The sequence below is a fragment of the Bordetella sp. MIP270_01_BMS genome, assembly GCF_054958705.1.
The window spans coordinates 4,397,501-4,603,768 of sequence record NZ_CM143297.1 but is presented as its reverse complement, the minus strand read 5'-3'; the positions used below and the strand labels follow the sequence as shown (position 1 = coordinate 4,603,768).

Genomic DNA, 206,268 nt, shown 5'->3' with positions numbered 1-206,268 from the left:
CGCCGCTTTCTTCACTGCTGCTTCGTGGCCGGACATCGCTGCGCGGCCCGAAAGAACGAAACTATACACTAAATTTTGACGCCGTGCCGGCAAGACCGCCCTCGCCGGCGCCGCTCGCCCGGCAGCACGGGCCCGGCCCTTGCCACCGTTGCGGCACCGTTTACTATTCGAGCTTGACCACGACGCTACGCCAGCCCATGAGTGAAGACATCCTGATCAATATCACCCCCTTCGAAACGCGGGTCGCGCTAGTAGAGCAAGGCGCGGTTCAGGAGCTTCATGTGGAGCGCAGCATTCAGCGTGGCCACGTTGGCAACATCTATCTAGGACGCGTAGTCCGCGTGCTGCCCGGCATGCAGAGCGCGTTCATCGACATCGGACTGGAACGGGCGGCATTCATCCATATTGCCGACTTGCGCGAGAACCGTAGCGAGCGCAGCCAGGGGCTGACCCCCACGCCCATCGAAAAGCTGTTGTTCGAGGGCCAGACTCTGATGGTCCAGGTGATCAAAGATCCGCTGGGCACCAAAGGCGCCCGACTGTCCACGCAGATCAGCATCGCCGGACGAATGCTGGTGTACCTGCCGCATGATCCGCATATCGGCATCTCGCAGAAGATCGAATCGGAAACGGAACGCATGCAGCTGCGCGAGCGCCTGCAGGCCCTGATACCGGAGGAAGAGAAAGGCGGCTTGATCGTACGGACTCAGGCGGAAGGCGCCACCGACGAAGAGCTGAGCGCCGACCTGGCGTATTTGCGCAAGCTGTGGAGCCGTGTGCAGGCGGCGGCGCGCAGCCAGCCTGCGCCGGCGCTGTTGCATCAGGACCTGACCCTTGCGCAGCGGGTGCTGCGCGACATGGTGGGCGCCCATACAGGGCTGATACAGGTGGATTCGCGCACCACCACGACCGCGCTGATGGAATGGGCACGGGTGTACACGCCGTCCGTCGCAGATCGCATACAGCACTACAGCGGCGAACGGCCCCTGTTCGACACGGCGAACGTCGACGAAGAGATCGCGCGCGCCCTGTCTCGCCGGGTGGACTTGAAGTCGGGCGGATATCTCATCATTGACCAGACCGAGGCACTGACCACGGTGGATGTGAACACAGGTGGCTTTGTTGGCGGGCGCAATTTCGACGACACCATATTCAAGACCAACCTGGAAGCGGCGCAGGCCATTGCCCGCCAACTGCGGCTGCGCAATCTTGGCGGCATCGTAATTCTCGACTTCATCGACATGGAAGACCCGGAGCACCGGGAGACCGTGCTGGCCGAGCTGAAAAAGGCGCTGGCGCGGGATCGCACGCGGATGACGGTAAACGGCTTTACGCAGTTGGGACTGGTCGAGATGACCCGCAAGCGCACTCGGGACTCGCTGGCACACCAGTTGTGCGAACCCTGCCCCATGTGTGAAGCGCGGGGCACGGTGCGTACGGCACGCACCGTCTGCTATGAGATTCTGCGCGAGATTCTGCGCGAGGCAAGGCAGTTCAACCCACGCGAGTTCCGCATTCTGGCCTCACAGGATGTGGTGGACCTGTTCCTGGAAGAAGAAAGCCAGCATCTGGCCATGCTGGGCGACTTCATCGGCAAGCCGGTGTCGCTGGAAGTGGAAACGGCATATTCGCAGGAACAGTACGACATCATTCTGACCTGACCGTGAGGGTAGCGGCTGCGCAGGCCGGGCGCCGCTGAGCCGCAGGCGATCACCACCGCCCACCAAGGCGGGCTGGCCTGAGGGAATGGGGTCTCGGGCCAGGTTCATGCATGGTTGTGCGCGCCCATATTCCGCGGCGCCCAGGTCGGGGAGCCGGCCGCATCTGATCGGAACGTCGCCATCGGACACACGGGCGAACACCCCGTCTTCTACGACCCCGCGGCCGGGCCAAGAATTCAAGTGCAATTTCCCCCGGACGCGCCGGCGTAACTTGCGGGGCCACGCTGGCGTCGCACATCGCGCGGGAAGCACGTCCTGCCCAGCACCGTGTGACGGCAACGCACGCCTGCATGACTTGCCCCGCCGGGGATGGGCCCCTCTACTCTCACCATGACCGCCGGACTGACCGGCCGTTTTCACTGCCGGGACGGGCGAACAAAGGGGCAGCAGGAGACGGGAAACGGCCATCCATCGGAGAGGCGGGCACGTCCCCCTGCTTCAGAGTGACGGCACCGCACGCCTGCATGACTTGCCCCGCCGGGGATGGCCCCCTCTACTCTCACCATGGCCGCCGGACTGACCGGCCGTTTTCACTGCCGGACCGGGGCGGAAGGCCTTCAGTCTTCACGGAATTGCATGTTGTAAAGAGAGGCGTACAGGCCCTGGGCGGCCAGCAGCTCGGCGTGCGGGCCCTGCTCGACGATCTCGCCAGCGTCCAGCACGATGATGCGGTCGGCGTTCTGCACCGTGGACAGGCGGTGGGCGATGACCAGCGTGGTGCGACCGCGCATCAGGCGCTCGAGCGACGCCTGCACCTGCCTTTCGGACTCGTTATCCAGCGCGGAGGTGGCTTCGTCGAGAATGAGAATGGGCGCGTTCTTGATGAGCGCCCGCGCGATGGCCAGGCGCTGACGTTGGCCGCCCGACAGACGCGCCGCGTTCTCGCCCACGAGTGTGTGCATTCCTTGGGGCAGCCCTTCGACGAAGTCGAGCAGATTTGCCGCTTCGAGCGCGGCACGAACCTGCTCGTCACTGGCCTGGCCCAGGGCGCCATAGCCCACGTTGGCCGCGATGGTGTCGTCGAACAGGACCACGTCCTGGCTGACCAGGGACAGGTGCGACCGCAGGCTGCGCAGACTCAGTTCCTCGATAGGTATGTCGTCGACGAGAATGCTGCCTGAATCAGGCACCACGAAGCGCGGCAACATATTGACGAGCGTGGTCTTGCCACTGCCCGAACGCCCGACCAGGGCGACGGTCTGGCCCGGCTCTACCTGGAACGATACATTGCTGACGGTATCCCGGTCGGCGTCGTGGAAGCGGTGATTGACCGCGCGGAACTCGATTTTGCCCTTGACCGGCTCGGGCAATGAGCGCGTGCCGGTGTCGACTTCGGGCTCTTGGTCGACCAGGGTGAATACGCTTTCGGCGGCAACCAGCATCTTCTGCATTTTGCCGGCCAGGTTGGTGAGGCGTTTGATGGGGTCGAATATCTGCGCCAGGGCCGCCATGAATGAAGCGAAGCTACCCACGGTGAGCGTGCCGCTGTTGGCCTGGCTGAGCGCCACCGCGATGATGGCTCCGACGGAAATCGAGATGCACACCTGGGTAAGCGGGGTCATGGCGGCGTCGGCCGTGGCCGTGCGCATGGCGTAGCGGCGCAGCCGCGCATTGACGAAGGCAAAACGGCCGCGCTCGGCTTCGTAGCCGTCGAAGAGCTTGATGACCCTCTGGCCATTGATGCCTTCGCTGGCCACTCGCGTGAGCTCCGCGTTCATGTTGACGGTTTCGCGGTTGATGCGCCGGAGCCGGCGGATGAAGACGCGCGCGATCAGGACAGACACCGGCAACATCACCAGGATGATGAGCGTCAGCATCCAGGACATGTATAGCAGCACACCGATCAGGGCGATGACGACCAGCGTCTCGCGCACGAGTACCGTGATGACGTCCGTGGCATAGCCGGTAACGTTACCGGCGTCGATGGTGAATCGGTTGAGCAGGCGACCCGTGTCGCCGCGCTTGAAATGGACATCGGGAAGCGACAGGAGGCGGTCGAACATGTCGCGCCGGATGCCCAGCAGGACGTTGTTGGCAACCCACGCGAGCAGATAATCGCTGAAGAAGTTGCAAACGCCGCGCAGGAAGATGAGCCCGATGACCGCCAGGGGCAGCGCCCAGACGTAATACGGCTTGGCGCCGGTAAAACCGTCGTCGAGCAGGGGCTTCATGATGATGGCCAGGGTGGGCTGGGTGGCGGCAGCGCCGGCCATCAGCAGGATGGCCAGCAGCAAGCCCTTCCAGTACGAACCCACGCGGCTGTAGACGCGTTTCCAGAGTTCGGCCTTGACCGGATGGGACCCGGCAGGTGCGTGGCGTGCGGCAGAATTCAAGGGGCGACTCGCTTTAATACAATTGTGCCCGGATTGTACCGTTCGCCTGTCTCCCCACCTTTGCCTTCTGCCCATGCCCGAGAATTCCTGCCTGTATGTCCGCCTGCCCAATTGGGTGGGCGATGTATGCATGAGCCTGCCCAGCCTGGCCCTGTTGCGGCAAGCCGGGCTGCCGCTGGTGGTGTGCGCACGCCCCTGGGCGCAAGACCTGCTCGAGGGGGTCGACAAGCAGGGCTTCATACCGATGCGCGGCCGACTATGGGATGACGCCCGAGCCGTGCGCGAGCATCGCCGTGCCCTGGCAAACCCCGCAGACGCAAAGGGATTGGCGCTGCCCGACTCGCTGTCCAGCGCGGCGGTGTTCCGCCTGGCAGGGCTGCCGGCCGCCGGCTATCGCGACGACGGCCGCAGCCTGCTGTTGCGTTGGCCGATTGCCAAACCGCCCGCCGGCCTGCATGCCGTTCAGTCGTGGCATTACCTTACGCGCGAGGCCTTGAGGCGGTGGGGTCTTCCACCCGGTGCTGCGGAACCAGCCCCCGAACTGGGCCTTCCACTCACCAGCCGCCACCGCGAGGCCGCCGCGGCGCTGCTGCGGGCCGCGCAACTGACAGACGGCCCCTTCGTGCTGATCGCACCCACCGCCACGGGGCTGCACAAGGGGCGGGTAAAAGTCTGGCCCGGCTTCGATCAGCTGACCCGCGCATTGCAGGATCGGGGCCACACCGTGGTAATGTGCCCTCCGGCTTCGGAGGTCGAAGAGGCCCGGCGCAACGCCCCCACCGCCCTGCTGCTGCCGCCGGTGGCCCTGGGCGCATTTGCGGCACTGACCACCCGTGCGGCATTGGTAGTGTGCAATGATTCGGGGGTGTCGCATGTGGCCGCCGCCGCGGGCGCCCGTCAGTTGACGCTGTTCGGCGTTACCAGCCCGGCCCGTACCGGGCCCTGGTCGCCCCGTGCCGTGTGCGTGGGCGCTGAGCAGAATTGGCCGGACGCGGCAGATGTGGAGCGCGAGGCTTGCGCCTTGCTCGACCGGGCCCCAGTACAGCCCTGACTGAACGATGATGACGAATTACCTGGCCAATTTGATCATTCCACAGAATCTCTGCGTGACCCTGGTCGTGCTGGGTCTGGTCCTGGGACTTTTCCGACTGCGCCGCACCGGCCTGGCCCTGGCCGCCGTCGGCCTGGCCTGGCTGCTTGCCTGGTCGCTGCCGGCCACCTCGTTGTGGCTGGGAGGCTCGCTTGAATCGCGCTTTCCGCACCGACCGCCAACCGAACTTCCCGCGGCCGACGCCATCGTGGTGCTGGGCGGCAATACGGCCAACGGACGCGCGAACTGGTTCCTGCCCTATGACAAGGAAACGGCCGTCGTGCGCGTGGACACGGCGGTGGAACTGTATGAAGCCAAGCGCGCCCCCAAGGTGGTGCTTTCAGGCGGCGCCCTGGAAGGCGACGTAAGCGAAGCCCGCGGCATGGCCTTCCTGATGAAGCAGCAAGGGGTGCCGGACGACGCGCTGTTGCTCGAGAACGCCAGCCGCACCACTTACGAAAACGCCATGCTGACCGAAGAAGAACTGAAGCAGCATGGCATTCACACCATTTTGCTGGTCACGTCGTCGCTGCACATGCCGCGCGCCATGGCGGCGTTTTCAAAGCAGGGCATCGACGCCATTCCCGCCTCGACCCCGCCGCAGATCGTTCTGCCGGCCGACGGCACGCTGAACCCTTGGCTGCCCCATATGCGCTCGCTGGAAGCCAGCCGCTCAATCATCAAGGAATATGCCGGCCTGCTGGTGTATTGGCTGCGAGGCTGGGTATGAAGCCGGCCCCTGCCGCCTCACTGGCGTGCCGCCCGGGCTGCGGCGCCTGCTGCATTGCTCCGTCGATTACCTCTCCCATACCGGGCATGCCGCAAGGCAAGCCTGCCGGGGTGCCTTGCGTGCAATTGCTGCCGGACATGCGTTGCGCACTGTTCGGCCAGCCCGCAAGGCCGGCGTGCTGCGGCGGGCTGCAGCCCCAGCCTGACATGTGCGGTGACGACCGAGGCCAGGCCATCGCCTGGCTGGCGGCATTGGAGGCGGCCACCGCGCCTGCACCCGCCTGAGCCGCCGGCGGCGTGCCGGGGAGTCAGGCAGCCAGGGTGCGACGGTAGACGTCTAGCGTGGCCTCGGTGAAGGCGGGCAGATTGAAGTGATCCACGGCCGTACGGCGCGCCGCCGCCCCCATCGCGGCCAGCCGCTCCGGCTCGGCGAGCATGCTTTGCAACACCGACGCCATGGCGGATAGGTCGCGCACCGGTACGATCCATCCATCGACGCCCGGCGTGACGTTTTCAGGCAAGCCGCCAGCATTGCTGACCAAGGCCGGCAGCCCCAGCGACATCATTTCGCGGCACGCATACGACAGGGCTTCGCGATACGACAGTACGAAGCCAGCGTGGCAGCAAGCCAGTGCGTCACGCACGTCGTCGAGCAAGCCGGGAAACACCACCTGCTGTTGCATGCCCGCAGCGCGCACCCGGGCCAGCTTGGCCTCGTTGGGGGGGTCGCCTGCCACGAGGATGCGCACGCGCTGGCGTTGTGCGTCGGGCAGCGTGGCAGCGGCCTCGACCAGGTCCAGCCAGCCTTTGTCGTAGTCGGTACCGCCCGCGCTGCCCAGCAGCAGCTGGCTTTGCCAGCCCGCACCGAAATAGTGATTGCGCAGCGCCTCGGCCGCGGGACCCGTTTGCGGGGCAAAGTAATCGGTATCGATACCGTGCCGGATAGTGTCGACGGGCAGGCGGCGGTATGGGGAGCGTTCGATCATGCCGCGAACGTAGTCGCTGACGGCAATGACATGATCAGTGGCCAACCGGGCGCGCAAGCGATGGCCCAGGGTATCGAGGGGATGGTCGTTATGTTTCGTGAATACCACCCGTGGGCGGCCGCGCAGGCCGGCCAGCGCCAGCATGACCTGTTTATGGTCGGCCGAGCCATTCACGTGGATGAGGTCGAAACGTTCGTCCGACACCAGACGGCGCAGCGCCGCACGTTCGCCAAACCACGACGAGGGGCGGGTCGAGAAGCGAAGGTCTACCGTGCGCACCCCCGGCAGCGCCGCCGTGTAGCGAAACAGGCGGCTGGTACCGGGCGTGGCCACCGTAACCTGATGCACGCCGGCCAGCGCCCGAGCCAGGCTCGTGACGTAAGTGGCATGGCCGCCGCCGTTGCGCGGGTGAAAGTTCGTGTAGAGAATTTTCACTTGCGCGTATCGGACAGGAAGCTCAGCTTGGCGTACCGAAAAAAACTGCCCGCCGCCGCCGTCACGGCAAGCACCAGCCCATGGCGCCCATCAAGGAACCCGCGCCGGATCAGGTAGATACGCACGAAAGTCCAGAAGCCGTGGCCCAGCGCGCTGAACACCGTTGCCCGCTTGCCACGCGCATGCATCATCGCCGCGGCGTCCGAAGAATACCGGTTGACCTTGTTGATGAGCGCGTCGAGGTCCGGATATGGGTAATGCAGGAAATGCCCCTTCAGACGCAAGGGCGGCCGCTGGGGTACGACGCGTTCGTGCACGGCAGCGTCGGTGAAACGCGCGCTGCCGCGCCTGAACAGACGCAACACGTAGTCGGGCCACCATCCGCTGTGCCGGATGAGCCGTCCGCAGAAATCCGAGAGCCTGGCGATTTCATAAGCATCGGCTTGCGGAGCAGCCAGCACCGATTGAATTTCGCGGGCCAGCTCGGGGGTGACGCGTTCGTCGGCGTCGATCGACAGCACCCAGTCGCCGGTTGCCAGATCGAGGGCACGGTTTTTCTGAGGGCCGAACCCTGGCCAGTCGGGCGTGATGTGCACGCGCGCGCCGAAGTCACGAGCCAGTTCGACGGTGTTGTCGGTGCTGCCCGAGTCGACCACGATGAACTCGTCGGCGAATGCCACGGATTCGAGACAGCCAATGATGTGCGCCGCCTCGTTTTTGGCAATGATGATGACCGATAGCGTCATGCGCGGTTCCTCAAGCGTCGTTTCCAGGCTTTCCAGGCGTGGTAGCGCGGGCCCCATGCCGGATGGCGCGTAAGCCAGATACGGCGATTGAGCCAGGAACCGCCGAGATTGCGCACGGCAAAACGGTAGATATGTTCGGGGTCGGTTGCCGGAAGATTCTGGCCCAGCGCGTCCGTGGTGTACAGGTGGCGGAAGCCCGCCTCGCGGGCCGCTTGCACGTAATCGGCGTCGAAATAGCCTTGCGGCCAGCAGAGGTGATCGCTGGCGTTGCCCAGCTGCTGTTCGAGCGCGGCGCGGGAATCGGCGAGTTCGCGCGCGATATGGCCGCGCTTGGCGGCGATATCGGGCCCGCATTGCCTGTCCCAGCGCGTGTGCGTGTGCGTGTGTGAATGGATTTCGAAGGTGCCGGCAGCCTGCATGGCCTGGGCTTCGCTCCAGCGCACGATGACTTCGTCGGTGCGACCCTCGGCGATCAAGCGCTTGGTTTCGTGATGATCTGGCGAGGCCGGCACCGCGCCGCCCTGCCCCGCGTACGGCCGGACGGGCCCTTGCCCGGCCCAGCCAGTGACCAGGAAAAGTATGGCCTTCATGCCGTAGCGCTGCAGCACCGGGTGCGCGTAGGTCCAGTTATTGAGATAGCCGTCGTCGAACGTAATCAGTACCGACTTTTCCGGCACGCGGCCGCCCGCCAGGAAGGCGGCGAACTCTGCCGTGCCCAGCGAGGTATACCCGGCACGCGCCATGCCGGAGATCTGCTGCTCGAATACCTGCGGCGTCACGGCAATCATGCCGCCCGCTGGCGTGACATGGTGATACATCAGGACGGGTACATTGGGCGCGTTCTTCATGATTGCCTCTCCGCCAGCCACTTGCGATAGACGGACTCGGTATTCTCGGCCAGCCGCGCCGGCGAGAACACGCCTTCCTCCCAGACCATGCGACGCCCGGCTTCGCCCATCTGGCGCCGCAGCGGCGGATCGTCGATAAGGCGTTGCAAGGCCGTCCGCAGCGCGCCCTGGTCTTTGACCGGCACCAGGATGCCGGTCACGCCATCGCGCATCATTTCGGGCACGCCGCCGACGTTGGTCCCGATGACAGGCAACCCTGCGGCCTGCGCTTCGACGTACACGGTGCCAGAGGCTTCCTGCTGGGTGGCGAGCGCAAAAATATCGAAGCCCGCCAACAGATTGGGAACATCGCGGCGCGTGCCCATCAGGTGGATGCGGTCCTGCAGACCCAGCTCGTGCACATAGGCCTGCGTCTGCTCGAAAGTGGGCGAGCCGGAGCCGACGAAAACCATGTGCAGGTTCGAGCGTTCGGCCATCAGGGGCTGCACGGCGTCGATCAGGTCTTTGTGCCCCTTGGCCGCCCGCATGACCGCAACGCATCCGACGACGATATCGTCGTCGGACAGGCCGAGTTCGCTGCGAAGCAAGGAATTTTCGACGGGTGGCGGCAGAACCACCGGCGAATACAGCGTGGCGATATGGTCGGCCGGGACCCCCCGGCTGATCAGGTAGCGCCGCACGTACTCGCTGACCGTGGTAACCCGATGCGGCAGCCAGGTGTACGAAAGCATGGAACCCACCTTGCTGGCAAGGTGGCGGGTGCGCACGATGAGCGGGCCCCCATAGAGCCGCCCGGCGGTTCCGGCGATCAGGGTGTCGATGCGACTGTGCGTATTGACGACGTCGTAGCGGCCTTCGCGCAGAATGCGCCGCATGGCGACCACGCCCTTCATGTAGTTGGCCAGCCCGCCCATGGGCAGCGTATGCACCGTGAACCCTGCGTCACGCAGGCGGGGCACCAGCTGCGCCTGAGGCTGGCACAGGGCTTCCAGGTGATGACCGCGCGCACGCATGGCGTGCATCTCTTTGAAGATGCGATGTTCCTGCCCGCCGAACGCGACAGCGGCTTCAGTGTGGAGAATGCGCAGCGGCTTCATCAATAGGTGACCTCGACGCCGTCGGGACGAGCCCAGGCGGACAGATTTTCGAGCAGGGCATCGGCCATTCGCACCCTCCATTCTTCGCCCAGCCGCACCGTGCACTGGAAGTTGTCCCGGCGGTAGACGATATCGACGGGGACGCCGGGGATTCCGTTCTCGGGCTCGGCTCGGAATGGGTTGAGCATCTGGCGCAGCCGGGCGGCGTCGGCCTGTCCGTTGAGCCGCACACGCAACGATTTGGCCCGCGCCTCGCGCGCCAGCTGCAGGTCGTACAACTGCTCGGCCACGATGCGCATGCCGCCCGAATATTCATCATTGCTGACTTTGCCCTGCACGATGATGAGCTGGTCTTCACGAAGGCGCGAGCGGTGCTTTTCGTACAGCTCGTTGAACACGGAGATCTCGAGCTGCGCGGTGCCATCGTCCAGTACGGCGAACACCATCTTGCCCCGCCGTGTCAGCATGGTGCGTACGCCCGCCAGGACACCACACATCCATTGCAGGTCGCGTTGCGGCTCGATGCGCGCCAGTTGCGTGGGAACGATGCGCCGTACTTCGTCGCGCCAGTGATCGAACAGGTGGCCGCTGAAATAAAAGCCCAGGGCGGCCTTTTCTTCGGTGAGTTTGGTATGCAGGTTCCAGGGCGCGACCTTGCTGAGCTCGCCGGCCACCACATCGCTGCTGTCGTCACCGAACAGTGAAACCTGATTGGCGCTGCGGGCCGCCTGTTCGGCCGCCTCCATTGCCGTGCCGACCGATGCCAGCATGGCGGCGCGATTGGGTTCGATGCTGTCGAACGCGCCCGCCTTGATCAGCGCTTCGATGGTACGCCGGTTGACGGCGTGCTTGTTCACCCGCCGGCAGAAGTCGAAAAGGTTGGTAAATGGCCCCTCGGCCTCGCGCGAGCGCAAGATCTCTTCGACCGCGCCCTGCCCCGTTCCCTTGACCGCGCCCAAGCCATAACGCATGGTGCGCGGAGGTTTGCCTTTTTTCGTGTGTTCGTCGGCGACAGGCTCGAAGCGATACCCCGATGCGTTGACATCGGGCGGCAATACCACAACCCCGTTGTCTTGAGCGTCGCGGCAGAACACCTGCACCTTGTCGGTGTCATCCATGTCGGACGACATGGTGGCGGCCAGGAACTCGGTGGGGTGATAGGCCTTCAGCCACGCCGTCTGGTAGGCAATCAACGCGTACGCGGCCGAATGCGACTTGTTAAAGCCGTAGCCCGCGAACTTTTCCATCAGGTCAAACAGCTTGACCGCTAGATCGGGATCGTGGCCTTTTTCTTTTGCGCCCTGTTCGAACAGTTCGCGATGCTTGGCCATTTCTTCGGGCTTTTTCTTGCCCATGGCGCGCCGCAAAAGGTCGGCGCCGCCCAGCGAGTAGCCCCCGATGATCTGGGAGATCAGCATCACCTGTTCCTGGTAGACGATGACCCCGTACGTGCTCTTGAGGGTGGCTTCCAGGTCGGGATGGAAGTAATCGACCGCGGCGCGGCCGTGCTTGCGGTTCACGAAGTCATCGACCATGCCGGACTCGAGCGGCCCCGGGCGGTACAGGGCCAGCATGGCGATGATGTCTTCGAAAGTGTTGGGGCGCAGCTTCTTGAGCAGCTCTTTCATGCCGCGCGATTCGAGCTGGAACACCGCGGTGGTGTTGGCGTCGCACAGCACTTTATATGCGGCGGCGTCATCCAGCGGAAGCGCCATGATGTCGAAATCGCGCTTGGACTCGTTGAACTGGCGTACGTAGCGCACCGCCCAGTCCAGGATCGTGAGGTTGCGCAGCCCCAGGAAGTCGAACTTCACCAGGCCGGCGGCCTCGACGTCGTCTTTGTCGAACTGCGAAACGGCGCTGTTTTCCTGGCCAGGCTGGCAATACAACGGGCAGAAGTCGGTGAGCTTGCCCGGGGCGATCAGCACCCCGCCCGCGTGCATGCCGATGTTGCGCGTCAGCCCTTCGAGCGGACGGGCCAGGTCTACGAGCGCGCGGACCTCTTCCTCTTGCTCGTAGCGTTCCTTGAATGCGGGCTCGTCTTTGAGCGTGCGATCCAGCGACCACGGATCGGCCGGGTTGAAGGGGATCAGCTTGGACAGCCCATCGCAGAACAAGTAGGGCATGTCGAGCACGCGCCCGGCGTCTCGCACGACGGCCTTAGCGCCGAGCGTGCCGAACGTCGCGATCTGGCTGACCGCCTCGCGGCCGTACTTCATCTTGACGTAATCGATGACGCGTTCGCGGTTGTCCTGGCAGAAATCGATATCGAAGTCGGGCATGGAGACCCGCTCGGGATTCAGGAAGCGTTCGAACAGCAGGTCATAGCGGATGGGATCGAGGTCAGTGATGCCCAGTGCATAAGCCACCAGCGAGCCGGCGCCCGAGCCGCGGCCCGGCCCTACCGGCACGCCGTTATTCTTGCCCCAGTTGATGAAGTCCTGCACGATCAGGAAATAGCCCGGGAACCCCATCTGAATAATGGTTTTGCATTCCCAGCGCAGCCGCTCGTAATACTGCGCTCGCTTGGACTCCCGCTCAGCCTCGTCGGGAAACAGGAACTGCAGGCGCTTTTCGAGCCCTTCTTCAGAGAGCTGCACCAGGTAGTCGTCAAGCGATATGCCGTCGGGCGTGGGGAAGTTCGGCAACCGCGGCTTGCCCAGCACCAGGGTCAGGTTGCAGCGCTTGGCGATTTCCACCGTATTGGCCAGCGCGGACGGGACGTCGGCAAAACGCCGCGCCATTTCCTCGGAACTGAGCAGGTACTGGTCTTTGCTGAACCGGCGCACCCGGCGCGGATCGGCCAGAATCTCGCCCTGGGCAATGCACACCCGTGCTTCGTGCGCCTGGAATTCGGATTCGTCGAGGAACTGCACGGGATGCGTAGCCACCACCGGCAGACCGGCCTCGGCAGCCAGGCGCATGGCCGCTTGGGTGTAGGCCTCGTCGCCGTCCACCCCCGAACGCTGCAGCTCGATGTAGAACGCGCCCGGAAACAGCTGGGCCCATTGCCGTGCCAGCGCGAGGGCCGTGACGGCGTTGCCGGCGTCGAGCGCATGGCCGATATCGCCGCCGCGCCCGCCGGACAGCACGATCAAACCCTGGCACCCCTGCAGCCACTCGCGGCGCACCTCGGGACGCCCGCGACCCTGGTTCTCGAGGAACGACCGGGTCAGCAGCTCGCAAAGGCTGAGATAGCCCTGGTGGTTGCGCACCAGCAGCAGCAGCCGGAACGGCTTGTCCGGGTCTTCGTCGTTGGTAAGCCAGACGTCGCAGCCGGCGATCGGCTTGATTCCCGCGCCCCGGGCCCCCTTGTAGAACTTGATCAAGCCAAAGATATTGGAAAGGTCGGTCAGCGCCACGGCGGGCTGGCCGAGCTTGGCGACACGCTTGATCAGGTCGGGGATGCGGACAATGCCGTCCACCACCGAAAACTCGGAATGGACACGCAGGTGGACAAAGGCAGGCGGGGAAATGACGGCTTCGGACATGGCCGGGATTGTACTCAGTCGGCCGGCCGGCTGCGGGCCTTTCGGCGAGGCCGGGGCACGGTGGGGCGAGCTATGTGACAATATGGTTTTACACGGAATCCGTCCCCCGGCGGACGAATGCGTTCCCATGAAATGGCTGATACTGGGCCTCTGGCTGGCCTCGATATTGTTCGCCCACTTCCGCGGCCGCGTGAGGCTGCGGCTGTCACGACAGTTGCTGGACCAATCGGTGCTGCTGGCGCCGGTGAACGCGTTCATGGTGCTGTGCTCCCGCGTTCCCACCACGCCCTATCTGCCCGCGCGGGAAATTCCCGAGCTCCAGGTACTGGACGACAACTGGGAGGTCATCCGCGAGGAAGCCATGAAAATGGCCGAGCTCCGGCGCATCAAGGCGGCAGAGCGGCACGACGACATCGGTTTCAACTCGTTCTTCAAGTATGGCTGGAAGCGCTTCTACCTGAAGTGGTATGACGCGCGCCACCCGTCCGCGGAAGAGCTGTGCCCGCGCACCGTGGCCCTGCTGAAAAGCCTGCCCAAGGTGAAGGCGGCCATGTTTGCCGAGTTGCCGCCCGGCGGCAAGCTGAACCGTCACCGCGACCCATTTGCCGGATCGCTGCGCTACCACCTGGGGCTGGTCACCCCCAACCATGATGCCTGCCACATTATCGTGGACGGCGAAACGTACAGCTGGCGCGACGGGGAAAGTGTGGTGTTCGACGAGACCTACGTGCATGAGGCCTACAACCACACCGATGCGAACCGCATCATCCTGTTCTGCGACGTCGAACGCCCCCTGAAATGGCATTGGGCCGAAGCCTTCAACCGCTGGTTCGGGCGAGTGGTCATGTCGGCCGCCAGCTCCCCCAACGACAGCGGCGATCAGACTGGCGCGATCAACAAGCTCACGCACGCGCACTGGGTCATTGACCAGAAGCGCAAGCAGTTCAAGGCCTGGAATCGCACCGTGTACAAGGTGACGAAATGGGCGTTGCTGCTGCTGCTGGTCTTGGCCTTCCTGGCCTGGTAGGCCACCAGGGATCTGCGCCCTGAAGCCCGATGGCCGGCCGCCGTGCCGGCCTCCTTCCGGCTTGACGCTGCCCGACAAGACGACCAGCTCCGCAGAATCGGCAGGCAGCCGCACGCCGCAGTCGCCCGAGACGGCCTGCCGATTCAGCACTCGACGATATTCACCGCCAGGCCGCCGCGCGCGGTTTCCTTGTACTTGGTTTTCATATCGGCGCCAGTCTCGCGCATGGTCTTGATGACCGAGTCGAGCGATACGTAATGGTGGCCGTCGCCGCGCAAGGCCATGCGGGCTGCGTTGACGGCCTTCACCGACGCCATGGCATTGCGTTCGATGCACGGGATCTGCACCAGCCCCCCCACCGGGTCACAGGTCAGGCCCAGATTGTGCTCCATGCCGATCTCGGCAGCGTTCTCGACTTGTGCCACGGTGCCGCCGAGCACGGCGGCGAGCGCGCCGGCGGCCATGGAACAGGCGACACCTACTTCGCCCTGGCAGCCCACTTCGGCGCCGGACAACGAGGCGTTGTACTTGTACAGCAGACCGATGGCGGCGGCCGTGAGCAGGAAATCGCGCACGCCCTGGGGGTTGGCGGCCGGCACGAAGCGGTCGTAATAGTGCAGCACGGCTGGAATGATGCCGGCAGCGCCGTTGGTGGGCGCCGTCACGACCCGCCCGCCCGCGGCATTTTCTTCATTGACCGCCATGGCGTAAAGATTGACCCAATCCATGACGGACAAGGGGTCGGAGAGCGTGCGCTCGGCGCGCTGGGTCAAGCTGCGGTATAACTCGGGCGCTCGCCGTCGGACCTTGAGTGGGCCGGGCAGTTCACCGTCGGCCTCGGGGTAGTCGATGCCGCAGCCTCGGCTGACGCAGTCCTGCATCACCTGCCAGATGCGGTCGAGCGAGGCGTCGACCTCAGCTTGGCTGCGCCACGTCAATTCATTGCGCAGCATCAGCTGAGCCACGGTGAGACCGTGGTCCCGGCACATGTCCAGCAGCTCGCGTCCGGTGCGGAAAGCGTAAGGCAGCTGGTCATGCGCGGCAATCACCTGGGAATTGGGCGCGCCCGCAGTGACGACGAAGCCGCCCCCCACCGACAGATAGCGCGATTCGCGAAGGCTGACGCCCGCGCCATCGTAGGCATGGAATTTCATGCCGTTGGGATGTTCAGCCATGGCTTCGCGCCGATAGAACAGCAGGTGGTCTTTCTCGACGAACGGTACATCGAATCGCCCCAGCACAGGCAGGATCTTGCGAGCTCGCACCTTTTCCAGCAGGCCGGCGATGGCCGAGGGGTCGACCGTGTCAGGCGCCTGCCCCATCAGCCCGAGCATCACCCCCTTGTCGGTTCCATGCCCCTTGCCCGTGGCTCCCAGGGAGCCATAGAGCTCGACCCGCAAGTTGGCCACCCTGGGCAGGAGGCCGTCGTTCTGCAGCCCGTGCGCGAACAGCAAGGCTGCGCGCATGGGGCCGACGGTGTGCGAGCTGGACGGCCCTATGCCGATTTTGAAGAGATCGAAAGCAGATACCGCCACGGCTGCCCCCCAGGCAAGGACTGTCAGGATCGTGCGCAGGGGCGGCAGTGCAGCGGGTTCATTTCCTTGCACTGCGCCGCCCGTGCGATGATTACTCTATATCGATGTGTCATTCTACTTGCGCCGGCGCCGCCGGCTGATATGAAGCGACCAGGCCACCATGTCGGGACTTCTTCCACTGATCAATTTCGCCGGTTATGTTGCTCTGTTGCTGTGGGGCGTGCACATGGTGCAGACCGGCGTGCAGCGGGCGTTCGGGGCTGCGCTGGGAGCCGCTCTGGGCCGAGCCCTGGGAACCCGGCTGCGGGCATTCGGCACGGGATTGGGCATCACCGCCGCCCTGCAGAGCAGTACGGCCACGGGCCTGATGATCACGGGTTTCGCCGCTGGCGGGGTGGTGGCGCTGGCCCCCGCGCTGGCGGCAATGCTGGGGGCCAACGTCGGCACGACGCTGATCGTGCAGGTATTGTCGTTCGACCTGACCTCGCTGGCGCCGGCCCTGATCCTGGTCGGGGTGTGGATGTTCCGTCGCAATCCGCCCGGCCGTCCCCGCGATCTGGGCCGGGTATTCATCGGTCTGGGCCTGCTGCTGCTTGCCCTGCATCAGCTCGTGTCGTTGTTCGCGCCGCTGCAGGGCGCGCCGCTATTGGCCGTGGTTCTGGACGCGCTGGCGACCCAACCGGTGGCGGCAGTGCTGCTGGCTGCCGTCCTGACCTGGGCCGCGCACTCGAGCGTAGCGGTGGTGGTACTGGTGATGTCCCTGGCCGACCACCAACTGGTGACGCCTGCGCTCGCCTTCGCACTGGTGCTGGGTGCCAACCTGGGGACGGCGGTGAACCCCATGATAGAGGGCGTCACGGGCGACGACCCGGCTGCCCGCCGCCTGCCGCTGGGTAATCTGCTGACGCGGGTTGCAGGCGTGCTGGCCGGGCTGCTGCTATTGCCCTGGCTGCCTGCCTGGATGGCCGTGCTGGGGGGAGACAGCGCACGCGAGGTCGCGAACTTCCATACCGTGTTCAATGCAGCCATCGCCCTGGTGTTCCTGCCGGTGCTGACGCCGTACGCAGCGCTGCTGACCCGCTGGTTGCCGCGGAGAACCGATCCCAATGATCCGGCGCGCCCGCAATACCTGGACGAGGCCGCTCGCGACGTGCCGGCCGTTGCACTGGGCAATGCGGCTCGTGAGGCGCTGCGAATGGCAGATATGCTGCAGACGCTGCTCTTGTACGCCCGTGCCGGCTTCAAGCGCGACAACCGCCATCGCATGGTGCAGGCGCGCCAGCTCGATAATGCGGTCGATAAAATCGAAACCGCCATCACCACCTACCTGGCGCTGCTCGATCGCGAAAACATGACCCGTGCCGATGTGCAACGGCTCGACGACATCCTGGCGTTTGCGAGCAACATTGGCCATGCCGCCGATATCGCATACCACGGCCTGCTCAACCATGTGGGCCGGCTGCGCAAGCAGGGCTGGCATCTGCCGCCCGAGCAGCAGCAGCAGGTCGACAAGACCCTGGGGCGCCTGATCGCCAGCCAGCGCGCGGCGGCGGCGCTGTTCGTCAATGACAACCTGCCACAGGCCCGCGAGCTGGCCGGCGAGAAAGCCCGGTTCCGCGAATTCGAGGCGCGCGAGGCCGAGCTTCATCTTCAGAAGATCAAGGCGGGCGAAGTGGACGCCGCCGAGGTCGGCGCCCTGTATCTCGACATTGTGCGGGACATGAAGGGCATCAATTCGCACCTGGTGGGCGCGTCGGCGTATCCGCTGCTGGCGCGCCATGGCGAACTGCTGCCCAGCCGCCTGCGGGAAGCCGCAAACTGAGCGCTCGGCGCCGCGCGCGCGGGTTCAACTTAGATAACGCTGGAACCAGTCGAGCATGCGTTGCCAGCCATCGCGGGCATCAGACTCACGGTACATGGGCCGATAGTCGGCCAGAAACCCGTGCCCTGCTTCGGGATAGACGACCACTTCGGACTCCCGCGCGGCATCGTTGCCCTGCGCCAGCCGGCTCTTCAACGCCTCGACGTCTTCAAGGGGAATGCTGGCGTCTTTACCGCCGAACAGACTCAGTACCGGCGCATGGCTGTCGGCCGCCACGTCGAGCACGACTTTCTTGATGAGGGGCCCGTGGCCGGTGCTGAGCTTCCCGTACCAGGCGACCGCTGCCTTGATCCCGGGGTTGTGGGCAGCGTACATCCACGTGAGGCGCCCGCCCCAGCAGAAACCCGTGACTCCGGCACGCGTGGTGTCGGCTCCCTGTTGCGCCGCCCACGCCAGGCAGGCATCGAGATCGGCATACACCTGCTCGTCAGGCACCTTTGCCACGATGTCCTGGATGAGCTTGGGCACATCGGTGTAGGTGGAAGGGTCGCCCTGCCGCTGGTAGAGCTCTGGCGCGACGGCCAGATAACCCGCCTTGGCCAGACGACGGCAGATATCCTTGATGTGTTCGTGCACCCCGAAGATTTCCTGCACCACCAGCACGACCGGCGCGCCCGATTTGCCCTGGGGCGCGGCGTAGTAGGCCGCTATGGTGCCGTCATGCACAGGCAAGTCGAAATCGCCGTGGACCAGATCTTGGGTATCGGTACGTATGGTCGTATCGGCGGGCAGACCGGCTGCGGGGGCAAAACTCATGGCGGACTCCTGTACTGGGGCCCGCGAACGGGCCCTAATGCGTATGAACGGCCGAATGGCCTGCGGGGGCCGTCACACCGTGCGGGGTGTGCCCGTGCACGAGATCGGATTCGTGGCTGTGGCCTTGCCCATGATGCAGAAATGATGTGACGCCATAGATGACGATAACCCCGACGCCGACCAGCAGCAACTGGGGCACTGCCTCGGGCAGCGAGCCACGCTCGTGCATCTGGGGGATGAGGTCGGCCACGGAGATATACAGGAAGCTGCTGGCGGCAATCACCAGCACGTACGGCACCCATTGCTGCGCCTGCTGCAGCACGAAGTAGCCGACCAGGCCACCCAGCGCAGTGCACAGGCTGGTGACCAGGATCAGCATGAACGCGCGACGGCGCGGCAGACCCGCGTTGATGAGCACGACGAAATCACCGAGCTTGTGTGGAACCTCGTGCACGATGATGGACGCGGCGGTAAGCAGGCCAAGCACCGGGTCCGCCAAGAAGGCGGCGGCCACCAGCACTCCATCGCACAGGTTGTGCAAGGAACTGCCCACCAGGATCAGCACCCCGCCTCGGCCCGCTACATGGCGGTCGTGGCCTTTGTGATGGTGATGGCCATCGCCCTCATGGTGATGGCTGTGGCGCAGCAAAGCGATTTTCTCGAGCACGAAAAATCCGAGCAATCCGGCCAACATCAGGGCGAACAGGGTGTGGGGGTCCGCGGTAGCGCTTTCGAAGGCCTCGGGCAGCAGGTGCAGCAGCGCCACGGACAGCAGCACGCCCACAGACAGGCTCACCATGTGGTGCAGGTACTTGCTGAAGACGCGATAAGCCAGCCAGCTGGCGATCGCCACGGCGATAAAGCCGCCGGCCATGGTGGCCAGCAAGATCCAGGTGAGCAACATGGAAGGAGGGGCGGGTGAATACGAAGAAGATATATTATATCATTTCAGTCTGTCGCCCCACCCTTTTTCAGTGCGCGCGTTCCCAGTTCGGACCGACCCCGACCTCGGCGACCAGGGGCACTCTGAGCTGGGCCACCCCGCACATCAGTTCCGGCAGGCGCGCCCTGACAGTCTCGACCTCTTCGTCGGGAACTTCGAGCACGAGTTCGTCGTGAACCTGCATAATCATGCGAGTGGCGTAGCCGCCAGAATCCAGCCAGTCCTGGACGGCGATCATGGCCATTTTGATCAGGTCGGCGGCGGTTCCCTGCATCGGCGCATTGATGGCTGCGCGTTCCGCGCCCTGGCGGCGTGGCCCGGACGCGGCCCGAATGTCGGGCAGCTGCAGCCGGCGACCGAAAACCGTTTCGACGTACCCTTGCTGGCGCGCCAGCTGGCGGGTTTGCTCCATGTACTGCGCCACGCCGGGATAACGGGCGAAATACCGGTCGATATAAGCCTGGGCGGCGTCGCGGGTAATGCCGAGGTTGGACGCCAGGCCAAACACCCCCATGCCGTAGATGAGTCCGAAATTGATTGCCTTGGCGGCGCGACGCTGTTCGGCAGCGACGTCGGTCAGCGCCACGCCGAAGATTTCCGAGGCGGTGGCGCGGTGGATGTCTTCACCGGCAGCGAACGCCCGCTGCAGATTTTCGTCGTCGGATACATGCGCCATGATGCGCAACTCGATCTGCGAATAATCGGCCGACACCAGCACGCCGCGCTCGGGAACGAAAGCCTCGCGCACCCTTCGCCCGGCTTCGGTGCGTACCGGGATGTTCTGCAGATTGGGCTCGGACGAGGCCAGGCGGCCGGTGATGACGGCGGCCTGCGAGTAGTGCGTGTGCACGCGGCCCGTTCGCGCATTTATCATGCGCGGCAGCTTGTCGGTATAGGTGGACTTCAGCTTGGACAGGCCACGGTATTCAAGCAGCACCTGTGGCAGCGGGTAGTCCTGCGCCAGCTTGGACAGCACTTCTTCGTCGGTCGAAGGGGCGCCGCCAGCGGTTTTGCGCACCACCGGCAGTTGCATGCGGCCGAACAGAATCTCGCCAAGTTGCTTGGGGGAGTTCAGGTTGAAAGGCTGGCCGGCCAGCTCGTAGGCGCGCTGCTCGAGCGTGAGCATTTCCTGGCCCAGCCGGTGGCTCTGGCGGCCCAGTTCCGCTGCATCGACCTTGACGCCGTTACGCTCGATGATGGTTAGCACCCGCGAGACCTGGATCTCGAGCTGGTAGATACGCTCGAGCCCGGCGTCAGCTGCCACCCGTGGGCGCAAGGCATGATGCAACTGCAAAGTGAAATCGGCATCTTCGCAGGCATAGTGGCCGGCCCGGTCGACGGCGACCTCGTCAAAGCAGATCTGCTTGGCCCCCTTGCCGCACAGCTCTTCATAGCTGATGCCGGCCCGGCCCAGGTAGCGCTGGGCCAGGTCGTTGAGGCCCACGCCGCGATGCGATTCCAGCACATAGGCCTGCAGCATCGTGTCTTCGACGATACCCGCCAGCGCGATACCCTCGTTGGCGAACACATGGGCATCGTACTTGGCGTGGTGCAGCAGCTTGGCCCGCGCGGGGTCCTGCAGCCAGGCGCGCAGGCGCTCGAGCACAGCCTGCTTGGGCAGCTGTTCGGCACTGTCGGGGCCGCGGTGCGCGACAGGGATATAACACGCCACACCGGGCGCCACCGCCATCGAAATACCGACCAGGCTGGCCTGCATTTCATCGAGCGAGGTGGTTTCGGTATCGACGGCCACCAGCTCAGCCTCGGCCACTTGCGCCATCCATTCGTCGAAGGCGGGCCAGGTAGCGATGATCTGATAGCGCAGTTCGGCCGGCGCGGCGGGTGCCTCGGCGATGACCCGGGCATCACCCTGAGGGACGCGCTGGGCGTCACCCGTGAGTTCACGCAGCCAGGTGCGAAATCCGTAGCGCTCGTAAAGCGCCTGCAGGGTATCGACGTCGGGCTGGCGCGGCGCCAGCTCGGCGACGCTGCTGAGGTGTCCGGTGAGGTCGCAATCGCACTTCACCGTAAGCAACTGCCGCGTCAACGGAAACTGGCCGATCGCGGCACGCAGGTTGCTACCTGCTACGCCCTTGATCGTTTCTGCCTGCGCGATCAGGGCATCGATGGTGCCGAATTCGGAAAGCCATTTGACGGCCGTCTTGGGACCCACTTTGGTAACCCCGGGCACGTTGTCGACGGTGTCGCCCACCAGCATCAGGTAATCGACGATGCGCTCCGGGGGCACGCCGAACTTGCGCTCGACACCCGGTACGTCGAGAACCTCGCCGCTCATGGTGTTGACCAGGGTGACGTGGGGATTGACCAGTTGCGCCAGGTCTTTGTCTCCCGTGGAGACAATGGTGTGGATGCCCTGGCTGGCGGCCTGGTGCGCCAGCGTGCCGATGATGTCGTCGGCCTCGACGCCTTCGATGGCCAGCACCGGCCATCCCAGCGCGCGCACGGCCTGGTGAATCGGATCGACCTGTGCGGCCAGGTCTTCGGGCATGGGAGGACGATGGGATTTATAGTCGGAAAACAGATCGTCGCGGAAAGTCTTGCCACGCGCGTCGAAAATACAGGCGGCGTAGTCGGCTTTATGATCCGAGACCAGCTTGCGCAGCATATTGACGACGCCATAGAGCGCCCCCGTCGGTTCGCCTTGCGAATTGCGCAGATCAGGCATAGCGTGAAATGCGCGGTACAAGTAGCTCGAACCGTCTACCAGCAATAAGGTTTTATTCATGGTTACAAAGGCAGAACTAGAAACGCCCGCCGGCAAGCAAATACCGGTGATTATGTCAGAGATAGAGACGGCGGCAGAAAAACTGGCCGACATCGGCCCCGCCGTCAGCGTGTTCGGGAGCGCGCGCGTCAGCCGCGATTCGCCGCATTATGAAACCTGCGTGGCCATTTCAAGGGACCTCGCCGAAGCAGGCTTTGCCGTGATCGCCGGCGGCGGCCCCGGCATCATGGAAGCCGCCAACAAGGGAGCCTTCGAAGCGGGAGGCACCAGCGTGGGTCTGAACATCAGCCTGCCGCACGAGGCGCACAACAACGAATACCAGACCATCAGCCTGTCTTTCGAGTACTTTTATTCGCGCAAGGCGACGTTCTTCATGCACAGCTTTGCCTATGTGGCGCTGCCGGGCGGCTTCGGCACCATGGACGAGCTTTTCGAGGCCCTGACCCTGATCCAGACCGGCAAGGTGCCGCCCGCTCCGGTCATTCTGGTGGGCAGCGAGTACTGGCACGGCCTGGTCGACTGGCTGGCCGACCAGATGCTGCCCAACGGCATGATCGCGGCCCACGACCTGGAGCTGTTCACCATCGAAGATGATCCACACAAGGTGGTCCGCAGAGTGGTGGACTTTCACAAACGGTGGCAGATGGCCGACTACCCCCCCACCCTGCCGGCCTGACGCCGCCCATCAGGCGGCCAGGGCCTGGGCCAACGCCTCGCGCGCGCGGGACACGAAAGGGGTTTCGCCCGCACGTGCCGGCAGAAGGCAGAAACTGGCTTGGGGCAGCGAAGGCAGACCGGCGCCGCTGATCCGTTCGACGCCGGGACCCAGCGCTGATTCGTTCAGGCAGGCCACCCCCAGACCGGCCGCCAAAGCCAGTTGCAAGCCCGCCACCCCCGAGGCCACGTGGGCGACGACGTGCGGACGGGCGCGCCGTGCCAACACCTGTTCGGTGAACTGGCGCAACGCGCATGATTCGGGCAGCACCAGCAAGGGCACCGGAGCGGCGCGATCGAGCCGCATGCCTGGAGCGGCCATCCAGCAAAGGGGCTCGCGCCGCAGCACCTTGCCCGGCTCTCGCGGTGCTCCGCGGCCGCGCACGTGCATGGTCAGGCCGAGGTCGTACTCGCCGCGCGCGCAGGCCGCCTGCACTTCGCCGCTTTTCATCATGGCAACATGCAGCCTCACCTGCGGATACTGCTGGTTCAGGCGGCGCAACAGGCCTGCAATGTCGCGAGGCCGGAAGTAATCGGTCAGCGCCAGCCGCAGATCGCCATCGAGCGGCACGCCGCGAATATCGCGCAATGCTTCATCGGCCATCGCAAGAATGCGGGCGGCATGCGCCTGCAGCCGTAATCCCGCGGGCGTGGCGCGCACACCGGCCTTACCCCGCACCAGCAATGCCTGTCCGGCCCGCTGCTCGAGCTTGCGTATCTGTTCGCTGACAGCGGACTGCGACAGGTGCACCAGCGGAGCCGCTGCCGTGAGGCTACCCGCATCGAGCACCGCTGCAAACGTACGCAACTGACCAAGATCGAAGCCAGACATGTTCTATCCAACGGTTTATCCGATGGATTCGATCATAAATTCCCGTTTTTCAGATGTCAAAAGCATCGTTAGACTGGCTTCACGGTCGAATGTCGGCCGCCCTTGAACCGAGCCCCCCGGAGCCCCTCATGCCCCATATCGTGATCCATCTATCAGGCCAGCCGGAGGCTGCCACGAGCCGCCGCGCCGTCGAACAAGTGACCGCTCTCACCCAGTCGATCCTGGGCAAGGACCCTGCCGTCACCGCCGTCACCCTGCTGTACATTGCCCCAGAGCAATGGTTCATTGCCGGGCGGAGCCTCGCCGAGACTGGCCACAGCGCCTTTCACCTGGACATCAGCGTGACCGACGAAACCAATACCAAGCAGGAGAAAGCACGGTATATCGCGGCCATCCACGCAGCGTTCGAACAACTGTTGGGGAATCTGCACGAATGTTCGTACGTGCACGTCATCGACGCACGCGCTTCGGCATACGGATACGGGGGTGCGACCCAGGAATTTCGCTACCAGCGCACGGTGCGTTAAAAAAAAGCGGCGCCCCATGGGCGCCGCCAGTTGCCTTCAAGCCGGTACGTCGGCTGTTCAGGCGTTTTCGCGCGACGCGCGGCGGCGTTCGTGCTCTTGCAGATGGCGCTTGCGCAGGCGGATCGACTTGGGCGTAATTTCAACCAGTTCGTCGTCGTCGATGAACTCGACCGCGTACTCGAGCGACAGCTGAATCGGCGGAACCAGACGCACGGCCTCGTCGGTGCCCGAGGCGCGCACGTTGGTCAGCTGCTTGCCCTTGATGGGGTTGACGACGAGGTCGTTGTCGCGGCTGTGTATGCCGATGATCATGCCTTCGTACAAGGCCTCGCCGGGGCTGACGAACATGCGGCCGCGATCCTGCAGTTTCCAGAGCGCGTAGGCCACGGCATCGCCGTTGTCCTGGCTGATCAGCACGCCGTTGCGGCGTTCGCCGATCGAACCCTCGCGCATGGGCGCATATTCATGGAAGATGTGGCTCATGAGGCCCGTACCGCGCGTAAGCGTGAGGAACTCGTTCTGGAACCCGATGAGACCACGAGCGGGAATCAGGTACTCGAGCCGGGTGCGACCACGGCCATCGGGCTGCATGTCCTGCAGATCGCCTTTGCGCCGGCCCAGCTCTTCCATGACGCCACCCTGGTGCGCGTCTTCGACGTCGATCGTCAAGGCCTCGAAAGGCTCGCACTTGACGCCGTCGATTTCCTTGAACACCACGCGCGGGCGCGATACCGCCAGCTCGTAGCCTTCGCGACGCATGGTTTCCAGCAGGATGGTCAGGTGCAGTTCACCACGGCCTGACACTTCGAACACGGTATCGTCGCCGGTGTCGCGCACACGCAGCGCAACGTTGGACTTCAACTCGCGCTCGAGGCGGTCGCGCAACTGGCGGCTGGTGACGAATTTGCCTTCGCGGCCCGCCAGGGGCGACGTGTTCACCATGAAGTTCATGGTGAGCGTGGGCTCGTCGATGCGCAACATGGGCAACGGCTCGGGCTTGGAAGCGTCCATGACGGTGCACCCGATGCCGATTTCCTCGATGCCGTTGATCAGTACGATATCGCCGGCTTCGGCTTCGGCAACGACCTCACGCTCCAGGCCCTTGAAGGTCAGCACCTGGTTGATACGGCCCTTGCCCGACGCGCCTTCCGGCCCGAATTGGTAAGCCACGTCCATGCCGGGACGGATGCGGCCGCGATTGATGCGCCCTACGCCGATCTTGCCCACATAGCTGTTGTAATCGAGCGAGATGATCTGCATCTGCAGCGGGCCATCCGGATCGTCGTCGCGTTGCGGCACGTGCTGGATGATTGCCTCGAACAGGGGGCGCATATCGCCCTCGCGCACATCCGCCGTGAGGCCGGCATATCCTGACAGGCCGGAGGCGTACACCACCGGAAAGTCGAGCTGCTCTTCGGTGGCGCCCAGCTTGTCGAACAAGTCGAAGGTCGCGTTGATGACGAAATCGGGCCGGGCGCCCGGCCGGTCGACCTTGTTGACCACCACGATGGGCTTCAGGCCCAGTGCCAGCGCCTTGCGGGTGACGAAAATCGTTTGCGGCATGGGGCCTTCGACGGCATCCACCAGCAGCAGCACACCGTCGACCATGGACAGCACGCGTTCGACTTCGCCGCCGAAATCGGCGTGGCCCGGGGTGTCGACGATGTTGATGTGCGTGCCTTGGTATTCCACGGCACAGTTCTTGGCAAGAATGGTGATGCCGCGTTCTTTCTCGAGGTCGTTCGAGTCCATGACCCGTTCGGTGAGCGCCTGGTTCTCGCGGAAAGTACCGGATTGGCGCAGCAACTGGTCGACCAGGGTGGTTTTTCCGTGGTCGACGTGAGCGATGATGGCGACGTTGCGCAGGGCGCGGGTCATAGCGGGTCCTTTAAGGTCTGTTTGGGGGGCAGCAAGCCCTCCGGCAGTTCGGTCATGGCAAGCAAAGCCTGCTTGGGGTCTGTCATGGCTTGCAAGGCCTCGAGCGTGACGGCGCGGTCCAGCGAAAACGGCCCGACGTGCGTGCGCCGCAGCGCCGCCAGGTGGGCATAGCAGCCCAGCGCCCGCCCGATGTCCTGGGCAAGGGTGCGTATATAGGTGCCCTTGCTGCAGGCCACATCGATCTCGGCCCGATTGCCTTCCAGCGACAACAGCTCGATGCGATACAGCGTGACCTGTCGAGGCGGGCGCTCCAGTTCGATGCCCTGGCGCGCGTACTCATACAAAGGCTTGCCATCGCGCTTGAGCGCCGAATACATGGGCGGCACCTGCTCGATGGTGCCTTGGAAACGTGTCAGCACGTCGCGCAGCGCGGCTTCTGTAACGCTGTAGCCGTCGGTGGCCCGCGCTACCACGTGCCCGGTGAGGTCGCCCGAGTCGGTTTCCTCGCCGAACTGCAGGGTGGCACGGTAGGTCTTGTCGGCATTGAGCATGGCGCCGGAGATTTTGGTGGCGCGCCCCATGCAACATACCAGCAGGCCGGTCGCAAACGGATCTAGTGTACCCGTATGCCCTGCTTTGGCGGCGTCCATGGCACGGCGCGCGCGTTGCAAGGCATGGTTACTGGACAGCCCTACGGGCTTGTCAAGCAACAGGACACCGTCGAGCGCGAGCCCGCGTCGTTTGGCCATCGTCTAATCCGGGAAAAAAAATTGTAGCAGCGACGACAGCCGGTCAGCGCTGGTCTTCGGGTTCGTCGGGCTCGTGCGGGGTCGGGCCGGAGCGATTGGCTCGGTCGATGAGAGCCGACATTTCGATGCCGCGCGCGATCTGGGCGTCGTGTACGAAGCGCAGCGTGGGCACTGTGTGGATATGCAGCAGTTTGTAGAGCTGGGAATGCAGCCAGCCTGCCTTTTCGTTGAGCAATGCGCCGGCAGCGTCGGGTTCGGCGCCCAACACGGTGAAGTACACCTTGGCGTGGGCGTAATCGGCCGACAGCTCGACACCGGACAAGGTGATCAACCCCGCCCGCGATACGTCGAATTCGCGCTGGATGAGGCCGGCCAGATCCTTCTGGATCTGGTCGGCCAACCGCAGATTGCGGCCTGGTATGGCTTTGGACTTATGACGACTCATGGAAGATCCGGGATACGCCCCACCCTTAGAGGGTGCGGGCGATCTCCTTGATTTCGAAGACTTCCAGCTGGTCGCCCATCTGGAGGTCATTGCTGCCACGCAGCGTCAGGCCGCAATCGAAGCCCGACTTGACTTCCTTGACGTCGTCCTTGAAGCGGCGCAGCGAATCGAGATGGCCGGTCCAGTGCACGACATTGTTGCGCAACAACCGAACCTGGGAATCGCGGCGCACCACACCGTCGAGCACCATGCAGCCTGCGACGGTGCCAATACGCGAAATCGTGTAGACCTCGCGCACTTCGACCAGGCCGATGATCTCTTCTTTCTTCTCGGGCGCCAACATGCCCGACATGGCTGCCTTCACTTCATCAACGGCGTCGTAGATGATGTTGTAGTAGCGCACATCGATGCCGTTGGACTCGGCCAGCTTCTTGGCGCTTTGCTCGGCGCGCACATTGAAGCCTATGACCACGGCGTTCGAGGCAATGGCCAGGTTGATGTCGCTTTCCGAAATGCCGCCGACCGCGGCATGCACGACCTGCACCCGCACTTCGTCGGTAGACAGTTTGGTGAGCGAATTCACCAGCGCTTCCTGCGAACCCTGTACGTCGGTCTTGACGATGAGCGCCAAGGTCTGCATGCCTTCGCCGAGGTTGTCGAACATCGACTCCAGCTTGGCGGCCTGTTGGCGTGCCAGCTTGACATCGCGGAACTTGCCCTGACGGAACAGCGCAATTTCGCGAGCCTTGCGCTCATCGGCCAGCGCCATGAGTTCGTCGCCGGCAGCCGGAACCTCGGTCAGGCCCTGGATCTCGACCGGTATCGAAGGACCGGCTTCCTGAATCTGCTTGCCGTTCTCGTCGACCATGGCGCGCACGCGCCCGAAGCTTGCGCCCGCCAGCACGACGTCGCCACGCTTGAGCGTGCCGCTCTGCACCAGGATGGTAGCCACCGGGCCGCGGCCCTTGTCGAGGCGCGCTTCGATGACCAGCCCCTTGGCCGGAGCCTCGACGGGAGCCGTGAGTTCCAGAATTTCGGCCTGCAGCAAGACGTTTTCGAGAAGATCGTCGATGCCGGCACCGGTCTTCGCGGACACCGGCACGAACGGGACATCGCCGCCGTACTCTTCAGGCACGACCTCTTCGGCCACCAGTTCCTGCTTGACGCGGTCGGGGTTGGCTTCGGGCTTGTCGATCTTGTTGACAGCCACGACCAACGGCACCCCGCCCGCCTTGGCATGGTGGATGGCTTCGCGCGTCTGGGGCATGACGCCGTCGTCGGCGGCAACCACCAGAATGACGATGTCGGTCGCCTTGGCGCCACGCGCCCGCATGGCCGTGAACGCCTCGTGGCCCGGGGTGTCGAGGAACGTGACCATGCCGCGCTCGGTTTCGACGTGATAGGCACCGATGTGCTGCGTGATGCCACCCGCCTCGCCAGACGCGACCTTGGCGCGACGGATGTAGTCGAGCAGCGACGTCTTGCCGTGGTCGACGTGACCCATGACGGTCACGACCGGAGCACGCGGCTTGGCTTCGGCCTCGACGGCAGCCGGGGTTTCGTCCAGGAAAGCTTCCGGATCGTCGAGCTTGGCGGCAATGGCCACGTGACCGAGCTCTTCCACCACGATCATGGCGGTTTCCTGATCGAGCACCTGGTTGATGGTGACCATCTGGCCCAGCTTCATCAACTGCTTGATGACCTCGGCAGCCTTGACCGACATCTTGTGCGCCAGGTCGGCGACGCTGATGGTTTCGGGCACATGCACTTCGCGCGCGATGAATTCCTGCGGCGCGGGCTCGTGCCGGCGATCAGCATGCTGGTTGCGGCTGTTGCGGCCACCCTTGCCTCCCTTGCCGCCCGCGCGCCAACCGTCGCGGCTGGGAGCGCCGGACTTGGTGTCAGCAGGCTTCTTGCGGGAGGCGTCGTCGCTCCAGGTGGAGGCGACTTCGGCGGTCTTGATGGTTTTCTTGGAACCGGTTACGCCCGGCTTGGCGTCTTTCTTTGCGCCCGGCGCGGCCGGCTTGCCGGCAGGCTTGTGCAGCGTACCGGACAGCGGCGCAGCGGGCGCCTCGGGTTCGGGCGCACGAAGCACCTTGCGAGGACGGTTGAGCATCTCGCGCAAGGCGGCGGCTTCGGCCTCGGCGGCGCGGCGCGCCTGCTCGCGTCCGGCGGCGTCGAGCGCCGGCCCCGATGCAGCCGCGCTGGGCGGAGGCCCGGCGCGACGGCCATCGGCGGTGCGGCCGGAGCGGGGAGCGGCGGGCGCAGCGGGCTCGGGCTTGGCGGCGACAGGTTCGGCCTGGGCCGGGACGGCCTGTTCAGTGGTTTTGGTGGCAGTTTCGATTTCGGCTTGCACAGCAGGTTCCGGCGGGGCGGGGTCGGCCTCGCGCTCGGCGGCGGGCTCTGCAACGGCAGGCGGGGCCGGCTCGGCCGGGGCTTCTGCCGGCTGGGCTGCCGGTTCAGGTTGGGGCTCAGGCTCGGCCTGGGCCACGGGGGCAGGAGTCGGCTCGACGGCCGGCTGCTGAGGCGGCGTGTCGGCGGCAGCGGCTTCGGGTGCCGGCTGCGGGTCGGCAGCAGGCGGCGGCGCTGACACCGGCGCGGATACGGATTCGGCAGGCACCGGCGTCTCGGGCACGGGGTCCGCTTCGGGAGCGGCCGCATCGGCCCGCGCCTGTTCGAGAGCAAGCTCGGATGGGTCGCGCTTGACGAACACACGCTTCTTGCGCACTTCGACCTGAATGGTGCGCGACCGGCCGGTGGCGTCGGCCTGGCGGATTTCGGAGGTCTGGCGACGCGTCAAGGTGATCTTCTTGCCCTCGGTCGCGCCATGGGCGCGGCGCAGCGAGTCGAGCAGCTTCGCCTTGTCGCTGTCGGTGACCGCGTCATCTACCGAGTTGAGGTCAACACCGGCCGAACGCAGCTGCTCGAGCAGCACGTTGGCTGGCATTTTCAGCTCGGTAGCGAACTGGGCGACAGTATTACTCGACATTAGGCTATCTTCCCTCTATATGCAGCGATTACAACGACGGTGCTCGAGCGGCATGGCCGCGCAAGCACCTGGTTCGGCACCGGCCTGGCTATTCTTCATTGAACCAGTGGGCCCGGGCCCGCATGATCAAGTCGCTGGCCTGTTGCTCGTCGAGCCCCGCGATTTCCGCGAGCTCGTCGGTGGCCAGTTCGCCCAGATCATCACGCGTCAGCACTTGCCGTTCGGCCAGCTTCGAGGCCAGTTCCGGCGTCATGCCTTCGAGTTCGAGCAAGTCTTGTGCCGTTTCAAGGCGCTCTTCCTGGGCGATGGCCTCAGTGAGAAGCGCGTTGCGGGCACGCGCACGCAGCTCGTTGATGGTGTCTTCGTCGAATGCCTCGATTTCCAGCAGTTCGTGCATGGGCACGTAGGCAATCTCTTCAATGCCGGTGAAGCCTTCGTCGATCAGAATATCGGCGACTTCTTCATCGACATCAAGCTTGCTCATGAAGGCCGTACGCAGCCCGGCACGCTCGGTTTCCTGGCGGCTGAGGCTTTCTTCCGGCGTCATGATGTTGATCTGCCAGCCGGTCAGCTCGGACGCCAGACGCACGTTCTGGCCCTTGGCGCCGATGGCCTTGGGAAGGTTTTCTTCGTCGACCACCACATCCATGGCGTGCTTGTCTTCGTCGACAACGATGGACTCGACGTTGGCCGGAGCCAGCGCGCCGATGACGAACTGCGCCGGATCTTCGGACCACAACACGATGTCGACCTGTTCGCCGCCCAGTTCGTTGCGCACCGCGGTGACGCGCGAGCCCCGCATACCGACGCAGGTACCGATGGGATCGATGCGCTTGTCATAGGCGATGACGGCAATTTTGGCACGTACGCCGGGATCACGAGCAGCAGCCTTGATTTCGAGCAGCCCCTGCTCGATTTCGGGGACTTCGTTTTCGAACAACTGCCGGATGAACTCGGGAGACGTGCGAGACAGGATGACCTGCTGCCCGCGCGCGGCGTGATCGACCTTCAGGACGAAGGCACGCAGGCGGTCGCCCACCCGGAAGTTTTCCTTCGGGATCATTTCGGAGCGCGGCAGCCGGGCCTCGATCTTGCCGGTTTCGACAATGATGTCGCCCTTGTCCATGCGCTTGATCGTGCCCGAGATGATGGTCTCGCCACGATCGAGGAAATCATTGAGCACCTGCTCGCGCTCGGCGTCGCGGATCTTCTGCAGAATGGCCTGCTTGGCAGCCTGCGCGCCAATGCGGCCGAACTCGATGGGCTCGAGCGGCTCTTCGATGTATTCGCCCACCTGGATATTGGGCACCAGCTCGAGCGCGTCGGACAGCATTTCCTGCTTGTCGGGCTCTTGCAGACCGGCCTCGTCGGGCACCACCAGCCACCGGCGAAAGCCTTCGTGGCTGCCAGTTTCGCGATCGATGGCGACGCGAATATCGGCGTCATCTTTGAAGCGTTTTTTCATGGCCGAAGCCAGCGCGCTTTCGAGCGCTCCGAAAACCACTTCGCGCGTGACGTTCTTTTCACGCGCCAAGGCATCGACCAACAGAAGAATTTCGCGACTCATCGCTTTTTGCCCTTGAAATCCAGAACGGGATCCAGTTTGGCACGCTCGACATCGCCGAGCGTGAAGTTCAACACCTGGATGTCGTCCTTCTTTGCCTCAAATTCGAGACCGAATACGGTCTGCGTATCGGCGCCCACGTCACTTTCGGTGGCGGGCACGGACAGTACGCCTGAAAACACCTTGCGACCATCCAGCGGCTGACGCAGCTTGATTTCGACCCGCTCGCCCGCGAACCGACGGAACTCGGCCTCGGTACGCAAGGGGCGATCGATGCCCGGCGAGCCGACCTCGAGCCGCTTGTAGTCGATGTTCTCGACCTCGTAGACGCGCGAGAGCTGCCGCGACACTTGTTCGCAGTCTTCGATGCGCACGCCGCCCGCCTTGTCGATGGTAACGCGCAGCAAGCCGAGCGCGGCGCGTTCGACGTCGACCAATTCGACGTCCATGCCGGCCAGTGCCTGTTGGGTCAATGCGTATATATCAGCCATACACTCAAAAAAAATGGGCTGCAAACCCAGCCCACCGTATTGCCCGGCCCCCGGCCAGGGTTCACGGCGGAAGACCCGCTGAAAACCCAACACCGGGCCCGAGCCCAAATATTGCGACCTTGTATTCCTGCTCGCGGGCCGAAGCGGCTGCCTTTGGCATTACCTGCGGCCAGCAGCAGCTGCGTTCGCCGGCTTGACCGGCCGCCTGTGTGGCGCTGCCAGCATGACCGAACCCGCGAAACCTAGCGCGCAAAAAGCCGATCGCCGAGCGGGCACCAAGCTATAGGCTGGCACCGCAGCGCCGGGACCTCGCGCCATGAAAACCAACAATTTTACCAGATAACCAGGAAAATTGCCTGCTACGTCACGGGTTTAGGGCAAGGGCCCCGGACAGGCGCGCCAACGCGGGACGGCTGGTGGAATCAACGCCCTCCGCGCCCGCGATTTCCGCCCAGGAAGCCCAGACGGGACTCGTGCGCCGAAGCACTCTTGGGTTGCCAGTCGTCGCCACGCGGACCGCTGCGCTTAGGCGCCGCCTTGTTGCCCTGCGGCTTGGCACCGGAGCGCGCCGGCTGCCCGTTGCGGGGGCCGCCAGCGGCACCGGGTTTGCCCGGTTTACCATCGCGGGCCTTGCGGGGAGCGCCGGCCGCCACCGCCACCACGCCGGCGGGCACCGGACCGGCCACACCCGAATTCGCAGCCTTGGGGCGCCGCGGCTTGCCATTCTTTGCAGGCTTGGCGCCACCCGGTTTGCCGCCGCCCGCTTTCGCGCCCACCGGCTTTGCACCAGGCTTGCCGCCGGGCTTACCAGCCGGCTTGCCGCCAGGCTTTCCGCCTTTGCCACGGGCAGGCCCGGAATCCTTGCCAAGCGGGTGCCCATTGGCGTACCCGCCAGTAAACATCAGGCCCGTGCCAAAGGGATCCGAGGGGGACGAAGCCACCTGGCCGGCGCTTCCGGCCCGCCCGCCCTGAAGCTTGCCCCGACGACCGATGCGCGCACCATTCATGCCGTTGCGCTCGAGAGTGCCGAAACCCGGAGGCAAAGCGCTGTCATGCGAACGGGGCTGACGTGCCTGGCGGCCGCCGTCGTCGTCATCATCGCGCAACAGACCGAGCTGCACCATCAAGGCCGTGACCAGGTTCGGCTCGAGCTCTTCCCAGCGGCCACGGCGCAGCGTACGGGGAAGCACCAGGTCGCCAAAGCGGGTACGGATCAGGCGGCTGACAGTCACGCCCACGGATTCGAACATGCGCCGCACCTCGCGATTGCGGCCTTCCTGCAGGGTCACTCGGTACCAGCGGTTGCTGCCGTCTCCCCCCAGATAGTCGAGCGCCCCGAAAGCGGCATGGCCGTCGTCCAGCTCGATCCCTTCGACCAGCGATTTGCGGGTGGCATCGTCCATTTCGCCCAGCACCCGGACGGCGTACTCCCGCTCAGTGCCATAACGCGGATGCATGATGCGATTTGCCATGTCGCCCGACGTCGTGAAAATCAGCAGGCCTTCGGTATTGAGGTCGAGACGCCCCACGGACAGCCATTTACCCGTACGCAGCTTGGGCAGGCGGGCAAATACGCTGGCCCGGCCGGCCGGATCATCGTGGCTTACGATCTCGCCGGCAGGCTTGTGATACAGGATGACGCGCGGCGGCTTGCGCGTATTCGGACGCACTATCGGCTTGCCATTGACCCGCACCACGTCGGACGGCCCCACGCGCTGTCCGATATGGGCTGGCTCGCCATTGACGGACACGCGGCCAGCGGTGATCAGCTCTTCCATTTCGCGCCGCGAACCCATGCCCGCATCGGCAAGCACTTTGTGCAGCTTCGGCATGGCCGCGTCACTATTCAGGTATTTGCCCAGGCGTTGCTCGCTGCGTGCCGCCTGGTCAAGATAGGACAGCGCCTGTTCCGCGTCTTGTTCGGCACCGGGAGCATCGCCATCGGCGCCCCCCGGAGCAGCGTCGACAGCCGCCACATCGGACGACGACGCGCCGGCGGGCGCAGCATCGCCTCGGCGCCGACGGAATGGGGTGCGCAGCTTGCGGCCACGTCCGCGCCCATTGCCCGTTTCGGCACTCTCGCTGGTGGCGGAACCGGCAGCGGGCGCACCCGCCGCAGGCGAGCCGCTGCCCGCCTCAGGCGCCGCGGGGCCGGCCGGCGCGGACTGGGGCTGGGTGTCGGAGGCGGGAAAATCGTCTTGCATCGTTGCATTAGTTGTCACGGAGACAGCTCCAGAATTCAAGCTTGCACCGGTCCGCCGTGGGCGGGCCGGTCTTCATCAGGGTGGGAAGGAACCTCGGGCGCGGGCGGCTCGGTGTCGGGCGCAGGCGCGGGGGGCTCGACCTCGGGCTGGGGAACCTGAGGCTCGACCTCGGGTTCCGGCACTTGAGGCTCGACCTCGGGTTCCGGGATAGGCGGTTCGATCTCCGGCTGCGGATCGACCGGCGTGATTTCGGGCTCTGCCGTGCCAGGGACGATCTCCGGCTGCGTACCTGGCGGCGGCACTTCGGGCTGCGTGCCGGGCTGAGGAACATGATCCGGAGTGGGCGGCGGCATTTCCGGCTCGGCCGGCACCCCACCCGCCTGCACCGCTGCGTCGGGCGTGAGGGTGATCTCAGACCCGCCCAGATCCAGACCTTCCAGAGCAGCCACGGCCTGGGCGGTGTCGAGCGGCGGCAGCTCGTCGAGCGCGCGCAGGCCCAGGTCGTCAAGAAACTGGCGGGTGGTGCCGAACAAGGCAGGCCGACCCGGCGCGTCACGGTGACCGATCACTTCGATCCAGCCACGATCTTCCAATGTCTTGACGATCTGGGATGACACGGTGACTCCTCGGATGTCTTCGATGTCGCCCCGCGTCACGGGCTGACGCCACGCCACGATAGCGAGTGTTTCCATGACGGCGCGCGAATACTTCGGCGGTTTCTCGGGGTTGAGGCGTTCGAGATAGCGCTGCATCTGGGGCCGGCTCTGGAAACGCCAGCCGGACGCCAGCTGGACGAGATCCATACCCCGGTCGGCCCAGTGCTGCTGCAGGCCCTGCAACAGCGTGCGCAGACGGTCGTTGTCGAACTCCGCATCATCGCCGAACAGCTTGCGCATTTCGGCCAGTTGCATTGGCTGGCTGGCGCATAGCAGCGCAGCTTCCAGCACGCATGTTGCCTCGCTATCGTTCATTGATTATCAGTCTGTAATTAAGGGGCCAATTTGCTCCGCGCCAGCGAAAAAGTTAGAATCTTTCTTCTCAGACGCGGGGTGGAGCAGTCTGGCAGCTCGTCGGGCTCATAACCCGAAGGTCGTAGGTTCAAATCCTGCCCCCGCAACCAGGTTTACCTAAGGCCCGGCACCTCGCCGGGCCTTTTTGCTGCGCGTCGCATTCTGCGCCAGCGCCCGCGTACGCACGGCCGCCCGCCCCAGCGTAGGGACAGGAGCAAGCAGAGACGCGGACTTGCAAAATGTTCACAGTGTTCCTGCATGCGCGGCACCGGGGCCAGGCTCAGCCGCAGGCAGCCTGAACCCGTACAATGCCGCGCGTATCAGTGCGCAGCGCCGCCAAGACGGCAAATGCTTTAAAAAAATGAACCTGAACCGCCTGGCGCCAGGCACAGGGCGAAGATGCGAATTACCCCTTCTTGCCCCCTGGACAACAACCGCGCCCACTCTGGAAACCTGCCAGAGTAGCGTTGCGGCGACGCTGAGTCGACGATTCTTAGACGTATGGGACGACCATGCCGCCCCCATGAACGGCCGGCGCAAAGGCGGCCTGCCAACCTGCACAACAACGACTTCGACGCACGGCGGGAACCGCCAAACGGCCCAGCTAGCCTGAAGGCCCGCCGCGACGCAAAGCCACAACGGTGTTGTTTGCGCCCCGCCTCAGCGACATGGCACATGGCCTTGCCGCGATAGCTGCCGGTGGGGCAGCGCTGGTTGGGACGACGTTGGTCTTCATGAAGACAGTCGTTTGATTATACCCACAATACCCCTGCCCACAAAGCATCGCGGCGCAGGAGCGTGACAATAGCGGCCTAGACGACGGCATCCCAAGGGGCGGCTGCGAACCGTTCTGCAAGAAAATCGAGCATCGCACGCAACACCGGCGACATCTGGCGTCGCGACGCATACACCCCATAAATACCCAGTTCTTCGGGAAGCGCATTCGGCAGCAGCGCAACCAGCCGGCCGGCGGCCACCTCGGCCACCAGGTAGGAGGGCAACAGGGCGATCCCGCTGCCTTGTGCCGCGGTGCGCGCCAGCAGCATGACATCGTTGGCGGTGATATTGCCCCTGACCGGCACGTCTACCCAGGCGCCTTCCCGCTGAAAGCGCCACAGACTGGTGCCGTAGTGGGAGTGTGTCAGGCAATTGTGCTTGGTGAGGTCCTCGGGGCGCGCGGGCGCGCCGTGCGTGTCCAGGTAGGCGGGCGCAGCGCAGAGAACGGACCGGCAAGGCGCCAGTTTTCGGGCAATCAGATTCGGATCAAGTTCATTGGTAATGCGCACGGCCAGGTCGACGCGCTCTTCGACGAGATTGACGATGCGATCCACAAGCTGGAGATGGACCGAGACCCCGGGGTACCGCGCGACGAAATCGGCGACGGCGCCGCCCATCTGTGACACGCCAAAAGACAGGCTGACCGTGATCCTCAGTTCGCCTCGGGGCTCGGCATCGGGCGCCACCACGGCCTGATGCATGTCGCCCACCAGTTCCAGCATGGAACGGCAGCGCGGCAAGGCGTCCGCGCCGGCCGGCGTGAGGCTGAGGCGCCGGGTAGTACGGTGCAGCAGGCGCGCGCCTATCCAGGCTTCGAGCTCGGCCAGATAACGCGACACCATTGCACGCGACATGTCGAGATGCTGCGCGGCTGCGGAAAGACTGCCGCGATCGACGACCTCGACGAACACCTGCATGGCTTTCAGGCGGTCCATGACTGTCTCTTTTTCTGGCAGCGGTGCAGGTTTTATACCGTATTTCGCAGGGCAGCGACGGATCAGGTCGACGAATCAGTCGGCTGGCGCAAGGCTTGCCGCAACGCGGCCTCGAACGTCGCGGGGTCGAGATCGCGCACGATACACACCAGGCGCGATTGCCGATCACCGTCCGGCCAGCCGGGCAACGGGTCGGGCGGGTATAAGTCGCGGTGCACGCCATGTACCACCGATGGCGCAGCTTCTCCGGCAAACGCGACCACCCCCTTGATGCGCAACAGAGCCTGGTGATGCACCTGCTGCACCTGTGCCATACCGGTAATGAAGGCGGCGCGCGTGACGGGCGCAACCAGATCCACGACCACCTGCCGGATATGGGGATGCCGGGTTCCACCCGGGCCATGGCCGTGCGCAGCAAATCCGCTGCCCCAGGCGCCCGTTGCAACCCGGGCGGGCAGCCGTGCGCCCTGCAGCAGGCGCGCGTCGAGCGGCACGTCGGGGCGCTGCACACACAGCTCGACGTCCGGATGCACATGATGGACGGCCGCCAAAGCGCCGGCCAGCGCATCGTCTTCTACCAGATCAGACTTGGCACATACGACCAAGTCAGCCAAAGCGACCTGCTGTGCAGCCTCGGGCTGCGCGAGCAACTGCGTGGCCACATGCCGAGCATCCACCACCGTGATGGTGCCGTGGTGAACATAGCGTTCCGCCAGGAACCGCTCGTGGCGCAGCGTGAAGAGAATGGCAGCCGGCGTGGCCAGGCCCGTGGTCTCGATGATCACCCGGCGAAACGGCCTGATCTGCCGTCGCAGCGCCATCATGAAGAGATCCCGCAACGCGACCACGAGGTCGCCGTTCACCGTGCAGCAGATGCAACCCCCTTCCAGCAATACGATACGGTCATCCGCCCCCCTGACCAGATGGTGGTCGACCCCTACCGCGCCATACTCATTGATGATGACCGCGGCATCGGCGTAAGCGGTTTCGCGGACGAGGCGGTTCAACAAGGTGGTCTTGCCGCTGCCGAGAAAGCCGGTCAGCACCGTGACACCGATGCGGTGGTCGGTGGCGGAATCGGAGGGGCGCTCGGGCTCGGACATGGATGGGGAAGAGATGGCCCAAAGGCATGCAGGCAGGTGGCCGGGGCAAGGTACGAAAGTTGCGTAGCCACTATAAAGGTTTGGAATCCATTGTATCGATCATGGAACATCACGACGGAGCGCATATGGCCTTGCACCACGCCCAATCCGGCGAACTGATGGATATCAGCCCCCTGGGGGCGGCAATAAAAAACACGCCATCGCGCGCACTCGTCCGCGCGGATCAGCTGGAAATCCTGCGCCTGAATCTGCAGGCGGGCGAATCGCTGCCGCCGCACGACATCGAGCGCAGCGCCATCACCTTGCAGTGCCTGGAAGGTGTTGTGGAACTGTACGCGCACGGAAAGGTGCAGCAGCTCGCGCCCGGCATGCTGATGTATCTGGCGGCCGGCGTGGAACACAGCGTGACGGCATTGCAGGACTGTTCGTTGCTGGTGACTTTATTCCTGGACCGAACCTGAGCGTTGCGGATGATTCCTGCCCGCGATGCGAAGTGGGAGTAGCTTTCCATTGACCATGGAGTCGGATCGTGACGGCGAACGCCGGAATCCGGGCCGACGAAATGCAGGCGTGGGTTTCAAGCACGGTTGACGCGGCACGCGGCGCGGAGGAGAAGGTATACTGTATATATATACAGTATTTCATGCCATGCCCGCCTGCACCATTCATCGCACCCATCAATACGGGCGCCAGCTCGAAGATCGAGACTGGGTGCCGATTCCCGGGCCCATCACGATGTATTCGATATATCGCGAGAACATGCGACGGTACGTGCGTTGTTTTCGTGTCATGCGCATGAACGCGGGCGCGACGCTGCCCTCGCCCATTCCAGATTTGATGGATGTGGAGTTGCTGACGTTTTCAACCGACCGGGCGATGATGGTGCGCGGATTCGAAGAAATAGGTGGGGTGCGGTACTACCAGGGCTGGTACATCACCTGGGAACGCTGATGCGTGCCCCCGGCAGAACAAGCTCGGCGCAGGAAATCGAGTACCGGGCGTGATCATATGCGCCCCCACGCGAGGACATGCTGGCGCACAGCGCCCTGACACAGAGCGTTTACGATGTGGCGCGATCGCACGATGGCGCCTGTGCAGGATCGATCTGCTGACGATTGCCTGATGCATCACGACTGCCATCTGACATCGGGCCATCGGACCTAGAAAAGAAAAAACCGCCGGTGAAGGCGGTTTCAACTTTTCCTTAGCATTGTTGGCTCCCCGAGCAGGGCTCGAACCTGCGACCTGCGGATTAACAGTCCGTCGCTCTACCGACTGAGCTATCGGGGATCTGCAACTGCGCTAAAGAAGCGAGATTATGACGCAACTTTTTTTTCTATGCAAGTCGACCTGAGTTTGGCATTTTGATCGCCCTGCCTTTGCTCACCCATATGCGTGCGAAGAATTTCTCTGATATGATCTCGGTCTTTCGGCGCGGCGCGTTTGGCGCGCAACGCAATGCAGAAGGCGCCTCGCGCGCATGAAGCAAGCCGGCATAGCTCAGTTGGTAGAGCAGCGCATTCGTAATGCGAAGGTCGGGGGTTCGACTCCTCTTGCCGGCACCAGATACGTTAAAAGGGCAGCCATCGGGCTGCCCTTTTCTTTTGGCTTTTCTTCCCTCTTTGCCGCCACCGCATTCTCTTGAAATGGCGGGCGAGGCGCCCTGCCCCGTTTTATTCGGCGTCGGGCTGCTTCTCGGGTTCAGCGAGCTCGAAGGCCGGCAATGCGCGGCATTCTGCGTCGATGCGCAATACGTTGGGCATCGACGACAAGTCGCAATCGAAACGGCGCGCGTTGTACACCTGAGGCACCAGGCACAGGTCGGCCAGCCCCGGCGTGTCGCCATGGCAAAAACGGCCGGAGGCCGGGGAGCCGGCCAACATGGTTTCGACCGATTGCAGCCCCAGGCTGACCCAATGCCGATACCAGTCGTTCTTGGCATCTTCGCTGACCTGCAAAGTGCGCTTCAGGTACTTGAGCACTCTCAGGTTGTTCAAAGGATGCGTGTCACATGCAATGACCTGGGCAATGGCGCGGACCCTGGCCCGGGCGGCCGGGTCGTCCGGCAACAGCGCGGGCTGCGGGTGCATTTCGTCCAGGTATTCAATGATGGCCAGCGACTGGCTGATGGTGACATCGCCATCGACCAGGGTGGGCACCAAGGCCGACGGATTCAGCGCCCGATAATCATCGGAAAGCTGTTGCCCGCCATCTTTCAGCAGATGCACACCCAGGTATTCGTACGGCAACCCCTTGATGTTGAGGGCGATGCGCACCCGGTAGGCGGCCGAGCTGCGGAAATAGCTGTACAACTGCATGGGGTCTCCTTGGGGTGGCGCAAACACTAACGCGGCGCAACGGCGTCCGGCGCGGGCTTGCGGGCAAGCCCCTTGGGCAACGGGAAGGCAACGTTTTCTTCCAGCCCCGGCATGGTCCGGACAGAGACGGCGCCGAGTTCCTTGAGGCGTTGCACGACCTGTTGCACCAGGACTTCGGGGGCCGACGCACCCGCGGTGATACCAATGCGCTGGCGGCCCACCAGCCAGGACGGATCGATGGCATGTGCGCCGTCGATCAGATGAGCTTCGGTTCCAATGCGCTCTGCCACTTCGCGCAGGCGGTTGGAATTCGAGCTGTTGGGACTGCCGACGACCAGGACCAGGTCGCATTCGGGCGCCAGCAGCTTGACCGCATCCTGGCGATTTTGCGTGGCGTAGCAGATGTCGCTTTTCTTGGGCTCGACAATGCCGGGGAAACGCGCGCGCAAAGCGGCGGACACCGCCGCGGCGTCATCGACCGACAGGGTGGTTTGCGTCACGAAGGCCAGGTTGCCGGGGTCGGAGACTTGCAATGCCGCGACGTCTTCGACGGTTTCGACCAGGTACATGCCGCCTTGTGCCTGCCCCAGCGTGCCTTCGACTTCGGGATGGCCCTTGTGGCCGATCATGATTATTTCGCGTCCGGCCGCGCGCATGCGAGCCACTTCGATGTGTACTTTGGTGACCAGCGGACACGTGGCGTCGAACACCTGCAGGCTGCGGGCCTCCGCTTCCTGGCGCACCGCCTTGGACACGCCATGGGCGGAGAACACTACGATGGCGCCGGCCGGGGCCTGGTCGAGTTCGTCGATGAAGATCGCACCCTTGGTGCGCAGGTCTTCGACGACATAGCGGTTATGAACGATTTCATGGCGCACATAAATGGGCGCCCCATGAAGCTCAAGGGCCCGCTCGACGATGTCGATGGCCCGATCGACGCCGGCACAGAAACCGCGAGGCTGGGCAAGCACGACTTCGGCATCGGCCGAGGTGACCGGATGGTTCATTAGAGGACTCCCAGGATATGAACATCGAGGCGCAGCGCAGTGCCTGCCATGGGATGGTTGAAATCAAACAGCGCAAAATCGGGTTCGATCTGCTTGAGCACGCCGGAATAGCGAGCGCCGTTGGGCGCGGTGAACTCGACCAGGTCGCCCGGCTCGAAAGTGGCATCGGGGCCGGCGTGCTCGGCCAGCATGGTGCGCGTGACCTTCTGGATGAGTTCGGGGTTGCGGTCGCCGTAAGCCTGCGCCGGTTCTAGCGTGACACTGAAACGTTCGCCTTCGGAGCGCCCCAGCAGGGCAGCTTCGAGACCGGGTGCCCATTGCCCCTGCCCCATCTGCAGAGTACCCGGACGGCCACCGAAGGTATCGGCAAAGACCGTATCCTGGGCGGGGCCTGATGCCAGCACGATGCGGTAGTGCAGGGTCAGGTAGGAATCGGCGCGGACGGAAGGAACGGCCTGTTCGGCGGCGGTGCTGCTCAAGGGGATCACCGTTTGAAATAGTGGCGTAAACCCTGATTTTAGAACGTCCGGGCAAATAGAGCTCCGGCGGCGCCCCCCGGAGGCGCGTACGCAGTACTGCGAATGGACAAAACCGTTCACCTCAACGCCGCAATGCGAGCCCACGCGCCATAGTGGCTGCATGCCATTTGCTGCCTCGCGCCATGCCCCTGCCTTACGACCTGCCGCTGCACGAACGCCCCCGCGAACGCCTGCTCAGACTGGGCCCGCCTTCGTTGCGCGACGCCGAACTGCTGGCCCTGGCGTTGCGCACCGGAACGCGCGGCCGCTCCGCGGTCGAGATGGGCGACGTGTTGCTGCAACGCTATGGCGGGCTGCGCGGCCTGCTGGGGGCTTCGCCCCAGGAACTGATGTCCCAGCCCGGGCTGGGCGCGGCCAAGGCGAGTGCGCTCGCCGCGGTGCTGGAGTTGGCGCGCCGGGCCGCCGAAGAGCGCCTGATGCGCCAGCACAATCTGGCGGATCCGCACTCGGTGAAGGCCTACTTCAGAACGGCGCTGTCGCATCATGCCGTCGAACACTGCGTCGCGTTGTACCTGGATAACCAGCTCAACCTGATCGGCAGCGGGGAACTGGCCCGGGGCACATTGGCTCAGGCATCGGTGTACCCGCGCGAAGTCGTGCGCGAAGCCCTGCGCCACCACGCGGCTGCCCTGATACTGGCGCACAACCATCCCTCGGGATCCGCGCAACCCAGCCAGGCCGACCGCGAGTTCAACAAGCGCATGAAGCAGGCGCTGGCGCTGGTGGATATCCGGCTGGTCGATCATCTGATCGTGGCCGGCGACACAACGGTTTCCATGGCAGAACTCGGTATGCTCTGAGCAGCGAAGGCAACACTGCGCAATGCTCCGCAAGCCACAGTGCCGGCAAAGATCCAGGGACGCCACGGGGGCATTCCCCGCCGCCGGTGCCTGCAGCGCGCCGGTCGCAATTTCGTTAGACTGGAAGTTCAACCCTGAACCAATGCATGGCCGCGAACCGATGAAGCGCCTGTGGGATATTTCTCCGCCAGTTTCGACGACGTCACCGGTATTCCCGGGTGACACGCCCTACCAGCAGAACTGGACGTGGTCCCTGACGCCGGATTGCCCCGTCAACGTCAGTGAAATCCGCCTGTCGCCGCATGTCGGCGCGCACGCCGACGCGCCCCTGCACTACTGCAATGGTGCCGAACCCATCGGCGCCGTGTCGCTGGAACCTTATCTAGGCCCTTGCCGGGTCATTCACGCCCTGGATTGCGGCCCGCTGATCCTGCCGGAGCACTTGCAGCACGCCGCCACGCACCTGCCGCCCCGTGTACTGGTACGCACCGCCCGTCATGCCGCGCTGCAATGGTGGACCGATGATTTCGCTGCCTATGCTCCCCACACCATCGATTGGCTGGCCGACCGCGGAGTGATGCTGATAGGCCTGGATACGCCCAGCATCGACCCGGCTGCCAGCAAGACCCTGGACAGCCATCACGTCATCCTGCGGCGCGACATGCGCGTACTGGAAAACCTGCTGCTCGACGAGGTCGCCGAAGGCGATTACGAGCTCATCGCCCTGCCATTGGCACTGGCCCAGGCCGATGCCAGCCCGGTACGCGCTGTTTTGCGCGAGCTAGACTGACTTCACGACACCAAGGGCCGTGGCACCCACCTCGGCACGGCCCGCCATAGGGAAGCATTCGATGAACACCCCCGAGCGCCCCGAAGACATCGTGCGCAATGAGCAGGCGCAGCTGGACTACGCCAGGGACATGACCTACGGCGACTATCTGCACCTGGACGAATTGCTCGGCGCGCAACATCCGCTATCGCCCGAGCACAACGAATTGCTCTTCATCGTGCAGCACCAGACCAGCGAACTCTGGATGAAGCTCATGCTGCACGAACTACGTGCCGCCATTTCCAACGTGTCGCAAGACCGGTTGCCGCCAGCTTTCAAAATGCTGGCGCGCGTGAGCAAGATCATGGACCAACTGGTGCATGCATGGGATGTGCTGGCCACCATGACGCCCCCCGAATATTCAGCCTTGCGGCCTTACCTGGCCCGCTCAAGCGGTTTTCAGAGCTTTCAATACCGGCAGATAGAATTCTTGCTGGGCAACAAGAACGCGGCGATGCTGAAGCCCCACTCGCATCGGCCCGAGTTGCTGGCAGAGGTGCGAGCCACCTTCGAAGCGCCGTCGCTGTATGACGAGTCCTTGCGATTGCTCGCTCGCGCCGGATTGGCCGTGCCGGCGAGCCACCTGCAGCGCGACTGGACACAACCCTATAAACCCGACCCGGCCGTCGAAGCTGCCTGGCTGACGGTCTATCGCGAACCTGACCGCTACTGGGACCTGTACCAATTGGGCGAAAAGCTGACCGACCTGGAAGATGCTTTCCGCCTGTGGCGTTTCCGCCACGTCACGACCGTGGAGCGCATCATCGGATTCAAGCGCGGCACCGGCGGCACCTCTGGCGTCGCCTATCTGCGCAAGATGCTGGACGTGGTGCTGTTCCCCGAGATCTGGGCGCTGCGTACGGATCTCTAGCCGCGCCGCACCGTTCCGGGCCCGCCGGAGCCGGGCCGGGAACGGTCGCAGGCAGCTGTGCGGGCCGCGCTTGAACGCAGGCCAATGCGAGAAAATCATGCTAGAATGCGGGGTTACTTCCTGGATACGTGGCTGTCGGATGCCTTCAACATGAGGCACGTCCGCTCGGCTGGCGACCCGCAAACATCCGGCCAGACCGGAAGAACCGGAATTCATCATGAAAGAAGGCATTCACCCCGAATACCGCGAAGTGGTGTTCATGGACGTGCAAACGGGCAACAAGTTCGTGACGCGCTCCACCATCCAGACCCGCGAAACCGTTGAAATCGACGGCAAGACCTATCCGTTGTTCAAGTGCGATGTGACGTCTGAATCGCACCCCTTCTACACCGGTGCGCAAACCCGCATCGTCGAGACCGGCCGCGTCGAGAAATTCCGCGCCCGTTTCGCCCGCACTGCCGGCACGGTCAAGGCCGCGTCGTAAACTGCACCTCACCTAGGCGCAGGAAAAAGCAGCCCTAGGGCTGCTTTTTTTTCCGCGCCCATCTGTACCCTCCCCATTTTTGGGCCACCGGCCCGAGCCTGCTCGGTTACATTAGCCTTCGTGTCTCCTATTTCGCGCTCAACCCCGGCCCGGCTGACCATTTCGGCCACCGCCAAATTGCCCCGTCTGGTGCTGCTGGGGCTCTCGCTGGCCTATATTCTGGCCGGCCTGTTCATGCGCGATCCGTGGAAGACCGACGACGCCGTCGGCCTGGCCACGATGATCACCGCTCTGCGCGAAGGAGGCAGCACCTGGCTGCTGCCGCAGGTGGGCCAGCTTGCCTACGCAGAAGAAGGGCCGCTCATCACATGGGCGGGCGCGGTCTGCATGTGGCTGTTCGGCCCTTGGATCGGGGACATTTCGGCGGGACGCCTGCCGAATCTGCTTTGGTTCGGCATTGCCACCGTGAGCGTGTGGTACGGCACCTATCTTCTGGGCCGCCGTGCCGAGGCCCAGCCCCTGGCCTTGCCGTTCGGCGGTGAACCTTCTGCGCGCGATTACGGCCGCATGCTGGCCGACGCGGCGCTGCTGTTGCTGCTGGCCACGGTGGGCATCCTGCAGCGCACCCACGAAACCTCGGTGGTACCTGCCATCATGGCATGGCAGGCGCTCGCATTCTATTCACTGGCCCGCACGCTGGATCGTCCGGCCTCTGGCGCGATCACCCTGGGTTTCGCGCTGGCGGCCAGCTTTCTGACGCGCGGCTGGGTGGGCGCGCTGCCCATCATTCTGGCTGCGGTGCTGGCCTTCCATCCGCGCAGCGTATTGTGGGCGCAACGCCGCTGGCTCCCGCTTGCGCTTGGCGTCGCGGCGGTGCTGATGCTTGCGTGGTGGATTCCGGCCTCGCAAGGCAGTGAATACTGGACGAGCAACTGGAAGACCTGGAATGCTGCGTCGTTCGCGTGGCCCAGTCTTGCGGACACCGGCCGCACCCTGCGCGACCTGCCCTGGTATCTATGGCCGACATGGCCGCTGGCAGTGCTGGCCCTGTGGCGCTGGCGCGATTGGTTGTATGCGCCCCATATCTGGCTGCCCCTGTCGCTGGCATTGTTCGCCGCCTCAGTGCTTTTCTTTCTTGAGGAACCTGCCGACTCGGAATTCATTCTGCTGGCGGTGCCCTGCTCGATTCTCGCGGCATTCTCGCTGCCTACGCTGCGGCGCGGCGTGGTCAACACGCTCGATTGGTTCGCGGTGATGTGTTTTTCACTGACCGTGGCGACAGCGTGGCTGGGCTGGGTGGCGCTGCATTTTGGCTGGCCGGCGCAGATTTCCCGCAATATTGCCCGCCAGACCGCTGGCTATGAGCCCGCTATTTCCTGGATCGCATTCGCATTGGCCGCGGCGGTGACCGCAGCCTGGATTGTGCTGGTGGTGTGGCGCCTGCGCTCGCATCCGGCTGCCTTGTGGCGCGGCACCGTGCTGTCGGCGAGCGGCCTGACCGCCACCTGGATACTGCTGGTGCTGTTGTGGCAACCGGCCGTGGACTACGCACGCAGCTATCGAGATGTGTCGGGCGAGCTGTCGGCGGCGCTGGCGAAGCATCGTCAGCCTGGCGAGTGCGTGCGGGGGCTGAGCGTGGGCAGCGGCCAGCGCGCGTCGCTGCTGATCTTCGACAACCTGACCCTGAGCTACGACTCGAAGTGCCCGCTGGTGTTGCAGCAGACCACCCGCGAGCGGCTGCGCAACGACGAGGCCGCGTACAGTGAAGGGGCCGAGGAACTATGGCGCGGCGGCCGCCGCGCCGACCGTCACGAAGTTTTCCGACTGTTGCGCGTTTCGCCCGTGCAATGACCGCAACCTTGTCGACTGCTGGCGGGGTGAGCACCGCGATGCGGGGAATCGTGCGGCAGGCCTGGCCCGTGCTCATCAGCCAATGGGCCGGCATCGCGTTTGGCGTGCTGGACACCGCCATGACCGGGCATGCCAGCGCGGCGGACCTGGCGGCAATGTCGCTGTCCATGTCCGTCTATATCACCATATTCGTCGGATTGATGGGGGTGGTGCACGCCCTGATCCCGATTCTGGCACAGCATTTCGGCGCAGGCCGCCTGGCTGAGGTGGGCCGGACATGGGGCCAGGGAGTGTGGATGGCGCTCGGGCTGGCCGTGCTGGGCGCCGTGCTGATGATGTTTCCCGACCTGTGGCTGTCACTGTCGGGCGACGTGGCGCCGGAAGTCCGCGCGCGGGTCACGGGCTATCTGCGTGCGTTGGCGCTGGCTCTGCCCGCGGCGCTAGTGTTTCGCACTATCTATGCGCTGGGCACGGCAGTGTCACGGCCCAAGGTCGTCATGACCATCAACCTGGCGGGGGTCGGGTTGAAGGCCTTCTTCAACTGGGTGCTGATCTACGGCCATTTCGGGCTGCCCGCGATGGGCGCCACGGGGGCCGGACTGGCCACCGCGATCGTGTCCTGGCTGGGCCTCATGGTGGGCTTGTGGTTCATTACGCATGATCGCTATTTCCGCCGCTTCAATCTGACGCTGGGCCGGCCCGCCTGGCCGGCGCAACGAGAACTGCTGCGCCTGGGCATCCCGATGGGCGGTTCGTACCTGGTGGAAGTCTCGGCTTTTACCTTCATGGCACTGCTGGTGGCGCGCGAAGGGACTTACGTCAGTGGCGGACATCAGATCATGTCGAACCTGGCGGCCTTGTGCTACATGATGCCCATGGCGCTGGGCGTGGCCACGGCATCGCTGACTGCGCAGGCCATCGGCGCGGGCCAGCCGCTGGTGGCCCACCGCACTGGTCTGGCCGGAATGGCGCTAGGCGTGCTGGGCGCCTTGCTGACGGCGGCGGGCTTGCTGGCCGGGCGCGACCTGATCCTGGCGGCTTACACCGATGATCCGCAGGTAGCGGTAGTGGCCGGCGGCTTGCTGGCCATGATTCCGCTGTTTCATTTGTGCGACTCGATGCAATGCATCAATTCGTACGTGCTGCGCGCGTACAAGGTAGCTGTGGTACCCCTGCTGCTGCAGATCGTGGCGTTGGCCGGCGTGGGCCTGCTGGGAGGCTGGTGGCTGGGCTTCGGGCCGGGACGCGGCGGACTGGACTGGCTGCGCCGCATCGTGATTCCGGATTCGCCGCTGGGCGCAGGCACGATGTGGCTGATGGCGATGATCGGGCTTGCTCTGTCCACCGTGCTGCTGCACATCTGGTACTGGAAAATCGTGCACGACTACCGGGCGCGCGCACGCGGATGAGTGGCGGCGGTGCCTGAATCGGGCGCCGTATCGGAAGCATTCGAATCGGCATTGGGCTGCGTGGCCGCGCTGCGCGAGGCAGCATCGCGATCACGCGACAACTCCCGGGATACGCGCGGGTCCGCGGAATCGCGCTGATTCGCGTAGGACGGGCCGCTGGCCAGCCCCAGGCACAGTGCCGATGTGGACAGAAATGCGGCGATACGGGCGGGTGTGGTCATAGGGTGCTCCTGAAACAAGCCGGGCGGACTGCCCGGCTTTATTGGAGAGCCAGTCGGCGGTAAGGTTCATGTCCGCCGGAAAGTTTTGCGCGCGCTAACGGATGGTCATGATTCGCGGTCGACGTGCATGCGCCCGGGGCCTTCATGGTTCCACGCAGGCGTGCGTGTGTCGCAGGCGCTCACGATCGCGGTTGCGACGCATGCGCCGAGGGCTTTCATGATTTCACGCAGGCATGCGTGAGCCGGCGGGCTCAGGCCTGGAAGATGAGCAGCAGCACCGTAGCAAACAACATGGCGGCGAAGCAGGCGCGAAGCTTGCGTTCAGGCAGGCGATAAGCCAACCGCACGCCCATGGGCACGAACAGCAGGCTGCCTGCGGCCAAGGGAAGCCCTATTCCCCAATCGGCCTGGCCGTCCCAGCTGTACGTGACCAGCGCCACCATGGATCCGGGAATCACCATGGTCAGTGCCAGCGCCTGGGCGGTGGTCTGGGGCAGCCTGAATACCGACGTGAGAATCGGCACCGCCATGACGGCGCCCCCTACCCCGAAAAATCCGCCCAGCGTGCCGCTGGCTACGCCGAGCAGGGCCGCGCGCCCCCGCGTGAATGCGGGCGCGGGCCGTCCGGGCGCGGCGCGATGCCTAGCGTCGGCGCGCGGCCGACGGGCGAGTCTGTAGACGTAATAAACGGCCACGAAGAACAGGAAGACCGCAAAGCTCAGCCTCAAGGTGCCAGACGGGATGCCCAGCGCCAATCGCGCCCCCACCCAGGTGAAAAGTACGGCGCCCACGGCGCCTGCCAGGGCCACGGGCCGGTCGATGCGGGATTGCTGGTTGTACTTGCGCACGGCCATCATGATGGTGGGCAGGACCATGATCAGGGCCGTGCCCTGCGCGAGCTGCTGCGGCATGTCGAGCAGCAGCACCAGGGACGGGATGGCGATCATGCCGCCGCCGATGCCCAGGACGCCGCCCAGGAAGCCGATCAAGGCGCCACAGGCCAGGCATATGGCCGCGAGGATCCAAAGGCTCATGCCGGGTTCTTTTGAAGCGATGTCATGGTGCAGCGGGGCGGGTCGGCCGGGCTAGGCGGAACGCAGCTTTTCCAGCGCCGCATCCAAGCGGTCGACTGCCCAGATCTCGAGACCTTCGATGGGCTGGCGAGGCGCGTTGGCCTTGGGTATGAGCGCCACGTTGAAGCCCAGCTTAGCCGCTTCACGCAGACGTTCCTGGCCACGCGGCGCAGGCCGGATTTCCCCGGCCAGGCCGACTTCTCCAAATGCCACCAGGCCACGCGGCAGCGGCCGATCGCGCAATGACGACATGATGGCAAGCAGCACCGGAAGGTCGGCCGCGGGCTCGGTGATTCGTACGCCGCCCACCGCGTTGACGAAGACATCCTGGTCATAGGTGGACACGCCGGCATGCCGGTGCAGCACGGCCAGCAGCATTGCCAGCCGGTTGCCTTCCAGCCCCACCGTGAGGCGCTTGGGATTGGGGGAATGCGAGCCGTCGACCAGCGCCTGTATCTCGACCAGCAAGGGGCGCGTGCCCTCTTGAGTGGCCATCACGCAGGAGCCGGGCACCTGGTGTTCGTGCTGGGACAGGAACAGTGCCGAGGGATTGGCCACCCCTCGCAGCCCGCGATCGGTCATGGCGAACACGCCAAGTTCGTTCACGGCCCCGAAACGGTTCTTGAACGCGCGCACCAGCCGAAACGATGAATGTGTATCGCCTTCGAAATACAACACGGTATCGACAATGTGCTCGAGAACGCGCGGCCCGGCCAGCGCGCCGTCTTTGGTGACGTGGCCGATCATGACGATGGCGATGCCGGTCTGCTTGGCCAGGCGAGTGAGCTGGGCAGCGCACTCGCGCACTTGCGAAACCGAACCCGGCGCGGCGGTAAGTTCACCGCTGTACAGCGTCTGGATGGAATCGATCACCGCCACAGCGGGCTGCTGCTCCGACACCGCCGCCTGGATGGCTTCGAGCCGGATTTCGGCCAGCAGATTGACGCTGCCCGTCTGCAGGCCCAGCCGGCGGGCACGCAGCGCGACCTGCTCGGCGGACTCTTCGCCGGTGACGTAGAGCACGCGGCTATGCGCCGACATGGTGGCAAGCGCCTGCAGCAACAGGGTGGATTTGCCGATGCCGGGGTCTCCACCAATAAGCACCACGGCGCCGGCCACCAGCCCCCCGCCCAGCACGCGGTCGAATTCATCCAGACCGGTAGGCTGGCGCGGCGTTTCGCGGGCTTCGATGTCGGCCAGACTGCGCACCGGGCTTGAACTGGCCAACGGCGCATATCGGTGCGCGGCCGCCGCCGGCCCGCCAGCCTCGATGGTTTCTTCCAGGGTGTTCCAGGCGGAGCAATGCGGGCATTTGCCCTGCCATTTGGGGCTGGTGCCGCCGCATTCGGCACAGACATAGACGGTTCGAGGCTTGGCCATGGCGCAAGTTTACCGGCAACGGCGCAGGGTCCAAGCGGACCTCGCGCAAGTGCGCCACGGATACCTTTGCTTGCAACATTTCGGGCCACGTTCAACCCCATTCGGCGGTGCCGTGCGTTTCACCGTAAAAGCCCCTTCTGGAAGGAACCCGAGATGAACGCTCACAATGCACCTGTACGCCTGCTGTGCACGGCCCTGTCCGCCGCGCTGCTATCCGCCTGCACCCCGGCGCCCCCCGAATCACTGGCAAATCATGCGCCGGCAGTCGAGCGCGCTGCCGCCCCTAACCCGCCGCCCCCTCCGAGGCCACATTCGGCCATGGCCGCTCACGAGCTGGTCAGGCTTGCCCCCACGGCGCAGCGCGCCAGCGCCCCGATGTGGCCGGGACGGGCCGACCGCGCGCCAGCCCCGCAATGGGTGGACCGAGAAAACTACGCCCGCTATCGCGACAATGCGGTGGTGGCGGCGCAGGAGCAGCCCGTGTCCACGTTCAGTGTGGATGTCGACACGGGTTCGTACAGCAACGTGCGTCGCATGCTCAATGAAGGACGCCTGCCGCCCGCGGATGCGGTGCGCGCTGAAGAATTTCTCAACTATTTCGACTATGGCTATGCCACGCCCGCATCGCGGGCGAGGCCGTTCCAGATCCACACCGAACTTGCGGCGGCACCGTGGAACCCAGGGCGCCAACTGCTGAAGATCGGAATCCAGGGATACGAGGTGGCGCCGGCCGACATCCCGGCGGCCAATCTGGTGTTCCTGATCGATACGTCCGGCTCGATGGCCGACCGCGACAAGCTGCCGCTGCTCAAAGGCGCGCTGAAGCAGCTGGTCGCGCAATTGCGGCCCCAGGACCGAGTCGCTATCGTCACGTACGCCGGGCAGGCAAGCACGACTCTGGACTCCACGCCGGGAGACCAGCACGCGCGCATTCTTGCCGCCATCGACGCACTGCAGGCCGCCGGGTCTACCAATGGCGCGGCGGGACTCGAACTGGCATACGCGCAGGCGGCCCAGGGCTTTGTCAAGAATGGCGTCAATCGCATCCTGCTGGCCAGCGACGGTGACTTCAACGTCGGCGCTACGGATCTCGAGACACTGAAAGCGCGCATCGCCACGCACAGGCAAGGGGGCATCGCGCTGACCACTCTGGGAGTGGGCGGTGGCAATTTCAACGATGCCCTCGCCGTGCAATTGGCCGACGCGGGCAATGGCAGCTACCACTACCTGGACAGCCTGCGCGAGGCGCGCCGAGTGCTGGCCGATGAAATGTCGTCGACCTTGTTGACGATCGCCCGCGACGTAAAGGTACAGGTGGAATTCAACCCCGCCACGGTGGCGGAGTACCGCCTGATCGGCTATGAAAAGCGTGCCCTCGCGCGAGGATTTCAATAACGACCGGGTTGACGCCGGAGAGATCGGCGCCGGAGCGACGGTGACGGCGCTGTACGAAATCACGCCCGTGGGCGCAGCGGCCACGCGGCTGGATCCGCTGCGCTATAACCGGACCCCACGCGCCACGGGGACCGCGGGCGATGAACTCGCCTTGGTGCGCGTACGATATAAATTGCCGGATGCCGACACCAGCGACCTGGTTGAACAAGTCGTCCGGCGCCCCGACGAGGCGCCCGCAGGTTCGGTGGGGATGCGAAGGGCGGCGGCGGCGGCGGCGTTCGCGCAGTGGCTGCGCGGGGGCAAATACCTGGACGGCTACACGCCGGCACAGATCGCGCTTCTGGCCCGCGAGGCGCGCGGGGATGATCCGCACGGGCTGAACGCCGAACTGGCGGCGCTGGTCGAGCTGGCCGCGGGTTTGGGCACGCCGGCCACGCAATGAACATCGCGGCCAGCTGCGCGCCCGCCACTGCCATCGGCACAGGCAGGTGCGCCCGGGCGCCCGAACGGATACACTCGGCCGCCATGGACATACCGGGCGCCGACGACGAAACCCTGATGCAGGCCTACGGCGCCGGCAACCTGGCTGCCTTCGATGCCCTGTATGCGCGGCACCGCGCCGGCCTGTATCGCTACATATTGCGCAGCGTGCGCAACACGCACCAGGCCGACGATATCTTCCAGGAAACCTGGAGCCGCGTGATCGATGCCCGAGTCCGGTGGCAACCCCGCGCAAAATTCACCACCTGGCTGCTGCAGATCGCGCATAATCTGATCATCGATGCCCATCGCCGCCAACCCGCTGCAGCCAGCCCCCAGGAAGCCGAGTCAGCACTGGCGTCTCTGGCCACGGCCGCGCATGAGCAGCCAGATCAGCAGGTGTCGGAATTCCAGACCCGCCGACGCCTGCAACTGGCGATTGAAAGGCTACCTGACGACCAGCGCCATGCCATACTGCTGCGGCTGGAACACGACCTGAGTCTGGAAGAAATCGCCGACGTGACCGGCACATCGCGCGAAACGGTTAAATCGCGGCTGCGCTATGCCACGCAGCACATCCGCAAGGCCCTGAGCCCATGACGGCCCATCCCCGCCCCCCCCACGACGAAGTCGATGACCTGGACCTGAGGGCCCTTTATCGCACCCTGCCGCAATCGGAGCCCGGCCCCGAGTTGGATGCAGCGGTGCGCCAGGCAGCCGCACGTGCGACGGATCTCGACCGGAAAGCGCAGCGGCAGCGGCGGCTCTGGCACCCTGGTTGGGGCGTGGCAGCCTCTATCGTCCTGACCGCATGCCTGTTTCTGGTGACGGATTTCGAACAAGCCCAGGTCGCCAGCATGAGCGAGGCGCCGCCCGCCATTGCGCAGGCCCCTGCCCCGCCTGCGCCGCCCCCGGCTGCCGCTGCGCCGGCCCGACCCGATGCGGCGGCCGCGCTGCAGCGCTATGCGCCGGCGCGACAAGCCGAACGATCGGAACGTGCGGCCCCGGCGCCCGTGCCCGAGGCGCTCCGGGCAGACCGCGCGAGCCCTGCTGCCGGCGCACTATCGATGAGCCAGGCTGCGCGGGCCGTGGGGCGCACGGATATCGACGCGCGCATCAAGCAGATACGTGTGCTGCTCGAGAAGGGTGAGCGCGACGCCGCCATGCGTGCCTTGCACACGCTGCGCCGCGATGCGCCAGCAGTGCAGCTGCCGCCCGACCTTCAGCAGTTGCTGCCCGCCAGCGCTGACTAGCCTGGCAGCCGCTCAGCGCCCGGCCAGGCTGCCCCCGCCGTCGACGCCCAGCACCTGCCCGGTGATGAAACCCGCGTCGTCGGACAACAAAAACGCGATGGCGGCCGCCACTTCGGCGGGCGTGCCCAGCCTTTTCATGGGAATGGAAGCCAGCGCGCGCTTCTCGGCATCGCTGCCGGCCGGCTGGCCCACTCTGAACAGTTCGGTTTCGATCGGGCCCGGCGCCACCGCGTTGACAGTGACCCCATATTCGGCCAGTTCGAGGGCCCAGGTGCGCGTGCAGCCGATCAGGGCGCTCTTGGCGGCAGCGTAGCTGGTGCGCTCGTGGCCGCCATGGATGACCCGGCTGGATACGTTGACGATGCGGCCCGTGCGCCGCACCTTCATGGACTCGACGAATGCCTGGGTGACCTGAACAGCCACCCGCACGTTCAGGTCCATGACGTTGTACAGCGATGCCAGGTCGATATCGCCCAACGGCTGCGGCCGCACGACGCCCACATTGTTGACCACCGCGTCGACGGGGAATTTATCGCGTATCTCGCGCAGCACCTCTTCAGTACGTCCCGCATCGGCGAGGTCGCACGCGTAAAGATAGCCCGGGAAATCGATGTGGTCGGTATTGCGCGCGATGCCCACGACATGACAGCCGAGGTCTGCCAGCCGCTGGGTCAGCGCCCAGCCGATACCCTTGGTGGCGCCGGTAATCAGCACGCATTTGTCTTTCATGGGAATCCTCGCTTATGAATGATCAGGGGTCACGCCTGACCGGCACGCGCAGAGCCAGGGCGCAGAGCAGTTCGTATCCGATGGTGCCCGCGGCCGTCGCGACCTCGTCGACCGAGGGGCCATCCTGGCCCCAGAGCGACACAGGCGTGCCGATGCCTGCGGCAGGGATGGGATCGAGGTCGACCATGAGCATGTCCATGGAGACGCGGCCGATCAACCGCGTACGCACGCCCCCCACCACCACGGGTGTTCCGGTGACGGCATGGCGCGGATAGCCATCGGCATAACCGCAGGCCACTACGCCGATGCGCATGGGCCTGTCGGCTCGGAAAATGGCGCCATAACCGACCTCGGCGCCCGCCTCCAGTTGCTGCACGGCAATGATCTGCGATTGAAGGGACATGGCGGGCCGCAGGCCAAGGGCGGCGGCGCTGACGTCGGCGAATGGCGATGCCCCGTACAGGCAGATGCCGGGCCGCACCCACTGCGCCTGGGCGCCGCGTGCCACGGCGATTTCCGGGTATCGCAGCGTTGCCGCCGAGTTGCACACGCTGACGGGGCCATCGCACAGCCCGCGGGTCGCGTCGTGAAAAATCTGCAGCGGCCCGGCCACGCCAGCCGCGCCGTCGGCGCAGGCAAAGTGCGTCATTTTGCCGATGGCGCCCACGACGCCCTGCTCGCGCAGCTGCAGCGCACGCGCATGGGCGCCGGCGTAGGCGCCGGGGCTGAACCCGAGGCGGTTCATGCCCGTATTGAGCTTGAGCATGATGTCGATGCGCCGCGACGGCCGGGCATGCGCGAGCATATCGAGCTGTTCGCGGGTGTGCACCGTGGCGCTGAGATGGTAGCGATCGACCAGCTCGAGATCGGCCGGTTCGAAATAGCCTTCCAGCAACAGGATGGGGCCGCCCCACCCGGCTTCGCGGCAACGCACGGCCTCGGCCAGGTCGAGCATGGCCAGCCCCTGAGCCGAGGAAAAGCCGGCCACCGCCGTTTCTATGCCGTGCCCATAGGCATTGGACTTGATGACAGCCCAGATGGAAGGCGCACCCCCGCCCGCCGCCTGCGCGGCGAGGTCGAGCTTGCGTCGCACCACATCGAGGTTGTGCGCCAGAGCCGATTGCGAAATAAGTGCTTGTATGGGACGGGGCATGGGGAACGTTCCAGTGGCGCCTAGTCTAACTGATCTGGCTGCACGCAGGCCATGCGAAGGAGTGTCGTGCAAAGCACCCTAAAATAACGAGTACGGCGGCCATGGGGCCGCTGCCTTTTTTCTGTATGGCAGTCGATCACTACGAGAATTTCCCGGTGGCATCGTTGTTGCTGCCGCGCCGTCTGCGCGGCCCCGTCACCGATATCTACCGCTACGCCCGCGCGGCTGACGACATTGCCGACGAAGGCCATGCCAGCGACGCCGATCGGTTGGCGCGCCTGGCCGCGTTTCGTGCCGAACTGCATCGTATCGGCGCCGAGCCCGGCAGCGTGCCGGAAGCCGCGCCCGAGCTTGCCGCCATTTTCGCGCCACTGGCACGCACCATCGCCCGGCACCAGTTGCCCATCACGCCGTTCTTCGATCTGCTGTCCGCATTCGAGCAGGACGTCACCGTCAAGCGCTATGACGACTACGCCGACCTATTGGATTATTGCACCCGCTCGGCCAACCCGGTGGGGCGCCTGATGCTGCATCTGTATGAAGCCGCCACACCTGAAAACCTGACGGACTCGGACGCGATCTGCACGGGGCTGCAGCTGGTCAACTTCTGGCAGGACGTCCGGATCGACTGGCGCAAGCAGCGCGTTTACCTGCCTCGCGCCGACATGCTGCGCCATGGCGTCAGCGAAGACGATCTCGCGGCCTGCCGCTTGACGCCCGCCTGGCGGTCCCTGATGGGGTTCCAGGTGGAACGCACCCGCGCGCTGCTACACTCAGGCGCTCCGCTGGCACGCCGGCTGCCCGGCCGCATCGGCCTGGAATTGCGGATGGTCGTGCAAGGCGGGCTGCGCATTCTCGAACGTATCGAGCAAAGCGGCTACGACGTGTTCATGAATCGCCCCCAGCTTGGAATCCGCGACTGGGCCCTCCTGTTATGGCGCTCGAAGTGAGCCTCGCAACGCCGATGGCGTGCAGGCGAACACGCTGGCGCCCATGCATGCGCAGCCGCTTGACGCCGCCGCGAGCCCGACATGCGATACCGTAGCAAATTCGATGGGATACCCACCAATTTATGACGCCTGACGAGTACTGCCAGGAAAAGGCCGCGAAAAGCGGATCGAGTTTTTATTATTCGTTCCTGTTCCTGCCACCCGAGCGCCGGCGCGCCATTACGGCGCTGTATGCCTTCTGCCGCGAAGTCGACGACGTGGTGGACGAATGCTCCGACCCCTCGGTGGCACGCATCAAGCTTGCCTGGTGGCGCACCCAGGTCGACCAATTGTTCGCGGGCCAGGCCGAGCACCCCGTGATGCGCGCGCTACAGCCGCACCTGACGTCGTGTGCGATCGAACGCGAGCGCATGCTGGCAGTGATCGACGGCATGGAAATGGACCTGGACCAGACGCGCTACCTGGATTGGCCGGGCCTGCGCAAGTACTGCTGGCATGCCGCCGGTGTGGTGGGCGAATTGTCCGCGGGCGTGTTCGGGTACACCGATCCGCGTACCCTGGAATACGCCACCAAGCTGGGCCTGGCGTTCCAGCTCACCAACATCATCCGCGACGTGGGCGACGATGCACGGCGCGGCCGCATCTATCTGCCCGTGAATGAGTTGCAGCAATTCGAGGTCAAGGCCTCCGAAATCCTCGACGGCACTTATTCCGACCGTTTCACCGCTCTGATGCAGTTCCAGGCGCAACGCGCTCGCCAACTGTACCGCGAAGCCATGACAGCACTGCCCGAGGTCGATCGCCGGGCGCAGCGGCCGGGCTTGATGATGGCGGCCATCTACTATGCCCTGCTCGACGAGATCGAGCGCGACAACTGGCAGGTGCTGCACCAGCGGATCTCCCTGACTCCCCTGCGCAAGCTGTGGCTGGCGTGGAAGACGTGGGTAGGCGGCGGCCGCGGCCTCGTGCGCCGCCTGTCGCGATGAAAGTCGCGATTATCGGGGCCGGCTGGGCCGGGCTGGCCGCCTGCGCAGCCCTGCGCGACGCCGACGCCCAGGTCACCGTGTTCGAAGCCGGACGCACACCGGGTGGACGTGCTCGGCGCGTGGCGCACCCGGCTTTCGGCGCACAGCTCGACAATGGCCAACATATTCTGCTGGGCGCCTACGACCAGACCCTGGCGCTGATGCGCCGCGTGGGCCGCAACCCCGACGCATTGCTGATGCGGCGTTCACTGCGGCTGGCCAGCCTTGACGGCACCTTCAGCCTTTCAGCGCCCGCCCTGCCCGCCCCCTGGCATGCGCTCGCGGCCCTGCTGACCGCACGCGGCCTCACGTGGCGCGAGCGTCGGGATGCCGTGCGCATGGTGCACGGCCTGCGTGGCATGGCGTGGCATCCGCCGCGCGACTGGACGGTGGCGCAGCTGCTGGCTCACTTTCACCAGCCGGCGCGGCTGGTGGGCCTGATGTGGGAACCGCTGTGCCTGGCCGCGCTGAACACCCCCCCGGCGCAAGCCAGCGCCGCGCTTTACGCCCGCATCCTGCGCGACAGCCTGGATGGCAGCCGGCGCGACAGTGACCTACTGCTGCCGTGCGTCGACCTGTCGGCGCTGTGGCCCGACGCTGTCGCGCTGCGGGCCAATATGCGCTATGGCGATACGGTGCGCCACCTGGTGCCGCTGGCAGATGGCGTGGATGTCAATCGCGAGCGGTTCGACGCCGCAGTGCTGGCCGTGCCGCCCACCGTTGTGGCGCGTCTGCTGGGCGACGCGTTGCGCGACGCGGGTTCGGCCGGGCTGCTGAAAGCATTGCAGGCGTTCGACTATATGCCCATTGCCACCTTGAACCTGAGGCTGGCCGGACCCTGGCCCTTACCCGAGCCGATGATGCTGCTGCGCGAAGACCGCCAGCGCGGTCATGTGGGCCAGTGGCTCTTTGACCGATCCCGCCTGACCGGGCGCGGGCCTTGCAGTGAACTCGCGGTGGTCACCAGCGCCGCACGCGGCCTCGCCGAAGCAGACCGGCCGACGGCCATTGCGGCATTGACTGCGCAGATCAGGGAACAGGCGGCGCGGCATCCTGCCCGGCTGCCGCCGATGCCGCCGATCGACGCCGCGGAACTGTTCGTTGAAAAGCGGGCAACGTTCGCAGCCGTACCGGGCCTGGCACGACCCTTGAACACCACCCCCTGGCCCACGCTGGCCTTGGCCGGCGACTGGACCGACACGGGCTATCCGGGCGTGCTGGAAGGCGCGGTGCGCAGCGGGCTGCAGGCCGCGCGGGTGCTGCTGGAAAAGCGGCGACGCTGAAGGCCCTGCGCCCGAGCGAGGGCCAGGCGGGGCCGCGCCCTGTCGCAGCGCATTGCGGCTGATGCCAAGCCTTCAGCGCAGGGCATGCACGCTGGCGATGCCCACCGCCGTCAGCGCCAATGATCCCAACAGGCTGGCCGCCGCATAGCCCAACGCGCTGCCTACGGCGCCGCGCTCCAGCATTCCCACGGTTTCCGCCGAGAAGGTCGAGAACGTGGTGAGGCCGCCCAGGAACCCGGTCACTGCCGCCAGGCGTATCCATTGCGGCCATTCAGGATGCCCGGCCAATACCGCCAGCGCCACCCCGACCAGATACCCGCCGACCAGGTTCACCGCCAGCGTACCCCAGGGCCACGAGTGGCCATTCAGCCACACGCCGAGCAGCCAGCGCGCACAGGCGCCCAGGGCCGCGCCAAGGGACACGGCAACAATATGCAGCGGTACCAGGGACGGCATCATTATTTTGAGACTCATTCTCATTTCGGTGATAGAATCCGCAGCCTTGACCGGTGACAGATCAATGGACGGTACCACCTCTTCGCGTCGACGAGCCTATTGGCTGAAGACTTTGCATCAATGGCATTGGATCAGTTCGGCATTATGCCTGCTGGGCATGCTGTTGTTTTCCGTAACCGGCCTGACGCTGAACAACGCATCGCTGATCGACGCGACGCCGATGGTGATCACCCGTCAGGCTCAACTGCCGCCCGACCTGCTGGCTGAACTCCAATCCGCCGGCAACGGCGACTCGGCCGCGTCTGTACCTGCACCTGTGGCGCGCTGGCTGGCGGACGAACTGGACGCGCGCGTCGGAACCCGGGCGCCTGAATGGTCGGCCGACGAACTCTATGTGTCAATGCCGCGCGCGGGCGGCGACGCCTGGCTGTCCGTCGACCTGACCGACGGCGCGGTCGAATACGAACGCACTGACCGGGGCTGGGTTTCCTATCTGAACGACCTTCACAAAGGGCGCCATACCGGCCCCGCCTGGAGCTGGTTCCTCGACATTTTTGCCGTGGCCTGTCTGGTTTTTTCGCTGACCGGCCTGGTGTTGCTTCACTTACACGCCGGCCAGCGGGCCGCCACCTGGCCGATGGTGGGGCTGGGGGTGCTGATTCCGTTGCTCCTGGCCCTGCTGTTCATCCACTGAAAATCGCAAAAGCTGGAGATTTCATGCGCAAGCTGTTGCTGTCTGCCCTGCTGGCCGGCCTGATCGCCCGGACGGCGCAGGGCGCCGATCTGGGCCTGAATGTCGAAATACCGCGACTGAACGTGGCCGAGTACCACCGGCCTTACGTCGCCATCTGGCTCGAGAACGCGGACCAGAGCGTGGCTGCTGACCTGGCCGTCTGGTACGACGTGGCCATGAAGAACAACGAAGGCACCGAATGGCTGAAAGACATGCGCCAATGGTGGCGCCGCAGCGGCCGCAACCAGCAGTTTCCGGTGGACGGGGTCAGCGGCGCCACGCGGCCCGCGGGCCGGCACGAACTGTCGTTCCCCGGCACGGCCCGACCGCTCGCCGACCTGAAGCCGGGCCGCTATGCGGTCGTGGTGGAAGCCGCGCGCGAAGTGGGCGGGCGGGAACTTATACGTGTGCCATTCGACTGGCCTCCCACGCAGGCGCAACAGCTGTCCGCCAAAGGCGAACACGAGCTCGGCGCCATTGCCGTAAACCTCAAACCCTGAACACCCTGCTTCTGGAGTTGGCATGAACATCCGTATTCGACTCGCCGCCATCCTGGCGCTTGCCCTGCCCACCGCCGCCCTGGCTCACGATGTGTGGATCCTGCCGTCTTCCACCGTGCTGTCCGGCACCGAGAGCTGGATCACCGTGGACGCCGCGGTCAGCAACGACAAGTTCTATTTCAACCACGCGCCCCTGCGCCTGGACAACCTGGTCATCGTGGCGCCCGATGGCAAGCAGGCCGAAGCCCAGAACGTCAGCCGGGGCAAGCTGCGCAGCACTTTTGATCTGCAGTTGAATCAGCCCGGGACGTATCGCATCGCCGTGGTGAACGACGGCGTGTTCGCACGCTGGAAGCAGGACGGCGAATCCAAGCGCTATATGGGCAAGCCCGACGGCCTGGCCGCAGCGATCCCGCCCCGGGCCCAGGACCTCGAAGTGGCACAGAATCTGGGCCGCGTCGAAACCTTCGCTACCGCAGGCAAGCCGAGCACGCTGCCCCCGGCGGGAAAGGGGCTTGAGATGGCAGCGGTCACCCATCCCAATGACCTGTACAGCGGGGAAGCCGCCACCTTCCAGATGCTGATCGACGGCAAGCCCGCCGGCGGACTCGAAGTCACCATCGTGCCGAGCGGCAGCCGCTATCGGGACAAGGTCGATGAAATCGAAGTCAAGACGGGCGAAGACGGCAAATTCCAGGTGACGTGGCCCCAGCCCGGCCTGTACTGGGTGGAAGCACGCACGGAAGACCAGCAAACCGACGTACCCCAGGCCACCAAGCGCCGCCTTTCGTACGTCGCCACGCTGGAAGTGCTGCAACCCTGAACGTAATGGCGTCGTATGTGCCCGCCGGCCCGGGGCCGGCTTCTCTGCCGCGCAGGCCCGCACTTGCGCCCGCCGCTTACGGCGCCATGCCCGCCTTGGGCATGGCCGCGCCAGCCGCCCTCGCAGGCGCGACCATGGGCACGACCTGGTCCGCCCGCATGGCGCTGCCGCCGCAGTTGGGCGCATCCCTGGCCCAGGCCGCGATCCAGCATGCGCTGGACCAGGTCGTGCAGCAGATGAGCACCTGGGACGCCGGATCCAGCCTGTCGCGCTACAACCGCGCCGCAACGGGCTGGCAGGACTTGCCGGCCGAATGCCTGCACGTGCTGCGCCATGCGCTGGCACTGGCGGCCGACACGCATGGCGCCTACGACCCCACGATAGGCCCGCTGGTGAATGCGTGGGGCTTCGGCCCGCCGCCGCATGCGAGCGAGCCGCCGTCGCAGGCCACTCTACAGCTCGCCCGGGACCGTTGCGGCTGGCACCGCGTTACCGTGGATGAAACTGGCGCTCGCGCCTGGCAACCCGGCGGCGCATACCTGGACCTGTCCGCCATCGCCAAGGGCTTTGGCGTTGACCATGCCGCGTGCGCGCTCGATCGGCTTGGCGTGGCGAATTATCTGATTGAAGTGGGTGGCGAGTTGCGCGCGCGCGGATGCAGGCCGGACGGGCGGCCCTGGCGCGTGGCGATCGAAGTACCAGACGGAAGCGAAAACCACGTGCTGGCGCTGGCGCTGCACAACCGCAGCATCGCGACCTCCGGCGATTACCGGCGGTACCGGCAATCTGCCTCGGGCCGGTATGCGCACACGATCGATCCGCGCACCGCACGGCCCATCGACAACGGCGTTGCGTCGGTGACCGTCGTCCACGACCAATGCATGCACGCTGACGCCCTTGCGACGGCCCTGACGGTGCTTGGCGAGCAGGCAGGCCTGGCCTACGCCCGGCGCCACGGCCTGGCGGCGCTGCTCATCGTGCGCGAGGGTAGCCAGTTGCGCGTGGCAGCCAGCGACGCCTTTGCCGCCCTGATTGGCGCCTGAGCGTGACGCCATGACACTGCGCCTGCTTGCCGCCTGCTGCGCCACCGGCCTGTGGCTATTGCTTTGCCTGTGGGCCCGTGGCCGGGCGCGCCGCCGCGCTGCCCTTCAGGAACAGGCGGGGCGCGACCTGCACGCGCCCGGCGAGCCCGCAGCAGTGCTGGTGGCGCATGCCAGCCAGACCGGGCAGGCTGAAGCGCTGGCCCGGCATACTGCCGAATCGCTGCGACGGGGCGGCCTGCCCGTAAGAGTGGCCGCGCTGGGCCAGCTCGACGAGGTCGCACTGCGCGGATACGACCGCCTTCTGGTGGTCGCCAGTACTTACGGCGAAGGTGACGCGCCCGACAACGCGGCACCCTTCGTGGACGGGCTCATGGCCGCCGGCCACGCCGGCGCGCGGGCGTACGGGCATCTTGCCTACGCGGTGCTTGCGCTGGGCGACAGCAGCTACCGCCATTTCTGCGGTTTCGGCCGGCAGGTCGATGAATGGCTGCGGGCGCACGGCGCCACGCCCCTGTTCGACCGCGTGGAAGCCGACAAGTCCGATCCGGCGGCCTTGCGTCACTGGCAGCATCATCTGGGTCTGCTGGCCGGCCGCACCGACCTGCCCGACTGGGAACCCCCCGCCTACCAGCCATGGAGGCTGGCGCGGCGCACCTTGCTCAATCCCGGCAGCCAGGGCGGCCCCTGCTTTCATATCGAGTTGCAGCCACCCGGTCCGGACGTGATATGGCAGGCAGGCGACGTCGCCGAGATCGGCCCGCGCGACGAGCGCGGCGGCGCCTTGCTGCCGCACCGTGAATACTCGGTGGCGTCGCTGCCGGCGGACGGTGCGGTGCATCTGCTGGTGCGCCAGATGCGACATCCCGATGGCAGCCTGGGGCTGGGCAGTGGGTGGCTGACCCACCTGGCCCAGGTGGGCGACACGATCGACATGCGGCTGCGAGCCAATGCCAATTTCCACCCTCCCGCCGATGGCCGGCCCCTGCTGCTGGTGGGCAACGGCACTGGGCTGGCCGGCCTGCGGGCGCTGATCAAGGCCCGAATTGCCGCGGGCCACACGCGCAACTGGCTGGTCTTTGGCGAGCGGCAGTCCCGCCACGACTGGTTTCACCGTGAAGAAATCGAAGGCTGGTTGCACACGGGCGCGCTGCAGCGCCTGGATGCGGTGTTCTCGCGCGACACGCGCGAGCGGCGCTATGTACAACATGTCTTGCGGGATGCCGCCGGCGAGGTGCGGGCATGGATCGAAGCGGGCGCAGACGTCTACGTCTGCGGCAGTCTCCAAGGCATGGCCCAGGGCGTGGACGAGGCGCTGGCCGGGATCCTGGGCGCCGATGGCCTGCTCGCGTTGCGGCAGGCCGACCGGTATCGTCGCGACGTGTATTGACCGGGGCGGGAAGCGGGTCGGCGGACCCGCCTGCCGCCGGGCCGGCACGCTACTGCAGCGTGATCTGTGCCTTGGAAATGACACCGCCCCAGCGATCTTTTTCTTGCTGGATCTGCGCGGCGAACTCTTCCGGACTGTTGCCGAGCGGGAAGGCACCGGTTTCCGCCAGCTTGGCGGCGGTCGCCGGGTCGCGCACGGCACGCGCGAAAGCATCAGAGAGCTTGTCGCGCAGTTCATCCGGCAGCCCCGCGGGAGCCACCACGCCATACCAGGCTGTCACGTCGTAATCGGCGTAACCCTGTTCGGCAAACGTCGGCACATCGGGCAGTTGCGGATTGCGCTGGGCGCCGGTGATGGCCAGCCCACGCAGATGACCGCTTTTCACGTACGACTGCGACGACGGGAAGTTGTCGAAGATCACGGGCACGATGCCGCCGACGGTATCGGTCAGGGCCGGCGCCGAACCGCGATACGAAATGCTGTTCATCTCGGCGCCGATCAGTTGCAGGAACCAGATCATGCCCAGGTCATTCACGCCGCCCGCACCGGCATTCGCGTAGCCTTCCTGGCCGGGACGAGCGCGCACATGCTCGACGAATTCCGCCAGCGTGCGAGCCGGATACGAGGGGTGCACGCTCAGAATATTGGGGCTCGTCACGAGGTTGCTGATCGGCGTGAAATCCTTCACCGGATCGTAGGCGAGCTTGGGGAACAGATGCGGCGCCGTGCCATGGGTGCTGACCGTGGCCAGGCCCAGTGTGTATCCATCGGGCTTTGCGCGTGCCGTGGCCGTCAGGCCTATGGTGCCCGAAGCGCCCGTGCGATTCTCGACGACGATCTGCTGCCCGAGGATCTCGCCCGCCTTGGCGGCGGCCACCCGGCCCACGATATCGGTGGGTCCGCCCGCCGAGAACGGGATGATGAGGGTAATGGGCCGCGTGGGAAACTCGGCCGCCGCCGCGGGCAGGGCCACCAGCATGGCCAGCAAGAGCAGCGTCTTGCGCATATTCATGATTTCTCCTTGGGTGCAGTGTCGTGCGCTTGCGGCGCCTGTGTCCCGCGCCGCAGAATGCGGCCCGGCCGGCGCGTCGTGCGCGGGTTGGGATAAATCTGTGTGCCGTTGACCAGCACCGCCTCAATGCCTTCCGAGGCTGCGCGAGGCGCATCCCAGGTGGCTTTGTCGATCACCGTCTCCGGGTCGAACACCACCACGTCGGCCCAGGCGCCGACGCGCAGGGCGCCGCGGTCTTCCAGGCCGAACACCCGGGCGGGCAATGCAGTCATCTTGGCCACCGCCTGCTCGAGCGTCAGGATCTGCGCCTCACGCACGTATCGGCCGAGAATGCGCGGAAACGTACCCCACAGGCGCGGATGCGGATGGGCGTCGTTGGGCAGGCCATCCGACCCGACCATGCAGCATTCGTGCCGGAAGATGCGATGCACTTCGGCTTCGTCCATGGCGAAATAAATGGCGCCGGCCGGCGACAGGCGGTGCGCGGCCTCGGTGGGGCTGCAGTTCCAGCGGGCAGCGATATCTCGCAGATATTCGCCACTGCATTCCGGATGCGGCGTCGACCACGTGATGCGTATGTCATCGATGCTCTCGGCACGTTCGGGAATCAGGATCGTCGAGCTGCCCGGATAGGGATAGATGTCCAGGGCGACCTGCACGCCTTGGCCACGCGCGCGATCGATGTTGGCCAGCGTGGCCTGGCTGCGCCCCCAGTTGCGCGGCAGCATGCATTTGTGGTGCGACAGCACGGTGGCGCACCCGGTGGCTCGGGCGACCTGCAGCACCTCGTCCACGGCCTCTTCCACAGCGTCGCCTTCATTCCGGATATGGCTGGTGTGCAGTGCATTCATGCGGGCCGCGACGCGGGCCAGGCCGGCGAGTTCGGCCGGCTGAGAGGCGGCGCCGGGATCATAGGCCAGGCCCGTGCTGAAGCCGACGGCACCGGCCCTCAGCGCGGCTTCCAGCATGGACTCCATGGCGGCCTGTTCGCTTTCGGTGGGCGTGCCGGACGGATCCGCCATGGCGGCCAGCCGCAGATTGGCGTGCCCCACCAGGGCGGCAACGTTGATCATGGGCCGTTGATCACGCAGCGTGAAAAAATAGCTGTCCATATCGGCGAAAAGCGGCGTCTCGCCCAGCAGCGCAAGGGCGGCCGCCGTGTTGCCAGGCAGGGGCGCTGGGGCACCGCTCACGCCGCAATTGCCGACCACCACGGTGGTGATGCCCTGCGTCACCTTCCAGGGCAGATCAGGCCGCTCGACAAACATCAGATCGTCATGACCATGCACGTCGATGAAGCCCGGTGCCACGATACGCCCGCCGGCGTCCAGTTCGCGATGCGCGGCGCGCTCCGTCAGGTCGCCTACCGCAACAATGCGTTCTCCCGCGATGCCCACATCGGCGCGGCGTCGGGTCGGACTCAAGCCGTCAATCAGCCAGCCGCCCGTGATCTTGAGGTCCAGAACTTCGTCGTTGCGCATGCCATCCGCCGCCTGATGCGCGCCCGACAGAAGGCACGCAGGATTGATCCAGGGAAATGGCGAGTATCGCTCCGCTCATCAATCTGCAAAAATCGTTTTAGTTTATTCATCTATTCCAGATCATGATCAATCGCCTGCCCAAGCACGTGACGCTCAAGCACCTCAATGCCTTCGTCGCCGTAGCCCAAGAGGCCAGCTTCACGCATGCCGCCCGGCGTATGTACCAGACGCAGTCGTCCATCACCGGGCTGGTACGCCAGCTCGAAGAGGCGCTGGGCACTCAGTTGTTCACCCGCACCAGCCGCCGCGTAGCGCTCACCGCCATCGGCCAGGAATTCCTGCCTAGGGTGATGCGCCTGCTCGCCGACTTCGACGGCGCCATCGAAGATGTGGTGCGATATGGCACAGTGGAACGCGGACGCGTGGCCGTGGCGGCAGCGCCGTCGGCCATTACCGAGATCATCGCGCCCGCCGCGGCGGGCTTCGTGCAGCGCCGTCCCGGCATACGCCTGTACCTGCGCGACGATAATTCCGGCCGCATCCAGCGCCTGGTGGCGGCTCAGGAAGTCGATTTCGGACTGACCAGCCACTGGGCCGATGCGCCCAGCCTGGTATTCGAAGCGCTGCTTGAAGACCGCTTCGGCGTGCTTTACCGCGCCGACGATGACGCCGTGCACCCAGACCGCGCGGGTTACGTTCGTTGGGCCGCGCTGGGCGGACACAAACTGGTGGGAGTGGTCGACGACACGGGCATCATGGCCCTTCTGCGTGGCCGCGCAGACCTGCCCATCGCCGCCGCCGCCCCGTTCTACGAGGCGTCGAGCACGACCTCTCAGGCCGCCCTGGTGATAGCCGGGATGGGCGTTGCCTTGCTGCCCGCGCTCGCCGCCCAGCGCGTACAGGAGCCCGGCCTGCGTTTCTCATTGTTGACCCGGCCGACGCTGGTGCGCACGCTGTGCCTGATTCGCCACCGCGATCACGCCCTGGCCCCGGCCGCCCAGGAACTGGTGCAGGCGCTACGCGATTATGTGGATACGATGGAACTGCCGCGCGGATGCCGGCCGCTGCCGGCACCGCGCGCACAATCCGCCGCTACTGCAGGGTGCGCGTGAAGACGAACTTGCCTTCGCGCCAATCGACCGGAACCACGTCGCGCGGCCCGAACCCGCCCTCAAGGATGAGTTTGGCCACGGGGTTCTCGATCTGCTGCTGGATGGCGCGCTTCAAGGGCCGCGCGCCGAACACAGGATCGAAGCCCGCGCGAGCCAGTTCGGCCAGCGCCGCGTCTGTCACTTCAAGCCGCATTTCCTGGCGCTCGAGGCGGTCGGCCAGCCGCTTGAGCTGGATGCGAGCGATCGACTCGATGTGCTGGGCTTCGAGTCCGTGGAACACCACCACTTCGTCGATGCGGTTCAGGAACTCGGGGCGGAAGGCCTGCTTGAGCTCATCCCACACCACTTCCTTGATCACCTCGTAGGGCTGGCCCGTCATGCTTTGTATGTGCTGCGAGCCGAGGTTCGACGTCATCACGATGACGGTGTTGCGGAAGTCGACCGTGCGACCCTGCCCGTCGGTGAGCCGGCCGTCGTCGAGCACCTGCAGCAGCACGTTGAAGACATCTGGATGGGCTTTTTCGACTTCGTCGAGCAGCACCACGCTGTACGGCTTGCGCCGGACGGCCTCGGTCAGATACCCGCCCTCTTCGTAGCCCACATAGCCCGGAGGCGCACCGATCAGGCGTGCCACCGAATGCTTCTCCATGAACTCGCTCATGTCGATGCGTATCATGTGCTCGTCGGAGTCGAACAGGAAGTCGGCCAGGGCCCGCGTGAGTTCGGTCTTGCCGACCCCGGTGGGGCCCAGGAACAGGAACGAACCGTAGGGCCGCGACGGGTCTGACAGGCCGGCGCGCGAGCGCCGGATGGCGTCGGCCACCAGTCGCACGGCCTCGTCCTGGCCCACCACGCGCTTGTGCAGGTGATCTTCCATCTGCAACAGCTTTTCGCGTTCGCCCTGCATCATCTTGGACACCGGAATGCCCGTGGCGCGCGACACGACCTCGGCGATTTCTTCGGCGCCCACCTGAGTACGCAAGAGGCGCGGCTTGCCATCGGCCTTCTCGCCCTGTTGTTCGGCGCGGTCGGCCGCCTGCAGCCGCGCTTCGAGCCCGGGCAGTCTGCCGTATTGCAGTTCGGCCAGCTTGTCGAACTGCCCCTTGCGCTGCAACTCGGCCATTTCGGCACGCACACGGTCGATTTCTTCCTTGATGGCCTGGGTGCCTTGCACCGCGGCCTTCTCGGCCTTCCAGATCTCTTCGTAGTCGTTATATTCGCGTTGCAGCTTCTCGAGCTCTTCCTCGATGACCGCCAAGCGTCGCCGGGACGCGTCGTCGGTTTCTTTGCGGACCGCCTCGCGCTCGATCTTCAGCTGGATGATGCGGCGATCGAGCCGGTCCATCACTTCAGGCTTCGAATCGATTTCCATGCGGATGCGGGCGCCGGCCTCGTCGATGAGGTCGATCGCCTTGTCGGGCAGGAAGCGGTCGGTGATGTACCGATGCGAAAGTTCGGCCGCGGCCACGATGGCCGGATCGGTGATCTCGACGCCGTGGTGGATTTCATAACGCTCTTGCAGGCCGCGCAGAATCGCGATGGTGGATTCGACATCGGGTTCGTTGATCAGCACCTTCTGGAAGCGGCGCTCAAGCGCGGCGTCTTTCTCGATGTACTTGCGGTATTCGTCCAGCGTGGTGGCGCCGATGCAATGCAGCTCGCCGCGCGCCAGCGCGGGCTTGAGCATGTTGCCGGCGTCCATGGCGCCCTCGGCCTTGCCGGCGCCCACCATGGTGTGCAACTCATCGATGAAGACGATGTTCTGGCCGTCGTCCTGGGCCAGCTCTTTCAGCACGGCCTTCAGGCGTTCTTCGAATTCGCCGCGGAACTTGGCGCCCGCAAGCAGTGCCGCCAGGTCGAGCGACAGCACGCGCTTGCCGCGCAAGGTCTCGGGCACTTCATCATTGACGATGCGCTGGGCCAGCCCTTCCACAATCGCCGTCTTGCCCACGCCCGGTTCGCCGATGAGCACCGGATTATTCTTCGTGCGGCGCTGCAGGATCTGAATCGTGCGGCGGATCTCATCGTCGCGGCCGATGACCGGATCGAGCTTGCCCTGCCTTGCCCGCTCGGTCAGGTCGAGCGTGTACTTGGCCAGCGCCTGGCGGTTCGACTCGCCTTCGGCGGCGGACACATTCTCGCCGCCGCGCACGGCGTCGATCGCCGCTTCCAGCGCTTTTTTCTGCAGCCCCGCGTCGCGCAGCGCCGTGCCGGCGGGGCCCTTGTCATCGGCCAGCGCCAGCAAAAACAGTTCGCTGGCGATATAGGTATCGCCACGTCGCGCGGCTTCTTTGTCGGTGCGCGTAAGCACGGCCTGCAGGTCGCGGCTGACCTGGACGGTATCGTTGCCCTGCACCTGGGGCAGCGAGTTCATTGCCGACTCCAGCGCGCCGCTGACGCGGTTCACTGCCACGCCGGCCCGCGCCAGCAGACTGCCCGCGCCGCTGTCCGGGTCGGACAACAGCGCCGACAGCACGTGTACGGGCTCGATATAGGGGTGGTCATTGCGGCTGGCCAGGCTCTGGGCGTCGGCCAGCGCTTGCTGGAACTTGGTGGTGAGTTTGTCGAATCGCATGGTGGTCTCAGGCTGAAATGGGGAGCCTGACCGGCAAAGATCCGCGGTTGGCTCGATGATCTGCATGTGCGGCCGGCCGGCCCTTTTTCAAGACCGTGCCGGCATCCGGGCAATTCGTGGTGGATATGCAACAAATGCAACCGCCCCGGCGCAGGCGTCAGCCCGGCCGCGCGGGCAGGTTCTCAGGCTGGAATAGCGATCACTACCACAAAATGGCGGCTTTCGGGAAAAACGTAAAACCGCCCTGCAACCGGCTGGGAATACAATAGGGGATCATCATCAATTGTCGTCATGCACTGGCTCGCGTATGGAGCTTGCGCGACAGCAAGGTAAATCATGCAAAAACGTGTCCCAGTGCCTCCCGATTCCACCAACTGCTCGACCTGCATGCTTGGGCATGTTTGCATCCCGGTGGGCATGGCCGCCGCCGACGTCGAACAGCTGGATGAGTTGGTGCAAGAACGCGTCCGGGTCGAAAAAGGCAAGGCGCTGTATACGCTGCAGGACCCGCTCGACGCGCTGTACAGCGTACGCTACGGCAGCCTGAAGACCCAGATCGAAGACGCCGCGGGGCACGTGCAGATCACCGGCTTTCACCTTCCCGGCGAAGTGGTCGGACTCGACGGCATGCTCGAGGGCCGCCATGTTTCCACCGCGCTGGCCATGGAAGACTCCGAGGTCTGCGTCATACGCCTGTCGCAGATCGACCAGGTGGCCAGCCACCTGCCTTCGCTGCAACACCAGATGCGCCGCCTGATGAGCCGCGAACTGGGCCGGTCGTACCAGATGCTGGCATCGCTGGGCGGCATGCGTTCCGAACAACGCCTGGCGGCGTTCCTGCTCAACCTGTCGCAGCGCTATGCCGCGCTGGGCTATTCCTCGACCGAATTCGTGCTGCGCATGAGCCGCGAGGAAATCGGCAACTACCTGGGCCTGACCCTCGAAACCGCCAGCCGTCTGTTTTCACGTTTCGCACGCGAAAGTTTGATCCGCATCAATCAGCGTGAAGTTCGATTGCTCGATGTGCCTGCGATGAGACAGATGCTGGGCCAGGACAACTGCTGAGCGACGCCCGGCAGACGATGCCCGCGCGCCCGGCCCGCCCGCGCCTGTCCCGCCATGCTGCCCTGGGCATGTTGTGGCTGGGCGTGGCAAGCGCCGCCGGCGCGCAAGTGCCTCTGCCCCCGCCCTACAACTACGATGAACCGCTGCCCGCGGCGCCGCGTCCGGCCCCGCCTGCCCAGGACCTGTCATTGGGTCCCGGCGCCGCGTCTTACTGCATGCCGGTTTACGCGAATCGCAAACTGGCCGGCTCCCTGACCGATATCCGGCGCGTGGTGGTCGTGCTGCATGGCGACCGCCGCGACGCGACGCGCCATTACCAGGCCATCGACACCCTGGTGCGGCGCGACCCCGCCCGCCGCACCGACACGCTGATCCTGGCGCTCGAGTTCCCCTCGCCTCTCGATACCGCCTACGCCGGCCGTCCTGCCTGGCGCAAGAACAGCTGGGAAGACGGCGCGCAGAGCGTGCGTGCCAGTAAGCGGCCGGCTCCGGTCAGCGCGTTCCAGGTGCTGGACGACCTGCTGCATCTGCTGGCCGATCGCAAGCGCCTGCCATCCCTGGCCGACGTGGTGCTGGCAGGCCATTCCCACGGCGCGCAAATGCTGCAGCGCTACGCCGTGCTGAATGGCGTCGATGGCACGCTGCGGCGGCACGGGCTGGCCTTGCGCTATGTCGTGGCCAACGCGCCCTCGTATCTGTACCTGACCGACGAGCGCCCGCGGCGGCGCGGTACGGGCTACGAACCATACGAACGCGGCATTTGCCCGACGTACAACCGATACCCATACGGAACGCAGCAGCTGCCGTCGTACGCATCCGATGCCGACCCGGCCAGCCTTTACGTGCGTTACGCGCAGCGCGATGTGGTGTATCTGCTGGGCAGCGCCGACACGAATCCGGAAGATCGCGGCCTGGACCAACGGTGCGGCGCCGAGGCCCAGGGTTCGACGCGGCTCTCGCGCGGCCAGGGCTATCTGCGTTATGACCACGTGCTGGCGGCCCGCGGCGCGCACCCCGTGACGTTGCGGCACGAACATCAACTGGTCATGGGGGTAGGCCATGATCCGGCCGCCATGTTCGGCTCGCTGTGCGGCGCCCGCGCCCTCCTGGGCGACGAAGCCAGCACCCCTGCCGGGGCCGCCGCCTGCGAGCCCCTCGGCCGGTAATCCTCGCTGACCAGGCGCAGGGTGCATGGCCCTGCCGGGGCGCCCGCTGGGCTTGCGCCAGGATCGCGAGACTATGGCTGACGGGCTGGCGCCCCCCGCAGCGGTTGCAACAAGCCGGAAAGGCCGTTGTGGTCGAGCTCATGCATCAAAGCCAGCAGGCGGCCGATCTCGCCGGCAGGAAAACCCTTGCGCGCGAACCAGGCCAGATACGGCCCCGGCAAGTCGGCGATCAGGCGACCCTGGTACTTGCCGTAGGGCATCTCGCGGGTCACCAGCTTTTCAAGGTCTTGCGGGTTCATCGGCGCGCTGCCAGTCAAGCGGCCAATGGCCGGCCAACACGTTCTGCAACCACAACGTGCAAGTGAGCGTTTTGGCGTCGGTGACGGATCCGGTGCGGCAGGCGTCGGCCAGTTCCTGCGGCGTCGCGCTGCTGACCTCGAGGAATTCGTCCTGGTCGAGGCGCGCAGCGCCCGCCACGAGCTCGCGCGCGAAGAAGATATGGATGATCTCGGTGGAATATGCAATGGCCAGGTGCATGGCGCCCGCGTAAGCCCAAGAGCCGGCGGTATATCCGGTTTCTTCCAGCAGCTCGCGCTGGGCGCAAGCCAGCGGGTCTTCGCCGGGATCCAGCTTGCCGGCGGGAAACTCGGTCATGACGCGGCCGACCGGGTAGCGGTACTGGCGTTCCAGCAGCACCCGCCCATCGTCCAGCAGGGGAATGATCACCACGGCGCCGGGATGCACGATGTACTCGCGCGACGCCTGACGCCCGTCGGGCAGCCGTACCGTATCGCAGCGCGCTTTCAGGAAGGCGCCGTCGCACAGGGTCTGGCTGTCGAGCCGCGTTTCGATGAGGTGGGTATCGTCAGTCGCTTTCATGAGGGCTGCCGGCAACGTTCAGTTGCCCGGCAGCTTACCACCCGCAGCCCCTGCTACTGGGCGCGTCGCGCGTTGAGCTCTTGCAGGCAGGCGGCGACGCCGGCCTGGAGCTCCGCGTTGCCGATCGCTTCGCGGTCGACTTTGGCGCGGCAGCGCTGATATTGCGCGATGCTCTCGGGCGTGTCGCGAATGGCTGGCGCGGGCGGCGTACCCGGCTGTTCAGTGATGCGCAGCGTAGAGGGCGGCGACTTGCCCCCATCCTGGGAAGGGAAGCTGTACTGCTGGAGCTGCTGCGCCCAGCTGGTTCCCGCAGCGCCCAGCAGGCAGGCCAGAACAGAAAGGCCGCTGATCGCGATTTTCTTCATTTGCACATTCCTTGAACGAAATTTCCGGTGCGCACCTGGGTCGGCCACCGCGTAGGGTTATCGTAACGTCGCAAGCCCTCGCTCGGTATGCCCCGCTGGTTTTAAACGGCAACAAATCCCACGCCCGGAAAATCATGATCTTGCTCGACACCTGCATCGAACGCACCCTGGACGCCTGGGCGCAGCAATACGACAGCCCGGCGTGGCACGGCGCCAGGCTCGAGGGCTGGCTATTCGAAAGCCGGCCTGCCCGACGCGCAGCCGAAGCCCGACTGGCGCGCTCCGGCGTACACGCCACGCTGCGCAGCGCCTACAAGCCCCTGCTGCACTTCTTTCTGGAAGAGGCCGAACTGAACGGGCTGGAGCAGGTCACGGTGCGTTACCCCGTGCATCCCCTCGCGCGGCCCAATCGCTACACACTGGAGGCTCATCCGCTGGCCGAGCTGCTGGGGGCGACCCGACTGCAATTCGTCGCGGGCAAGGCAGACCTGAATTACCGGGTCGAACTGCGCTATCGCGATGGAACCGTACGGCGCGAACGAGTATATGCGCCGAACGCATGCGCCGCGGGCGACGACGGCACGCTTCTGCTCTCGCCCACCGGCTGGCTGCGGGTACACGACGCTCGCGGCGCGCTGGTAATGGACGCCGCGTGCACCACCGAGTTCCAGCAGGCCTATCGGCTTGCCGTCCAGGCCATGCGCGAGCACCCCTGGGGACGCGAATCGCCCCATTTCGACCGCCTGGATATCCGCATCGACTTGCCAGGCATGGAATTCGATGCCGGCGGCACCGCGGGGCTGGTCAGCACGTACGAAGCGCTGCATGAAGATCTTTACTTCAGCCTGATCGAGTTTTTCCAGCGGCACGCCGGCTTGCCGCCGGGCGACCGTCGCCTGCAGCCGGGGCAAATTGTGCCGGATGTGCGGCCCGCATCCGGGCCGGCGCGCGTGCGCGTCGCCACGCGCGAATTTGCACCGCCGGCTGCCGCGCCGGTCGTGGTCGCAGCGCCCTTGGATACCGTCGAGGCGCCGCTGGATTTTGCCCAGATCGCGGCTCATGTTGGCGCGCTGGGAGGCGAGCCCATTTCGGCCACGTCGCGCCAGGGCCGGCCGGTGCTGGGCGCCTATGTTGCCGGCAAGGGGCCGTCTGTCCTGATTTCGGGTGGGCAGCACGCCAATGAGACGTCGGGCGTCGTCGGTGCGCTGCGCGGCGCGCGCGCGCTGCAGGCCGGCGGCGGGGCGCATTACGCGCTGATCGCCCTGGAAAACCCCGACGGCTATGCGTTGCATCGTGAGCTCTGCGCCCAGCACCCCCGCCATATGCACCACGCGGCGCGCTATAGCGCCCTGGGCGACGACGTGGCGTATCGGACCGGATCGCCGCTGCTTGAACAGCAGGCCCGGCGCGTTGCCCTGCAGCGCAGCGGCGCGAGCCTGCATATCAACCTGCACGGTTACCCCGCGCACGAATGGACTCGACCCTTGTCCGGCTATTTGCCGCGCCAGTTCGAGTCATGGACGCTGCCCAAGGGCTTCTTCCTGCTGCTGCGCCATCATCCGGGTTGGGCGGAGGTGGCCGACGCATTGCTGGACGCGGTGTGTGCGCGACTGTCGGAGGTGCCCGGCCTGGTGGAACTCAACGCCCGGCAGGCCGCGCATTACGAAGCGCATGCCTTGCAGCCGGCCGGGGAAACACGGCATGGCATCATCGGCATCGTGGCCGAAAGTACAGCGGAACTGGCGCCGCTGACGCTGATCTCGGAATACCCCGATGAGACGGTGTACGGGGCCGAGTTTCGCCAGGCCCACACGGTCCAGATGCACACTGTGCTCGCAGCGGTTTCGGCATACCAGGGGCTGGCGCATCGGTGCGTCGGCCTGCCCATTCCCGCAGGGTACGCAAGGTAACAGTTGCGCGACGCTCGTCGCGCTATGGTGTGTCAATCCACACACGCTGCAAGGAGCCCGCATGAGAACCCCCGCGCTGATATTTCTGGTGCCCGGCATGCTGGCGGGTGCCATACTGGCCGGTTGCGCCCATGACACTCAGCCCGCGCCCCAGCCTGTGAAATCCCGTCCAACTCTTGCCAGCGATCACAACGCGCGTCAATCGCTGGACTGGGCGGGCACCTATGAAGGCACCCTGCCCTGCGCCGACTGCCCCGGCATCCGGACGCGGCTGTTGCTGACGCCGCAAGGCGAATATGAGCTGCAAACCCGTTACCTGGAAAGACAGGCCCATCCCTCGGTAGAGCGCGGCAAGTTTGAATGGCAAGCCGACGGCAGCACCATACGCCTTGTGCAGGCGGGAGCCGGGCAGGCGTACTTCGTGACCGAAGGCAGAGTCATCCAGCTTTACCAGGACGGTTCGCGGCCCAGCGGTCCACTGGCGGCGCAATACGAGCTGAAACAGCTGCCTCAGCCCTGATCGGGGTGGCGTTCGTTCCACGCGCGCAACTGCTCTCGAAAGCGCTCCATCGCTTCAGCGTAATAGTCGTATACACAGGGAATGCAGCCGCTCTGGCAGCAGTCGCCCGGCTCGGGGGGCTGCGGGGGCTCGGGCTTCGGATCGTGTGCCGGCGCGGCCGGCACGACCGTCAGGGGCGTGGATTTATGGACCATGCCCGCCATTATCGCTCCGGATAAGGCGTCGAACCGCGCCCCGACGAGATGCGCGCGGCAGCCTGCTGCGCGGTGCTGTGATCGGCTCCGGCGAGGGGCGGCATGCTGCGGCTTGGCCAGCCCCGCCGCCTCGCCGCGACGATTATTGTCTGTCGATGATCTCAAAAAAGCCGAAGGTGGCATTCATCAGGTCTTCGACGCGTTCGCTGTGCTTGAACAGGCGCGCGCTTACCAGGCTGCCTTGCAAGGCGGCATACGTGGCGCGCGCGGCCGTCTGCAGGTCGCCCAACACGCGCAGGCTGCCTTCGCGTGCGCCCTGGGCCAGCACCTCGGCCAGCCAGTCTTCATTGGCGCGGTAAAAGTCCTGCACCGCCTGCCGCACGGCCGGGGCGAGCGTGGTCTGGTCGGCCGCCAGCGAGGCCCCCAGGCAGATGCGATCAGTGCCGCAGAAAGTGCGCCGATGGACCTCGACGTAGGCGCGCAGCTTGGCGTCAGCGCGCAGCCCCGGATCGATGCCCTCTATGGCTGACTGCCAGCGCGCGCGGTATTGCTGCACCACTGCCAACAGCAGGTCTTCTTTCTGTGGAAAATAATAGTGGATGCTCGATGTCTTGATGCCGATCAGCATGGCCAGGTCGCGGTAGCTGAAGCCGTTATAGCCGCGCTCCTCGATCAGGCGCTGAGCATGTTCCATGATCTGTGTGCGGGTGGTTTCGGTATTCATGGTCGGGACGCTGCCAGGTAATCAAGAAAACAGTCAGAAAAACGGGGGCGCGTAGGGTTCAGGGGCGGGCCGCCGTGCCGGTAGGCAGGGGCGGCGCCGCGCAGCGACTCATGCGCTGTCCTCAGGCGTGGGGCACGCTGGCCTGATAGTCGAGTTCGCCAAATGCGTTCTCGCCACGAGCCTGCGCCTGTTGCGCCTGGGCACGCACTTCGGCGCGGCTGGCCGACGAACCCGACGCCACGACGGCGGCCGGTTCGGTTTCGCCGAACGTCACCTGGCCGGCGGCGCGGGCAGCCTGCAGTTCGGCCTGGATCTGCGCACGGGTCACGGCGCCGTAGCTGTCGTTGACAGGCGGGTAGTCCAGCTCGCCCGAGGGCTGGCCGGCGTAGGCCGCGCCCATCATGGTCATGGACAACATCACGGCGGATACGAGGGTCTTCATGGTCATGCTCCTTTCAAGAGGCCACGGCAGCGCAGTCCGGGGTGGGCGAACTCGCGGGGCCAGTCGGGGTTTCGGTCGGTGCTTACGCGCCGGTGTTGACGTACAGGGAATCGCCAGCCAGGGGCGAACGGTTCGCACGGGCAGCGGCAGCTTCGGCCTGCACTTGCGCACGGGTCAGCGTGCTGGAGGCGGCCGGGGCGGCAGGCTGCTCCAGTTCACCGAAGGTGACCTGGCCGGCGGCACGGGCGGCTTGCAGTTCGGCCTGGATCTGGGCGCGCGTGACGTCGCCGTAGCTATCGTGCACAGGCGGGTAGTCCAATTCGCCCGAGGGTTCGTAGGCATTGGCAGCCGTGCCGAGCAGAGAAGCGGAAATCAGCAGAAGAGAAGCGAAGGTTTTCATGAGAATGCTCCAGGTATTGGGTGGTTAGCTATCTATGTGTAGATAGGTCGGTAAGGGAAATAAAAAGTGGGTTCGGTTCGGTTCAGCGCATTACGCGCCGGTGTTCACGTACAGGGCGTTGCCGGCCAGCGGGCTGCTCACGCGCGCCGTGGCGGCTTCGGCTTGCACCTGCGCACGGGTCAGCGTGCTGGAGGCGACCGGGGCGGCAGGCTGCTCGAGTTCACCGAAGGTGACCTGGCCGGCGGCACGGGCGGCCTGCAGTTCGGCCACGACTTCGGCGCGGCTCAGCGAGCTGGTCTGCACGATGGTGGGCGGGTAGTCCAGTTCGCCCGAGGGTTCCTGGGCGTAGGCGGCGGTGCCGGCCAGGGAGGCGGAGATCAGCAGGAGCGAGGCAAGGGTTTTCATGATGAAGGTTCCAATAAGAAGAAGGTGATTAAAGCTATCTAGTCGTAGGTAGGTAGTGGGCTAAAATAAAAAGCGGCTTGGGGTGCGGGTCAGCGCATTACGCGCCGGTGTTCACGTACAGGGCATTGACAGCCAGAGCGCGGGCGGCGGCGGCATCGGCCTGCACTTGCGCACGGGTCAGCGTGTTCGAGGCGGCTTGCACGGCGGGTTGCTCGATTTCGCCGAAGGTCACTTGGCCAGCAGCACGGGCGGCTTGCAGTTCGGCCACGACGTCGGCGCGGCTCAGCGAGCTGGTCTGCACGACGGTGGGCGGGTAGTCCAGTTCGCCCGAGGGTTCCTGGGCATAGGCAGCGGTGCCAGCCAGGGAAGCGGAGATAAGCAGCAGGGTCGCGATGTTTTTCATGATGGGTTCCTGATCGGTAAGTGGGGTTGAGCTATCTATGAGTAGGTAGGTAACTGATGTCTAAAAAACGCACCCTTCGGTGCGGCGGCCCGGCTTGCTGCTTCCTGACCATGGAACGAATCTTACCTACTACTAGGTAGACGAGTCAAAGCCAAAAGTGTATCTATTTGTTTAAGAGGCACGGGGCATGCCCCACCGGTCGGGCGAAGCGGCAGACGCCATCGCCAGCGCATGCGACGAGAGATGCCGCTCATGCCCCCGACAGTGCCGCCCTTGGCTCCAGGGACATCGCGACCTGGTCTTGCAGCGCGGCTGCGCCATGCGCGTCATTCGCGGCCCCAAAGGCAACGCGCGTGGCGATGCCGGTACCCGCCCAGTAGCCGCTCACCAGCCCTTCCGGCGCAACGCAGGCGCTGACGCGCGCAGACACGTCCCAGGCGTCCATGCGCACGCGCAAGCCGGCGTAGATGCCATGGCCGGGCGCCGCCGCAATGCGCCCGCCCGCCTCGATGCCCTCGCCCACTCGGATCGCGCCATCGGCAATCACGTCGCCATCGGCCTTGATGCCCCAGCCTGCCTCGAGGTGATCGCCACACACCACATCGCCTGCCGCCTGAATGCCGCGGGCTGCCACGATTTCACCCTGAACGCGCAGGTGTTCGCCGGACTTGATGCCCTGTTCGGTACGCAGTGCGCCGCCGATGTCCAGACCCTGCGAAGCCAGAACGGCACCGGCCGCGATCAGGTCTTGCCCGGTGCGTATGTCCCAGCCCGCGCGCACCCCGCCGGTGCAATCCAGGCGAGTTCCGGCGCTGATGCCCCAGCCTGCCTGGATATCGCCACCGGCACGGATCGCCCCGTCGCACATCACGCTGCCCTGCGCCTCGATATCGCCGCCTGCGATGACGGAACCGCCAGCACGCACGCCGGCGCCACTGACGATGCGCCCACCGGCCCGCACGATGGTGTCTACCGCAATGCCCCGGCGCGCCACGATGGTGCCGGCAAAGACGATGGCGGACGCGTCGATGGAGTCGACCTCCAGTACGTGGTCGGTGGGACCGAATTGGTCGAGCAGCCAGCAGGCGTCATCGACGCGCCCGTCGGCGACCAGGGCATCCAGCACGGCCTGGTAGTCACCGTGGCCGTTGTGGTCGCGCAGGAACCATTTGTAGCCGCTGGCGCATGGGTTCTTGGCTTTGACGAAATTCTTGGTAAGTTGCATGACGCTACGCAGTAGGTAAAGCAGTGCCCCTGGCGGGCGCGGGGCCGGCGGCAGTATGGGCAGGCCCGCACGCGAATCGCGTACGGGCCCAGGAAATCAATAGGGAAGTGTGGCGTGGAGACGGTTCGCGAACCGCTTAGCCGGGTTTGGCGCGTGCGTAGGCCGAGCGCACAGCGACGTCGTGCGTACCCACAGGCGTGGGACGCAGCAACGCGACCATGGCGCGCAAGGCGAAAGGAGCAGACATTGAACAGGTCATGACGCAGGCATCCTACCATTCCGGGCAGGCGCGTCAAGCCTGGGGTGGCCTTTGCGCGACATCGCGCGGGCCGCGCCCGGAATGGTTCGCTTCGGCGATGCCGCAAAGGCCCGGTCGGGCCTGTGCGGCTGGCCCCCCGCGCAGCGGACAGCCAGCCAGGACGAAATCGACAGGCCTCAGACCAGGGTCAGAGTGACATCGATGTTATTGCGCGTGGCGTTCGAATACGGGCAGACCACATGCGCGCGCTTGATCAGTTCTTCGGCCTGCTCGCGGTCCATGCCGGGCAGCGAGATCTTCAGCTCGACTTCGATCCCGAAACCGTTCGGAATGGGCCCGATGCCCACCGAACCGTCTACCGAGACGTCAGACGGAATGGCGAACTTGTCGCGATGGGCGACGAACTTCATCGCGCCCAGAAAGCAGGCCGAGTAACCGGCGGCAAACAGCTGCTCGGGGTTGGTACCCTCGCCACCCGCACCGCCCAGTTCACGGGGCGTGGTGAGTTTGACGTCGAGCACCTGATCGGACGATACCGCGCGGCCGTCACGGCCGCCGGTGGCTTTGGCGTAGGCACGATAAGCAACTTTTTCGAGAGACATGGCAATTCCTTTCTATAGAGGAGGTCAGGGGGCAATGGCGATGCGTACAAAGTACGGCCCGCCGGGTCAGGATACAAGTAGCGCGCAATTAAATAGCGCACGATATTTAAAACAAAGAACAAACGCGACGACGACGCGCGGGAAACCGGGGTCGATCTTCACCCCACACTGCCCACGCGAACTCCCGCGTCCACTTCAACGCAACTGCGGAACAAACTGAAAACAAGCGCGGCTCGAGTTTCCGGTTTCGAGCTCCGGGCCGAAACGAAACCTTCAACATCAGCCATCACCTCCAACCATCAACTTCAAACTTCAAACTTCAAACTTCAAACTTCAAACTTCAAACTTCAGACTTCAGACTCTGAATTTCGACACTTCAATACTGCACGGCTGCAACATTCAACACTTCGACGGAATACCAAAGGACTTCAGGGGCACCGCCATTTCATCCAGCGGCCGACAGGCGGTCGCGCAGCTGATCGAGCTCGAGCTTCAACGCTTCCAGCGCTTCCGGCGTGCAAGCCGTGGCCCCCAGCACCGACAAGGGTACCTGCGCGGCCTTCTGCTGCAGCGCGCGGCCGGCGGCCGTGAGGCCCACCACTATCTGGCGTTCGTCTTGCTGGGCGCGCAACCGCGTGACCAGCCGGGCTGTTTCCATGCGCTTGAGCAGTGGCGTGAGCGTGGCGGAATCAAGAAACAGCCGCCGACCGATATCGGAAAGCGTCAGTTGATCTTGTTCCCACAGCACCAGCATTACCAGGTACTGCGGATACGTCAGGCCCAACGGGCGCAGCAGCTTGCGGTAGACCTTGTTCATGGCCAGCATGGTAGAGTGCAGCGCGAAACAGAGTTGCTGGTCGAGCAGCAGCGAGGGCGTGGCGGTAGCGGTTCGGCGGCGAGTCATGATGGAATGAATAATACATAGCACGCTATTTAATAGCAAGCTATTTTTTGCTGGCGCTGCCGTGCAGAGGCTACGCGCCGGGCTGGTCCGGAGCTGTGTCGTAGGCAGCGTGATAGCGCACCGTTCCGGTAACGCGCCCCCGCCAGGCCTGCGCCATGAAGTACGGGGCCGGCACGTCGGGCAGCACCAGGCCCAGACCGGCGCGGAAGCCGAAACGTCCATAGAACTGCGGCCTGCCGAGTACGACGCATCCCGCCGCGCCGCGCATGCGCAACCGGGCGAGTCCCTCGACCACCAGCATGGAACCCACGCCCTGCCCTTGCAGCCGGGGCGCTACCGCGATGGGCCCCAGGCCATACCAGCCCGTCGTGGCGCCACCTGGGCCGGCGATACTTACCGGCGCATAGGTCGCCTGCCCCACGACTTCACCCGCCTGTACGGCCACCAGCGACAATGCCAAGGCACCCTGGGCTCGCAGCGCATCGATCACACTGCCCTCGATATGCTGGCTGCAAGGCTGGTCGCGAAACGCGGCCTGTGTCACGGCGTGGATCGCGGCAATATCCGCATCGGTTTCGGTGCGCAACAACATGGGTGAGTTCCTGGGCGGGCACAGTCCGTAGAATAGATGGATCTACTCTGAACTACAGGCACTCATGGAAACCGAACTTGACGGCCGCCTGCACGCGCTGCGGCAGACCGTGGCGCTGGCCCTGGCGTTATCCACGCGCAGCAACCCGCAGGCCACCGAACTGGCGCTGGACATTCTGGCCGATATGAAGGGCAGCGTGTCGCAGGCGCCCGACAGTCCTTTTGACGCGCCGCCCTGGGCCACAGGCGCCCTGGATGAGCTCGAGCATGTCGCCCAGCTCTTGCGCGCCTTCACCCAGCAACCCGGCGATACGCCGGACCCGTAACACCCGGCGCGCACCCAGGCACCCATCTCTCTGCCGCTGCGCCTGATCGCAGCGGCGCGTATTCCGCGGCATGGCCGGCCATGCCGCCTCTCGCGCGGCGAGTCAGCCGATGCAGTACCCCTTGCGGCCTGCCGCAGCGGGCTCGGCGCAAGCCCGCCGTCCAGGCGAGAGGCGAACATGACCTTCCACAGCGTCATGGCTCGCGCTGTGTCCGCCCCCCACACCGCACCGCGCCCTCCATGCGCATGCATGCGCGCATTTCTCCGGCGGCGCCCGCCATGGCATGCCGGCCATGCCTGCCATGGCCCCGAAGCCTGTTTAAAATGGCCCACCATGGCCAGCTCCCGCACCTTGACGCACTTGCGCTATCGCGCCGCCGTATGGCTGGCGCTCTGCGTGTTTGTGTTGAAGGCAATGGTGCCGCAAGGCTTCATGCCCAGCGCCGAGCCGGGCGCCACGCTGATTCAATTGTGCTCGGCTGCCGGCCCCATCTGGATCGAGGGTCCGCACAAGGCCGACCATCGGCCCGACGCGCAGCATGCCGAACAATCCACCGTCTGCAGCATGGGCGTGGCCTTGGCCGCGCTGCCCTTGCCCGCGGTTGCGGTGGCCATTGCCCCGGCGGCGGCATCCGTCTCCCTGCGTCTTGCCGCCCGGGCCCCACCGGCGCAGCCTCGCGGCCACTCGCCCGGCGCGCCGCTCGGCGCGCGTGCTCCCCCCCTTCCCCTCGGTTAACGCACCGCCGGCCCGTTGCACCGGCAACGGCCTCGTCATTCCCAACCGAGACATACCATGATTTCCCTACCCGCCAGGACGACCGTCCTGCAGCGGCGCTCGGCCATGGCCGCCGCTCTGGCGCTGATGGCAACGCCGCCCTGGGCGCATGAGCAGGACCTTGGCGGCGGCCCTGTGCCCACAATGGCCGCCATCTCCGTGTCCGCCAACTACTCTGTGCCTGCCCTCGAGGAGCCCGCGTCCACCGGCTCGTTCCTCGCTCTCACACCGCTGGAGACGCCTGCCAGCATCGACGTCATTACGAACGAACAGCTACGCCAGCGCGGTGACGTGACCGTCATGGACGCCGTCACGCAGGCGCCCGGCATCAGCGTCTTCCGTCATCCGGGCAACGGCGGCTCTTCGCTGTCGTCGCGCGGGTTCACCGATTCGAATTCAGTCGCCATGCTTTACGACGGAGTACGGCAGTACGGCGGCCTGGGCCAAACCTTCGTATATGACCCCTGGTCGGTCGAGCGTATCGAAGTACTGCGCGGTCCGGCGTCGGTGCTGTATGGCGAAGGCGCGGTAGGCGGCGTCGTGAACGTCATTCCGAAGAAGCCGACACGCGGCGAGGTGGAAAGCGAACTGCAGGCAAGCCTGGGCACGCACGACACACAGCGCCTGGCTTTCGGCAGCGGCGGCGCGCTGGACGAACGCTGGTCGTATCGCCTCGACCTCAGCGCCAACCGCAGCAAAGCCGACATGAACATGGGCGGCTCGAAAAACGCCGCGCTGACCGCCGCGCTGAGACTGGACGTGTCGTCCTCGCTGAACCTGACCCTGACCCATGCCGACTCATGGCAGGAGCCCTCCCGCTACTTCGGCACCCCGCTGATCGACGGAGGCATCGATTATTCGTTGCGCCACCAGAATTACAACGTGGCCGACAGCAAGATCATCTATCGTGATAGCCGCAGCGAATTGCAGGGCGAATGGACCCCCAACGCCACGACTGCGGTGCGCGGCCGCGTGTATCACATAGGCAGCGATCGCGACTACCGCAATGTTGAAAACTATGTATGGGACGCGGCAAGCGGGTTGATCGAACGCAGCGCCTATACGGCCATCCAGCACGATCAAAGCCAGGTGGGCGCTCGCGTCGACGCTTCTCACGCAAGCCGGCTGATGGGCCTGCCCAATCAAGCGGCGATAGGCGCCGAGGTCAATCGCAGCAGGCTCGTGCACACCAATAATGCTCCTTACGGAGGGCTTTCCTGGGTGGACCCGCACGACGTCGACCACGGCGAATTCATCAACGAGGCTGGCACCACGCCGCGTTACCGCAACACGGCGACGCAGTTCGCCGTGTTCGGCGAAGACCGCCTGGCGCTGACCGAGCGCTGGTCCGTCCTGGGCGGCATACGTTGGGACCACATCGACCTCGAGCGTCACGACCTGGTCACCGACAGCACGGCCTACCGCCGCAGCTACAGCAACGTCGGCTGGCGCGCGGGCACCGTGTACAACCTGCTGCCTACCCTGGCTCTGTACGCGCAATATTCGGAAGCGGCCGATCCGGTCGGCGGCCTGTTGCTGATGTCACCGGCCAACAAAGACTTCGATCTGTCGTGGGCGCGCCAGATCGAAGCGGGTGTCAAACAGGTTTTCTGGGACAGCGCCGGCACGTGGACCCTGGCCGTCTATCACATCCGCAAGAAAGACTTGGTCACGCGCGACCCGCGCGATCCGTCCTTGCGCGTGCAGATAGGAAGCCAGTCGAGTCGCGGGCTCGAGTTCACCCTAGGCCTGGATCTGGGGCGCTACTGGCGGCTGGACTTCAACGGGGCCATCCTGGACGCCCGCTACGACGATTACGCCGACGCATCATCCGGCGTCGCCGTTTCGCGGCGGGGCAACGTGCCGCCCGATGTGCCCGAGCGCCTGGCCAACGTGTGGCTGAGCTGGCGATTCGCCCCTCAATGGACGGCAAGTGCCGGCCTGCGCTATGTGGGCAAGCGGTTTGCGGACAGTGCAAACCAGCTGGAAATGGCGGCCTACACCACCACCGACCTGGCGCTGCAGTGGCAGGCCCGGAGCGACCTGAGCCTGGCATTGCGCGCCTACAACGTTTTCGACAAACAGTATGCCGAGACCGCGTACTACAACCCGACGCAGTGGCTGCTCGGCGCGGGCAGGCGGCTGGAGCTGACCGCCAATTATCGGTTCTAACGACGACTTGCACACCCCATGGACACCATGAACGACAACACTACGACTGACCATGAGACCGTGCGCCAGGCACACGTCTACCGCGCCGTATGGCGCTGGCACTTTTACGCGGGGCTGCTCGTGCTGCCCTTCTTGATACTGCTGGCCGCGACCGGCGGGCTTTATCTCTTTCATCACGAAATCGATCGCGCCTGGTACCGCGACCTGCGGCAGGTGCAACCGGCCCATACGCCCGCGCACACGCCGTCGGCGCTGGCCGAGGCCGCCTCGAAAGCCTATCCCGGCACCTTCACCAAATACCTGCCGCCTGCGTCTGCCGACGCCGCGGCGCAGGTGGTGATCAAGCCGGCAGCAGGAGACAGCATGAGCGTGTACGTCGACCCGTACAGCGGCCGGGTGCTGGGCGCGCACCCCGAGCGCGGCACGCTGATGTGGACCGTACGGCGCCTGCACAGCCTGGATTATTTCGGCCCGCTGGCCAGCGCGGCCATAGAGATCGCCGCAGGCTGGTCCATCCTGCTGGTGCTCACAGGGCTGTACCTGTGGTGGCCCCGGGGACGCAGGAAGGGCGTGGCGACCGTGCGCGGCCGCCCCGGTCAACGCGTGTTCTGGCGCGACATCCACGCAGTCACCGGGGCCTTCGTGGGCCTGTTCATCCTGTTTTTGGCGGGCACCGGCATGCCTTGGTCGCTGGTGTGGGGTGGCCAGGTCAACCAATGGGCCAACGGCAGCAACTTCGGCTACCCGGCCGGCGTGCGTGTGGCATTGCCAATGTCAGACGAGCACCTGGGACATCTGGGTCCCACCACGTGGTCGCTCGAACAGGCGCGCGTGCCGCAATCGCCGCATGGGCACGCCGGAACATCCGATATCGGGCTGGATCGGGCCGTGGCCGCGTTCGATCGGCTCGGCCTGGCGCCCGGCTATGCGATCAACGTACCGCAAGACCCCGCGGGCGTGTATACCGCGTCGGTCTATCCGAACGACCTGGCGCGACAACGGGTGGTGCACCTCGACCGGTACACCGGCGAGCCCTTGCTGGACATGGGCTATGGCGATTACGGCCCCGTGGGCAAGGCGCTGGAATGGGGCATCAATGTGCACATGGGCCAGGAATTCGGCCTGGCCAACCAACTGGTGCTGCTGGCCGCCTGCCTGGCAATGATATTGATGAGCGTGGCGGCAGGGGTCATGTGGTGGAAGCGCCGGCCTTCCGGTTCGCTGGGCATACCCCCGCTCGCACCCGACCGGCGGGCATTGCGTGGCGTGATGTTCCTGATGGTTGCCGGCGGGATCCTGTTTCCGCTGGTAGGCGCATCGCTGCTCATCATGCTGGTGATTGACTGGGTGGCGCAGCGCCACGCCCGTCTTGACACGGTCAAGAGCGGCGTGTAATTTCATTGGCAACATGAACCCACGCGCCCTGCCCCATTGTTGCTTCCCATTCGCGGCTCCCGTCCGCGACCGGGGCTGCGCGCGCGTCTCCATCACCTCAGTCGCCCCGCCCGCGCGCAGCCTCGTCGGCCGCGCGGCTCCCCCGCCGCCCGCCGCCCATCTGGCCTGATTCCAGGCCTTCCTGGCGGTTCCAGCACCTTTGCCTGCCCTGTCCGGCGCCTCTCGGCCCGGCCTCGGCCGCTGGAGCCTGTGCGTTGTCTCTCGGGTGACTTCCATGAAACTTTCAAGAACGGCCTATATGGCCCATGGCGCCACGGCGCTGTTCGTACTGCTGTGGAGCAGCGGCGCAATTTTCTCCAAACTGAGCCTGGCATACGCTTCGCCGTTTGCCATCCTGGCACTGCGCTTTGGTCTGGCACTGGCGGCACTGCTGGCCCTTGCGCGCGCCGCAGGACTGCCGTGGCTGCCCCGCCGCGGCGAGCGCGCGCGCACCGCCGCCACGGGCCTGACGATGACGGGCGGCTACTCGGTCTGCTATTTCCTGGCCCTGGACCACGGCCTCACGCCGGGCGTGCTGGCCACTGCCCTGGGCGCCCAGCCCCTGCTGACCCTCGTGCTGATGGAACGGCGCTACCCCTGGCCCCGTGTGCTGGGACTGACGCTCGCGTTCTGCGGCCTGATGCTGGTGGTATGGGATGGCATTGCCGCCGCACGGTTTTCGGCCATGGGCATGATCTATGCGCTGGGCGCACTGCTGTGCATGACCGGCGGCGCCATGATGCAAAAAAGCCTGCGCCTGCCCCCGCTGCAGGCCCTGCCGCTGCAATACCTCGCCGCCCTGCTGCTGTGCGTGCTGTGCCTGCCCTGGCAGCCCTGGCGCGTCGAAGCCACGGCCGGCCTGTGGGTATCCCTGGTATGGCTGGCGCTCGTGATATCGGTCGGCGCGACCATTCTGCTGTTTCGCCTGATCCATGCCGGGAACCTGGTCAACGTCACGAGTCTGTTCTATCTGGTGCCTATCATGACGGCCCTGCTGGACTACCTGCTGCTGGGCCATCGACTGCCCTGGCTCAGCATGTTGGCAATGGGGGCAATACTCGCCGGACTGGCGGTCGTGATGCGCACGTCTCCGTAACGCGGGTCAGCGGGGGCCGCCCCCCGCGCACTGGCTGGCCCTGGCCATCGGCCGCTTTGCCCGCGGTGTTCATGCCCATGCGCATGAACGCCTGCTTGCTGCCGCCATTAACGCGGTCTCGAGCTGCCGACTCGGCACGACCACCGCCGGGCGCCATGCTGCGCGGCGCGGCGTTCAGCCGCGGGGCAGATAGCGGTGCCGGTTCAAGGCCAGGTAGGCATCGCGCGACGGCGCCAGGTGGTCGCGGCACAGGCTGATGAGAACGTCGCGTCGGCCTTCCCGAAGTGCTTCGATCATGGCCCAGTGTTCCTGACGCGCGCGCTCGCGGTACGACGCATCGACCAGCGAACTGAACCGGATGGCATGCGTCTGGCGCGCATATTCCTGTATGGCCTTTTGCAGCACGCCATTCTCGCAGCAGCCGAACAGCGCCTGGTGAAACCGCTGATTGGTGTGGAAGACGCGACGGGGGTCGCCGGCCGCCACGGCCTCGTCGTGTTCGCGCTGGATGGCGACAAGTTCGCGCAAGGCCGGCGCCGGCAGCGGGCATGGAATGGTGCGGGCGGCCTCGGCCTCGAGCAGTTCGCGCAGCTGATAGAGTTCAGCCACTTCGCGGGGGGCGAAGGCTCGTACCTCGCAGCCTACATTCTTGCGCCGTTCGACCAACCCCATCCGCGCCAGCTCGGCCAGCACTTCGCGCGCCGCGTGGCGCTTGAAGCCGAACCGGCGTATCAGGTCGTCTTCGATCAGGCGCTCGCGCGGGTGCAGGCTGCCCAGCACGATGTCTTCTTCGAGTATGCGCACGGCGTCGGCAATGCTGGACGCTACGGCGGGCACGGAGAAAGGCGCATCTGACCAGACCTGGGACATCGGGTAAACAAAGCGGCATGCCCTGCGGGCAGAAGCAGCCACTATATCAACAATCGATTCAGCGTTGGGCCATTGCGGGCGCTGGCGCAGCGGTGGGCGCGACGCGATCATCGATGGAGAAATTCAGCAACGCCGCCACCAGGCCCGCCGCCGCCGTGGCGGCCCACACCGGGGTGTAGGAGCCCGTCAGATCGAACACCAGCCCGCCCATCCAGGTGCCCAGGAACGAACCGATCTGATGGCTGAGGAAACACACGCCGAAGAGCGTGCCCAGGTACCGCGTGCCGAAAACCTTGGCGACCAGGCCGCTGGTCAGCGGCACCGTACCGAGCCAGGTCAATCCCATCACGGCCGCGAACAGCACTACCGAGAGCGTGCTCTTGGGCATCAGGAAAAATGCTGCGATGGCCGCGCCGCGTATCAGGTACAGCCAACCCAGCACGTATTGCTGTCGATAGTGTCCGCCCAGCCAGCCGCAAGCCCAGCTGCCTGCCATGTTGAACAGCCCGATCAGGGCCAGCGCCGTGGCGCCCAGGCCGATCGGCATATGACACAGCACCAGGTAGCCGGGCAGGTGCGTGGCGATAAATGCCAACTGGAATCCGCAGGTGAAAAAGCCCAGCGTCAGCAGGCAATAGCCGCGGTGTCTGCACGCATGCACCACCGCCTGCCTGAGCGACATCGTGGGCTCCTGCGTCGCCGCAGCCGCTGCGGCCGAGCCCGCCGGCCGGTCGAGCAGCCACCCCATCGGCGCCACCAGCAGCATCAGTATGGCCAGGCCCCACAACGATGTGGACACGCCGCCGCTCTCGCGCAAGACCTGCGCAAAGGGCACCAGCACCACCTGGCCCACCGATCCCCCGGCGCTGGCCAGACCCAGCGCCATGCTGCGCCGCTGCGGCGAAGCCGCGCGACCCACCGCGGCCAACACGACGCCAAAGCTGGTGCAGCTGACGCCTATCCCCACCAGCACGCCCATTCCCAGCACCATGAGCACGGGCGAATCGGCCCCGCTGGCCAGGGCCAGCCCGGCGGCAAACGCCGCCGCCCCGAACGCCACTACGGGCGCCGACCCATAGCGGTCGGCAGCGGCGCCTGCGAAAGGCTGCGCGAAACCCCACACCAGATTGTGCAGCGCGATCGCAAACGCGATCTGCGTGACCGGCAGGCCCCGGTCGAACGAGAACGGCGTGATGAACAAACCGAACGTCTGGCGCACGCCCATGGCGGCGCTGAGGATCAGGGCGGCCGCCACCACGACCCAGAGCACGGAATTGCGGGTGGAAGGCTCCGCGATTTTTGCGGTATGCATGACGGGAAATCTCCTTTTGGCGGCATGGTGGCACGCGCCCGGATGCCCCGGCAAAGGAAAAGATTTTGATGACGGGTGAACAGTATTCACCCGGTTCTACTCGCCGTTCGGCATGCGGTTTCCAAGAACTTCCCGCGCGGCGCATCCCGCGCTACGCACCCGCGCCCTGTGGTGGCGCGCGTGCCGCGTCACGAGGCGCCAGTCCAGGCTGGTCGGGGCTATGGCGCGAACTCACGCGCCTGTTCGAGCAGCCAGTCGCGAAACGCCAGCAGCTCGCTGCGCCGCGCCATGGCGTCGGAGGCCACCAGCCAATACGCCGTCTGCGCGCGCATGCCGGGCATATCCAGGGCCATCAGCGCGCCGGACTGCAGTTCCGCGTCGACCAGCGGCCGGCGGCCCAGCGCGACGCCCAGGCCCTGAACCGCGGCCTCGAATGCGAGCTGTATGGTGTCGAAGTGCAACTCACCCGGCGCGGTGGCGCCGTCCGGGCCGGTCCAGCCGGTGTGTTCCCGCCAGGCCTGCCAGTCCTCGCTGGCCAGATCGACATGGATCAGGGTCGCCGCGGCCAGATCGAATCTGCCATGTTCGCGCACGATGCGGTCGCGATAGGCCGCGCTGCACACCGGCACCAGTTGCTCGCCGAAAAGGCGTGACCAGTCGGCCGCCGTGACGTCCCCGCGGCTCATCCGTATGGCGAAATCGAAACCATCTACCGGGAAGCCCACATGCCGTTGCGCAGTGTCGATGGTGATTGCAACACCGGGCCATCGCGCCCGGAACGACGCCAGGCGCGGCAACAGCCAGCGCGAGGCAAGCGTGGGGGCGCAGCTGATGGCAATGCCCCTGCGGCCCTGCCCGTCCGGCAGCCGCTGCGTGCCCGTGGCAATGAGCGACAGCGCCTCGGACACGTACAGCAGATAATCCGCGCCTTCCGGCGTCAGCGCCAACCCGCGCGGGCCCCGCTGGAAGAGTTCCACACCCAGGGCCCGTTCCAGGCCCACAATGCCATGGCTGACGGCGCTGGGCGTGACGTTCAGTTCGGCGGCGGCCAGCTTGAAGCTGCACAGGCGGCCCGCGGCTTCGAACAAGCGCAGGGCCGGCAACGGAGGAAGGCGGCGGGGCATGTAGCATTCCCTTGGTACAAAGCCGGAGGATGCACCCCGGCGACGGCGCTTACTGTAGCGGACTCTGGCACCATGCCGCCAGAGCGAAGCCGGCGCCGTGGCCGACGCGCCGGCAGGCCCGCGACGGGCGCGAGCGCCGCGGGATGCGCTCCGCCGGCACCGGCCATGCCTGGCGTGGAGCAGGTGCCGCGGATATGATGTGCCATCGTTTGCCCCACGAGGCGCCGCCATGCCCCATTTCCTGTCGTTTTCCGCCGTGCTTCTCGCGTGCGCAATACTGCTGCCGACCACCGCGCAGGCTCAGCCGCGCCTGGTGCACAGCGAGCCGTCGCGGTTCGGCGAGCTGATGGTGTTTGAAGACAATGGCGAGCGTTGCATGAACTTCAACACCATGGAAGACTTCGGCCGCCAAACCTGCATGAGCCTGGCGGATCCGGACGCACTGGTGTTCGACTACACGCGCATGATGATCAGCGCGCTGTATGTCAAACCCGATCCCAGGCGCATCCTGATCGTGGGCCTCGGCGGCGCGAGCCTGCAGAAGACCCTGGAACGCCTGCTGCCCGAAGCGATCATCGACACGGTCGAGATCGATCCGGCGGTAGGCCGGATGGCCCAGGAATACTTCGGATACCGCCTGGGCCCCCGTCAGCGGCTCTATATCGAGGATGGGCGTGCGTTCGTCGAGCAGGCGCACCGCGAAGGTCGCGAGTACGACATGATCATGCTCGACGCGTTCGACGTCGACTACATTCCCGAACACTTGATGACGCTCGAGTTCCTGCAACACGTCAGGGGCATCCTGACGCCCGGCGGCGTGGTGGTGGCCAATACGTTCACCCGCAGCCAGATGTACGCGCGGGAATCGGCGACTTACGGCGCCGTGTTCGGCCCGTTCTACAATCTGCGACACGCCAACCGCGTCATCGTGGCCGCGCGCGGCCCATTGCCCAGCCTGGCCGACATCGAGGCGAACGCCAAGTCGCTGCAGCGCAGGCTCAAGGGCGCCAGCGTCTACGAACCCGGCGCAATCGACCGCTATACCCCCGCCGCAGACGGCCCCCCAGGCGTCGAGCTGCTTCGCGATCCGCCAACGCCCCCCGCCACCGCCCCTGCAGGCGCGTCGTGACCGCCGGCAGGCGCGGGCACGAGTGCTGCCCGGCGCTGCGCCGCGGCTCGACGACGCCGACGTCTGTCGGAGACATTGCGCTGCATAGCCCCCGGCTCCATAAAAAAGGCATCGCGCCTGTTGCCAGAGCGCGATGCCCGATTGGCGGTCAGCCTATTTCAGCACTTCAGAAGTCCATTGCTTCGGCTGGCGCGGCGGGCGCCTTGCTGTCTTCCGGCAGCTGCGCCACGGTGGCGTCGGTGGTCAGGATCAGGCCGGCGATCGACGCGGCATTCTGCAACGCGGTGCGCGTGACCTTCGCCGGATCGACCACGCCGATTTCGACCAGGTCGCCGTACTCGCCCGTCGCCGCGTTGTAGCCATAGTTGCCCTGGGTCTCGAGCACCTTGGCCACCACGACCGAAGGCTCTTCGCCCGCATTGGCCACGATGGCGCGCAGCGGCGCCTCGAGCGCACGCAGCACGATGCGGATGCCGGCGTCCTGGTCGGCGTTCGCCCCCTTCATGTCCTGGATGGCCGAACGCGCCCGCAGCAGCGCCACGCCGCCGCCCGGCACGATGCCTTCCTCGACGGCCGCGCGCGTGGCATGCAGCGCATCGTCGACCCGGTCTTTCTTTTCCTTCATCTCGACTTCGGTGGCCGCACCGACCTTGATCACGGCCACGCCGCCGGCCAGCTTGGCCACGCGCTCCTGCAGCTTTTCACGGTCGTAGTCACTGGTGGTCTCGTCGATCTGCTTGCGAATCGACTTCACGCGTGCCTGGATCGCTTCCTGGCGGCCGGCGCCATCGATGATGATGGTGTCTTCCTTGCGCACCTCGACCCGCTTGGCGCTGCCCAGGTCTTCAAGCGTGGCCTTTTCCAGCTGCTTGCCGGTTTCTTCGGAGATGACCGTGGCGCCCGTGAGCACCGCGATGTCTTCCAGCATTGCCTTGCGGCGGTCGCCGAAGCCGGGCGCCTTGACGGCGGCCACCTTCAGCACGCCGCGCATGGCGTTCACGACCAGCGTGGCGAGCGCCTCGCCTTCCACGTCTTCGGCCACGATGAGCAAAGGCTTGCCGGCCTTGGCGGTGGCTTCCAGAACGGGGAGCAGTTCGCGCACATTCGAGATCTTTTTGTCGTAGAGCAAGATCAGCGGATCGTCGAGCTGCCCCACCTGCTTTTCAGGGTCGGTCATGAAATAGGGGCTCAGATAGCCGCGGTCGAATTGCATCCCTTCCACGACATCCAGCTCGTTGTCCAGCGACTTGCCGTCTTCAACAGTGATCACCCCTTCGCGGCCCACTTTGTCCATCGCGTCGGCAATGATTTTGCCGATCGCAGGATCGGAGTTGGCCGACAACGTCGCCACCTGCGCGGTTTCCTTGCTCGTGGAGATGGGCTTGGCCATCTTGCGCAGCGCGTCGACCACGCCATTGACGGCCTGGTCGATGCCGCGCTTGAGGTCCATGGGGTTCATGCCCGAGGCCACGTACTTCATGCCCTCTTGCACAATGGACTGCGCCAGTACCGTAGCGGTGGTGGTGCCGTCGCCCGCCACATCGGCCGTCTTGGACGCCACCTGCTTGACGATCTGCGCGCCCATGTTCTCGAACTTGTCTTTCAGTTCGATCTCTTTGGCGACCGACACGCCATCCTTGGTTATGACCGGGGCGCCGAAACTGCGTTCGATCAGCACATTGCGGCCTTTGGGGCCCAGGGTGACCTTGACGGCGTCAGCCAGGATGTTGACGCCTTTCACGACGCGGCTGCGCGCGTGATCATGGAATTTCACGTCTTTGGCACTCATTTCTTGGCTCCTGAAAACGTCATGAATGGTGGGGTCAGGCGGCTTGCTTGAGCTGATCGCCGGCAGGCGTCAGAACCGCAAACACGTCCTCTTCGCGCATTACCAGCAGCTCTTCGCCGTCAACCTTGACGGTCTGGCCCGAGTACTTGCCAAAGAGCACGTGGTCGCCCACCTTCAGTTCAAGAGCGCGCACCGAACCATCGTTGTTCAGCTTGCCCTTGCCGACCGCCAATACTTCGCCCTGTTCGGGCTTCTCGGCCGCGGAATCAGGAATCACAATGCCGGAGGCCGTCTTGCGTTGCTGTTCGATTCGCTTGACGATAATCCGGTCGTAAAGGGGACGGATCTTCATGACTCGATCTCCTTAGTCTTGATCATCAGAAAAATGAATCCAGCGCATAGCGGTATTCGCGTCGCTCGCGCCGTACAGCCCCGAATGGGTGCGGCGTGAATCTAGGGCCGACCCGGCGGGTTTTCAAGCCGGAAATCAGCGTCCGAACGAAACTTATAGCATCAAAATGTTTCTGCCACGTCCCAGCCGATAGCTGACCAGACGGCGCAATCCACGCCCTTCCGGCTGTGACCTGATAGGGCAAGGACTGGATCGGCCGCCGTCGGCATCAAGGGTGCAGTCGTCCCCGTCGAGCTGGCTCCAGAGCCCGCCTTTGCGCGGACGGAACAACCAGCGCAGGTAGCCGCGCCGCGCCGCCAGTTCCAGCAAGTCCCGCTGGTCCGGGGCGTCCACCACGATGGCGCAGCGACCATCGGGCAAGTCGGAATAGTCGCCAAAAGCGCGCCTGCATGCCACGGCCTCGGATACCGGAGCGTTGAGCCGCCACCAGGCCGGTCGAGCTACCCGTTCCACGTCCCAGGCGCCCAGTTTCCACCCGGCTTCCAGCACGGCCTGGTCGATGTCGGCGGGATGGCGCCAACGCGCGTTGACCTGTACGGCGGATGCCGCCACAGAACGTCGGGCTCGCGACGCGGCCTGCGGTGCGCGATGGAACCCGTGCCAGTGCAGCATGACGATCAACGGAGTGTCCGCCGTGGGAATGGCGCTCGCTGTTACCGCGTACAGCGGCAGTTGCTGTGCGGCGGCATGGGTGGCGATGGTCTCGAAGATATTCATGGCTTTCTCCATCGAGTCGGTCGCCGGCCGCGGCCGGGCCGAGGCTTGCTGACACGTACGTAATTTATCGCCGTGGCCTCGTGCATTCAAGAATCGCGCACCTCGCCCCATGGAACTGCCGGAGCAGGATTGCCGCCGGCCTGACCTGGCTCGCTTTGCAACTGCGCGCGTCGCAATTAGTCACGCGGTTACCAAGCTGGCACGACGCGGCCGTGCGTCGGCTGCGTCGGAACTGCTATAAATTGCACGTGACGCCGTCAGGCCGGCACCCACGGAAGAGCGCCGGGATCGGGCGGACGGCACGGCCGGCGCAAGACACTGTCAAGTAGATATTGCTGCATGATCACAAGGAATAAGAACCCATGAGCAAGGTGGTAAAGGGCGACCCCACATCGGCCTATGAAGACCCCCCGCGCATCTCGACCGGCAATTCCGGTCTGGACGATATTCTCGGGGGTGGACTCGACTCCAACCGGATGTATTTGTGTGAAGGCCATCCCGGTACAGGCAAAACAACGCTCGGCATGCAGTTTCTGCTCGAAGGCGTCAGGAATGGCGAGAACGTGCTGTACATCGCGCTGTCGGAAAGCCCGCGAGAATTGCATCTGGTGGCCCGACGACATGGCTGGAGCCTCGACGGCATCGAGATCTTCGAGATGGTGTCCGCAGACATTCTGGACCCGGAACGCGAACTGACCGTGCTGCACCCGGCCGAAATGGAGCTGAGCGAGACGACCCGGCTCATCCTGGACAAGGTCGAAGCCACCAACCCATCGCGAGTGGTGGTCGACAGCCTTTCAGAACTGCGGCTGCTCGCCCAGGGCTCGTTGCGCTATCGGCGCCAGATATTGGCGTTGAAGCATTTCTTCGCGAGCCGCCAGTGCACCGTCATATTGCTCGATGACCAGGGCGGCCGCGACGAAGACCTGCAACTGCATTCCATTTCGCACGGCGTGATTGCACTCGAGCAGTTGGCCATCGATTACGGTGCCCAGCGACGCCGCTTGCGCGTGGTGAAAATGCGAGGCGTAGAGTATCGCGGCGGGTTCCACGACTTCACCATCAGGAAGGGTGGCCTGATCGTCTTCCCGCGCCTGGTGGCGTCCGAACACCATACCTCGTTCGAACCCCAGACCACTTCCAGCGGCAACAAAGAGCTCGATCATCTGCTCGGGGGCGGGCTTGAACGCGGCACCAATGCCCTGCTGATCGGCGCCGCCGGCGTCGGCAAATCATCGCTGGCCATGACATATGTACTTGCCGCAACGCAGCGCGGCGAGCACGCAGCCGTTTTTGCCTTCGATGAGGGGCGAGGCACCCTGGAGACCCGGGCGCGCCAACTGGGCATGCCGCTCGATCCCGCTGTGGATGCCGGCCTGCTGCATGTGCGGCAGATCGACCCCGCCGAAATGTCGCCAGGGGAATTCGCCGCCATCGTACGGCAAAGCGTCGAAGAGCATGGCGCGCGCGTGATCGTGATCGACAGCCTCAACGGGTACATGAACGCCATGCCGGACGGGCGCTTCCTGATCCTGCAGATGCACGAGCTGCTGTCTTATCTGGGCCAGCAGGGCGTGACCACGGTCATGGTGCTCGCCCAGCATGGCCTGGTGGGGCCGATGGAAACACCGCTGGACATCAGCTACCTGAGCGACGCGGTCATCATGCTGCGGTACTTCGAACACCAGGGTCAGGTGCGGCGCGCGCTGTCGGTCGTGAAAAAGCGCAGTGGCGCGCACGAGCGCACGATCCGCGAGTTCACGCTGTCGCCGCAGGGGCTCAGGCTCGGCCCGCCATTGACCGCATTCAATGGCATCTTCTCGGGCACCCCCCAGTACACCGGCGCGGACGGCCGCCTGCTTTCCAGTGGCGACAATGCAGTGGCCTGAGGGGCCCGAAGGCCGGGTGCTCGTCTACGCGCCAATCGGCCGTGATGGCAACGCCTGCGCGCAGCTATTGCAGCGTGACGGGCTGGATGCACAGGTCTGCACCGATATCAACGTACTCCTGCAACGGGCCGACACCGGTGTGTTGGCCATCTGCGTGACGGAAGAGGCGTTGTTCGGGAAGAACCTGGGAGAGGTGCGCGCGTGGCTGGCCACCGAGCCAGCCTGGTCCGATCCGCCCTTCGTCGTCCTCACCAGCCGCATGCAGCAGGCAGCCGTGGCCGCCTGGCGCGAGAAGATGGTCGATGCGCTGGGCAACGTGTCGCTGCTCGAACGGCCCATGGAGGCGCTGGCGCTCACCACCATGGTGCGCACGGCGGCGCGTTCAAGGCTGCGGCAATACCAGATTCGCGCCCTGCTCCAATCGCAGGAGGAAGCGGCCGCGGCCCTGGAGAGCACCATTGTTTTCCGGACCCAGCAGCTTGAAGACGCCAATGCCGAGCTGCAGCGGCAGATTGCCGAGCGTGAACGCGTCGAGGACTCGCTGCGCCAGGCCCAGAAGCTCGAAGCGCTGGGGCAGCTTACCGGCGGGGTGGCCCACGACTTCAACAATCTGTTGATGGTGATGTCGGGCGGATTGCAGATCCTGGAACGCCCGAGCGATGCGGGCCGCCGCGACCGCACCATCCAGGCCATGCAGCGCGCGGTCGATCGTGGGGCGGGGCTGACGCGCCAGTTGCTCACGTTTGCGCGTCGCCAGGCCTTGCAGCCCCGCGCCATCGATCTCAGCCAGCAGATCCGAGGCATGCTGGAAATGCTCGATCGCAGTCTGCGGGGCGATATTGCGGTGCAACTGCAGCTGGCCGACGGGCTGTGGATCGTGGAAGTCGACCCGGGCGAACTCGAGCTGGTGATCATCAACCTGGCGGTCAACGCGCGCGATGCCATGCCCAATGGCGGCACGATAGAGATACGCACCGAGAACGTCCCAGGGTCTGCGTCCGGCGAACTGCAGGCCGACCATGTTTCGCTTTGCATTACGGATACCGGCACCGGCATGCCGCCGGAAGTGCAGGCCCGCATTTTCGAACCTTTTTTCACGACCAAGGAAGTGGGCAAGGGGTCCGGGCTCGGGCTTGCGCAGGCATACGGGTTCGCCAAACAATCCGGCGGCACGGTGCAGATCCGCAGCGCGGTGGGCCGCGGCACCACGGTCTGCCTGCTGCTGCCCCGTTCCGCCAACGCCGTGGAGTGCACCAAGCCGGTTCCACGCGAGCGCGCGATGCCTGTTCCCCGGCCGCAGTTCCATGTGCTGCTGGTCGAAGACGATGACGAGGTCGCGGCGCTGACGGCCGACATGCTCGTGCAGCTGGGCTACCGGGTCACGTCCGCGGACAGCGCGTCCGAAGCACTGGACACACTCCAGCGCGGCGCCGAGGTAGACGCCGTGCTCTCCGACATCATGATGCCGGGCGGCATGAGCGGCGTGCAGCTGGCCCATGCCGTAAAGGAACGCAGGCCCGGACTGCCGGTCGTGCTGACCACCGGCTACCCGGGGGCCGAGGCCCGCCGCGCCGAAGACGCCGGCATTCCGCTGATGCCCAAGCCGTACCGGCTCGAAGAGCTGGCGGCCGTGCTCGGCGGACTGCTGACCGGCAAAACGCGTCCCGCTGCGTGACTGCGGCCCGCGCACCAACATTCCATCGCTGCGGCGCCACTTGCGAGGCCTCAAGGTCCCGCACGGACAGGCCCCGGGCGCGGCGCAAAATTCCCCACGCCCGGCTGCTCGATTTGGTAGATTGAAAGCGATGGCGCACAGACGCCCCGCCCCTGCGCCGAATTCAACTTCCTGAAAGGATCCATCCATGCGTAGCCTTTGCCTTGCCCTCGCCGCGGCGGGCCTGCTTGCCAGTGCCGCCGCCAACGCGCAAACCACCTTGCGTATCGGCCTGCAAGATGATCCCGACGTACTTGATCCCGCCCGGGCCCGCACCTTTGTCGGGCGCATCGTGTTCGCGTCGCTGTGCGACAAGCTGGTGGATATTTCTCCCGACCTGCAGTTCGTGCCCCAGCTGGCCGAGAGCTGGAAGACCAGCGACGACGGCCTGGCACTGACCCTCACTTTGCGCGATGGCGCTGTGTATCACGATGGCTCCCCGGTCGACGCAGCATCGGTCAAGGCCAATCTCGATCGCGCGATGAACCTGCCCGACAGCAATCGCAAAAGCGAGCTCGCCTCGGTGGCCGGTGTCGAGGTCAGCGATGCGCGCACTGTAGTGCTGCGCTTGAAAGAACCCGACGCATCGTTGCTGTCGCAATTGTCGGATCGCGCAGGCATGATGCTCTCGCCCGCCACCTTCGACAAAGACCCTGGCCGCACTCCGGTTTGCTCGGGCCCGTACAAGTTCAAGGAAAGAGTCCAGAACGACCGCATCGTGCTCGAGAAATTCAAGCAGCACTGGGACCAGGCCAGCTACCACTTCGACCAGGTCGTGTTCACGCCCATGCCCGACACCACTGTGCGCCTGAACAACCTGCGTTCGGGCGGGCTCGACATCATCGAGCGCGTCGCGCCCAGCGATGTCAAGACGGTCAAGGAAGACGCCAACCTGCGCCTGGCGCCGGTGACCGGGCTGGGGTACCAGGCCATTTCCGTGAACATTGCCAACGGCGCGCGCGCCGACAATCCGCTCGCCAAAGACAAGCGGGTGCGCCAGGCGCTTGACCTTGCAATCGACCGCGACGTCATCAACCAAGTCGTGGGCGAAGGCATGTTCCAGCCTGCCTACCAGCCCTTCCCGCCGGCCAGTTTCGCGTACGACAAAGGCGCGGAGCGCACGGGCCGCGATCCTGCGAAAGCGCAGGAACTGCTGAAGCAGGCGGGCCACGACCGCGTGAAATTTGAACTGACCTTCGGCAACAACACCACCATGCAGCAAGTCTTCGAACTGGTGCAGGCCATGGGCGCCGAGGCCGGCTTCGACATCTCGCTGCGCCCCATGGAATTCGCCGCCCTGCAATCCGCCCTGCCCCGCGGCGACTTCGAGGTGGGCCAGACCGGCTGGTCGGGCCGGGTGGACCCCAGCGGCAACATCTACCAATACATCACCTGCCAGGGCAGCCTGAATGACGGCAAATACTGCAATGCCGAAATGGACAGGCTCATGAACGAGGCGCGCAGCGTTGCGGACGAAACCCGGCGTCGCGACCTCTACACGCAGGCCATGAAGATCATGCAGGAAGACGACCCTCGCATCTACCTGTTCTACCTGCCCTGGATCTTCGGCACCCAGGCCCGGGTCGAAGGCTTCGTGCCCTACCCCGACGGCCTGATCCGCCTGAAGAACGTGACGGTTGCCAAGCAATGAGCATCGATTCCGGCTACCGCATGTTCACCACCCGGCCCGAGATCCTCGGCACTTTCGGCGTCGTGACTTCCACGCATTGGCTCGCCAGCAGCGCCGGCATGTCGCTGCTCGAACGCGGCGGCAACGCTTTCGATGCGGCCGTGGCCGCGGGCTTCGTGCTGCAGGTCGTCGAGCCGCATCTGGTGGGGCCCGCCGGTGAAGTTCCCGTGGTGTTCCACTCGGTGCGCACCGGCCGCACTGAAGTATTGTGCGGCCAGGGCCCCACGCCAGCCGGCGCCACGCTGCAGCATTACCAGTCGCTGGGCCTGCACCTCATTCCGGGCAACGGCCTGCTGCCAGCCGTGATTCCGGGTGCATTCGATGCCTGGATGCTGCTGCTGCGCGACCATGGCTCCCTTCGCGTGCGCGACGTGCTCGAACCTGCCATCTATTACGCCGACCATGGCCATGCGATCATGCCCCGCATTGCCAATACCATCGCAGGCCTGAAAGACTTCTTCACCGCGCACTGGCCCACCACGGCGCAGGTGTACCTGCCAGGCGGGGCCCCCCCTCAGGCCCGCAAGCTGTTCCGTAACCCCGGGCTTGCCGAAACCTGGCGCCGCGTGCTGCGCGAGGCCGAATCGGCGGGTGCGGACCGAGTACACCAGATCGAAGCCGCACGGAAGGCGTTCTATCGGGGTTTCGTGGCCGAAGCCATCGACCGCTATGTGCGCCATAACGACGTCATGGATGAAAGCGGCCAGGACCACCGCGGCGTGCTGACGGCGCAGGACATGGCCGGCTGGTCCGCCCGCTACGATACGCCCGCCACCTACGACTACCACGGCTACACCGTCGCCAAAGCCGGCGCCTGGAGTCAGGGGCCGGTCTTTCTGCAGACCCTGGCACTGCTGAAGGGCCTGGATATGCAGTCGGCCGGCCCCAACGGCGCCGAGTTCGTGCACCATGTCACCGAAGCGATGAAGCTCGCCTTTGCCGATCGCGAGGTCTATTACGGCGACCCCGACTTCGTCCACGTTCCGCTCGACGCACTGCTGTCAGACGCTTATAACGATGCGCGTCGCAAGCTGATCGGCGCGCAGGCCTCGCACGAATTGCGGCCCGGCCGCGTCGCGGGCTACGAAGCGCAGGCCGAACGGGTCATGAGCCTGCTGCAGCGGCTGTCCAGGGTGACGCCCCAGGCCGCTCCTTCGAGCGAGCCCACGCTGGCCGACATGCGTGGTTCGGCCAGGCGCGGCGACACGACACACGTCGACGTGATCGATCGCTGGGGCAACATGGTTTCCGCCACCCCTTCGGGTGGCTGGCTGCAGTCGTCGCCCGTCATTCCCGAACTTGGCTTCCCGCTGAACACACGCGCCCAGATGTTCTGGCTCGAACCCGACCTGCCCTGCTCGCTCGAACCGGGCAAACGCCCGCGTACGACACTGACGCCATCGCTGGCGCTGCGCGACGGTCAACCTTATATGGTGTTCGGCACGCCCGGTGGCGACCAGCAAGAGCAGTGGCAGCTGTTGCTGTTCCTGCGCCACGTGCACCACGGGCTGAATCTGCAGGAAGCCATCGACCAGCCCATGTCGCACACCCAGCACTTTCCGTCTTCCTTTTATCCGCGCGACCGCAAGCCGGGGCATCTGGCCGTGGAAACCTCATTCGGGCCCGATGTCATCGCCGACCTGCGTGCGCGCGGCCATGTCATCGAAGAAGAGCCCGAATGGTCCACCGGCCGCCTGACCGCCGCGTCCCGCGACCCCGACGGCCTGCTGCATGCCGCCGCCACGCCCCGGCTGATGCAGGCCTATGCAGTAGGCCGATAAGGGCAACCCCGGCAGCGGCGCGTCCAATCTGCCGGGGTTCGGCGGGCGGCCGGGCGACCCGCGCCGCGCCGGCACCGGACGGGCAAGCCGCCGGCCCTGTACGAGGCCGCATTGCGGGCCGGCCTCATGCCGCCGGGGTGGATGTGCGGGCCACGCCCAGGTGATACGTTTTTCGCCCCGCCAGGTGGGCGCGTATCGATTCCTCGGCCGCCTCCATCGCGCCGCAGCAAGGCCGCCACGAACAATTCATGGTCATTCATTGCCTTGGTCCATTCGTCCTGGTCGAAATTTGAACGGTAGCGCAACGCCTGCACCTGCAGATTAAGCCTGTCGTAGGTACGGGTCAGTGCCGGGTTATGGGCGGCGCGATTGATCGCAATGTGGGTACCCATGCTGTTCGCGTAATACGCGCGTATGTCCCGCTGCTCGTAGTAAGCGCGCGTGCGCTGGTGCAACTGAGCGATGTGCGCCAATTCTTCATCGCTGGCGCGCTCTGCCGCGCTGCGCGCGGCCAGGCCCTCCAGTACCCCCAGTACATCGAAGATGTTTTCCACGTCGTAGGGCGAAAGCTCCACGACCATCGCTCCGCGCTTGGGCTGCAGGCTGAGCAGGCCATCTGACGACAGCATGCGGAACGCCTCGCGCAATGGTGTGCGCGATATGTTCAGTTTCACGCAAAGGTCACGCTCATTGAGCCAGGTGCCCGGCTTCAGGGTGCCATCGATGATCAGCTGCCGCAGCCGCTCGGCCGCGACGGCTGGCAGCGTGGGATGTTCAATGCTCAATCCGTCGGGCAGCAGCTCGGCGGGGGATACATCAGTAGCCATGGGGTTGCTCAATTGGTCTGATTCGACTATGTTTAGTTCTGGTATACCAAATACCGGCGGTATACCAAGCCTGCCTCCATCATAGAGCACCCACGGCCCGGGCAGGCGCTTTCAACGAGGAGACAATCTATGTATACCCCAGTTCGCGCCTGGGCTTGCGCCCTGGCCACCGCGGCCTTCGCAAGCGCCGCCACCCCCGCCTTGGCGCAAGACGCCAATTGGCCGCAGCGCCCCATCCGTCTGGTAGTGGGCTTTGTGCCGGGCGGTGGCACGGATGTTTCGGCCCGCATTGTGTCGGCGAGGCTGTCCGAAGTCCTGGGGCAGCAGGTCGTGGTCGAGAACAAGCCCGGCGCATCGGGCCTCATCGCGGCCGACTACGTTGCCAAAGCGGATCCCGACGGCTATACGCTGCTGCTGGCCAACATGCAGACCACCGTCGCCGCGCCCCAGCTGTTGCAAAGCAACATTGATTCCATCAAGTACTTCACCCCGGTGCGATACATCGGGTCGGTGCCCAATGTACTGGTCGTCAACCCCACCAAGCGGGACTATGCGACCGTGCAGGATCTGGTCAACGACGCGCGCGCCCGGCCGAAACAACTGGTCTACGCCTCGTCAGGCCTGGGTGGCCCGCAGCATCTGAGCGCGGCCCGCTTTTCCCAGATCGTCGGGGTCGAGATGGAGCACGTGCCCTACAAGGGCAGCGGCCAGGCCATGACCGACCTGCTGGGCGGCGTGGTGGACATGAATTTCGACACCCTGCCCGCTGCCATCGGGCAGATCCAGTCCCAGAAACTTCGTCCGCTGGCCGTGACCAGCACCCGGCGCAGCAAGCGCCTTCCCGACGTGCCCACGCTGGAAGAGGCGGGCATCAAGGGCATGGACATCCTGCAGTGGTATGCCGTGCTGGCTCCCGCCAACCTGCCCCAGCCCATCCTGGACAAGCTCGACCAGGCCCTGTCCCAGACCCTGAAAGATCCGCAGGTGGCCAACAAGCTGGCTGACCAGGGGATGGACGTCGGCGATGGCCCCGACACGCCCGCGGCCTTCGCCAGCTACCTGCAGGATGAATGGGACAAATACACCAAGATCATGCAGAGCCTGGGCCTGAGCAAGCAATAACCCGCCGCACGCAAGAAATGGGGGCGTCGGCCCCCGCCATATCCACGTAGGAATAGCCCATGAACACCCTTCCCACTCACAATGCGGCCGGCGAATCGCTGGTGCTCGTACAGCGAGACGACGACATCGTCACCGTCGTTCTCAATCGTCCGGAGAAACTGAACGCTTTCACCATCGACGGATGGCGCCTGCTGGGAGACACCTTCCTGGAGCTGGCCGCGGACGACACCGTGCGCTGCATCATTCTGCGCGGGGCGGGCGAGAAGGCGTTTTCGCCGGGCAACGACATCGGCGAATTCGAGACCTCGCGCAGCAACAAGGAGCAGGCCGTGGCCTATGGGGCCATCATGCGCCGCACGATCGAGGCGCTGGAAAAATGCCCGCATCCCATCGTTGCGCAAATACACGGCATCTGCGTCGGCGGCGGCCTGGAAATCGCCAGCCTGGCCGACCTGCGCATCTGCGGATCGAGCTCGCGATTCGGCGTGCCCATCAAGAACCTGGGACTGGTGATGTCGTATTCCGAGCTCACGCCCGTGGTCCGCCTGGTGGGTCCGAACGTCGCGCTGCAGGTTTTGCTCGAAGGCAACATCTTCGATTCGGCCGAAGCGCTGCGGCTGGGTCTCGTCACCAGGGTGGTGCCCGACGATCAGGTTGCCGCCGAAACGCAGGCCACGGCCCGCGGGATCGCCGACGGCGCGCCGCTGGTGGCACGCTGGCACAAGAAATTCGTGCGGAACCTGGTCGCCGGCAAGGCCCTCACCGAGGCCGATCGCGACGAGGCATTCGACTGCTTCGACACGGAAGACTTCCGCGCTGGCTACCGCGCCTTCCTGGCCAAAGAAAAGCCGCAGTTCAACGGGCGCTGAGCCTTGCCACGGAGCGACACGCTATGCAGAACCCCACTACACCTACCCCTACCCCGGCCGGCGGCAACGGCAAGGGAGCATTGGCCGGCATGCGCGTCATCGAGCTGTCGCAGATCATGGCCGGCCCCACCTGCGGCATGATGCTGGCCGACCTTGGAGCCGACGTCATCAAGGTCGAGAAGATCAATGGCGGCGATGATTCGCGCCAGTACCGCGACCCCCTGATCAACGGCGTGTCGGCGCCCTACCTGATGCTCAATCGCAATAAGCGCGCGATTGCGCTGGACCTGAAGCATCCGGAAGGCCGGCAGGTGCTGCTGCGCATGGTGCGCGACGCCGACGTGATTACCGAGAATTTCCGCAAGGGCACGATGGACAAACTCGGCCTGGGCTATGAAACGCTGCGCAAAGAGAACCCGGGCCTGATCTATTGTGCCGTGTCCGGGTATGGTCTGACGGGGCCATTTTCCGACAAGGGCGGCTTCGACCTGGTTGCACAGGGCTTCTCCGGGCTGATGGCCATCACCGGCGAGCCCGGCGGCCCCCCGCTGCGCACGGGCAACTCCGTCGCCGACATCAATGCGGGCCTGCTGGCAGCGTTCGGGGTGCTTGCGGCGTATCAGCACAAGCAGCGCACCGGCGAGGGCCAGCTGGTAGAGACCTCATTGCTGGAAGCCAGCCTGCAACAGCTGTACTGGCACGCGGCGATCTACTTCGGCAGCGGCGTCTCGCCCGGCCCCACCGGTTCGGCGCACGTGCTCAGCGCCCCCTACCAGGCATTCCCCACCGCCACCGACTGGATCATCATCGGTGGCGCCAACGAAAAGAACTGGCAACGGATTGCGGCCGCGCTGGGCAGACCCGAATGGGCAGACGACCCGCGCTTCGCGCGCAATCGCGACCGCATGAACAACCGCGACGAACTGGTCGAGGCCATGTCCGCCATTCTGAAGACGCGAAGCGCCGAAGAGTGGCTCGACATCTTCGACGAGGCCGGCGTGCCCGCGGGGCCCGTGCACTCGATTGCCCAGGCGCTGTCGCATCCGCAGACCCTGGCGCGCGGCATGGTGGTCGAGCAGGAGCATCCCGTTGCCGGCACGGTGCGTACCGTAGGCATGCCGGTCAAGCTTTCAGCCACCCCGGCGCAGTACCATCGCGCCGCGCCGCAACTGGGCGAAGACACGGTGTCCATACTCGGCGAGTTTGGCTACAGCGAACAGGAAATCGAGGCGCTCATCGACAAGGGCGTGGTGTCGGCGATCGACCGCCGGGAGCAGGCGCCGGCCCGCTGAAAACGCGGCGGCCACACCGCATCGGCAGGCTGCGCCGCGCCCCATGCGCCAGCGCACTGCCGACCTCGTCGCGGCGGGCGGCGGGCTGGGCCGGGGGTGGCATCGCGCCGCGAGCCCTGCAGAAACAAGCAGGCCCGGCGACTGCCGGGCCTGCCTGTCAATGCCGGACTTCCGGTCGCGGCCGGCTTCAGGCCTTGATGTCGGCCAGGGCCCACAAGAAGCGGTCCATATGCTTCTTGAGATTCACATCCACACGCAGGTAGCGCGAACCCAGTCCCGGAATATCGGAGCCATCTTTCACGATGACGCCGCGTTGCAGCAGTTCGTTGAACACGCGCGTCGAATCCAGCGCCGGATTCAGGATCTCGGTCAGGAAGAAGTTGGCCTCCGAACCCGGAACGGCGCGGAATCCGTCGATCGCGTCCACGCCCGCAGTCACGTAGGGACGCATTTCCTGGATGGTCGCCACGGCGCGATTCACGTGCTCGTCATCATTGAGCCCGGCAATGCCGCCGGCAATTTGAAGCTGGCCCATGTTCCAGGTGGGCTTGATCAGGCGCAGCGGACGAATCAGGTCCGGGTTCGCCGAGATGCCGAACCCGACGCGCAGACCCGCCAGTCCAAATGCCTTCGAGAAAGTGCGCAGCACGATCAGGTTGTCGTATTCGCGCAGCAGGTCCATGCCGAACTTGGCGCTGCTGTAGTGCACGTAGGCTTCGTCCAGGGCCAGCAGGGTGCTCTTGTCGGCAGCATCGCAGATGGCTCGGATCTCGGACTCGCTCATCAAGCGGCCGCTGGGATTGTGCGGGTTCGTCATGAAGGCGATCTTCGGCTGCACGCGCTTCATGATGTCGATGTACTGGTCTACCTGCGGATCGAAATCCTTGCCGGTGGGCGCAAATACGGGGCGGCGGCCTTCACAGTTCGAATAAATGCGGTAGAGCGGGAAGCAAGGCTGGTGCATCAGCACGGGTTCGTCCGGCTTGGCGAACGCACGGATGACCATCGAGATGACCTCGGTTTCACCCGAACCACACACCACGCCCTCGGGATCGAAACCGTATTTTTCTCCGATGGCGATACGCAGGTGTTTCGCGGTCCAGTCGGGATACAGAGCCAGCCTGGCCTGCGCCTGCTCTACGGCCTTCATCGCGAGGGGCGAGGCGCCATAAGGATTTTCCGCGGACGCCAGCTTGGCAATATCGCCAGGGGCCACGCCATACTTTTCGGTGACGTATTCCGACGGCAAGCCTGGGACATAAACCTCGCCGTCCACCAATGCCTGGTTGCTTGCTGCCACTTTCGCACTCGACACCACCATCTCACACTCCTTAAGAAAGACCACGACAATTCGATCCAGTACTATTCTAATTGGTGTACAAACCTATATAGAACTAGTACAATTAGGGAAAGCCAAGATTTTCTTCTGAATGTGGCTTGGCTAGAACAGGGATATACCCTTACACCCGCGCGAAAGGCCCTGCAGCAAGGCGCGCAGATGGCGTGTAAAACACTAGTCTGATGATAAAATGTACTGCTATAACTGAACAAAAGTCCGGGCCGACCCAACGGATTCGCGAACCTCACGAGACAGGTCTATGACACAAGGCAAATGGACGCCATCGATTCCCGCAGGCAGTACGCCCAAGTATCTGGCGGTCGTTGCCGCGATAGAGCGGGCCATCGAATCGGGCGAACTGCAACCCAACCAGCGGCTGCCCACCAATCGTGAGCTTCGCGAGCTGTTCGACGTCACCATCGCCACCGTCACCAAGGCCATGGCCGTCGCGGCCCGCAAAGGCTTGATCGTCGCCCAGGTCGGAAGCGGCACCTTCGTCAGGGACACCGCCGCGTCCACGCCGAAAATCGAATCGCTCGACCTTTCGTTGAACATCCTGCCCGGCGGAGTGGTCGACCACGCTTTGCAGGGCCTGGCGCAGGCGCAAGCCGGCGCCAACCTGGCGCGGCATATGTTCGGCTATGGCTCGTATGCGGCGGCGCCCGCCCACGCCCGGCGGGCCATCGACTGGATGGCCACGTTCGGCGCGCAGGCCGAGCCCGAGAACGTCCTCATGACCGTCGGCGTACACCAGGGGCTGATGGCCGCGTTCCACGCGCTGCTGGCTCCCGGGGATTCTGCCATCTGCGAGGAGCTGACCTACACCGGCATCAAGCGCATTGCGAGTTATCGCAATGTCAGCCTGCACGGCGCCCGTTGCGATGAACACGGCATGGTGCCCGAAAGTCTCGAGAAACTGCTGAAAGCGGGCGCCGCCAAAGTCGTGATCGTGACGTCGGCGCTGCACAACCCCACCACCGCCACCCTGCCCCTCGAGCGGCGCGAGGCAATCGCGCGTCTCTGCACGAAGTACGACGCCTATCTCGTCGAAGACGGCATCAATCTGCCGCTGGTCGGCGAGTCGGTGCCCACCGTATCGTCGTTTGCGCCCGAGCGCTCGCTGTTTCTCACCGGCTTCTCGAAGTGCGTGGCATCCGGTTTCCGGCTGGGCTACGCCGTGACGCCGCCCAGCATCCAGGGCGCGTTCTACGAGGCGCTGGTCAGCACTCAGTGGATCGGACCGTCCTTATATGCCGACCTCGCTGAAACTATGCTGGGCGATGGCCTGGTCGAACGCTGCACCCAGTCGCATCGCGACGAGGCGCGCGCGCGCTACACACTTGCCAGCCAGATACTGAAAGGCGTCCGCCCGACGCGCACCCCCGGCTATCACGCCTGGGTAGACGCGCCAGCGGGCCAGCAAAGCGAAAACTTCGTCATGCAGGCCTTGCGCCAGGGCGTCAAAGTGTCTCCGGCCACGCACTTCGCCGTTTCTAGCGGTGCGGCCATCTCGCCCACGTCGTACCGGATCAGCCTGGGCGCCTGCGCCGATCGCGCCGAACTCGAGCGCGCCCTGCATATCCTGGCGGGCATCGACACCCAGCACCAGTCCACGGTGTCGACACTGATCTGAGCCAGGCTCGTATTGCCTCAACAACCTTTTCCATAAAGGAACCTTACCCGTGGACTCGATCTCCACCTCCGCACAGGTGGGCAGCCCGACGCTTGCCCAGAACTTCGCCGAGTTCGCCAGCCGCCTCGAGGCGACCGCCCCCGACGCCTTCCTGCAAGGCATGCGACCTTACGTCCTCGATACCCTGGCGGTGATGATCTCAGGATCGACCAGCGAATCCAGCTCGGTAATGCTGCGCAGCCTGGTGCGCAGCGGCTCCGCGCGCGAGGCCACGGTGGCCGGCGCAGGCAAGGTCGCGTCCACCCACGATGCTGCCCTGCTGAACGGCGCGTTCTCGCATGCGCTCGAACTCGATGACGACCACCGGGTCGCCGTGCTCCATCCCGGCGCGGTGGTCGTGCCCGCTGCCCTGGCAGCCTGCGAGGGGCGTGCGGTGTCGGGGCGACGCTTTCTTGCGGCGGTGCTGGGCGGCTATGAAGTCATGTGCCGCCTGGGCCTGGCCTTCCGAGGCAGCCCCTTCCAGAACGGCTTGCACCCCACTGCCCTGTTCGGCGTTTTCGGCGCGGCCACGGCTGCGGGCATTGCGCAGGGGCTTGACGCTGCGGCCATTACCCGAAGCCTGGGAATCGCGGGAACGCAAGCCAGCGGCCTGACGGAATGGCGCGCCGACGGCTCATGGATAAAGCGGCTGCACCCAGGCCGCGCCGCCCAGTCCGGCGTACTTGCAGCCACGCTTGCCGCCGAGGGGTTCACGGGCCCGGCCACCATTTTCGAGGGCCCGGGCGGTTTCTTCCGCGCTTTCTCGCACGGCATGCCCATCGAAGCCGATGTGCTGGTACACGAACTGGGTGTCAAGTTCCACGCTCTCGATACCGCGATCAAACCGTATCCCTGCTGCCGCTTCATGCACGGTGCCATCGATCTGGCCATCGAGGCCTACCGCGGCGGCCTGCGCGCGGGCGACATCCAGCGGGTCGACATCCGGATCTACGAGACCGGTGTGCTCAGTTACCACCAGGTTCCGCTCAATAATGTCGACGCGCAGTTCAACGTGCCTTACGGAGTTGCGTGCGCGCTGATGCGCGGCGAGCTGGGGCTGGACGACTACACGCCGGAGCAAGTGCAAAACGCCGACACACTGGCCATGTGCGCGCGCATCAATGCGGCACCCAGCGAGGAATATTCCGCCGCCTACCCCGACGTCTACAACGTGGAAATGATCGTCACCACCACCGGCGGCGATCGTCACCGGTTCCACAGCACGTGCCCGTCGGGCGACCCCGAGGCCGCGGCGTATCGCGCGGATCCCGGACTGCTGGCGCGCGAGGCCGAAGACAAGGCCCGCCGGCTGCTTCGGCAGTGCGGCTTCGACGCGCAGGCAGAGCGGCTGGCTGGCCAGGTGGATAACCTACTGGACAACCCAGCGCTGGACGAATTGCTTGCACTGATTGCGCTACCCCCGCGTTGAACTTGTCTTAGCCCAAAGCCCGCCCTGTGCGGGTTTTTTTGTGCTTGAACGGTGGCACTCAGGGTTTCCGTGAATATTGCTCCCGTATTGCACTGTGCTTTAATCTTTTCGTACTAGTCTATATAAACATTTCAGCCCACCGCTGGCATACGGGCTGCCCTTTGTATAGACGGCGTGGCCCCGAGGCGCCCGTTCCCCTCGGTATGGGCCCCGGTGGACGCGCAGGCAACGTCCAGATCGAAAATACACTAGTTCAATTTGTCTCACCGTAGGGTATTCCGGAGAAAAGGTAATGAGAGGTTTGAAGCGCATCGTTCCCCTTGCTGTTCTCGCAGGCGTCCTGCCCTTCCTGCAGCCCGCCCACGCCGCAGAGAAGACACTGAAAGTCGTTCCCCAAGCCAACCTCATTGTCCTGGACCCCGTATGGACGACCGCTTTCGTGACCCGCAACCATGGGTTCATGGTGTTCGACACGCTGTTCGGCACGGACGCCGAAGGCAACATCCGCCCGCAAATGGTCGAATCGTGGACCGAGTCGGATGACCACCTGCGGTGGACTTTCACCTTGCGCGAGGGTCTCAAGTTTCATGATGGCGCCCCGGTCACCAGCGAGGACGTGGTCGCGTCACTGAAGCGCTGGGGTGCCCGGGATACGGTGGGCCGTCTGCTGCTGGCCAGCATCGACCGCTTCGACACCCCGGATGCGCGCACGTTTGTCCTGCAGCTCAAGAAGCCATTCGGCATCATGCTGGACGCCCTGGGCAAGCCGACCAACCTGGTGCCGTTCATCATGCCCGCGCGCATCGCCGCGACCTCGCCCAATGAGCAGATCAAGGAAGTCGTCGGTTCGGGCCCGTATCGCTTCGTTGCCGACTCCTACCGCCCCGGCGAAAAGGTGGTCTATGAGAAGAATACGGACTACGTACCCCGCAGCGAGCCCCCCAGCGGCACGGCGGGCGCCAAGAATGTGTATGTGGATCGTGTCGAATGGGTCATCCTGCGCGATCCGCAAACGCAGTTCAATGCCCTGCTGGGCGGCGAAGTCGATATCATCGAACAGCCCACCTTCGAGCAGTATTCGGCGCTGCGCAAGGCAAAGGACATCAAGCTCGAGAACATGGTGCCCGACGGCCGGCAGTTCTATGCGCGGCTGAACCATCTGCATCCTCCGTTCGACAAACCCGAGATCCGCCAGGCGGCCATGGTTGCGCTGGGCCAGGAAGAACACTTGAAGACCCAGGTTGGCGACGCCGACATGTACCGGTTCTGCAAGAGCCTGTTCCCTTGCGGCACCCCCTACAGCAGCGATGCCACCTCTTACTACACGGGCAAGGCCGATCCCAAGCGGGCCAGGCAGATGCTGGCCGATGCCGGGTACAACAATGAACCGGTGGTGCTGCTGCGCTCGACCGACCTGGCGATGGTGGCGAAGCTGCCGCTGGTCACCAAGCAACAGCTCGAGGCCGCGGGCTTCAAGGTCGATATGCAGCAGTCCGACTGGGCTACCGTGGTGACCCGCCGGGCCAAGAAAGACAAGCCTGAACAGGGCGGCTGGAGCATCTTCGAAACCGCCGGCGACAGCGACCCCAACCCGCTGGCGCGCCCTGCCCTGAATGCCGCAGGCCAGAATGGCTGGTTCGGCTGGCAGGACGATCCGGAACTGGAAGCGCTGAAGGTGCGGTTCGTCGAAGCCTCGAGCCTGGAAGAACGCAAGAAGATCGCCGAGCAGATCCAGATCCGGGCGATCGACACGGTGAGCTACATCCCGCTGGGGCAGTTCGTCAATCCGGCTGCAGTACGCACCAACATATCGGGCATATTGCCCGCTGGCGCCCAGGTCTACTGGAATATCCGCAAGGACTAGCACCCGCCTCAATACGCGTACGGCCGCGCGAAGCGGCCGTACGCGGCAATCCGCTTTGATCCGCCAGAGACCTCCCCATGTTGAAGTATCTTGTCCAACGACTCGTCGCGACGGTGCCCGTCCTGCTGATGGTCGCCGTGCTGGTGTTCCTGATCCTGCAGCTGAGCCCCGGCGATCCGGCCGCCATCATCGCCGGCGACAACGCCACCGATAAAGACCTCGCGCAAATCCGCCAGTCACTGGGCCTGGACAGGTCGCTGGTGGCGCAATTCGGCATCTGGGCAGGCAACGTCTTGCAGGGCGATCTGGGCTATTCGTTCTTCCAGCGCAAATCCGTTACCGAACTCATTTTCCAGCGCATCGAACCCACGCTGAGCCTGGCGCTGGGCACCCTGGCCTTGGCCCTGATCGTGGCGCTGCCCCTGGGCACCATTGCGGCCTGGCGCATGGGGGGCTGGCTCGACCGGGCGCTGACGTGTTTTTCGGTGGCCGGTTTTGCAATTCCGGTGTTTGTGGTCGGCTACATACTCATCTACTTCTTTTCGGTGCGGTTCGAACTGCTGCCCATCCAGGGCTACCACCGTCTCAATGGCTGGGCCGATCTCTGGCCGTGGGCGTCGCGGCTGATACTGCCCTGGCTCGCGCTCGGCATGGTGTATGTCGCGCTGATCGCCCGCATCACGCGCGCCAGCGTATCGGAAGCGCTCACCGAAGATTATGTCCGTACGGCGCGCGCCAAAGGACTGGGCGAGTCTGTCGTGCTCATACGCCACGCGCTCGCCAACGCCGCCGTGCCCATCGTCACGATAGTGGGCATCGGCGTCGCGTCCCTCATCAGCGGAGTCGTGGTCACCGAGACCGTGTTCGCGATTCCCGGCCTGGGCTCGCTGACCGTCGACGCCGTGCTCAACCGCGACTTTCCGGTTATCCAGGGGCTTGTACTGTTTTTCGGGGTCAGCTATGTGGCGATCAACCTGATCGTGGACCTCAGCTATCTGTTCTTCGATCCTAGGATTCGTTACTGATGTCGACCTTTCGCCGCCTGTGGCGCAACCTGACCTTCCGCTTCGGCATGATTTTCCTGGTCATGCTGACCTGCGTGGCCCTGGCCGCGCCCTTCCTGGGCACAGTGGACCCCGCCGTGCTCGACTATTCGCTGATCAACCGCCCGGCCGGGGAAAGAGTGGACTTCGCCCTGCCCGGCGGCGTCACCGTCCCGCACACGCTCTGGATGGGCAGCGATGCCTACGGGCGAGACATCTACAGCCGCGTGATCTACGGAGCGCGCATCTCGCTGCTGGTGGCGTTCTTCGTGGCCAGCGTGGCCGTGATCGTCGGCGTGATACTGGGTGTGCTAGCCGGTTTTTTCCGGGGCCTGGACTCGCTCATCATGCGCACCATGGACGCCCTGATGGCATTCCCGTCCATCTTGCTGGCCATTGCGCTGGTCGCCGCGCTGGGCGCGACCCTCTGGACCGTCATCGTGGCCGTTGCGGTCCCGGAGATTCCGCGCGTGGTGCGCCTGGTCCGGTCGATGGTCCTCTCATTGCGCGAAGAACCTTTCGTCGAAGCCGCCATCGCTCTTGCCACCCCCACCAGCACCATCCTGCGCAAGCACGTCATGCCCAATGCCATGGCGCCGCTCATCGTCCAGGGAACCTTTATTGCGGCTTCCGCGGTGCTGACCGAGGCCGCGCTCAGCTTCCTGGGCCTGGGGCTGCCGGCCGACATTCCCACCTGGGGGAACATCATGGCCGAGGGCCGCGTGCAGTTCTCGCAGTACCCGGGCAATGTGCTCTTCCCCGCGCTGTTCCTCGTACCCACCATTCTCGCCATCAATTTGCTGGGTGACGGCATGCGCGATGTGCTCGATCCGAAGTTTTCCAAGAGAACCGCATGACCCACGCCGATGCTCCTACGTTGAAGATAACGGGGCTGACGGTCGCGTTGCCCAAAGGCGGCGACCGCCCCTACGCCATCGACAACCTGAGTCTCACCATCGAAAAAGGACAGACGCTTTGCGTCGTGGGTGAATCGGGCTCGGGCAAGTCAGTGACCGCGACCGCTGTCATGGGTCTGTTGCCCAAGGAACTCACTGTCGCCGCCGGATCGATCGAGCTGCATGGGGAATCGGTGCTCCTGGCGAGCAAGCGCCGCCTGCGGGCCCTGCAAGGTCAGGTCATGAGCATGGTTTTCCAGGAGCCCATGACGGCCCTGAATCCGGTCATGACCTGCGGCAGCCAGCTCGACGAGCTGCTGCGCAAGCACACGGCCTGGTCCAAAATCCAACGGCGCGAGAGCATTCTGCAGATCATGCACCGCGTGCGGCTTCCGGACCCCGACCGCATCATGCGCAGCTACCCGCATCAACTGTCGGGCGGGCAAAGGCAGCGCATCGTCATTGCCATGGCGATGATCCTGAAGCCCAGTCTCTTGATATGCGACGAGCCCACGACCGCCCTGGACGTCACCACGCAGAAAGAGATTCTGGAGCTTATCGCCGAACTCAAGCGCGAGCACGGCGTTGCGATTCTGTTCATCACGCACGACATGGGCGTGGTGGCAGAGATCGCCGACACCATCCTGGTCATGCATCACGGCAAGCAGGTCGAATACGGCACGCGGGACCAAGTGCTGCAGTCTCCCCAGGCGTCGTATACGCGCATGCTGCTCGCCGCCGTGCCGTCGATGACGCCTCCAGCCCAGCGGCCGCGTCCCCAGGGCATGCCCTTGCTGGAAGGCATCCAGGTCTGCAAACACTATGAAAGCCGCAGCTGGCTCGGCGGCGGAAAAAAAGTCATCGCGCTGCAGAATGCCAGCGTTGCCGTTGGCCGCGGCGAAACCGTGGGCATCGTGGGGGAATCGGGGTCGGGCAAGTCCACCTTCGCGCGTTGCCTGGTGCGCCTGATCGACCCTACCGCCGGAGAGATATTCTGGGGCGACATGCAGGACCGCGTAGAGGTGTCGTCGAGCCGGCAGCGCCAGCTGCGTGCCGTGCGTAACCGCGTCCAGATCATTTTCCAGGATCCCAACCGCTCCTTGAATCCCCGCCAGAAGGTGGGCGCCTCCATTATCGAGGGTGCCGTGAATTTCGGAGCCAGCGGTGCCGAGGCCGAGCGGCTGATGCGCGACATGATCCAGAAAGTTCGCCTGCCCATTGAGGCGCTGGATCGCTATCCCAGCCAGTTTTCCGGCGGCCAGCGCCAGCGTATCGCCATCGCCCGGGCGCTGGCGTGCAAGCCCAAGGTCCTGGTGGCCGACGAAGCCGTCAGCGCGCTGGATGTCAGCGTGCAGGCGCAGATCATGGCGCTGCTGCGCGAGATCCAGGAAGAACTGGGGCTGGGCATGCTCTTCATTACCCACGACCTGCGTGTCGCGGCGCAGTTGTGCGACCGCGTGGTCGTGATGCACAAAGGCGAGATCGTGGAAGAGGGTCTTACCGCGCAGGTTTATGCGCAGCCTCGAAACGACTACACGAAGAAGCTGCTTGCGGCGGCTCCCGGCGGCATCCCCCCGGCGGCGCCGTCGCCTTCCCCTACACACACGCTTGCGGAATCCCTATGCGCGTCCTGATACTGGGTTATCAACACGAGACCAACACGTTCGCCGCCAGCAAGGCCGACTGGGCGGCCTTCAATCGAGGCGACAGCTTCCCGGCATTCATCGCCGGCCAACCCATGCTCGACAGCATGGACGGGGTGAACCTGCCGGCCGGCGGTTTCATCCAGGCCGCGCGTGCGCGCGGCTGGCAATTGGTGCCCGGAAGCTGGTGCGGCGCCACGCCCTCGGCGCATGTCACCCAGGACGCGTTCGAGCGCATCAGCGCCGCGTTCCTGTCTGCGGCATCCGACCGGCAGGCCTTCGATGCCGTGTACGTGGACTTCCACGGCGCGGGCGTCGCCGAGCATGTAGACGATACCGAGGGAGAGCTGCTCGTGCGGCTGCGCCGTCTGCTGGGCTACGACGTGCCCATCGTCACGAGCCTCGACCTGCATGCGAATGTGACGTTCCAGATGCTGACCCATGCCGACGCCATGGTCGGCTTCCGCACGTATCCGCACGTCGACATGGCCGATACGGGCGCCCTCGCGGCGGAACTGCTGGCCCGCCGCGTCGCCGCCGGGCGCCGTGAAACCCTGGCCTACCGCCGCCTTCCCTTCCTGATCCCCACGAATTCGCAAAGCACGTGGATGTCGCCGGCCAGGGAACACTACGAACGCCTGAGGGAGCTCGACGCCCGCAACGGCACGATCTCCAGCTTCTGCATGGGGTTCCCCGCCGCGGACTTTCCAGAGTGCGCCCCGATGGTATGGACCTACGGCGACAATGCCGCGGCGACGCTCGAGCAGCTGTACCGGGCGGTGTCCGAACCCTCGCAATGGCGGTTGAAGTCAGTCTACCTGCCCGACCCTTCGGTCAACCGCGCCATTGAACTCGCACGCGCTTCGCAGAAACCCATCGTGATTGCCGACACGCAGGACAACCCCAGCGGCGGCGCGGACGGCAACACCTGCGGCATGTTGCATGCGCTGTTGCGCAATCACGCCGGCCGGGAGTTCCCGGGGCAAGTGGCGGTAGGCCTCATCTACGACCCGGATACGGCCCGCCAGGCCGCCGAGGCCGGCGTCGGCGCCACGATAGAGGCCCGGATAGGCACGGCGGCGCCTACATTCACCGGCGAGCTCAGCGAACCGCCGGTCCAGGCGCGGTGCCGGGTGGTGTCGCTCAGCGATGGCGCCGTGGCGCTCGAAGGTCCCATGATGACCGGCCTGGTCACCCAACTGGGCCAATGCGCCTGCCTGGAGGTCGATGGCGTCTATGTCATCGTTGCCAGCGGCAAGATGCAGCTGCTCGACCGGGTGCAGCTGCGCATGATGGGATTGGTGCCCGAATCGCTGAAAATCATCGTGATCAAGAGCGCCAACCATTTCCGCGCCGATTTCAGCAGCCTGGTGGCCAACCTCGAGACCGACATCCTCATCGCGAAATGCCCCGGGCCCAAGGCCGTGGATCCCGCCGACTACCGGTGGACTCGCCTTCCCGAATCGATTCGTCGTCAACCCTGACACTGCTGGCCTGGGGCCAGCCCCGGGCCAAGAAATGGACATTGCTATGCAAGCTTCAAAACATGTTTCCGGAGACCGGCTCAACCAGCGCATGGACGCGATGGCGATGATCGGCGCCATCCCGGGCGGCGGGGTCAATCGCCAGGCGCTCTCGGAAGAAGACGCCCGGGCCCAGCTCCTTCTCGTGAAATGGGCCAGCGCGCTGGGGATGGAGGCCACGCGCGACGACGTGGGCAATCTGTTCCTGCGACTCAATGGCGCGGACAACACGCTGCTGCCTGCCGTCACGGGGTCACATATGGACACTCAGCCCACGGGCGGCCGATACGACGGCATCTACGGCGTGATGGCCGGACTGGAAGCCATTGAAGCCATCGTGGCCGCGGGCATAACCCCGCAGCGCCCCATAGAGCTGGTGGCCTGGGCGAACGAGGAGGGCTCGCGCTTCGCCCCCAGCCTGATGGGCTCAGGTGCGCACGTCGGCGCGCGCGCCGTGGACGAGGTGCTCAACCTGCGCGATGCGGACGGCGTTTCCGTGCAGCAGGCGCTTGAACAGATCGAGCCGCTGCTCGCGCATATACCCAAGCGCCCGTTCGGCGCGCCTGCCCACTGCTACGTCGAGGCGCACATCGAGCAGGGTCCGGTGCTCGAGCGGGAGAACCTCACCATAGGCGTGGTCACCGGCGTGCAGGGCAAGCACACCTACCGGATCACGGTGCAGGGCGAAGCCGCCCATGCGGGCACCGCTGCGCACCGGGAACGCAAAGACGCGCTGTTGTCGGCCACGGCCATGGTGCAGAGCATGTCGCAAGCGTTTCACGACGATGACGACATCACGCGCTTCACCGTGGGGCGTTTCAACGTCGCGCCCAATGCGCCTTCGGTGGTGGCCCGCGAAGTCGTCTTCAGCATTGACCTGCGCCATCCCGACCTCGACCAGCTGAATCGCCTGAGCGCTCTCGTGCCCTCGATCTGCGCGGCCCATGCGGCGCCCTGCACGGTGCAGGTACAGCGCTTGTATACGGCCGATCCGATCGTATTCCCGGAGCCGCTCCAGGACCTCATCGACCAGGCCGCCGAAGCCCTGGGCCTGCCCGCCAAACGCATGTTGTCCGCGGCGGGACACGACGCCTGCCTGATGCACCGGATCTGCCCCACGGGCATGATCTTCGTGCCGAGTATTGGCGGAGTCACCCATAACGAAGCGGAGTTCAGCCGCCCGGAAGACCTGACCGCGGGGACGCGGGTGCTGGCGGACGTGCTTGCGCGCCTGACGAGCCGGGACTGAGCGATGCACCGCGCTCGGGGGCGCGCGTCTGCCCCCGGGGGCGCTACAGGTACCTTGCCCGATACTCCACCGGGGACATGCCGCAGTACTTGCTGAAGATGTCCCGGAACGCCTTGCTGTCGCTGTAGCCCACCTCGTACATCACTTCCGCCACGCTCTTGCGCGAGCTTTCCAGTTGCTTCTTGGCCACTTCCACGCGGATGCGCTGCAGGTATTCGACGATGCTGGTGCCCGTCGCCTGGCGAAAGCGCCGCTCCAGCGTGCGCCGGCCCATTGCGTGACGGCGGGCCAGCGTTTCCACCGTGAGGCGTTCGACAAAGCGCGACTCGATATGCTGCTGCACGGCCCGTACGGTTGCATCGGCATGCGACTTCTGGCCCGCGAAAACGGCAAACGGCAACTGGCTTTGGCGGCTCCAGTCCAGCTGGAAAAACTTCGCGCACCAGATGGCCGTGTCGCGGTCGGTATATTTTTCGATCAGGTGCAGCACCAGATGCGCGGCTGAGAACGCGCCACCGCTGGTATACAGGCCGTTCTCGGCGATGACCACGCGGTCGCACACCCAGCGCACCTTGGGAAACCAGGATGCGTAAGATGACTGCGCCGCCCAGTGCACCACGGCCTGCCGGCCGTCGAGCAGTCCCGCGGCGGCCGCCAGGGCCGCGCCCAGGCAAAGGCAGGCCAGTTCGCCGCCATTCTTGTAGTGCCGGGCGAGCCAGTCGATCATCAATGCATTGTCCGCCACTGTAGATGGCCCGGGCGCGACCAGCGGCGGCACGATGCAGATATCCGCCGGCCGGTCCTCGTCCAGCACCGCGTCGGCCTGTACACGAATGCGGCCGTCCGCCAGTTGCACTTCGCGCGTGGCGCCCAGCAAATGGGCGGCAAAGCGCGGCGCACGCCCCTGCGACTGCAGATACTGGTTGGCCACCATGAAACCCTGGCGGGCGTTTTCGAGCGATGCGATATTGGCGCCGGTGGGCAGCAGGAATGCGATGGTTTTCATACGCGGAGCATACTGCGGGCCGCTGTCGCAATCCACCCGCAAGATTGTCGCAATTCCCTATCGGCGGCGGGCGAAATTCGCTTTACATTGGCGGTCCGGCCACGCGCCCCACCCCGCCAAGGAGCACTCGCCATGAGCGAACAATACGTTGACGGTTTTCTTCTCGCCGTTCCGCAAGACAAGCTGGAAACCTACCGCAACATGGCCACGACGGCCGGGAACGTCTGGAAAGAGCATGGCGCGCTCGACTACCGGGAATGCGTCGCCGACGATCTGAATGCTGATCCCCAATTCGCCTCGTTCACCCAGGCCGCCCAGGCCGCCGAAGGCGAAGTCGTGATATTTGCCTGGATTGTGTATCCGTCCCGGGCCGACCGCGACCGCATCAACGCCGCAGTCATGGCCGACCCCCGGTTGCAGTCGCAAAGCTGCGAAGGCGTATTCGACACCAAGCGGATGGCGTGGGGCGGCTTCCGCACCCTAGTTCAACTCTGATCGCAGTGAATTTCGCATTCCCTGGCGCGGGGCTGTCGATCCCGCCCCGCGCCGGACGTCGTAGGGATAGCAGGCCCCATCCTGGCGCCGCACACCGGAGCTCACCATGACCCAAGTAAAACCCATACCCGAGTCCATGCACACCCTGACGCCGCATCTCATGTGCGAGGGCGCCGCGCAGGCCATCGATTTCTACGTCCGGGCATTCAACGCCGTCGAACTCGCGCGCCTGGACGCCCCAGACGGCAGGATCATGCACGCGCTTCTGCGTATCGGCGACTCGGCGCTCATGCTGGCCGACGCGTTTCCCGAGTGCGGCGGCGCCGGTCCCCGGGCCCTGAAGGGCTCGCCGGTCTATCTGCATCTGTATGTCGAAGACGTCGATGCCACGATGGAACAGGCGCGCGCGGCTGGAGCCACCATCACGATGCCGCCGGCCGACATGTTCTGGGGTGACCGTTACGGACAGCTCACCGATCCCCTCGGGCACAAGTGGTCGGTCGCCACGCATCAGCAAGACCTGAGCACCGAGCAGATCCGCGCCAACATGCAGGCTGCGTTCGCGCAGGACGGCAGCCACGCCTGCCAGCCCGACTGAGCCGCGGCAGACCCGGCGCACCGGCGTGTCCCGTTCAGGCGCGCCGTCGGCGCCGGAGTTTTGCAATGCATCAAGCGCCCGCCGGGCGCTGCTTGAATTTGCGTGCCAGCGCGCCTAAGGTGAGCTGTCGCACTCAGCCCGGCCCCACGCCTCATGAACTCCACCGACCGACCGCAGACCCTCGGCGAAGAAATCGCCAACAGCGTCAGCCATGGCGTGGGCGCCTTGGCCGCCCTGCTGGCCGCCCCGCTGCTCATCGTCGGCACCGTCCGCCATGGTGACCCCGCGCTGATCGCCGGCACCGCCGTCTTCGCGGCCAGCATGTGCCTACTGTATCTGGCTTCTGCCCTGTATCACGCCCTTCCCAGGGGCCGGGCCAAGCAGATCTTCAACGTGCTCGACCATTCCGCCATCTACCTGCTGATCGCGGGCACGTACACGCCCTTCACCCTCGGCCCCTTGCGCGGCCCCTGGGGATGGACGCTGCTATGCCTGGTCTGGGCAATGGCCGGCGTGGGGGTCGCTCTGAAAGCCAGTCGCCGCCTGAACCGGCCGGCCCTGTCCACCGGGCTGTACCTGGCGATGGGCTGGCTGGTGGCCATTGCCGTCGAGCCGGCACTCGAACGCGTGCCGGCCAGCGGGTTATGGCTGCTGCTGGCCGGCGGCCTGGCCTACACCGGCGGCGTGCTGTTCTTTGTGTACGACTCGCGCTGGCGCTATGCGCATTTCGTCTGGCATCTGTTCGTGCTGGCGGGAACGGCCTGCCACTTTTTCGCGGCACTCTGGTACGCAGTGCCGATCGCCGCCTAGGGTCGCCCGGCGGTACCGCCTGTGCCAGCCGTGCCCTCACCGATCAGGCGCGAACTGATAGTGCCGCACCTGCCCCGCGCCCGCCACGATGGCGGTGCCCTCGGGTACTTCTTCCCAGGCGCCGGGCAGCTCGATCAGCGGCTCCGACAGCAACAGGTACGCGTCATCATTCAGTGCGGCGATGCGTGGTTCGTCCGGATACAGATGCTTCAGGTGGCGCACGTCAGTACTGTGGAACAATGAGCGCGAATTGCGCTCGCTCGAATAACGCACGGCAATCAGGTGCTGTCCGTCGAGCACGCATACTGTCATGTTCAGCGGATGTTCAACGCCATGCCGATGCCCCGCATCTTCAATGACGCCGGCCATGCGTTGCAAGGCAGCGACCGGCTCGGTTTCCAGCCCCAGGCTCAGGGCCAGCAGGAACATCACTTCCGAGTCCGTGGACCCTTCCAGCGACGCGAAATACTGCGGCGCGATCTGGAGCATCAGATCGCGCCGCAATTGCGGGTAGTTGCGTATGAGCCCGTTGTGCACGAACAGCCATCGGCCGTGGCGAAAAGGGTGGCAATTGGTTTCCTGCGCGGGGGTGTCGGTGGCCGCGCGTATATGGGCCACGAACAGCGGCGCATGAATGGCGCGAGCCGCTTCGCGCAGATTGCGATCGTTCCAGGCCGGATGGATGCTGCGGTAGCGAAACGGCAGCTCTGCAGGGTCGTGGCTGTACCAGCCCACGCCGAAACCGTCGCCGTTGGTGGTCGTGGCGCCCAGCCGCGAATGCAGGCTCTGGTCAATTAGCGAATGCCGTGCCTTGAATATCACGGTTTCGAGTTGCATGGGGCTTCCGGTATACGCTAACCATCGGCACATGGGCATGCTCCAGTCAGGGATTGCAGAGGTTATATAACCAATCTGGCTGGCAGTTGCGCAGCGATACAACCGATTGACATATCAACCCGCTTTGCCGATGATGGCAGGCAGGTATCAGCATAACTGCAGGCGCCAGCCGGCGCACCAAGATGACAACCTGCGCGTGCCATGGCACAGCGCAGCAACCGGAGAGCCAAGATGGAGACACCCCTGCACAACCCCGCACGTCGTCGGCTGCTGGCCGGCAGCGCCGGCGCGCTGGCCGCCGCCGGCCTGGGCGCGTCCGGCATGGCGCGCGCCAGCGCCGCGGGCGCGGCCACGAGTTCGGCCCCCGCGGCGGCAGCCACCGGCAAGCCCCTGCCGGCCTACGCTGCATGGAAAGACGCCGAAAGCGTCATCGTGCACAGCGCCAACACCATTGAAACGCGCCGCGGCGCTTTTGGCGACGGGCTCATCACGCCTGCGCGCGAGCTGTATGTGCGCAATAACCTGCCGCCACCGGACGCGTCCGTCCTCGACGACCGCGATGCCTGGACCATCGAGATCCAGGGCGTGAAACAGGGCCGCACACTCACGGTCGGCGAACTCAAGACGCTGGGCGTGGAGACCATGGCCACCGTGCTGCAATGCTCGGGCAATGGCCGCGGGTTCTTCCCGCACAAGCCCAGCGGCACCCAATGGGAAGTCGGCGCGGCCGGCTGCGTGCTCTGGACGGGCCTGCCCGTGCGCGTACTGGTCGATCACCTGGGCGGCATCGAAGGCGATCCCAAGTACATGACGGGCACCGGCGGTGAGAAACTGCCCGACGGCCTCGACCCCAACACGGTGCTCGTCGAGCGCTCAGTACCGCGCGAGGCAATGCAAGACGCCATGCTGGCCTGGGAGATGAACAACGAGCCCCTGTCGCTGGCGCACGGCGGGCCGCTGCGACTGATCGTGCCAGGCTATACCGGCGTGAACAACGTCAAGTACGTCAACCGCCTTGCCTTCACCGCCGAGCAGAGCCCCGCGAAGATCCAGCAGAGCAGCTACCGCATCGCGCCGCTCGACGCGAAGCCGGGGCCCGAGCATCCTTCGGCCTGGGCCATGGAACCGAAGTCATGGGTGACGGCGCCCGGCGCCGACGGCGCAGCCGTCAAGGCGGGCAGGCAGTTGGTGCGGGGGGTGGCGTTCGGAGGCATGCATGCCGTGAAGCGGGTCGACGTGTCTATCGACGGAGGCAAGACCTGGAAGCAGGCCAGCCTGGTCGGACCCGACCTCGGCAGGTACGCCTGGCGCCAGTTCGCCCTGGCGGTGGACCTGCCGGCGGGTGAGCACATTCTGGCCAGCCGCGTGGAAGACACCGAGGGCAACGTCCAGGTCGAGGAACGCCTGGAGAACGTGCGCGGCTATCTGAATTCCAGCTGGCGCGACCACGCGCTGAAGGTCATGGTGTCGTAAGCATGACGCGCAGGAAGTCTTTGCGGCCGCGGTGCGGCCGCCTCGCGCCATGGCGCATGCTTGCCATCGCGGCGGCAACCAGCGGGTACGTGGTCGTGGCCGGCGCGGCCGAACCGGCAAATGCAGAGGCCGGCCGCGTGCTGTTCACCAAGACCTCGGCGCCGGCCTGTGCCGTCTGTCATACGCTGGCCGATGCCGGTGCGGCCGGAACCATCGGCCCCGACCTGGACGAACTCAAGCCGGACGCGGCGCGCGTCGCCCAGGCGGTGCGCCAGGGCATCGGAGTCATGCCCGCGTTCGATGCGCTCAGCGATGCCGACGTGCAGCTGCTGGCCGAGTATGTGGCTTCCGCCACCGGCGCCCAGCCATAGGGCGGCCGGGCGGCGAGTCCTTGCCTCAGTCTGGCGGCAACAACTGCGGATTCCAGGCCACTTCCCACAAGTGGCCGTCGGGGTCCTGGAAGTAGCCCGCATAACCGCCCCAGAAGGTGGCGGCCGCCGGCTTGGTGATGGTGCCGCCCGCCTCCTGTGCCTGTTGCAAGACGCGGTCCACCTCGCCCTGGTCGGCCACGTTATGCGCCAGCGAAAACTCGGCCGGGCTGCGCGGCCCCGCGGAAACCCAGCTGTCGCGGGCCAGGCTGGCGCGCGGCCAGACTGCCAGCTTCAGTCCCGGCTGCAAGTCGAAGAAGGCGACGGCGCCGTGCTCGAACTCGGCGCCCACGATGCCCGGCGTGACCAGGCCCAGCCCGTCGCGGTAGAAACGCACGGCGCGGTCCAGATCGTCAACGCCCAGGGTGATCAGGGTGATACGTGGCTTCATAGTGGCTCCGGAAGGCGGCGTGTCGGTAGTAACATCAAACCCACAGTCAATTTCAACGGAGTCCGCATTGAAATACCGCAAACTCGGCCGTACCGACACGGAAGTCAGCCTGATTGGTCTGGGCACCATGACCTGGGGCGAACAAAACACTGAAGCCGAGGCTCATCAGCAGCTCGATTATGCATTGTCGCGCGGGATCAATCTGGTAGACGCCGCGGAAATGTATCCGGTGCCGCCCAAGCCTGAAACCCAGGGCCGGACCGAGAGCTTTATCGGCACCTGGCTGGCCAGAACCGGCCGCCGCAACGACATCGTGCTGGCCAGCAAGGTTGCCGGCCCGGTGCGCGACGCCAAGCGCCCGAGCCACATCCGCGATGGCAAGACCTTCCTTGACCGCAAGAACCTGACGGCAGCTCTGGACGCCAGCCTCAAGCGCCTGCAGACGGACTACCTCGACATCTACCAGTTGCACTGGCCCGACCGCACCACGGCCACGTTCGGACGCGCCTACCCCTGGGTGGATGACGAACACAGCGTGCCCATCCAGGAAACGCTCGAAGTGCTGCAGGACTTCGTGCGCGAAGGCAAAGTGCGCCACATTGGAGTGTCCAATGAAACGCCGTGGGGTGTGGCGCAGTTTCTGAAGCATGCCGAGGTGCTCGGCCTGCCGCGCATCGACTCGATCCAGAACCCGTACAGCTTGCTGAATCGCACCTACGAAAGCGGTTTGTCGGAGTTTACCCATCGCGAGCAGGTGAGTCTGCTCGCGTACTCGCCGTTGGCCATGGGCGTACTGGCGGGCAAATACCTCGATGGAGCCCGGCCGGCCGGCGCACGCCTGACCTTGTTCACGCGATTCACTCGCTACAGCAGCGAACGGTCCGAAGCCGCCACCCGGCAGTATGTACAGTTGGCGCGGGACCACGGGATCTCACCGGTGCATCTGGCGCTGGCCTGGGTCAACCAGCAGCCGTCGGTGGCCAGCAACCTGATCGGTGCCACCAATCTGGATCAGCTCAAAGAGAACATCGACAGCGTCGATGTGACGCTATCGCCGGCCTTGCTGGAAGCGATCGACGCCATCCACAACCAGAACCCCAACCCGGCGCCCTGACGGCCGTAGACATCCCGGGGCCGTCTGCGCGCGGCGGGCGGCATCCTAGCGCAGCAGCACGTCCGCCAGTGCGCCCATATCGTCGGCAACCGCATCCCACTCTTGCTCGGGGTGCAGGTCGCTGGTCTGACCGGGCCCGTGTTCGTCGGGACGTCGTATGAAGGCGGTTTTCAGACCGCATTGCCGCGCGGCGGCCAGGTCGTTATTGTGCGCGGCCACCATGCAGATCCGCGCCGGTGCCAGCCCCAGCACCTCGGCCGTGCGCAAATAGGCCTGCGGCGTGGGCTTGTAGGCCTGCGCCACTTCGGCACCCAAGATGGCATCCCAGGGCAGGCCAGCCCGCTTGGCCATGTCCAGCATCAGGCGGATGTTGCCGTTGGACAGCGGCGCAATGATGTAGCGCGCCTTCAGGCGGGTCAGGGCGGCCACCGAGTCGGGCCAGGGGTCCAGCCGATGCCATGCCAGGTTCAGCGCATCGAGTTCAGTGGCCGGGACCGCGGCGGGATCGACGCCCACCTCCCGCAGGGCAAGCTCGAGGTTTTCCCGGTGCAGTACGTCCAGCCGCACGAACGGGCGCCGGCCGCTGCGCACGGCCTCCATGGAAGGCGAATAATGGCGGCGCCAGGCAGCCGCAAACGCCGCCGCGTCCACGGCGCCAGGCGCATGCCTGGCCAGGAAAGGTTCGGCGGCGCGCGCGACGCCGCTGCGCCAGTCGACCACCGTGCCGAACACATCGAATACCAGCGCTTCTACCTCGTGCCAAGCCATGTGCGTCTCCTAGGTCTTGAGCCGATAACCCGTCTTGAAGATCCAGCGCACCGCGACCAGGCACGCGGCGAGGAAGGCCAGCGTCATGCCCAGGCTGATGCCCAGGCTGACGTCGGAGATGCCGTAGAAGCTCCAGCGGAAACCGCTCACCAGGTAGACCACCGGATTGAACAGCGTCACGGTCTGCCACACGGGCGGCAGCATGTTGATGGAGTAGAACGTACCCCCCAGGAAGGTCAGCGGCGTGATGATCATCAGCGGAATGATCTGCAGCTTTTCAAACCCGTCGGCCCACACGCCGATGATGAATCCGAACAGACTGAACGTAATCGATGTCAGCAACAGGAAACCCATCATCCAGAACGGGTGCTCGATGTGAAAATCGACGAACAGGCGCGCAGTGGCCAGCGTGATCAGGCCCAGGATGACGGATTTGCTGGCGGCGGCTCCGACGTAGCCGATGACGATCTCGACGTAGGAAATGGGCGCGGAATGGATCTCATAGATGGTGCCCGAGAAACGCGGCATATAGATGCCAAACGAGGCATTGGCCACGCTCTGGGTGAGCAGCGACAGCATGATCATGCCCGGCACGATGAAGGCCCCATAACTGACGCCTTCGATCTGTACCATGTGAGACCCGATGGCGGACCCGAACACCACGAAATAAAGCGCCGTGGAAATCACAGGCGAGGCCACGCTTTGCATCAGCGTGCGCCAGGCGCGCGCCATTTCGAACAAGTAGATGGCGCGTATGGCATGGAAGTTCATGGCTGCGCACTCACGAGGTTGACGAAGATTTCTTCCAGCGAGCTTTCCGACGAACTCAGGTCGGTGAACTCGATACCGGCTTCGTCCAGCTGCCGCAGCAGACGCGCGATCTCGCCGCCTCCCTGCTGATTGTCATAGGTGTACACCAGGACATGGCCATCGTCGGACAGCTCCAGGGCGTAGGGCGCAAGGCCATGCGGCACCGCATCCAGCGGCGCCTTCAGGGTCAGCGCCAGCTGGCGCTTGCCCAGTTTCTTCATCAGCGCATGCTTTTCTTCCACCAGGATGATTTCGCCCTTGCTGATCACGCCGATACGATCAGCCATTTCCTGCGCTTCTTCGATGTAGTGCGTGGTGAGGATGATGGTGACGCCGTTGTCACGCAGGCGCCGCACCATGTCCCACATACCGCGCCGCAGTTCCACGTCGACACCCGCCGTGGGCTCGTCCAGGAACAGTATCTGCGGCTCGTGCGACAGGGCCTTGGCGATCATCACGCGGCGCTTCATGCCGCCCGACAGCGCCATGATCCGGGTGTCTTTCTTGTCCCACAGTGAAAGCTCGCGCAGGACCTTCTCGATATACGCGGGGTTCGCCGGCTTGCCGAACAGGCCCCGGCTGAACGTCACGGTGTTCCACACGTTCTCGAAAGAGTCGGTTGAGATTTCCTGTGGCACCAGACCGATGCGCGAACGCGCCGCCCGGAAATCGGCCACGATGTCGTGCCCGTCGGCGAGCACGGTACCCTGCCCGGGATTCACAATGCCGCAGATGATGCTGATCAGGGTGGTCTTGCCGGCCCCATTCGGGCCCAGCAGGGCGAAGATTTCGCCGCGGTAGATATCCAGATTGATGTTCTTCAGGGCCTGGTGTCCCGACGCATACGTCTTGGACAGGCCCTGCACGGAAATGACGGGCTGCACGCGAACCTCGGTGTGGCGTTGGAATTTTCATTCTACTTGCTCTGACATGCCGGGATCATTCCGCCTGCAGCACAACATTGTTCCATTGACGCGCCATCTTCAGCAGTATGTAAGTGCGCCAGACTTGGCCGGCCGGTCGCGCCGGGCCGTTGGTCAGCCGCCGCGCGGGCCGCGCCGGCGGGCGGCTACAGATCGTCGGGGTCTTCTTCGTGGCCGACGGGCGTCAACCAGGCCGTCAGCGCGCTGGCGGTCGCGGCAATCGACCACAGGACGAAGAAAGATACGGTGTAAAAAGCCATGCGGCCCACCGGCATGCGCCCCAGCACCAGGACGTCCAGCGGATCGATGAGGGCGAAGATCACCCCGCCCCCCACGCCCGCCGCCAGGAACGACGGCCAAAGTACGCACATCAGCAGGCGTCCCACCATGTTGGCCTCCATCAGGGCCGCGCCGCCGCGGGCGCGGCCACGTCGGCCACCGGCGGCTGGGTTCGTTCCACCAGCAACCCCCGCTTGACGGCACCGTCAGCAATGGCCTGACCATCGAAGCGGGTGACGGCCAGGTAAATGGTGATGACGCAGCCCAGCATGGCCAGAAATGGGCCGGCCATGAGAAACCAGGGCCAGGGTTCACGGTACCAGCGGCTGGGCGGCCGGGCTTCGGAAGGTGCGGATGGGCTCATGCAGTGCTCCGGAAAAGGATTCATTCGGGCAAGTAGAAGCTGGCGGGTTCGTCGCGGCTCACTGCGCTGCCGTTTTCGTCGCGGGCGCGCGCCTGCACCACGATGGAATGCGCGCCGGGCTCGGCCGCCCCCGCGGGCACGCGTATGACCACCGGCACCAGCTTGTTGGCATAGGGTTCGAGCGCAATGGCCTGGGCGTCCTGGCGCTCGGCGCGCAAGGCCATGCCAGGCAGCCCCGTTGCCCGCAGTTGCAGCACCAGGGATGACTCGGAAGTGTTGATGAGCTGCAGGCGATACACGTTTTCAATGATGCCCCCCGGCACTTCGCGCGCCAGCACGCCACGATCGCGGATCACATCGACCCGAAGAGGGTTGCGCAGGGCCAGCGTGGTCACGAAGGCCGCCGACAATGCCAGGATCACACCCGCGTAGGCCAGCACTCTGGGGCGCAGCAGGCGGGCCCGGGCCTTGCGCGGCGGCCAGCCCTGTTCGACCGCGCGCTGCGACGCATAGCGGATGAGCCCCTTGGGGTATTTCATCTTGCTCATGACCTGGTCGCAGGCGTCGATGCAGGCGCCGCATCCGATGCACAGGTACTGCAGGCCGTCGCGGATGTCGATGCCCGTGGGGCAGACTTGCACGCAAAGGCTGCAATCGACGCAGTCGCCCATACCGGCGGCCTTGTAGTCGATCTTTCGCGAACGGCCGCCGCGCGGCTCGCCCCGTCCGTGATCGTAGGTGACCACGAAAGTGTCCGGGTCGACCATCACGCTCTGGAAGCGCGCGTACGGACACATGTACTTGCAGACGGATTCCCGCATGAAGCCGGCATTGCCCCAGGTGGCGAAGCCGTAGAACAGCATCCAGAACCACTGCCAGGGGCCGAGCCGCAGCGCAAGCAGGTCTTGGGCAAGGTCCTGGATCGGGGCGAAGTACCCGATGAAGGTATAGCCCGTCCACCACGCCACCAGGATCCAGAGCGCATGCTTGGTCAGCTTCAGGCGCAGCTTGCGCGCTGTCCACGGAGATTCGTCGAGCCGGATGCGCGCCAGCCGGTCGCCCTCGACCTTGCGCTCGATCCACATGAATATCTCGGTGTACACCGTCTGGGGGCAGGCGTATCCGCAGAACAGGCGTCCCGCGACGGCCGTGAACAGGAACAGCGCCAGCGCGGAGATCACCAGCAGCACGGCCAGGTAAATGAAGTCTTGCGGCCAGAGCACCAGTCCGAAAAGATAGAACTTGCGTGCGCCCAGGTCGAACAACACCGCCTGCCGCCCCTGCCACTCCAGCCAAGGCAGGCCATAGAACACCAGCTGGGTCAGGAAGACGAACACCACCCTCCAGCGGGCAAACACGCCGCTGACCGACCGGGGGTAGATCTTGCCGCGCACATCGGCCAGCGCGACTTCGATCGAATCAGCGCCCGGAGAGCGCCCGGTGGCCGAGGGGTGCGGCCTCCAGGGTGGCGGTACGCCGCCCGACGGATCGCCGCCCGACGGATCGCCGCCCGACGGTACTCCGCCGGCAGGTTCAGAGGGTTCGCCGCCGTCGCGCAATGACATTAACGCTCCTGGGTGGTCAGGGTTGCGCCGGGCGTGGCAGACGTGCTGTTGGACAAGCCCCATACCCAGGCGGTCAGGATGCGGATCTGGTCAGGCGTCAGAATCGTGTCGTGCGCCGGCATGCTGTTGTCGCGGCCTTCCAGGATGGCTTGCACGATGGACGCTTCGGAACTGCCATACAGCCACACCCCGTCGGTGAGATTGGGCGCGCCGAGCAGCTGGTTGCCCTTGCCGTCCACACCATGGCAGGCGACGCAGTAGGCGGCGTAGGTCCGCTGTCCGCGCAGCACTTTCAGCGGGTCGGCAGCGAGCTTCGACAGCGACCGCACATAGTGCGCCGTGTCGCTGGCCGCGGCAGGGTCGATGGTGCCCTTCCAGGGGGGCATGATGCCGTGCCGGCCCTGGGTGATGGTCTGCTGGATGGCTTCAGGCGTGCCGCCGTACAGCCAGTCAGAGTCGGTCAGGTTGGGAAAACTGCGCGAACCGCGCGCGTCGGATCCGTGGCACTGCGCGCAAGTGTTGAGGAACAGGCGCTCGCCGATCTGGCGTGCCGCGGCGTCGCCGGCAATGTCGGGCACCGACATCGTGGCAAAACGCGCGTATACGGGCTTTACCTGCTCGGCCAGCTGCACCTGGTCGCGGCGGACCTCGTCGGCGGTGGTATAGCCCAGCGCCCCCTTGAACATGCCCAGGCCGGGCATCAGCACCAGATAGCCGACCGCGAACGCACAGAGCAGCAGGTACATCCAGGTCCACCAGCGTGGCACCGGATTGTTGAGTTCGGTGAGGTCTTCATCCCAGACATGACCGGTGTCTTCGCCGGTGGCCGCGGCCGGCTTGCCCAGCCAGCGCCGCTGCGTGTACAGCAGCCAGAGGCACCAGGCGATGCCGCCCAGTGCGATGAAGGCGATGAAGTAGCCGAAGAATGCGTGGCTGAAATCGCTCATGTCCGCGTTGCTCCTTTTGCGGGTCCGGTTTCATCGGGCAGTGCGAACGGCAGCATGGCCGATTCCTGGTTGGCGCGCTGGCGGCCGCGCGAGTACGCCCACCAGACAATGCCCAGAAAGGTGGCCATCGAGATGACCGTCATGATTCCTGTAATAGTCAGCATGGATCAGTTTCCTTGTGGCGCGGCGCCCTGCCCGGCCACCTGGCGAGCCTGCTCGGCTTCGGCCTGGCGGGCCTGCCGCAGCCCCACGCCCAGGCCCTGCAGATAGGCCACGAGCGCGTCTTCTTCGGTCTTGCCGGCGATCTCGCCCGGCGCGGCGTCGATGTCGGCATCGGTATAGGGCACGCCCAGTTTGCGCAGCGCCCGCATGCGGTCTTGTACGTTCTGCCCGTCGAGCCGGGCGTGCTCGAGCCACGGATAGGCAGGCATGTTGGATTCAGGCACCACCAGACGCGGATCGCGCAGATGTATGCGGTGCCATATGTCGGAATAGCGCCCGCCGACGCGCGCCAGATCGGGCCCGGTACGCTTGGAACCCCAAAGGAAGGGATGGTCGTACACGGACTCGGCCGCTTCGGAATAGGGCCCATAGCGCTGCACCTCTGCCTGCAGCATGCGAACCTGCTGCGAGTGACAGCCCACGCAGCCTTCGCGGATGTACACGTCTCGGCCCATCAGCCGCAGCGCGCTGTACGGCTCGATGCCGGGCGCCGCCTCGGTGGTGGAGTGCTGGAAAAACAGCGGGATGATCTGGACCAGGCCGGCGAACGACACCACCAGGATGCTGGCGATGATCATCAGGCCGATGTTCTTCTCAAGGGTCTGGTGCGAAAAAAAACCGTGTTGCTTGTTGGCCATGGAATTCTCGTCAGGCAAGGGCGGGCTGGGCGGTGGCAGGCGCGGAAACAGCGCGAGGCTGCGGCTGCTCGGCCGGGATGGCCGGGTTGACCGCGCGCTGTCCGCGCAGGGTCATCCAGACGTTCCAGGCCATGATGAACATGCCCGACAGGTACAGAGCGCCGCCCACGAACCGGATCAGGTAGTACGGCATGCGCGTCTTGAGTTCTTCGACGAAGCTGTAGACCAGCGTGCCGTCGGCGGCGGTGTCGCGCCACATCAGCCCCTGCTGCACGCCGGCAATCCACATGGACGCGATGTAGAGCACTACGCCCAGCGTGGCCACCCAGAAGTGCAGTTCCACCGCCTTCGTGCTGTGCATGTCGGTGCGGCCATACAGGCGGGGAATCAGGTAATAGAGCGAGCCGAAGGTAATCATGGCCACCCAGCCCAGCGCCCCTGAGTGCACGTGGCCGACAGTCCAGTCGGTGTAGTGCGACAGCGCGTTCACCGTGCGGATGGACATCATTGAGCCTTCGAACGTGGACATGCCGTAGAACGACAGCGCAGTGACCATGAACTTCAGGATGGGATCGGTGCGCAGTTTGTGCCAGGCGCCTTGCAGCGTCATGATGCCGTTGATCATGCCGCCCCAGGATGGCGCCAGCAGGATCAGCGAGAACGTCATGCCCAGTGATTGCGTCCAGTCGGGCAGCGAGGTGTAGAGCAGGTGGTGCGGCCCGGCCCACATGTAGGTGAAGGCCAGCGCCCAGAAGTGCACGATGGAGAGCCGGTAGGAATAGATGGGGCGGCCCGCCTGCTTGGGCACGAAGTAATACATCATGCCCAGGAAACTCGTGGTCAGGAAGAAACCGACCGCGTTGTGGCCGTACCACCACTGCACCATGGCGTCCTGTACGCCGGCGTAGGCCGAGTACGACTTCCAGAGCGACACCGGGATCTCGATGTTGTTGAAGATGTGCAGGATGGCAATCGTGAGAATGTACGAGCCGAAAAACCAGTTGGCGACGTAGATGTGCCGCGCGCGGCGCCGCACGATGGTGCCGAAGAACACCACCGCATAGGCCACCCACACCAGCGTGATGAGGATGTCGATGGGCCATTCGAGCTCCGCGTATTCTTTGCTGCTGGTGTAGCCCAGGGGCAGCGTGATGGCCGCCGCCACGATCACGGCCTGCCACCCCCAGAATGTGAAGGCGGCCAGCTTGTCGCTGAAGAGCCGCGCCTGACAGGTGCGCTGCACAACGTAGTAAGACGTGGCAAACAACCCGCTGCCCCCAAACGCGAAAATCACCGCGTTGGTATGCAACGGTCGCAGGCGCCCATAGCTGAGCCATGGAATATCGAAATTGAGCTGCGGCCAGACGAGCTGCGCGGCGATCAGCAAGCCGACCGCCATGCCGACAATGCCCCAGACGACCGTCATGACAGCAAACTGCCTGACGACCTTGTAGTTGAACGTTTCGAGTCGATCGGCAGTTTTACTGCTATCAATCATGGTCTGTCCCCCAGTTGATGCGGAGATAGAATGATCGGCTGCCTGGCGATCGACCGTCTTGATTTTGGTCAAGAGTAGGACGAATCCTACGCAGCAGCCGGGTGCAAGCGTGAACACCGGGCCCGCCCTGCCCGGCGAGAATCAGTGGACGCCGTGCCACCGGGCCCAGCGATCGTGGTGCGTAAATGCCTGAGCCGCCCTGCTCGACGGAATCGCCCAACGTGGACGCAGGCCACCCTGCTCGGCGGACGCGCAAGCATGGACCCGGACCACGTGCCCGACGGGCTCGCGGAGTGAGGATGCAGGGGCCACCCTGGCCGGAAAAATCGCAAGGCGCGTAGGCAGGCCACCCTGCCCGACGCGTTCGGGTAGCGTGGGTGCAGGCACTTCCTGCCCGCCGGGCCTGCGGCAATTCGGCCCTGAGGTGAACCCTATGCGTCAGGTTCGCGGAATATCGAGCCGCCTGCGTCGTCGGGGTCGTCGAACTGGCCACTGAACACTGCCCAGCCGAGGGCAACGCCGATGGCCAGCACGAATGCCAGCGACAGTGGCAGCAGCAGATACAGAATATTCATGACGCGGGCGTTGCCGGGCCTGCGATGGCCCCCTGGCGCGGGCGCAGGGGACGGTAGCACCGATAAAGATGCCAGGCATTGGCCGCGACGGCCAGGGATGACAGAAGCATGGTCAGCGCCGCCAGCCAGGGCGCCACCCAGCCCGCCAGCGCCAGGGGCGTCATCAGCAGGTGCCAGGCTACCGAGCCATACAGGCTGATGCGCGCCACCCGCCGCGTGGCACCCAGCAGCGTCACGAAATGCGAGGCGTCGAGCCCATGTTGCGCGGCAGCCTGGGCCGCCGCCATCGTGGTGGGCACGGCCATGGCCATGGCGCAGGGGCAACTGATGACGAGCAGCGCAACCATGACGGGTACGGCATGCGATGGGTCGAACCACCACCATGCGGCGCCCGCGGCCAGCGCCAGCGCCACCTGGGCCGCCGTGAAGCGGGCGGCGAGGCGGTCGGCCGCCGCGCCCAGCGCACTGCGCCGCCATTCAAGCCGACGGTAGCGCCAGGCGGACGCCAGACCGTCATGCGGCACGACCGATTGCCGCGCGCACAAGGCCAGATAGCGGGCAGTGAGCAGGAAGGCCACAAACATGGTGACCGAATCGAAGTAGACCGCGCCATGGCCGACGGCCGTGGCGTATATGCTGGGCACGAACGCCGCGACGATGCCCAAGGCGACGGGGACGTCCATGCCCGCCTGGCGCCGGCGAAGGCTGCGCGCCGCCCCCTGCCAGATGGGCCAGGCCGAATACAGCACCACCGGAATCGTCAGCACCAGGCTGGCCCAGTTCATGAGCCTGATGGCCCAATCGAGCGTGGCCAGGACGTCGGGGGCGATGCCGTCGTGGCGGACATAGCTTGGCCACGCGAACATCATGACCTGCATCATGGCCAGCCATGCCCACCCCAGGCGCAGCAAGGCATGGCGCCGCGCCTGCCGTTCGGATTGCGGCAAGCCGGAGGGTATGGAGAAGATCGATTTGGCAGGCATGCGGCCGATCGTAGCGGGCTGCCCCCAAATTGGAGTTGATAAGTATCAAACAAAACGCAAGACCAGACGAAATCACGGCCGGCGTCGCCCCCATGTCGGTGGCATCGTGCAGATTAAAAAAAAGGGTGCCGCACAGGCACCCAAAACCACCCTACTACAGCAAAGCATATCGGCACCCCGCAGACGATCGGGGCGCCGCTTGATCAGGCTGCTTGCGCCCGTGCCGGTTCGCTGTGATCGAACTGCGCTTCTTCCGTGGAGCCAGTCAGCGCGGTGGTGGACGACTGGCCCCCCTCGATCGTCTGCGTGACGGCGTCGAAGTAGCCGGTGCCGACCTCCCGCTGGTGTTTCACGGCCGTGAAGCCCAGTTCCGCGGCGGCGAACTCTTTCTGCTGCAATTCGACGAAGGCGCTCATCTGGCGGCGCGCATAGCCATGCGCCAGTTCGAACATGCCGTAGTTCAAGGCATGGAAGCCAGCCAGCGTGATGAACTGGAATTTGTAGCCCATGGCGCCCAGTTCACGCTGGAACTTGGCCACCGTGGCGTCGTCGAGATTCTTTTTCCAGTTGAAAGACGGCGAGCAGTTGTAGGCCAGCAGCTTGCCCGGGAATTGGCGGTGGATCGCCTCGGCGAACTTGCGCGCATAGTCCAGGTTGGGAGTGGACGTTTCGCACCAGATGAGATCCGCATAAGGGGCATAGGCCAGCCCGCGCGAAATCGCCTGGTCGATGCCGGCCCTGGTACGGAAGAATCCTTCTACTGTACGCTCGCCGGTGATGAATGGCCGATCGTTCTCGTCGACATCGCTGGTGACGAGGTCGGCCGCGTCGGCATCGGTACGCGCCAGAAGAATGGTGGGCGTTCCCATGACGTCGGCGGCCAGGCGCGCCGACACCAGCTTGGCGACCGCCTCGCGCGTAGGCACGAGCACCTTGCCACCCATGTGGCCGCATTTCTTCACCGAAGCGAGCTGGTCTTCGAAGTGCACCCCGGCCGCGCCCGCCTCGATCATGGCCTTCATCAGTTCGAACGCGTTCAACACGCCGCCGAAGCCGGCTTCGGCATCGGCCACGATGGGCGCGTAGTAGTCGATATACCCGGCATCGCCGGGATTCTTGCCTTCCATCCATTGCACCTGATCGCAGCGCGCCAGGGCGTTGTTGATACGTCGAACCACCTGGGGCACCGAGTTGGCGGGGTACAGAGACTGGTCGGGATACATCTCGCCGGCCAGGTTGGCATCGCCCGCCACCTGCCAGCCGGAAAGGTAGATGGCCTTCAGGCCGGCCTTGACCTGCTGCATGGCCTGGTTGCCGGTCAGGGCGCCCAAGGAATTGACGAAAGGCTCGCTATGGAGCAGATCCCACAGCCGCGTGGCGCCGCGGCGCGCCAAGGTGTGCTCCACGGCCACAGAGCCGCGCAGGCGCACCACGTCTTCGGCGCTGTAGCCGCGCTTGATGCCTTGCCAGCGGGCGCTTTCGGCCCAGTCCTTCTGCAGGTTGCGGATTTCGGTTTCGCGATTGCTCATGACATGCTCCAGTGGTTGACAGTAAGCCTTTGGCGGCGATCCGGAATCGGCCGCGTTGGATGAAAGTCTATGCCTGTGCTGCGGAGCAATGTGGACTTATATCTTATATAAGACCAAAAATGTTTTTCTTTAAATTCAAATATTTGCGTTTCATTTTTTGCATCGTGGAATGAAATTTCCCGCCGTGAAATGGGATTGCGTTGCTTTGCAGCACCCGCTTTCATATGGCGGCAAGTTCATTTCACAATGCGGGAAATCACGGCTTTGGCTCGGCCTACAATCGGGTTTTTCACCTGCCGATCCACGCCGTCTATGTCTTTGTCGAACGCCCCGCTGGGGCAGCCGGTTTCATATCCGTCGCAGTACGACCCGGGCTTGCTGTTCCCGATACCACGCGCAGCGAATCGAGCCAGCCTGAATGTGTCGGGCGCGCTGCCGTTTTTCGGCGTGGACATCTGGAACGCCTACGAGCTCTCGTGGCTGAACGCCCGGGGCAAGCCGCAGGTCGCCATGGCCAGGTTCACGGTGCCGGCCGAAAGCCCCAATATCATCGAATCGAAGTCATTCAAGCTGTACTTGAATTCGTACAACCAGACGCGCCTGGCCAACGCCGATGCCTTCCATGCGCGACTCGAAGAAGACCTCAGCGCCGCGGCCGGCGCCCCCGTACAGGTAGACCTTATCCTGCCCGACCGTTTCGAGCAGGTGACCTTGGGCGAACTGCAGGGCGTCTGCCTGGATGACCTGGACATCGACATCGCCGCCTACCAGCCCGACGCCTCGTTGCTGACCTGCGCAGCGGGCGAAGTCGTGACGGAAACCGTGGCATCGCGCCTGCTGAAGTCGAACTGCCCGGTCACCGGCCAGCCCGACTGGGCCAGCGTACAGATCAGCTATACCGGGCAGGCGCTGGACCACGCGGCGCTCTTGCGCTACCTGGTCGCATTCCGCAGCCACGCCGAATTCCACGAGCACTGCGTCGAGCGCATCTACACCGACATCATGGCCGCCAGCGCGCCGGAACAGTTGACGGTGTATGCGCGCTATACGCGGCGTGGAGGCCTGGACATCAACCCCTGGCGCAGCAACGTGGCCGGCGCGCCGCCGGCCGAAGTGCGCACGGCGCGCCAGTAAGACGCGCCTGCGCGGCATCGGTTCCCGCCGCGCCCGGCGTGATCCAGGCCGGTCCGTGCAGGGCGGCGGGCATGCCCGCGGGCGTCAGTCCGCAAAGGGCACCGGACGCAGCGAAGCGGGGCGATCAGGCGCCGGAGGCGGCAGCTACGGCAGGACGCCGGCGCGCCTGGATGGCGATCCATTGGGCCAGCAGAGCCGCCAGGGCGAATGCCAGGCCCGCGCCGATCCACGGCCCCTGGCTCAGGCCCGCATCGAGCAGCAGTCCGAATCCCAGCGGGCCCAGGGCGGATCCCACATCCATGCCCGAGTACACCAGGCCATAGACGGAACCCACGGTACCCTTGGGCGCCACCCGGCGGATGAGCATGTCGCGCGAAGGCGCCGCCACACCCGAGCAGAATCCGGCCACCGCGACCACCAGGGCGGCCATGCCCGCGGGCACCAACCCAAGGGCCAACACGACCAGCGTCAGCCCTGCGAAGACCAGCGATATGCTTACCGTGCGCTCGGTACGCGGCGTGGCGGACACCAGAAAGCCGCCGAGGGCCATTCCGAATGCCGAGGCGACCATATAGCCGGACAAGGCCGAGCTGGCGACGACTTCGGACAGCCCATAGAGCTGGCCGAGCAAAGGAATGGAATAGTTCTGCACCGATGACAGCGCGATAGAAGTGCAGCCGAAAAACAGGAACGCCCCCCACAGCGCGGGTTTGGCCAACAATGCGCCCAGCGTAGCCAGTACGCCCGGCTGGGGCGGCGCGGGCGCCGGAACAGGCATTTCAGGCGCGGGGGCGATCTCGGGCGCGGCTTCGGCACCGCCCAGCAAATTGCGCCCCAGCAGGGTCAGCAGCAGCACCAATGCGACCAGCCCCGCGGCGCTGAAGGCGGCTACGCGCCAGTTGGCCAGGACGGTGATCGACATGATGAAAACGGGCGCGAGTGCCCATCCCAGGGTACCGGTCAGACCATGCGTGCTGAAGGCATGCCCCAGGCGCGCAGGGCTGATGCGGTGGTTCATGATGGAAAAGTCGGCCGGATGGAACACCGAGTTGCCCAGCCCTCCGATGGCGGCGGCCAGCATCAGCATCGCATAACCGTTGGCGGCGCCGATCAGCACACCTGAAACGACGAAGCAAGACAAGCCGAACCACAGCACCGGCCGCGCACCGATGCGGTCCACAATGAAACCGGACGAAGCCTGTCCCACGCCCGACACCACGAAGAACGCCGAGACCAGCAACCCGAGACGAGCGAAGTCCAGGTTGAATTCCGCCCCCAGCGCCACGTACAGCGAAGGCAATACCAGCTGGTAGAAGTGCGACGAACCGTGCGCAACGCCAATCAGCAGAATCGTCAGCCAATCTCGGCGGCGTGTGTCGGGGGAATCCGGAACGTAGGTGTCGGCAACGGTTGACATGGCAGAAGGCGGCCATCAGGGCCGTTCGAAAAGCGGGCTGTCCCACCGGCGCACGGCCGCAGCCGCCGCATGGGGTCGTCTATTGTGATTTTTCACGAATGGCCGGCCATGCGCGCTGCAGGTAGTACAGCATCGACCACACCGTGAGCACGGCGGCGATGACAATGAGGACATCGCCTATCAGCCGGCTGGACAGGCCCATCAGGGGCTGGTCATACAGCAGGCACGGAATGGCGACCATCTGTGCCGCCGTCTTGAACTTGCCCAGTCGGTGAACCGCGACGCTGGCGCTGGCGCCAATCTTGGCCATCCATTCGCGCAGGGCCGATATGGTGATCTCGCGTCCGATGATGATGAGAGAGATGAATGCGTCGACGCGCCCCAGGTCGAGCAACACGATGAGCGCGGCGCACACCATGAGCTTGTCGGCCACCGGATCGAGAAACGCGCCGAAAGCCGAGGTCTGGTTCCAGCGCCGGGCCAGCCAGCCGTCGAACCAGTCGGTGAGCGCCGCGATGATGAAGGCCCAGGCGGCCAGGGTATCGCGGGCAGGCTCGGCCATCCAGTCCGCAGGGATGTAGAACAGCCCCACCACCAGCGGGATCATGGCGATACGCAGCCATGTGAGGATAATAGGCACGTTGATAGGCATAATGAACGTATGCTACATCACCAGAGGAAAATCAGCCCTGCCGCCCCCCGGGCAGCCGCGCTGGGCCGGCGCCCGACCGGGGTGCCAGGCGGCGCCGAGCCATCGCCGGCATCTGCAACCGGCGGGCCGCTTCAGCCTCGCAGCGCTTCGTAAATGCGCTCGGCCAGTTCGTGCGAAATGCCCTCGACAGAGGCCAGGTCTTCGATGCTGGCCGACGCCACGCCCGAGAAGCCGCCGAAACGTGCCAGCAGCCGCTGGCGGCGACGCGCCCCGATACCTTCGATTTCCTCCAGCCGCGACACGTTGCGGGCCTTGGCACGCCGCGCCCGCATTCCGGTGATGGCAAAGCGATGGGCCTCGTCGCGCACCTGCGCGATCAGCATCAGCGCAGCCGACTCGCCGCCCAGTGCCACGGGCGGGCGGTCGTCGGCGAACACCAGGGTTTCGAGCCCCACTTTGCGCCCTTCTCCCTTGGCCACGCCCACCAGCGTCTGGATGTCGAGCCCCAGCTCGGCAAAGACCTGGCGCGCCACCTCGACCTGGCCCTTGCCGCCGTCGATGAGCACCAGACCGGGCATGGGCGCCTCGCCATCGGCAACCTTGCCGAATCGCCGCGTCAGCACCTGGCGCATGGCGGCGTAGTCGTCGCCCGGCGTAATGCCGGCAATGTTGTAGCGACGGTACAGCGAAGGCTGCATGTCGTGATGCAGGAACACCACGCACGAGGCCTGGGTGGCTTCGCCCGCGGTATGACTGATGTCGAAACATTCGATGCGCAGGCTGTCCAGCGCGGTTTCGTCAGTGTCCAGATCGAGCGCCTCGGCCAGGGCGAGGGTGCGGGCCGCGCGTGCCCCCGACTCGGTCAGGGCGCGGGCCAGGGCCAGCTCGGCATTTCTGCCCGCCTGTTCCAGCCATGAGCGGCGCACCCCCTGTGGCCGTGTCAGCACGCGAGCGGGCCGGGCATTGGCCTGCTCGGCCAGCAGGGTCATCAGGCCCGCGTCGGGCAAGGCATGCGAACACACCAGCACGGGCGGAAGCGGGCTGTCGGTGTAGTGCTGCGCAATAAAGGCCTCGAGCACCTGGGGGGCATCCTGACCATCGACATGAACTGGAAAGAACGGCTTGTCGCCCAGATGACGGCCAGCGCGCACCATGGCGAGATTGACGCAGGTCCGGCCGCCGGCCGAGGCCACGGCGATGACATCGGTGTCTTCGCCCCCCGTGTCTTCCATGGTCTGCTGATGCAGGACCCGCGCCAGCGAACCCATCTGGTCGCGCAGCGCCGCCGCTTCTTCGAAACGCAGTTCGCCGGAAGCCTGCAGCATGCGCTGCTCGATTTCGCCCATGACTTCGCGCGCTTCGCCATTCAGAAAGCGCGCAGCACGCTGGACGTCGCTGGCGTAGTCCTCGGCGCTTATGGCGCCGACACAGGGCGCCGAGCAGCGGCCGATCTGGTGCAGCAAGCATGGACGCGAGCGGTTCGCGAACACCGTGTCCTCGCAGGTGCGCAGCCTGAACACCTTCTGCAGGATCTGGATGGTTTCACGCACGGCCCAAGCGTTCGGGAATGGGCCGAAAAACTGCCCGCGCTTGTTGGTGGAGCCGCGATAGTAGGCGATGCGGGGCCACTCGTGCCCCGTGATGAGCAGATACGGATAGGACTTGTCGTCGCGGAAAAGAATGTTGTAGCGTGGCCGCAGGCTCTTGATGAGATTGTTTTCGAGCAGCAGGGCCTCGGCCTCGGATCGCGTGACCGTAACCTCGACCCGCGCCACCTTCGAGACCATCTGGGCGATGCGGGGGCTGGACAGGTTCTTCTGGAAATACGACGAAACGCGCTTCTTCAGGTCGCGCGCCTTGCCCACGTACATCACCACCCCATCGGCATCGATGTGCCGATAGACTCCGGGAAGGTGTGGAAGGTCAGCCAGGAACGATTTGAGATTGAATTCGTCGGGCATTCTGGTAACGGGTTTCAGCCTGCAAGGTGTTCCAGTCGGGCGCGTCGAAGCGCGGCATCAGGCGGCGGATGCGAGCCACGGATTCGGCCGGGTGCGCCACGTCGAGCCGCTCCAGGAGCTCATCGGCCAGGTCGGGCCGGTTGCACACCAGCACCATGTCGCAACCGGCGCTCAGGGCAGCCTGGGCCCGGGCGAGAATGTCGCCGGCCACGGCCGCGCCTTCCATTGTGAGGTCGTCGGAAAACACCACGCCGTCATAGCCCAGTTCACCTCGCAGAATGTCCTGCACCCAGCGGCGCGAAAAGCCCGCAGGATTCGGGTCGACCTTGGGGTAGATGACGTGCGCGGGCATCACTGCGGGCAGCACGGCATCGCCCAGCCACGCGTAAGGTGCAGCGTCTTCTTTGAGGATGCGCTCGAGCGTGCGGGGATCGACGGGGATTTCGTGATGCGAATCGGCGCCGACGAAGCCGTGGCCCGGGAAATGCTTGCCGCAAGCGGACATGCCGGCTTGCGCCAGCCCTTGCGCCAGCGCACGCGCCAGCATGGCGACCACGCGCGGGTCGCGGTGGAACGCTCGATTGCCGATCACCTGGCTCACGCCATAATCCAGGTCCAGCACCGGGGTGAAACTGAGGTCGACGCCACAGGCCCGCAGTTCGGCGGCCAGCACATAGCCGGCTTCGGTGGCCAGCCGCATGGCCGCAAGCGGGTCGTCGTCCCAGATCTTGCCCAGCGCCTGCATCGGCGGCAATGGCGTAAAGCCGTCTTCGCGAAAGCGCTGGACCCGTCCGCCCTCGTGATCAACGGCGATGAGCAGGGGCTCTTGGCGCGCGCGGTGGATCTTGCGGGTCAGGGCGCACAGCTGCTCGCGACTTTCGAAATTGCGGGCGAACAGGATCACCCCACCCACAAGCGGATGCCTCAGGCGCCGCTTCTCGGCTTTGGTCAGGGTGGTGCCGGCGACGTCGACCATGACCGGGCCGGGCGGCAGAATGGTTTTGCTCTTTTTACCCATGGGTAGGTGTCCTTGAATATCCGGTAATTGCAGGCCGCCCTCAGGGCTTGCGCTCAACCACGACATAGGCGGCGGCGAGGTCGGACTCATCCGTAATCGAAACGTGGGCGGCGCCGAAGCGCTGCTCATACCATTCGCGCAGGCCGGGCGCGATGACCAGCATGGGGCGCCCGCCGGGCGCATTCAACGTCTGGACGCGCGTCCAGGTCATGGGCATGCGCATGCCCAGCCCTATGGCTTTCGAGAAAGCCTCTTTGGCGGCGAAGCGCGTGGCCAGAAAGCGCACGCCGCGCGCTGCATCGCGGGCGCGGCGCGCATGGAACTTCTGCAGCTCTTCCGGGCCCAGGATCTTCTCTGCGAAGCGGTCACCATGGCGCGCCAGCGCGCGTTCGATGCGATCGATGCGCAGCAGGTCCATGCCGATGCCGGCAATGGCGCCCGCAGGCACGGGGGGCGAGACGGGGGGATGGGCAGACATGGGGTAAGGGTCGCATGCACACATGGGGCGACGATCGCCCCTTATCCGGGATGATACGCGACCGTACAGGCCCCGGCCGAGTTCAGCGGCCGCGCAACGTCTGCTGGCGGGCCAGCACCATCAGGGCTTTCATGTCGCGCACGGCCTTCTCCCAGCCGTCGAACACAGCCTGCGCCACGATGGCATGGCCGATATTCAGTTCGGCGATGCCGTCGAGCGCGGCAATCGGACCCACGTTGCCATAGTGCAGGCCATGGCCTGCATTGACGCGCATGCCATGGCGCAGGCCCTCGGCCACCGCGGCGCGCAGGCGCTGGAGCTCGGGCTCGGCAGCGCCCTCGGCGGCTTCGGCGTAGGCGCCGGTGTGCAATTCGATGACCGTCGCGCCTGCTTGAGCGGCGGCCTGGATTTGCGCGATGTCGGGGTCGATGAACAAGGAGACGCGAATGCCGGCATCGTGCAGGCGCGCAACGGCGTCGCGCACTGCGCCCTGCGCGCCCAGCACGTCCAGCCCACCTTCGGTGGTGAGCTCGGTACGTTTCTCGGGCACCAGGCACACATCGCTGGGGCGCACCTGGCAGGCAATATCGAGCATTTCGCCCGTGATGGCGCACTCGAGATTCATGCGGGTGCGCAACAGCGGGCGGATTGCGTGTACGTCGGCGTCCTGGATATGGCGCCGGTCTTCGCGCAGGTGCAGGGTGATGAGGTCCGCGCCCGCGTCTTCGGCGCGCAGTGCGGCCGCTACGGGATCGGGATAGGCGGTGTGGCGCTGCTGGCGCAGCGTCGCCACGTGATCGATGTTGACGCCCAGTTCTATCATGGTGATGTTTCGGTGGATACTTTTGTCGCTTCAGTCCAGCCGCCGCCCAGCGCCTTGTAGAGTTCGACGCGGTTGTTCAGGGCCTCGAGGCCGGCCTGCACCAGGCCCAGCTGGGCGCTGAAGAAGTCGACCTGAGCCGTCTGCACCTGCAGGTAGTTGTCGATGCCGCTCGTGTAGCGCAGGTTCGACAGTTCGAGCGTACGGGCTGTGGAAGTCTGGAGCGAACGCAGCGCGTCGAGCTGCGCGCCATAAGTGGCCTCGCCCGCCAGCGCATCGGAGACTTCGCGGAACGCCTGCTGGATCGTCTGTTCGTACTGTGCCACCGCGATATTGTTGCGCGCGTTGGCGAGGTTGAGGCCTTCGCGGATGCTGCCACCGGCGAAGATGGGCGTGGTCAGCGAGGGCGTGAAATTCCATGCGCGCTGGCTGCCTTCGAACAGCGAACCCATCGAGGTACTGGCGAAGCCCAGCGCGCCGGTGAGCGAAATGGTCGGGAAGAACGCCGCGCGCGCCGCCCCGATATTGGCATTGGCGGCCTTCAGCTGATTCTCGGCGGCGATGATGTCGGGCCGTCGCGCCAGGAGGTCGGAAGGCAAGCCTGCGGGCACCGTGGTCAGCAACTGCTCGCGGCCGAACTCGGCGGGCGGCGGCAGGTCCGCCGGCAGAGGGGTGCCTACCAGCACCGTCAGGGCATTGATGGACTGCGCCCGCACGCGCGCCAGCTGCGCCAGATCGGCCGAGGCCGAATCAAGCAGCCCCTTGGACTGGTTGAGCTCGAGTTCGGATGCCACGCCACCGTCGAAGCGGCGCTTGACCAGATCGTAGGATTCCTGGCGGGACGCCAGCGTTTTCTCGGTGAGGTCGAGCTGAACCTCGGCAGCACGCAGCGTGAAGTACGCCTGCGCCACGGCGCTGACCAGGGTGATATGCACGCTGCGCTGCGCCTGCTCTGTGGCCAGGTATTGCTGATAGGCCGCTTCCGAGAGATTGCGCAACCGGCCGAACAGGTCGATCTCGAACGAAGTGAGACCGATGCCCGCCTGGAAGGTGTTGCCCACCGTACTGCGACCCAGCGGGCTCATGTCGGCGGGCACGCGCTGCCGGGTGCCCTCGGCCCCGGCGCCTATGCTGGGCCACTGCGCTCCGCGCTGGATTCCGTACTGGGCACGCGCCTCTTCTACCCGCTGCACCGCCACGCGCAGGTCGCGGTTATTGAGCAGCGAGAGTTCGATCAGGCTGCGCAGCCTGGGATCGCGGAAGAAATCCCGCCAGCCGATGTCGGCCGCCGGGACGGCGCCCGCCGGCGCCACCGACTGCACAGATTGTTCGGAAAGCGACGTGGCCTGTCCATCGCCGCCGAACTGCACCTCGGGCTGCGACGGCCAATCGGCCGGCACCGGCGATTCGGGCCGATGGTATTCGGGAGCCAGCGAGCAGCCGGCCAGCAATGCCGCCATGCACGCGGACAGCGCGGTTCGTTTGTACTTCAGGGCTGTCATTCCTTGCCCTCCTGGCCGGGCGCCGCTACGGGTCCGTGGCCGGATTGATCGGACGATGCCTCGCGGGCGCGCTTGGCGGCCTGCTCGGCTTCAAATTCCTTGAGTTCGTTACCCAGCAGGCGGGGCTTGGTCTTGAACAGGCTGAGCACCACCACGAAGAAGGTCGGCACGAAGATCACCGCGAACGGCGTGGCGGCCAGCATGCCGCCCAGCACGCCAATGCCGACCGCCCGCTGGCTGGCCGCGCCGGCGCCAGTGGCGATGGCGAGCGGGATCACGCCCAGGATGAACGCCAGCGAGGTCATGAGAATCGGGCGGAAACGCAGCCTGGCCGCTTCGATCGTGGCTTCGTACAGGCCCATGCCGCGGGCGTACTGATCTTTGGCGAACTCGACGATCAGGATGGCGTTCTTGGCGGACAGGCCGATAACCGTCACCATGCCCACCTGGAAATACACGTCATTGGACATGCCCATCGCAGACACCAGCGCCACCGCGCCCAGCATGCCGAGCGGAACCACCAGCATGACCGACAGCGGGATCGCCCAGCTTTCGTACAGGGCGGCCAGCACCAGGAAGACAATCAGCAATGACAGCCCCAGCAGGATGGGCGCCTGGCTGCCCGCCTGCCTTTCCTGATATGACAGGCCGTTCCATTCATAGCCGAAGCCGCTGGGAAGCTGCCCCACCAGGCGTTCCATTTCGGCCATGGCTTCGCCCGTGGTGTAGCCGGGCGCGGCATCGCCGCCGATACGCATGGATTCGTAGCTGTTGTAGCGGACCACCTGCACGGGGCCCTGCGTCCACTTCGCGGTCACGAAGCTGGATAGGGGCACCATGCCGCCTTCCCTGTTGTTGACGTTCATCCGCAGGATGTCGTCGACCTGCATGCGATGGCGCGCCTCGGCTTGCACCCAGATGTTCTGCATGCGGCCCATGTTCGGGAACTTGTCGATATAGGCCGAGCCCAGCGCCGTGGACAACAGCGTGGCGGCGGCGTCGAAATCGACCCCCAGCGCGGCCGCCTTGTCGCGGTCGATGTTGAGGTTCAGTTGCGGCCCGTCGCCCAGCCCGGTGATACGCACTTGCGACAGCACCGGACTCTGCATGGCCAGACCCATCAGCTGGGCCGTGGCCTGGGCCAGCGCGGCAGTACCCGCGTTGGCCCGGTCTTGCAGCCGGAAGTCGAAGCCCGAGGCATTGCCCAGCGATGAAATCGCAGGCGGCACCAGGGTGAACACCTGCGCGTCGTGAATGCCCATCAACTGCTTCTCGAACGCCTTGAACGCGATGGCGCCGGCGGAATCCTGCCTTTCCTTGCGCTCGGAGAAGTCTTTCAACGTCGTAAACGCAATGGCCGCGTTCAAGCCGTTACCGTTGAAGCTGAAGCCCTGCACGGCAATGATGTTTTCAACGGCAGGCTGCGACATGAAGTACTGCTCGACCTGCTCGATGACGTCGACCGTGCGATTGGCACTGGCGCCGGTCGGCAGTTCGATGTTGCTGACCACATAGCCCTGGTCTTCCTCTGGCAGGAACGATGACGGCAGCCGCAGAAACAGCCAGCCCAGCAGCAGCACCAGCACCAGGAACAGCACCATCATGCGCCCGCCCTTGTGCAGGATGCGGGCGACCCAGTTCTGGTATCTGTGGGTGGTGGCATCGAACTTGCGGTTGAACCAGCCGAAGAAGCCCTTCTTGTCGATATGGTGGCCCTTGGGCACCGGCTTCAGGATGGTGGCGCACAAGGCCGGGGTGAAGGTCAGGGCCAGGAGCGCCGAGAAGAAGATCGATACCGCCATGGCCACCGAGAACTGGCGATAGATCACGCCCACCGAGCCGCTCATGAAGGCCAGCGGCAGGAACACCGTGACCAGCACCAGCGTGATGCCCACGATGGCGCCGCTGATCTGCGGCATGGCCTTCTTTGTGGCCTCTTTGGGCGAGAGGCCTTCGGTGACCATGATGCGCTCGACGTTCTCGACCACCACGATGGCGTCGTCGACCAGGATACCGATAGCCAGCACCATGGCGAACATGGTGAGCACGTTGATGGAAAAGCCCAGGGCGAGCATCACCGCGAAAGCGCCGAGCATGGCTACCGGAACCACCAGCGCCGGGATGATCGTGTATCGAACGTTCTGCAGGAACAGATACATGACCAGGAAAACCAGCACCATGGCCTCGGCCAGCGTGTGCAGCACCTGCTCGATGGAGATCTTGACGTAGGGGGCGGTATCGTAAGGAATGTCGTACCGGATATTGCCCGGGAAATACTGGGACAGCGTTTCCATCTGGGCGCGCACACCTTCTGCGGTGGCCAGCGCGTTGGCGTCGGGCGACAGCACGATGGCGAAGGCCGCGGTGGGCTTGCCGTTCAGGCGGGCGCCGAACTGATAGTTGTCGGCCCCGACTTCGATGCGCGCGACATCGCGCAGGCGCACCGATGAGCCATCGGTGTTGGCACGCAGCACGATATTGCCGAAGGCTTCAACGCTGGAAAGCTGGCCGTTGACGATGATGGTGGCGGTGGAACGCTGGCTGGCCGGGTTGGGCGGTGCCCCCATGCTGCCGGCCGACACCAGCACATTCTGGCGGCTGATGGCCGCGTTGACCTCGGCGGCGCTGAGATTGAAGCCCACCAGCTTGTCGGGATCTATCCAGACGCGCATGGCGCGCGGCGCGGCGAACAACTGGAACTGGCCGACCCCGGGCACGCGCGACACCGGGTTCTGGACGTTGCGGGAAATATAGTCGGCAAGCGCCGTCTGATCCAGCGTGCCGTCAGTCGACGACAGCGTCACGATCATCAGAAAGCCGGCGCTGGTCTGCTCGTAGGTGATGCCCTGCTGGTTCACGGCCACCGGCAGCTGAGCCGACACGTTGGACACGCGGTTCTGCACGTCGACCTGCGCCATATCGGGATCGGTACCCGGGGCGAAAGTGGCCGTGATGGTGGACTGGCCGTACGAATCGCTGACCGACTCGTAATACAGCAGGCCCTTGGCGCCGTTGAGCTGGTCTTCGATGATGCTGGTTACCGACTCGGCGACTTCCTGGGCCGAAGCACCCGGATACGTGGCCGTGATGGTAATGGCGGGCGGCGCCACGTCGGGGTACTGCGCGACCGGCATGTTGGGGATCGCCAGGAGCCCGGCCAGCAGAATGAACAGGGCGACTACCCAGGCGAAAATTGGTCGATCTATAAAAAATTGCGGCATGTGGGCTGACTCAGCAAATGCTCACGAAAAGCGGCGCGCGGCATAACGCCGCGCGCCGTTCAGGACGGCTGGCCTGAGGCCGGTTTCCCGGACGCGGCCCCGTCACTGGGCTGTGCGGGCTCGCCCGAAGGCTGGGCGGCGCCGCCTGCGGGTGACGCCGGAGGCGCCGCACCGGGTTGCGCCGCCTTGCCCGCCTGACCGGGATTCCACGGCGACGCCTGCACCGGCGCACCTGGGCGGATCTTCTGGAAGCCTTCGACGACCACCACGTCACCCGCCTTCAGGCCGCTGGTGATGAGCCATTGATTGTCGATGACGGGCCCGGTAGTGACAGACACCTGGTCAATCTTGTTGTCTTTCACCAGCATCAGGCTCTGCATGCCGTCGGCCGTACGCTGCAGGGACTGCTGCGGCACCAGCAGGGCCTGCTCGTCGATACCCTCGTTGACCCGCACGCGCACGTACATACCAGGCAGCAGGATGTTGTCGGGGTTGGGCACTTCGGCCCGCAGGTTGACCTGCCCCGTGGTGGGGTCGACGGTAATGCCGGTGAAAAGCAGCTTGCCGGCATGTTCGTACACCGAGCCGTCTTCGAGCACCACCTCGACGCGCGCCGCGTTGTCGCCCACGCGCTGCATCTGCCCGCTGGCGAAGGCTTTGCGCAGCTTGGCCAGTTCTACCGTGCTCTGCGTGAAATCAATATAGATGGGGTCGAGTTGCTGCACCACGGCCATCTGGGTGGCCGAGGTGGCCTCTACGAGCGCGCCTTCGGTGACCAGAGGCTTGCCGATGCGCCCGCTGATGGGCGAGGTGACGTCGGTGTAACCCAGGTTGATGGCGGCGCTGTCGAGGTTGGCCTTGGCGGCGGCTACGGCGGCTTCGGCCTGACGGTTGCCGGCCACGGCGTTGTCGTATTCCTGCTTGCTCACGGCGTTGGCCTTGACCAGCGGCGCGTAGCGATTGGCCAGCGCCTTGGCGCTGTAAGCATCCGCCTGCGCCTGCTTGAGCTGGGCCGCGGCCTGGTCACGTGCCGCCCGGTAAGGCGCCGGATCAATCTTGAACAGCAGCTGGCCTTCCTTGACTTCGCCACCCTGCTCGAACTCTATGCTTTGAACGATTCCCGTCACACGGGCCCGGATCTGCGCATCTCGCACGGCGTCGACGCGGCCGGGCAGGTCGGACACGATGGACGCGGGCTTGGGTTGGACCGTAATGACGCTGACCTGCGGCATGCCCGGATTCATCTGCGGCTGTTCTTTGCAGCCCGCCAGGGCCAATACGACAAGAACGGCGGCCCCGATTCCCGAGACACGATGAGGGGAAAAACGCATGGAATCCTCACGGAGTAGAACCGTGGCACGGAGCCCGCGCTCACGGGGTCGAACGGCTGGAGACGCGTCCGAGAAGCCCGTTACTGTACCGTATTTTCGTCTTATATCGACAGTATTTCGCGCTTTATGCTGTATTGCGGCCTGTATGCGGATTACGAAGCCGCCGATTGCGACTCCAGGCGACCCAGGAATACATAGCCTACGCCATGCACCGTGTGCAGCGGCAGCGTGACGCCAAGATTGCGGACCTTCTTGCGCAAGCGGCTGATGGACACATTGATGGTGCGCACGCTGGCCATCGGCACGCAGCGCGCCAGCGCCTGGCGGGTGAGTTCCCGATGCGGGCTTTCGACCAGGCAGAGAAAGCAGGCGCGTTCAATGGCAGTGAGATTCAGTCGCTGGCCATCGGGCATGCTGAGCGTCCAGCCCTGATACAGCAGGGCCCAGGCATCGCCGCCCTGCGCGGGACGGGCAGCCGGGGCGGGGGGCGCCGGGAAAACAGACACGGGCGTGGGCATGTAATCTTTGAATGGCAGTGGAAGGCAAGCTGAAGACAGCGATTTGCACGGCGCGCGCGCATTGTTGCCCTTCGGACCCCGCAAATTACCGGGCAACGCGCTGAACGCCTGCCGGTCTGCACCCGCTGGGCCCTTAAATCAGACGACCTAACCCCGCACGGACCGCCCTGCCGACCCGGCTTCAATCCGGACGCCGGTGTACGTCATGGGTGACGAAACTCTGGTCGGCAGCGGGCCGCTCCAGCACCGCCGGGTCGTCGAGCGTGCGCCGGATATCGGTCAGGCCGCTGAGCCAGTGGTCGCGCATGGCCTCCGAGCCGAACTCATAATCTTTCGAGTTTCGTTCGTAGTGCTTGGCTTCGTAGATCAGGTTGACGACATTGACCACGGGCGTACAGGCCTGCTCGCGGATGTCGGCCAGTTCGGCGCTGTCGCGCTCGTGTTCGGGCAGGCGTTCGAGCAGGCGCTGCAGGGCGCGCCGCAGCTTGAGCACACGCTGATAGGTGTTGGTGACGGTGCGCGTCCGGCTGGAATACTGGATATCTTTCTGCCGCTCGGCCACCTCTTCGAGGTTGGTGGGCAGCGGCCCGCGGGCCGGCCAGAGGTCGACCTGGAAGGCCAGCGTATCTAGCATCGGATGGGTCGAAAGCACATGGGCGAGCGGCGTGTTGGACACCACGCCGCCGTCCCAGTAGTACTCGCCATCGATTTCCACCGCGGGAAATCCGGGCGGCAAGGCGCCCGATGCCATGATGTGCTCGACGCGCAAGGGGGTGCGGGAGCTGTCGAAGTAAGAAAAATTGCCCGTGCGCACATTGACCGCGCCGAAACTCACCCGCGTGTCGCCATTGTTGAGCAGGTCGAAGTCCACATACCGGCGCAAGGTGGCCGCCAGGGGTTCGGTATCGTAGTAGCTGGTGGCGGCAGGCCCGCCTCGCAACCAGTATGGCGGCGGATACCGGGGCCTGAAGAAGCCGGGCTGGCCGGTGGTCAGCGCCTGAAAGGCGGCCAGGTGACCGTTTGATGCAGGCGAGCCAAAGCCGAAGGGCACGCCCTGGAACATCTGCGCCAGGGTGTCGCCCCAGGGCAGAGCGCCAAAACCGGTGGGTCGGCAGATGCTTTCCCAGAAACCCCGCAGACGCTCGATGCGTTCTTCGGGCGGCGAACCGGCGATGATGGCCGCGTTGATGGCGCCGATGGAAATGCCGGCCAGCCAGTTGGGGCGCAGGCCCGCCTCGTGCAGTCCTTCATAGACGCCGGCCTGATAAGAGCCCAGCGCGCCGCCGCCCTGCAGCACCAGGGCCACGTTCTCGTAGTTTGCCAGGCCCCCCTGGCGAGCGTGACGCTTGTCTTTGGCCAAAGTCAGTTCCGCGGCGCGGGAGTTTGCACCGTGCCGCTGCCTGCCCGGAACGGGTAGCGGGTGAACACCTGGGCGACACTGCGCTCGACGCTCTGGGCGGAGTTCGCCGTGGCGACGTTGTCGACCACGCCGACGCTGACGCCCTCCCACACCAGTTGCTTGCGGCTGGCGTCGACCAGGTCGATGTTCAGGGTGCCCTCGGTGTACTGGTAGACGTCGCTGCCCCAGCCATAGCCGGGCCAGCCGCCGTAGAAGCCGGCCCGGTAGCCGTAATACGGCATGGGCGCGGCGGGCATGACATCGGTCTTCTGCTGCAACCGCGCGTTGAAGTTGATGAGCAGATCGGGGGAATGCTCGTCATAGCTGTAGCCCCGCATTTCCATCTGGCTGCGCGTGGCGGTCTTCAGGCGTTCGGTAAGCAGAGTGCTGTAGCCTGCCTTGTCGGTGCCCAGTGGCGACATGAAGCCGAAGCTGCGATATTGCGCGAAGTCCGCGCTGTGATCGTAATCGCTACGGATGTTCGGACCGGATGCGCAGGCCGACAACAGGCTGGCCGCGGCCAGGGCAGGCAGGAATGCTGGGCAGTTCATCTGGGTCTCCGCATGGGGGGTTGCACGCATCATGCCGCGAAGCGCGCAAACTGGCAATGCAATCACATTTGCATTGGCGCCGGCGCGCCCGGGAAGGAACCGGGCCGGAGGCGTTCGCACGGGTGGGGCGCCGACCGCGCGATTCCCATTGATCGGCACGGCGGGCGCACCGGAGACCGGGCGCGACGAGGCGCAGGCGCCCCAACTGCCCTGCCCGGTCGGATGGCCCGACTGCAGCGGTGGAGCGGGCGCTGCCGCGGCCGGAGCGGCTGCGCCTGCCGGGGCCTAGCCCAGCAGCAGGGCATCGTCGGCCAGCTTCTCGCCGCGCACGCGTTCGAACATGGCCAGCAAATCGGGCACGTCCAGCCCTTTGCGCTCTTCGCCCGAGACATCGAGCACCACCTGCCCCTGATGCAGCATGACGGTGCGTTCACCTACATCGAGCGCCTGGCGCATGCTGTGGGTAACCATCATCGTCGTGAGCTTGCTCTCGGCCACGATGCGTGCCGTGAGCTGCAGAACGAAGTCGGCGGTGCGCGGGTCGAGCGCCGCGGTGTGCTCATCGAGCAGCAGAATACGCGAGGGTTGCAAGGCGGCCATCAACAGGCTCACCGCCTGGCGCTGTCCGCCCGAAAGCAGGCCTATGCGGTCGGTAAGCCGGTTTTCCAGGCCCAGGCCCAGCGTGGCCAGCCGTTCGCGGAAGCCTTCGCGCATCGATGCCTTGACGGCTCTGCCGAAGCCGCGGCGCGCGCCGCGCAACTGGGCAAGCGCCATGTTCTCTTCGATGGTGAGATCTTCGCAGGTGCCGGCCATCGGGTCCTGGAACACTCGCGCCACGCGTCCGGCGCGCTGCCACACGGGTTCGCGGGTGACGTCGGTGCCATCGATCTCGATGCGGCCGGTGTCGACCGGCAGGTCGCCGGAAACGGCGTTCAGGAATGTCGATTTTCCGGCGCCGTTCGAGCCGATGACGGTGACGAACTGGCCCGTGGGAATATCGAGCGACAGGCCCCGCAACGCCCGGGTTTCAATAGGCGTGCCGGCGTTGAAAGTGATCTTCAGGTCTTGTGCGCGCAGCATGTTCAGGCTCCTTTTTTGCCGAACAGGCGGCGCTTCATCATGGGGATGACCAGGGCGATAGTGACCAGCACCGCTGTGACCAGGTTAAGGTCCTGGGCCTTCAAGCCGATGAAGTCGCTGTTGAGCGCCAGCGCGATGAAGAAGCGATAGACGATCGCGCCCAGAATGACGGCCAGCGTGGCCAGCACCAGCTTGCGCGAAGGCAGGATGCTTTCACCGACGATCACGGCGGCCAGACCGATGACGATGGTGCCTATGCCCATGGATATGTCGGCCCCGCCCTGCGTCTGCGCGAACAGCGCGCCCGCCAGGCCCACCATGGCATTCGACAGCGCCATGCCGGCCAGGATCATTCCGCCGGAGTTCACTCCCTGCGCACGCGCCATGCGGCCGTTGGATCCGGTGGCGCGCATGGCCAGGCCAGTCTGTGTGGCGAGGAACCAGTCGAGCAGCAGCTTGACCGCAATCACCACCACGATGAGGATCAGCGGCCGGGCCACGTAGTCGCTAAGCCAGGTGGGCTGCAGCAGGGTGAAGACGGTGGGCTCGGTGATCAGCGGTACGTTGGGCCGACCCATGATACGCAGGTTGACCGAGTACAGGGCGATCATCATCAGGATGCTGGCGAGCAGGTCCATGATGCGCAGCCTGACATTGAGCCAGCCCGTCACCAGCCCCGCCAGGGCCCCGGCCGCGGTGGCGGCCACGGTGGCAGCGAAAGGGTCCATGCCGCCGGAAATGAGCGTGGCGCACACGGCGCCGCCCAATGGAAAGCTGCCGTCGACCGTGAGATCGGGAAAACGCAGCAGCCTGAAAGAGATCAGGACACCCAGCGCGACTAGGCTGAAAATCAGGCCGATTTCCAGGGCGCCGAGCAAAGAGAACATGGACATGAATGGAGTCGGGCCCGGCAAGTCTTGTGAACCTGCCGGGCACTGCCTAGGCTGTTTCTGTGGAAAAAACGCGCTGCCGGCCGGTTGTGCCGGCAGCCGCGGATTACTTGACGACGTCGGCGGCGGACTTCACCAAGGCGTCCGGCAGCGTGACGCCCTGCTTGGCGGCCGCGCCCGGATTGACGAACAGGCGCAGGTTCGAGCTGGTTTCCGAGGGGATGGCGCCGGGCTGCTCGCCCTTCAGGATGCGCACGACGATCTTGCCCGTTTGCACGCCCAGGTCGCGGTAGTCGACACCCAGTGCGGCAATGGCGCCCCGCTTCACGCTGTCGGTGTCGGAAGCCACCAGCGGGATCTTCGCATCGTTGCCGACTTTCACCAGCGCCTCATAAGCCGAGACGACGTTATTGTCGGTGCTCGTGTAGATGACATCGACCTTGCCGATCAGGCTGCGCGCGGCGGAGGCCACATCAACCGTGCGCGGCGCGGCGGCCTCGACCAGCGTCATGCCCGCCTTCGACAGCAATTCCTGCAACTGCTTGACGACGACGACCGAGTTGGCTTCGCCCGGGTTGTAGACCATGCCCACGCGCTTGGCGTCGGGAACCACCTTCTTGATCAAGTCGATCTGCTTGTCGAGCGCAAGCAGGTCGGACACGCCCGTGACGTTGGTGCCCGAGGCGCCCATGGAGGGGACCAGCTGGGCGGCCACCGGATCGGTGACCGCCGAATACACCACGGGGACATTTTTGGTGGCGGCCACCACCGACTGGGCCGAAGGTGTCGCGATGGCCACGATGACGTCGGGACGATCCCCCACGAACTTGCGGGCAATCTGCGCCGCCGTGCCGGTATTGCCCTGGGCGCTCTGGTACTGCCATTTGAGGTTCTTGCCGGACTCGAAGCCAGCCTGTTTCAGCGCGTCCTGGACGCCATCGCGCACGGCGTCGAGCGCGGGATGCTCGACGATGGCCGTCACGGCCACCGATTTCTGTTGCGCCGCGGCGGGAACAGCGTGGATAGCCAGCGCTGCCGCCAGTGCGCCCACCGTCAGAAAATGTTTTTTTCCGATCAGCATAGGTTACTCCTTGCACCTTTGAATCTTGTTTAGGGTCACGGCCTGCCAAAGGCTTTCCGCCTGCCGGCCGGCCCGTGAAACCGCAAAGTCTAACCTGTAGTCGGGGGATGCGCGGCGCGGGAAATCCCTGAAATGGTGCAGGCGCCGCGGCCCGGCGCGCCGATCGGTGCGCCGGGCCAGGCGATCAATCCAGCGTCACGCCGGAATCCTTGACCACCTTGCCCCAGCGGTCGATCTCGCTGTCGACAAACTCACCGAACTTTTCCCCGGACATATCCGGAATGCTGGAGCCGTTGCTGGCCCAGATTTCCTTGACCTTGGGGGAGTTGAGGGCCTTGGCGACTTCGGCGATCATTTTGTCGACCACGGGCTTGGGTGTACCCGCGGGCGCCCACATCGCATACCAGGTAGAGACTTCGTAGTTGGGTACGCCAGCCTCAGCCACGGTCGGCACATTCGGGAACGACGGCGAACGCTGCGCGGCGGCGACTGCCAGGGGCTTGATGCTGCCTGAACGGATGTGCCCCGCCGACGATCCGAGCCCGTCGAAGGCCAGGTCGACCTGGCCGCCGATCAGCGCCGAGAGCATCGGGCCCGCGCCCTGGTACGGCACGTCGACCAGCTTGATGCCCGTCTGCATGGCAAAGAGTTCGCCTGCCAGATGGTGCGTGCTGCCCTTGCCCGCCGTGCCGAAGTTGATTTCGCCCGGCCGCTTGCGCGCGTATTCGATGAACTCTTGCAGCGTATTGACCGGCAGCTTGGACGCATTCACCACCACGACCTGCGGCGGCTGCGCCAGCAGCGCCACCGGCACGAAGTCTTTCTGGATGTCATACGTGAGGTTCTTGTAAAGCGCCGGGGCCACGACATGATGCGCGCCGCCCATGAAAAATGTGTAACCGTCGGGCTTGGCCTTGGCGGCTACCGCGGCACCCACCGTGCCGCCCGCTCCGCCTTTGTTGTCGACGACCACGGACTGGCCGAGCTGCATGCCCAGCTGTTGGGCCAGTGGGCGCGCGAAGGTGTCTGTGCCGCCGCCGGCGGGGAACGGCACAACTAGGGTAACGGGCCGTTCGGGCCAATCTGCCGCGGCGGAGGGGGCCAGGGCCATGCTGGCGCCCAGCGCGGCCGCGAGGGCCAGGGCACGGATAACGGTGTGGTTCATTTCATCTCCTCGGTTGAATGCAGCTCGTCAGGCTGCTTGCGACTCATTTTTTTCTGCAAGGTAATGCGGTTTTAACGTGACTTGCCTGCTGGGTGCTGATCGGCCCTCCTGCCGGTCGGAATGATGGAAGGAACGGCCTGCCGGCCGCCCCATGCTTGCTGCTAGCCTGCCTTGTATGTATCGCGCAGGACGTTCTTCTGCACTTTGCCCATGGTGTTGCGCGGCAGTTGCTCAACCACGTGGATCTGCTTGGGCACTTTGAAGTTGGCGATGCGCGACTTCAGTTCGGCTTGCATCGCGCCGGTATCGACCACCGCGCCGGGGCGCGCCACCACCACGGCCACCACCGCTTCGCCAAAATCGGGATGGGGCACGCCGATGACCGCCGATTCCAGCACGCCGGGCAACTCGTCGATGATCAGCTCGATCTCTTTGGGGTAGACGTTGTAGCCTCCCGAAATGATCAAGTCTTTGCTGCGGCCCACAATGGAAAGATAGTCGGCGGGCACTTTGCGGCCGCCGGATTCGCCGCCCCAGCGGCCTACGTCTCCAGTACGGAACCAGCCGTCAGCGGTGAACTCTTCACGGGTCTTCTCGGGCATGCGCCAATATCCGGCGAACACATTGGGACCGCGTACCTGCACATTGCCGATTTCGTCATCGCCGAGTTCTGTGCCGGCGTCGTCGACCACCCTCACCTGCACACCCGGCAAGGGCTTGCCCACCGTGCCGCCAAGGCGCTCGCCTTCTGCCGGATCGTACGGGTTGGACGTCAGCATGACGGTTTCGCTCATGCCATAGCGCTCGAGGATGGTGTGGCCGGTGCGTTCCTTGAACTCGTTGAAAGTTTCCATCAGCAGGGGCGCCGAACCCGAGATGAACAGCCGCATGCGCGCGCAGACCTCGCGTGTGAAGCGCGCATCCGCAAGCAGGCGCACGTAGTAGGTGGGTACGCCCATCATGACCGTGGACCGCGGCAGGTAATGCAGCGCCTGGTCCATATCGAGCCTGGGCAGCCAGATCATGCGCGCCCCGGCCAGCAGCGCGCCATGCGAAGCCACGAACAGGCCATGCACGTGGAAAATCGGCAGCATGTGCAACAGGACGTCATCGGCGCGCCATCCCCAATAGCGATGCAGTACCTGCGCGTTTGACGCCAGGTTGCCATGCGTGAGCATTGCGCCCTTGCTGCGGCCAGTGGTGCCCGATGTGTACAGGATGGCAGCCAGGTCGTCCACGCCGCGCACCGCGGCGTCAAAGTGGGTGTCAAGGCCGGCGCTGGCATCGAGCAGCGACCCGCTGCGGTCATCGTCCAGCGTATAGACGTGGCGGGTGCCGGCCTGGTCGGCCACGCGACGCATCCAGTCCTGGTTCTTGCTGGAACACACCACGACAGAGGGCTCGGCATCGCCCAGGAAATAAGCCACTTCGCTTTCGCGGTAGGCGGTGTTCAGGGGCAGGTAGACGTAGCCGGCACGCAGGGTGGCCAGATACAGCAGCAGCGCCTCGGGCGATTTATCGACCTGCACGGCCACGCGCGCGCCTTCGGGCAGGCCGAGCGAAGCCAGCAGATTGGCCATGCGGGCGCTGGCCTGGTCGAGGTCAGTCCACGTGTAGCTGAGATCTGGCGTTTCCAGCGCGACTTTGCTGCGGTCGGCGGGAAAACCGCCCTGCAAAATGGTGTACAAGTTGGCGTTGCTCACCTTGTTCAATCTCCGGTAAATACGGGCGGCCGCCCCGCCAGGAAGGCATCTACACCTTCGCGATGGTCGCGGCTCTCGGCATAAGAAAAGAAATCTTGAAATTCGGCCTCGGTTAGAGGGGCGCCCTGCAACAGCCGGCGCGCCTGGCGCTTGTTGATGCGGGCCGCGAGCGGCGCACCGCGCGCAATGCGCTCAGCGCTGGCGCGCACCTGCGCCGCCACATCGGCGTCGGGCACCACGCGCGTCAGCAGCCCCAGCGACTGGGCCTCGGCGCTGTCGAATACGCGCCCTTCGAGCAGGATCGCCATGGTGGCGGCACGGCCCGCCAATGCCAGCAGGCCCTGCATTTCCTCGGGCGCCATGGGAAACCCCAGCCGATTGATGGGCACGCCGAATCTCGCCGAAGCGCCAGCGATGCGCAGGTCGCACTGGCTGGCGATCTCGAGCCCGCCGCCCACGCACACGCCTTCGATCTGGGCAATGACGGGGTGCGGACACTGCGCCACCGCGGCCAGGGCAGGCGCCAGCACGTGCTGGTGATAGTGCCGTACCTGTTGCAGGTTGCCGCGCACCTGCGGGAACTCGCGGATGTCTGCCCCGGCGGCAAAGTTGCAGCCGTCGCCGCGCACCACCACGCAGCGCACGGACGCGTCGCCGGACAACTGCTCGAACACGCCACGCAGCTGATGCCACATGGCAACGCTAATGGCGTTCAAGCGCCCCGGGTGCGAAAGGGTCACCCACGCGAGGGGGCCTTCGCGTTGCAGCAGCACTTGGCCGGCCGATGATGTTTCGCCCATGTCCGCCCTACCCGATGCGCGCGATGCCACGGCTGACGCGCGGCTTGCCCTCGCCCAACTGAGCCAGGTTCGCGTCGAGATCGTCCAGATCGTACAGGTAATTCACCATCATCCCGCACGACTGGCTCAAGCCCTTGGGCGAGGTATCGGCCGCCCAGTTCAGCCGTTCGATCCGGGCGCCGTTGCCAAGGTGGAAGCGCGCGACGGGATCGAGCGGCTGGCCGTTCTTCATGGACATCAGATAATGCGCCGCCAGCTTCAGCCCGGTGCGCTGCACGATTTCGGAAGGCTTGCCGCCCGCGGCCTTGGTGAGGCGAGCCACCCAGCGCGCCCCGTCGGGCGCACCGGAGCGGTCGCGGGCCTTGTCGCGCACGATGTCTTCGACCTCTTGGGCACTCAGGCGCGACAGCCAGTCGACCAGTCCCGGCATTGGCGACAGCGTGGCGAAGGAACGCACCTTGGGGACTTCTTCCAGCAAGCTTTCAATGACGCGCTTGAGCAGGAAATTGCCGAAACTGATGCCGCGCAGCCCCGGCTGGGTGTTCGATATGGAATAGAAGATGGCCCAGCGCGCCTTGTCCAGGTCTTGCGGAGGCGCCGACATATCCAGAACCGCCTGCACGTTGTCGGCCATTTGCGTGGCGAAGGCCACTTCAACGAATATCAGCGGCACGTCCGGCATCTGCGGGTGGAAATATGCATAGCAACGCCGATCCGGCGCGACCCGATGACGCAAGTCGTCCCACGAGCGGATTTCGTGCACGGCTTCGTAGATGATGAGCTTTTCAAGCAGCGATGCGGGTGAATCCCAGGTAAGCGGGCGCAATTCCAGCAGGCCCACATCGAACCAGGCCGACAGCAGCGTTTCCAGGTCTTTGTCGAGCGCCTGCAACCCTGCCACCTGCTTGCGCCAGCGCAGCATGTCGGCGCGCAGCGCCACCAGGAACCGCAGTCCATCGGGCAAGGCATTGAAGCGCCGGAACAGTTTCAGGCCCTGGTCACCACGCGGCTCGAAGCCGGCGCTCACCTGCGCCAGCCCCGTCAGAAGCTCGCGGCGCCGCTTGCTGTCGGCCGCGGTGTAAGCACCGCACCAGCCACGTGCCAGCTTGTTGGCCGCCACGTCGGTCAGCCGGGCCTCGAACAAGGGCAGGATCTCGGCCTGACCAGGCAAGCGTCCGCGATCCCACCAGCGTCCCAGGCGGGCCATGAGGCCCGCGTTTTCTTCAGCGGCCTCGACCTCGGAAGCGGCATCGGCCTCAGTTTGCCGGTTGCCGCGTGCGTACGGGCTGGAGTCTAGAGCGGTCATGGGAGTGCTCCTTGGGAGAGGGGGAAGGCGGGCCTGGCTCGGCATCACGGCTGGCCAGAAGGCGCAGGGCATCGAGTTGGCGCAACAGGTGCTTGCGCGCAAGGGCCTCGGCCGCTTCGGGATCGCGCGCCTTGAGCGCCGCGAAAATCGCCATGTGTTCGGCGCAGGATTCGGCGATGCGGCCCGGCAGCACCAGGCTCTTGTGGCGGAACAGGCTGAGCACCTTGCGCAGGTTGCCCACCATGTCGGACAGCCATCGGTTGTTGGCCAGCGCCTGCACGGCCTCATGGATGAGCGCGTTGGTCTCGTAATAGGCATCGATGCGGCCCGCGGCCGCATGCTCGGCCAATGCGCGATGCAAAGGCTCCAGGGCCGCCAGCTCCGCATCCGTAGCCTTCAGCGCCGCCTCGTGGGCACAACGCCCCTCGAGCATGGCCATCAGCGGAAAAATATCTTCCAGGTCTTGCAGAGACAGCTCGTTGACGAAACAGCCGCGCCGCGGCTCAAGGCGCACCAGACCCTCGGTGGCCAGCACTTTCAAGGCTTCGCGCAAGGGTGTGCGCGATATGCCCAGCAAGCCGGTCAAGCGGGTTTCGTCGATCCATTCGCCACTGGCCAGCGCGTGCGAACGTATCATGGCCCGCAGGCGGTCTGCGACCTCGAGATACAGCGCTTGGCGGACGATGGGAGCAGTCATGAGGGCCCGGGTGACGCCATAATTCATAATTACAGGAATGTCCATCATACGCCGCGCCCCCCGCCAAGGAAAGCCCCGCGCTCTAGGGGGATTCCCGCGGAACAGGCCTTGCGCTACGGAATGGTCAGAAATGCAGCACGCCGTCTACGGCATGACGGGTCAGTGCGCGAGCCCAGCGGCGTGCGGGCAAGCCATACTGGCCCTCGACCTGCTCGGCGCGCGCCAGCAACTGGGACGGCGTGATGGCCAGGGGCGGGCCGGTGAACGCCAGTACGATCTGATTGCCCGCGTCGATTTCCGGCAGGAGCACCAGCCGGTCGTCAAAGGCCTGCCGCAGGTTTTCGATGTTGTGGTCGAAACTCTCGTGGTGGCCGAAAAGATTCACGGACAGCACCCCGACGTCGCCCAGCACGCGCCGGCATCTCCGGTAGAAGCTCACAGAGTCCCGCACGGGGCCGCGGGCGGTCGCGTCGTAAAGGTCGACCATCAGCACGGGGCAACGGCCGGCGTTGCGGGGGTCGGCGACCCATTTGCCCGCATCTTCGTGTTCGACTTGCAGACGCTGCGACATCGGTAAACGGAAGAACATCTGGCAGACAGCCGTAACCTGCGGGTTCCATTCGACGGCGGCCACCCCGCTACGGGTGTGCTTCAGGCAAAAGCGCGCCAGCGAACCGGCACCCAGGCCCAGCAGGCCAATTTCTTCGTCCTTGGGCGGCTCGAGAAACAGCAGCCATGCCATCATCTGGGACGTATATTCGAGCACCAGTTCATTGGGGGCCTTGATGCGCATGGCGCCCTGGATCCACTCGGTTCCAAAATGCAGATAACGGACGCCATCGGCTTCGGAAAGCGTGGGCTGATCGGAGACGCGTGCAGGGTTTCGGGCAGACATCGCGAGATTGTAGCCAGCGCGGTACCCTGTGGGCTGCCCTACCTGCGGAGGACGCCGATGTCTGAACAATTTTCGACCACCCAGACCGTACGCAAGACGGTGATTCGCACGGCCGGAGGATTGGTCGCCTCGCAACATCGAAAAGCCGCCGAAGCCGGCGCAGAAGTACTGGCTGCAGGCGGCGACGCGGTAGACGCCGCAGTGGCCGCATCCTTCGCCGCCGGCGTCGTCGAACCCTGGATGAGCGGGCCCATGGGCGGTGGCGCCATGGTGCTGTACCGCGCGGCGGAAGACCAGGCCCGGGTGGTGTATTTCGGCATGCGCTCGCCGGCCGGCCTGGACCCGGCCCAATACCCGCTGACCGGCGACGGCGCCGTCAGCAGCGACCTGTTCCCCTGGCCTGCGGTGGTTGACGACCGCAATGCGCGAGGCGCCACTGCGGTGGCCGTGCCGGGAACGGTGGCAGGCATGGAACTCGCGCACGCGACATATGGCCGGCTGCCGTGGCGCGAACTGCTGCAGCCGGCCGTCACGCTGGCCCGCGAAGGCCTGCTGGTCGATTGGTACACAACCTTGATGATCTCCGGTTCGGCGCGCTGGCTGGCCCGGGATCCCGACGCCGCGCAGATGTTTCTGGATGACGGTACCTGGCCCAGAGCAGGCGGCTGGGCCGCGGCCTCCGCCCAGCGCATCGCCATGCCCCGCGCCGCCGACATGCTGTCCAGCCTGGCCGACGATGGCCCTCGCAGTTTCTATGACGGCGACATCGGCGCCAGGCTGGCGCGCGACGTTCAGGACAAGGGCGGCTGCCTCGCGCATCAGGATCTGCGCGACTATCGCGCGGTCATGCAAGAGGCGCTGTCCATACCCTATCGCGGCGGGCGGGTCTACGCCACGCCCGAAATGACCGCCGGCCCCAGCCTGTCGCGCTGCCTGCAACGGCTGCAGTCGCGGCTGCAGCCGGGCGCCGCCCCCGATGCCGGCGCTTTCCTGGCCTACGCCGAAGTACTGCGAGAGGAATACCGCTGGCGCCTGGCGAACATGGGCGATAACGAAGACCCCCGCACCCCGGCGTGCACCACGCACTTCAGCGTCGTCGACCGCCACGGCAACCAGTGCGCGGTGACCCAGACCCTGTTGTCGGCGTTCGGATCACACGTCGTGTCCCCGTCGACAGGCATGTTGCTGAACAATGGCATCATGTGGTTCGACCCCGAGCCTGGGAAGTCGAATTCGCTGGCGCCCGCCCGCCGCTGCCTGATGAACATCTGCCCCGTGGTGGGCGAGTCGAACGGACGCCGCTTCGCGCTGGGCGCATCCGGCGGACGCAAGATCCTGCCGGCCGTCATGCAGCTGACCTCATTCCTGATGGACTACGGCATGAGCCTGGAAGAGGCGTTCCACCACGCCCGCCTGGACGCCAGCACCGACGTGCTGTCGCTCGATCCCAAGCTGCCCCGGGCCGCCTATGACGCGCTGGCCGCCGCCTTCGCGCATGCACCGGCCCCGCGCACCCTGTACGCCTATGCCTACGGCTGCCCATCGGGCGTCATGCGCTCAGACGGGCATAACGAAGGCTGTACCGAGATCATGTCTCCCTGGGGCGATGTTGCAATGGAATCGCGCGGCGCGTGACGGCGTGACTACGCCGCGGCGGATGGGGCGCCGCCGTCACGCCAGAGTGACTCCAGCAGCTCGGTGCGGCGCCGGCCCCCGCCCAGCATGCTGGCGAGATGCACGACACGCTTCAGGTACAAGTGCACGCCGCTGTCCCAGGCGATGCCCAGCGCGCCATGCACCTGAATGGCATTCTGCGCGGCGCGCTGCGCACTTTCCAGTGCAAGCAATTCGGCCACGGCACAGGCATGTGCGGCCGCCGGGCCATCAGGGTCGTCGAGCAGCCTGGCGGCCTCTTTGCCCGCCAGAGTGGCATCGTCGAGCGCCATCCAATCGTCGGCGAGACGGTGCTTGATAGCCTGATTGGCGCCTATGGCCCGTCCGAACTGCTGCCGCTCGCGCGCATAGGCCGCGGCGGCATCCAGGGCCGCCTGCGCCGCGCCCAGCGTCTCGGCGGCACGCAGCAGTCGATAGCCTTGCTGCCAACGGGTGAAATCGGCTTCGTCAATGTGCAGGTCCACGGCATCGGCCGCCTCGCCGCCCGGCAGGCTGGCCATGGGGATTGCGGGGTCGAGTCCCATGCCGCACGCGGCATCTCGCATTTCATGCAATTCCAGCCGCAGTGCGCCGGCGTCGTCACGCCGCCAGGCCAGCGCCTGGCGGTCTGTCGAAGCATGCTCGGCCTGCAGGCGGCCATCCGGACGCCACGTGGCCAGGGCGTATGACGTGTCGCCCGCCAACATCGGCGCCAGCCAGGCCATCACCCTTCCATCGCGGTTGCAGGCTGCGGCCAGCCGGGGCAGCAGCGCCATGTTTGCAATCAGGGGCGCCGTCAGCAGGTGACGGCCGGCCTGAACCGCAATCGGCCATGCAACACCCAGGCCTTGGCCCAGGCCGCCTGCGGCCTCGGGCAGCAGTACCCCCGGCCACCCCAGCGCCGCCAGCTCGCGCCAGAGCTCGGCGTGCCATGCGGGGTCGGCTGCTGACTGCCCCGCCAGCGAGGCCGGATGCCGCTCGTCCAGAAAACGCCGCGCCGCGTCTTCCATCAGTTCTTGGATATTGTCCAGTTCATTGTCCATCCGCGCTGCTCACCCTTTAGGCAAGCCGAGCATCTGCTCGGCAATGATGTTGCGCTGGATTTCCGACGTGCCCGCCAGAATGGTCTCGGCACGCGACCACAGGTAGGCGCGCTGCAGGGTCGATCGCTCGGAACCCGCGGCCGCCGGCAGGCAGGCATCCGGACCCAGCAAGTCCAGCGCCAGTTCGAGCAGGCGCTGATGGGCTTCGCTCCAGTGGATCTTGGTCGACGACCCTTCCGGGCCAGGGGGATCGCCTCGCAAGGCCGCGCGCAGCGCGCGACGCGACTTCAATGCCAGCACATGGCTGTCGGCGGCCATGCGCGCCCAGCGGTGCCGTACCGAAGCATCGTGGGCGGGGAACTGGCCCCCGGCGTCTTCATGCAACGCCAGCGCCCGCACCTGCTCGAGTTCCTGCGCGAACTTCACCAGCCTGGGGATGAAATAGGTTCCACGCTCGAAGCTCGCCGCAGCCATGGCGATCTTCCACCCCTGGTTTTCGTCGCCGACCAGGCAATCGGCGGGCACCCTTACGTTATCGAAGAAAACTTCACAGAATTCCGCTTCGCCTGTCAGTTGGCGTATTGGTTCTACGCGCACCCCGTCGGCCTGCATGTCGACGAGCAGAAAGCTCAGGCCCCTGTGCCGCGGCGCCTGCGGATCCGTACGCGCCAGCACAAAACACCAGCGTGCACGATCGGCGAACGACGTCCAGATCTTGTGGCCGTTCAGCAGGTATCCCTCGGCATTCCGCTCGGCCCGCGTGCGTACCGACGCGAGGTCGGACCCGGCCCCCGGTTCGGAATACCCCTGGCACCACACGTCGCGATTGGTGAGGATACCCGGCAAGTGGCGCCGCTTCTGCGCCTCGGTGCCGAAGTGCAGCAGCGTGGGGGCAAGAATGCCATGTCCGATCAGGTTGACGCCCAGCGGGGCGCCACAGCGCGCATGCTCTTCATGAAAGATCGCCTGGCGCTGCAGCGACAGCTCGCGTCCACCATAAGCGCGCGGCCAGCCCAGACCCGACCAGCCTTCGGCGCACAAGGTGTCTTCCCACGCCTGCCGGTAATCCAGGTCGGCCGGGTCCTGGCCGCCCGGCCATGCCTCGGCGAACCTCGCGTATCGCGCATCGAGCCAGGCGCGCAGGCCGCGACGGAATTCGGTATCGTCGGCCTGCTCGTCCAGGGTGCGCAAATCGGTGTGGACGTCGATCATTGGAGGCGAATGTTCGATTCGCGGGCAACCTTGGCCCACGTGCCGATGTCTTGCTTGATGAAGCCAGCGAAGGTCTGCGGATCGCTGCCGATGATATCCAGCCCAAGATCGGCGAACTTGCGCTTGACCTCTTCGCGTTGCAGGATCTTCGCCAGCGCCTGGTATATGGTGTTGATCGCCGCCTGCGGCGTGCCGGCAGGGGCAACCAGCCCCAGCCACGGCATGGCGGAATAGCCCGGCAGGCCGCTCGCAGCCACCGTGGGCAATTCAGGAACCGACGCAGAGGGCTGCGCCGTCGTCACCGCCAGCGCGCGCAGCTTGCCGTCTTTCACAAACGGGCCGGACGACGCCCAGGCGTCGAACATGACCTGCAGCCGGCCGGCTACCAGATCGGTCAGCGCGGGCGCGCTGCCCTTGTACGGGATGTGTTCCATTTCGACACCGGCCATATGCTTGAACAGTTCGGCCTCGAGATGCGTCGAGCTGCCTGCACCGACGGACCCGTAACTGACCTTGCCCGGATTGGCCTTCAGATAGGCCACCAGTTCGCCAACGGTCTTGACGGGCAGCGAGGGGTGCACTTCAAGCACATGCACGACCGAGGCAACCTGGCTCACGGGCGCGAAATCCTTGATGGGGTCGTAGTTGACCTTGGCATAAATGCTGGGGGCGATGCCCAGCGACGAAGCCGCCATCAGCAGCGTGTAGCCGTCGGGCGCGGCACGCGCCACGTAGTCGGACGCGATCATGGTGCCACCACCAGGCTTGTTCTCGACGATGAACGGCTGCCCCAATTCCCCGGCCAGTTGTTCGGCCACCAGACGGGTCATGATATCGGTGGCGCCACCGGGCGAGAATGGCACCACTATGCGCACGGGTTGAGAAGGATACTTGGCTTGGGCCCAGGCCGTGCCACTAGCGAAGATCGTGGCCAGTGCAATGCCAGCCAGTATTTTTTTGATCATGATGTCTCCTTTTACGGATCGAAGGACTACTGCGATAACGGCAGGATCAGTGCGTCCAGCACCGCGACGCCCTGCCCCGCCTCTTTGATGAGCAGCGGATTGATCTCGATTTCCTGCGCTTGCGGCGTGGCGATCAAGGCCTCTCCTATGGCCACGATGGCTCGGCAGGCCGCAGCGAGGTCGGCCTTGGGCTTGCCCCGGTAGCCGTCCAGCAGCGGAAACGCTTTCAACTCGCGCAGCATGTCTTCTGCCTCGCGCTCGGTGACGGGCAGCACGCGATGCGCCGTGTCACCATAGAGTTCGGTCAGCACCCCGCCCAGCCCCACGGTCAGCACCGGCCCGAACACCGGGTCGCGCGTGGCGCCCACGAGCAGCTCGGCCACGCCACGTTCCATGCGCTGGACCAGCACGCCGTCCAGCCGCGCCTGTGGCGCGTAGGCCCTGGCGCCAGCGGTAACCCGCGCATGGGCCTCCCGGACTGCCGCCGCACTGTCCAAATGCAAAGCCACGCCGTCCGCCTCTGTCTTGTGCGGAATGTCGGGACTCAGAATTTTCAGGGCCACCGGGTAACCGAGCGCATCGGCCTGGCGCGCAGCGTCATCGGCGTCGCGCGCATGGACGCTGGTGTTCTCCAGTCCGTAGCGCTGCATAAACTCGCGGGCCTGGCCTTCATGGCAGGGCAGCGTCAGCGACAGGTCTGGGTCGAAGCGCGGGTTCGCGTCCGCTGCCTTGGCACTGCGGCGCGTCCGGTCATCGCACCACGACAGATAAGGCGCCAGCGCCGACACGGCCAGGCCCAGGTCGTCGAAGACCGCCACCCCGGCGTCGCGCAAGCTTTGACGGCATTGCGCCGCGCCCGTATCAATGGCCGCGAAAAAGCGCGGATGCTCGCGCGCAACCTCGCTGAGCGCGTCGGACATGCGGTCGAGCATGTAACCCGGGGCATAGACCACGATGGCATCCACCGCGTCAGTCGTCGCCAAAGCCCGCAGCGCGGCGCGGACAAACTCCGGGCTGTTCACCACGTTGCCCGTCACATCCACCGGATTCCCCACCATGCCGTAATCGGGAATGCCGGCGCGCAAAATCTGCTGCACGTCATCGGGCAGCTCGGGCAGATCCAGACCGGCGCCCACGAAGCGATCGGCCAGGATGGCGCCGAGCGCCCCGGACATCGTCAGCACCGCCACGCGCCGTCCGGCAGTTCGATGCCGCAGCGTGGCCAGCCCGGCGAGCTGCGCCATCTGGGCAAAATCATGGGCTTCGATCACACCCATTTGCCGGAAGGCCGCGCTGTACACCCGACGGTCGCCCGCCAACGCCGAAGTATGCGAGCGTACTGCCTGCGCCCCCTTGTCGGTGGAACCGGCTTTCAGGGCGATCAGCAATTTACCGCGCCGCTGCAATTCGCCGCATGCACGCATGAACCGCGGCCCGTCGCGCAACTGCTCGATATACCCCAGCACGATTTCGGTTTGCGGATCCTGGGCCAGATATTCCAGATACTCTGAAAAATCGATGCAGGCTTCGTTGCCGGTGTTGATGAACTGTGAAAACGGCAGTCCCAGCCGCCGCGCCAGCGCATAAACAGCGGCGCAGACATTGCCGCTTTGCGTCAGGAGGCTGACCTGCCCCGGGCCCTGCTGCATCGGCGCCGTTTTGAACACGGAAGCAAACGCGGTGTGCGCCTGCGTGTTCAGATTGGCAAAACCCATGCAGTTGGGGCCGGCCACAAGCATGCCGGATTCTGCCGCAAAGACTTCCAATTCCTGCTGCAGGCGCTGCCCCGCCTCGCCGGCCTCGGCAAAGCCAGCCGCATAAACAATAGCTGCCCGGGCGCCCCTGGCGTGGCAACGCTTCAACATGGGCGTGACTTCGGCCGCACCGATTGCCAGCACCGCCAGATCCACCGGCTGGGGCACCGATTCGATGTCGGGCCAGCAGCGCAGTCCGAACACCTGTTGGTACTTGGGGTTTACGGGATGGACATCACCGGCATAACCGAAGCGCGTCAAGAGATCCAGGGGCATGCCGCCGATGCGGCCGGGATTGTCGCTCGCGCCGATGAAAGCGATCGAACGGGGATTGAGCAGCGGTTCCAGGCGATGCGTCATGCCGACTTACCCGACTTGTTGCGTTGGATGGCCTGAGCCAGCCCGCGATCGCGAACCGCGCGAAATTCCTCGGACAGGTGGGAAAGCTGGTGGGTATCGAAATGCGCGGACAGGGCCGTTCGGAACCCCTGCGCGTCGGCACAGCGGTTCAACGAGCGCTTGAGCAGTTTCAGGCCGAACGGCGGGGCCTGTGCAATACGCTGTGCGAATGCCAGTGAAGCCTCGTCGAGATCGGCGGTTGGCACGACACGGTTGACCATGCCTATGCGCAACGCTTCCTGCGCGTCGATCTTCTCGCCCGTATAGAGCATCTCCTTCGCCTTGCGCAGCCCCATCACCCACGGATGTATCAGCACTTCAGTGGCCGCGGCCGCCAGCGTATGGCCGACCGGATCAGAGAAGTAGGCGTCGTCGCTGCAGATGACCAGGTCGCACATATTGGCCACCATGAACCCCCCCGCAACGCAGGCGCCCTGTACCTGAGCGATGGTGGGCTTGGGAAAATCCCAGATGCGCAGGCAATAGCCGTAATAGCGGCGCGATTCATAGTCCCACCGCTCTTCGACGGTGAAATCGGCGCGCTTGGCCTGGGCTTCCTTCAGATCATGGCCGGCCGAAAAATGCGCCCCCTGTCCTGCCAGCACCACGACGCGAACGTCGTCATCGGCAGCCGCGGCCTCCAGAGCCAGGTCGAGTTCATCGAGCATCTGCTGGCTTTGCGCGTTGCGCGCTTCCGGGCGGGCCAGGCTGATGCGGCGTACTGCGCCATGCTGCTGCACGGCCAGGGTCGCGTATTCCATGTCGTCTCCTCTCAGTCGGATGCTGCGTCGTCGTTGAATTTAATCGAGCTGATTCCTAAAATACAAAATCTTGAATCACGTTTTCCCACAATATGAACACCAAGCCAACCGCAGGCGCGCAGAGCATGCGCCGCGCGCTCGGGTTGCTGCGCGTGCTGGCCCAGCACCAGGAAGCCGGAATCGGGCTGCAGGGCGTCATGGCTCGCACCGGCCTCGAACGCTCTACCGCACATCGCCTGCTGAGTTGCCTGTTGGAAGAACGCTTCGCGGAACGCGACCCGGTCAGCCGAAGATACCGCCTGGGTATCGACGCCATGCAATTGGGGTTTGCGTCATTGCGCCACACGCCGCTGCTGGACACCTTGCGGCCGTTTGCCCAGAAACTGGCGCGCATCTCCGGCGATACGGTGTTCCTGGTCATACGGCAGGGTGATTACGCGTTTTGCCTGCTGCGCGAGGCGGGTAGCTTCCCGGTAAAGGTATTCACCATCGACCAGGGTGAAAGGCGCTTGCTCGGGGTGGGCGCGGGCGGGCTGGCGCTGCTTGCCAGCCTGCCCGACGACGAGATTGCGCAGCTGTTCCAGCGCCACGCACCGTTGTATGGCCAAGCGGGGTTCTCGCATGCCACATTGATGAAGATGGTGCGGCAGACTCGCCAGTCCGGCTATTCCACCATCGTCGACACCATCACACCCGGTGTGTCGGGGGTAGGCGTCGCGTTTCCGGTGTCGGCCCTGACCTGGGTTGCGGTGAGTTTCGGGGCGATCAGCAGCCGGCTGGATGCCCGGCGCTGCGTTGAAATGGGCAAAATCCTTAAACAGGAATGCCAGGCGTGGGCTGACGAGCATGCCGCCCACGCGATATCGGCCTAGGCGCCCGCCCCTGCGCGCACCCTGCTCCCACGACGACTGCCGCACGACCGTGCGCAGAAGATCGCGGCCCGCCTTCCGGATCGAATCAACGGCCCCGCCGCTTTTCGCGCACGGGGGTGAAGCCGCAGCGTGGTCTTCCGACGCCGCAAGGCAGCGGCCGCCCCCCGATTGCGGGCGGGCTGGCCGCGTGCTCACTTCAACCGGCTATACCCGCTCGAACACGGCCGCAATGCCCTGTCCGCCGCCGATGCACATGGTGACGAGCGCGTAGCGGCCTTGCACCCGCTGCAGTTCGTACAGGGCCTTGACGGTGATGATGGCCCCCGTGGCACCGATGGGATGCCCCAGGCTGATGCCGCTGCCATTGGGGTTGACCTTGGCCGGGTCGAAACCCAGCTCGCGCGACACCGCGCATGCCTGCGCCGCGAAGGCTTCGTTGGCTTCGATCACGTCCAGCTGATCCACGCTCAGGCCGGCACGCTCGAGCGCTGCCCGGCTGGCGGGCACCGGGCCGATGCCCATGATTTCGGGGTCGACGCCCGCATGAGCGTAGGCCACCAGGCGCGCCAGCGGCTTCGCGCCGCGCCGCTCGGCCGCGGCCGCGCTCATCAGCACCACCGCGCCGGCGCCGTCGTTCAGGCCGGACGCGTTGCCGGCGGTGACGGTGCCCTCTTCTTTCTTGAACACCGGCCGCAGGCTCGCCAGGCTTTCCGCGCTGACATCCCGACGGACATGCTCGTCGGTGTCGAAGGTGACTTCGCCCTTGCGGGTTTTCATCACGATGGGCACGATCTGTTCGCGGAAATGCCCGGCGTCGATGGCGGCGGCGGCCCGACGGTGCGATTCGGCGGCCAGGGCATCCTGGTCGGCGCGAGTGATCCCGAACTTGGCCGCCACATTTTCGGCGGTCACGCCCATGTGCATGCGTCCGAATGGATCGGAGAGCGCACCCGTCATCATGTCGAGCATGGCCGCGTCGCCCATGCGGGCACCCCAGCGCTGAGCCGGAGCAATATACGGCGCCCGGCTCATGCTTTCCGCGCCGGCCCCCACCGCGACCTCGGCGTCGCCCAGCATGATGGTCTGCGCGGCCGACACAATGGCCTGCAGGCCGGACCCGCACAGGCGATTCACGTTGAACGCTGGCGTTTCCTTGCCGATGCCGGCGTTCATGGCGGCCACCCGCGACAGATACATATCGCGCGGCTCGGTATTGATGACGTGGCCCACGGCCACATGGCCCACCTCGGCCCCCTCGACGCCGGCGCGCGCCAGCGCTTCCTTGATGACGGCCGCCCCCAGGTCGATGGGCGGCACGTCTTTCAACGCGCCGCCGAAATCGCCAATGGCGGTGCGGGCGGCGGCGACGACAACGACTTCATTCATGGCGATCTCCGATACAGCTGCCGGCCCCATGCCGGCAAATTACCTCATGAAGATGATAACGCGCCAGCACGGCGCAGCCGCCTGCGTCAGCGGCGCTTCGCGGCGCGGCGAGCGGCGAAATCGGCCACCGCCCTGGCGTGCTCGGGCGTCTTGATCATGGCCACCGGCATGGCACGCTCGCCGCCGGCTGCTAACCGGACAGCGTATGCGCCCGACCTGCCGTGCCTCCAATATTGTTTGCGCGCCGGGGCGATACCGTTGCGTCATCGGCGCCCCGGCATGTTGCTATGATTCCCGCTTTGCTCAGACATGAAGGCCGCCCGGCCCTCTTCTGCAAGGACACACCCATGCCCATTCTCAATATTCAGATCATGAAGGGCCACAGCGCCGAACAAAAATCCGAGCTGCTCAGAAACTGCTCGCGGGCCGTGGTCGAGAGCATTGGCGCGCCGCTGGAATCAGTGCGCGCCGTGCTCGAAGAAGTGCCGCCCGAACATGTGATCGTGGCCGGGGAAATCGGCCGGACCATGGCCTTGATCCATGTACACCTGATCAGCGGTCGCACCGAAGCGCAGAAAAGCGCGCTGATCGGTGCCCTGAACCAGGCCGCCGAGACCAGCGTGGGTATCTCTGGCCAGGACGTGCGGGTCATACTCACCGATGTGCCCAAGACCGACATGGGCGTGGCGGGCGGCATCTCTGCCCAGGCGGCCGGACGCTGACGGCATCGCGGCCGGCTACTGCTTGGGTATACCCGCGCGCTCGGCAGCGTCGGCCCATTTGCGGATCTCAGCCCGCTGGAACGCGCCCAGTTCGTCCGGCCCAGCAGCAAATGCCACCCAGCTGGTGCGCGCCAGAAATGCCTCCGCATCCGCGGTGCGATAAATGTCGACCAGGGTGTCGGCCAGCTTATCTATCACGGGCCCCGGCGTGCGCGCGGGGGCAAAGGCCGCGGTCCAGTTCACCATGTAATAGCCCGCAAAACCGGATTCCTGCAACGTGGGGACATCGGGATCGCTGGGCAGACGTTGGTCGCCAGTTACCGCAAGCAGTCGCATCTTGCCCGCCTGTACAAATGGTATGACGGCGCCATAGTCGGCAAAGACCATGTCGACCTGGCCGCCCGCCAGGTCGGTGAGCGCCGGCGCTGCCCCTTTATAAGGGACGTGGGTCGCCCGGATACCCGCCATCGACAGGAACAGTTCGGTCGCAATCTGATATGAAGCGCTGCCGCTGCCATAGTTCAGTTTGCCGGGTTCGCGGCGCGCCGCCTCGACCAGGTCGGCCACGGTCCGATACGGTGCGTCAGCCTGCACGGCCAGCGCCATGGCGCCGAACCCCAGTCGCGCAACGGGAGTGAAATCCCGCACCGGGTCGTAGGGCAATTGCTTGAACATGGCGACATTGGTGGCTACCGGCGAATTGCTCGCCAACAGCAGCGTATACCCGTCCGGCTGGGCAGTGGCCACCGCCTGCGCCGCAATGAAACTGTTGCCACCTGGCCGGTTCTCCACGCTCACCGGCACGCCCAGCCTCGCCTCCATCTGCTGCGCCACATAGCGCGCGTTGCTGTCGGTGCCACTGCCGGGCGGAAAGGAAACGATCAGCCGTATGGGTTTTTCGGGATACGCCGCCTGCGCGCCCGGCCCCAGCATGGCCGCGCACAGCAAGATGCCCAGACCCAGCATTCGGTTCTTCAACGTTGTCTCCTGGTTTGGTCCGGCGGGCCAGGAATGGCCCGCACCGGGCCAGGGTACGCAGGGCGAAAGCGGCACGTCTAATAGTGATTCATTAGCCCGCCATATCGAATTGCTATCGGCCGGGGCTTTCGAGCATGAGGTCTCGCAGCTTCGTGACGGGGGCGCATGTCGTCTGGCGCGGCGCCACCAGGGACAGGGCCAGTGCATCCCGCGCGTCTGCATCGAGCAGGTCGACAAAAGCGACATGCGGCGTGGTGTAGGCCCGCGTGACGCCGGGCACCAGCGCGACTCCCAGCCCGCTGGCCACGAGACTGACCAGCGTCTGCACCTGGATCGCCTCCTGGCTGACGCGTGGTGAAAAGCCTGCCTTGCGGCACAGTGCCTGGGCCACGCCGTGCAGCCCGGGGACCTTGTCGGGCGCGTATGTCACGAACGGCTCGGACCTGACGTCCTGCAACGCGACGGGCCCGCTCGCCAGTCGGTGATCCGCAGGCACGGCCAGAATCAGGCTGTCGCGCTCCACGACCCAGCTCGAGAGTGTGGCGTCTTCGGCCAGCGGGCCGCGCACCAGCCCGGCGTCCAGCTCATTGGCACGCAGCATTTCGGCCAGCCGCAACGTGCTGTCTTCGCGCAACTCGAGCTCGACATCGGGATAACGGCGCCGGAACGGCGGCAGGCAGCGCGGCAGCAGCATGTATGTGGCCGACCCCACGAAGCCCAGGCGCAGGCGGCCCAGTTCGCCCAGCGCGACGCGGCGCGCGGACTGGCGCGCCTGGTCGGCGTGGAACAGCGCCCGCCGCGCGTCTTCCATCAGGGCCTCCCCGGCCGGCGTCAGCGATACGCCCTTGGTCCCGCGTTCCAGCAGCAGCACCCCGACGCTGTGCTCGAGCTTCTGGATGGAAACGGACAGGGCGGGCTGGGCAATGTGCAGCGCTTCGGCGGCGCGCCGATAACTGCCGCATTCGGCGATGGTCACCAATTGGCGCAGCTGCCGCAGATCGATAGCCATATCAAATTCCATATCACGCCATACGATCGCCATATTAGACGCTTATGCGCAGGCTGATTAGGATTTGCGCATGACCACTACGCCTACTGAACACGGCGCCCTGGGCGGGGTGCGCGTGCTGGACCTGACCTCGATTGTTTTCGGCCCCTATGCGTCGCAGATCCTGGCCGATTACGGCGCAGACGTCATCAAGATCGAGCCGCCCGGCGGAGATTCCACGCGCCGTACCGGTCCGCAGCAAGAGCCCGACATGGCCGCCATATTCCTCGGCATCAACCGCAACAAGCGCAGCATCGTGCTTGACCTGAAGCAGCCCGGCGCGCGCGACGCGCTGCTGGCTCTGGTGGATGGCGCGGACGTGCTGATGCACAGCATGCGCCCGGCCAAGATGGCGCGCCTGGGACTCGATCCGCAGACGCTGTGCGCGCGCAATCCCCGGCTGGTTTATGCCGGCCTTTATGGGTTCGGGGAAGGCGGCGCCTACGCCGGCCAGCCCGCCTACGACGACATCGTTCAGGGCCTGGCCGGCGTGGCGGACATCACCCAGCGCCAAGGCGGCACCGCGCGCTACTTACCCACCATCGCGGCGGACAAGACCTGCGGCCTGGTGGCGGCTCACGCCATTCTTGCGGCGCTGTTTCAGCGCGAGCGTACCGGCCGCGGACAGGAGCTGGAAGTACCCATGTTCGAGTCCATGGCCTCGTATCTGCTGGTGGAGCACTTCTACGGGCGCCACTTGCAGGATGATCCGGGCCCGGCGGGCTATCCGCGGGTCCTGGCGGCATGGCGGCGCCCCTACGAGACGGCCGATGGTCTGCTGTGCATGATGCCGTACACCGACACCCATTGGCGCCGCTTCTTTGCGGCGAGCGGCCATGCCCACCTGGCCGACGATCCGCGCTTTGCCGATATTGGCGCTCGCACGCGCCACATCGACACCTTGTACGAGCACGTGGGCACCATCGTCGCCGGCGAGGGTACTGCGTTCTGGCTGGATCTGTGCAAGCGGCTCGAGATCCCCGCCGCGCCGGTGAACCGCCTCGATGACCTGGAAGACGACCCCCACTTGCGCAGCGTCGATTTCTTCGTGCCGCTGCAAAGCGCGAGCGGCCATCGCTACCGCTTCGTGCGCAGCCCGGTACGCCTGCGCGATTCCCAGGTGCCCGCCGTGATGCCGCCGCGCCTGGGTGAGCACACCCGCCAGGTGCTGGCCCAGGCCGGACTGGCCCCGGACTTGATCGAAGGCCTGATTTCCAGCGGCGCCGCTTTCGACCCTCAACACGCCGCCCCACCCCCCGACGAGGAACCCGCTACATGAACAAACAAGAATTGCCCCCGCTGCTGGGCCAAGGCTACTACTGGCAGGACCTGCAGGTCGGCCAGCGGTTCCGGACGTTTCGTCGCACCGTCACCGAAACCGATATCGTCAACTTCATCAGCGTCACCGGAATGCTCGAGACCATCTTCATCGACGCGACCTACGACCGAGGCGCCATCCGGGGCCGGCCCGCGCCGGGCGCCCTCACCTACGGCCTGATCGAAGGGCTTCTGATGCAGGGCATGGTGCAGGGCACCGGCCTTGCGCTGCTCGAAGTGCACAAGAAAATGCACGCCCCCGTGGTGGCCGGCGACACCATCGAGGCCGTCGTCGAAGTCACCGGGCTGCGGCCTACCTCCAAGCACAACCGGGCCGTGGTCGAGTCGGCCATCGAAGTTCGCAACCAGCACGGCACAGTCGTCATGACCTACAGCGCCACGCGCCTGCTGGCCGGACGGCCCGCATGACGACACCCGCCAGCGCCCCCACAACTGGCGCCTGAAGCGCCAGGATAACAAGCAGAAAAGGAGATGACATGAACGCCATACTGAAAATGCTGGCCGCGGTGACGGCCGCCTGCGCCACTTCGGCCATCCCCGTGCAGGCCGCGTGGCCGGAGCGTCCGGTCACCGTGGTGGTGCCCTTTCCCCCCGGCGGCCCCACCGACCTCGTGGCGCGGGTACTGGCCAAGCAGCTGGCAGATCAGACCGGCCAGTCTTTCGTCGTGGAAAACAAAGGCGGCGCCAACGGCAACATCGGCATGCAGTACGCCGCGTCCGCCAAGCCGGACGGCTACACGGTGCTGTACAACACGTCGTCGATTGCCCTGAGCCCCAATCTGTACCGCGACCTGCCATTCGACCCCGTGCGCGACTTCGCCGCAGTGTCATCCACGGCTGTCATTCCGCTGGTACTGCTGACCCACCCCTCCGTGCCCGCGAGCAATGTCCGCGAGTTCGTCGACTACGCGCGCGCCCATCCGGGCAAGCTGTCCTACGGCTCGGCCGGGGCGGGCAACGTCACGCACCTGGGCGCACTGCTGTTTCTACGCTCGGTCGGTATCGATGCCGTGCATGTGCCCTATCGTGGCAGCGCGCCGGCCATGACCGACCTGGTGGGCGGGCAGGTGCAATTCATGACCAATACGCTGAACGACTCGCTGGGATTCGTCCGCGAGGGCAAGCTGAAGGCGCTGGCGGTCAGCAGCAAGGCGCGCAGCCCGCAACTGCCCGATACGCCTACCTTGGCGGAAACCGTGGTGCCGGGCTTCGAAATGGGAGCCTGGCAGGGCGTCGTCGTTCCAGCCGGCACGCCGCCCGCCATCATCGATGCCCTGAATGCGCAAATCCGCAAGGCGCTCCAGTCGCCCCAGATGCTGAAGCAACTTGCCGCGCAAGGCGCGCAGCCGCTGGGGGCCACCCCGCAAGAATATTCCGAGTACATCCGTTCGGAAATCGCGCGATGGCGCGACGTCATACAGGACGCGAAGGTGCGCCTGGAATAACCGGCCCGCGGCCGCCGCCGCCCCTGCTTATGGCGGCCCGCCGGTCAGGCGGCCGTGGGCGTTTCCGCGTTGGACGGCTCGGCCGCCGAGGGCTGCTCGACCAGTGCCGGCGTCACCAGGTCCACCACCTTTTTGCGCGACAACATGCCGATGAACTCATCGTCTTCGCCTGTAACGGCCACGGGCTGGTCGCTGTGCACCAGGCGTGCCAGCACCGTGTCCAGCCCCGCGGTGGCAGGCACTGAAGCCAGGTCTTCCACGTAGGCCGAGACATCGCGGCCACCGGCGTCGACGGCCTGCTGCGCCATGGGGGCCGTCAACACGCCCGCCAGGCGCTTTCCGTCGAGCACGGGCGCATACTCGAAGTTCAACGCCCGCATACGGTCCAGTGCGTGCGCCGGGCGTGAACGCATGGTGAGGGTCAGCCGCGGGGGATTCACGGCATGCGCCGCGTTCAGCACCTTGGTGCGGTTCACATCCTGCAGGAATGCCTGCACATAGTCGTTGGCCGGATTCAGCAGAATATCTTCCGGCGTGCCCTCCTGCACCAGCTCGCCATCTTTCAGGATGGCGATGCGATTGCCGAGCCGCAGCGCCTCGTCCAGATCGTGCGTGATGAAGACGATGGTCTTGTTCAGCTTGGCCTGCAATTGCAGCAGATGGTCTTGCATCTCGCGGCGGATCAGCGGGTCGAGCGCCGAGAACGCCTCGTCCATCAGCAGGATCTCGGCGTCCGTGGCAAGCGCTCGCGCCAGGCCCACGCGCTGCTGCATGCCGCCCGAAAGCTGATGCGGATACTGCGCCTCGAAGCCGTTCAGACCCACCTGGTCCAGCCAATGGCGGGCGCGCTGTTCGCGCTCGGCGCGAGGCAGGCCCTGCACTGTCAGGCCGTAGGCGGCGTTCTCGAGCACCGTACGATGGGGAAACAAGCCGAAGCGCTGGAACACCATGCTCATTTTCTTCTGGCGGAACGTTTCCAGATCCCGCTTGCCCAGGCTGACCACGTCCACGCCATCCACCAGAATATGCCCCGCGCTGGGCTCGATCAAGCGGTTGAAATGCCGGATCAACGTGGACTTCCCCGAACCCGACAGCCCCATGATGACGTAGATGCTGCCTTCTTCAATAGAAAGGCTGATGTCGCGCAGGCCCAGCGTATGGCCGCTCTTGGCCAGCAGTTCTTCCTTGCTCATGCCCTGCTGGGCCGCCGGCAGCCACTTGGCGGGATTCGAGCCGAAGACCTTGTAGATATTCCTGACCTCGATCTTGCTCATCGCTGGCCTCCCTTGCGGACGCGTTGCCCATAAGACTGTGTAATGCGGTCGAACAGAACGGCCAGCACCACGATACCGAGCCCAGCCAGCAGGCCACGACCCACCTCCAGCCGATTGATGCCCAGCAGCACTTCGTAGCCCAGGCCCCGCGCACCAATCATCGAAGCGATCACCACCATCGACAGGGCCATCATCGTGGTCTGGTTGATGCCGGCCATGATATTGGGCAGCGCCAGCGGCAACTGCACGCCGAACAACTGCTGGCGCGCCGACGCCCCGAACGCGCGCGAGGCTTCGAGAACCTCGCGGTCTACCAGCCGTATGCCCAGGTCGGTCAGCCGGATCAGCGGAGGCACGGCGTAGATCACGGTGGCGATGATGGCGGGAATCTTGCCCAGGCCGAACAGCATCACGACCGGAATCAGATAAACGAAGCTGGGCATGGTCTGCATCACGTCCAGAATCGGAAGCATGATGGAACGCAGCCAGTTGGCGCGAGCCATCAGTATTCCGACCGGGATGCCGATGAGAACCGAGAGGCTGGCCGCCATGATCATCAACGCCAGCGTCTGCATGCCGGCGTCCCACAGGCCCAGCACGCCGATCACGCACAGCAGCGCTCCCATGGCCAGGCTGAGCCCGACGCGGCGGCTGACACCCCAGGCGATCGCCACCGTCACGGCCACGACGACCCACCAGGGCGTGCTGCGCAACACTTGCTCGAGCCATACCAGCACGTTCAGGAACGGCTGGGACAGCATTTCCAGGGTATCGGCGTATTGGGTAACAAGATGATCGACAAACGAGTCGATGGCGCCGCGCACGGCGCGCGGCGGAATGATTTCAGGAAACATAGCAACTCCTTGGGACATGCCCGGGCCCGTACGCCAAGGGGCGGCGGGGCCCGCAGCATGGCCTTGGCGCCGGCCAGCCTGCGCCGCGCGACAATGCGCGGCGCGCGGACTGGCTTACAGCGCAGCCTGGACGCGCGTGGCGACCTCGGCAGGCACCCATTTGGTCCAGACGTCGGACTTGTTCTTCAGGAACCATTGGGCAACGGCGGCCGAATCGTCGCCGGACTCTTCCATGTGGGCCAGGGTTTCGTCGACCTGGGGCAGCGGCACGGACACCTTGGACAGGAACTCGGTCAACTGCGGCGCCTGCTGCGCGAAGCCGGCATTGACGGCGGTGAACACCGGGTTCTCGGGATAGGCGCTTGGTTGCGGATCGGAACACTTGGGCGCCGTCAGGCATTTGTGCTTGTCTGCATCGTACGCCGGCATGTCGAGCTTGACCAGATCCAGCGCGCCCACCAGCGGAGTGGGATACCAGTAGTAGAACACCACGTTCTGCTTGCGCTTGTATGCCGACATCAGGGCCGCTTTCTGGGCGGCTCCCGTACCGGGCGAATACAGGGTATACGTATCGTCCAACTTCAACGCGTGGAACAGATTGGTGCTCACCACTTCGCAGCCCCAGCCTGCGGGGCAACCGTAAAAGCGCCCCTTCCCTGGCTCTTCCGGATCCTTGAATTCATCCTTGAACTTCGGCAGGTCGGCGGCAGACTTCAGCTCGGGAAAGCGTTCCGCTGTGTAGCGCGGAATGAACCAGGCTTCGCCGCCCATGTATAAGTCGCCGATGCGCTTGACCTTGCCGGTTGCTTCGGCGCGGCCCCAGGGTTCGGCAACGCTGTTCAGCCACACCTCGGTATTGATGTCCAGGTCGCCACGTTCAAGCGCGGCCAGCGCAGGCAAGGTTTCGGTGGGCAGGGTTTCGGTCTTGCAGCCGTAGCCCTTTTCCATGATGAAGCGCTCGATATCCACGAGCACCAGGTTGGACTCCCAGTTCATGCCGCCGAACCTGACGGGACGATCGAGCTCGCATTTGGGCGCATCGGCGGCCTGCACGGCACCGGCGAACGCAAAAAACACCGCCGCGGCGGCCAAAGATCTGACAGGGGTAAAACGCATGGCTTTTGCCTCCATAGGTACAAGGACACAGCTGCAGACGGTCTGCGCTATGCCGTGGAGCTAAGGGGGTTGTGCGGAAGACGGGCAGAACCGCCAATACAAACCGACACTAGCAACAAGTCGCGGCCGGGGGCGGCGGCAACTGTTCAGACAGTGAGCCCGGCGATCAATCGGAGTCGACCGACGGACTGACAGTAAATTGAATGAAACTGAATGAAGAAGGCGGCATCTTAGCCGAAATTGTCATGTCAACCAAGCCGGCGCCCGTAAAGAACGGATACAAACAACGCGATAACGCGGCGACGGAAGCTCCCGTTGCCCGGGCAAGCGCCCCGTTGAGCGTGGCGTCGCAGGACGTCGCGCTCACAAAACATTCAGTTTCTTTTTATTTCGATTGCACAACTTTTCGCGCCTCCGGGGGCGGCGCCGGCCCGCCCTGTCTGACGAGACCGTTTCCGGCCGCGCCGGCCGGCCGAGCGGGCGCCCTGCAGCCGGGGCGGGCGCGCGCCCGGCCCCGTGACGCCTCGCTCAGGCCGCGTCGTACATATAGCTGCGCCGCCACGGATACGCCAGGTCGGCCGGGTTGTCCAGTTCGTCAGGACGGCCCGTGGTGGGCGGGCTTGCGGCCAGGATCTGGTGCAACGCTATCCAGCCGTGTTCGAACGCCATGGCGCAGCCGGCCAGGTAAAGGCGGTAGGCGCGCAGCGAACGTGCACCCTGCTCGCCTTGCAGCACCTGCGCGGCCTCGGACAGGCGTGCCTCGAGCGCGTCGCTCCAAGCCCACAGAGTGCGGGCATAGTGCGGACGCAGGTTTTCCACGTCGAACGTCTCCAGCCCGCCATTGGTGACCGCTTCGAGCACACTGCTGATGTGGGTGAGTTCGCCGCCGGGGAATATGTACTTCTCGATGAATTCGCCCATGCCGCTGCCCAATTCGCTGTTATACAGCCCGGCCGCGGTGATGCCGTGGTTCATGATCAGGCCACCGGGCTTCACCAGGCGGCGCAACTTGGCGAAATAACCGGGCAGCTGCGCGCGGCCCACATGCTCGAACATGCCCACCGAAGCCAGTTTGTCGTAGGGCCGGGATTCGTCGAGCTTGCGGTAATCCAGCAGTTCCATGCGAACCCGGCCCGACAGCCCTTTTTCCTGGATGAGCTTGTTCACGTAGGCATGCTGGTTACGCGAGAGTGTGATGCCGGTGGCGTCTACGCCGTAGTTCTCGGCGGCCCATAGCAGCAGGCCGCCCCAGCCCGCGCCCACGTCGAGAAATCGCTCGCCTGCCTGCAGGCGCAGCTTGCGGCAGATGTGATCGAGCTTGGCTTCCTGGGCCTGCGCCAGATTCATGTCCGACGTGCGGTAGTACGCGCAGGAATACACGCGGCGCGGATCCAGCCACAGCGCGTAGAAATCGTCGGACAGGTCGTAGTGGAATTCAATCTGCTTGGCGTCGCGCTCGATGGAGTGGCGCCACACCGAGATGACCCTGCGAACCAGTTCGGTAAGCCAGCCCCCGCGCGCCGCGTCGACCGGAGAACCCGGCAGCAGGGCCGCGGCCGCCTGCATGACGTGCCGCATGTTTCCCAGGATGTCGATGCGGCCCTCGACGTAATCCTGGCCCAGCACGCCCACCTCGCCTTCGGCCAGGTGCGCCAGCGCGGCCTTGTCGCGCGCCACGAAGCGCACTTGCGCATCGGCGGATCCCACGGTAGTTCCATCGGGCAGTTCCAGTTGCACGGAAACCGGCAAGGACTGCAATTTGCGCTCTACAACAGACAGCAAAGGATTCACAGCTTCTCCCCGATATGAAAGAACCCGGCAACTTTATCGGAAAGGATTGCGGCCCGTAAGGGGCCAGAACCCGTGATACAGTCGTCGGCTTGCCGCCGCCGGTCGTTGTGCCCGACGGCATGGATCGATCCCCACCGCATGCTACCCCAATCCCTATCCCGTTACCTGCCCGGCTGGCTCATCCTGATGGGCGCCCTGACGGCGATCGGCCCCTTCTCCATCGACATGTATCTGCCGGCCTTTCCGGCGATCGCCAGCAACCTCCAGGTATCGCGGGGCGAGGTGGAGCGCACGTTGGCCGCCTACCTGGTCGGCATGGCCCTGGCCCAGCTGGTCTACGGGCCGCTGGCCGACCGCTACGGTCGCAAGAAGCCCATGTTGGCCGGACTGGCCCTGTACGCCGTGGCGTCCGTGGGGTGCGCGCTGGCCGGCAACGTCCAGACGCTGATCCTGTGCCGGGTATTGCAGGCCCTGGGCGGAGCCGCGGGCGTGGTGATTCCGCGGGCGGTCATCCGCGACCACTACGAGACGCAGGACGCCGCCCGGGCGATGTCGCTGCTGATGCTCATCATGGGCCTGGCCCCCATTCTTGCTCCGCTGGCCGGCGGCCAGTTGCTGGTACTGGTGGGATGGCGCAGCCTGTTCTGGCTGATGGCGGCCGGCGCCCTGACCATGCTGGTCGCCACCGCCTGCATCATGCGGGAGTCGCTCGCGCCGTCGCGCATGCAACTGCTGGGGGTGGCCCGCATCGCGCGCAATTATGGGGCGCTGATCCGCCATCGCGGGTTCGTGGCGCACAGCCTGGCCGGCGGCTTCGGGCAGGCGGGCATGTTCGCCTACATCATCAGTTCGCCCCATTTGTTCATAGAGGTGTATGGCATCGATCCGCAGCACTACGGCCTGCTGTTCGGCGCCAACGCGGCCGGACTGATCGCCGGGTCCCAGGTCAGCGCCCGCCTGCTGCGTACCCGCACGCCTGAGCAACTGCAACGCCGAGCCCTGAACGCGCTGGCCGGGGCCAGCCTGGCTGCCCTGGCGCTGGCGTTGGCGGGCTGGATGACCCTGCCCGTACTCATGGCCTGCCTGATCGGCTACATGTTCAGCCAGGGGTTCGTGAATCCCAATTCCGCCGCTCTGGCCTTGTCGGAACAGGGAGCCAGGCTCGGTGCCGGGTCGGCGCTGCTGGGCACGCTGCAACTCTCCTGTGGCGCCATCGCGGGCTTTCTGGTCAGCGCCTGGCAGGGGTCCGGGCCTTTGGCTCTGGCCACCGTATTGGCGGGGTGCGCGTGCCTGTCGTGGCTGGCGGGCCACGTCGCCCGGGGCGCGAAAACCCCTGTCGCTTGATTTTTCTACGCTTTTTGTACTAGAATCGCAGGCTTCGCATGAAGTTTTCCCGTGAGCAGTCGCTATGCTTTGTGGCTGCCACTTTCGACCACCACCCGTGTATTGGGCGGCAGGCAGCGGGTATAAGCACGGGCGCAAGCCCCCACCTGTCTTTCCTTCCCCATCGCGGCCAGATTAGAGGTAAAAAACCATGGCACGCGTATGCCAAGTAACTGGCAAAGGCCCGATGACGGGCAACAACGTTTCACACGCCAACAACAAGACCAAGCGCCGCTTCCTGCCCAACCTGCAAACGCGCCGGTTCTGGGTTGAAAGCGAAAACCGCTGGGTCCGCCTGCGTGTTTCCGCCAAGGCCATCCGCATCATCGACAAGAACGGCATCGATTCCGTCCTGGCCGATCTGCGCGCCCGCGGCGAAGTGGCCTGACACGGCCCTCCCTCATCGACATCTAGGAGCACGACATGGCCAAAGGTATCCGCGAAAAAATCAAGCTCGAGTCCACTGCTGGCACGGGCCACTTCTACACCACCACCAAGAACAAGCGCAACATGCCCGAGAAGATGCTGATCAAGAAATTTGATCCCGTCGCTCGCAAGCACGTCGACTACAAAGAAACCAAGCTGAAGTAATTCGGCCGGTTTTGAGTATAGTTATACGGCCCTGCTCTGCGGGGCCGTTTTTTTTCGCCGTTTTCCGCCCCTTCACGCGCTTCGCCACGCCATGATCCGACCTCTGACCCTGTTGCGTACCGCCGCGATCGCGGCCACGCTGGCCCTCCTGCCCACCGCGCAGGCCAAGAACGATGCCCCGCCCATACGCATCGGCGAGATCAACAGCTACAAGGCCATTCCCGCCTTCCTCGCGCCCTACAAGAAAGGCTGGGAACTGGCCCTCGAACAGGTCAATGAACAGGGCGGCGTACTGGGCCGCCCCTTGCAGGTGATCTGGCGCGACGACAACGGCAACCCGGGCGATTCGGTGCGCGCCGCGCAAGAGCTCGTCAGCCGCGAAAAAGTCGACCTGCTGTTCGGCGGATTCCTGTCGCATACCGGCCTGGCGCTCGCCGACTTCGCCAAACAGCGCAAGGTGTTCTTCCTGGCCGCCGAGCCGCTGACCGACAAAATCACCTGGCAGGATGGCAACCGTTACACGTACCGCCTGCGGCCCTCTACCTGGATGCACGTGGCGGCGCTGGCGCCCAAGGCGCTGGCGCTGCGCAAGCAACGCTGGGCGCTGGTGTACCCCAACTACGAATATGGCCAGTCTGCCATCGCCACATTCAAGGCCATGATGACCTCGTTCCAGCCCGACATCGAGTTCGTGGCCGAGCAGGCGGTGCCCCTGGGCAAGATTGATGCCGGAGCCGTCGTGCAAGCCCTGGCCGATGCCAGGCCTGACGCCATCTTCAACGTGCTGTTCGCCGCTGACCTGACCCGCTTCGTACGCGAAGGCAATACGCGCGGCCTGTTCGAAGATCGTGCCGTGGTTTCGGTACTGACCGGCGAGCCCGAGTATCTCGAGCCGCTGGGCGCCGACACCCCCACCGGATGGATCGTCACCGGCTACCCCTGGTATGCCATCGACACGCCCGAGCACCAGGCTTTCGCCCAGGCTTATCGCGAGCGATTCAACGAAACTCCCAAGGTGGGTTCAGTCGTCGGCTACGCCTCTCTGATGTCGTTGGCGGCGGGCATCAAGCGTGCGGGCAGCACCGACACCGAGAAGCTCGTCGAGGCCTTCTCGGGCCTGCAGGTCGAATCGCCGTTCGGGCCCATCACCTATCGCCCGCTGGACCACCAGTCCACCATGGGCGTGTACGTGGGCGTCACCGGCCTGCAAGACGGTCAGGGGGTCATGAAAGACTTCTCTTATCTCGACGGCAGCCGCCTGCAGCCGCCCGACGAGTACGTCCGGCAACTGCGCCCCGCACCCTGATGAACCTGACCGGGCTGCTGCTGCAGCTGCTCAACGGCCTGGCCGACGCCAGCGCACTGTTCCTGGTGGCCGCGGGGTTATCGCTCATCTTCGGCGTGACCCGCATCGTCAATTTTGCCCACGGGTCGTTCTACATGCTTGGCGTGTACCTGGCATGGACGCTGACTACCTGGCTGGGCAGCACCGCGCTGGGCTATTGGCTGGCGCTGCCCCTGGCGGCGCTCGCCGTGGCGCTCCTGGGCGCTCTGGTTGAAATTCTGGCGCTGCGGCGCATTTATCACGCGCCCGAACTGTTCCAGCTGCTGGCCACGTTCGCGCTGGTGCTGATCATCGGCGATGCCGCGCTGGCTTTGTGGGGACCCACCGACCTGTTCGCCGCGCGCGCTCCCGGGCTGGCCGGCGCCGTCGAGATCCTGGGCCGGCGTTTTCCCCAGTACGATCTGCTGCTCATTGGCCTGGGGCCAGTCGTGCTCGGCCTGCTGTGGCTGCTGCTGATGCGCACGCGATGGGGCAGGCTATTGCGCGCGGCGGCTGAAAACCGCAGCATGCTGGCGGCGCTGGGCGTGAACCAGGCGTGGCTGTTTACCTCTGCCTTTGCACTGGGAGCCTTCCTGGCGGGTCTGGGCGGCGCCATGGCGGCCCCGCGCACCCCCGCCACGCTGGGCCTGGATCTCGAAATCATTGCCAGCGCTTTCGTGGTGGTGGTGGTCGGCGGCCTGGGCTCCATCCCCGGCGCGTTTCTGGCCGCTTTGCTGATCTGCCTGGCCAAAGCCCTGTTCGTCTTCGCGGGCCAGACGCAGATTGGCCCCTGGACATTCAACCTGTCCAAGCTGACTCTCGTGGCCGAGTTCGCCATCATGGCCGTGGTGCTGGTGCTGCGCCCCTGGGGCTTGATGGGTAAGCCGCCCGAGCCTGCCGGGGCGGCTGCAACCGCGAGCCGGCCGCTCGCCCCCATTTCGCGCCGCGGGCGCCTGGCCTATGCCGCGCTGCTGCTGGCGCTGATGGCGCTGCCGCTGGCCGATGCCGCCTGGCCCTATCTCACTGTGCTGTTCACCGAGATTCTCATCGCCGCGCTGTTTGCCGCCAGCCTGCATTTCCTGATCGGCCCGGCCGGCATGACATCGTTCGGCCATGCCGCATGGTTCGGCCTGGGTGCGTATGGCGCGGCGCTGCTGCTGAAACTGGCAGCTGTGCCCATGGAAGTCGCGCTGCTCGCCGGCCCCCTGGCGGCGGGTCTGGGCGCACTGTTGTTCGGTTGGTTCTGCGTGCGTCTGTCGGGCGTGTATCTCGCCATGCTCACCCTCGCATGCGCGCAGATCCTGTGGGCCCTGGCCTACCAGTGGGAAGCCGTGGGCGGCAGCAACGGCTTGATAGGCCTTTGGCCGTCCGACTGGCTGGCATCCGGCCCCGCCTATTACTACGCCAGCCTGGTGCTGTGCGTGGCCGCAATCGCCTGGCTGCGCCGACTGATCTTTTCGCCGCTGGGCTATGCCCTGCGTGGCGCGCGCGATTCGGTCCTGCGTGCGCAAGCCATCGGCATCGACGTGCAGCGGGTGCAGTGGGCAGGCTTTACGGCCGCCGCCCTGGCCGCGGGCCTCGCGGGCTCCCTGTATGCCTATTCCAAGGGCAGCATCGCCCCTGACGTACTCAGCGTCAGCAGGTCGGTCGACGGCCTGGTCATGGTCTTGCTGGGCGGCGTGCAGGCGCTGGTAGGCCCGCTCGCGGGCGCTTTCGCCTACACCTGGCTGCAGGACACCGCCGCCCGCCTTACCGAATACTGGCATGCGGTACTGGGAATGGCGGTGCTGGCACTGGTGCTGGCCCGTCCCGACGGCCTGGCCGGATTTATCCGACGGAGCCCTGCCTCATGAACGCGCCGCTGCTCCAAGTGCAAGACCTGCGCCAATCGTTCGGCGGCATCCGGGCGCTCGACAACGTATCTTTCTCGCTGTCCGCGGGTCGGATGCTGGCGCTCATCGGGCCCAATGGAGCAGGCAAGTCCACCTGCTTCAACGCGCTCAGCGGACAGATGCGGCCGGACGCGGGTTCGGTGCTTCTGGACGGCCATGAACTGGTGGGGCTGCGGCCGCAGCAGATCTGGCGTCGCGGCGTGGGCCGCACCTTCCAGACGGCCGCGACGTTTCGTTCGATGAGCGTCCAGGAAAACGTACAGACTGCGCTGCTGGCGCGCGACCGCAGGCTTTACAACGGCTGGCGGCGTGCCGACCGGTATGGCGCGGATGAAGCCCTCGCCCTGCTCGAGCAGGTCGGCATGGCCAGCCAGGCACGCCGGCAATGCGGCGAACTTGCCTATGGCGACGTCAAGCGCGTCGAACTCGCCATGGCCTTGGCCCACGCGCCGCGCCTGCTGCTCATGGACGAGCCCACCGCCGGCATGGCCACGAGCGAGCGGCACGCCCTGATGCAGCTCACCCGCGACCTGGCCGATACCCGCCGCATCGCCGTGCTGTTCACCGAACACAGCCTGGACGTGGTGTTTCAGCATGCCGATCGCATCGTCGTACTGGTGCGCGGCCAGGTGCTCGCCGAAGACACGCCCGCCGCCATCGCTGCCGATGCCCGCGTGCGCGCGGCCTATCTGGGGTCCGAACCGCTGGACGCTGTCCGGTAAGCCAAGGCCGGACGGGCGGCCAGGGCCATTCACTAATTGACCCGGGGCTCGGCGCCCGCCTGCGGGCGATTGCAAACCTGGGACGACGGGGCGGCGCCGCGATCTTCGCCAACGTCCGACTCGCAAGTACGGGCCGATGCCTGGCCGGCATATCCCAAGGGGCCGCACTCCTGGAAAATCCGTGCGCTGCATCCGGCGCAGATGGCAGGATCCAGCCGCATGTAGATGTCGGCGATCGCCGTGCGCTTGTCCGGAAACACATGATCTTCGCCGAGTCGATCGATAAACCCCAGCTGCCGCCACATCTGCATCACCGCCGGCCGAGGCCGGTGAAAATACAGATCGCCGCCGGCGGCGCGGCGCTTGCGCAATTCGTCTTCCCAAACCAGGGCGCCCGCATGATCGATGAAGTTCATGCTCTTGGCCATGACCAGCAGGTGGCGTTGAGGCGCGGGCGCAGACCGCAAGGCCTGCAGCCGGTCGGCGACGTGGGCCACCGCGCCGAAGTACACCGATCCTTCCATGCGCAGCAACTTCAGCTGAGGGCATTCCGGCAAGGCGTCCGGCAGGCCGTCGAGCACCGCGAAATGACGATCCGGATCACGCGCGTCGAAACCCATGTCGCGCATGGCGGGATGCGAAGTGCGGTGCAGATACACCATCAGCGACAACAGAGTGCCCAGCAGGATGGCCATTTCCATGCGTATGGTGACGGTAGCCACCAACGTCGCCAGGGCGATCAGGCTCTCGCTGCGCTGTACCCGCGCAACGTGACGCCAGCGCGGCAGGTCCAGCAGATTCCAGGCAACCAGGATCAAAAGCCCCGCAATCGCGGCGTGGGGAATGCGCGCCAGCAGCTGGGCACTGGCCGTGACCAGCACGATCAGCAGAACGGCGGCAAACACAGCTGCCATCGGCGTGCGCGCACCCGCTTCATAGTTCGGAATAGAGCGATTCAGCGAACCGCATGACAGGTACGACGAGAAAAAACCGCCCACGATGTTCGACAGCCCTTGGCCGATGAACTCGCGGTTGGCGTCGATGGTCTGGCCCGAACGCATTGCCACCGCCTTCGCGATGGAGATGGACTGCGCCAGCGCCACGATGGACAGCGCGAAAGCAAGCCCGAGCAAGTCGGGGAGCTTGCCCCAATCGATGTCCGGAATATGAAAAGGCGGCCATGGCTGCGCCAGCGTTCCCAGTACCGAGATAGGTCTTCCGTCCGGCTCGTACACCCAGGCGTTCAGGCCGGCCGCTACCGCCGTGCCCACCGCCAGCCCGATCAGCATGTGAGGCTTGCGAGGGCTCCAGCGGCGCACCCCAAGCGATGCCGCAATGGTCGAAAGCGCCACCAGCAGCGCTCCCCAATGCATGTCGGGCAGCCCGCGGGCCAGTCCCAGCAGCACCGCCCCGGCGCCATGCGCCTCGATCGAGCCCAGGCCCAGCGCATCTTTCAGCGCGTGCACGCAGATCAGAAGGGCCGCGCCGCTCGTGAATCCGAACAGGGCAGACGGGGAAATGAAGTTGGCCAGTGAGCCCAGCCGCAGCGTGCCGACCAGCCACTGCATGATGCCCACCAGGATCGTGACGGCCAGCGCCAGCTGTATATACGACTGGCTGCCCGCAATCGCCAGCGGCGCCAGCACCGCATACAGGGCCAGAGAATTGGCGTTCGTGGGGCCGGACACCACATGGCGGCTCGATCCGAACAGGGCCGCCACCACACATGGCACGATGGCCGAATAAAGACCGTACTCGGGCGGCAGGCCGGCCAGCGTGGCGAACGCGACGCCTTGAGGCAGGACCAGCAAGGCGCCCAGCAGGCCGGCCAGCGCGTCCGCCCGCAACGTGCCGCGGTCGACTTCGTGCACCCATGTCCCGAATATCCTGCTTGCCAGCTTGTTCACGCGCTGCTTCACCCTGTTGTCATCGACGCCGGCCAAGAGCCGGACTCCCCGCCTGGCGGGCGTCTAGCGTAAACGCTTACACAGGCGCACGCAACGGCGCGCGCATCACGCCGCGCCGCCGCCGCGTCGCGCCCGCATGGCCTGGCCGATCTCGGCCAGCGCGCGATCGTCGATGAGTCGGGCCGCCATCGGCAGCAGCTCATCATTCTCACGCTTGATATGCGCCTCGTAGCGCGCGCAGAATTCCTCCACGCGCTCCGGTTCGAGTGCGGCCGCCAGGCCGCTGCTGCAAGCCTGCAGGGCGCCGCGCAGCCCCTGCCAGGCGCGTTCGAGCTGGCGATGCTCTGCCACAAGGCCCTCGACCAGGGCGTGCAGGCAGCAGGCGTCCGACCCGGCCATGGATTCGATCAGCGCCGGAAACAGATCTTCTTCTTCGTCGCAATGATGATGCTGGGCCGCCGTGTCGAAATACCGCAGCACGCTCGCGGCGGCGGTCTGCGCGGCCGCGTCCGGCCCGTGCGTCGCCACATGCACGGACAGCCGGCGCAGCGTCGCACACTGTCGTTCCATGCGCTCATGACACGCCGCCAGCAATTCCAGCGGCGCTTCCGGCCCGGCTGCCGGCGACGAAAAGCCTGGAATATCCACGGCCATGATCTCTTCCTTTTGAACGATGGCGCGCCCGCCTGCAAGTCGCCGCGCGCGCAGGCATCACCTGCATCCAGCCGATATCACGCTGCTGCTGCGTGGCCTCGGCCTCGTCCAAGCATACTGCCAGGGCCCGCAAACGCGCACTTTCAACGGCGTGCAGCGAGCGAAGCGGCATCGACAGCTGGCGCTCCGAAGCCGTGAAAACGCCTTTTTTTGTCGGGAAAACAACAGGTTTTGCAAAGACTCAGTGATGAAATACTCGCGCAAATACGAAGTTCCGCTATCATCGGGCGCGAGGTGCCAAGTGCCGATCTTCGGTGCCGCGCTATCTCGTGTCCTCAAACATACGGATTTCGACCATGGCTACCAAAGCAAAAGCTCCCGCCAAGAAAGTCAGCAAGACCGCCGTCAAGGCACCGGCCAAGAAGGCAACCGCCGCCAAGCCCGCTACCAAGGCCGCCGCAAAGCCTGCCGTGAAGAAGACGGCCGCCGCTCCCCGCGCCATCAAGCAAGCTCTCAACAAGTCGCAACTCATCGCCCACCTGGTTGAACAAACCGGCGTCGAAGCCAAATCGGTCAAGGCCGTGCTGGCCGGCCTCGAAGGCGCCGTGCTGGGTTCGGTCGACAAGAAGGGCGCTGGCGAATTCGCGCTGCCGGGCCTGTTCAAGGTTACCGTGCAGAAAGTGCCTGCCAAGGCCAAGCGCTTCGGCAAAGACCCGTTCACCGGCGAAGAGCGTTGGTTCCCGGCCAAGCCCGCTTCGGTCAAGGTCAAGGTTCGTCCGCTGAAGAAACTGAAAGACGCCGCCCAATAAGCGCCTGTCCGCACAGTCTCATCGGCAAGGCCCGTCTCCCCAGAGGCGGGCCTTGCCGTTTCAGGGGCTCTCCGCCGGCGCGGCGTCCCGTGCCTTGCCGATCCCCGGCCCTGACTCCCGGTCGCGCCGCTTCCCCTGCCCTGCCATATCCTCGCAGCTGCATCCCACCATTCTCTGATGTCCCGCCAGTCCCCCCGCCACGATTCCGCCCCTCCCACTCTGACGATGCCCGTCATTCTGCTGATGTCGGCAGCCACGGGCCTGGTCGTGGCCAGCAACTACTACATGCAGCCACTGCTGCACACCATAGGGCAGCAATTCGGCATATCCGAAACGGCGGCGGGCGGCATCGTCACCACGGCGCAACTGTCATACGCCGCCGGCCTGCTGTTGCTGGTACCCCTGGGCGACATGATCGAGCGGCGCGCCCTGATCGTCATCATGACCGCACTTGGCGCGGCGGGCCTGTTGCTGTCGGCCTGCGCGACCAGCCTGACCATGCTGCTTGCCGGCACGGCCATCACCGGATTTCTTTCGGTCGTGGCGCAAGTGCTGGTGCCCTTTGCAGCAACCCTTGCCGCACCAGACCAGCGCGGCAAGGCAGTAGGCACCATCATGAGCGGCCTGCTGCTGGGCATACTGCTGGCACGCACCTTCGCCGGCATGCTGGCCACGCTGGGCAGCTGGCGCACCGTGTACTGGGTCGCGGCCGTGCTGGTGCTGGCCATGGCGGGCGCGCTGTGGCGCGTGCTGCCCCGCCATAAAACGCCCAACACGCTCAACTATGCGGGGCTGCTGTGGTCGATTTTCGACTTGTATGCGCGCGAGCCACTGTTGCGCGCACGCTCGCTGCTGGGTGCCCTGATCTTCGCGGCGTTCAGCATGCTGTGGACGCCGCTGACCTTCCTGCTCGCCACGCCGCCCTACTCGTATGGCGATGCCACCATCGGCCTGTTCGGGCTGGCAGGCGCCGCCGGCGCCGTGGCTGCAAACCGTTACGGTGGCCTCAGCGACCGCGGCCAGGGCAATCTCGCCACCCGGGTCGGCCTGGCGCTTCTCCTGGGGTCATGGGGCCTGCTGGCTGCGGGCCAGCATTCGCTGGCCGCGCTGCTGTGCGGCATCGTGGTGCTGGACATGGCCATCCAGGGTGTGCATGTCACCAATCAGAGCACGCTCTACCGGCTGCGCCCCGACGCCCGCAGCCGGCTGACGGCAGGGTACATGACGTGCTACTTCCTCGGCGGCGCGGCCGGCTCCCTGGCGTCGGCCGCCCTCTATGCGCGAGCCGGCTGGCCCGGCGTGGCGGCCGGCGGCGCCCTGGTGAGCACGGTCGCCCTGGGCTACGCCCTGCTGGCGCCCGGATCGCGCGTGCCGGAAATCCCCCCGCCGCCTACCCAGGGCTAGGTACTTCTATAATGAATGGTTTGACCGTCGCCGCGCCCGCTGCGCGACGGCCCTTCCTCTTTTTTTGAAGCGCGCACAGGTCCATGCAGGAACGCTACAGCCCCACCGCCGTCGAAGCGGCCGCCCAACAAGACTGGCAGGCCCGCGACGTCTATCGTGTCACCGAGCACGCCCGCAACGCCGACGGCACCCCGAAGCCCAAATTCTATGCCTGCTCGATGCTGCCGTATCCCAGCGGCAAGCTGCACATGGGGCATGTGCGCAACTACACCATCAACGACATGATGGCCCGGCAGTTGCGCATGCGCGGCTACAACGTCCTCATGCCCATGGGCTGGGATGCCTTCGGCATGCCGGCCGAAAACGCTGCCATCAAGTCCAAGGTGCCGCCCGCCAAATGGACCTACGACAACATCGCCTACATGAAGAAGCAGATGAAGGCGATGGGTCTGGCCATCGACTGGTCGCGCGAAATGTGCGCATGCGACCCGCAATATTACAAATGGAACCAGTGGCTGTTCCTCAAGATGCTCGAAAAAGGCATCGCATACCGCAAGACGCAAGTGGTCAACTGGGATCCAGTCGACCAGACCGTGCTGGCAAATGAACAGGTCATCGACGGACGCGGGTGGCGCTCGGGCGCTCCGGTCGAAAAGCGCGAAATTCCCGGCTACTACCTGCGCATTACCGACTACGCCGACGAGCTGCTCGACCAGGTCCAGTCCGGCCTGCCGGGCTGGCCCGAACGCGTGCGCATCATGCAGGAAAACTGGATCGGCAAGTCCGAGGGCGTGAGGTTTGCCTTTCCGCACACCATCGCGGGCAGCGATGGCAAGCTCATCCAGGATGGCAAACTGTACGTGTTCACCACGCGCGCCGACACCATTATGGGCGTCACGTTCTGCGCCGTCGCCCCCGAGCACCCGCTTGCCGCGCATGCCGCCCAATCCAATGCCGCGCTCGCCGAATTCATTGAACAATGCAAGGTCGGCGGCACGACCGAGGCCGAAATCGCCACCCGCGAGAAAGCCGGCATGCCTACGGGTCTCAAGGTCACGCACCCGCTCACCGGCGAGCCTGTCGACGTCTGGGTCGGCAACTACGTGCTCATGAGCTACGGCGACGGCGCGGTCATGGGCGTGCCGGCCCACGACGAGCGCGATTTCGCCTTCGCCAAGAAGTACCAGCTCGAGATCCGCCAGGTCGTGGCGGTCGAAGGCAAAGCCTATTCCGACGACGCCTGGCAAGAATGGTACGGCGACAAGCAGAACGGCCGCACCGTCAATTCAGGAAAGTACGACGGCCTGTCCTACAGCGACGCTGTAGATGCCATTGCCGCCGACCTCGCCGCGCAGGGCCTGGGTGAAAAGCAAACCACCTGGCGCCTGCGCGACTGGGGCATCTCACGCCAGCGCTATTGGGGCACCCCCATCCCCATCATCCACTGCGCCGACTGCGGCCCCGTACCCGTTCCCGAGCAGGATCTGCCCGTCGTACTGCCCGACGACCTCATTCCCGATGGCAGCGGCAATCCGCTGGCCAAGAACGAGGCATTCCTGTCGTGTTCATGCCCCAGCTGCGGCAAGCCCGCGCGCCGCGAAACCGACACCATGGACACCTTCGTCGATTCGTCGTGGTATTTCATGCGCTATACCTCGCCGGGCAATGACCAGGCCATGGTCGATGCCCGCAACGATTACTGGATGCCCATGGACCAGTACATCGGCGGCATCGAGCATGCAGTGCTGCACCTGCTCTACGCCCGCTTCTGGACGCGCGTCATGCGCGACCTGGGCATGCTGAAGTTCGACGAGCCGTTTACCAAGCTGCTCTGCCAGGGCATGGTGCTCAATCACATCTATTCGCGCAAGAATGCCATGGGCGGCATCGAATACTTCTGGCCCGAAGAAGTCGAAAACATCTACGACGCCAAGGGCGCCATCACGGGCGCCCGCCTGAAGGCCGACGGCTCCGACGTTGAGTACGGCGGCGTGGGCACCATGTCCAAGTCCAAGAACAACGGTGTCGATCCGCAGGCGCTCATCGACACCCTGGGCGCCGACACCGCGCGCCTGTTCGTCATGTTCGCCAGCCCGCCCGAGCAGACCCTCGAATGGTCCGATTCCGGCGTCGACGGCGCCAACCGGTTCCTGCGCCGGCTCTGGTCGTACTGCTATGCGCAACGCGAGGCCGTCGCACGCGCCCAGGGCACCACGGCAGACTGGTCGCAGGCCCCCGCGCCGGTCAAAGACCTGCGCCGCGAAATCCACGGGCTGCTCAAGCAAGCCGATTACGACTACCAGCGCATCCAGTACAACACCGTGGTGTCCGGGTGCATGAAAATGCTCAACGCCATGGACAGCGCCGAGCTGCCTGAAGGTGCGCCGGCCGACGCTGCGCGCGCCGAAACCCTGGGCATTCTGCTTCGCGTGTTGTATCCCGTGGTACCGCATCTCACGTGGATGCTGTGGCGCGAGCTGGGGTACGCGCAAGCCATGGGCGACCTGCTCGACGCTCCCTGGCCCCAGGTCGACCCGGCCGCGCTGGTCGCCGACGAACTCGAACTCGTGCTTCAGGTCAACGGAAAGCTCCGCGGCTCCATCCGGGTGGCCGCCCAGGCATCCAAGGCCGAAATCGAGCAGATCGCCGCGGCCCAGGAAGAAGTCGCCCGTTTCCTCGAAGGCCGGCCGCCCAAGCGCGTCATCGTCGTGCCGGGCAAGCTGGTCAACGTCGTAGGTTGAAGAGGCCACACATGCAAACTGCCCCGCACGCTCCGCAACGCTCTCCTTCCCGCTGGCTGCTGCGCGCCGCCAGCCTGGCGGTCGTCATGCTGCTCGCGGCGTGCGGGTTCGCACTGCGTGGCGTGACGCCACTGCCGTTCGACACAATGTACGTCGGTGTTCATGACAACACCCGTTTCGGCGCCGACATACGGCGAGCCTTGCGTGCGGCCTCGCCCAACACTACCCTGGTCGATGACACGGCCCAGGCACAGGCCATTCTGCAGGTGATCCGCAACGAACGCACGCTGCGCGAAGTGTCGCTCAACGCCCAGGGGCGGGTCGAAGAATACGAGCTCGGCATCATCTTCACCTTCAGGCTCATCACCAACAAGGGTGTCGCGCTGCTGCCCGACACAACCTTGTCGGTGTATCGCGAAATGCCCTACGACGATCAGGTCGTTCAGGCCAAGCAGAGCCAGATGGAAAGCCTGTACCTGTCCATGCAGCAGTCCCTGGTCGGCCGGCTGCTGCGGCGCCTGACCGCGCCCGACGTGCGCGTCGCCGCCGCAGCTGCCGCGGACGGACAGGGCGACGCCGACTTTCCCGTCTACGATCCCAACGCCGCGCCTGCCGACGCCGAACCCGAAACTTGGCAGACGCCAGGCGCACCTGGCACGGGCGTCCGGTAAGCCATGGCGCAGGCGCTCGATGCCGACCGGCTGGCCGACCACCTGCAGCGTGCGGGCCAGCGGTTGGCGCCGCTGTACACCGTCTCGGGCGATGAACCCCTGCTCGTCACCGAGGCCATCGATGCACTGCGAGCCGCCGCGCGCGCGGCCGGGTACACCGACCGCACCACCATGGTCATGGATGCACGCAGCGACTGGAGCGCCGTCGCCGCCGCCACGCAGAGCGTCTCGCTGTTCGGCGACCGCCGGATACTTGAAATCAAGCTGCCCACCGGCAAGCCCGGCAAGACGGGCGGCGATACGCTGACCCGGCTGGCCGAGCAGGCCGCCTCTCAGCCCGACCCCGACACGCTGCTGCTGGTGGCGCTCCCGCGCCTAGACAAAGCCACCCGCGATTCCAAATGGGTCCAGGCGCTCGCCCAGAGCGGCGTCATGGTCGACCTGCCCACCATCGAACGCACGCGGCTGCCGGCATGGATAGGTGCCCGGCTGGCACGGCAGAACCAGCGCGCCGACAACGCCACGCTGCAATGGATGGCCGACAAGGTCGAAGGCAATTTGCTGGCGGCCCACCAGGAAATCCAGAAACTGTCGCTGCAGTATCCGGAAGGGCAGTTGGCCGCCGAAGATGTCGAACGCGCCGTCCTCAATGTGGCCAGGTACGACGTCTTCGGGTTGCGCGACGCCATGCTGGCGGGCGACGCCCCACGCACGGTGCGCATGATTTCCGGGCTGCGCGCTGAAGGCGAAGCCCTGCCGCTGGTATTGTGGGCAGTAGGCGACGAAATCCGCCTGTTGGCACGCGTGGCGCAAGCGCGCGCCGCCGGCCAGGACGCCGGGGCGCTGATGCGCAGGCTGCGCATTTTCGGGGCGCACGAGCGGCTGGCGACGCAGGCCCTGGGTCGTGTGCCTGCGCGCGCCTGGCCCGCTGCCGTGCAGCACGCGCATGAAGTCGATCGGCTCATCAAGGGCTTGAGCGTGCCAGGAAGGCTGTCCGACCCCTGGGAAGAAATGACGCGCCTAGCGCTGCGTGTCGCGGCCGCCGGCCGGCCCTGACGCCTGCCCCGACACGCTAAACTCAAACTCTCCGCCGGCGCGATGCGCCGCACCGACACCATGCACAATAACCAGATGCCTGATTCCGACATCGACACCGCCATGCTCGCCCTGGGCGAGAACGCCCGCCGCGCCTCGCGTGCCATGATGCGCGCCAGCGGCGCCGCAAAGAACCAGGCGCTGCACGCCATGGCAGACTGCCTGCTGGACAGCCGCGTCGAGCTCAAGGCCGCCAATGCCCAGGACGTCGACGCGGCCCGCGCGGCGGGGCTCGAACCTGCGTTGCTCGACCGCCTCACACTTGCCGACAAGACGCTCGATCTCATGGCCGAAGGGCTGCGCCAGGTTGCCGCCTTGCCCGACCCCGTAGGCACCACCACCGCCAGCGCGGTGCGCCCCAATGGTATGCGCGTCGCGCAGATGCGCGTGCCTCTGGGCGTGATCGGCATCATCTATGAATCGCGTCCCAACGTCACCATAGACGCAGCGGCGCTGTGCCTGAAGTCAGGCAATGCCACCATACTGCGCGGCGGCAGCGAAGCGGTGCATTCGAACGTAGCGCTGGGTCGCGTCGTGCAGGCTGGCCTGCAGGCCGCCGCCCTGCCCGCCGAAGCCGTGCAGGTGGTCAGCACCATTGACCGCGCAGCCGTGGGCAAGCTCATTACCATGACCGAGCACATCGACGTGATCGTACCGCGCGGTGGCAAGGGCCTGATCGCCCGCCTCGCCCGCGAAGCCCGCGTGCCGCTCATCAAGCATCTCGACGGCAACTGCCATGTCTACATCGACGCGGCGGCCGACCCCGACAAAGCCCTGACCATCGCGCTCAATGCCAAGACATACCGTTACGGCATATGCGGCGCCATGGAAACCCTGCTGGTCGATGCCGGCGCCGCCGTATCCATTCTGCCCCGGCTCGCGGCCGCGTTCAGCACGCACGGCGTCGAGTTGCGGGGCTGCCCGCGCACGCAGCAGATCGTACCCGGCGCCAAGCCGGCCACCGACGAAGACTGGGCCACCGAATACCTGGCTCCCATCCTGGCGGTGCGCGTCGTCGACTCGCTGGACCAGGCCATCGAACACATTGCGCGCTGGGGCTCGGGTCACACCGATTCCATCGTCACCGAAGATCTGTCCGCCGCCCAGCGCTTCCAGCGCGAAGTCGATTCCAGTTCGGTATACGTCAACCTGCCCACCTGCTTCGCCGACGGCTTCGAATACGGTCTGGGTGCCGAGATCGGCATTTCCACCAACCGCCTGCACGCGCGAGGCCCGGTCGGCCTGGAAGGTCTCACCACCTTGAAGTGGGTGCTCAATGGCGACGGCCAGACCCGCGGCTGACCCCAAGCGCGCCCAGTCACTACTCCATACTCCCAGAATTTCATGCCCACGCAAGTTCTCGCCTACGCCTTCAGTCTCGTCACTCTGTGTTTTCTGGTCTGCTCCATCTGCGCGCTGCTGGTGTTTTTTGTCCGCGTCGACCACATCAACCAGACGATGCAACATCCCCTGCTGAAACATGGGCCATTCCGCCGGTTCCCGCTGGTGATCAAGACGGCCATCCTGCAGGACTACTTCTTCCGGCTGGCATTTCCGGGTTTCAACTTCGGCCTGTTCGCCCGGGCCAACGCCCTGCTCAGCCATGTCGAGCCAAAGCGCGTGCCATTCAGCGTGAAGGCGCCCATCGTGGGTTTCTGGGCTTCGTGCTGGGTAGGGCTGGCAGCCATGATCGCGGTCTGGATCATGCTGTTCATGTACAGCTGATTTCCCAGCCAGCCCAGTTGCAGACGCATGAGTCCAGGCCTGGATCGATACTGTCCGTGCGGTAGCGGCGTGTACTACGCTCGCTGCTGCGGTCAATGGCATAGCGGGCCGCTGCGCCTGCAGGCGCCCACTCCCGTCGCACTGATGCGATCGCGATACAGCGCCTTCGTGTTCGACGAACTGCAGTATCTGCGCGACACCTGGCACCCGGACACGCGGCCGGCCGAGCTATCGCCCAACGAACCTGGCCTCAAGTGGCTGGGGTTGCAGGTCAAGCAACACGCGCAGCAAGACGCCACCCATGCAACCGTGGAATTCGTCGCACGCTTCCGACAGGAAGGGCGCGTGCACAGCTTGCACGAGAAAAGCCGCTTTGTCCGCCAGGACGGCATCTGGCTCTACCTCGACGGCGAACAACACTGAAGTGCCACGCCCGGAAGGCGCAGGCCCTCGCGCCTTACCCGGGCTTCCGCGCTGCGGCAGGGCTACGCTTCCTGCGCTAGGGTACGCTTCCTGAACCCGATCAGCGTGCGCCCGGTACGCCTGCATCAGATTGAGCCTGCATGCTTTCTTCCCCTTGTGTTACACCAATGACGGGCTTCGTCGCGCTCATCGTCGCTGCACCAGTTCAGGATACTGATCCGCCATCTGTCTCCATGACCGCATGTCCTCCACGACGCGCCGGCCCAGCTCTGCCGGCGTGCTGGCCTGTATCATCAAGCCCTCATCCGCCAGACGCGCCAAAGCAGGATCCCCCAATGCGACCCGGGTCGCCGCGGCCAGGCGTTCGATCCGGTCTGGCGGTGTGCCCTTCGGCGCAAACACGCCATTCCAGGTCACCAGTTCCAGATCCGGAACGCCGGCCTCTGCAAAGGTACGTACGTCAGGCAGCGCGGGGTTGCGTGCCTTGGACACCATCGCAATGGGCTTGAGCGCACCTGTGCGGATGAACGGCAGCAGTACCGGAGGTTGGCCCATCACCAGATGGGTGCGGCCACCTATCGTGTCAGTGGCGGCCGGCGCGCCGCCCTTGCACGGGACATGCAGCAAGTCGATGTCCGCCTGCGTCGAAAGCAGACTGACGTAGAGTTGGAGTTGCGGGGACGCGATGCTGATGCCATTAGGATTGGCACGAGCGGCTTCGATCAGCCCCTCCGGCGTCGAGAACTTCAGCTCATTGTTGCCGGCAATCATCTGCGGCGACGTCAACACCAGGCTGACGGGTTCGAGCGATTCCGCCGGATCGATGGCGGGGAATGGACCGAAGGTAACCGTCTGGGTCATCTGGCCCGTGCTGTAGAGCAAGGTGTAGCCGTCCGGTTCCGCTTCGGCCACCAGGCGGTTTCCGATGTTGGTGGACGCGCCGGCCTTATTCTCGACGACGACCGACTGTCCCAGCGCTCGCCCAAGCAAATCCGCGTACTGGCGCGCACCCAGATCCGTCGTGCCACCCACTGCGTAGGGCACGATCAGGCGAATCGGCCGCCACGGGAAATCCGCTGCCGCGCCCAGCGCATGCGCACGGTTCAGCATGCGATCGTGTCGAGGCAGCGGCCTGGCGCCGTGTTTGGACGCATCCGCTACGCCGGCTGCTGCGCGGTACGCGTTCGTATGGGTGGGACGGTTGGTTTGGCGGGCGTTGACTGGCGCGCCAAAGACAAAACCCCAGCACGTATGGGTGCTGGGGTTTTGCGGGATAAGAGCCTGACGATGACCTACTTTCACAGACGAATGTCCACTATCATCGGCGCGAAGGCGTTTCACTGTCCTGTTCGGGATGGGAAGGAGTGGGACCACCTTGCTATGGTCGTCAAGCGTAAACGGTTGGGCGGGCAGACGGTGGGTCTGCGCACCCCAATTTGGAAGAAGCACATCGAGCTGTCAGGGGGGCAGCCCTGAGCAGCGATTGTGAAGGTTATTTCTTTGAACGGCACTTGTCGCTACGCGCTCATACCAGGTCTACAAAACCTGCAGAGTTATAGGATCAAGCCGCACGGGCAATTAGTATCGGTTAGCTCAACGCATTACTGCGCTTCCACACCCGACCTATCAACGTTCTGGTCTCGAACGACCCTTCAGGGGGATCAAGTCCCCGGGATACCTAATCTTCAGACGAGTTTCCCGCTTAGATGCCTTCAGCGGTTATCTCTTCCGTACTTAGCTACCCGGCAATGCCATTGGCATGACAACCGGTACACCAGAGGTACGTCCACTCCGGTCCTCTCGTACTAGGAGCAGGCTCCGTCAAGTATCCAACGCCCACGGCAGATAGGGACCAAACTGTCTCACGACGTTTTAAACCCAGCTCACGTACCTCTTTAAATGGCGAACAGCCATACCCTTGGGACCGGCTACAGCCCCAGGATGAGATGAGCCGACATCGAGGTGCCAAACACCGCCGTCGATATGAACTCTTGGGCGGTATCAGCCTGTTATCCCCAGAGTACCTTTTATCCGTTGAGCGATGGCCCTTCCATTCAGAACCACCGGATCACTATGTCCTGCTTTCGCACCTGTTCGACTTGTCAGTCTCACAGTCAAGCACGCTTATGCCATTGCACTATCAGCACGATTTCCGACCGTACCTAGCGTACCTTCGAACTCCTCCGTTACGCTTTGGGAGGAGACCGCCCCAGTCAAACTGCCTACCATGCACTGTCCCCGATCCGGATAACGGACCAAGGTTAGAACCGCAAACAAACCAGGGTGGTATTTCAAGGTCGGCTCCACCGAATCTGGCGACTCGGTTTCTGCGCCTCCCACCTATCCTACACAGGCCGGTTCACAGTCCAATGCAAAGCTACAGTAAAGGTTCATGGGGTCTTTCCGTCTAGCCGCGGGTAGATTGCATCATCACAAACACTTCAACTTCGCTGAGTCTCAGGAGGAGACAGTGTGGCCATCGTTACGCCATTCGTGCAGGTCGGAACTTACCCGACAAGGAATTTCGCTACCTTAGGACCGTTATAGTTACGGCCGCCGTTTACCGGGGCTTCGATCAAGAGCTTGCACCCCATCACTTAACCTTCCGGCACCGGGCAGGCGTCACACCCTATACGTCGACTTTCGTCTTGGCAGAGTGCTGTGTTTTTAATAAACAGTCGCAGCCACCGATTCTCTGCGGCCCCTTCAAGCTCCGCGCGCAAGCGCTTCACCCTAATGGGGCATACCTTCTCCCGAAGTTACGGTATCAATTTGCCGAGTTCCTTCTCCTGAGTTCTCTCAAGCGCCTTGGAATATTCATCCCGTCCACCTGTGTCGGTTTGCGGTACGGTCTCGTACAGCTGAAGCTTAGAGGCTTTTCTTGGAACCACTTCCAATCACTTCGGTCCACATGGGACCTCGTGCCACACCCTTGAATTACGCGCCCGGATTTGCCTAAAGCGCCTTCTCCAATGCAGCAACAGGGACTTCCAACACCCTGATGACCTTCCGCGATCCGTCCCCCCATCGCACTGTACGACGGTGCGGGAATATTAACCCGCTTCCCATCAGCTACGCATCTCTGCCTCGCCTTAGGGGCCGACTCACCCTGCGCCGATGAACGTTGCGCAGGAAACCTTGGACTTACGGCGAGGGGGCTTTTCACCCCCTTTATCGCTACTCATGTCAGCATTCGCACTTCTGATACCTCCAGCAGCCTTTACAAGCCACCTTCGCAGGCTTACAGAACGCTCTCCTACCGCGTGTACAAAGTACACACCCGCAGCTTCGGTTTATCGCTTGAGCCCCGTTACATCTTCCGCGCAGGACGACTCGATCAGTGAGCTATTACGCTTTCTTTAAAGGGTGGCTGCTTCTAAGCCAACCTCCTGACTGTCTATGCCTTCCCACTTCGTTTCCCACTTAGCGATAATTCGGGACCTTAGCTGGCGGTCTGGGTTGTTTCCCTCTTGAGTCCGGACGTTAGCACCCGGTGCTCTGTCTCCCAAGCTGGACTTGCGGGTATTCGGAGTTTGCCATGGTTTGGTAAGTCGCCATGACCCCCTAGCCATAACAGTGCTCTACCCCCCGCAGTCATACTTGAGGCACTACCTAAATAGTTTTCGGAGAGAACCAGCTATTTCCAGATTTGTTTAGCCTTTCACCCCTATCCACAGCTCATCCCCTAGTTTTTCAACACTAGTGGGTTCGGTCCTCCAGCACGTGTTACCGTGCCTTCAACCTGGCCATGGGTAGATCATCTGGTTTCGGGTCTACACCCAGCGACTAAAATCGCCCTATTCGGACTCGCTTTCGCTGCGCCTTCCCTATTCGGTTAAGCTCGCCACTGAATGTAAGTCGCTGACCCATTATACAAAAGGTACGCCGTCACCCCATAAAGAGGCTCCGACTGTTTGTATGCATACGGTTTCAGGATCTATTTCACTCCCCTTCCGGGGTTCTTTTCGCCTTTCCCTCACGGTACTGGTTCACTATCGGTCGATCACGAGTATTTAGCCTTGGAGGATGGTCCCCCCATCTTCAGACAGGATTTCACGTGTCCCGCCCTACTTCTCTTACGCCTAGTTCCACAAACCAGATTTCGTCTACAGGGCTATCACCTGCTACGGCCGGACTTTCCATTCCGTTCGACTACCTGATCTGCTAAATCGTAAAGGCTCTTCCGATTTCGCTCGCCACTACTTTCGGAATCTCGGTTGATGTCTTTTCCTCGAGTTACTGAGATGTTTCAGTTCACCCGGTTCGCCTCCACTGGCCTATGTATTCAGCCAGGGATACTGCATCGCTGCAGTGGGTTTCCCCATTCGGACATCTGCGGATCAAAGCTTGTTTGCCAGCTCCCCGCAGCTTTTCGCAGGCTACCACGTCCTTCTTCGCCTGTGATCGCCAAGGCATCCACCATATGCACTTAGTCGCTTGATCCTATAACACTGAAGTCTTATAGGACGCTGATATGTTTCGCGTTTGTGCCGTTCATAAGTTTCAAAGCCATCTCGCCAATCAAGCACGAGATCTTGAGAACTTGGAACAAATCTATGCAATCACAACCCGTGCTCATCTTCACCGGCAATCAAGCCAGCTACTGCATGAACACACTTTCGTTGTGCTTCTTCCTAA

General features: G+C 65.2%; 185 protein-coding genes, 3 tRNA genes, 2 rRNA genes and 1 pseudogene. 82 read left to right on the top strand and 109 right to left on the bottom strand.

Going from position 1 to position 206,268, the window contains the following annotated elements; all coding sequences use genetic code 11:
* Nucleotides 1-197: 197 nt before the first annotated feature.
* Nucleotides 198-1,661, top strand: coding sequence for a ribonuclease G (gene rng / locus ACV17W_RS21585; protein ID WP_462594419.1), 1,464 nt, complete (start codon nt 198-200; stop codon nt 1,659-1,661).
* Nucleotides 1,662-2,278: 617 nt separating this feature from the next.
* Here rng and msbA read toward each other — a convergent pair.
* A complete protein-coding gene (gene msbA, locus ACV17W_RS21580; RefSeq protein ID WP_462594418.1) occupies nt 2,279-4,054 on the bottom strand; it encodes a lipid A export permease/ATP-binding protein MsbA in 1,776 nt (591 codons plus the stop codon).
* A gap of 73 nt (nt 4,055-4,127) precedes the next feature.
* Between msbA and ACV17W_RS21575 the strand changes: the two genes are divergently transcribed.
* The 3 genes from ACV17W_RS21575 to ACV17W_RS21565 are packed head-to-tail and all read left to right on the top strand — an operon-like array spanning nt 4,128 to nt 6,158.
* On the top strand, nt 4,128-5,105 hold the full coding sequence (locus ACV17W_RS21575; protein ID WP_462594417.1) for a glycosyltransferase family 9 protein: 978 nt from the start codon (nt 4,128-4,130) through the stop codon (nt 5,103-5,105).
* 10 nt (nt 5,106-5,115) lie between these two features.
* The gene (locus tag ACV17W_RS21570) at nt 5,116-5,874 is read left to right on the top strand and encodes a YdcF family protein (protein ID WP_462596609.1); all 759 of its coding nucleotides are present in this window, start codon (nt 5,116-5,118) and stop codon (nt 5,872-5,874) included.
* The gene (locus tag ACV17W_RS21565; protein ID WP_462594416.1) at nt 5,871-6,158 is read left to right on the top strand and encodes a YkgJ family cysteine cluster protein; all 288 of its coding nucleotides are present in this window, start codon (nt 5,871-5,873) and stop codon (nt 6,156-6,158) included. The genes ACV17W_RS21570 and ACV17W_RS21565 overlap by 4 nt, the downstream gene beginning before the upstream one ends.
* Nucleotides 6,159-6,181: 23 nt before the next feature.
* On the opposite strand, the gene ACV17W_RS21560 is transcribed toward ACV17W_RS21565, so the two are convergent.
* Genes ACV17W_RS21560 through dnaE form a run of 5 tightly spaced genes read right to left on the bottom strand, consistent with a single transcriptional unit; the run spans nt 6,182 to nt 13,476 of the window.
* Entirely contained in the window at nt 6,182-7,294 is a 1,113-nt protein-coding gene (locus tag ACV17W_RS21560; protein WP_462594414.1) for a glycosyltransferase family 4 protein, read from the bottom strand.
* Complete coding sequence (locus ACV17W_RS21555) at nt 7,291-8,040, bottom strand: glycosyltransferase family 2 protein (protein ID WP_462594413.1); 750 nt, start codon at nt 8,038-8,040, stop codon at nt 7,291-7,293. Before ACV17W_RS21555 ends, ACV17W_RS21560 begins: the two co-directional genes overlap by 4 nt.
* Entirely contained in the window at nt 8,037-8,888 is an 852-nt protein-coding gene (locus ACV17W_RS21550) for a polysaccharide deacetylase family protein (protein WP_462594412.1), read from the bottom strand. Before ACV17W_RS21550 ends, ACV17W_RS21555 begins: the two co-directional genes overlap by 4 nt.
* Nucleotides 8,885-9,985: a glycosyltransferase family 4 protein gene (locus ACV17W_RS21545; protein ID WP_462594411.1), complete on the bottom strand. Its 1,101-nt coding sequence runs from the start codon at nt 9,983-9,985 to the stop codon at nt 8,885-8,887. The genes ACV17W_RS21550 and ACV17W_RS21545 overlap by 4 nt, the downstream gene beginning before the upstream one ends.
* Nucleotides 9,985-13,476 (bottom strand): DNA polymerase III subunit alpha, encoded by a 3,492-nt coding sequence (dnaE, locus tag ACV17W_RS21540; RefSeq protein ID WP_462594410.1) that lies wholly within the window; start codon nt 13,474-13,476, stop codon nt 9,985-9,987. Before dnaE ends, ACV17W_RS21545 begins: the two co-directional genes overlap by 1 nt.
* A gap of 127 nt (nt 13,477-13,603) precedes the next feature.
* Between dnaE and lpxO the strand changes: the two genes are divergently transcribed.
* Nucleotides 13,604-14,503, top strand: a complete 900-nt coding sequence (lpxO, locus tag ACV17W_RS21535) for a lipid A hydroxylase LpxO (RefSeq protein WP_462594409.1) — start codon at nt 13,604-13,606, stop codon at nt 14,501-14,503.
* 143 nt (nt 14,504-14,646) lie between these two features.
* On the opposite strand, the gene ACV17W_RS21530 is transcribed toward lpxO, so the two are convergent.
* Nucleotides 14,647-16,038, bottom strand: a complete 1,392-nt coding sequence (locus ACV17W_RS21530; RefSeq protein WP_462594408.1) for an L-serine ammonia-lyase — start codon at nt 16,036-16,038, stop codon at nt 14,647-14,649.
* 160 nt (nt 16,039-16,198) lie between these two features.
* Here ACV17W_RS21530 and ACV17W_RS21525 point away from each other — a divergent pair, with 160 nt between their 5' ends.
* Nucleotides 16,199-17,860, top strand: coding sequence for a Na/Pi cotransporter family protein (locus ACV17W_RS21525; protein WP_462594407.1), 1,662 nt, complete (start codon nt 16,199-16,201; stop codon nt 17,858-17,860).
* Between the two features lie 24 nt (nt 17,861-17,884).
* Here ACV17W_RS21525 and ACV17W_RS21520 read toward each other — a convergent pair whose 3' ends face one another.
* From ACV17W_RS21520 to polA, 3 genes are all read right to left on the bottom strand, one after another.
* The gene (locus ACV17W_RS21520; RefSeq protein WP_462594406.1) at nt 17,885-18,676 is read right to left on the bottom strand and encodes a dienelactone hydrolase family protein; all 792 of its coding nucleotides are present in this window, start codon (nt 18,674-18,676) and stop codon (nt 17,885-17,887) included.
* 34 nt (nt 18,677-18,710) lie between these two features.
* A complete protein-coding gene (locus tag ACV17W_RS21515) occupies nt 18,711-19,580 on the bottom strand; it encodes a ZIP family metal transporter (protein ID WP_462594405.1) in 870 nt (289 codons plus the stop codon).
* 67 nt (nt 19,581-19,647) lie between these two features.
* Nucleotides 19,648-22,365: a DNA polymerase I gene (polA, locus tag ACV17W_RS21510; RefSeq protein ID WP_462594404.1), complete on the bottom strand. Its 2,718-nt coding sequence runs from the start codon at nt 22,363-22,365 to the stop codon at nt 19,648-19,650.
* On the opposite strand from polA, the gene ACV17W_RS21505 reads away from it, so the two are divergent.
* Nucleotides 22,364-23,041, top strand: coding sequence for an LOG family protein (locus ACV17W_RS21505; RefSeq protein WP_462594403.1), 678 nt, complete (start codon nt 22,364-22,366; stop codon nt 23,039-23,041). The two genes, polA and ACV17W_RS21505, sit on opposite strands and share 2 nt — an antisense overlap.
* Before the next feature lie 9 nt (nt 23,042-23,050).
* On the opposite strand, the gene ACV17W_RS21500 is transcribed toward ACV17W_RS21505, so the two are convergent.
* Complete coding sequence (locus ACV17W_RS21500; protein ID WP_462594402.1) at nt 23,051-23,911, bottom strand: LysR family transcriptional regulator; 861 nt, start codon at nt 23,909-23,911, stop codon at nt 23,051-23,053.
* 128 nt (nt 23,912-24,039) lie between these two features.
* Between ACV17W_RS21500 and ACV17W_RS21495 the strand changes: the two genes are divergently transcribed.
* Nucleotides 24,040-24,438, top strand: coding sequence for a tautomerase family protein (locus ACV17W_RS21495; RefSeq protein ID WP_462594401.1), 399 nt, complete (start codon nt 24,040-24,042; stop codon nt 24,436-24,438).
* A gap of 57 nt (nt 24,439-24,495) precedes the next feature.
* On the opposite strand, the gene typA is transcribed toward ACV17W_RS21495, so the two are convergent.
* From typA to scpB, 8 genes are all read right to left on the bottom strand, one after another.
* On the bottom strand, nt 24,496-26,316 hold the full coding sequence (gene typA / locus ACV17W_RS21490; protein ID WP_462594400.1) for a translational GTPase TypA: 1,821 nt from the start codon (nt 26,314-26,316) through the stop codon (nt 24,496-24,498).
* Nucleotides 26,313-27,065 carry a tRNA pseudouridine(55) synthase TruB gene (truB, locus tag ACV17W_RS21485; protein ID WP_462594399.1) on the bottom strand — a complete coding sequence of 251 codons (753 nt, stop codon included), beginning with the start codon at nt 27,063-27,065 and terminating at the stop codon, nt 26,313-26,315. The genes typA and truB overlap by 4 nt, the downstream gene beginning before the upstream one ends.
* Nucleotides 27,066-27,108: 43 nt before the next feature.
* Nucleotides 27,109-27,510, bottom strand: coding sequence for a 30S ribosome-binding factor RbfA (gene rbfA, locus ACV17W_RS21480; RefSeq protein WP_462594398.1), 402 nt, complete (start codon nt 27,508-27,510; stop codon nt 27,109-27,111).
* A gap of 25 nt (nt 27,511-27,535) precedes the next feature.
* Nucleotides 27,536-30,499: a translation initiation factor IF-2 gene (infB, locus tag ACV17W_RS21475; RefSeq protein ID WP_462594397.1), complete on the bottom strand. Its 2,964-nt coding sequence runs from the start codon at nt 30,497-30,499 to the stop codon at nt 27,536-27,538.
* An 88-nt stretch (nt 30,500-30,587) separates the two neighbouring features.
* Entirely contained in the window at nt 30,588-32,066 is a 1,479-nt protein-coding gene (gene nusA, locus ACV17W_RS21470) for a transcription termination factor NusA (protein ID WP_462594396.1), read from the bottom strand.
* Nucleotides 32,063-32,554, bottom strand: a complete 492-nt coding sequence (gene rimP, locus ACV17W_RS21465; protein WP_462594395.1) for a ribosome maturation factor RimP — start codon at nt 32,552-32,554, stop codon at nt 32,063-32,065. Before rimP ends, nusA begins: the two co-directional genes overlap by 4 nt.
* 422 nt (nt 32,555-32,976) lie before the next feature.
* Nucleotides 32,977-34,758 (bottom strand): pseudouridine synthase, encoded by a 1,782-nt coding sequence (locus ACV17W_RS21460; RefSeq protein WP_462596608.1) that lies wholly within the window; start codon nt 34,756-34,758, stop codon nt 32,977-32,979.
* A gap of 35 nt (nt 34,759-34,793) precedes the next feature.
* Nucleotides 34,794-35,729: an SMC-Scp complex subunit ScpB gene (gene scpB, locus ACV17W_RS21455; protein WP_462594394.1), complete on the bottom strand. Its 936-nt coding sequence runs from the start codon at nt 35,727-35,729 to the stop codon at nt 34,794-34,796.
* Between the two features lie 72 nt (nt 35,730-35,801).
* Here scpB and ACV17W_RS21450 point away from each other — a divergent pair.
* Nucleotides 35,802-35,878 (top strand) — tRNA-Met (locus ACV17W_RS21450).
* Nucleotides 35,879-36,580: 702 nt separating this feature from the next.
* On the opposite strand, the gene ACV17W_RS21445 is transcribed toward ACV17W_RS21450, so the two are convergent.
* Nucleotides 36,581-37,480 (bottom strand): LysR family transcriptional regulator, encoded by a 900-nt coding sequence (locus ACV17W_RS21445; RefSeq protein WP_462594393.1) that lies wholly within the window; start codon nt 37,478-37,480, stop codon nt 36,581-36,583.
* A gap of 62 nt (nt 37,481-37,542) precedes the next feature.
* Nucleotides 37,543-38,583 (bottom strand): CobW family GTP-binding protein, encoded by a 1,041-nt coding sequence (locus tag ACV17W_RS21440; protein ID WP_462594392.1) that lies wholly within the window; start codon nt 38,581-38,583, stop codon nt 37,543-37,545.
* A gap of 101 nt (nt 38,584-38,684) precedes the next feature.
* Between ACV17W_RS21440 and ACV17W_RS21435 the strand changes: the two genes are divergently transcribed.
* The gene (locus ACV17W_RS21435) at nt 38,685-39,044 is read left to right on the top strand and encodes a cupin domain-containing protein (protein WP_462594391.1); all 360 of its coding nucleotides are present in this window, start codon (nt 38,685-38,687) and stop codon (nt 39,042-39,044) included.
* Nucleotides 39,045-39,231: 187 nt separating this feature from the next.
* Nucleotides 39,232-39,534 (top strand): hypothetical protein, encoded by a 303-nt coding sequence (locus ACV17W_RS21430; protein ID WP_462594390.1) that lies wholly within the window; start codon nt 39,232-39,234, stop codon nt 39,532-39,534.
* Nucleotides 39,535-39,797: 263 nt separating this feature from the next.
* Here the strand turns inward: ACV17W_RS21430 and ACV17W_RS21425 are convergent.
* A tRNA-Asn gene (locus ACV17W_RS21425) sits at nt 39,798-39,873 on the bottom strand.
* Nucleotides 39,874-40,072: 199 nt separating this feature from the next.
* Here ACV17W_RS21425 and ACV17W_RS21420 point away from each other — a divergent pair.
* A tRNA-Thr gene (locus tag ACV17W_RS21420) sits at nt 40,073-40,148 on the top strand.
* 108 nt (nt 40,149-40,256) lie between these two features.
* On the opposite strand, the gene maiA is transcribed toward ACV17W_RS21420, so the two are convergent.
* Genes maiA through ACV17W_RS21405 form a run of 3 tightly spaced genes read right to left on the bottom strand, consistent with a single transcriptional unit; the run spans nt 40,257 to nt 42,387 of the window.
* Nucleotides 40,257-40,901, bottom strand: a complete 645-nt coding sequence (maiA, locus tag ACV17W_RS21415) for a maleylacetoacetate isomerase (protein ID WP_462594389.1) — start codon at nt 40,899-40,901, stop codon at nt 40,257-40,259.
* Nucleotides 40,902-40,927: 26 nt separating this feature from the next.
* Nucleotides 40,928-41,908, bottom strand: a complete 981-nt coding sequence (gene ispH / locus ACV17W_RS21410; RefSeq protein ID WP_462594388.1) for a 4-hydroxy-3-methylbut-2-enyl diphosphate reductase — start codon at nt 41,906-41,908, stop codon at nt 40,928-40,930.
* The gene (locus ACV17W_RS21405) at nt 41,908-42,387 is read right to left on the bottom strand and encodes an FKBP-type peptidyl-prolyl cis-trans isomerase (RefSeq protein ID WP_462594387.1); all 480 of its coding nucleotides are present in this window, start codon (nt 42,385-42,387) and stop codon (nt 41,908-41,910) included. Before ACV17W_RS21405 ends, ispH begins: the two co-directional genes overlap by 1 nt.
* Before the next feature lie 182 nt (nt 42,388-42,569).
* Between ACV17W_RS21405 and radC the strand changes: the two genes are divergently transcribed.
* The 6 genes from radC (at nt 42,570) to ACV17W_RS21375 (ending at nt 48,691) form a co-directional block, all read left to right on the top strand.
* Nucleotides 42,570-43,247 (top strand): RadC family protein, encoded by a 678-nt coding sequence (gene radC / locus ACV17W_RS21400; protein WP_462594386.1) that lies wholly within the window; start codon nt 42,570-42,572, stop codon nt 43,245-43,247.
* 160 nt (nt 43,248-43,407) lie between these two features.
* Nucleotides 43,408-44,037: an arylformamidase gene (gene kynB / locus ACV17W_RS21395; protein ID WP_462594385.1), complete on the top strand. Its 630-nt coding sequence runs from the start codon at nt 43,408-43,410 to the stop codon at nt 44,035-44,037.
* 61 nt (nt 44,038-44,098) lie between these two features.
* Nucleotides 44,099-44,947, top strand: a complete 849-nt coding sequence (gene kynA, locus ACV17W_RS21390) for a tryptophan 2,3-dioxygenase (RefSeq protein ID WP_462594384.1) — start codon at nt 44,099-44,101, stop codon at nt 44,945-44,947.
* 217 nt (nt 44,948-45,164) lie between these two features.
* Nucleotides 45,165-45,431, top strand: coding sequence for a type B 50S ribosomal protein L31 (locus ACV17W_RS21385; protein WP_462594383.1), 267 nt, complete (start codon nt 45,165-45,167; stop codon nt 45,429-45,431).
* 120 nt (nt 45,432-45,551) lie between these two features.
* Nucleotides 45,552-47,282 (top strand): ArnT family glycosyltransferase, encoded by a 1,731-nt coding sequence (locus ACV17W_RS21380; protein WP_462594382.1) that lies wholly within the window; start codon nt 45,552-45,554, stop codon nt 47,280-47,282.
* Nucleotides 47,279-48,691 carry an MATE family efflux transporter gene (locus ACV17W_RS21375; protein WP_462594381.1) on the top strand — a complete coding sequence of 471 codons (1,413 nt, stop codon included), beginning with the start codon at nt 47,279-47,281 and terminating at the stop codon, nt 48,689-48,691. Before ACV17W_RS21380 ends, ACV17W_RS21375 begins: the two co-directional genes overlap by 4 nt.
* Here ACV17W_RS21375 and ACV17W_RS21370 read toward each other — a convergent pair.
* From ACV17W_RS21370 to radA, 3 genes are all read right to left on the bottom strand, one after another.
* Nucleotides 48,667-48,912, bottom strand: coding sequence for a hypothetical protein (locus tag ACV17W_RS21370; protein ID WP_462594380.1), 246 nt, complete (start codon nt 48,910-48,912; stop codon nt 48,667-48,669). The genes ACV17W_RS21375 and ACV17W_RS21370 overlap by 25 nt on opposite strands.
* Before the next feature lie 251 nt (nt 48,913-49,163).
* Nucleotides 49,164-49,946 (bottom strand): sulfite exporter TauE/SafE family protein, encoded by a 783-nt coding sequence (locus ACV17W_RS21365; RefSeq protein ID WP_462594379.1) that lies wholly within the window; start codon nt 49,944-49,946, stop codon nt 49,164-49,166.
* A gap of 51 nt (nt 49,947-49,997) precedes the next feature.
* The gene (gene radA / locus ACV17W_RS21360; RefSeq protein ID WP_462594378.1) at nt 49,998-51,365 is read right to left on the bottom strand and encodes a DNA repair protein RadA; all 1,368 of its coding nucleotides are present in this window, start codon (nt 51,363-51,365) and stop codon (nt 49,998-50,000) included.
* A gap of 153 nt (nt 51,366-51,518) precedes the next feature.
* Here radA and ACV17W_RS21355 point away from each other — a divergent pair.
* The 3 genes and pseudogenes from ACV17W_RS21355 to ACV17W_RS21345 all read left to right on the top strand — a co-directional run bounded on the left by ACV17W_RS21355 (nt 51,519) and on the right by ACV17W_RS21345 (nt 54,493).
* Nucleotides 51,519-53,202 (top strand): annotated as a pseudogene (locus ACV17W_RS21355) (vWA domain-containing protein).
* 83 nt (nt 53,203-53,285) lie between these two features.
* Nucleotides 53,286-53,840 (top strand): RNA polymerase sigma factor, encoded by a 555-nt coding sequence (locus tag ACV17W_RS21350; RefSeq protein ID WP_462594377.1) that lies wholly within the window; start codon nt 53,286-53,288, stop codon nt 53,838-53,840.
* Nucleotides 53,837-54,493, top strand: a complete 657-nt coding sequence (locus tag ACV17W_RS21345; protein WP_462594376.1) for a hypothetical protein — start codon at nt 53,837-53,839, stop codon at nt 54,491-54,493. The genes ACV17W_RS21350 and ACV17W_RS21345 overlap by 4 nt, the downstream gene beginning before the upstream one ends.
* A gap of 12 nt (nt 54,494-54,505) precedes the next feature.
* Here ACV17W_RS21345 and ACV17W_RS21340 read toward each other — a convergent pair whose 3' ends face one another.
* The gene (locus ACV17W_RS21340) at nt 54,506-55,222 is read right to left on the bottom strand and encodes an SDR family oxidoreductase (RefSeq protein ID WP_462594375.1); all 717 of its coding nucleotides are present in this window, start codon (nt 55,220-55,222) and stop codon (nt 54,506-54,508) included.
* A gap of 22 nt (nt 55,223-55,244) precedes the next feature.
* Nucleotides 55,245-56,375: an alanine racemase gene (alr, locus tag ACV17W_RS21335; RefSeq protein ID WP_462594374.1), complete on the bottom strand. Its 1,131-nt coding sequence runs from the start codon at nt 56,373-56,375 to the stop codon at nt 55,245-55,247.
* Nucleotides 56,376-56,500: 125 nt separating this feature from the next.
* Here alr and hpnC point away from each other — a divergent pair, with 125 nt between their 5' ends.
* The 3 genes from hpnC (at nt 56,501) to hpnE (ending at nt 59,633) form a co-directional block, all read left to right on the top strand.
* Entirely contained in the window at nt 56,501-57,325 is an 825-nt protein-coding gene (gene hpnC / locus ACV17W_RS21330; protein WP_462594373.1) for a squalene synthase HpnC, read from the top strand.
* Nucleotides 57,326-57,447: 122 nt separating this feature from the next.
* Nucleotides 57,448-58,311, top strand: coding sequence for a presqualene diphosphate synthase HpnD (gene hpnD, locus ACV17W_RS21325; protein ID WP_462594371.1), 864 nt, complete (start codon nt 57,448-57,450; stop codon nt 58,309-58,311).
* Nucleotides 58,308-59,633, top strand: coding sequence for a hydroxysqualene dehydroxylase HpnE (gene hpnE, locus ACV17W_RS21320; RefSeq protein WP_462594370.1), 1,326 nt, complete (start codon nt 58,308-58,310; stop codon nt 59,631-59,633). Before hpnD ends, hpnE begins: the two co-directional genes overlap by 4 nt.
* Nucleotides 59,634-59,705: 72 nt before the next feature.
* Here the strand turns inward: hpnE and crcB are convergent, their stop codons facing one another.
* Nucleotides 59,706-60,089: a fluoride efflux transporter CrcB gene (gene crcB / locus ACV17W_RS21315; protein ID WP_462596607.1), complete on the bottom strand. Its 384-nt coding sequence runs from the start codon at nt 60,087-60,089 to the stop codon at nt 59,706-59,708.
* Nucleotides 60,090-60,153: 64 nt separating this feature from the next.
* Here crcB and ACV17W_RS21310 point away from each other — a divergent pair, with 64 nt between their 5' ends.
* The 5 genes from ACV17W_RS21310 to ACV17W_RS21290 are packed head-to-tail and all read left to right on the top strand — an operon-like array spanning nt 60,154 to nt 64,575.
* Complete coding sequence (locus ACV17W_RS21310) at nt 60,154-60,783, top strand: PepSY-associated TM helix domain-containing protein (protein WP_462594369.1); 630 nt, start codon at nt 60,154-60,156, stop codon at nt 60,781-60,783.
* A gap of 23 nt (nt 60,784-60,806) precedes the next feature.
* A complete protein-coding gene (locus ACV17W_RS21305; RefSeq protein WP_462594368.1) occupies nt 60,807-61,322 on the top strand; it encodes a DUF2271 domain-containing protein in 516 nt (171 codons plus the stop codon).
* A gap of 22 nt (nt 61,323-61,344) precedes the next feature.
* A complete protein-coding gene (locus ACV17W_RS21300) occupies nt 61,345-62,145 on the top strand; it encodes a DUF4198 domain-containing protein (RefSeq protein ID WP_462594367.1) in 801 nt (266 codons plus the stop codon).
* 5 nt (nt 62,146-62,150) lie between these two features.
* Nucleotides 62,151-63,188 carry an FAD:protein FMN transferase gene (locus ACV17W_RS21295; RefSeq protein ID WP_462594366.1) on the top strand — a complete coding sequence of 346 codons (1,038 nt, stop codon included), beginning with the start codon at nt 62,151-62,153 and terminating at the stop codon, nt 63,186-63,188.
* A 10-nt stretch (nt 63,189-63,198) separates the two neighbouring features.
* Nucleotides 63,199-64,575 carry a sulfite reductase subunit alpha gene (locus tag ACV17W_RS21290; protein WP_462594365.1) on the top strand — a complete coding sequence of 459 codons (1,377 nt, stop codon included), beginning with the start codon at nt 63,199-63,201 and terminating at the stop codon, nt 64,573-64,575.
* A 49-nt stretch (nt 64,576-64,624) separates the two neighbouring features.
* Here the strand turns inward: ACV17W_RS21290 and ACV17W_RS21285 are convergent, their stop codons facing one another.
* Together ACV17W_RS21285 and ACV17W_RS21280 are read right to left on the bottom strand one after the other, a co-directional pair.
* A complete protein-coding gene (locus ACV17W_RS21285; RefSeq protein ID WP_462596606.1) occupies nt 64,625-65,581 on the bottom strand; it encodes a tripartite tricarboxylate transporter substrate binding protein BugE in 957 nt (318 codons plus the stop codon).
* Nucleotides 65,582-65,583: 2 nt separating this feature from the next.
* Nucleotides 65,584-67,068 (bottom strand): N-acyl-D-amino-acid deacylase family protein, encoded by a 1,485-nt coding sequence (locus ACV17W_RS21280; RefSeq protein ID WP_462594364.1) that lies wholly within the window; start codon nt 67,066-67,068, stop codon nt 65,584-65,586.
* A 125-nt stretch (nt 67,069-67,193) separates the two neighbouring features.
* On the opposite strand from ACV17W_RS21280, the gene ACV17W_RS21275 reads away from it, so the two are divergent.
* The gene (locus ACV17W_RS21275; protein ID WP_462596605.1) at nt 67,194-68,180 is read left to right on the top strand and encodes a LysR family transcriptional regulator; all 987 of its coding nucleotides are present in this window, start codon (nt 67,194-67,196) and stop codon (nt 68,178-68,180) included.
* Here ACV17W_RS21275 and clpB read toward each other — a convergent pair.
* On the bottom strand, nt 68,161-70,755 hold the full coding sequence (clpB, locus tag ACV17W_RS21270; RefSeq protein WP_462594363.1) for an ATP-dependent chaperone ClpB: 2,595 nt from the start codon (nt 70,753-70,755) through the stop codon (nt 68,161-68,163). The two genes, ACV17W_RS21275 and clpB, sit on opposite strands and share 20 nt — an antisense overlap.
* A gap of 336 nt (nt 70,756-71,091) precedes the next feature.
* Here clpB and ACV17W_RS21265 point away from each other — a divergent pair, with 336 nt between their 5' ends.
* Together ACV17W_RS21265 and ACV17W_RS21260 are read left to right on the top strand one after the other, a co-directional pair.
* Nucleotides 71,092-71,820: a helix-turn-helix domain-containing protein gene (locus ACV17W_RS21265; RefSeq protein WP_462594362.1), complete on the top strand. Its 729-nt coding sequence runs from the start codon at nt 71,092-71,094 to the stop codon at nt 71,818-71,820.
* Between the two features lie 17 nt (nt 71,821-71,837).
* Entirely contained in the window at nt 71,838-72,986 is a 1,149-nt protein-coding gene (locus ACV17W_RS21260) for a hypothetical protein (RefSeq protein WP_462594361.1), read from the top strand.
* A 71-nt stretch (nt 72,987-73,057) separates the two neighbouring features.
* Here the strand turns inward: ACV17W_RS21260 and ACV17W_RS21255 are convergent, their stop codons facing one another.
* From ACV17W_RS21255 to ACV17W_RS21245, 3 genes are read right to left on the bottom strand one after another with little or no spacing between them, the layout of a single operon-like run.
* A complete protein-coding gene (locus ACV17W_RS21255; protein WP_462594360.1) occupies nt 73,058-73,285 on the bottom strand; it encodes a DUF3820 family protein in 228 nt (75 codons plus the stop codon).
* On the bottom strand, nt 73,266-73,865 hold the full coding sequence (locus tag ACV17W_RS21250) for an NUDIX domain-containing protein (protein ID WP_462594359.1): 600 nt from the start codon (nt 73,863-73,865) through the stop codon (nt 73,266-73,268). Before ACV17W_RS21250 ends, ACV17W_RS21255 begins: the two co-directional genes overlap by 20 nt.
* Nucleotides 73,866-73,918: 53 nt before the next feature.
* Complete coding sequence (locus tag ACV17W_RS21245; RefSeq protein WP_462594358.1) at nt 73,919-74,230, bottom strand: hypothetical protein; 312 nt, start codon at nt 74,228-74,230, stop codon at nt 73,919-73,921.
* Nucleotides 74,231-74,364: 134 nt separating this feature from the next.
* Here ACV17W_RS21245 and ACV17W_RS21240 point away from each other — a divergent pair, with 134 nt between their 5' ends.
* A complete protein-coding gene (locus tag ACV17W_RS21240) occupies nt 74,365-76,140 on the top strand; it encodes a M14 family metallopeptidase (protein WP_462594357.1) in 1,776 nt (591 codons plus the stop codon).
* 61 nt (nt 76,141-76,201) lie between these two features.
* Entirely contained in the window at nt 76,202-76,660 is a 459-nt protein-coding gene (locus ACV17W_RS21235) for a copper resistance protein NlpE (protein WP_462594356.1), read from the top strand.
* Here ACV17W_RS21235 and ACV17W_RS21230 read toward each other — a convergent pair.
* The 10 genes from ACV17W_RS21230 to ACV17W_RS21185 all read right to left on the bottom strand — a co-directional run bounded on the left by ACV17W_RS21230 (nt 76,651) and on the right by ACV17W_RS21185 (nt 82,810).
* Nucleotides 76,651-76,854: an oxidoreductase-like domain-containing protein gene (locus tag ACV17W_RS21230; protein WP_462594355.1), complete on the bottom strand. Its 204-nt coding sequence runs from the start codon at nt 76,852-76,854 to the stop codon at nt 76,651-76,653. The two genes, ACV17W_RS21235 and ACV17W_RS21230, sit on opposite strands and share 10 nt — an antisense overlap.
* Before the next feature lie 142 nt (nt 76,855-76,996).
* Nucleotides 76,997-77,578 (bottom strand): TetR/AcrR family transcriptional regulator, encoded by a 582-nt coding sequence (locus ACV17W_RS21225; protein WP_462594354.1) that lies wholly within the window; start codon nt 77,576-77,578, stop codon nt 76,997-76,999.
* A gap of 121 nt (nt 77,579-77,699) precedes the next feature.
* Complete coding sequence (locus tag ACV17W_RS21220) at nt 77,700-78,020, bottom strand: DUF4148 domain-containing protein (RefSeq protein ID WP_462593816.1); 321 nt, start codon at nt 78,018-78,020, stop codon at nt 77,700-77,702.
* Between the two features lie 82 nt (nt 78,021-78,102).
* Nucleotides 78,103-78,420 carry a DUF4148 domain-containing protein gene (locus ACV17W_RS21215; RefSeq protein ID WP_462594353.1) on the bottom strand — a complete coding sequence of 106 codons (318 nt, stop codon included), beginning with the start codon at nt 78,418-78,420 and terminating at the stop codon, nt 78,103-78,105.
* Between the two features lie 90 nt (nt 78,421-78,510).
* A complete protein-coding gene (locus tag ACV17W_RS21210; protein WP_462593819.1) occupies nt 78,511-78,825 on the bottom strand; it encodes a DUF4148 domain-containing protein in 315 nt (104 codons plus the stop codon).
* A gap of 97 nt (nt 78,826-78,922) precedes the next feature.
* The gene (locus ACV17W_RS21205; protein ID WP_462594351.1) at nt 78,923-79,228 is read right to left on the bottom strand and encodes a DUF4148 domain-containing protein; all 306 of its coding nucleotides are present in this window, start codon (nt 79,226-79,228) and stop codon (nt 78,923-78,925) included.
* A 250-nt stretch (nt 79,229-79,478) separates the two neighbouring features.
* Nucleotides 79,479-80,453, bottom strand: coding sequence for a hypothetical protein (locus tag ACV17W_RS21200; RefSeq protein ID WP_462594350.1), 975 nt, complete (start codon nt 80,451-80,453; stop codon nt 79,479-79,481).
* A 435-nt stretch (nt 80,454-80,888) separates the two neighbouring features.
* Entirely contained in the window at nt 80,889-81,314 is a 426-nt protein-coding gene (locus ACV17W_RS21195; protein WP_462594349.1) for an organic hydroperoxide resistance protein, read from the bottom strand.
* Nucleotides 81,315-81,759: 445 nt separating this feature from the next.
* Nucleotides 81,760-82,218 (bottom strand): MarR family winged helix-turn-helix transcriptional regulator, encoded by a 459-nt coding sequence (locus ACV17W_RS21190; RefSeq protein ID WP_462594348.1) that lies wholly within the window; start codon nt 82,216-82,218, stop codon nt 81,760-81,762.
* A 70-nt stretch (nt 82,219-82,288) separates the two neighbouring features.
* Nucleotides 82,289-82,810, bottom strand: coding sequence for a GNAT family N-acetyltransferase (locus ACV17W_RS21185; protein ID WP_462594347.1), 522 nt, complete (start codon nt 82,808-82,810; stop codon nt 82,289-82,291).
* 64 nt (nt 82,811-82,874) lie between these two features.
* Here ACV17W_RS21185 and ACV17W_RS21180 point away from each other — a divergent pair, with 64 nt between their 5' ends.
* From ACV17W_RS21180 to ACV17W_RS21160, 5 genes are all read left to right on the top strand, one after another.
* Nucleotides 82,875-83,135, top strand: coding sequence for a hypothetical protein (locus tag ACV17W_RS21180; RefSeq protein WP_462594346.1), 261 nt, complete (start codon nt 82,875-82,877; stop codon nt 83,133-83,135).
* Nucleotides 83,136-83,468: 333 nt separating this feature from the next.
* The gene (locus tag ACV17W_RS21175) at nt 83,469-83,870 is read left to right on the top strand and encodes a DUF2946 family protein (protein ID WP_462594345.1); all 402 of its coding nucleotides are present in this window, start codon (nt 83,469-83,471) and stop codon (nt 83,868-83,870) included.
* A gap of 57 nt (nt 83,871-83,927) precedes the next feature.
* On the top strand, nt 83,928-86,081 hold the full coding sequence (locus ACV17W_RS21170; RefSeq protein WP_462594344.1) for a TonB-dependent receptor: 2,154 nt from the start codon (nt 83,928-83,930) through the stop codon (nt 86,079-86,081).
* 27 nt (nt 86,082-86,108) lie between these two features.
* A complete protein-coding gene (locus ACV17W_RS21165) occupies nt 86,109-87,476 on the top strand; it encodes a PepSY-associated TM helix domain-containing protein (protein ID WP_462594343.1) in 1,368 nt (455 codons plus the stop codon).
* Nucleotides 87,477-87,750: 274 nt separating this feature from the next.
* Nucleotides 87,751-88,611, top strand: coding sequence for a DMT family transporter (locus tag ACV17W_RS21160; RefSeq protein WP_462594342.1), 861 nt, complete (start codon nt 87,751-87,753; stop codon nt 88,609-88,611).
* 174 nt (nt 88,612-88,785) lie between these two features.
* Here the strand turns inward: ACV17W_RS21160 and ACV17W_RS21155 are convergent, their stop codons facing one another.
* The 3 genes from ACV17W_RS21155 to ACV17W_RS21145 form a co-directional block, all read right to left on the bottom strand.
* The gene (locus ACV17W_RS21155; protein ID WP_462594341.1) at nt 88,786-89,481 is read right to left on the bottom strand and encodes a GntR family transcriptional regulator; all 696 of its coding nucleotides are present in this window, start codon (nt 89,479-89,481) and stop codon (nt 88,786-88,788) included.
* Between the two features lie 58 nt (nt 89,482-89,539).
* A complete protein-coding gene (locus ACV17W_RS21150; protein ID WP_462594340.1) occupies nt 89,540-90,793 on the bottom strand; it encodes an MFS transporter in 1,254 nt (417 codons plus the stop codon).
* A gap of 218 nt (nt 90,794-91,011) precedes the next feature.
* Nucleotides 91,012-91,917 (bottom strand): LysR substrate-binding domain-containing protein, encoded by a 906-nt coding sequence (locus tag ACV17W_RS21145; RefSeq protein WP_462594339.1) that lies wholly within the window; start codon nt 91,915-91,917, stop codon nt 91,012-91,014.
* 229 nt (nt 91,918-92,146) lie between these two features.
* On the opposite strand from ACV17W_RS21145, the gene ACV17W_RS21140 reads away from it, so the two are divergent.
* The gene (locus ACV17W_RS21140) at nt 92,147-93,046 is read left to right on the top strand and encodes a spermidine synthase (RefSeq protein ID WP_462594338.1); all 900 of its coding nucleotides are present in this window, start codon (nt 92,147-92,149) and stop codon (nt 93,044-93,046) included.
* A 166-nt stretch (nt 93,047-93,212) separates the two neighbouring features.
* On the opposite strand, the gene groL is transcribed toward ACV17W_RS21140, so the two are convergent.
* From groL to ACV17W_RS21125, 3 genes are all read right to left on the bottom strand, one after another.
* Nucleotides 93,213-94,835, bottom strand: coding sequence for a chaperonin GroEL (gene groL / locus ACV17W_RS21135; protein WP_462594337.1), 1,623 nt, complete (start codon nt 94,833-94,835; stop codon nt 93,213-93,215).
* 34 nt (nt 94,836-94,869) lie between these two features.
* Complete coding sequence (locus ACV17W_RS21130; protein ID WP_462594336.1) at nt 94,870-95,187, bottom strand: co-chaperone GroES; 318 nt, start codon at nt 95,185-95,187, stop codon at nt 94,870-94,872.
* A 153-nt stretch (nt 95,188-95,340) separates the two neighbouring features.
* Nucleotides 95,341-95,964: a diguanylate cyclase gene (locus tag ACV17W_RS21125; RefSeq protein WP_462594334.1), complete on the bottom strand. Its 624-nt coding sequence runs from the start codon at nt 95,962-95,964 to the stop codon at nt 95,341-95,343.
* 362 nt (nt 95,965-96,326) lie between these two features.
* Between ACV17W_RS21125 and ACV17W_RS21120 the strand changes: the two genes are divergently transcribed.
* The 4 genes from ACV17W_RS21120 to ACV17W_RS21105 all read left to right on the top strand — a co-directional run bounded on the left by ACV17W_RS21120 (nt 96,327) and on the right by ACV17W_RS21105 (nt 103,038).
* The gene (locus ACV17W_RS21120; RefSeq protein ID WP_462594333.1) at nt 96,327-97,853 is read left to right on the top strand and encodes an ATPase domain-containing protein; all 1,527 of its coding nucleotides are present in this window, start codon (nt 96,327-96,329) and stop codon (nt 97,851-97,853) included.
* On the top strand, nt 97,840-99,528 hold the full coding sequence (locus tag ACV17W_RS21115) for an ATP-binding protein (protein ID WP_462594331.1): 1,689 nt from the start codon (nt 97,840-97,842) through the stop codon (nt 99,526-99,528). Before ACV17W_RS21120 ends, ACV17W_RS21115 begins: the two co-directional genes overlap by 14 nt.
* Before the next feature lie 187 nt (nt 99,529-99,715).
* Complete coding sequence (locus tag ACV17W_RS21110) at nt 99,716-101,218, top strand: ABC transporter substrate-binding protein (protein WP_462594329.1); 1,503 nt, start codon at nt 99,716-99,718, stop codon at nt 101,216-101,218.
* 20 nt (nt 101,219-101,238) lie between these two features.
* A complete protein-coding gene (locus tag ACV17W_RS21105) occupies nt 101,239-103,038 on the top strand; it encodes a gamma-glutamyltransferase family protein (RefSeq protein ID WP_462596604.1) in 1,800 nt (599 codons plus the stop codon).
* On the opposite strand, the gene ACV17W_RS21100 is transcribed toward ACV17W_RS21105, so the two are convergent.
* Nucleotides 103,020-103,865 (bottom strand): GntR family transcriptional regulator, encoded by an 846-nt coding sequence (locus ACV17W_RS21100; RefSeq protein ID WP_462594328.1) that lies wholly within the window; start codon nt 103,863-103,865, stop codon nt 103,020-103,022. The two genes, ACV17W_RS21105 and ACV17W_RS21100, sit on opposite strands and share 19 nt — an antisense overlap.
* A gap of 129 nt (nt 103,866-103,994) precedes the next feature.
* Here ACV17W_RS21100 and ACV17W_RS21095 point away from each other — a divergent pair, with 129 nt between their 5' ends.
* The 3 genes from ACV17W_RS21095 to ACV17W_RS21085 are packed head-to-tail and all read left to right on the top strand — an operon-like array spanning nt 103,995 to nt 107,148.
* Nucleotides 103,995-104,987: a Bug family tripartite tricarboxylate transporter substrate binding protein gene (locus tag ACV17W_RS21095; RefSeq protein WP_462594327.1), complete on the top strand. Its 993-nt coding sequence runs from the start codon at nt 103,995-103,997 to the stop codon at nt 104,985-104,987.
* A gap of 59 nt (nt 104,988-105,046) precedes the next feature.
* Complete coding sequence (locus tag ACV17W_RS21090; protein WP_462594326.1) at nt 105,047-105,856, top strand: enoyl-CoA hydratase/isomerase family protein; 810 nt, start codon at nt 105,047-105,049, stop codon at nt 105,854-105,856.
* Between the two features lie 23 nt (nt 105,857-105,879).
* Nucleotides 105,880-107,148 (top strand): CaiB/BaiF CoA transferase family protein, encoded by a 1,269-nt coding sequence (locus ACV17W_RS21085; RefSeq protein ID WP_462594324.1) that lies wholly within the window; start codon nt 105,880-105,882, stop codon nt 107,146-107,148.
* Nucleotides 107,149-107,335: 187 nt separating this feature from the next.
* On the opposite strand, the gene ACV17W_RS21080 is transcribed toward ACV17W_RS21085, so the two are convergent.
* On the bottom strand, nt 107,336-108,469 hold the full coding sequence (locus ACV17W_RS21080) for a pyridoxal phosphate-dependent aminotransferase (protein ID WP_462594323.1): 1,134 nt from the start codon (nt 108,467-108,469) through the stop codon (nt 107,336-107,338).
* 277 nt (nt 108,470-108,746) lie between these two features.
* On the opposite strand from ACV17W_RS21080, the gene ACV17W_RS21075 reads away from it, so the two are divergent.
* The 8 genes from ACV17W_RS21075 to ACV17W_RS21040 all read left to right on the top strand — a co-directional run bounded on the left by ACV17W_RS21075 (nt 108,747) and on the right by ACV17W_RS21040 (nt 119,806).
* Entirely contained in the window at nt 108,747-110,120 is a 1,374-nt protein-coding gene (locus ACV17W_RS21075; protein ID WP_462594322.1) for an aminotransferase-like domain-containing protein, read from the top strand.
* A 49-nt stretch (nt 110,121-110,169) separates the two neighbouring features.
* On the top strand, nt 110,170-111,588 hold the full coding sequence (locus ACV17W_RS21070; RefSeq protein WP_462594321.1) for an MmgE/PrpD family protein: 1,419 nt from the start codon (nt 110,170-110,172) through the stop codon (nt 111,586-111,588).
* 292 nt (nt 111,589-111,880) lie between these two features.
* A complete protein-coding gene (locus ACV17W_RS21065) occupies nt 111,881-113,452 on the top strand; it encodes an ABC transporter substrate-binding protein (protein WP_462594320.1) in 1,572 nt (523 codons plus the stop codon).
* A gap of 77 nt (nt 113,453-113,529) precedes the next feature.
* Entirely contained in the window at nt 113,530-114,477 is a 948-nt protein-coding gene (locus ACV17W_RS21060; protein WP_462594319.1) for an ABC transporter permease, read from the top strand.
* A complete protein-coding gene (locus ACV17W_RS21055; RefSeq protein WP_462594318.1) occupies nt 114,477-115,352 on the top strand; it encodes an ABC transporter permease in 876 nt (291 codons plus the stop codon). The genes ACV17W_RS21060 and ACV17W_RS21055 overlap by 1 nt, the downstream gene beginning before the upstream one ends.
* Nucleotides 115,349-117,025, top strand: coding sequence for a dipeptide ABC transporter ATP-binding protein (locus ACV17W_RS21050; protein ID WP_462594317.1), 1,677 nt, complete (start codon nt 115,349-115,351; stop codon nt 117,023-117,025). The genes ACV17W_RS21055 and ACV17W_RS21050 overlap by 4 nt, the downstream gene beginning before the upstream one ends.
* Entirely contained in the window at nt 117,013-118,518 is a 1,506-nt protein-coding gene (locus ACV17W_RS21045; RefSeq protein WP_462594316.1) for a M81 family metallopeptidase, read from the top strand. The genes ACV17W_RS21050 and ACV17W_RS21045 overlap by 13 nt, the downstream gene beginning before the upstream one ends.
* Nucleotides 118,519-118,564: 46 nt before the next feature.
* The gene (locus tag ACV17W_RS21040) at nt 118,565-119,806 is read left to right on the top strand and encodes a M20 family metallo-hydrolase (protein WP_462594314.1); all 1,242 of its coding nucleotides are present in this window, start codon (nt 118,565-118,567) and stop codon (nt 119,804-119,806) included.
* 43 nt (nt 119,807-119,849) lie between these two features.
* On the opposite strand, the gene ACV17W_RS21035 is transcribed toward ACV17W_RS21040, so the two are convergent.
* Nucleotides 119,850-120,812, bottom strand: a complete 963-nt coding sequence (locus ACV17W_RS21035; protein WP_462594312.1) for a GlxA family transcriptional regulator — start codon at nt 120,810-120,812, stop codon at nt 119,850-119,852.
* A gap of 132 nt (nt 120,813-120,944) precedes the next feature.
* Here ACV17W_RS21035 and ACV17W_RS21030 point away from each other — a divergent pair, with 132 nt between their 5' ends.
* The 3 genes from ACV17W_RS21030 to trhA all read left to right on the top strand — a co-directional run bounded on the left by ACV17W_RS21030 (nt 120,945) and on the right by trhA (nt 122,715).
* Nucleotides 120,945-121,307, top strand: a complete 363-nt coding sequence (locus ACV17W_RS21030) for a DUF1428 domain-containing protein (protein WP_462594311.1) — start codon at nt 120,945-120,947, stop codon at nt 121,305-121,307.
* A 106-nt stretch (nt 121,308-121,413) separates the two neighbouring features.
* Entirely contained in the window at nt 121,414-121,905 is a 492-nt protein-coding gene (locus ACV17W_RS21025) for a VOC family protein (RefSeq protein WP_462594310.1), read from the top strand.
* Nucleotides 121,906-122,058: 153 nt separating this feature from the next.
* Complete coding sequence (gene trhA, locus ACV17W_RS21020) at nt 122,059-122,715, top strand: PAQR family membrane homeostasis protein TrhA (RefSeq protein WP_462594309.1); 657 nt, start codon at nt 122,059-122,061, stop codon at nt 122,713-122,715.
* Nucleotides 122,716-122,751: 36 nt separating this feature from the next.
* On the opposite strand, the gene ACV17W_RS21015 is transcribed toward trhA, so the two are convergent.
* Nucleotides 122,752-123,585, bottom strand: a complete 834-nt coding sequence (locus tag ACV17W_RS21015; protein WP_462594308.1) for a class II glutamine amidotransferase — start codon at nt 123,583-123,585, stop codon at nt 122,752-122,754.
* Nucleotides 123,586-123,783: 198 nt separating this feature from the next.
* Between ACV17W_RS21015 and sorT the strand changes: the two genes are divergently transcribed.
* Nucleotides 123,784-125,025, top strand: coding sequence for a SorT family sulfite dehydrogenase catalytic subunit (sorT, locus tag ACV17W_RS21010; RefSeq protein ID WP_462594307.1), 1,242 nt, complete (start codon nt 123,784-123,786; stop codon nt 125,023-125,025).
* 56 nt (nt 125,026-125,081) lie between these two features.
* Nucleotides 125,082-125,396 carry a SorU family sulfite dehydrogenase c-type cytochrome subunit gene (sorU, locus tag ACV17W_RS21005; RefSeq protein ID WP_462594306.1) on the top strand — a complete coding sequence of 105 codons (315 nt, stop codon included), beginning with the start codon at nt 125,082-125,084 and terminating at the stop codon, nt 125,394-125,396.
* A gap of 25 nt (nt 125,397-125,421) precedes the next feature.
* On the opposite strand, the gene ACV17W_RS21000 is transcribed toward sorU, so the two are convergent.
* The gene (locus ACV17W_RS21000) at nt 125,422-125,844 is read right to left on the bottom strand and encodes a VOC family protein (protein WP_462594305.1); all 423 of its coding nucleotides are present in this window, start codon (nt 125,842-125,844) and stop codon (nt 125,422-125,424) included.
* Between the two features lie 67 nt (nt 125,845-125,911).
* Here ACV17W_RS21000 and ACV17W_RS20995 point away from each other — a divergent pair, with 67 nt between their 5' ends.
* On the top strand, nt 125,912-126,958 hold the full coding sequence (locus ACV17W_RS20995) for an NADP(H)-dependent aldo-keto reductase (protein ID WP_462594304.1): 1,047 nt from the start codon (nt 125,912-125,914) through the stop codon (nt 126,956-126,958).
* Nucleotides 126,959-127,003: 45 nt separating this feature from the next.
* Here the strand turns inward: ACV17W_RS20995 and ACV17W_RS20990 are convergent, their stop codons facing one another.
* The 13 genes from ACV17W_RS20990 to aceA all read right to left on the bottom strand — a co-directional run bounded on the left by ACV17W_RS20990 (nt 127,004) and on the right by aceA (nt 138,059).
* Nucleotides 127,004-127,726, bottom strand: coding sequence for a haloacid dehalogenase type II (locus ACV17W_RS20990; protein WP_462594303.1), 723 nt, complete (start codon nt 127,724-127,726; stop codon nt 127,004-127,006).
* Nucleotides 127,727-127,735: 9 nt separating this feature from the next.
* Nucleotides 127,736-128,497 (bottom strand): ABC transporter permease, encoded by a 762-nt coding sequence (locus ACV17W_RS20985; RefSeq protein ID WP_462594302.1) that lies wholly within the window; start codon nt 128,495-128,497, stop codon nt 127,736-127,738.
* Entirely contained in the window at nt 128,494-129,420 is a 927-nt protein-coding gene (locus ACV17W_RS20980; protein WP_462594301.1) for an ABC transporter ATP-binding protein, read from the bottom strand. Before ACV17W_RS20980 ends, ACV17W_RS20985 begins: the two co-directional genes overlap by 4 nt.
* A 185-nt stretch (nt 129,421-129,605) precedes the next feature.
* Nucleotides 129,606-129,848, bottom strand: a complete 243-nt coding sequence (locus ACV17W_RS20975; RefSeq protein ID WP_462594300.1) for a hypothetical protein — start codon at nt 129,846-129,848, stop codon at nt 129,606-129,608.
* An 11-nt stretch (nt 129,849-129,859) separates the two neighbouring features.
* Nucleotides 129,860-130,102 carry a FixH family protein gene (locus ACV17W_RS20970; RefSeq protein WP_462594299.1) on the bottom strand — a complete coding sequence of 81 codons (243 nt, stop codon included), beginning with the start codon at nt 130,100-130,102 and terminating at the stop codon, nt 129,860-129,862.
* Between the two features lie 20 nt (nt 130,103-130,122).
* Nucleotides 130,123-131,667, bottom strand: a complete 1,545-nt coding sequence (gene ccoG / locus ACV17W_RS20965; protein ID WP_462594298.1) for a cytochrome c oxidase accessory protein CcoG — start codon at nt 131,665-131,667, stop codon at nt 130,123-130,125.
* Nucleotides 131,667-132,614, bottom strand: a complete 948-nt coding sequence (gene ccoP, locus ACV17W_RS20960; RefSeq protein ID WP_462594297.1) for a cytochrome-c oxidase, cbb3-type subunit III — start codon at nt 132,612-132,614, stop codon at nt 131,667-131,669. The genes ccoG and ccoP overlap by 1 nt, the downstream gene beginning before the upstream one ends.
* Entirely contained in the window at nt 132,611-132,778 is a 168-nt protein-coding gene (locus tag ACV17W_RS20955; RefSeq protein WP_462594296.1) for a cbb3-type cytochrome oxidase subunit 3, read from the bottom strand. Before ACV17W_RS20955 ends, ccoP begins: the two co-directional genes overlap by 4 nt.
* Before the next feature lie 3 nt (nt 132,779-132,781).
* On the bottom strand, nt 132,782-133,474 hold the full coding sequence (ccoO, locus tag ACV17W_RS20950) for a cytochrome-c oxidase, cbb3-type subunit II (protein ID WP_462594295.1): 693 nt from the start codon (nt 133,472-133,474) through the stop codon (nt 132,782-132,784).
* Between the two features lie 10 nt (nt 133,475-133,484).
* A complete protein-coding gene (gene ccoN, locus ACV17W_RS20945) occupies nt 133,485-134,972 on the bottom strand; it encodes a cytochrome-c oxidase, cbb3-type subunit I (protein ID WP_462594293.1) in 1,488 nt (495 codons plus the stop codon).
* A 431-nt stretch (nt 134,973-135,403) separates the two neighbouring features.
* Nucleotides 135,404-135,547, bottom strand: coding sequence for a cbb3-type cytochrome oxidase assembly protein CcoS (ccoS, locus tag ACV17W_RS20940; RefSeq protein ID WP_462594292.1), 144 nt, complete (start codon nt 135,545-135,547; stop codon nt 135,404-135,406).
* Complete coding sequence (locus ACV17W_RS20935; RefSeq protein ID WP_462594291.1) at nt 135,544-136,530, bottom strand: P-type ATPase actuator domain-containing protein; 987 nt, start codon at nt 136,528-136,530, stop codon at nt 135,544-135,546. Before ACV17W_RS20935 ends, ccoS begins: the two co-directional genes overlap by 4 nt.
* A gap of 203 nt (nt 136,531-136,733) precedes the next feature.
* On the bottom strand, nt 136,734-138,059 hold the full coding sequence (aceA, locus tag ACV17W_RS20930; protein WP_462594289.1) for an isocitrate lyase: 1,326 nt from the start codon (nt 138,057-138,059) through the stop codon (nt 136,734-136,736).
* Nucleotides 138,060-138,371: 312 nt separating this feature from the next.
* On the opposite strand from aceA, the gene queF reads away from it, so the two are divergent.
* Nucleotides 138,372-139,193 carry an NADPH-dependent 7-cyano-7-deazaguanine reductase QueF gene (queF, locus tag ACV17W_RS20925; RefSeq protein ID WP_462594288.1) on the top strand — a complete coding sequence of 274 codons (822 nt, stop codon included), beginning with the start codon at nt 138,372-138,374 and terminating at the stop codon, nt 139,191-139,193.
* Nucleotides 139,194-139,317: 124 nt separating this feature from the next.
* Here the strand turns inward: queF and ACV17W_RS20920 are convergent, their stop codons facing one another.
* The 21 genes from ACV17W_RS20920 to ACV17W_RS20820 form a co-directional block, all read right to left on the bottom strand.
* A complete protein-coding gene (locus tag ACV17W_RS20920; protein WP_462594287.1) occupies nt 139,318-140,610 on the bottom strand; it encodes an MFS transporter in 1,293 nt (430 codons plus the stop codon).
* 79 nt (nt 140,611-140,689) lie between these two features.
* A complete protein-coding gene (pgsA, locus tag ACV17W_RS20915) occupies nt 140,690-141,262 on the bottom strand; it encodes a CDP-diacylglycerol--glycerol-3-phosphate 3-phosphatidyltransferase (protein WP_462594286.1) in 573 nt (190 codons plus the stop codon).
* 131 nt (nt 141,263-141,393) lie between these two features.
* On the bottom strand, nt 141,394-143,223 hold the full coding sequence (uvrC, locus tag ACV17W_RS20910; RefSeq protein ID WP_462594285.1) for an excinuclease ABC subunit UvrC: 1,830 nt from the start codon (nt 143,221-143,223) through the stop codon (nt 141,394-141,396).
* Nucleotides 143,186-144,241, bottom strand: coding sequence for a beta-N-acetylhexosaminidase (gene nagZ, locus ACV17W_RS20905; RefSeq protein ID WP_462594284.1), 1,056 nt, complete (start codon nt 144,239-144,241; stop codon nt 143,186-143,188). The genes uvrC and nagZ overlap by 38 nt, the downstream gene beginning before the upstream one ends.
* Before the next feature lie 40 nt (nt 144,242-144,281).
* A complete protein-coding gene (acpS, locus tag ACV17W_RS20900; protein WP_462594283.1) occupies nt 144,282-144,719 on the bottom strand; it encodes a holo-ACP synthase in 438 nt (145 codons plus the stop codon).
* 82 nt (nt 144,720-144,801) lie between these two features.
* Complete coding sequence (locus tag ACV17W_RS20895) at nt 144,802-145,542, bottom strand: pyridoxine 5'-phosphate synthase (protein WP_462594282.1); 741 nt, start codon at nt 145,540-145,542, stop codon at nt 144,802-144,804.
* Nucleotides 145,539-147,041, bottom strand: coding sequence for an efflux transporter outer membrane subunit (locus ACV17W_RS20890; protein ID WP_462594281.1), 1,503 nt, complete (start codon nt 147,039-147,041; stop codon nt 145,539-145,541). The genes ACV17W_RS20895 and ACV17W_RS20890 overlap by 4 nt, the downstream gene beginning before the upstream one ends.
* On the bottom strand, nt 147,038-150,262 hold the full coding sequence (locus tag ACV17W_RS20885; protein ID WP_462594280.1) for a multidrug efflux RND transporter permease subunit: 3,225 nt from the start codon (nt 150,260-150,262) through the stop codon (nt 147,038-147,040). Before ACV17W_RS20885 ends, ACV17W_RS20890 begins: the two co-directional genes overlap by 4 nt.
* Nucleotides 150,263-150,321: 59 nt before the next feature.
* Nucleotides 150,322-151,593 (bottom strand): efflux RND transporter periplasmic adaptor subunit, encoded by a 1,272-nt coding sequence (locus ACV17W_RS20880; protein ID WP_462594279.1) that lies wholly within the window; start codon nt 151,591-151,593, stop codon nt 150,322-150,324.
* Nucleotides 151,594-151,745: 152 nt separating this feature from the next.
* Nucleotides 151,746-152,111 carry a winged helix-turn-helix domain-containing protein gene (locus tag ACV17W_RS20875; protein ID WP_462594278.1) on the bottom strand — a complete coding sequence of 122 codons (366 nt, stop codon included), beginning with the start codon at nt 152,109-152,111 and terminating at the stop codon, nt 151,746-151,748.
* A 181-nt stretch (nt 152,112-152,292) separates the two neighbouring features.
* Complete coding sequence (locus ACV17W_RS20870; protein ID WP_462594277.1) at nt 152,293-153,471, bottom strand: DUF3734 domain-containing protein; 1,179 nt, start codon at nt 153,469-153,471, stop codon at nt 152,293-152,295.
* Between the two features lie 2 nt (nt 153,472-153,473).
* Complete coding sequence (locus tag ACV17W_RS20865) at nt 153,474-154,061, bottom strand: DUF4136 domain-containing protein (protein ID WP_462594276.1); 588 nt, start codon at nt 154,059-154,061, stop codon at nt 153,474-153,476.
* Nucleotides 154,062-154,346: 285 nt separating this feature from the next.
* A complete protein-coding gene (locus ACV17W_RS20860) occupies nt 154,347-155,141 on the bottom strand; it encodes an ABC transporter ATP-binding protein (protein ID WP_462594275.1) in 795 nt (264 codons plus the stop codon).
* A 2-nt stretch (nt 155,142-155,143) separates the two neighbouring features.
* Nucleotides 155,144-156,034, bottom strand: a complete 891-nt coding sequence (locus tag ACV17W_RS20855) for an ABC transporter permease (RefSeq protein ID WP_462594274.1) — start codon at nt 156,032-156,034, stop codon at nt 155,144-155,146.
* Between the two features lie 103 nt (nt 156,035-156,137).
* The gene (locus tag ACV17W_RS20850) at nt 156,138-157,112 is read right to left on the bottom strand and encodes an ABC transporter substrate-binding protein (RefSeq protein ID WP_462594273.1); all 975 of its coding nucleotides are present in this window, start codon (nt 157,110-157,112) and stop codon (nt 156,138-156,140) included.
* A 184-nt stretch (nt 157,113-157,296) separates the two neighbouring features.
* Nucleotides 157,297-158,277 carry a Bug family tripartite tricarboxylate transporter substrate binding protein gene (locus ACV17W_RS20845; protein WP_462594272.1) on the bottom strand — a complete coding sequence of 327 codons (981 nt, stop codon included), beginning with the start codon at nt 158,275-158,277 and terminating at the stop codon, nt 157,297-157,299.
* 161 nt (nt 158,278-158,438) lie between these two features.
* Nucleotides 158,439-159,980 (bottom strand): malonate--CoA ligase, encoded by a 1,542-nt coding sequence (locus ACV17W_RS20840; protein ID WP_462594271.1) that lies wholly within the window; start codon nt 159,978-159,980, stop codon nt 158,439-158,441.
* A 5-nt stretch (nt 159,981-159,985) separates the two neighbouring features.
* Entirely contained in the window at nt 159,986-160,780 is a 795-nt protein-coding gene (locus ACV17W_RS20835) for an enoyl-CoA hydratase/isomerase family protein (RefSeq protein WP_462594270.1), read from the bottom strand.
* Between the two features lie 7 nt (nt 160,781-160,787).
* A complete protein-coding gene (locus ACV17W_RS20830; protein WP_462594269.1) occupies nt 160,788-162,086 on the bottom strand; it encodes a malonyl-CoA decarboxylase domain-containing protein in 1,299 nt (432 codons plus the stop codon).
* The gene (locus tag ACV17W_RS20825; RefSeq protein ID WP_462594268.1) at nt 162,037-162,783 is read right to left on the bottom strand and encodes a GntR family transcriptional regulator; all 747 of its coding nucleotides are present in this window, start codon (nt 162,781-162,783) and stop codon (nt 162,037-162,039) included. The genes ACV17W_RS20830 and ACV17W_RS20825 overlap by 50 nt, the downstream gene beginning before the upstream one ends.
* 124 nt (nt 162,784-162,907) lie before the next feature.
* The gene (locus tag ACV17W_RS20820; protein ID WP_462594267.1) at nt 162,908-163,678 is read right to left on the bottom strand and encodes a class I SAM-dependent methyltransferase; all 771 of its coding nucleotides are present in this window, start codon (nt 163,676-163,678) and stop codon (nt 162,908-162,910) included.
* A gap of 57 nt (nt 163,679-163,735) precedes the next feature.
* On the opposite strand from ACV17W_RS20820, the gene ACV17W_RS20815 reads away from it, so the two are divergent.
* Nucleotides 163,736-165,313 carry a gamma-glutamyltransferase gene (locus tag ACV17W_RS20815; protein WP_462594266.1) on the top strand — a complete coding sequence of 526 codons (1,578 nt, stop codon included), beginning with the start codon at nt 163,736-163,738 and terminating at the stop codon, nt 165,311-165,313.
* A gap of 8 nt (nt 165,314-165,321) precedes the next feature.
* Here the strand turns inward: ACV17W_RS20815 and ACV17W_RS20810 are convergent, their stop codons facing one another.
* The 5 genes from ACV17W_RS20810 to ACV17W_RS20790 are packed head-to-tail and all read right to left on the bottom strand — an operon-like array spanning nt 165,322 to nt 171,465.
* Nucleotides 165,322-166,374 carry an acyl-CoA dehydrogenase family protein gene (locus ACV17W_RS20810; protein WP_462594265.1) on the bottom strand — a complete coding sequence of 351 codons (1,053 nt, stop codon included), beginning with the start codon at nt 166,372-166,374 and terminating at the stop codon, nt 165,322-165,324.
* Nucleotides 166,375-166,383: 9 nt separating this feature from the next.
* A complete protein-coding gene (locus ACV17W_RS20805) occupies nt 166,384-167,586 on the bottom strand; it encodes an acyl-CoA dehydrogenase family protein (protein ID WP_462594264.1) in 1,203 nt (400 codons plus the stop codon).
* Nucleotides 167,583-168,551: a Bug family tripartite tricarboxylate transporter substrate binding protein gene (locus ACV17W_RS20800; protein ID WP_462594263.1), complete on the bottom strand. Its 969-nt coding sequence runs from the start codon at nt 168,549-168,551 to the stop codon at nt 167,583-167,585. Before ACV17W_RS20800 ends, ACV17W_RS20805 begins: the two co-directional genes overlap by 4 nt.
* A 26-nt stretch (nt 168,552-168,577) precedes the next feature.
* On the bottom strand, nt 168,578-170,665 hold the full coding sequence (locus ACV17W_RS20795) for an acetate--CoA ligase family protein (RefSeq protein WP_462594262.1): 2,088 nt from the start codon (nt 170,663-170,665) through the stop codon (nt 168,578-168,580).
* Complete coding sequence (locus ACV17W_RS20790; protein WP_462594261.1) at nt 170,662-171,465, bottom strand: enoyl-CoA hydratase; 804 nt, start codon at nt 171,463-171,465, stop codon at nt 170,662-170,664. The genes ACV17W_RS20795 and ACV17W_RS20790 overlap by 4 nt, the downstream gene beginning before the upstream one ends.
* A gap of 92 nt (nt 171,466-171,557) precedes the next feature.
* Here ACV17W_RS20790 and ACV17W_RS20785 point away from each other — a divergent pair, with 92 nt between their 5' ends.
* On the top strand, nt 171,558-172,337 hold the full coding sequence (locus ACV17W_RS20785) for an IclR family transcriptional regulator (RefSeq protein ID WP_462594260.1): 780 nt from the start codon (nt 171,558-171,560) through the stop codon (nt 172,335-172,337).
* 204 nt (nt 172,338-172,541) lie between these two features.
* Here the strand turns inward: ACV17W_RS20785 and bktB are convergent, their stop codons facing one another.
* Nucleotides 172,542-173,723, bottom strand: coding sequence for a beta-ketothiolase BktB (gene bktB, locus ACV17W_RS20780; protein WP_462594259.1), 1,182 nt, complete (start codon nt 173,721-173,723; stop codon nt 172,542-172,544).
* Nucleotides 173,724-174,070: 347 nt separating this feature from the next.
* Here bktB and ACV17W_RS20775 point away from each other — a divergent pair, with 347 nt between their 5' ends.
* A complete protein-coding gene (locus ACV17W_RS20775; RefSeq protein ID WP_462594258.1) occupies nt 174,071-174,445 on the top strand; it encodes a tautomerase family protein in 375 nt (124 codons plus the stop codon).
* Between the two features lie 15 nt (nt 174,446-174,460).
* Here ACV17W_RS20775 and ACV17W_RS20770 read toward each other — a convergent pair whose 3' ends face one another.
* Together ACV17W_RS20770 and ACV17W_RS20765 are read right to left on the bottom strand one after the other, a co-directional pair.
* Nucleotides 174,461-175,411: a Bug family tripartite tricarboxylate transporter substrate binding protein gene (locus ACV17W_RS20770; RefSeq protein WP_462596603.1), complete on the bottom strand. Its 951-nt coding sequence runs from the start codon at nt 175,409-175,411 to the stop codon at nt 174,461-174,463.
* Between the two features lie 124 nt (nt 175,412-175,535).
* On the bottom strand, nt 175,536-176,432 hold the full coding sequence (locus ACV17W_RS20765; protein ID WP_462594256.1) for a LysR family transcriptional regulator: 897 nt from the start codon (nt 176,430-176,432) through the stop codon (nt 175,536-175,538).
* 70 nt (nt 176,433-176,502) lie between these two features.
* Between ACV17W_RS20765 and ACV17W_RS20760 the strand changes: the two genes are divergently transcribed.
* The 3 genes from ACV17W_RS20760 (at nt 176,503) to ACV17W_RS20750 (ending at nt 179,254) form a co-directional block, all read left to right on the top strand.
* Nucleotides 176,503-177,750 (top strand): CaiB/BaiF CoA transferase family protein, encoded by a 1,248-nt coding sequence (locus ACV17W_RS20760; protein ID WP_462594255.1) that lies wholly within the window; start codon nt 176,503-176,505, stop codon nt 177,748-177,750.
* Nucleotides 177,747-178,217 (top strand): MaoC family dehydratase, encoded by a 471-nt coding sequence (locus ACV17W_RS20755; RefSeq protein ID WP_462594253.1) that lies wholly within the window; start codon nt 177,747-177,749, stop codon nt 178,215-178,217. The genes ACV17W_RS20760 and ACV17W_RS20755 overlap by 4 nt, the downstream gene beginning before the upstream one ends.
* Nucleotides 178,218-178,285: 68 nt before the next feature.
* Nucleotides 178,286-179,254 carry a Bug family tripartite tricarboxylate transporter substrate binding protein gene (locus ACV17W_RS20750; protein ID WP_462594252.1) on the top strand — a complete coding sequence of 323 codons (969 nt, stop codon included), beginning with the start codon at nt 178,286-178,288 and terminating at the stop codon, nt 179,252-179,254.
* 44 nt (nt 179,255-179,298) lie between these two features.
* Here ACV17W_RS20750 and ACV17W_RS20745 read toward each other — a convergent pair whose 3' ends face one another.
* The 4 genes from ACV17W_RS20745 to ACV17W_RS20730 form a co-directional block, all read right to left on the bottom strand.
* Entirely contained in the window at nt 179,299-180,528 is a 1,230-nt protein-coding gene (locus ACV17W_RS20745) for a quaternary amine ABC transporter ATP-binding protein (protein WP_462594251.1), read from the bottom strand.
* Complete coding sequence (locus ACV17W_RS20740) at nt 180,525-181,382, bottom strand: ABC transporter permease (protein ID WP_462594250.1); 858 nt, start codon at nt 181,380-181,382, stop codon at nt 180,525-180,527. Before ACV17W_RS20740 ends, ACV17W_RS20745 begins: the two co-directional genes overlap by 4 nt.
* 114 nt (nt 181,383-181,496) lie before the next feature.
* Nucleotides 181,497-182,498, bottom strand: coding sequence for an ABC transporter substrate-binding protein (locus ACV17W_RS20735; RefSeq protein ID WP_462594248.1), 1,002 nt, complete (start codon nt 182,496-182,498; stop codon nt 181,497-181,499).
* 528 nt (nt 182,499-183,026) lie between these two features.
* Nucleotides 183,027-184,289, bottom strand: coding sequence for a class I SAM-dependent methyltransferase (locus tag ACV17W_RS20730; protein ID WP_462594247.1), 1,263 nt, complete (start codon nt 184,287-184,289; stop codon nt 183,027-183,029).
* A 138-nt stretch (nt 184,290-184,427) separates the two neighbouring features.
* Between ACV17W_RS20730 and ACV17W_RS20725 the strand changes: the two genes are divergently transcribed.
* The 6 genes from ACV17W_RS20725 (at nt 184,428) to ACV17W_RS20700 (ending at nt 190,201) form a co-directional block, all read left to right on the top strand.
* Nucleotides 184,428-185,633: a multidrug effflux MFS transporter gene (locus ACV17W_RS20725; RefSeq protein WP_462594246.1), complete on the top strand. Its 1,206-nt coding sequence runs from the start codon at nt 184,428-184,430 to the stop codon at nt 185,631-185,633.
* Nucleotides 185,634-185,823: 190 nt separating this feature from the next.
* Nucleotides 185,824-186,060 carry a 50S ribosomal protein L28 gene (rpmB, locus tag ACV17W_RS20720; protein WP_462594245.1) on the top strand — a complete coding sequence of 79 codons (237 nt, stop codon included), beginning with the start codon at nt 185,824-185,826 and terminating at the stop codon, nt 186,058-186,060.
* A gap of 35 nt (nt 186,061-186,095) precedes the next feature.
* Complete coding sequence (rpmG, locus tag ACV17W_RS20715) at nt 186,096-186,263, top strand: 50S ribosomal protein L33 (RefSeq protein ID WP_003810296.1); 168 nt, start codon at nt 186,096-186,098, stop codon at nt 186,261-186,263.
* A gap of 91 nt (nt 186,264-186,354) precedes the next feature.
* Nucleotides 186,355-187,569 carry an ABC transporter substrate-binding protein gene (locus ACV17W_RS20710; protein ID WP_462594244.1) on the top strand — a complete coding sequence of 405 codons (1,215 nt, stop codon included), beginning with the start codon at nt 186,355-186,357 and terminating at the stop codon, nt 187,567-187,569.
* Nucleotides 187,569-189,440, top strand: coding sequence for an ABC transporter permease (locus ACV17W_RS20705; RefSeq protein WP_462594243.1), 1,872 nt, complete (start codon nt 187,569-187,571; stop codon nt 189,438-189,440). The genes ACV17W_RS20710 and ACV17W_RS20705 overlap by 1 nt, the downstream gene beginning before the upstream one ends.
* Nucleotides 189,437-190,201, top strand: a complete 765-nt coding sequence (locus ACV17W_RS20700; protein WP_462594242.1) for an ABC transporter ATP-binding protein — start codon at nt 189,437-189,439, stop codon at nt 190,199-190,201. Before ACV17W_RS20705 ends, ACV17W_RS20700 begins: the two co-directional genes overlap by 4 nt.
* Before the next feature lie 32 nt (nt 190,202-190,233).
* Here the strand turns inward: ACV17W_RS20700 and ACV17W_RS20695 are convergent, their stop codons facing one another.
* Nucleotides 190,234-192,144: a SulP family inorganic anion transporter gene (locus ACV17W_RS20695; protein WP_462594241.1), complete on the bottom strand. Its 1,911-nt coding sequence runs from the start codon at nt 192,142-192,144 to the stop codon at nt 190,234-190,236.
* A 69-nt stretch (nt 192,145-192,213) separates the two neighbouring features.
* Complete coding sequence (locus ACV17W_RS20690; protein WP_462594240.1) at nt 192,214-192,762, bottom strand: hemerythrin domain-containing protein; 549 nt, start codon at nt 192,760-192,762, stop codon at nt 192,214-192,216.
* 356 nt (nt 192,763-193,118) lie between these two features.
* On the opposite strand from ACV17W_RS20690, the gene ACV17W_RS20685 reads away from it, so the two are divergent.
* From ACV17W_RS20685 to ACV17W_RS20650, 8 genes are all read left to right on the top strand, one after another.
* Nucleotides 193,119-193,571, top strand: coding sequence for an HU family DNA-binding protein (locus ACV17W_RS20685; RefSeq protein WP_462594239.1), 453 nt, complete (start codon nt 193,119-193,121; stop codon nt 193,569-193,571).
* A gap of 177 nt (nt 193,572-193,748) precedes the next feature.
* Complete coding sequence (locus ACV17W_RS20680; RefSeq protein ID WP_462594238.1) at nt 193,749-194,975, top strand: MFS transporter; 1,227 nt, start codon at nt 193,749-193,751, stop codon at nt 194,973-194,975.
* Nucleotides 194,976-195,058: 83 nt separating this feature from the next.
* Entirely contained in the window at nt 195,059-197,716 is a 2,658-nt protein-coding gene (gene leuS, locus ACV17W_RS20675; protein ID WP_462594237.1) for a leucine--tRNA ligase, read from the top strand.
* Nucleotides 197,717-197,727: 11 nt separating this feature from the next.
* On the top strand, nt 197,728-198,387 hold the full coding sequence (locus ACV17W_RS20670; RefSeq protein ID WP_462594236.1) for an LPS-assembly lipoprotein LptE: 660 nt from the start codon (nt 197,728-197,730) through the stop codon (nt 198,385-198,387).
* Between the two features lie 3 nt (nt 198,388-198,390).
* Nucleotides 198,391-199,443: a DNA polymerase III subunit delta gene (holA, locus tag ACV17W_RS20665; RefSeq protein WP_462594235.1), complete on the top strand. Its 1,053-nt coding sequence runs from the start codon at nt 198,391-198,393 to the stop codon at nt 199,441-199,443.
* Nucleotides 199,444-199,518: 75 nt separating this feature from the next.
* Complete coding sequence (locus ACV17W_RS20660; protein ID WP_462594234.1) at nt 199,519-200,784, top strand: glutamate-5-semialdehyde dehydrogenase; 1,266 nt, start codon at nt 199,519-199,521, stop codon at nt 200,782-200,784.
* A 42-nt stretch (nt 200,785-200,826) separates the two neighbouring features.
* Nucleotides 200,827-201,207 (top strand): hypothetical protein, encoded by a 381-nt coding sequence (locus ACV17W_RS20655; protein ID WP_462594233.1) that lies wholly within the window; start codon nt 200,827-200,829, stop codon nt 201,205-201,207.
* Between the two features lie 27 nt (nt 201,208-201,234).
* Nucleotides 201,235-201,630 carry a YchJ family protein gene (locus ACV17W_RS20650; protein ID WP_462594232.1) on the top strand — a complete coding sequence of 132 codons (396 nt, stop codon included), beginning with the start codon at nt 201,235-201,237 and terminating at the stop codon, nt 201,628-201,630.
* 186 nt (nt 201,631-201,816) lie between these two features.
* On the opposite strand, the gene ACV17W_RS20645 is transcribed toward ACV17W_RS20650, so the two are convergent.
* From ACV17W_RS20645 to ACV17W_RS20635, 3 genes are all read right to left on the bottom strand, one after another.
* On the bottom strand, nt 201,817-202,740 hold the full coding sequence (locus tag ACV17W_RS20645; RefSeq protein ID WP_462594231.1) for a Bug family tripartite tricarboxylate transporter substrate binding protein: 924 nt from the start codon (nt 202,738-202,740) through the stop codon (nt 201,817-201,819).
* A gap of 169 nt (nt 202,741-202,909) precedes the next feature.
* Nucleotides 202,910-203,022, bottom strand: a 5S ribosomal RNA gene (gene rrf, locus ACV17W_RS20640).
* A 165-nt stretch (nt 203,023-203,187) separates the two neighbouring features.
* Nucleotides 203,188-206,073 (bottom strand): 23S ribosomal RNA (locus tag ACV17W_RS20635).
* Between the last annotated feature and the right edge of the window lie 195 nt (nt 206,074-206,268).

Excerpts from the sequence above, each read along its gene's own strand:
- trhA (WP_462594309.1), top strand. The coding sequence starts at position 122,059 with ATGAACTCCACCGACCGACCGCAGACCCTCGGCGAAGAAATCGCCAAC.
- ACV17W_RS21030 (WP_462594311.1), top strand. The coding sequence starts at position 120,945 with ATGAGCGAACAATACGTTGACGGTTTTCTTCTCGCCGTTCCGCAAGAC.
- rbfA (WP_462594398.1), bottom strand. The coding sequence starts at position 27,510 with ATGAGTCGTCATAAGTCCAAAGCCATACCAGGCCGCAATCTGCGGTTG.
- ACV17W_RS20660 (WP_462594234.1), top strand. The coding sequence starts at position 199,519 with ATGCCTGATTCCGACATCGACACCGCCATGCTCGCCCTGGGCGAGAAC.
- ACV17W_RS21430 (WP_462594390.1), top strand. The coding sequence starts at position 39,232 with ATGCCCGCCTGCACCATTCATCGCACCCATCAATACGGGCGCCAGCTC.
- ACV17W_RS20735 (WP_462594248.1), bottom strand. The coding sequence starts at position 182,498 with ATGCGTTTTACCCCTGTCAGATCTTTGGCCGCCGCGGCGGTGTTTTTT.
- ACV17W_RS20800 (WP_462594263.1), bottom strand. The coding sequence starts at position 168,551 with ATGATCAAAAAAATACTGGCTGGCATTGCACTGGCCACGATCTTCGCT.
- ACV17W_RS21065 (WP_462594320.1), top strand. The coding sequence starts at position 111,881 with ATGAGAGGTTTGAAGCGCATCGTTCCCCTTGCTGTTCTCGCAGGCGTC.
- aceA (WP_462594289.1), bottom strand. The coding sequence starts at position 138,059 with ATGAGCAATCGCGAAACCGAAATCCGCAACCTGCAGAAGGACTGGGCC.
- ACV17W_RS21240 (WP_462594357.1), top strand. The coding sequence starts at position 74,365 with ATGATCTTGCTCGACACCTGCATCGAACGCACCCTGGACGCCTGGGCG.
- ACV17W_RS20750 (WP_462594252.1), top strand. The coding sequence starts at position 178,286 with ATGAACGCCATACTGAAAATGCTGGCCGCGGTGACGGCCGCCTGCGCC.
- ACV17W_RS21035 (WP_462594312.1), bottom strand. The coding sequence starts at position 120,812 with ATGAAAACCATCGCATTCCTGCTGCCCACCGGCGCCAATATCGCATCG.
- ACV17W_RS21125 (WP_462594334.1), bottom strand. The coding sequence starts at position 95,964 with ATGAATATCTTCGAGACCATCGCCACCCATGCCGCCGCACAGCAACTG.
- ACV17W_RS21175 (WP_462594345.1), top strand. The coding sequence starts at position 83,469 with ATGGCCAGCTCCCGCACCTTGACGCACTTGCGCTATCGCGCCGCCGTA.
- ACV17W_RS21120 (WP_462594333.1), top strand. The coding sequence starts at position 96,327 with ATGAGCAAGGTGGTAAAGGGCGACCCCACATCGGCCTATGAAGACCCC.
- ACV17W_RS20740 (WP_462594250.1), bottom strand. The coding sequence starts at position 181,382 with ATGTTTCCTGAAATCATTCCGCCGCGCGCCGTGCGCGGCGCCATCGAC.
- kynA (WP_462594384.1), top strand. The coding sequence starts at position 44,099 with ATGAACACCCCCGAGCGCCCCGAAGACATCGTGCGCAATGAGCAGGCG.
- radC (WP_462594386.1), top strand. The coding sequence starts at position 42,570 with ATGCCCCTGCCTTACGACCTGCCGCTGCACGAACGCCCCCGCGAACGC.
- ACV17W_RS20850 (WP_462594273.1), bottom strand. The coding sequence starts at position 157,112 with ATGCTGATCGGAAAAAAACATTTTCTGACGGTGGGCGCACTGGCGGCA.
- sorT (WP_462594307.1), top strand. The coding sequence starts at position 123,784 with ATGGAGACACCCCTGCACAACCCCGCACGTCGTCGGCTGCTGGCCGGC.
- ACV17W_RS21385 (WP_462594383.1), top strand. The coding sequence starts at position 45,165 with ATGAAAGAAGGCATTCACCCCGAATACCGCGAAGTGGTGTTCATGGAC.
- rimP (WP_462594395.1), bottom strand. The coding sequence starts at position 32,554 with ATGGCTGATATATACGCATTGACCCAACAGGCACTGGCCGGCATGGAC.
- ACV17W_RS21365 (WP_462594379.1), bottom strand. The coding sequence starts at position 49,946 with ATGAGCCTTTGGATCCTCGCGGCCATATGCCTGGCCTGTGGCGCCTTG.
- ACV17W_RS20825 (WP_462594268.1), bottom strand. The coding sequence starts at position 162,783 with ATGACTGCTCCCATCGTCCGCCAAGCGCTGTATCTCGAGGTCGCAGAC.
- ACV17W_RS21130 (WP_462594336.1), bottom strand. The coding sequence starts at position 95,187 with ATGAAGATCCGTCCCCTTTACGACCGGATTATCGTCAAGCGAATCGAA.
- ACV17W_RS21215 (WP_462594353.1), bottom strand. The coding sequence starts at position 78,420 with ATGAAAACCTTCGCTTCTCTTCTGCTGATTTCCGCTTCTCTGCTCGGC.
- infB (WP_462594397.1), bottom strand. The coding sequence starts at position 30,499 with ATGTCGAGTAATACTGTCGCCCAGTTCGCTACCGAGCTGAAAATGCCA.
- truB (WP_462594399.1), bottom strand. The coding sequence starts at position 27,065 with ATGGCCAAACGACGCGGGCTCGCGCTCGACGGTGTCCTGTTGCTTGAC.
- ACV17W_RS21555 (WP_462594413.1), bottom strand. The coding sequence starts at position 8,040 with ATGACGCTATCGGTCATCATCATTGCCAAAAACGAGGCGGCGCACATC.
- ACV17W_RS20670 (WP_462594236.1), top strand. The coding sequence starts at position 197,728 with ATGCAAACTGCCCCGCACGCTCCGCAACGCTCTCCTTCCCGCTGGCTG.
- ccoS (WP_462594292.1), bottom strand. The coding sequence starts at position 135,547 with ATGAATATTCTGTATCTGCTGCTGCCACTGTCGCTGGCATTCGTGCTG.
- ACV17W_RS21160 (WP_462594342.1), top strand. The coding sequence starts at position 87,751 with ATGAAACTTTCAAGAACGGCCTATATGGCCCATGGCGCCACGGCGCTG.
- ACV17W_RS21040 (WP_462594314.1), top strand. The coding sequence starts at position 118,565 with ATGCAAGCTTCAAAACATGTTTCCGGAGACCGGCTCAACCAGCGCATG.
- ACV17W_RS20890 (WP_462594281.1), bottom strand. The coding sequence starts at position 147,041 with ATGACAGCCCTGAAGTACAAACGAACCGCGCTGTCCGCGTGCATGGCG.
- ACV17W_RS21460 (WP_462596608.1), bottom strand. The coding sequence starts at position 34,758 with ATGCAAGACGATTTTCCCGCCTCCGACACCCAGCCCCAGTCCGCGCCG.
- ACV17W_RS21015 (WP_462594308.1), bottom strand. The coding sequence starts at position 123,585 with ATGTGCCGATGGTTAGCGTATACCGGAAGCCCCATGCAACTCGAAACC.
- ACV17W_RS21435 (WP_462594391.1), top strand. The coding sequence starts at position 38,685 with ATGGAACATCACGACGGAGCGCATATGGCCTTGCACCACGCCCAATCC.
- ACV17W_RS21180 (WP_462594346.1), top strand. The coding sequence starts at position 82,875 with ATGGAAACCGAACTTGACGGCCGCCTGCACGCGCTGCGGCAGACCGTG.
- ACV17W_RS20685 (WP_462594239.1), top strand. The coding sequence starts at position 193,119 with ATGGCTACCAAAGCAAAAGCTCCCGCCAAGAAAGTCAGCAAGACCGCC.
- ACV17W_RS21200 (WP_462594350.1), bottom strand. The coding sequence starts at position 80,453 with ATGCAACTTACCAAGAATTTCGTCAAAGCCAAGAACCCATGCGCCAGC.
- ACV17W_RS20705 (WP_462594243.1), top strand. The coding sequence starts at position 187,569 with ATGAACCTGACCGGGCTGCTGCTGCAGCTGCTCAACGGCCTGGCCGAC.
- nagZ (WP_462594284.1), bottom strand. The coding sequence starts at position 144,241 with ATGGGTAAAAAGAGCAAAACCATTCTGCCGCCCGGCCCGGTCATGGTC.
- ACV17W_RS21350 (WP_462594377.1), top strand. The coding sequence starts at position 53,286 with ATGGACATACCGGGCGCCGACGACGAAACCCTGATGCAGGCCTACGGC.
- holA (WP_462594235.1), top strand. The coding sequence starts at position 198,391 with ATGGCGCAGGCGCTCGATGCCGACCGGCTGGCCGACCACCTGCAGCGT.
- ACV17W_RS21165 (WP_462594343.1), top strand. The coding sequence starts at position 86,109 with ATGAACGACAACACTACGACTGACCATGAGACCGTGCGCCAGGCACAC.
- ACV17W_RS21260 (WP_462594361.1), top strand. The coding sequence starts at position 71,838 with ATGCCCGCGCGCCCGGCCCGCCCGCGCCTGTCCCGCCATGCTGCCCTG.
- ACV17W_RS20875 (WP_462594278.1), bottom strand. The coding sequence starts at position 152,111 with ATGCCCACGCCCGTGTCTGTTTTCCCGGCGCCCCCCGCCCCGGCTGCC.
- ACV17W_RS21195 (WP_462594349.1), bottom strand. The coding sequence starts at position 81,314 with ATGTCTCTCGAAAAAGTTGCTTATCGTGCCTACGCCAAAGCCACCGGC.
- ACV17W_RS20650 (WP_462594232.1), top strand. The coding sequence starts at position 201,235 with ATGAGTCCAGGCCTGGATCGATACTGTCCGTGCGGTAGCGGCGTGTAC.
- ACV17W_RS20815 (WP_462594266.1), top strand. The coding sequence starts at position 163,736 with ATGTCTGAACAATTTTCGACCACCCAGACCGTACGCAAGACGGTGATT.
- ccoN (WP_462594293.1), bottom strand. The coding sequence starts at position 134,972 with ATGATTGATAGCAGTAAAACTGCCGATCGACTCGAAACGTTCAACTAC.
- ACV17W_RS21280 (WP_462594364.1), bottom strand. The coding sequence starts at position 67,068 with ATGCGCAACGACGAAGTTCTGGACCTCAAGATCACGGGCGGCTGGCTG.
- ACV17W_RS20895 (WP_462594282.1), bottom strand. The coding sequence starts at position 145,542 with ATGATAGAACTGGGCGTCAACATCGATCACGTGGCGACGCTGCGCCAG.
- hpnE (WP_462594370.1), top strand. The coding sequence starts at position 58,308 with ATGAAAGTCGCGATTATCGGGGCCGGCTGGGCCGGGCTGGCCGCCTGC.
- ACV17W_RS21110 (WP_462594329.1), top strand. The coding sequence starts at position 99,716 with ATGCGTAGCCTTTGCCTTGCCCTCGCCGCGGCGGGCCTGCTTGCCAGT.
- ACV17W_RS20765 (WP_462594256.1), bottom strand. The coding sequence starts at position 176,432 with ATGGCTATCGATCTGCGGCAGCTGCGCCAATTGGTGACCATCGCCGAA.
- ACV17W_RS21000 (WP_462594305.1), bottom strand. The coding sequence starts at position 125,844 with ATGAAGCCACGTATCACCCTGATCACCCTGGGCGTTGACGATCTGGAC.
- ACV17W_RS20680 (WP_462594238.1), top strand. The coding sequence starts at position 193,749 with ATGTCCCGCCAGTCCCCCCGCCACGATTCCGCCCCTCCCACTCTGACG.
- ACV17W_RS20810 (WP_462594265.1), bottom strand. The coding sequence starts at position 166,374 with ATGGACAATGAACTGGACAATATCCAAGAACTGATGGAAGACGCGGCG.
- acpS (WP_462594283.1), bottom strand. The coding sequence starts at position 144,719 with ATGTCTGCCCATCCCCCCGTCTCGCCCCCCGTGCCTGCGGGCGCCATT.
- ACV17W_RS21515 (WP_462594405.1), bottom strand. The coding sequence starts at position 19,580 with ATGTTGCTCACCTGGATCTTGCTGGCCACCATGGCCGGCGGCTTTATC.
- ACV17W_RS20710 (WP_462594244.1), top strand. The coding sequence starts at position 186,355 with ATGATCCGACCTCTGACCCTGTTGCGTACCGCCGCGATCGCGGCCACG.
- ACV17W_RS20920 (WP_462594287.1), bottom strand. The coding sequence starts at position 140,610 with ATGTCAACCGTTGCCGACACCTACGTTCCGGATTCCCCCGACACACGC.
- ACV17W_RS21045 (WP_462594316.1), top strand. The coding sequence starts at position 117,013 with ATGCGCGTCCTGATACTGGGTTATCAACACGAGACCAACACGTTCGCC.
- ACV17W_RS20725 (WP_462594246.1), top strand. The coding sequence starts at position 184,428 with ATGCTACCCCAATCCCTATCCCGTTACCTGCCCGGCTGGCTCATCCTG.
- ACV17W_RS21340 (WP_462594375.1), bottom strand. The coding sequence starts at position 55,222 with ATGAAAGACAAATGCGTGCTGATTACCGGCGCCACCAAGGGTATCGGC.
- ACV17W_RS21105 (WP_462596604.1), top strand. The coding sequence starts at position 101,239 with ATGTTCACCACCCGGCCCGAGATCCTCGGCACTTTCGGCGTCGTGACT.
- ACV17W_RS21245 (WP_462594358.1), bottom strand. The coding sequence starts at position 74,230 with ATGAAGAAAATCGCGATCAGCGGCCTTTCTGTTCTGGCCTGCCTGCTG.
- groL (WP_462594337.1), bottom strand. The coding sequence starts at position 94,835 with ATGAGTGCCAAAGACGTGAAATTCCATGATCACGCGCGCAGCCGCGTC.
- ACV17W_RS20845 (WP_462594272.1), bottom strand. The coding sequence starts at position 158,277 with ATGAACCACACCGTTATCCGTGCCCTGGCCCTCGCGGCCGCGCTGGGC.
- ispH (WP_462594388.1), bottom strand. The coding sequence starts at position 41,908 with ATGAACCATCCGGTCACCTCGGCCGATGCCGAAGTCGTGCTTGCCCAG.
- ACV17W_RS21545 (WP_462594411.1), bottom strand. The coding sequence starts at position 9,985 with ATGAAGCCGCTGCGCATTCTCCACACTGAAGCCGCTGTCGCGTTCGGC.
- ACV17W_RS21440 (WP_462594392.1), bottom strand. The coding sequence starts at position 38,583 with ATGTCCGAGCCCGAGCGCCCCTCCGATTCCGCCACCGACCACCGCATC.
- ACV17W_RS21205 (WP_462594351.1), bottom strand. The coding sequence starts at position 79,228 with ATGAAAAACATCGCGACCCTGCTGCTTATCTCCGCTTCCCTGGCTGGC.
- nusA (WP_462594396.1), bottom strand. The coding sequence starts at position 32,066 with ATGAGTCGCGAAATTCTTCTGTTGGTCGATGCCTTGGCGCGTGAAAAG.
- ACV17W_RS21170 (WP_462594344.1), top strand. The coding sequence starts at position 83,928 with ATGATTTCCCTACCCGCCAGGACGACCGTCCTGCAGCGGCGCTCGGCC.
- hpnC (WP_462594373.1), top strand. The coding sequence starts at position 56,501 with ATGGCAGTCGATCACTACGAGAATTTCCCGGTGGCATCGTTGTTGCTG.
- ACV17W_RS20975 (WP_462594300.1), bottom strand. The coding sequence starts at position 129,848 with ATGGTGGGACGCCTGCTGATGTGCGTACTTTGGCCGTCGTTCCTGGCG.
- sorU (WP_462594306.1), top strand. The coding sequence starts at position 125,082 with ATGCTTGCCATCGCGGCGGCAACCAGCGGGTACGTGGTCGTGGCCGGC.
- ACV17W_RS20990 (WP_462594303.1), bottom strand. The coding sequence starts at position 127,726 with ATGGCTTGGCACGAGGTAGAAGCGCTGGTATTCGATGTGTTCGGCACG.
- dnaE (WP_462594410.1), bottom strand. The coding sequence starts at position 13,476 with ATGTCCGAAGCCGTCATTTCCCCGCCTGCCTTTGTCCACCTGCGTGTC.
- ACV17W_RS21080 (WP_462594323.1), bottom strand. The coding sequence starts at position 108,469 with ATGGTGGTGTCGAGTGCGAAAGTGGCAGCAAGCAACCAGGCATTGGTG.
- maiA (WP_462594389.1), bottom strand. The coding sequence starts at position 40,901 with ATGCAGTTGTACAGCTATTTCCGCAGCTCGGCCGCCTACCGGGTGCGC.
- ACV17W_RS21050 (WP_462594317.1), top strand. The coding sequence starts at position 115,349 with ATGACCCACGCCGATGCTCCTACGTTGAAGATAACGGGGCTGACGGTC.
- queF (WP_462594288.1), top strand. The coding sequence starts at position 138,372 with ATGTCTTTGTCGAACGCCCCGCTGGGGCAGCCGGTTTCATATCCGTCG.
- ACV17W_RS20790 (WP_462594261.1), bottom strand. The coding sequence starts at position 171,465 with ATGGAATACGCGACCCTGGCCGTGCAGCAGCATGGCGCAGTACGCCGC.
- ACV17W_RS20690 (WP_462594240.1), bottom strand. The coding sequence starts at position 192,762 with ATGGCCGTGGATATTCCAGGCTTTTCGTCGCCGGCAGCCGGGCCGGAA.
- ACV17W_RS21185 (WP_462594347.1), bottom strand. The coding sequence starts at position 82,810 with ATGTTGTTGCGCACCGAAACCGATGCGGATATTGCCGCGATCCACGCC.
- ACV17W_RS20820 (WP_462594267.1), bottom strand. The coding sequence starts at position 163,678 with ATGTCTGCCCGAAACCCTGCACGCGTCTCCGATCAGCCCACGCTTTCC.
- ACV17W_RS20745 (WP_462594251.1), bottom strand. The coding sequence starts at position 180,528 with ATGAGCAAGATCGAGGTCAGGAATATCTACAAGGTCTTCGGCTCGAAT.
- rng (WP_462594419.1), top strand. The coding sequence starts at position 198 with ATGAGTGAAGACATCCTGATCAATATCACCCCCTTCGAAACGCGGGTC.
- ACV17W_RS21210 (WP_462593819.1), bottom strand. The coding sequence starts at position 78,825 with ATGAAAACCCTTGCCTCGCTCCTGCTGATCTCCGCCTCCCTGGCCGGC.
- ACV17W_RS21025 (WP_462594310.1), top strand. The coding sequence starts at position 121,414 with ATGACCCAAGTAAAACCCATACCCGAGTCCATGCACACCCTGACGCCG.
- ACV17W_RS20860 (WP_462594275.1), bottom strand. The coding sequence starts at position 155,141 with ATGCTGCGCGCACAAGACCTGAAGATCACTTTCAACGCCGGCACGCCT.
- ACV17W_RS21525 (WP_462594407.1), top strand. The coding sequence starts at position 16,199 with ATGTCGGGACTTCTTCCACTGATCAATTTCGCCGGTTATGTTGCTCTG.
- pgsA (WP_462594286.1), bottom strand. The coding sequence starts at position 141,262 with ATGCCTATCAACGTGCCTATTATCCTCACATGGCTGCGTATCGCCATG.
- ACV17W_RS21265 (WP_462594362.1), top strand. The coding sequence starts at position 71,092 with ATGCAAAAACGTGTCCCAGTGCCTCCCGATTCCACCAACTGCTCGACC.
- ACV17W_RS21155 (WP_462594341.1), bottom strand. The coding sequence starts at position 89,481 with ATGTCCCAGGTCTGGTCAGATGCGCCTTTCTCCGTGCCCGCCGTAGCG.
- ACV17W_RS21570 (WP_462596609.1), top strand. The coding sequence starts at position 5,116 with ATGACGAATTACCTGGCCAATTTGATCATTCCACAGAATCTCTGCGTG.
- ACV17W_RS20805 (WP_462594264.1), bottom strand. The coding sequence starts at position 167,586 with ATGATCGACGTCCACACCGATTTGCGCACCCTGGACGAGCAGGCCGAC.
- rpmB (WP_462594245.1), top strand. The coding sequence starts at position 185,824 with ATGGCACGCGTATGCCAAGTAACTGGCAAAGGCCCGATGACGGGCAAC.
- ACV17W_RS20885 (WP_462594280.1), bottom strand. The coding sequence starts at position 150,262 with ATGCCGCAATTTTTTATAGATCGACCAATTTTCGCCTGGGTAGTCGCC.
- ACV17W_RS21230 (WP_462594355.1), bottom strand. The coding sequence starts at position 76,854 with ATGGTCCATAAATCCACGCCCCTGACGGTCGTGCCGGCCGCGCCGGCA.
- ACV17W_RS20855 (WP_462594274.1), bottom strand. The coding sequence starts at position 156,034 with ATGTCCATGTTCTCTTTGCTCGGCGCCCTGGAAATCGGCCTGATTTTC.
- alr (WP_462594374.1), bottom strand. The coding sequence starts at position 56,375 with ATGCCCCGTCCCATACAAGCACTTATTTCGCAATCGGCTCTGGCGCAC.
- ACV17W_RS21255 (WP_462594360.1), bottom strand. The coding sequence starts at position 73,285 with ATGAACCCGCAAGACCTTGAAAAGCTGGTGACCCGCGAGATGCCCTAC.
- ccoP (WP_462594297.1), bottom strand. The coding sequence starts at position 132,614 with ATGAGCGATTTCAGCCACGCATTCTTCGGCTACTTCATCGCCTTCATC.
- bktB (WP_462594259.1), bottom strand. The coding sequence starts at position 173,723 with ATGAATGAAGTCGTTGTCGTCGCCGCCGCCCGCACCGCCATTGGCGAT.
- leuS (WP_462594237.1), top strand. The coding sequence starts at position 195,059 with ATGCAGGAACGCTACAGCCCCACCGCCGTCGAAGCGGCCGCCCAACAA.
- ACV17W_RS21375 (WP_462594381.1), top strand. The coding sequence starts at position 47,279 with ATGACCGCAACCTTGTCGACTGCTGGCGGGGTGAGCACCGCGATGCGG.
- ACV17W_RS21100 (WP_462594328.1), bottom strand. The coding sequence starts at position 103,865 with ATGGCTACTGATGTATCCCCCGCCGAGCTGCTGCCCGACGGATTGAGC.
- ACV17W_RS20985 (WP_462594302.1), bottom strand. The coding sequence starts at position 128,497 with ATGAACTTCCATGCCATACGCGCCATCTACTTGTTCGAAATGGCGCGC.
- ACV17W_RS21290 (WP_462594365.1), top strand. The coding sequence starts at position 63,199 with ATGACACTGCGCCTGCTTGCCGCCTGCTGCGCCACCGGCCTGTGGCTA.
- ACV17W_RS21370 (WP_462594380.1), bottom strand. The coding sequence starts at position 48,912 with ATGACCACACCCGCCCGTATCGCCGCATTTCTGTCCACATCGGCACTG.
- ACV17W_RS21505 (WP_462594403.1), top strand. The coding sequence starts at position 22,364 with ATGGTTACAAAGGCAGAACTAGAAACGCCCGCCGGCAAGCAAATACCG.
- ACV17W_RS20935 (WP_462594291.1), bottom strand. The coding sequence starts at position 136,530 with ATGCCTGCCAAATCGATCTTCTCCATACCCTCCGGCTTGCCGCAATCC.
- ACV17W_RS21190 (WP_462594348.1), bottom strand. The coding sequence starts at position 82,218 with ATGACTCGCCGCCGAACCGCTACCGCCACGCCCTCGCTGCTGCTCGAC.
- ACV17W_RS20955 (WP_462594296.1), bottom strand. The coding sequence starts at position 132,778 with ATGCTGACTATTACAGGAATCATGACGGTCATCTCGATGGCCACCTTT.
- ACV17W_RS21520 (WP_462594406.1), bottom strand. The coding sequence starts at position 18,676 with ATGAGTTTTGCCCCCGCAGCCGGTCTGCCCGCCGATACGACCATACGT.
- ACV17W_RS21060 (WP_462594319.1), top strand. The coding sequence starts at position 113,530 with ATGTTGAAGTATCTTGTCCAACGACTCGTCGCGACGGTGCCCGTCCTG.
- ACV17W_RS21500 (WP_462594402.1), bottom strand. The coding sequence starts at position 23,911 with ATGTCTGGCTTCGATCTTGGTCAGTTGCGTACGTTTGCAGCGGTGCTC.
- hpnD (WP_462594371.1), top strand. The coding sequence starts at position 57,448 with ATGACGCCTGACGAGTACTGCCAGGAAAAGGCCGCGAAAAGCGGATCG.
- ACV17W_RS21235 (WP_462594356.1), top strand. The coding sequence starts at position 76,202 with ATGAGAACCCCCGCGCTGATATTTCTGGTGCCCGGCATGCTGGCGGGT.
- ACV17W_RS21565 (WP_462594416.1), top strand. The coding sequence starts at position 5,871 with ATGAAGCCGGCCCCTGCCGCCTCACTGGCGTGCCGCCCGGGCTGCGGC.
- ACV17W_RS20970 (WP_462594299.1), bottom strand. The coding sequence starts at position 130,102 with ATGAGCCCATCCGCACCTTCCGAAGCCCGGCCGCCCAGCCGCTGGTAC.
- rpmG (WP_003810296.1), top strand. The coding sequence starts at position 186,096 with ATGGCCAAAGGTATCCGCGAAAAAATCAAGCTCGAGTCCACTGCTGGC.
- typA (WP_462594400.1), bottom strand. The coding sequence starts at position 26,316 with ATGACCCGCGCCCTGCGCAACGTCGCCATCATCGCTCACGTCGACCAC.
- ACV17W_RS21310 (WP_462594369.1), top strand. The coding sequence starts at position 60,154 with ATGGACGGTACCACCTCTTCGCGTCGACGAGCCTATTGGCTGAAGACT.
- ACV17W_RS20755 (WP_462594253.1), top strand. The coding sequence starts at position 177,747 with ATGAACAAACAAGAATTGCCCCCGCTGCTGGGCCAAGGCTACTACTGG.
- ACV17W_RS21225 (WP_462594354.1), bottom strand. The coding sequence starts at position 77,578 with ATGAATACCGAAACCACCCGCACACAGATCATGGAACATGCTCAGCGC.
- ACV17W_RS21090 (WP_462594326.1), top strand. The coding sequence starts at position 105,047 with ATGAACACCCTTCCCACTCACAATGCGGCCGGCGAATCGCTGGTGCTC.
- ACV17W_RS20775 (WP_462594258.1), top strand. The coding sequence starts at position 174,071 with ATGCCCATTCTCAATATTCAGATCATGAAGGGCCACAGCGCCGAACAA.
- ACV17W_RS20830 (WP_462594269.1), bottom strand. The coding sequence starts at position 162,086 with ATGACCGCTCTAGACTCCAGCCCGTACGCACGCGGCAACCGGCAAACT.
- ACV17W_RS21285 (WP_462596606.1), bottom strand. The coding sequence starts at position 65,581 with ATGCGCAAGACGCTGCTCTTGCTGGCCATGCTGGTGGCCCTGCCCGCG.
- clpB (WP_462594363.1), bottom strand. The coding sequence starts at position 70,755 with ATGCGATTCGACAAACTCACCACCAAGTTCCAGCAAGCGCTGGCCGAC.
- ACV17W_RS21115 (WP_462594331.1), top strand. The coding sequence starts at position 97,840 with ATGCAGTGGCCTGAGGGGCCCGAAGGCCGGGTGCTCGTCTACGCGCCA.
- ACV17W_RS21055 (WP_462594318.1), top strand. The coding sequence starts at position 114,477 with ATGTCGACCTTTCGCCGCCTGTGGCGCAACCTGACCTTCCGCTTCGGC.
- ACV17W_RS21250 (WP_462594359.1), bottom strand. The coding sequence starts at position 73,865 with ATGAAAGCGACTGACGATACCCACCTCATCGAAACGCGGCTCGACAGC.
- scpB (WP_462594394.1), bottom strand. The coding sequence starts at position 35,729 with ATGAACGATAGCGAGGCAACATGCGTGCTGGAAGCTGCGCTGCTATGC.
- ACV17W_RS20835 (WP_462594270.1), bottom strand. The coding sequence starts at position 160,780 with ATGGGCGAAACATCATCGGCCGGCCAAGTGCTGCTGCAACGCGAAGGC.
- ACV17W_RS21085 (WP_462594324.1), top strand. The coding sequence starts at position 105,880 with ATGCAGAACCCCACTACACCTACCCCTACCCCGGCCGGCGGCAACGGC.
- ACV17W_RS21550 (WP_462594412.1), bottom strand. The coding sequence starts at position 8,888 with ATGAAGAACGCGCCCAATGTACCCGTCCTGATGTATCACCATGTCACG.
- ACV17W_RS21575 (WP_462594417.1), top strand. The coding sequence starts at position 4,128 with ATGCCCGAGAATTCCTGCCTGTATGTCCGCCTGCCCAATTGGGTGGGC.
- ACV17W_RS20760 (WP_462594255.1), top strand. The coding sequence starts at position 176,503 with ATGACCACTACGCCTACTGAACACGGCGCCCTGGGCGGGGTGCGCGTG.
- ACV17W_RS21220 (WP_462593816.1), bottom strand. The coding sequence starts at position 78,020 with ATGAAGACCCTCGTATCCGCCGTGATGTTGTCCATGACCATGATGGGC.
- ACV17W_RS20645 (WP_462594231.1), bottom strand. The coding sequence starts at position 202,740 with ATGCTGAACCGTGCGCATGCGCTGGGCGCGGCAGCGGATTTCCCGTGG.
- ACV17W_RS21345 (WP_462594376.1), top strand. The coding sequence starts at position 53,837 with ATGACGGCCCATCCCCGCCCCCCCCACGACGAAGTCGATGACCTGGAC.
- ACV17W_RS21495 (WP_462594401.1), top strand. The coding sequence starts at position 24,040 with ATGCCCCATATCGTGATCCATCTATCAGGCCAGCCGGAGGCTGCCACG.
- uvrC (WP_462594285.1), bottom strand. The coding sequence starts at position 143,223 with ATGCCCGACGAATTCAATCTCAAATCGTTCCTGGCTGACCTTCCACAC.
- ACV17W_RS21445 (WP_462594393.1), bottom strand. The coding sequence starts at position 37,480 with ATGGACCGCCTGAAAGCCATGCAGGTGTTCGTCGAGGTCGTCGATCGC.
- ACV17W_RS21150 (WP_462594340.1), bottom strand. The coding sequence starts at position 90,793 with ATGCATACCGCAAAAATCGCGGAGCCTTCCACCCGCAATTCCGTGCTC.
- ACV17W_RS20880 (WP_462594279.1), bottom strand. The coding sequence starts at position 151,593 with ATGCGTTTTTCCCCTCATCGTGTCTCGGGAATCGGGGCCGCCGTTCTT.
- ACV17W_RS20770 (WP_462596603.1), bottom strand. The coding sequence starts at position 175,411 with ATGCTGGGTCTGGGCATCTTGCTGTGCGCGGCCATGCTGGGGCCGGGC.
- ccoG (WP_462594298.1), bottom strand. The coding sequence starts at position 131,667 with ATGTCATTGCGCGACGGCGGCGAACCCTCTGAACCTGCCGGCGGAGTA.
- lpxO (WP_462594409.1), top strand. The coding sequence starts at position 13,604 with ATGAAATGGCTGATACTGGGCCTCTGGCTGGCCTCGATATTGTTCGCC.
- ccoO (WP_462594295.1), bottom strand. The coding sequence starts at position 133,474 with ATGGCCAACAAGCAACACGGTTTTTTTTCGCACCAGACCCTTGAGAAG.
- ACV17W_RS20795 (WP_462594262.1), bottom strand. The coding sequence starts at position 170,665 with ATGACGCATCGCCTGGAACCGCTGCTCAATCCCCGTTCGATCGCTTTC.
- ACV17W_RS20700 (WP_462594242.1), top strand. The coding sequence starts at position 189,437 with ATGAACGCGCCGCTGCTCCAAGTGCAAGACCTGCGCCAATCGTTCGGC.
- ACV17W_RS21300 (WP_462594367.1), top strand. The coding sequence starts at position 61,345 with ATGAACATCCGTATTCGACTCGCCGCCATCCTGGCGCTTGCCCTGCCC.
- ACV17W_RS21140 (WP_462594338.1), top strand. The coding sequence starts at position 92,147 with ATGCCCCATTTCCTGTCGTTTTCCGCCGTGCTTCTCGCGTGCGCAATA.
- ACV17W_RS21075 (WP_462594322.1), top strand. The coding sequence starts at position 108,747 with ATGACACAAGGCAAATGGACGCCATCGATTCCCGCAGGCAGTACGCCC.
- kynB (WP_462594385.1), top strand. The coding sequence starts at position 43,408 with ATGAAGCGCCTGTGGGATATTTCTCCGCCAGTTTCGACGACGTCACCG.
- ACV17W_RS21305 (WP_462594368.1), top strand. The coding sequence starts at position 60,807 with ATGCGCAAGCTGTTGCTGTCTGCCCTGCTGGCCGGCCTGATCGCCCGG.
- ACV17W_RS21145 (WP_462594339.1), bottom strand. The coding sequence starts at position 91,917 with ATGCCCCGCCGCCTTCCTCCGTTGCCGGCCCTGCGCTTGTTCGAAGCC.
- radA (WP_462594378.1), bottom strand. The coding sequence starts at position 51,365 with ATGGCCAAGCCTCGAACCGTCTATGTCTGTGCCGAATGCGGCGGCACC.
- ACV17W_RS20655 (WP_462594233.1), top strand. The coding sequence starts at position 200,827 with ATGCCCACGCAAGTTCTCGCCTACGCCTTCAGTCTCGTCACTCTGTGT.
- polA (WP_462594404.1), bottom strand. The coding sequence starts at position 22,365 with ATGAATAAAACCTTATTGCTGGTAGACGGTTCGAGCTACTTGTACCGC.
- ACV17W_RS21095 (WP_462594327.1), top strand. The coding sequence starts at position 103,995 with ATGTATACCCCAGTTCGCGCCTGGGCTTGCGCCCTGGCCACCGCGGCC.
- ACV17W_RS21295 (WP_462594366.1), top strand. The coding sequence starts at position 62,151 with ATGGCGTCGTATGTGCCCGCCGGCCCGGGGCCGGCTTCTCTGCCGCGC.
- ACV17W_RS20785 (WP_462594260.1), top strand. The coding sequence starts at position 171,558 with ATGAACACCAAGCCAACCGCAGGCGCGCAGAGCATGCGCCGCGCGCTC.
- crcB (WP_462596607.1), bottom strand. The coding sequence starts at position 60,089 with ATGCCGTCCCTGGTACCGCTGCATATTGTTGCCGTGTCCCTTGGCGCG.
- ACV17W_RS20865 (WP_462594276.1), bottom strand. The coding sequence starts at position 154,061 with ATGAACTGCCCAGCATTCCTGCCTGCCCTGGCCGCGGCCAGCCTGTTG.